The following is a 226,609-nucleotide window of genomic DNA, read 5'->3' on the forward strand; positions in this document are numbered from 1 at the left end:
CGTACATGAAGAACAGCTGCGAGGTCACCGGCATGCCGGTGGTGAACATGTGGTGGGCCCAGACGATGAACGACAGCACCGCGATCGAGGCGGTGGCGTAGACCATCGAGGCATAGCCGAACAGCGGTTTGCGGGCAAAGGCCGGGATGATCTGCGAAACGATGCCGAAGGCCGGCAGGATCATGATGTAGACCTCGGGGTGGCCGAAGAACCAGAAGATGTGCTGGTACATCACCGGATCGCCGCCGCCGGCCGCGTTGAAGAACGAGGTGCCGAAGTGGCGGTCGGTCAGGGTCATGGTAATCGCCCCGGCGAGCACCGGCATCACGGCGATCAGCAGGAAGGCGGTGATCAGCCAGGTCCAGCAGAACATCGGCATCTTCATCAGCGTCATGCCGGGCGCGCGCATGTTGAGGATGGTGACGATGATGTTGATCGAGCCCATGATCGACGAGGCACCCATGATGTGCATGGCGAAGATGGCCATGTCCATGCCCGGGCCCATCTGCGTCGACAGCGGCGCATACAGGGTCCAACCCGCTGCGGTGGCGCCGCCCGGCGCCAGGAAGGAGCCGGCCAGCAAAATCGCGGCCGGCGGCAGCAGCCAGAACGAGAAGTTGTTCATGCGCGCAAACGCCATGTCCGACGCGCCCACCTGAAGCGGGATCATCCAGTTGGCGAAGCCGACGAATGCCGGCATGATCGCGCCAAACACCATCACCAGGCCGTGCATGGTGGTCAACTGGTTGAAGAACTCGGGGCGGAAGAACTGCAGGCCGGGCTGGAACAGCTCGGTGCGGATCATCAGCGCCAGCACGCCGCCCGAGAGCAGCATGATGAACGAGAACCACAGGTACAGCGTGCCGATGTCCTTGTGGTTGGTGGCGAACAGCCAGCGCCGCAGGCCGTGCGGGTGGTCGTGCGCGTGGTCGTGGCCGTGGTGGTCGTCGTGGACGTGGTCGAGAGTGCTGGTAGTCATGTCAGTATCCTGGGAAACTTATTGCTTGCTACGTGCAGCCAGAACCTCGGCCGGTTGAACGATGTTTTCCGCGGCCTTGTTCGACCAGTTGTTACGGGTATAGGTGATGACGGCGGCAATGTCGGTGTCCGACAGCTGCGGCCACGGCGGCATGGCGCCCGGGTAGGCCGGGGTATCCTGGCCGTGCAGCAGCACGTCGATCTGGTGGCCCCTGGCGCCGTTCACGACCGCCGAACCGTCGAGCGGCGCAAAGGTGTTCGGCAAGCCCTTGCCGTTGGCCTGGTGGCAGGCGACGCAGTTGGCGGCGTACACGGCTTCGCCCTTGGTCTTCAGTTCGTCGATGGTCCAGACCTTGGTCGGATCGTCGGCCAGCGCGGCCATGCGTTTCTGTTCGCCGGCGACCCATTTGGTGTAATCCTCGCTTGATACAACGCGCACCACGATCGGCATGAAGGCGTGGTCCTTGCCGCACAGCTCAACGCAGTTGCCGCGGTAGACGCCGACCTTGTCGGCCTTGAACCAGCCGTCGCGCACGAAACCGGGAATCGCATCCTGCTTGATGGCGAATGCCGGAATGGTCCAGGCGTGGATGACGTCGTTGGCGGTGAAGACCATGCGGATCTTCTTGCCGACCGGGACCACCATTTCGTTGTCGACTTCGAGCAGGTAGTTTTCGCCGCGCGCCGCGGTGGGGGCCACGCCGGGCTCGCCGATCTGGCTGCGCGGCGTGGACAGGTTCGACAGGAAGCTGATGCCCGCGCCCTCGCCGTTCAGGTAGTCGTAGCCCCATTTCCACTGCATGCCGGTGGCCTTGATGGTGATGTCGGCGTTCGAGGTGTCCTTCAGGGCGATGACGGTCTTGGTGGCGGGCAGGGCCATGCCGATGACGATCAGGAAGGGAACGATGGTCCAGGCGATTTCGACGGTGGTCGATTCATGGAAGGTGGCGGGTTTGTGGCCGCGGTCCTTGCGGTGCTTGAACACCGAATAGAACATGACGCCAAACACGGCGACGAAGATGACCAGGCAAACGATCATCATCCAGTTGTGCAAGCTGTAGATATCCGCGCCGACACCAGTCACGGGCGTTTGCATGTTCAACTGGTGTTCTACCGGCCGCCCCGTTATTTCCTGGGCTGCCAGCGCCGGGATGCAGGCCGATACGGCGAGACCGAGCATCAAGGCGTGAAGTCGCTTTGCATATGTCATGAATTGTCCCCAACCACCCAAAATAAGAATATTTTTAAACGGTCAGCAATTCCATGAACGAACCGCCGCCGCTCCGAAACCTTGCGCAGCAAGTGGCTCCCGGACGGCACGCGATTCTGTGGACGCGCTAGTACGATAACCGTACCGCGGCCACCAGCAAAGCAAAACACACTGTGGGGCGCGGAACTTGCTGATGCTGCTTTTTATTGTTCTATTTTCAGCGCCTTTCTGCCTGATTTTTCAGCGAATACAGGGCTTGGGGCGAAAAAATAGTTATTGATTATACTCAAATCGCTAATTTTTATTCAAGGAAAATCCTTGCCATGCCGCATGCATGTGGCGCGCACGCGCATCAGCCGGCGTCACGGCTTGCGCGGCCGGAACTGGATGATCGCCTCCCCCGCCGCCGTGGTCTTCGGCACCGGCCGGAAGGCATGCCCGTAGATCACCTCGAAGCTGAGCGGAATCTTGCCGTCCGCCCCGCGCTGCGCCTCGAGCGCCGCCAGCATGCGCTCCCATGCCTTGCGGCCGACCAGCCCGCGCCGCCGCGTCGCCAGCGGATTGCCGCCAATCGCCCGTACGTCCGCCAGCAGCGCCGCGGCCGTTCCATAGGTCACGGTGATGCGCTCGACATCCATCACCGGCGTCGAGAAGCCGGCTTCCACCAACTGGTCGCCGAAGTCGTGCATGTCCACGAAGGGCAGCGTGTGCGGCGTTTCGTCGATCGCGGCGAATGCCGTGCGCAGTTCCTTGAACGTATCCGGCCCGAAGTTGGAGAACATCAGCAAGCCCTCGACCCGCAGCACGCGGCGCCACTCGGCGAACACGCGGTCGGGCTGGGGGTGCCAGTGCAGCGCCAGGTTCGACCACACCAGGTCGAGCGAGTTCGGGCCGAACGGCAGGGTGCCGAAGTCGCCGCAAACGAGGTCGACGCCGGTCTTGGCCGGCATCAAGCGGCTGAGCATGGAGCCGAGCGAACGCGGCGCCGGCGCCGGCGTGCCGGCCTGCGCCAGCATGCCGGGTGCGGCATCGAGCCCGACGATGTGGGCAGCCGGGTAGGTTTTCTGCAGCACGCTCAGGTCCGGCCCCGTGCCGCAGCCGGCATCGAGCACGCGCTGGGGCACGATCTTGACCAGTGACAGGCGCTCGTGCATGCGGCTGGCGATCTCGCGGCGCAGGAAGTCGGCCGGCGCCACACGGGCCGGATCGGCGAACAGGGCGCGCACGTGTTCCTGGTCGATCGGCGCGCTCATTTTCGACGGGGATTGGGGAGATGCCATGATTCTATTGCGTTCAAATGAGATAATGGCGGGAGTGTACATGTTTGTAGGATGTCGAGCCGATGACCGGGCGCCTGCGACTGTGGAGCTACCGCTGGCCGCGCGCCTTGATCGACGCGCTGCTGCCCTGTTCCTGCGCGCTGTGCGGCGAAACCGCCGGCGCCGTCGTCTGCCCGCCCTGCCAGCGGGACCATGCGGCCCCGGGCGGCGCGCGCTGCCCCTGCTGCGCCAATCCGCTCGGCGCCCATGAACACGCCGGCCAGCGCTGCGCCGGCTGCATCGCTACGGCGCCGCAGTTCGACGCCACGCTGGCCGCCGCCGATTACGCCGCGCCGCTCGATTCCCTGGTGCTGCGCCTGAAGTTCGGCGCCCAGCTGCCGCTCGCGCCCTGGTTCGCGGCGCGCATGGTCGATGCCGTGCTGGCCCAGCCCGCCTGGCCCCTGCCCGAGCTGCTGTGCCCGGTGCCGCTGGGACCGCGCCGCCTGGTCGAGCGCGGCTTCAACCAGGCGCTGGAAATTGCCCGGCCGCTGTCCGTGGCGCTCGGCGCGCCCTTGGAGCCGCGTCTGCTGGTGCGGGCCATCGACACGGCCGCCCAGTCCGGCGTGGCGCCGAGCGAACGCGCAGGCAATATCCATGGCGCCTTCGAGGTCGCCGACGATGCGCTGGGAAAGATACAGGGCCGCCACATCGGCGTCGTCGACGACGTCATGACCAGCGGCCACACATTGAATGAAATCGCGGCCACGCTGAAGCGGGCCGGCGCGGCGCGCGTGTCGAACCTGGTGTTCGCCCGCACGCCCCCACATTAATAAGGAGAAGCACTTGTTCCACGTCGTCCTGGTCGAACCCGAAATCCCGCCGAATACGGGCAACGTCATCCGCCTGTGCGCCAACACCGGCGTGCAGCTGCACCTGGTCGAACCGCTCGGCTTCCCGCTCGACGACGCCAAGATGCGCCGCGCCGGCCTCGACTACCACGACTACGCGACCATGAAGGTGCACAAGAACTGGGACGCCTTCCTGGCCGCTACCCAACCCGACCCGTCGCGCATGTTCGCCATGACCACCCACGGCTCCTCGCCGTTTGCGAAGGTCGACTTCAAGCCGGGCGACGTATTCGTGTTCGGCACCGAATCGCGCGGCCTCGACCCGGCCCTGCGCGAAAGCTTCCCGCCCGCCCAGCGCATCCGCCTGCCGATGATGCCCGACAACCGCAGCCTGAACCTGTCGAACACGGTCGCCGTGGTGGTCTACGAAGCCTGGCGCCAGAACGGCTACGCCGGCGGCGCCTGAACAGCCGGGGCTGTGCTGCCCAGCCGTGTCTGGTCATAAAACATTTACAGATTACAATAGCGGACCATTTTTCCGGACCGCTATGCGAACCTCGTCCACCTCCCGTCCGCGCAAATTGTTCGCTGCCATGCTGGGCAGCGCCATCCTGGTTGCCTTCCTGGCGCTCTGCCTGCCTGCGCAAGCCGCGCCGGCGCCGGTGCGCATCGGCCTCGACGCCGAGTTCGGCCTCGACAACAGCACCTCGGCCCAGGCCGTGGAACTGGGCCTGCGTACCGCCATCGGCGAGATCAACCGCGCCGGCGGCGTGCTCGGCGGCCGGCCGCTGGAACTCGTCAACAGGGACCACCGCTCGATTCCCGCACGCGGCATCCGCAACATCGAGGAATTCGCACGCACGCCGGACCTGGTCGCCGTGTTCGGCGGACGCTTCAGTCCGGTGGTCATCGAGGAACTGCCGACCCTGAAGGCGACCAAAACCCTGTTCATGGCGGCCTGGTCGTCGGCCGACATGATCGTCGATAACGGCATGCGCCCGAATTACGTGTACCGCCTGTCGCTGCGCGACAGCCTGGCCATGCCCAAGCTGCTGGGCACGGCGCGCAAGCGCGGCCTGCGCAAGGTCGGCCTGCTGCTGACGAACACGTCATGGGGCCGCAGCAACCTGGCGGCGGCCGAGCGGTTCGTCAAGACGAACAAGGATATCCACATCGTCCAGACCGCCTGGTACAACTGGCGCGACCAGACCCTGGTGGCGCGCTACCAGGCGCTGCGCGCTGCCGGCGCCCAGGCCATCGTGCTGGTGGCAAACGACGACGAAGCGGCGGTGCTGGTGCGCGAGGTGGCCGCCCTGCCACCGGCCGAACGCATGCCCATCCTCAGCCACTGGGGCGTGACCGGCGGCGAATTCACCCGCCAGGCCGGCCCGGCCCTGCACCAGGTAGACTTTTCCGTGATCCAGACCTTTTCCTTCTTCAAGGCCGACAGGAAACCGCTGGCGCGCTTCATGACGGCCCTGGCGGCGGTGTCGCCGATCCGCCGCATCGAGGATATCGACGGGCCGGTGGGCGTGGCCCATGCCTACGACATGATGCATATCCTGGCCAAGGCGATCGACCTGGCCGGCACGGTCGACCGCAAGGCCGTGCGCGACGCGCTGGAAAAAGTACGCGAGCACCGCGGCCTGATCAAGCACTACGCCCCGCCCTTCTCGCCCACGCGCCATGAAGCGCTGGGCGAACGCGAGCTCCTGATAGCGCGCTACCGGAAAGACGGCGTGCTGGTGCCGACAAGCGATTGACCATGTGGACCACGCTCCAGGCCGGCAGCCTCACGCGGCGCTTTGCGATTGCGTCGGCGATCCTGACCGCCGTGGCGGTGCTGCTGGTGGCCGCCGCGTCGCTGTGGCTGGTGAACCGCCAGCATGCCGCCGCGGTGGAGCTGCTGCAACAGCGCGAAACCGCGTTCAACGCGCGCACCGTCGGCAATACCCTCGCCACCCTGGCTTCGCGCATGAAAGACGTGGCCGACAGCCCGATCCTGGCCACCGGCCTGGTCGACAGCGCGGGGCGCGAGACTTACCTGGCGCCCTTCCTGAACAGCCTGCGCCAGATCAACGGCATTCCGGTCCAGGTACTGTTCACCGATTTCGAAGGCAAGTCGATCGCGGGGAACGGTTTCGAGCGTTTCGATAGCGAGCAGCTGGCCTGGCTGCGCACGCGCATCGACGCCGGCGCGGAAAGCGCGGCCATTTTCGACCGCCCCGGCGGCCCGGAACTGGTCGGCGTCAACCTGCTGCGCTATTCGCGCACGAACACGCCCGAAGGCGCGCTGGTCTACAAGATCCGCCTGCAGGACCTGCGCCCGATCGCTTCGTCGGTGCTGGCCTGGGAGGCGCAGCCCGGCACCCATGCGGGCGAAGTGCCGGTGCCGGCGCCGGAGGCATTCCGGCACCTCGGGCTGATGATGAAGATCGACGTGTCCGACGTCGGCCAGCCGCTGGAAACGCCGTGGACGCAGTACGGCCTGATCGGCGGCATGACGCTGGCGTTCGCCGTCATCGTGTTCCTGCTCGGCTCGCGCCTCTCGCTCGGCCTGACCCAGGACCTGCGCCAGCTCGAACAGTTTGCCGGCAAGCTCGGCGAAGAAGGCATCGGCGCGGCGCGCGCCGAACTGGCCGGCAGCAGCGAAACCATCACCCTGGCGCGCTCGATCAACCGCATGCTCGACGGCCTGCACCGGCAACAGGCGCGCCTGGAACGCGAGCACCAGCGCAAGGACGAATTCCTGGCGATGCTGGCCCACGAACTGCGCAACCCGCTGGCGCCGATCAGCAGCGCCGCCCAGCTGCTGCGCGTGCTGTTCGCCGACGTCCCGCGCATCAGGGATGTCAGCGGCGTCATCAGCCGCCAGGTCGCGCACATGACGCACCTGGTCGACGATCTGCTGGACGTCTCGCGCGTCACGCGCGGCCTGGTCACCATCAACCAGACCACGGTGGAACTGGGCGCCGTGCTGCGCGAAGCGGCCGAGCAGATCAAGCCCGTGATCGACGCGCGCAAGCACAGTCTGACGCTGGAGATCGCGCCCGAAGCACTCACTGTGTGCGGCGACCGTACCCGCCTGGTCCAGGTGGCGGCCAACCTGCTCAACAACGCGGCCAAGTACACGCCCGACGGCGGGGTACTGCACGTGTCCCTGGCGCGCCACGACGGCATGGCGGTCCTGCAGGTGCGCGACAACGGCATCGGCATCGGCGCCGACCTGCTGCCGGTGGTGTTCGATCTGTTCACCCAGGCCGAGCGCACGCCGGACCGCGCCCAGGGTGGGCTCGGACTCGGTCTGGCGCTGGTCAAGAAACTGGTCGAGCTGCATGGCGGCGCGGTCGAGGCGCACAGCGCGGGACAGGGCCAGGGCAGCACGTTCACGGTGCGCCTGCCGCTGCTGGCGGCGTCCGAGGGCGCGGTGGCGGCGCCGGCCGCCGCCGCTCCGGCCTCGCTCGGCCCCCTGCGCATCCTGGTGGTCGACGACAACGTCGACGCCGCGCAGACCCTGGGCATGCTGCTGGAAACGGCCGGGCACAAGGTGACGGTCGAGCATTCGGCGCAAGGAGCGCTGGCGCGGGCCGGAGAGGGACGATTCGACATCATCCTGCTCGACATCGGCCTGCCCGACATGAGCGGGCACGAACTGGCAGGCGCCCTGCAGCAACTGCCGAACTGCGCCGGCTGCGCGCTGGTGGCGGTGAGCGGCTACGGCCAGGAACAGGACCGCCGCCTGTCGCGCGAAGCCGGCTTCGACGCCCACCTGGTCAAACCGGTGCCGCCGGACCTGCTGGCCGACACCATCGCACGCGTTGCAAACAGCGCCCGCCGTTAATCCTGGAGCGCGCGAAGGTAAGCAGGCATCCCGGAAATCGTGTTATGGCCTGCCCCGCCGATCACGTTCATGGTCGCCACGCCACGTGGAAAGCGTGCCAGCAATTGCCGCGTACTGCTCGCCGGGATGATCTCGTCGTGTTCGGCTGCCAGCAGCAGGGTCGGCGCCGTCACGCGCGGTGCGTAGCGCCAGGATTCGTACTTGTCGCGGAGTAGCCAGCGCACCGGAAAATACGGGAAATGCGCGGCGGCGATCTCCTGCAGGCTGTCGTAGGGCGTTACCAGGATGAGTTTTTTCACCGGGCGCAGGCTTGCCACCTGCACCGCGATGCCGCTGCCCAGGCTGCGCCCGATCAGCGTTACCTCGCCGTGCTCCGCGGCCACCCGGTCGAACAGCGCCAGCGCATCCGCCACATTCGCCCCTTCGCCCGGCTTGCCCGTGCTGCCCAGGTAGCCGCGGTAGTGCAGCAGGTACAGCGCGTGCCGGGGAAAGGCCTCGTCCAGCAGGGGCAGGCTCACCGTCACATCCTCGGCATTGCCGCCCAGGTAGACGACGGCGCGGTTCCCCGGCAGGGGCCGTTCCGACACCTTCACCTCGGCGCCGGACACCGCCAGTGTCGCGGTGCGTGGCGCCGGGAACATCGGCGTAGCGGGCGGATAATAGATGAAGGAAGCCTGCATCCAATACAGCGCGAGGCAGGCGGCGCCGTACGCGCCGAGGGCAATCAGCAGGAGGAGTCCGACCATTCTTTGCATGCGGCGCTTCCATGGGTGCCAGGGCCTGCGCCGCGCCCGGGGCGCGAGGCCGGCAAGCCTTTCAGCCGGCCAGGCTGCTCAATCGTCGTCATGATCGGTCACCCACTGCGACAGATCGTCGACCGGCTGTGGCAGCCTGCCCTCCAGCCACTCGGCCGCCAGCGCAGGCGTGAATGCCGGATGGGTATTCTCGATGATCCAGGCCAGGAAATCTGCCGGCCCGCCATTCATGTAGGGTGGCGCCGATACAGGCAGGAAGCGGCTCGGCAGCGGCTCGTTGAGCGACAGGTAATTCAGTACGTGGCCGAATTCCTGGACGACATGCCAGGCCAGGGGGTGCGCGATATCGATGCCGAACTTCACCCACCAGTGCCCATCGGGATCGATGTCGCAGCCAATGCCGGGCGTAATGCCAGGCACCTTTGCCAGGAAGACCAATAGCGCTTCGAAGCGCGGATCGTGGTGTTTGTCCTGCATCGCCTAGCCCGCCCTGACCCTGGTCAGCAGCTTGGTCGTCGAGCGGTCATGCTCGAAATCGATCGCCACCGCCTGCCCGCCATAGGCCAGCACCGCCTGCCCTTCCGGAATCGCGCTCATCACATAGTCGCCGCCCTTGGCATAGATGTCGGGCCGCGCTTCGAGCACCGTTTCCAGCGCCGTGTCTTCGTCGAATTCCACCACCAGGCTCACCGATTCCAGCGCGGCCAGCACCGCCATCCGGTCGTGCAGGGTATTCAGGGGCCGGTCGTCGCCCTTGCCCAGGCGCTTGACCGAGGCGTCGGTATTTGCTGCGACGACGAGCGACGCCCCCAGTTCGCGCGCCTGCGCCAGGTAGGTCACGTGCCCGCGGTGCAGGATGTCGAACACGCCGTTGGTGAGGACGACAGGTTTCGGCAGCGCGGCCACGCGCGCCTTGAGCTCGGCGCGCGAGCAGATCTTGTTTTCAAAATTCGGCATACGGGTCAGTCAGGTTGGGTTTGCAGGGTCTTCCGGTTCTTCTTCGAGCGCCATCGACAGCGTCGGCGACTTGCCGCCGCCTTCCTCGCCCGGTTCGCGACGGTCGCCCGAGAGCTTGATCTGCAGGCGCAGGCCATTCGCCGAATCGGCATTGCGCAGCGCTTCGTCGTAGCTGATGTAGCCCTTGTTGTAGAGCTCGTACAGCGCCTGGTCGAAGGTGCACATGCCGAGTTCGCGCGACTTCTGCATGATCTCCTTGATGCTGTGGAAGTTCCCTTTCAGGATCATCTCGCTGATGGTCGGGGTGTTCAGCAGGATTTCGATGGCGGCCTTGCGGCCCTTGCCGTCCTCGGTGCGCACCAGGCGCTGCGAGACGATGGCGCGCAGATTGGCCGAGAGGTCCATCAGCAACTGATTGCGCCGCTCTTCCGGGAAGAAGTTGATGATGCGGTCCATGGTCTGGTTGGCGTTGTTCGCGTGCAGCGTGCCCAGGCACAGGTGGCCGGTTTCGGCAAACGCGATCGCGTGCTCCATGGTCTCGGTGTCGCGGATTTCGCCAATCAAAATCACGTCCGGCGCCTGGCGCAGCGTGTTCTTCAGGGCGTTGTGCCAGGAGTGGGTGTCGACGCCGACTTCGCGGTGCGTCACCAGGCAGCTCTTGTTCTTGTGCACGTACTCGACCGGGTCTTCGACCGTGATGATGTGGCCGGCCGAATTGCTGTTGCGGTAGTCGATCATTGCCGCCAGCGTGGTCGACTTGCCGGAACCGGTGCCACCGACCACCAGCACCAGGCCGCGCTTGGTCATCACCACGTCCTTCAGCACCTCGGGCAATTCCAGCTTCTCGAAGTTCGGGATTTCCGAGGCAATGGTGCGCACGACCATGCCCACGCTCTGCTGTTGCACGAACACGTTGACGCGGAAACGGCAGACGCCAGGGAGCGAGATCGCGAAGTTGCACTCCATCTCGGCCTCGAACTCGGCGCGCTGGCGCTCGTTCATCAGCGACAGCGCCAGGGCGCGCGTGACTTCGCCGGACAGGCGCTGCTGGCTCATCGGCTTCATGCTGCCCTGGTGCTTCATGCTGGGCGGGAAATCGGCGGAAATGAAGAGGTCGGAGCCGCCCTGCTGGAACATCACCGTAAGCAGCTTGTGGATATAGGCCTGGGCTTCCGCCGGGCCGAAGGGATTGCTCATGCGTGCCTTTCTGGTCTGGGCGAGAAAGCGTCAATACGATATCCGCCCGCCCGACAATTATATCGACTAAGATTACCGGTAAAATACACTTTCTGTGGCTGACTTCGCCACTTTGGCAGGATATTCATTGCAGACCTGCAATTCGACTACCATACGCCCATGACACTTACCGAGCTGAAATATATCGTCGCTGTCGCCCGCGCCAAACACTTCGGGCACGCCGCCGAATCCTGTTTCGTTGCACAACCCACTTTGTCGGTCGCCATCAAGAAGCTCGAGGACGAGCTGGGCGTGACGCTGTTCGAGCGCGGCGGGTCCGAGGTCTCGGTGACGCCGGTCGGCGCCCAGATCGTGGCCCAGGCCGAGCGCGTGCTGGAGCAGACCGCGGCCATCAAGGAACTGGCCAAGCAGAACAAGGACCCGCTGGCCGGCCCGATGCGCCTGGGCGTGATCTACACCATCGGGCCCTACCTGCTGCCGCCGCTGGTGAAGAACCTGATCGACAACGTGCCGCAGATGCCGCTCGTGTTGCAGGAGAACTTCACGGTCAAGCTGCTGGAACTGCTGCGCCAGGGCGAGCTCGACGCCGCCATCATGGCCCTGCCCCTGCCCGACCACGGCATGATGATGCAGACCCTGTACGACGAACCGTTCGTGGTGGCCATGCCGCGCACCCACCCCTGGGCGAAGCGCAAGGAAATCGCGGCCGACGACCTGAAGGCCGAAACCATGCTGCTGCTGGGCAGCGGCCACTGCTTCCGCGACCAGGTGCTGGAAGTCTGCCCGGAAATGGCGCGCTTCTCGTCGCCGGGGAACGGCATGCAGCGCACCTTCGAAGGTTCGTCGCTGGAAACGATTCGCCACATGGTAGCCAGCGGGATTGGGCTCACGGTGCTGCCGCGCGCCTCGGTGCGCGACATGGAAGACCCGAATGGCATGCTCACGTTTGTTCCTTTCTCGAAGCCGGCGCCGTCGCGGCGCGTGGTGATCGTGTGGCGCAAGAGTTTTACGCGGCGGGTGGCGATCGATGCGATCGTGAATGCGGTGGCGGAGTGCGACTTGCCGGGCGTGGATATGCTGGCGCTCGATAAGGCGGCGTGAACATCGATGGGCCTGCCGTTGTAGGGTGGACCGGGCCGCGCTAGGCACCTGTGTCCACGCGGTGCAACGGTTGCATGTCGAGTCTCATGCCTCGTCTGTTCAACCGGTGAGACCGCGTGGACACGGGTGTCCACCCTACCCCCTCCGGCAAGCCCCGCGGAACAGTGCCAGCCGTGTTCCGTTCCAAACCCGTTAAAATCGCGGTCTTGTACACAACAAGACCGCGATTTCCATGAACAAGCTGGCGCTTTATTTTCGGCTGGTCCGCGCCGACAAGCCGATCGGTATTCTTCTTCTGCTCTGGCCCACCCTCTGGGCCCTATGGATGGCAGCCGGCGGCACGCCGCCCTGGCATGTGGTCCTGATCTTCGTGCTCGGCACCGCCCTGATGCGCTCGGCCGGCTGCGCCATCAACGACTATGCCGACCGCGACTTCGACCGCCACGTCAAACGCACCGTCGACCGCCCGGTCACCAGCGGACGCATCAAGGCCTGGGAAGCGGTGATGGTCGCCGCCGTGCTGGCCATCGTCTCCTTCCTGCTGATCCTGCCGCTGAACACGCTGACCAAGCAGCTGTCGGTGGTGGCCGTGATCGTGGCCGGCACCTACCCCTATTTCAAGCGCTTCTTCGCGATTCCCCAGGCCTACCTCGGCATCGCCTTCGGCTTCGGCATCCCGATGGCATTCGCCGCCATCCAGGGCCAGGTGCCGGCGGTGGCCTGGTGGCTGCTGGCGGCGAACGTGTTCTGGGCCGTGGCCTACGACACCGAATACGCGATGGTCGACCGCGACGACGACCTCAAGATCGGCATGCGCACCTCGGCCATTACGTTTGGGCGCTACGACGTGGCCGCCGTCATGCTGTGCTACGGCGTGGCCCTGTCGATCGACCTGGTCTGCGGCTGGCTGCTGGGCCTGCGCTGGTGGTTCGTCGGCGGCGTGGCGGTGGCGGCCGGCATGGCGCTCTACCACTACACCCTGATCCGCAACCGCGACCGCCTGCGCTGCTTCGCCGCCTTCCGCCACAACAATTGGTTGGGTGCGGCCCTTTTTGCCGGTGTCGCGTTAGACTATGCATTAGGATAATATTGTCCGAAATACAAATCCCCGTTCTGCCGGCAAGGCAGCGGCCGATCACTCCCTATTACGAGGCTAAAACATGATGGAAAAAATCCCGACCCAGACCGGCGCCCGCGACCAGCTCCTGGCCGACCTGAAGACCGTGATCCTGGACGCGGAAGCCTGGCTGCGCCACGGCGGCTCGCTGACCGGTGAACAGCTCGAAGCGGCCAAGGCCAAGTTCGAGGGTGCGCTGACCAGCGCCAAGGAAGGCCTGGCCAACCTGGAAGTCGTCGAGAAATCGAAAGCGGCTGCGAAAGCGACCGACACCTACGTCAAGGACAATCCCTGGAAAGCCGTGGGCATCGGCGCCGTCGCCGGCGTCATCCTGGGCCTGCTGATCAACCGCCGTTGATGGCGGTCACCGAGACGCTGGGCCGGATCGGCGCCACGCTGCTGGCGATGGTGCGCACGCGCCTGGCGCTGGCAGCCGTCGAGGCGCAGGAAGAAGCACAGCGCGTGCTGGGCTTTGCGGCCTGGACGCTGTTCGCGGCTTTCCTGGGCGCCGGCGCCTTCATGCTCGTGGCGCTGTTCGTGATCGTGCTGTTCTGGGACACCCACCGCCTGCTGGCGATCGGCGCCATGGCCGCTTTGTTCGCCCTAGCGGCGGTGTTGATCCTGGCACGGGTGCGTGCGGCGTTTGCTGCGCGTCCACCGATGATGGCGGCCACGCTGGCGGAACTGAACAAGGACATCGCCTTCATCAAGGGCACGGGAGCGGCGCATGAACAGTGAAAAGACGCCACTGGCGGTGCGCCGCGCGCATTTGATTGCCGAATGCGCGCAGCAGCGCGAGGGTATCGCCTACGAGCTGAATCTGCTGAAGGCGCCGGTTGAACGGCTGGGCGGCGTCGGCCAGTCGCTGATGGCCAACCGCAAGGTGCTGCTGGCCGGCGGCGGCGTCGCGCTCGGGATGCTGATCGCACGGCCGAAGCCGGTGCTGGCGCTGGTGGCCACCGGCGTATCGGCGTGGAAGATCGTGCAGAATGTGCTGCCGCGCGTGATGCCGGTGGTGCAGCAGGTGATGCCGATCATTCGCGAGCGGTTCGGTTCGCGGTTCCAGTAAGCGTTGTATCCGCGTGGGCACGAGTGCCCACCCTACGGCCTGCTTTACCACTGTCGGTTGTGTTACCTCTCAATCGACATATGCGACGTTGAATGCCGCCACGGCATGATGGTTTTGTAGGGTGGGCCGGGCCGCGCAAGGCACTTGTGCCCACGCGGTACAACAATCGAACCTCGAAACGGCGGATTCAATCCGCCCCTAACTCTTCCCCCAGCTCGCGCCCGCGCGCCGCTGCCTCTTTCATGGCCGCCATGATCGCCTGCTTCACCCCCGCCGCTTCCATGCTCGTAATGGCCGCATGCGTCGTGCCCCCTTTCGAGGTCACGCGCTGGCGCAGCACCTCCAGCGGCTCGTTTGATTGCGCCGCCAGTTCCGCCGCCCCGGCAAACGTGGCCAGCGCCAGCGCCTTGCCCTGCTCCGCATCCAGGCCCATTTCCACGGCCGCCGCCTGCATCGCTTCCAGGAAGTAGAACACGTAGGCCGGCCCGCTGCCGGACACCGCCGTCACCGGATCGATCAGCGCCTCGTCGTCCAGCCACACGGTCTGGCCGACCGCGCGCATCACGCTGTCGGCCGCGGCGCGCTGGGCCTCGTTCACGCCGGGCGTGGCCACCATGCCGGTGATGCCCATGCCGATCAGTGCCGGCGTGTTCGGCATGGTGCGCACGATGGCGCCGTAGCCGCCCAGCCAGCGCGACAGGTCCACGCTGCGGATGCCCGCCGCAATCGACAGCACCAGCGGCTCCCTGCCTAGCTGCGGCGCCAGCGCCGCCGCCACGTCGCGCATCTGCTGCGGCTTTACCGCCAGCACGACCACGTCGCAGGCGCCCACGCCATCGCCGATCGACGTGGCGGTGGTCGCGCCGAACTGCGACGCCAGCTTCTCCAGCGCCTCCGTGTTCGGGTCGACCACGTGCACCTGCGCGCCGGCGCCCAGTTCCTTGACCAGCCCGGCGATCAGCGCCGTGGCCATGTTCCCGCCGCCGATGAAAGCGATCTTCATTCCGAATCCTTGTGATAAGTACGTGTGCCAAAAATGGCGCTGCCGACGCGCACGATGGTCGCGCCTTCCAGGATCGCCGCCGCCATGTCGCCCGACATGCCCATCGACAGCGTGTCGACCGGCACGCCATCCGCGCGCAGGGCTTCGCCGAGCTTGCGCAGCCTGGCAAAGGCCGCGCGCTGCAGGGCCGGGTCGGTTTGCGGTTCGGGGATCGCCATCAGCCCGCGCAGGCGCAGGTTCGGCAGGGCCGCGACCTGGCGCGCGAGTTCCGGCAATTCGTCGGGCGTGGCGCCGCTCTTGGTGGCTTCGCCGCTGATGTTCACCTGCAGGCAGATGTGCAATGGCCCCAGCTCCGGCGGGCGCTGCTCCGACAGGCGCTGGGCGATCTTCAGGCGGTCCACCGTGTGCACCCAGCTGAAACTGGTGGCGATCGGTCTTGTCTTGTTGCTCTGGATCGGGCCGATGAAATGCCACTCGACGGGCGTATTCGGTTGCGCGCGCGCCACGGCGGCGATTTTTTCCACGCCTTCCTGCAAGTAGTTTTCGCCAAAGGCGCGTTGTCCGGCTGCCATCGCTTCGAGCACCGCTTCCGCCGGAAACGTCTTCGAGACAGCGAGCAACTGGACCATGGAACGGGCCCGGTTGGCGTCCTTGACGGCGGCGGCGATTGTCGCTTCGACAGCTTGCAAGTTATCGGCGATTGTGACCATAATCTTTTCTCTGGGCAATATTCGGGACATGCGAGCACGCTGGCCGAAGCTGCGCCCCTCACGGCACAGGGATTATAAATGGACATCTCCGAATTACTCGCCTTCTCGGTCAAGAACAAAGCCTCCGACCTCCACCTCTCCGCTGGCCTGCCGCCGATGATCCGCGTCCATGGCGATGTGCGCCGCATTAACCTGCCGCCGCTCGAGCACAAGGACGTGCACGCCATGATCTATGACATCATGAACGACGGCCAGCGCAAGCAGTACGAAGAGGTGCTGGAGTGCGACTTCTCGTTCGCGATTCCCGGCCTGGCGCGCTTCCGCGTCAACGCTTTCAACCAGGAACGCGGCGCCTCGGCCGTGCTGCGCACGATTCCCTCGAAGATCCTGTCGCTGGAAGAACTGAACGCACCAAAAATCTTCGGCGAACTGGCCCTGAAGCCGCGCGGCCTGGTCCTGGTGACCGGCCCCACCGGCTCGGGCAAGTCGACCACGCTGGCCGCGATGGTGAACCACCTGAACGAAAACGAGTACGGCCACATCCTGACGATCGAGGACCCGATCGAGTTCGTGCACGAGTCGAAAAAGTGCCTGATCAACCAGCGCGAAGTCGGCCCGCACACCCTCTCCTTCAACAACGCACTGCGCTCGGCGCTGCGCGAAGACCCGGACGCCATCCTCGTCGGCGAACTGCGCGACCTCGAGACGATCCGTCTCGCTTTGTCGGCCGCCGAAACCGGCCACCTGGTGTTCGGCACCTTGCACACCTCATCGGCTGCGAAGACCATCGACCGTATCGTCGACGTCTTCCCGGCCGAGGAAAAAGAGATGGTGCGCGCGATGCTGTCGGAGTCCCTGCAGGCTGTGATTTCGCAGACCCTGCTGAAAACCAAGGACGGTTCGGGCCGCGTGGCGGCGCACGAGATCATGCTCGGCACGCCGGCGATCCGCAACCTGATCCGCGAAGCCAAGATCGCCCAGATGTATTCGAGTATCCAGACCGGCAGCAACGTCGGCATGCAGACCCTGGACCAGAACCTGACCGACCTGGTGCGCCGGAATATCATCTCCAGCAGCGCGGCCCGCTCTGCCGCGAAGATCCCCGAAAACTTCCCAGGCTAAAAATGGAACGCGACCAGGCTTCAAAATTCATGTTCGACCTGCTGCGCCTGATGGTCAGCAAGGGCGGCTCGGACCTGTTCATTACCGCCGGCTTCCCGCCCGCGATCAAGATCGACGGCCGCATGACGCCGGTCTCGAGCCAGCCGCTGACGGCCGCGCACACGGCCGACCTGGCGCGTTCGATCATGAACGACAAGCAGACCGCCGGCTTCGAGCTGACCCGCGAAGCCAACTTCGCGATCAGCCCCGGCGACCTGGGGCGCTTCCGCGTTTCGGCATTCGTCCAGATGAGCAGCGTCGGCATGGTGCTGCGGACCATCACCACGCAGATTCCGAAGTTCGAGGACCTGGGCCTGCCCGAGGTGCTAAAGGAGGTCATCATGGCCAAGCGCGGCCTGGTGATCATGGTCGGCGCCACCGGTTCGGGTAAATCGACGACGCTGGCGGCGATGGTCGGCTACCGCAACGAGAACAGCTATGGCCACATCATCACCATCGAGGACCCGGTCGAATTCGTCCACCCGCACCGGAACTGCGTGATCACCCAGCGCGAAGTGGGCGTGGACACCGATAGCTTCGAGGCGGCCCTGAAGAATTCCCTGCGCCAGGCGCCGGACGTGATCCAGATCGGCGAAATCCGCGACCGCGACACCATGGAACACGCGATCGCCTTTGCCGAAACCGGCCACCTGTGCCTGGCCACCCTGCACGCCAACAGCGCCAACCAGGCGCTCGACCGCATCATCAACTTCTTCCCCGAAGAACGCCGCCAGCAGTTACTGATGGATTTGTCGCTGAACCTGCGCGGCCTGGTGTCGCAACGCTTGATTCCTAAAAAGGAAGACAAGGGGCGCGTGGTGGCGATGGAAATCATGCTGAACTCGCCGCTGATCTCGGACCTCGTGTTCAAGGGCGAAGTCCACGAGATCAAGGAGATCATGAAGAAGTCGCGCGAGCTGGGCATGCAGACTTTTGATCAGGCGCTGTTCGACTTGTACGAGGCAGACAAGATCTCGTACGAGGACGCGCTGCGCAATGCCGATTCGGTGAACGACCTGCGCCTGACCATCAAGCTCAATAGCAAGCACGCGAAGAACCGCGATTTCTCGGCGGGGACCGAGCACCTGGGCCTGGTGTGACGTAGGGTGGACGGCTTGGCCGTCCACGTGTCCACCGGTGCTGAGATATTCGCGTCCGATCCGGCGGATGTTGAACGCGTGGACGGGAAACCCGTCCACCCTACGCCGACATGTTGGTATCATCCCGACATGAACGTTTTCGACTTCTCCGCCCCCGCCCTCGACGGCACGCCCGTCGACCTCTCGTCCTATCGCGGCCAGGTGCTCCTGGTCGTGAACACCGCCAGCGGCTGCGGCTTCACGCCCCAGTACGCCGGCCTGGAAACGCTGCACCGCGACTACGGCGAGCGCGGCTTCGAGGTGCTGGGCTTCCCCTGCAACCAGTTCAAGAACCAGGAACCCGGCACCGAAGCCGAAATCGGCCAGTTCTGCGAGCGCAGTTTCGGAGTCAGCTTCCCGCTGTTCGCCAAGATCGACGTCAACGGCGCCAACTCCCATCCCCTGTTCCGCCACCTGAAGCGCGAAGCCCCCGGCATCCTGGGTACCGAGCTCGTCAAGTGGAACTTCACCAAGTTCCTCGTCGATCGCGACGGCAAGGTCGTCAAGCGCTACGCGCCCAAGACGAGGCCGGAAGAGATCCGGAGCGACATCGAGCAGCTGCTGGCCCGCTGAACTTAGAGCCTATCCCCTCAGCGCTTGTCGAACCACGCCATGAAGGCGTCGTATTCCTTTTGCGCTTCAGGCATCGGCCGGCCATCCGGCACCAGGCTGTGGCCCGCCAGCGGTATGCGCCGCATCGTCACGTCCCTGCCCTGCACCCGCAACTGGGTGTACAGCACCTCGGTCGAGAGGATCGGCACGCTGCTGTCCTGCATGCCGGCGGCGATGTAGACGCGCGCCTTGGAGTGCGCCAGGTTGTCCATCGTCGACTGGGCAAAGAAGCTGCTCCAGCGCAGGTAGGGATGACCCCAGGCGTACTTGGTGGTGCTCGCCGGGTCGGCGGCGATGGCGCCGTAGGTGGCGTCGAGCTCCTGCAGGCGCAGCGCCTTGATCTCGTCGCTGTCGGTCGAGCGGTGGATGTTGGCGGCGAAGTCGAACAGCTGCGACGGGCCGTTCGCGCCCAGCAGCACGACGTCGGTGACCTCGGGCAGCGCCCGCGCCAGGCCGGCCGCCATCGGCGCCCCTTCGGAGCTGCCGATCACCAGCACGCGGCGCGCGTCGACTTCCGGCCGGCGCAAGGCATGGCGCACGGCGGTGGTGAGCGTTGCCAGCCAGGTCTCGTAGGAGAAGTGGGCGTTGAATTCGCCGGCGCAGCCGATGGCCGAGCCGAACGGGCCTTCCTGCGCTTGGTCGGACTGGTAGGGCTTGTCGACCGCCATCACGGCGTAGCGGCCCTGCTGGGCCAGGGGCAGCCAGGAATAGATGGTCGAGGCGCGCTTGGCGGTGCCCAGGTTCATGAACGGCGGCACGCAACCGGAGCCCTGGATGTAGAGGACCAGCGGCGACTTTTGCGCGGGCTTGGAGAGGTAGTAGCGCACCGGCGGGCCGGATTCGGCTGGTAGGGTCAGGCGCGTGATGGAGAAGGACTTGAAGTCGAAGGATTCTTCCTGGACGCCGGTGTCGGCGGCCAGTGCGCTGCCGGTAAGCAGCAGCCCTGCGAGGAAGGTGACGGAGCGTTGTACTGCGCTTGCGGCCATGGTATTCCCTAATCTGATGTCAGCCCAGATGGTGCCATGAAGCGCAAACGTAGGGTGGGCACGCCGTGCCCACGCGGTTACGTGCGCTTCCTTTTTGCGTTAGCGGTGATGTGTCGCTCGAAACGCCAAGCCAGGCTCGTGGCCGTTGCAGGCTTTGCGGGCGACACCTTGACGGCGCGGACTACGGACACGTGCGTACCGCGTGGGCACGGAGTGCCCACCCTACGGTCATGGCCGCAGGCCTCATGCAAAGGCCGCAGGCCATTCCACCGTCGAGGACGATTTCACAGCCGCAGGCTACATGCAAAGGCCGCAGGCCATATCGCCATCAAGGACGATTTCACAGCCGCAGGCCATACCCGCGCCAGAGCCGCCCCGGCCTCAATGCCCCAGCCTCAACGCGCCGGCGAAAAACGAATCGCCTGCCCGCCACCCGGCGCCAGCTGCAGCTGCAGCACGTCCTTCGCCGTCACCTTGCGCTGCTCGACCACCAGGTCGAAGCGGCGCTCGCTGCGGTAGTCGGCGGCGTCGCCGTCGCGGTAGATCTCGGCCACGTAGCTCTTGCCCGCATCCAGGAAGCTCAATGGCAGCGCCAGCGTGCGCTTTTCGCCGTCGGTCACGGCGCCCACGTACCAGTCCTGCGAGTTGCGGTCCTTGCGCGCGATGGTCACGTACTCGCCCACGACGCCATTGACCACGCGGGTATCGGCCCAGTCGGTCGGCACGTCGCGGATGAACTTGAAGGCGGCCGGGTACTTCTCGTAGTTTTCCGGCAGGTCGGCCGCCATCGCCAGCGGCGAGTAGATCACCACGAAGTTGGCCAGCTGCTTGGCCTGGGTCGAGTTGAAGACCTTGCCTTCCGCGCCCACCAGGCTCAGGACACCCGGCGTGTAGTCCATCGGGCCGCTCAGCATGCGCGTGAACACCAGCTTGGCTTCGTGGTCGACCGCGTTCGGCGGGTTGCCCCAGGCGTTGTACTCGACGCCGCGCGCGCCTTCGCGCGAGACCCAGTTCGGATAGGTGCGGCGCAGGCCGGTGTCCTTGACCGGTTCGTGGGTGTCGACCGCGATACGGTATTTCGCTGCCTCGGTCACCGCCTTCAGGAAGTGGCGCACGCCCAGCTGCGAATCATAATGCCCGTAGCGCAGCTTGCCGTCCTCGCCCATGAACTGCATGGAACCGGCTTCGTGCACATAGCCCGACTTCACGCTGTCCACGCCGTGCTTCGCATACAGTTTGTAGGCCGCGTCCATCTGCTTTTCGTAGGCCGGCAGGTTGCCGCCGGTCTCGTGGTGACCGACCAGGCGCACGCCCTTCGATTTCGCATACGCGGCCAGGCCCGGCAAATCGAAGTCGGGATACGGCTCGGTGAAGCTGAAGTCGGCGCCGCCATGGCCCCAGTCGCTTTCCCAGCCCTTGTTCCAGCCTTCGACCAGCACGCCGCGGAAGCCATATTTCGCCGCGAAGTCGATGTAGCGCTTGGTATTCGCCGTGTTCGCGGCATGCTTCGGACCGGCGTTCCAGGTGCCCGACTGCAGGTGCATCTCCCACCACACGCCGACGAATTTCGACGGCTTGACCCAGGACACGTCGCCCAGCTTGTTCGGCTCGTTCAGGTTCAGGACCAGGTCCGACATGTAGAGACCGGCCGCGTTGTCGGCAATCTGCATGGTGCGCCATGGCGTGGTAAAGGCACCGTGGCGTACCACGGCCGGGCCGTTCGGCGAGGCCACCAGCTGCGCGCGCAGCTTCTGGCCATCGACCTTGCGCAACCACATCGAGGCGTAGTCGACCAGGGCCGCTTCGTGGAAGGCGATGTGGGTGCCGTCCTCGAGGCGCACGGTCAGCGGCGTGTTGGCGGTGCCGATTTCCGAGAGCGGCGAGGTGCGGATTTCTTCTTCCAGGCCCGGCAGCTCGCCGGCCGGAATCCACCAGGCCGTGCCCTTCTGGGCGACGGCGAATTCGGTCAGCTCGTCGATGATCTCGGTGTCGCGCAGTTGTGGCTGGTCCGGGAATTCGTAGCGGAAGCCGATGCCGTCGTCATAGATGCGGAATACGATGGCCAGGCGGCGGTTGCCGCGGTTCTTCTGCTCGACCTCGACACGCAGCTCGCGATAATGGTTGCGCACGAACTGGCGCTCGCCCCAGGGCTGCTCCCAGGTCGAATCGTGCAGGCTGGCGGTCTGCTTGAGCAGCGCAAAGCCGCCGTCCAGCTTCGGCGCATTCGCCAGGTTGAAGCCCAGGCGCGACAGGCCGATGACCTGCTTGCCGTTGCGCTTCACCGCATAGCCGAGCTTGCCGCCATTCTCGATCTGGACTTCGACGTCGAGCACCTGGCCCGGCGACGCAGCCCTGGCGATGACTTGTTGGGCCCAGGCATTGACGCTGAGTGCGAAAGTTGCCGCCAGGATGGCGGCGCTGCGGCGAAGCTGCATCGGTTGTCTCCTTTTCTTCTCTTCCGGCCGGAAGTAGCAAAACTACGCTACTAACCGGGATATTTAAGGAATGATAAGACAAATAGTGTAATTCGACTACCAATGGATGAGCTATCGCCGCAGCGGTGCATGCTTACGCCAGGCCGACCGTGGCGCCGCGCGGCAGGTGCTGGCGAATCCAGTGCGTGGTATCGGCCAGCACGTCTTCCTTGCCGTAATCGTTGAGCAGGTCGTGGTAATGACCCTCGTACATCTTGAGGGTCTTGTCCGGGGAACCGGCGTGTTCATAGAAAAACTGGCTGCCCGCCGGCACGGTGGCCTTGTCGACGGTGCCGTGCATGATGAAGACCGGCAGCGTGATCCGGTCGAAGGATTTCTCCAGGCGATCGTCGGCGCGCACCAGCGCGGCTACGGTGCTGGCCGGCTGCACTTCGCCGGCGATCAGGGGGTCGCTGTTGAGCTTGCGCACCGCTTCCGGGTCGCGCGAAAAGTCCTCGTTGTGCAGCTTCAGCACCCCCGCGTGCGGCGCGATATGGCTCAGGCCCTTGATCAGCGACAGCGCGATGCCGGGCGCCGGCACCTTGAAGGCGAAGCTTTCGCAGATGAAGCCGTCGAGCTGGGCCTGGTGTTCCAGCGTATAAACGCAGGACACCACGCCGCCGGCCGAGTGGCCGAGCAGGAACACGGGCAGGCCGGATTCGCGTGTCTTGGCCAGGTCGACCAGGGTCGCCAGGTCGCCCACGTATTCGTCGATGTCCTCGATATAGAAGCGCTCGCCGCTCGACTTGCCGCGCCCGCGCAGGTCGAGCGCATAGACCACGAAGCCGCTGCCGGCCAGCTGGCGCGCCGTCCATTCGTACTGGCCGCTATGGGAATTGACGCCGTGGCAGATCACCACCAGGGCGCTGGGCGGGCCGGGAGGATGCCAGCTGCGGAAGAAGATCTGGTTGCCGTCCTTGCCGTTGACGGTCTCTTCGCTCGACTCGATATCCATGACCACTCCCCCTGAAGGTAAAGCGGCGCGCGTGCCGCCGGACCCTCAGGGTAGACCGATATTGCGCGTTTGCCGTCAACCTGCGTGCGATGCCTGATGTAGCGCAAGGAATAGTGAATCCGAGCGGTGATTCAAACACGGACGCGCACGGCAAAAAGCCCGCCGAGGCGGTCTCCGTCTTGACCGACAGGATTACTGCTGGGTGGTCGGCGTTGCCGGGGTTGGTGCGGCCTGGGTGTCGACCGGGGTCATCGGGTTGGTCGGCGGCACGGTCGAGGCCGGTGCCGGGGCCAGGCCGGTTTCGGTCGGCGCGGTGGTCGGCGGCGTCATCGGTGCCGGCGAGGTCATCGGGGCCGAGCTTGGGGTCGGCGCCATGTCGCTGCCGCTCTGGGTGGTTGCCGAGGTCGAGCTCGAACCGGTGGCGGTATTCGTCGACGAGCCGGCGGTGGCGGTGTTGTCGGTCTGGGTCGTGCCCGAGGCCGTTGCCTTGCCGCTGTCGGACTTGGCGCTGTCCTTGTGCGACTGGTGCTTGGCCTGCTTGTCGGACTTGGCCTGTTTGTCGGACTTGGCCTGCTTCTCTGATTTCTTGCTGGTCGTATCCGCCTGGGCGACGACCGTGTCGTTCTTGGCGTCGGCCTTGACGGTCGACTTCAGATCCTTGTTGTCCACCAACACGGCGGTTTTTGCATCCATTTTCTCTACGTTGACTTTCGCAACGGGCGTCGCTGGCGATTGGGCAAAGGCGGCGCTTGCGAACAGACCGGCGATCAGGGTAGCGATGGTTTTTTTCATGATGCAGCTCCTCTTGGTAGTTTGTCGGTTGACTTGATTGTCACTCCACCAAGAACGGCGTGGCGCACGGGACTGTTGACAGGATTAACATTCGCTTACAACGCTGGCATTTGCTTACATGTCGCGCAACGCCTGTTGACTGCCAACACCACAAACGGGCTTATGCCACGTTCAGCCCCATCGCCCGCACCAGCTCGGCCGCCTGGCGCGGCGAGATCGTCGCGCCCAGGAACAGTTTCGCATTCGTCAGCTTCAATCCGCCCAGGTCGGCTTCGCGCAGGTCGGCGCCATCGAAGCGCGTGTCCCGGATGTGGGCGTCGCGCAGGCCGCCGCCTTCGAACACGGCGTCGCGGAAGTCGCAGCCCGACAGGTCGGCATCGGCAAAGTCCAGGCCGACCAGCTTCATCTTGCGGAAGGACATGTGGCGCAGGTCGGCGCCGACCAGCAGCGTGTCCTCGAAGGACAGGCCGAGGTAGCTCACTTCCTCGAAGTTGGCGCCGGTGAGCTTGCAGCTGCGAAAGCTGGCCGACGCCAGTTTCGCGCGGCGCCAGCTGCTGTTGTTCAGGTCGCAGGAAGCGAAGCGGGCGTCGACCAGGTCGGCGGACTCGAAATCGGCCTGCCCGGCGCGGCAGCGCTGCCATTGCGTGCGCGCCAGCCGGGCGGCATACAGCGAAGTCTCGGCCAGCTGGCAGTGGCGGAACACCGCGTCCTGCAGGTTCAGGCGCGACAGGTCGGCGCCGGAAAAATCGCAGTTGTCGAAGACGAGGATGGCGTCGTCGAGCAGGAGTTGCTCGACACGGGCGCGGTCCGGCGTTTCGCCGGTGATGGTGATGGTTGGTCGTGACATGGAGCGCGGCGTGGTTCGGCTGGGTTGCTGGAACCCGGCAGCATACACGCTCGCCGCGCCTGCCGGAACGGCGTTTGAAGCGGCGCTCTACGCGCCGCTCAGCGGGTTTCGATGCTGGCCGTGCCGTGGATCACGCAGCCGCGGTTGACGTTCTCGAGGAAGCGGATCGCCTCACCCATCGACAGGCTGGAGGGCAGCAGGCGATTCAGCCCGGCTTCCTCACTGATACGGTCCAGGCCGTAGGCGATGCTGCGCGAGACCTCGCGCGCCGGCTTGCCGTCGCTGTTGTAGAGCGCGTCGTAGACACCGACCTCTTCCCACAGGGGCACGAAGCCGGGGCTGGTGGAATCCTCGAACACGACGGCGGGCGCGGCGCCGCCTTCTTCGCGCACGAGGCGAAATACGAAACTCATGGCTGTCCCTGGTGAATCATGGATGGGGACGGATGCTAACACGAAAAAAAAGACCAGGCCGGAGCCTGGTCTTTCGTCAAACCGGCTGTTTCAGCCGATTAGAAGGTGTAGCTTGCTGCCACGCCGAGGGTACGCAGTTGCGGCGAGGTGGTGGCCCAGCCTTCGCGCCATGCGATCGGACGCGCTTCGTTGAACACGTTGTAGACATACAGGTTCAGCTTGACGTGCGGGATGCCCGAGTAAGCCAGGGTGTAGTCGACGGTCGTGTTGTGGTCGACGCGTGCGCAGTCAGCCAGGTACTCGGCGGCCACGCGCTGGGTGGCGCAGTAGGTCGGCGACGAGACGCTGTTGTTGCTGTAGCCGCTGGCGTAGTTCCAGGTCACGCCGTGGTCGAAGTCGCCCTGCTTCACGTACAGGCGGGCCTTGACGGTCATGCGGCTGCCGAAGTCGTAGGTGCCGACATAGTCGGGACCATACGAATTATCGGTGACGCTGAAGTCCTGGTATTTCAGCACGTAGGTGCCGTCCAGCTTCACGCGCCAGTCCATGCCCGAGAACTTGAAGCGGCCGGTTGCGTCGAAGTCGAGGCCGGACACGCGGGTGCGGCCGCTGTTGACGTACGGGTTGTAGACCATGCCCAGCTGGCCAACGCCGCCGTAGTTGACGGTGTTGCTTGGGTTGTACTTGCGTACCAGGGCCAGGAACTCGTTGTCGGCGATGCTGTTGTCGACACGGATCAGCTGGCCTTCCGGCAGGTCGGCTTCGCCGCGCAGGATGTCGATGGTCGAACGGGTACCGATTTCGTTACGGCGCTCGATGAAGTAGTAATCGATCGCGGTGGTCCAGTTCTTGATCGGTTCCCACACCAGGCCCGCGGTCAGCGAGCGCGAGGTTTCCGGCTTCAGGTCCGGGTTCGACGACACGAAGCTAGGCAGGTTGGCCGAGCATTCCGAGTTGCGGAAGCTGTTGCCCTGCGCCTTGTCGGTGGTGGTGACGCCGGCCGCGTTCTGGATCATGTTGTTCAGCTGGGTCGCGATCGGGCAGCGGCGCGGATCGTTGACGCCGGTGGCAACCGAGCTGCGGCCCAGGCCGTTACCGGTCTCGACGACGTTCGGTGCACGGAAGCCGCCGGTTGCGGTGGCGCGCAGCAGCAGGCTGTCGGTGGCGTTCCAGCGCAGGCCGAGTTTCGGCGACAGGTGGGCATCCGAGTTCTGGCTCTTGTCGGCGCGCACTGCTGCGTCCAGCGAGACGGTCTTGGTCAGCGGCACGTTGGCTTCGGTGAACAGGGCGTACTGGCTGATCGAGTCGTCGACCTGCAGGCCGAACACGCCGATCAGTTCGCCGCGCAGGACGTTCTCCGAGCTCTTCATCCAATAGCCGTTCTTGCGGATGTCGGTACCGAATGCCACTTGCACAGGACCGGCCGGCAGTTGCGCCACGGTGCCGGTGATGCTGGCATCGAAGAACTTGGTGTCGGATTCGCCTTCGGTGGTACGGATCGGGAACATCGAGTCGAGCAGCGCGTAGTCGTTCTGCTGGCCGAACTTGTAGGTGCCGTTGCGGATGGCGTTGGTGTAGCCGGCGGCGCTGGCGCTGCGGGTTGCCTTGGTGGCCGAGGACTTCATCCAGCCGCCGGCCGCATTCCAGTCCCACTCGCCCACCGAGCCGCTCAGGGTCAGCATGATGCGGTGCTGGTCCGATTCGGTGCGGTTGAAGTTGAAGCCGTTGCCGGTGTCCATCAGGCGGGTGCGGAACTCGGTATCGACGTTGTACGGGTTGTTCGGATGGCCGACCGGCAGCTTCGGATAGAAGAACGGTCCCACCATGCGGTTTTCACGCACGTTGTACCAGATGCTCGACGAGGTCGTCGGCTGCAGGGCGAACGGCGCCACGATGTAGTCGCTGGTCGCGCCGGCAGTGGTGATTTCCAGGTTGGCGTCGATGTCCTTGCCAATGCGGAAGTGCGTGTTGCTGGCGATGGCGTGACGCTTGTTGTCGGTGGTCAGGCCGGTGTACGGATTGATATCGAATTTGCACAGGCCGTCCGCCGGGTCGATCGACTCGGCCGGGCAACCAGGCGCGCGCACGATGTTGGTGGCGCTGCGGTAGTAGTTACCGGTCGGCGAGTACGAGCTTGGCGCGTCGTAGGTCGAGCGGCCCGGGGTCAGGCGGTGCCAGGCCGGGTAGTATTCCTTCAGGTCGTCCTGCGAGTAACCGTCGCGCTTGTAGGCTTCGGCGGTGATGTAGGTGTTGAAGCCGTTCTCGTCGATGTCGCCGAAGCCGACGATCGCCGACAGGTTGCGGCTGCGGTTGTCCTTGAAGTGCTGGCCTTCCTGGTAGCCGCCACGGATCTTGGCGCCCTGGAAGTCCTTGCGCAGGATGATGTTGACCACGCCGGCAATCGCGTCGGAGCCGTAGCGTGCCGATGCGCCTTCCTTCAGGATCTCGATACGCTCGATGGCGTCGCTGGCGATCGCGTCCAGGTTGGTGAAGTTTTCCTGTGCGCCGTCGGCCAGGCCGTACTGCGCGATGCGGCGGCCGTTGACCAGCACCAGGGTGCTGACCTTGCCCAGGCCGCGCATGCTGACTGCCGACGCGCCGGTGGCGAAGCTGCCCGAGCTGGAGGTAGCCGAGTTCAGGTTGGTGTCGATGGAAGCGGTGCTGGTCAGGATGCCCAGGGCCGTCATCTGGCCGGTCTTCTCGATGTCGTCACGGTTCAGGATCTGGACCGAGCCGGCGGTTTCCGCTTCGGTACGCTTGATGCTCGAACCGGTCACGACCACGCGCTGCATCTGGGCAGCAGGTTCAGCCGACGTTGCGGCTTGTTGCGCGACAGCAAAGGCAGGGAAAGCCATGGTCAGGGCGACGGCAATGGCGCTTTTGTTCAAAGTACTTTTATGCTTCACAACGACTCCAGGTGTTGAACTTATTTTAATATTCGACTCACCCAGCAAGCCGTGTACTACGGTCTTGGCTAGGGGTGCGCATAAACACTTTTGCATAACATTGCTGCGTTGCAAAGGATTACCGATGAGTTTTCAAGCTGACAGTCAAATAAGCCCAAGTTTTGTCGCGTATTTGATACATTCTGTTACTGTTTCCAATCGGTGTTTGGCACAGACCGTCACAAATTCGTTTCCCTCTGGTTTTTATGCAGTTTTATTGCGAAATGTCGACTTGGCGGTTGTGGATGTGTACATATGCGCCCCAGGCTTCGGTATCGAATGTTTCCGGAAGATGACACACGAGAGACAGCGGCGTGCCGCTGCCCTGCCAGGGGCAGCTTGCCGTGCAATGCGATGGCGCAGGCTATGCCTGCCTGCTAGCAGGCCCGTTGGCCGCAGGGGAAAGCATGGCGGCCGTCAGGCAGCCGCCGGGCGCCCGGCCAATACCCGGTCAAGCAGCTCGATCCAGTGCGACACGGGCGTGCCGGTGCCGGCCTGCAGGTGGCTCACGCAGCCGACATTCGCCGACACGATTTCAGGCGCCCCGGTCGCCTCCAGGTTGGCCAGCTTGCGGCTCCGGAGTTCGTGCGCGATCTCGGGATGGAGCACCGAATAGGTACCGGCCGAGCCGCAGCACAGGTGGCTGTCGGCGCACAGCACCACATCGATGCCGGCGGCGCGCAGCACGCCTTCGACCTTGCCGCGGATCTGCTGGCCGTGCTGCAGCGTACAGGGCGGATGAAAGGCCACGCGCCGGCCGCCCTTCTGTTCCACCTGCAGCGCCAGCTGGGCCTCGAACTGGGGCAGGATCTCGGACAGGTCGCGCGTCAGCAGCGAAATGCGCGCCGCCTTTGCCGCATAGGCCGGGTCGTGGGCCAGCAGGTGGCCGTATTCCTTGACCGTCACGCCGCAGCCCGAGGCCGTCATCACGATCGCCTCCACCTGCTCGACGTAGGGCCACCAGGCGTCGATATTCCGGCGCATGTCGTCCAGCCCGCCGGCCTGGTCGTTCATGTGGTAGCGCACCGCGCCGCAGCAGCCGGCCCTCGGCGCCGCCAGCAGCTGCACGCCGACGGCGTCGAGCACGCGCGCGGCGGCGGCGTTGATGTTCGGCGCCATGGCCGGCTGCACGCAACCGTCGAGCACCAGCATCTTGCGCGCATGGCTGCGCGTGGGCCAGCGCCCTGCCGTGGGCGCCGGCTGCAGCTTGTCCTGCAGATGTTTCGGCAGCAGTGGCCGCGCCAGCGAGCCGGTACGGTGCGCCAGCTTGAACAGGCTTGTCCGGGGCAGGAATTCCTTCAGGGTGTTGCGCTTGATGCGGTTGCCCAGCGTGCGCGGCACGCGCTCTTCCACCACGCGGCGGCCGATGTCGACCAGGCGCCCGTACTTCACGCCCGACGGACAGGTCGATTCGCAGTTGCGGCAGGTGAGGCAGCGGTCCAGGTGCAGCTGGGTCTTGCGCGTCGGCTCAGCGCCTTCCAGCACCTGCTTGATGAGATAGATGCGCCCGCGCGGGCCATCGAGTTCGTCGCCCAGCAGCTGGTAAGTGGGGCAAGTGGCGGTGCAGAAGCCGCAGTGCACGCAGGCGCGCAGGATGGCTTCGGCCTCGTCGCCGTCCGGCGTGCCCTTGATGAAATCGGCGAGATTGGTTTGCATGGTCTAGACCATCCTTCCCGGATTGAAGATGTGCGCGGGGTCGAAGCTGGCCTTCAGGCGCTCGTGAATACGCGCCACGGCCGGCGCCAGCGGCTGGAACACACCCACGCGCTTGTCGCCGCCGCGGAACAGGGTCGCGTGGCCGCCGGCGGCCTTGGCGGTGGCGCGGATAACTTCACAGGCGTCGCTGCCTGCCCGCAGCCAGCGCTGCGCCCCGCCCCATTCGATCAGCTGTTCGCCCTTCAGCACGACCGCGCCGGTGGTCGACGGCAGCGACAGGCGCCACAGCGGCATGTCCCCGGCGAAGAAGGCATGCCGCTGTTCGCGCAAGGATGCCCAGAACGCCGCGCAGTCCGGCATCACCTGCCCGCCCAGCGCGCGTACCGCCGCATCCACCGCCGCCTGGGCGCCCGACAGCCGCAGCGCCAGCACGCCGGCATGCCAGCAACTGGCGGACAGCGGCAGCGGCTGGCCGCCCCATTCGTTCAGCTTGCGAATCGCGTCGATCTCGTTCATGTCGAAGCGCAGCGTGGTCTCGGCAAAGGGACGCGGCAGCACCTTCACCGACGCCTGCGTGATCAGCCCCAGCGTGCCGAGCGACCCGGCCAGCAGGCGCGAGACGTCGTAGCCGGCCACGTTCTTCATTACCTGGCCGCCGAAGCGCAGCAGCTCGCCCTGCCCGTCCAGCAGCTCGGCGCCGAGCACGAAGTCGCGCAGGGCGCCGCTGTTGGCGCGGCGCGGGCCGGACAGGCCCGCCGCGATCGCGCCGCCAAAGGTCGCATAAGGTGTGGTAACTGAGCCAAAATGCGGCGGCTCGAAGGCGAGCATCTGGTTCTGCTCGGCCAGCACGGCCTCGATCTCGGCAAGCGGCGTGCCGCAGCGCGCCGTGATCACCAGTTCGGTCGGCTCGTAGTCGACGATGCCGGTGTGTTCGCGCGTGTCGAGGATCTCGCCTTCGAATGACTGGCCGTACCAGTCCTTGGTGCCGCCGCCGCGGATGCGCAGTGTGGTGCCGCTTGCCGCGGCCGCGCGCACCTGTTCCCTGAATGTCTCGATCATCTGTGTGTTCTTAAAAGCGCGGCAAATCGGGGAAAGGCAGCACGCCGCCGCTCACGCGCATCTTGCCGAATTCGGCGCAGCGGTGCGGCGTGGGAATCGCCTTGTCCGGATTGAGCAGCATCGGCGCGTCAAACGCGCGTTTCACCGCGAAGAAGGCATCGAGTTCGAGCCGCCCGAACTGCACGCACATCGAATTGATCTTCTCCATGCCGACCCCGTGTTCGCCGGTGATCGTGCCGCCGACTTCCACGCACAGCGCCAGGATCGCGGCGCCGAATGCTTCCGCGCGCTCGAATTCGCCCGGCTTGTTCGCATCGAACAAAATCAGCGGGTGCAGATTGCCGTCGCCGGCGTGGAACACGTTGGCGCAGCGCAGGCCGAAGGTCGTTTCCATGCCCTCGATCCCGGTCAGCACCTGGGCCAGGTTCTTGCGCGGGATGGTGCCGTCCATGCAGTAGTAGTCCGGCGAGATGCGCCCCGCCGCCGGAAAGGCGTTCTTGCGGCCGGACCAGAAGCGCATGCGCTCCGCTTCGCTTTGCGACACCGCGATGGCGCTGGCGCCGGCCGCCTGCAGCACCGCCGTCATGCGCTCGATTTCCTCGGCCACCTCCAGCGGCGTGCCGTCGGCCTCGCACAGCAGGATGGCGGCGGCGTCGGTGTCGTAGCCGGCGCGCACGAACGGTTCGACCATGCGCGAAGAGGTGCGGTCCATCATCTCCAGGCCGGCCGGGATGATGCCGGCCGCGATCACGCTGGCGACCGCATTGCCGCCGGTGACCACGTCGTCAAAACTGGCCATGATCACTTGCGCCGCGGCGGGCTTGGGCACCAGCTTCACCGTTACTTCCAAAACGATGCCGAGCATGCCTTCGGAGCCGATGAAGACGGCCAGCAGATCCAGGCCCGGCGCGTCCAACGCTTCGCCGCCGAGTTCGATGACATCGCCATCGATGGTGGCCACGCGCACGCGCAGCACGTTGTGCACGGTGAGGCCGTACTTCAGGCAGTGCACGCCGCCCGAATTTTCCGCCACGTTGCCGCCGATGGTGCAGGCGATCTGCGAGGACGGGTCGGGCGCGTAGTACAAGCCGTATTGCGCCGCCGCTTCCGAAATGGCGAGGTTGCGCACGCCCGGCTGGACGATGGCGGTGCGCGCATGGGCGTCGACCTTGACGATGCGGTTCAGGCGCGCGGTGGAGACGACCACGCCGTCATGAATCGGCAGCGCCCCGCCCGACAAACCGGTGCCGGCGCCGCGCGGCACGATCGGCACATTCAATTCACGGCAGACGGCGAGGATGGCCAGCACCTCGGCTTCGCTGGATGGCAGCGTGACGATCATCGGCAGCTGGCGGTAGGCGGCCAGGCCGTCGCATTCGTAGGGGCGCGTGTCTTCGGGATCGTGCAGGACGGCGCGTTCCGGCAGCCTGGCGCGCAGGGCTGCGGCGACCTGCTCGCGACGTTCCCGTGGGGCGACAAGAGGGGCTTGGAGAGGGGCGGACATGCTGAGATTGTAAGCACAATCACATCGTTTTGTCGTATCCTCGGGCTATCTTTTTTTATGGTCTGGACATAATCATGGGCAATCGACTTTCTAAAATCGCCACACGCACCGGCGACGACGGCAGCACCGGCCTCGGCGACGGCAGCCGTACCGGCAAGGACAGCGCACGCATCCATGCGCTGGGCGAAGTCGACGAACTCAATTCCTTCGTCGGCCTGCTGCTGTGCGAAGACATGCCGCCCAACCTGCGCGAAGAACTGGTCTCGATCCAGCACGATCTGTTCGACCTGGGCGGCGAGCTGTGCATCCCCGGCTACCAGATGATCAAGGACGAACACGTGGCGCGCCTCGACGGCCTGCTGGAAAAATACAATGCCGACCTGCCGATCCTGAAGGAGTTCATCCTGCCGGCCGGCTCGCGCGCGGCCTCTACCGCCCACGTGTGCCGCACCGTGTGCCGCCGCGCCGAGCGCGCCATCGTGGCTTTGTCCAAGACGGACACGCTCAATCCGCAGCCACGTCAATACGTGAACCGCCTGTCGGACTTGATGTTCGTGCTGGCGCGCGTGCTGAACCGCTTTGCCGGCGGCAGCGACGTGCTGTGGAACCACGAGCGCAAGCGCGGCTGATTCAAGGGATTTGCATGGCGGGCGAGCACGTCTTCAAGCTGCGTTTCTACATGGCCGGTGCGAACTGGCCGACCAATCCTTTCCAGTACCGGGGCAAGGGCACGATCGAGATCGGCCAGGACTTCGTGATCCTGCGCGGCAGCCGGCATCGCTCGTTCCGCATGCCGCTGCGCGAGGAACAGCGCCTGCGCATGGTCGACATCGTCGACGTCTACGCCAGCGGCAGCGACGTCACCTTCACGCTGCTCGGCGTGAAGGAAGACCTGACGATCGGCTTCAGCGTGGAAGACGCCGCCACCGCCGACCGCATCGTCGCCCTGCTGCCCACGCGCCAGACGCCGGCCCACGCGCAAGCGCACGCCGAGCAGGAGATCTTCCATGACCGCATCGATTACTGGAGCCCGTCCACGCCGGTGATCTGGGGGCTGCTGGCGGCAAACATCGGCATCTTCGTGCTGATGTGGCTGGCCCGCCAGCGCTACCAGAGCTTCCTCGAAGGTCCGCTGCGCCAGCTGTTCGCATTGCATCCCGATGCCTCGGCCCTGCTGCATTCGCAGCAGCTGGTCGAATGGGGATCGAACCGCGGCCCCCTGACCCTGAAAGGCGAATGGTGGCGCCTGTTCACCTCGATGTTCCTGCACGGGAGCATCTGGCACATCGGCTTCAACATGCTGGCCTTGTGGCAGGTGGGGCAAGTCACCGAGCGCATCTTCGGCAGCGCGCGTTTCGCCGGCCTGTACGTCCTGGCCGGCCTGTCGGGCAGCCTGGCCAGCGTGCTGTGGAATCCGCATGTGAACAGCGTCGGCGCATCCGGCGCGATCTTCGGCATCATCGGCGGCCTGCTCGCCTTTTTGGGACGCAGGGACAGCGGCGTGCCGCCCACCGTGGTGGCCGACCTGCGCGGCTCGATGATCCCCTTTCTGCTCTTCAGTCTGTGGATGGGCTTCATCTATCCGCACACCGACAACGCGGCGCATATCGGCGGTTTGATCGGCGGCTGGCTGGCGGGGCATTTGCTGGCGCGCTCGATTCACTTGCCGGAGCGCGCATAAGGATGGCTGACCGGGCTTCTACATTGCTCTGACGGCGGCAGGGCCGCAAACTGAGCCATACTATCCGTCTCCTATCGGCCAAGTGTGGACATATTAATGCTTGAGTGAAGGAGCGACGGTGGAGTTGCTTGACGAAGTTCGACGTGCTTGGGGATGGGTAGGCATTGAGCCGGTCGAGCTTATCGATCACAACGACTTCGGCAACCTGATTTTGAAAGACGTACGCGAACAATATTGGCGCCTATGTCCAGAAGATCTTTACTGTGAAGTCGTGGCAAGCAGTCGAGAAGAACTAGATCGATTGTCAAAAGACCAGGAATTCCTGAGGGATTGGTACATGCGTGGCCCACTAGACCAGGCTTTTCAACGGCTCGGAGCGCTTGCTTCCGGGCGGAAGTATTGTCTCAAGATTCCCGGTGTGCTCGGCGGTGAGTACGGTGGAGAAAACCTGGGGACGATATCGCACGACGAGCTCATCAGAGCCTCCGGTTATATTGCTCAACAAATTGCTGATCTTCCAGACGGAGCATCGATTGAGCTATCCGTTAGCGACTGACATTAGCTGGTAGGCCATTACAAAGGTCCGCAATGGGTCGAATCTCGCCACTCGCGTTCCCCATGACATCTTCTCGGCGATAAGCTGATATCGTTTTGCGACAGGCAAGACCTCCCGACATTGATCTTTTGTCTGGAGTAACCTGAAGGCTAACGTCAATAAGCTATTACTTTCCTCGGCCTTCTACACACCTTCACCATGCGCCACCTTGCCATATTCCTGCTTACCCTCGCCACATTGGTCTCATCGAATGTGCATGCCGTTCCAGGTTCGCGCTGCACCAACGATGGCTTCCTGCTGCATCGGGATACCCTCAAGATTGCCAAGGTGACCTTGCCGGTGTTCGCACACTTCTGCTACCGCGACGATAGCGGCGATCACGTGGTGTACCTGACCGAAAGCGGCGACCGGCGCTACGATGGTAAAACCTTGTCGAGTAAAATCGGCGCGCACTTGTTCACGATACATGCTGGGCCAACCCTGACGGCCAAGGGCACGGTCAGCGATAGCGCACCGATAGAGATGGCCGGCGTGCAGTGGTGGACCAAGCTGACCGAGTTAAACGATATCGATGGCGACGGGCTGGTTGATCCGATCCTGGTGTACCGCTTCTACGCCAGTGATGAGGGAAAGATCATGGATGATGCTTTCGAAGGGCGGCTGAAGATCATCGCTTTTCACCGTGACACCAAGGCCGCCATCCGGGCAATCACGGGCGACCTCGACCTGCAACGCTCGACCACAGCCAGCGCCCCCTACTTCAAACTGCCGCCCGCCCTGCAAATGCACCTGGTGCGCAAGATGAGCCGAATGTATGACGAAGACATGTTTGGCTTCGACAATAGCCATGCCTTTAAGCCTTTGAAGTAATTTTTAAGTATCCAACTTCCGCTGGTGCATCATTCACCTGCCCACAGCACACCAAAGCCAGCCGAGTCTGCCGGACATCATGCTTCGCCCGGATGGCTTAGCATGAAGGCATGAAAACCGACCGCAAGACCCTCTTCCTCGAAGGCTCGATTCCACGCGCGCTCGTCACGCTGGCGATCCCGATCATGCTCGCCAACCTGCTGCAGACCGGCTACCAGCTGACCGACGCTTTCTGGGTCGGGCGCCTGGGCGCATCGGCGGTGGCAGCCATTTCCGTCAGCTTCCCGGTCACCTTCCTGGTGATCGCGCTCGGCTCCGGCCTGGCGATGGCCGGCGCCACCATGGCCGCGCAATACGTCGGCGCCGGGCGCCAGGACATGGTGAATCACGTGGCGGCGCAGACCATGCTGATGGTGGTGATCACCTCGATCGTGTTCGGCGCGATCGGCTTCGTGCTGGCCCCTACCCTGCTGCGTTTGCTGGGCGTGGCGCCCGAGGTCTACAGCGGCGCGCTCGGCTTCCTGCGCGTGTCGTTCGTCGGCATCCTGTTCGTCTTCATGTACGCGATGTTCCAGGCGCTGATGCGCGGCGTCGGCCAGACCCGCATTCCCCTGATGATCGTGGCAGGCACCGTGGTGCTGAACTTCGTGCTCGATCCGCTCTTTATCTTCGGTTGGGGGCCGATTCCCGGCCAGGGCGTGATGGGTGCGGCGTATGCGACGCTGATCACGCAGGCGCTCGCCGCGGGCCTGGGCATGCTGGTGTTCCTGCGCGGGCGGCATGGCATTGCGCTGTCCTGGAGCGGGTTCAAGCCGGACCCGGTGTATCTGAAACGCGCTTTCTTCCTCGGCTTGCCCGGGTCGGTGGAGCTGTCGACGCGCGCGCTGGGGCTGATGGTGATGTCCTTCCTGGTGGCCAGCTTCGGCACGCTGTCGATCGCCACCTATGGCGTCGGCTCGAACATCCTGCAGGTGATCACGATTCCGGTGATGGGGATTGCGATGGCGGTGGCGACCCTGGTCGGCCAGAACATCGGCGCGGGGAATACGGCGCGCGCCGAGCGCATCACCTGGCTCGGCACCTTTGCCAGCTTCGTCCTCCTGACGCTGCTGGGCGGCGTCGCCTGGCTGTGCGCGCCGTGGCTGGTGCGCTTCTTCATTCCCGACGACCCGGCGGTGATCGCCGGCGGCGCCCACTTCATCCGCATCATGTGCCTGGCCTGGGGCGGGATCGGCATCCAGCTGTGCATCGTGTCGGCGTTCCGCGCGTCGGGGAATATGCTCAGTGCGATGATCATCGCGATGGTGTCGCAGTGGATGATCCAGTTCCCGCTGGCCTACGTGCTGGCGAAGCACACCACGCTGGGCGCGGATGGCTTGTGGTGGTCGTTCCCGGTGACGAACGTGGCGGTAGCGCTGGTGTCGGTGGCGTGGTTTGCGCGCGGCAGCTGGAAGACGGTGCGCCTGACCGAGGACGACAGGCAGGTGGCCGAGGTGGCCAAGGAGACGATGGTGGAGGAAGGCAGCCTGCGCTAAGGCCGCTTCCGCCCCGCTCAGCCTTGCCGGCGCGGCAGGGTAAAGTGGAACGTGGTGCCCACGCCGACGCTGCTCTCGACCCAGATCCGGCCGCCCTCCTGTTCGATGATGCCCTTCACGATCGACAGGCCCAGGCCCGCGCCTTTTTCCGCGCCCACCGTGCCTTGCGTGAAGCGGTCGAAGATACGCGGCAGCAGCGCCGGGGCAATGCCCATTCCCGTATCGGCAACCGAGATGACGACTTCGCCATCGCTCTGCCTTGCCGACACCGTGATCCGTCCACCGGCCGGCGTGAACTTCAAGGCATTGCTGATCAGGTTGCCCAGCACCTGCTCCACCTGCGCGCGCTTGCAGGCGATCGTCAGGTCACTGCCATTGCATGCCACGCCGATGTCGATGCCGGCTTTCTCGGCCAGGGGCATGGCGAGATCGACGGCATCGCGGACGAGCGTGCCGGCATTCGCCAGTTGCAGGTCCGGCGACAAGGTGACGTGGTCCGACTTGGCCGAATCGAGCACCGATGTCACCAGGCGCTCGATCGTGTCGACTGCACGCATGCTACGCGCGATCATTTCCGGCGACGTGGCGGTACCTGCGGCCTGCGCCCGCTCCATGAACTGCAGCGACATTTTCAGGACGCTTAATGGATTGCGGATGTCGTGCGAGACGATATGCACCAGGGTTTCTTTTTCACCGCTGATTTTTTCGGCTAGCGCACGGGCTTCCTGCGCCTTGGCAAACGCGCGCCGCAGGTTGAACCCCAGGATGCCGGTGCGCAGCTCGGCCGCCGACTCGACCTCCACCTTTTTCCATGGCGCGGCGATGCCATTCACGACCTGTTTCCAGGAATCGAAGGAAAAGCGCGGATGCAGGCGCACGACGCCGTTTTCCACCTCGACGCGCTTGTCCGGTTGGCCGGCCCAGGTGATGGTCTTCGCCACCTCGGGCCGGAACCACAGCACATAATTGCGTTCCGACTTGAGAATCGCGATGGCCAGCAGGCCGCTGGCGATGTCCTGATAGTCGCTGGCCGGCGCGAACATGCTGCTGAGCTGGTTGCTCGCATAGACTTCCTTCGACCCGTGGACGGTAGCAAGCCATTCGACCAGTTCGTCGATCTGGGCCGCCGATGGTGTCGCACCAACGGTGATCCATGTGTTCTTGTGGAAAACCGCCGCCCCACCGCCAACAGCCCCGACCAGGTCGAGCAGGTTCGGCGTGCACTTGGCCAGTCCGCCGACGACGCTTTCGCTCTCTTCCATGAAACCCAGGAGTGCGCCGCGCGTGCGCTTCAGTTCGTTCCGGTAGCGCTGGTCCTCCAGCGATTCCTTCAACGCCAACTGGGACGACACGAGCTGGGCAATCATCTTGGTGGCCAAACGCTGGTCGGAACCGAGCGTCCTGGCGCCGAGGTGATGGCAGGCGATCAGGCCCCACAGCTTGCCGTTGTCGATCAGCGGCAGCGTCAAGGTCGCACCCACGCCCATGTTCTGCAAATACTCGATATGCAGCGGCGACACGCTGCGCAAGGCGGACATGCCAAGGTCCAGCGGTGCGCCGGTCGTCGCATTCCTTCCGGGATAAACGGCGACCGGCGTATAGGCCACGTCCGGGATCATGCGCAGCCAGTTATCGAGGAATATCTTTCTCGCCTGGGCGGGAATATCCGAAGCCGGGAAATGATGATGGAGATAAGAATGCGCATGCGGCACCCTGGCCTCGGCGACGACGTCGCCATGCCAGTCTTCCGTGAAGCGATAAATCATGACGCGGTCATAACCGCTGATCAGCCGTACCTGCTCGGCCGCGCGCCGGCACAGATCGATCAGCCTGGAAGCGCCGAATATCAAATGCACGGCATTCCGGACGAGACGTTGCAATGGCTCGGCCACGTCTTCCGACGACAAGGGTTCCAGCTCCAGGATCAGGACGCCATGGTGCAGGTGGGCTGTCACTTCCCATTCCTGCTCACGCAGCGAACCCGCATGCAGGAGCGGCACGATCAGCGGCGCCTGCTCGACCAGGTCTTGCGAATGGATGTATTGCTCGAGCTTCTGCAAGGCATCGGCCGACAGGTGCTCGGCGAGCGAGCGATTGACGAGTTCCCTCGCATCGAGGCCAAAGGCTTCGATGCAATTGACGCTGGCATTCGTGATGGTCAGTGTCGCCGATTCGACACTCAGCAAAATGCCGAATGGCTGGATGGATCCGGGAATATGAATCGGCTCATTCTCGCATTGATCGAGAGATGGCGCCGCAGGCAGGCTGGTCATGATTGGACTTTGCGAAACGACCGGAATATTTGCTGCAAGCGCAAACCTGGCCTGGGAATGTCAATACTTTGGTCATCGACCAAAGTCGCCTTTCACATTCTAATCCAGGCGCTATTGCAGAGCCAGCCTCAGAAAATACCCGATAGAATTTAATACTTCTCTTTCCAGCATTCCTTATCAGGTCATGTGGATGTGTGTTCCACTTGCTTGACGTTTTTCTTCAGAAAGAACAGCGCGGCAGCGACCGATGCAAAGAACACGGCCACGCCGACCGGGTCCACGCGCACATCCACAGTGACTTTCACATCTACGTTTTTCACAGGCTCCTCCATGATTGATCTCCGATAGAATTAATAAAACTATATCAAAGATTGTGGATGTGCCTGGTTTGGTAGGGTGGGCCGGGCCGCGCAAGGCACTTGTGCCCACGCTGTCGTACCTTTCCATACCCGACGGTATGCCGGCGCCGTACCGCGTGGGCACAAGTGCCCACCCTACGAACTACGAACAACACAGCTACCTTACTTCACCAGCACCTTGTAGCTCCACGGCGCCATGTCGAAGCTGGTCGCCGCATCCACGCGCACCGTTTCGCCGGTGGCGAAGTCGCGGTAGCTGCCGTGGTGCAGGTCCTTGCTGAAGGTGGCTTTCACGCGCTCGCCAGAGAGGTTCAGCGCCACGAACACCTTGTCCTTGGCATTCGCACGCACGAAGCTGAAGACCTGCTTCGGCGTGGCGTTCGGCACCTGCATCATCTGCGCGCCGAACTCGCCGTTCCACAGCGCCGTATTCGACTTCTTCAGTGCGATCAGCTTGCGGTACAGGTCCGCGTAGGGCGACGGCTTCCACTCGATCGGATCGCGCTCGAAGAATTCCAGGCGCTTGCGGTTGCCGGCTTCCTGGCCGTTGTAGATCATTGGCATGCCTTCGCTTACGAACGTGAACACGATGGCCGCATCGACCGCCGGGCCGAAGATGTCGAACTCGGTGCCGTCCCAGGTGTTCTTGTCGTGGTTGGTCGTGTACAGCAGGCGGTAGGCCTGGCGCGGGTAGAACTTCTGGCCCCAGGCGTAATAGGTGTACAGGCCGGTGGCGTCGCGCTTGCCCTTGGCGATGTCGTGCAGCGCGTCCCACCAGGTCCAGGCATAGCTGGCATCAAACGCCACGCGGTGCATGTCGCGGCTCTCCCATTCGGCCAGCATGAAGACCGGCTTCACGGCGCGCAGCTCACGGCTGGCGTTGTCCCAGAAGTCCTGTGGTACCAGGCCGGCGGCGTCGACACGGTAGCCGTCGATGCCGGTCTCGCGCACCCAGTACAGCATCGATTCGGTCATGTAGCGGCGCAGGGCCGGCTTGCTGTAATCGAGGTCGATGATGTCGTCCCAGTCGAACCAGGGCGTCGGGCGCGGCTTGCCGCTGCTGTCGTTCGCGTACCAGTCCGGATGGCTGCTGCGCAGGACGCTATCCCAGGACGTGTGGTTGCCGACCCAGTCGATGATGACGCGCATGCCCAGCTTGTGCGCGCCGTCGACAAAGGCGCGGAAGTCTTGCAGGGTGCCGAATTCCGGGTTCACGGCGCGGTAGTCGCGCACCGCGTACGGGCTGCCGAGCTTGCCCTTGCGCTTGAGCTCACCGATCGGGTGGATCGGCATCAGCCACAGGATGTCGACGCCGAGTTCCTTCAGGCGCGGCAGCTGGGCGGTGGCGGCCTTGAAGCTGCCCTCCTTCGTGAACTGGCGCGTGTTGATCTGGTAGATGGTGGCGTTTTTGGTCCAGTCGGCGTGCTGGAACTGGACGTATTCCTGCGGCGTATAAGGATCGGCGGCATGGGCGGCGATGCCGAAGCCGGCTGCGCACAAGGCCAGGGTCAGGCGGGCAAACGTATGCTTCATGAAGTATTCCCAAGTAATAAAGACCTGTTCGTTGTCCAGGCCAGAAAAGACCGCGACGGCGCAGTCAAGGTGCAGGTTCAGTCGTGACAGGCAGGCAAGGCCAGGTTGCGAACTTTGTTGATGCAGCCCCGGCTGCCAGCCAATCGAGCGCCAGGCGACGGACAGACACGCCCTCGACGCTGATGTCGCAGCATGATTCGCGTTCGCCGGAGGCATATGCGCTTGCGAGACGGGCGGCGGCGTCGCAGTCGCCATCGTTGATCAGGCTGGTAACCAGGGTGACGGCATAGGCTCCACGTTCCAGCTGATTAGTATGTTGGGCGACCAATGACGAGAAATCCGAGGCTTGCAAGACTTCCGTCAGAAGTGCTTGCTGGGTCACGACGACTGCCATCAAGGAGCTTGCTGCATCGCCCGGCGTAAGACAGGACTGTTCAAGCACCTCCTCATACATGGGCAGTCCCGGGCAGGTAAAGGCGCCGTTTGTGCGGAACGAAAGCGGTTCGCCCGCATTCCCCGGCATCCCCAGGATATCCCATAGAATCGGGTCCAGCGCCATGGGTTTGACGCAGTGCGTGACGTGCGTTTTTCCATCGTAAAGCGATACCGTTATACGGACCTCATGAAAAAAATCGCCGGCCTGCCTGAACAGCACCGCGCCACTTTTCCTCCACCCGGTTCCTTTGATCGCAGGACCGAGAGCGACCAGGACCGCTTTCTCGAAAGCCCGCCATTGCCTGGCACTGCCCTGCACGATTTTTCCGTTCTCGCTGCTGGAAATTGCTGTTTTCCTTACGTTTTCCGTCATCCGGCCCTCACTGTTTTGAAAGCAGGCATTCCAGACTGCCTTGAGTATATAGCAACTGTTTGATCAGGCCGCTATGAACCGCCCTGGGACAACTGGTCTTGTGTCGTCGTCTCGACAAGATAGTCGATAAACACCCTCACCTTCGGCGGCAGGAAGCGGTTCTCCAGGTAGACAGCGTATAGCTGGTCGCCTGAAAAGCCCTTTGGCGTCAGTTCGGGCAGCAGCTGCACGGCGGCGCCGCTGCGCAGGTCCTCGCCAACCACATATGTCGGCAGCAACGCAATGCCGCCGCCGCGCAGCATGGCCAGGTGCAGGGCCACGCTGCTGTTAGCGGCCAGGGCGCTGTCCACGTTCACATTTACGGTGCCACCAGCGTCTTCGAACTGCCAGGTCACCGGCGCACCGGAGGCGCCGAACGTCAGGCAGCGGTGCATTGCAAGGTCCTCGGTGCTCTGTGGCGTGCCGTGCTGTTCCAGGTAAGCCGGCGCCGCAGCCAGCACGTAGCGGATACCTGCAATCGGCCGCGCCACCACGCTCAGCGTGTCGATGCGCGAGGCCAGGCGCAGGGCGACGTCGATGTTTTCCTCGACCAGGTCAACGTAGCGGTCGGTCAGGCTGAGCACCACGCGGATGTCCGGGTAGCGCTCCATGAAGGCGGGCAGCAGGCCGGCCAGGCAGGTGGTGCCGAAGGCCATCGAGGCACTTACGCGCAGCGTGCCGCCCGGGCCGGTCTGCAAACCGGCGGCAGTGGCTTCCAGCGCGCGCGCTTCTTCCAGCAGGCGCAGGGCGTTCTGGTAGATGGCGCTACCGGCTTCGGTAAGGCCCAGCTTGCGTGTCGAGCGGTTCAGCAGTTTGGCGTGCAGGTTCTTTTCCAGGTTGGCGACCTGCTTGCTGACGTTCGCCTTGGTCGTGCCCATCTGGCGCGCGGCTTCGGAAAAGGAACCGCTATCGACCACCCTGACGAAGGTCCAGACATCGGAAAAGTCGCGCGGCTGCATTTCGCTCATCGTATCGCCTTTGGAAACAATCGGTTGCCCATTCGATGGATTGTATCGCAGCAGTATCCGGCCTAAGCTGGCAGGATCAATCTACCGGAAAAAACGATGACCACGCTCAGGCTTGCCTCACCCGCCGTTTCCACACTGGCCCGCATCACCGGCCTGGCTTTGCCCCTGCTCTTCATTGCGATGTGGAGTTCGGGCTACGTGGTCGGCAAGCTGGCCGTGCCGTATGCCGGGCCGTTCACGCTGCTGGCGATCCGCTTCGGGCTGGCCTCATCCGTGCTGCTGATCGTGGCGCTGGCGGCGCGCGCGCCCTGGCCGGCGAACCGCAGGCAGTTCGGGCACCTGGTGGTGGTCGGCCTCCTGATCCAGGCGCTGCAGTTCTCGGGCCTGTACACGGCGCTGAAGTTGGGAGTGTCGGCGGGCGAATCGGCGCTGATCGTCGGCACCATGCCGGTGTTCACGGCGCTCGGTGCGGCGGTCGTGTTCGGCGAACGGCTTGGTGCAAAACAGTGGCTGGGGATGGCGGGCGGCGTGATGGGCGTGGTGCTGGTGGTGTGGCACAAGCTGGGCATTGGAAGCGCTGGCGTCGGGGCCTACGCGGCGGCCGTGGTGGCGCTGGCCGGGGTCACGCTCGGCACGCTGTACCAGAAGAAGTTCTGCGCCGGGATGGACTTGTGCACTGGCGGCTTCGTGCAGCTGGCCGTGGCGACGCTGGTGGCGCTGCCCCTGTCGCTGTTCGTGGAAGGCTTCGATGTGCGCTGGACGCCGGCGATGCTGTTTGCGTCGGGCTGGCTGGCGACCGTGAATTCGATCGGCGCGACCAGCCTGCTGTTCATCATGATGCGCAAGGGGGAAGCGAGCAAGGTGGCCAGCCTGTTCTACCTGATCCCGGGCGTGACGGCGCTGATGGCGTTCGGGGTGCTGGGCGAAACCCTGAGCGCGATGACGCTGGCGGGCTTCCTGGCGACGGCGGGTGCGGTGTACCTGTGCACCCGCACGCGTTGAACGATTATGGAATGTCGCCGGTGCCGTCCCAGCCGTCGCACATCGCGGCGCACATGCTCATGCGGTGTCCGCAATAGTTGAGGGTGAAGTTACCGCGCGCCAGGCAATCCTCGTACTGGTCCCAGCAGGTCTGGAAGCAGGTGGCGTAGTCGGTGTCGGCATGGGCGTAGGAAGCACTCAGGCCGAGTGCGAACAGGAACAGGCCAATTTTCTTTTTCAATTCGATTCTCCCTTGGGATCGAGACGAAACAAGGCGCGGCTACCGCCATGAGGTGCGGCTGCCGCCGTTTTCCTGCTGTGGAAAGCGGGTCAAGGAATCGGGCCGTTGCCGTCCCAGCCATCGCACATCGCCGAGCAGACGCTCATGCGGCTCTGGCAGTAGTTGGGGGTGAAGTAGCCGCGCGACATGCAGTCGACGTATTTGGCATGGCAATCCAGGATGCACGCCGTGTCATCGTAGGCATAGGCGTAGGATGCACTCAGGCCGAGTGCGAACAGGAACAGGCCGAATTTCTTTTTCAATGCAATTCTCCCTTTGCGGTCAAAGACGATTTGCTGCGCGCGGCGGCTGTTGTCTGGGACGGCCGCCGGCTTTCCTCTTTTGCGGAAACCGGGCCTGTTTATTGTTGGCTTTGCGACAAAGTTATCGTGGATTGGGGGGCGGACGAACTAGTAGAGTTGAGAGGTGGATGGGTACAGTAGCCGAAGACACGTTTCGACATTCAGACGTGCTATACCGCGTGGGCACAGGTGCCCACCCTACTCCTTCGCCGACGTACGTGACTTCGGTTTGGTAGGGTGGACACCTGTGTCCACGCGGTCGTACACGTGCACACCGCACCATCGGCAAAAAAAACGGCGCCCGAGGCGCCGCTTCTTCATCGAGCCAGAACAGCGTTCAGCTCTTCACCGCCACCAGCCGCGGCTCGCCCGCGATACCGAAGCGCGCACGGATCGACGCCGCGATGCCCTTGGCATCCAGGCCCACCGACGCCAGCAGCGCCGCCGGATCGCCCTGGTCGATGAATTTGTCGGGCAAGCCAAGAATGAGCAGCGGCTTGACGATGCCCGCTGCCGCCATCGCTTCGGCCACGGCCGCACCGGCGCCGCCCATCACCGCGCCCTCTTCCACCGTCACCAGGTAGTCGTGGTCGGCCGCTAGCTGCTTCACCAGCTCGACGTCGAGCGGCTTCACGAAGCGCATGTTGGCGACCGTGGCATCGAGTTCGCCGGCCGCGCCCATGCTCGGCGCCACCATCGAGCCGAAGGCAAGGATGGCCACGCCCTTGCCCTGGCGCTGGACTTCGCCTTTGCCGATCTCGATCGAGGTCAGCTCTTCCTGGATCGCCGCACCGATGCCGGTGCCGCGCGGATAACGTACCGCCGCCGGGCCCGGATAGTGGTAAGCGGTGGTCAGCATCTGCCGGCACTCGTTCTCGTTCGACGCCGCCATGACCACCATGTTCGGGATGCAGCGCAGGTAGGCCAGGTCGTAGTTGCCCGCGTGGGTCGCACCATCGGCGCCGACCAGGCCGGCGCGGTCCAGGGCGAAGGTCACGTCCAGGTTCTGCAGCGCCACGTCGTGGATCAGCTGGTCGTAGGCGCGCTGCAGGAAGGTCGAGTAGATCGCGACCACCGGCTTCATGCCCTCGGTGGCGAGACCGGCGCCGAAGGTCACCGAATGCTGCTCGGCAATGCCGACGTCGAAATAACGCTCCGGGTACTGCGCATGGAAGCGCACCATGCCCGAGCCCTCGCGCATCGCCGGCGTGATGCCGACCAGGCGCGAATCGACGGCTGCCATGTCGCACAGCCAGTTGCCGAAGACTTCGGTGTAGGTGATCTTGCTTGGGGCGGTCGCCGGCTTGATGCCCTCGGTCGGGTTGAACTTGCCGGTGCCGTGGTACAGGATCGGCTCGGCCTCGGCCAGCTTGTAGCCCTGGCCCTTCTTGGTCACCACATGCAGGAACTGCGGGCCCTTGAGCTTCTTGATGTTTTCAAGGGTCGGGATCAGCGAATCCAGGTCGTGCCCATCGATCGGGCCGATGTAGTTGAAACCGAATTCCTCGAACATCGTGGCCGGGACCACCATGCCCTTCGCGTGTTCTTCCAGGCGGCTCGCCAGTTCGCGCAGCGGCGCCGGCAGCACGGTCTTGCCGACGCTCTTGGCCGCGGCGTAGAACTGGCCCGACATCAAGCGCGCCAGGTAGCGGTTCAGTGCGCCCACCGGCGGCGAGATCGACATGTCGTTGTCGTTCAGGACCACCAGCAGATTGCAGTCTTCCTCGACGCCGGCATTGTTCAGGGCCTCGAAGGCCATGCCCGCGGTCATCGAGCCGTCGCCGATCACGGCGATCGCGTGGCGCTGCTCGCCTTTCAGCTTGGCGGCGGCGGCCATGCCGAGTGCGGCCGAGATCGAGGTCGACGAGTGGGCGGTGCCGAAGGTGTCGTATTCGCTTTCATCGCGCTTCGGGAAGCCCGACAGGCCGTTCAACTGGCGCAGCGTGGGCATGCGCTCGCGGCGGCCGGTGAGGATCTTGTGCGAGTAGGTTTGATGGCCCACGTCCCACACGATGCGGTCATGCGGCGTCTCGAACACGTAGTGCAGCGCGATGGTCAGCTCCACGGTGCCGAGGTTGGACGACAAATGGCCGCCGGTCTTCGAGACCGAGTCGAGCAGATACTGGCGCAGTTCGCCGGCCAGCGGGGTCAGTTGCGTGCGCGGGAGCTTGCGCAGGTCCGACGGGTCGTTGATGGTGTCTAACAGGTTCATTTAGGCCTTCCGCTGCACGATCAGGTCCGCGAGTTCGCGCAGCCGCTGTGCTTGTTCTCCGAATGGCGCCAGCGCATCGTGCGCCTCGCGCCGCAATTGTTCGGCCAGCGCCTTCGAGGGCTCCAGTCCGAGGATCGACACATACGTCGGCTTGTTGTCGGCCGCATCCTTGCCGGCGGTCTTGCCGAGCGTGGCCGAATCGGCCGTCGCATCCAGTACATCGTCCACGACCTGGAACGCCAGCCCTACTGCCTTGGAGTAGGCCTTCAGGGCTTCAAGTTCCGCAGCGCCCAGGTCCTTGCCGCACAGGGCACCGAGCAGGACCGATGCGCGCAAAAGTGCGCCGGTTTTCAGCTGGTGCATGCGTTCGAGCTGTTCCAGGCTCAGGGACAGGCCCACGCTGTCGAGGTCGATCGCCTGGCCGCCGCACATGCCGGCGGAACCGGCGGCTTCGGCCAGCAGGCGCAGCATCTTGATGAGGCGCGCTGGCGGCAGCGCCTCGTCGCCGGCCAGCACCTCGAAGGCGCGCGCCTGCAGCGTGTCGCCGACCAGCAGCGCAGTCGCTTCGTCGTAGGCCACGTGGACGGTGGGCTTGCCGCGGCGCAGGGCGTCGTCGTCCATGCAGGGCATGTCGTCGTGCACCAGCGAATACACGTGGATCATTTCCAGCGCGCAGGCGGCGCGCGCCAGCGAGGCGGCATCGGCGCCGAACAAGGCGCCGCTGGCATACACCAGCAGCGGACGCACGCGCTTGCCGCCGCCGAGCGCGGTGTAGCGCATGGCTTCGTGCAGCTTGGTGGGCTCGGCATCGGCCGCGGGCAGGAAGCGCGACAGCGCATCTTCGACGTCATGCTGGACGCCTGCCATCCAGTCGGCGAACGGCGCCGCGCTCATTGCGCGCCCTCGTCGCCGCTGAACGGTTTCAGCATGTCGCCTTCCAGCACCTTGACCTGGGACTCCACCTTGTCGAGCTGGGCAGCGCAGTATTTCACGAGTTCGGATCCGCGTGCATAGGCGACCACCGAGGCTTCCAGCGGCAATTGCCCTGCTTCCATCTGCGAGACGAGCTGGGCCAGTTCGGCCATTGCCGCCTCGAAGGACTCCGGTGCTCCCACGTTTGAATTATTTGCCATAGTTACTTGTTGTGTTGGGCCAGCGATCCCGATATGACACAAGGGGTGCGCCATGGGGAAGCCTAATCGCGTATTTTAGAACAATCCTTACCCCAGAGGGGTCCGCGCGAATGCTGAGCTAATTGCACGACCGTTCACATTTTAACGCACCCACCCTGAACACCATGAAAACGATGCCTTTCCGGCAATTCCTGTGCCTCTGCGCACCACAACCGCGTGCCGGTCCGAGACTGTAGAGCTCGTTCCACGGTATAATCGCCGGTTCTGTCCGAAATACCGTATTTCCGCACACTAAATACTGGTCTTTGGATTCTTTCTCTTCTTTAGGTCTCGAATAAGGGGGGTTGGGATGTCCGATCTGGCTACCCACGCCAAGCTGGCGCGCTCGTGCGCTCAGCTTCCGGTAAATGTTTACTTTGACGATGCGCTGCTGCAGCGCGAGATCCAGCAACTGTTTCGGCAGGGGCCGCGTTACGTCGGCCATGAACTGATGGTGCCGGAGATGGGCGACTTCGCCACCCTGGCATCGGAAAACGAAGGCCGCATGCTGGTGCGTAACGCCAACGGCATCGAGGTGCTGTCCAACGTCTGCCGCCACCGCCAGGCGCTGATGTTCAATGGCCGCGGCAATGCCAACAACATCGTGTGCCCGCTGCACCGCTGGACCTACGACCTGAAGGGCGAACTGATCGGCGCGCCGCATTTCGCGGAAACGCCCTGCCTGAATTTGTCGAAGACCACGCTGCAAAGCTGGAACGGCCTGCTGTTCGAGCAGAACGGCTACGACGTGATGGACAAGCTCAAGGAGATGTCGGTCTCGAAGGACCTCGATTTCTCGGGCTATCTGTTCGACCACGTCGAGATCCACGACGTCGACTACAACTGGAAGACTTTTATTGAAGTCTACCTGGAGGATTACCACGTCGAGCCCTTCCACCCGGGCCTGGGCAACTTCGTGTCCTGCGACGACCTGAAATGGGAATTCGGCCGCGACTTCAGCGTGCAGACCGTGGGCGTGAACCGCGGCCTGCAAAAGGCCGGCTCGCCGACGTACAAGAAGTGGCAGGAAGCCGTATTGAAGTTCAACGGCGGCAAGGAGCCGAAGCAAGGCGCGATCTGGCTCACGCTCTACCCGAACATCATGGTCGAGTGGTATCCGAACGTGCTAGTGGTGTCGACCCTGTGGCCACTCGGCCCGCAAAAGACGCGCAACGTGGTCGAGTTCTACTACCCGGAAGAGATCGCCCTGTTCGAGCGCGAACTGGTGGAAGCCGAACGCGCCGCCTACATGGAAACCTGCATCGAGGACGACGAGATCGCCCAGCGCATGGATGCGGGCCGCCGCATCCTGATGGAGCGTGGCGTCAACGAGGTCGGGCCGTACCAGTCGCCGATGGAAGACGGCATGCAGCACTTCCACGAGTGGTACCGGAGCAAGATCGATCTCTAAGCAGTAAAGTAGTCTCAACCCAGGAATGTAATGCCTTCACTCTGGATGCTGTTCGCCAGCTTTGCGTTTGCCGCCATGGGCGCGGGCGTGAAGCTGGCTTCCGAGTTCTACACCACCTCCGAACTCCTGTTCTACCGCGGCCTGATCGGCGCCGTCATCCTCTTCATGATCGTGCGCCATCGCGGTGGCACCTTCCGCACGCCCTTCCCGAAAGCCCACCTGTGGCGCAGCGCGGTCGGCGTCACCTCGCTCTGGCTGTGGTTCTTCGCCATCTCGAAACTGCCACTGGCCACCGCCATGACCCTGAACTACATGGCGCCGATCTGGATCGCGGCCTGGATGTTCCTGCTGGGCTGGTGGACCAAGACCAAGCACGCCGAATGGCCGCTGGTACTGGCCGTGGGCGCCAGCTTCTTCGGCGTGACCCTGGTGCTGCAGCCGGCCGTGGAATCGAACCAGTGGCTGGGCGGGCTGGCCGGCCTCTGTTCGTCGGTCATCTCGGCGATGGCCTACATGCAGGTGCGCAAACTCGGCCAGATGGGCGAGCCGGAGTACCGCGTGGTGTTTTATTTTTCGGCGACGACCGCGGTGGCCGGGTTCGTCGGCGTGGTCAGCGGCGATGGCGCGGGCACAGGGTTAAACTTCACGCCCTTCCATAGCCACACGCTGTACGGCGGCCTGCTGCTGCTGGCGATCGGCGGCGCGGCCCTGATGGCGCAGATGGCCATGACGCGCGCCTACCGCGTCGGCAAGGTGCTGGTGGTGGCGAACCTGCAGTACACCGGTATCGTGTTTTCCAGCATGTGGGGCCTGCTGCTGTGGGGCGACCGCTTCGACTGGCACGTGTGGCTGGGCATAGCCGTGATCCTCGCGTCCGGTATCGCGGCGACGTTCTACAATACGCGCAGCACGGCGCGCGGCGCCGTCACCGAAAAGACCGATCCCATCGCCAGCGAACTGTGAGGCCTGCCATGTACACGACCCTGATTTCCGCCGCCGACCTGGCTGCGCATATCGATGCACCTGATTGGGTGATCGTCGATTGCCGGCATGACCTCGTCAACCTGGCGTATGGACGCGAAGCCTATGCGGCCGGGCATTTGCCGGGAGCGGTGTTCGCGGATATGGAAACCGAGTTGTCGGGACCGAAGCGTGGCGAGGATGGCGTGTTCAAGGGGCGGCATCCGCTGCCGTCGAAGGAAGCGCTGGTCGAGATCTTGCGTGGCTGGGGCGTGAACGCCGGCACCCAGGTCGTGGCCTATGACGCGCATGGCGGCATGTACGCGGCGCGTTTGTGGTGGCTGCTGCGCTGGCTCGGGCACGAGAAGGCGGCGGTGCTCGATGGCGGGCTGCCGGCGTGGCAGGCGATTGGTCAGCCGGTGGTCACCGACGTTGTCAGTAAGCCGCGTGGGTCGGTCGAAGTGGGTGCGCCGTTCGTGCCGACGGTGACGGTGGCCGAGGTGCTGGAGAATATCGAGAGCGCGAAACGCACGGTCGTGGATGCGCGCGCGTCAGATCGTTTTCGCGGCGAGAACGAAACGATCGATCCGGTCGGCGGGCATATTCCGGGGGCGACGAATCGCTTCTTCAAGGACAACCTGCAGCCTGATGGGCGCTTCAAGGCGGCCGAGCAGCTGCGCGAGGAATTCGGTGCGGTGATCGGCGCGCCGGCCGACGCGATCATGCAGTGCGGGTCGGGGGTGACGGCGTGTCACAACCTGCTGGCGCTGGAGGTGGCGGGCTTGAAAGGCGCGGCCTTGTATCCGGGGTCGTGGAGCGAGTGGAGCAGCGATCCGTCGCGGCCGATAGCAACGGGCTCATAATTCGTAGGGTGGGTTCTCGAACCCACCGGCGTATTCTCGGTTCACATATGGTGGGTTCAAGAACCCACCCTACGAACTAACCCGATCGAAATCGTAGGGTGGGCACTTGTGCCCACGCGGTTGTACTTTCGCATACCCCACTGCTTCGCGAAGCGCTTCGACTATCTGCCGTAGTACCGCGTGGGCACAAGTGCCCACCCTACCAACCCGTAGGGTGGGTTCTCGAACCCACCGGACGTATTCTCGGTTCACACATGGTGGGTTCAAGAACCCACCCTACGCGCGTTTGAACAGGCCGGGATACAGTTCGACCAGGCCATCATCGTCGACCCGCAGGTCTGCCCTGAAATCGCTGCCCAGGCCCTCGAAGCGATACGCGTTCATGGCGCGCCGCGTGTACGCCTGCCGCGCCTTTTCCACTTTCAGTTCGGGAATCCACACCCAGGCCACGTCGATCACCTGCCGCTCGCCTAGCGAGTCGCCCAGGCGCCGGATCGGTAGCGTGTTGGTAAAGCAGCTGGCCGTCAGGTCGATGTCGATGCAGCCGGCCAGCGCCTCGATGACTGCGCCATCCCCGCCCCGCCACTGCCCGTCGCCATCGGCAAACAGTTCGAGATGCCCGCCGCCGGCCACGTCGACGATGGCATGCCGCACGCGCCAGGCAGCGTCGCAGGCGATGCGGTAGCTGGCGCCGTAGGGTTGACCACTGCGCTCGCCGTAGCGCCCGCCGATCACCACGCCCTGCGCGATGACGCCTTCGTTCGTCTGTCGGAGTACCAGGTGTTCGAGACCGGAGCCGGTCTCGGGAATCCAACGATAGCTTTTCATGGCAAGCCCCTCGCATCAAGTGCGGCCGGGCCAGCCTCAATGCATCAGCGCCCGGTCAGGAAGAGCACAATGATAACGCCAAGCCCGATCAACAGCACCTGCGGCACCGATTCCTTGACGGTTGCGCGGCGCTGCATCTGCGGCATCAGGTCGCTCACGGCAATGTAGATGAAGCCCGACGAGGCGAACACCAGCACATACGGAATCAGCCCGCTGGCGCGGTCCAGCGTGAAGTAGCCGAGCAGGCCGCCGGCCACGGCGAGCAGGCTGCACAGGAGATTAAACACATACGCACGCATGCGCGAGAAGCCGGCATTGAGCAGCACGATGAAGTCGCCGATCTCGGTCGGGATCTCGTGCGCGACGATCGCCAGCGCGGTAACGATGCCCAGCTCCGGATTGGCCAGGAAGGCGGCCGCGATCAGGATGCCGTCGGTGAAGTTGTGCATGCCGTCGCCGATCAGGATCATCCAGCCCGACTTGCCGGCCTCCCTGGCGTCGTGGCCGTGCGCGTGGTGGTGGCCGTCGCCCTCGTGGTGGTGCGAGTGGCGCAGCAGCGCCAGCTTTTCCAGCATGAAGAAGGTGAGCAGGCCCGCCAGCAAGGTCGCGAACAGCTTCTGCGGACTCGCGTCGGAATCGAAGGCTTCCGGCAAGGCATGCAGCAGCGACGTCGACAGCATGATGCCGACGGACAGGCTCACCAGCCGCTCCACCATTTTGGAGAGCAGCGTGAAGGAGAACAAAGCCGCGGCCGAGATGCTGACGACGCCGGCGATCAGGGTCGCCAGCAGGATGTGGATGAGAATCGGGTCGATTTGAAGCCTCTTGTTCTGGACGTGCTGCGCGTAGCAAACCGGGCATTGTACCCGCACAGGCCGCTACGCGCGTTTCCAACGCCCGAACTCAGGCCACGCCGTGCTTGGCGAACCAGTTCAGCGCGCGCTTCCAGCCATCCTTGGCATCGGCTTCGTTGTAGCTCGGACGGTAATCCGCGTGGAAGGCATGGCCCGAATTCTGGAACACGACGATCTCGGAGCGGCTGTTACCCTTGGCCAGCTCGGTCTTCATGCGCTCGACCGATTCCAGTGGAATGCCGGTGTCCTTGCCGCCGTACAGGCCCAGCACCGGCACCTTCAGGCCCTGCGCCACGTCGACCGGGTGCTTCGGCGAGTTCGCCGTGGCGTCGCCCGTCAGGCGGCCATACCAGGCCACGCCGGCCTTGACCTTCGGGTTGTGCGCCGCGTACAGCCAGGTGATGCGCCCGCCCCAGCAAAAACCCGTGATGCCCAGGCGCTCGATGTCGCCGCCGCGCTGCCTGGCCCAGTTGACCACCGTGTCGAGGTCGGACATGACCTGGGCATCCGGGGTCTTCGAGATGATGTCCTTCATCAGGTCGGCGATGTTCGCGATCTTGGTCGGGTCGCCCTGGCGCACGAACAGGTCCGGCGCAATGGCCAGGTAGCCGGCCTTGGCAAAGCGGCGCGCCACGTCCTTGATGTGCTCGTGCACGCCGAAGATTTCCGAGATCACCAGCACCACCGGCAGGTTCGAACGCCCTTCCGGCTGGGCACGGTAGACCGGCACGTCCTGGCCGTTGATGACGATGATGTGGTCGCCGGCGGACAGGCCGCTGGTATCGGTCTGGATCATGGATTGCGCCATGACCGGCAGGGTCGCGGCGGCGAAACCGCTGCCGACGGCTGCCTTCAGGAACACGCGGCGGTCGACGCCGTCTTCGAACGCGGTCTTGGCAACCAGGCTGTCGCCGTCTTGTACGAGATCCTTCATGTGCATCCCTTTCGGTCATGAGTTGTAAGGCTGACTATCTTACAGCGACTGGGCGGCTTGCGCTCTGGAACGCAATCGCGTGCGCAAACGGCCTGCGCGCCACTTTCGGCAGGACGTTTGCGCCTGGCTAGAAGGCGGGAATCCGGCATCGCCTATAGTCGCTGGCTGATCGCTTGCGCCTGCCTGGCGTGGCAGTTTTCAAGGAGAAACCTGTATGGCGTGTTTCCGCATCTTTCCGTGCGCGGGCCTGGCCGCGCTCGCCCTGGCGCCTGCTAACCTGAGCGGTTCATCGGAGACAACTGGCACGACTCCGGCCGCTTACGCCTGGGCATGCGAAGGGATGGCGGCAGACGAGCCGGCAACATCGGCCATGCTGCTCGGTGGCGCCTTGATCCTGATGATCGCAGGGCGAAGCCGGCGTTACTGACCTTCGCTCAGCCGCGACGCTGCGTGCCGACAGGCTGTTATGGACTCGGCTTCAAAGCGCCGATCCGGACGCCCACGCATATCGAAGAGGCCGAACCTGAGCGCGCAAGCTCAGTGCGCTTCCTCCCAGTTGCTGCCGACACCGGTCTCGGCCACCAGCGGCACCTTCAGCTGCGCCACGCCCGCCATCAGCTCCGGCAGCTTCTGCTTGACCAGTTCCAGCTCCGCTTGCGGCACCTCGAGCACCAGTTCGTCGTGCACCTGCATGACCATGCGCGTGCCGAGCTTTTCGCTTTCCAGCCAGCCCTGCACCGCAATCATCGCCAGCTTGATCAAATCGGCCGCCGTGCCTTGCATCGGCGCATTGATCGCCGCGCGTTCGGCCCCGGCACGGCGCGGACCGTTCGGCGAATTGATCTCCGGCAGCCACAGGCGTCGCCCGAACACGGTCTCGACGTAGCCGCGCGACTTGGCCGCCAGCCGCGTTTCGTCCATGTACTGCTTCACGCCCGAGAAGCGCGTAAAGTAGCGGTCGATGTAGTTGGCCGCCGCCGAACGCTCGATCTGCAGGTTCGCCGCCAGCCCGAAAGCGCTCATGCCATAGATCAGGCCGAAGTTGATCACCTTGGCGTAGCGGCGCTGCTCGGACTGCACCTCTTCCGGCGGAATGCCGAAGATCTCGGCGGCCGTGGCGCGGTGGATGTCCTCGCCTTCGGCAAAGGCGCGCAGCATCGCTTCGTCGCCCGAGAAGTGCGCCATGATGCGCAGCTCGATCTGCGAATAGTCGGCCGAGACGATCACGCTGCCCGGCGGCGCAACAAAGGCTTCGCGGATGCGGCGGCCTTCGGCGGTGCGCACGGGAATGTTCTGCAGATTCGGATCGTTCGAGGCCAGGCGCCCGGTGATCGCCACCGCCTGCGCGTAGTTGGTATGCACGCGGCCGGTGGACTGGTTGACCATCTTCGGCAGCTTGTCGGTATAGGTCGACTTCAGCTTGGCCATGCCGCGGTGTTCCAGCAGCACTTTCGGCAGCGGGTAATCCTCGGCCAGCTTTTGCAGCACTTCTTCGTCGGTCGATGGTGCGCCGGTGGCGGTCTTCTTGATGACCGGCAGTTGCAGCTTGCCGAAGAAGATTTCGCCGATCTGCTTCGGCGAGCCGAGGTTGAACTGGCCGCCGGCCAATTCATAGGCCTGCTGCTCGAGCTCCATCAAGCGGGCCCCGAGTTCGCGCGACTGCTTGTCCAACTTCTCGACGTCGATCAGCACGCCGTTGCGCTCGATCTTCTGCAGCACGATCTGGGTCGGCAGCTCGATCTTTTCGTAGATATGGGTCAGGCCGGCATTCTCGAGCACGTGCGGCAGCATGGTCTGGTGCAGGCGCAGGGTGATGTCGGAATCCTCGGCCGCGTATTCCTTGGCGCGCTCGAGCTCCACCTGGTCGAAGCAGATCATGTTGGCGCCCTTGCCGCACACGTCCACGAAGGGAATCGTGGTGTAGCCGAGGTGGCGCATCGCCATCGTGTCCATGTCGTGCGGCTTGTGCGATTCGAACACATACGACTGCAGCAGGGTGTCGTGGACGATGCCCTGCAGGGTGATCCCATGGTTGTTGAAGATGTGCATGTCGTACTTCAGGTTCTGGCCCAGCTTGGGCTTGGCGGGATTTTCCAGCCAGGAGCGCATGCGTTCCAGTACCTCTTCGCGCGGCAATTGCTCCGGCACGCCGGCATAGCGGTGCGCCAGCGGGATGTAGGCGCCCTTGCCTGCTTCCACCGACAGCGAGATGCCGACCATTTGCGCCGTCATTGGTTCCAGCGAGGTGGTTTCGGTATCGACCGAAGTCAACTCGGCCGCATCCACCAGGGCCAGCCATTTGTCGAGCTGCTCCCAGGTGGTCACGAGTTCGTACTCACCCTTGATGATCGGCATGCCCGGCAAGGTGTCTTGCGCGCCTTCCGGCGAGTTCAGGCCCGGGGCGGCCGGCGCACCCACGCCGGGGCCTTGCGACAGTTCGCGCAGCATGGTCTTGAAGCCATAGCGCTGGAAGAACTCGCGCAGGGCGTCCTTGTCTTCCGGACGGCCGACCAGGCTTTCCTCGATCGACACCACGTGGTTCACCAGGTCGCAATCGGTCTTTACGGTGATCAGTTCGCGACCCTTGGGCAGCCATTCCAGTGCGGTGCGCAGGTTTTCGCCCACGGCGCCGCCGATGCTGTGCGCGTTTTCCATCACGCCGTCGAGCGAGCCGTGCAGGGCCAGCCATTTCAGCGCCGTCTTCGGGCCGCACTTGCTCACGCCCGGCACGTTGTCGACGGTGTCGCCGATCAGGGTCAGGTAATCGATGATGCGGTTCGGCGCCACGCCGAACTTGGCCAGCACGCCGGCTTCGTCGAGCTTTTCGTTACTCATCGTGTTGATGAGCATGACCTTGTCGTTGACCAGTTGCGCCAGGTCCTTGTCGCCTGTGGAAACGATGGTGTTCATGCCCTTGGCGGCGGCCTGCACGGCCAGGGTGCCGATCACGTCGTCGGCTTCCACGCCCTCGACCATCAGGATCGGCCAGCCGAGGTGGCGCACTGCTTCGTGGATGGGAGCGATCTGCTTGCCCAGGTCTTCCGGCATCGAGGCGCGCGTTGCCTTGTACTCAGGGTACATGTCGTCGCGGAAGGTCTTGCCTTTGGCATCGAACACGCAGGCAATGTAGGCGGCCGGATAGTCGGCGCGCAGGCGGCGCAGCATGTTGACCATGCCGTGCATGGCGCCGGTCGGGAAACCGTCGGGGCTGCGCAGGTCGGGCAAGGCGTGGTAGGCGCGGTAGAGGTAGCTGGAACCGTCAACCAGGAGCAGGGTATTTTGCATAGGAAATTTGGTGAAGCCGGCCAGGGGCCAAAGTGGGAGCCATTATCGCAGAATCCGCCATGAAGAAAGCACAACGCTGCCGTGACTGTTCCTTCTATATGGGGACACATCCGTGGAACACACGGCACACTTTTCACAGGGAACGGTATCTGTTTGTTACAATGGTCCAAACGATACAAGGTGATCATCATGTCGCGCACAACTACCCGCTTTGCCAGTCTGTCATTCGCCCTGCTTGCCTGCGCCGGCACCGCCGTGGCGCAACAGGCCGGTGTTGGTCAAACTGCGGGGCAAACGGCACAACCGCCGGTTACCGAACGCATCGAGCCGGGCAGCGATGTGCCGTCCACGACCATCGAACCGCGCCGCGGCACCCAGATTACTGAAAAGCGCGGCAACGACGGCAACGTCACCGAGATCGAAGTGCAAAGCGGCCGCAGCAATTACATCCTGCGTCCGAACACCGCGCCCGGCAATGCCCAGCCCGGCGACGCCCAGAGCAGCGGCTTCCGCGCGCCGCAATGGAAAGTCATGGAATTCGACCTCAACGCCAAGAAAAAGGCGGCCGGCGCCGAGGCTGCCGAGGCCGCCGCAAACGACGCTACCCCGGCAAAGCCGGCCAGCGGCGCTCCTGCCGGCAAGGTACCGCCAGCAACGGTGCCGATGACCAGGCCGGCCGACATTCCGCCGCCGCCGCCCTTGCCTGCCAACGGCCGCTGAACCAAGCACCGCGGGGCGCACGACGCCTCGCACCCTCCGCATCGACCTTTTCTTGTTGCTCCCACGATGGCAGTCTTCACCGCGGTCACACTGGATGACCTCACCCAGTGGATCAAGCAGTTTCCCCTTGGCCAGGCTTTGGCGCTCGACGGCATCGCCTCCGGCATTGAAAACAGCAATTTCTTCCTGACGACCGAGCGCGGCGACTACGTGCTCACCGTTTTCGAGAACCTGGATTTCGACCAGCTTCCCTTCTACATCCAGCTGATGCGCCACCTGGCCGAGCGCGGCATTCCGGTGCCGGCGCCGGTGGCGAACGCCGACGACGAGCTGGTGGTGGCCCTGCACGGCAAGCCGGCCGCCATCGTCAGCAAGCTGGACGGCAGTTCGCAGATGGACCCGCAGCCCGTGCACTGTGCGGAAGTCGGCGCCATGCTGGCGCGCATGCACCTGGCGGCGCAGGACTTTCCGCTGAGCCAGCCCAACCTGCGCGGCCTGGACTGGTGGCGCGCCACCGCGCCGGCCGTGCTGCCTTACCTGTCCGCCGACAACGCCCGTCTCTTGCGAGAAGAAATTGCCCTGCAAGAGGAACATGCCGCCAGCCCGGCCTATGCGCGCCTGCCGCGCGGCCCGGTGCATGCCGACCTGTTCCGTAACAACGTGATGTTCGTCGGCGATAAACTGACCGGCTGCTTCGATTTCTATTTTGCCGGCGTCGACACCTGGCTGTTCGACCTGGCCGTCACCGTCAACGACTGGTGCATCAACCTGGCCAGCGGCCGTCTCGACGACGCGCGGGTGCGCGCCCTGCTCGACGCCTACCGCGCCGTGCGCCCGTTCACCGCAGACGAAGCCGCCGCCTGGCCGCTGCTGCTGCGCGCTGCCGCGCTGCGCTTCTGGCTGTCGCGCCTGTACGATCTGCACGTGCCGCGCGCCGCCGAGCTGCTGACGCCGCACGACCCCACCCATTTCGAGCGCATCTTGCGCGAACGTATTGCCAGCCCGGCGCCGGGATTGGCAGCCTGAACAATGAATAACATGCCTGCAAACACCGGCTGGATCTGGTTCAAGGAAGGCGTCGGCCTGTTCCGAAAGCAGCCCGCCGCCCTCACCACCCTGCTCTTCGCCAATATCCTGTTCGCCGCCGTGGTCGGCGTCATTCCCGTGCTGAGCGTGGCCACGAACGTGCTGATCCCCTCGCTCTCGATGGCGGTCATGATGGCCTGCCTGATGATCGAGAACGGGCAGCGCGTCACGCCCGCCGTGCTGCTGACGGGTTTCCGCCAGCCGGTGCTGCTGCGGCTGTGCAAGGTCGGCCTGATCTACGTAGCCGCCTGGCTGGTGCTGGGCTTGCTCGAACGCGTGCTCGTCGATCCCGCGATCTACCAGCAGATACCGCAGTCGCTCGAGATGAAAGACGCCCAGCAGGCGCAGGTGCCGTTCGGGGCAATGCTGACCCTCATGTTCATCCGCACGATGTACATCGTCACGCTGATCGCCCTGGCCTTTGCCGCGCCGCTGGCCTACTGGCAGCAGATGGGGCCCGGCAAGGCCGTGTTCTACAGTTTCTTCGCGGTATTCAGGAACCTGCGCGTTTTCCTGGTGCTGCTGCTGTCCTGGTTCGGGATCATGTTCGCGGTCTTCATGACCCTGCTGATCCTGCTCGGCGGCGGCAAGGCCGCATTCGTCGCCGTGACCTGGGTGGCCTTCCTGTTCATGCTGCTGCTGCAGTGCGCGCTGTACGCCGCTTACCGCCACATCTTCGGCAAGCCGGCCGACAGCGACGCCAAGCCGGTTAACCTGAGCAAATAAGCTTTTTATTCTTGTCGTGACTACAAGTACAAAGGAATGCGCATGCGTTTGCTGAGTTTGCTTCTGGCGTTGGTTCTGACCATCGGCGGCCTCTACCTCGCCATGGTGGGCGGCCACAGCGCACTCGACGCCTTCAGTGCATGGAGCGACAGCCAGCAACGCATGGCAAGCGGCGCCATGGCCGTGTTCACCGTACTCATGGTGGACATCGGCGGCATTCTCAGGCGCCGCCAGGCTGGCAGCGACGCCTGATCGATCTCCTAGACGCAGCGAAATTAGCCCAGCTTACGAAGCTGCAACAATCGTAAGCCGGGCTAATTCAGGCCGTACATGGCATTCGTTGGCCTTTAGCCTAGCGCGACACGCGCTCCAGCTTGGCCACCGACAAGTCGAGCACCTTCACGCCGGCCGGCCCGAAGTTGATCTGGGCCCGCGCCGCACCCGCCCCGCCTTCGATATTCACGATCACGCCTTCGCCAAACTTGGCGTGCGCCACGGTTTCGCCGATGCGCCAGCCCGAGCTGCCGCCCGACTTTTGCGTGATCTGCTGGGCGATCTTGTTGTCGCTGCCATTCCGGAAAGCAGCGTCGTCCCAGGCGGTGGCCGCCTTCTTGTTGGCGAACCAGTGGCCCTGCACGCGCGGCGACAGCCATTTCAGCGATTCTTCCGGCAGTTCGTCGAAGAAGCGCGACTTCATGTTGAAGCGGGTCTGGCCATGCAGCATGCGCTGCTGGGTAAAGCTCATGTACAGGCGCTTGCGCGCGCGCGTGATCGCCACGTACATCAGGCGCCGCTCTTCGTCCACGCCATCGAGCTCGCGCGAGCTGCTTTCGTGCGGGAACAGGCCTTCTTCCAGGCCGGTGATGAAGACGGCGTCGAATTCCAGACCCTTGGCCGAGTGCACGGTCATGAGTTGCAGCGCGTCCTGGCCGGCCTGGGCCTGGGCGTCGCCGGCTTCCAGCGAGGCGTGGGTGAGGAAGGCGGACAGCGGTGACATCACGGTAGGCAATGGCGCCTCGGCATCGAGCACCTCGATGCCGTCCTGGCTGACGATGGCTTCGCCGGCCTGCGGCAGCGCCTGTGGGCCGAGGTGGGCTGGCGCCGCCACGCCGAAACCTTCTTCCTGCACGAACTGGGTCGCCGCATTGACCATCTGCTCCAGGTTTTCGATGCGGTCGGCGCCTTCCTTTTCCTTTTTATAGAACTCGATCAGGCCGCTGCGCTCCAGTACCACGCCCACCATTTCCGGCAGCGGCAGTTGCTGGGTTTCGAAGCGCGCGCCTTCGATCAGCCGCACGAAGCCGCCCAGCGAGGTGCCGGCCTTGCCGGTCATGTAGGGCACGGCCGCGTACAGCGAAATGCCGTAGCTGTCGGCCGCCATCTGCAATTGCTCGATCGAACGGGCGCCGATGCCACGGGTGGGGAAATTCACCACGCGCAAAAAGGCCGAATCGTTATGCGGATTGTCCATCAACTGCAGGTAGGCAATCGCGTGCTTGACCTCGGCGCGCTGGAAGTAGCGCAGGCCGCCGTAGACGGTATACGGCAAGCCGGCCGCGAACAGCGCGTGCTCGATCACCCGGCTCTGGGCATTCGAGCGGTACAGGATCGCCACTTCCCTGCGCGGCATGCCGTCGGCCACCAGGCTCTTGGTTTCCTCGATGATCCACTGCGCTTCTTCGAGGTCGGACGAGGCTTCGTACACACGCACCTGCTCGCCCTGCCCCATGTCGGTGCGCAGGTTCTTGCCCAGGCGCTTGGCGTTGTTAGCAATCAGGAAGTTGGCGCTGTCGAGGATGTGGCCGTAGGAGCGGTAGTTCTGCTCCAGCTTGATCAGATTCTGGACGCGGAAATCGCGCTCGAAAGCCTGCATGTTGCCGACATTCGCGCCGCGGAAGGCGTAGATGCTCTGGTCGTCGTCGCCGACGGCAAAGATGGCGCCGCCGCCTTCTTCGGAATGGCCGGCCAGTAGCTTCAACAGGTTGTACTGCAAATCGTTCGTATCCTGGAACTCGTCGACCAGGATGTGGCGGAAACGCATCTGGTAGTGGTGGCGCAGCGGCCCGTTGCGCGACAGCAGTTCGTAGGCGCGCAGCAGCAGCTCGGCGAAGTCGACCACGCCTTCCTTGTGGCATTGCTGGTCGTAGAGTTCGTAGAGCTCGATCATGCGCCGCTCGATCGGATCGTTCGGCTCGAGCTGGCCGGCGCGCAGGCCCTGGTCCTTGGCGTTGTTGATGTAGTACATCAGCGCCTTGGCCGGGTATTTTTCGTCGTCGACGTTGTGCGCCTTGAGCATGCGCTTGATCAGCGACAGCTGGTCTTGCGAATCGAGGATCTGGAACGACTGGGGCAGCGCCGCATCCTTGTAATGGGTGCGCAGCAGGCGGTTGCACAGGCCGTGGAAGGTGCCGATCCACATGCCGCGCGTATTGATCGGCAACATGGTCGACAGACGCGTCAGCATCTCCTTCGCCGCCTTGTTCGTGAACGTCACCGCGATGATGCCGGCCGGCGATACCTGCCCGGTCTGGATCAGCCAGGCGATGCGCGTGGTCAGCACACGGGTCTTGCCCGAGCCGGCCCCCGCCAGGATCAGCGCGCTCTGCGAAGGCAGGGTCACGGCCGCGAGTTGTTCGGGATTGAGGTTGTGAAGGAGGTTCTGCATGCGGCCATTATACCGTTGCGGTGTACTGTATGCCCATCCAGTCGCAGCGAAAGCACTCCCATGCTGATCAAAATGTTACTGTCGAATAATTCTACATTCCATGCAGATCCTGGCCAGCGCGGCGCCGCAAGCTCGCCTGAGCCGGCCATGCTTTCCTGGAACGGCAGCCAAGGCCGCCGTTTTTATTTTCTCCAGGAAAATCAAAGGCTTCCGATAGCTCAGCCGTATCGGCATGCAGCCCTCCCGCGCGCCCCTTGTTCCGGATTTGGCTTAACTTAAGTGCAAATACGCGAAGGGATCGCGTGGACCACTACGACCCAACTTCAAGGAGGATCACAATGCTGAATCGAGTTGTTGCAGTTGCCGCACTGGCCGTCGGCGGGATGTTGCTGTCGAAAAAGATCAAAGGAAAACAGGATTCGAGCGGCAGCTCGGCCATTATCGAAGCCATCGAAGTGAACGTGCCGGATAGCGTTGCCTATAACCAGTTCACCCAGTTCGAAGACTTCCCGCAGTTCATGAAGAGCGTCAAGGAAATCCGCCAGCTCGACGACAAGCGTTTGCACTGGAAAGCGAATGTCGCCGGCGAAGACAAGGAATGGGATGCCGAAATCACCGAGCAAATCCCGGACAAGCGCATCGCCTGGCGCAGCATCGGCGGCGTGCGCAATGGCGGCGTGGTCACCTTCCACAAGATCTCGGACAACGTCACCCGCGTGACCCTGCAGATGGATTACGAACCGGAAGGCGTGCTCGAAAAGATCGGCGACGCCCTGGGCGCAGTGCGCATGGAAGCGCGCAGCAACCTGTCGAATTTCAAGGAACTGCTGGAAAAGCGCGGCTCGGAAACGGGCGCGTGGCGTGGGAAGATCAACCAGCACTAAGTGTATGGTTGAAAAAGAAAACGCCACCTGAACGGTGGCGTTTTTTTGGCCGCGCCGTTTCCCGTACGGTGGGCACTTTGTAGTGCAGGCATTTAGCCAGCCCTACTGCCCACGCGGTTACCTGCGCATCCTTGCACCGCTGGCTACGGCATATCGCTCGTATCATCGAACGAAACCCGGAACGTGTCGTCGTTGACGTTCAATACATATTTTACGAGCGACAGTTCACGGCCAACACATCAAGCATAAGCACGTAACCGCGTGGGCAGTAGGGCTGGCTAAATGCCAGCACTACAAAGTGCCCACCGTACGGTCACGGCCGCAGGCCGAGATCGGGCCCTATCACCACACCCGGCACCGCTTCACCGCCGCCATCGGCTGGCCCGGCTTGCAGTTGAAGGCCTTTTCAAACTCCGGCATGTTGATCACGACGCCATTCACCCGGTACTTGCCCGGCGAATGAGGATCGGTCGCGGCCGACACGCGCAAGTTTTCCGGCCGGTCGTTTTCGCAAGCCCATTGTGCGAAGCCGACAAAGAAACGCTGCTCCGGCGACAGCCCATCGCGCGGAGGCTGGGCCTGCTGCGGCATGCTCGCCATCTGCGTCTTCCACGCCATCCAGCCCAGGATCAGGCCGCCGAGGTCGGCCACGTCTTCGCCCAGGGTCAGCTTGCTGTTGATCTTGATGTCGTCGACCACCGTGTACTGGGCGTACTGGTCGACGATGCACTGGGCGCGCTCCTCGAAGGCCTTGCCGTCCTTCTTGGTCCACCAGTCCTTCAGATTCCCCTTTGAATCGAACTGGCGCCCTTCGTCGTCAAAGGCGTGGGTCAGTTCGTGGCCGATGGTGCCGCCGGTGTTGCCGTAGTTCGGCGCGTCATCCATCTTCGGGTCGAACAGCGGCGGTTGCAGCACGCCGGCCGGGAAGTTGATGTCGTTCATCTGCGGGTTGAAGTACGCATTCACCGTCGGCGGCGTCATCAGCCATTCGGCGCGGTCGAGCGGCTTGCCGATCTTGGCCAGCTGGCGCCGGTTCTCGAAGGTCGTGCCGCGCACCACGTTGCCGGCGAAATCATCGGGTTTCACCTCGAAGGCCGAGTAATCGCGCCAGGTGTCCGGGTAGCCGATCTTGTTGACGATGGTATCGAGCTTTTCGCGGGCGCGCTGCTTGGTTTCCGCGCTCATCCACTCGAGCGAGTCGATGTCCTTCGCCATCGCCTCTTCCACCTGGCGCGTCATGTGCAGCGACTTCGCCTTCAGTTCCGGCGAAAAGGCGCGGCTGACGAATTCCTGGCCCAGCGCTTCGCCCAGCTGGTGGTCGACCAGCTGCACACAGCGCTTCCAGCGCGGCTGTTGCTTTTCCACGCCGCGCAGGGTCTGCATGTAGAAGGCGAAATGCGGCTCGTCGAACTGCGGCGACAGGGCCGGCGCCATGTCTTGCAGCACGTGCCAGCGCAGGTAGGTCTTGATGGCGGCCAGGTCCTGGCTCTTCAACTGCTTCGCGAATTCCTTGAAGAATTTGGGCTCGGTGACATTGAAGTCGTTCACATCGGACTGGCCGACGGCGGCCAGGTAAGCCTTCCAGTCGAAGCCGGGCGTCATCGCCTGCACCTGCTTCAGGCTGGCCTTGTGGAACAGCTTATAGGGATCGCGCTGCTCGACGCGGGTCAGCGATGCTTTCGCCAACGCGGTTTCGATGCGCATCACGGTGGCGGCCGAGCGTTTCGCCACTGCCTCGCTCTCGCCGGCCAGGGCGAACATGGTGGCCACGTGGGCTTCGTATTTGCTGCGCAGGGTTTTGGAGTGGGCGTCGGTCTTCACGTAGTAGTCGCGGTCCGGCAGACCCAGGCCGCCGGCGCCGGCAAAGGCGATCACGCGGGTCGAGTCGCCGAAGTCCTGGTTCGAGCTGAAGCCGAAGAAGAAGTCGTCGCTCGACAGGCCCAGGTGCAGCGCGGCCAGCACCTGCGGCAAGTCGCGCGTCGACTGCATGGCGTCGATGCGTTCCATCCAGGGTGCCAGCGGCGCGGCGCCGCGCTTGGCGATCGCGGCTTCGTCCATGCAGGCGCCGAAGTAGTCGCCGATCTTTTGCTGGGTGGCGCTGCGGCCTTCCTTCTGTTTCGCCAGGCCGTCGAGGATGCCCCACAGGTAGCGCTGGTTGTCCTGCGCCAGCTTGCTGTACACCGACCAGCGCGCCTGGTCGCTCGGGACCGGATTGTTCTTCATCCAGCCGCCGCAGGCGTACTGGTAAAAGTCGACGCAGGGATCGGCGCTCTTGTCCATCGAGCGCACGTCGAGGCCGGGTGTGTAGGGGAAGGTGCTAGCCGGCTGCTCAGCCTGGGCGGGTTCGGAGGTTTGGGCAGAGGCGAACGCGGCGGCGCCGGCGAGCGAGATGCCCAGGGCGATACGGGTGAGGTGACGCATGGGAAGATTTTCCGAAAAGTTGAATACGCATGCTGACACATAAATATTGCCTAAGCAACATCAAACGCGGGACCGCCCCCGCGTTTTGCCGGCGCCCATGGAAAAAAGCCGCTGCCCATGCAGGCAGCGGCTTCATCGATGCTTTTCCAGCCGGCGAACAAGGCCGGCTGTTGCCCTTGTCAGGCCAGCGGATCGATCACGAAGGCCGGCATCTTGCCGTTGCCGTTCGCCGTTTCCAGGAACTTGTCGGACGTGATCAGCGCTTCGTTGATGGTGACGTCCATGTCGAGGTAACGGTAGGTGCCCAGGCGGCCGACGAAGGTGACGTTCGGCTCGTTCTGCGCCAGCTTGACGTAGCGTTCGAGCTGTTCCTTGTCGCGCGCCATGCGGATCGGATAGTAGGGAATGTCGTTTTCGCCGCACTGGCGGCTGAATTCCTTGTACAGGACCGTGCCTTCGTGCTGCTCCCACGGCGAAAAGTGCTTGTGCTCGGTGATGCGGGTGTAAGGCTGTTCGTCGTCGCAATAATTGACGACGGCATTGCCCTGGTAGTCGCCGGTGTCGCGGAACATTTCGAAGTCCAGGGTGCGGTAAGGCAGGCGGCCTTCCACATGGCCGAACCAGGCGTCGATCGGGCCGCTGTAGAACACGTGGTCGTATTCCGATTTCTGGGCCGGGTCGAAGCGGGTGTTCAGGTGCACGGTAACGTTATCGACCTTCAGGATGTTTTCCACCAGCGCGGTGTAGCCTTCGGCCGGCATGCCCTGGTACTTGTGGTTGAAGTAGTTGTCGTCGTAGTTGAAACGCACCGGCAGGCGCTTCAGGATGCTGGCCGGGAGTTCCGACGGCTGCAGGCCCCATTGCTTGACGGTATAGGTCTTGAAGAAGGCTTCGTACAGATCGCGGCCGACGAAGCGCAGGGCCTGGTCTTCGAAGGTTTGCGGGTCTTCGATGGTCTTGTCGCCCAGCTCGGCCAGGAATTCCTGGGCTTCCTTCGGACGCAGGGTCTTGCCGAAGAACTGATTGATGGTCAGCAGGTTGATCGGCAGGGTGAACACCTGCTTGTTGGTGATGGCCTTGACGCGGTTCACGTAGGGCTTGAACTCGGCGTAGCGGTTCACGAATTCCCAGGCGCGTTCGTTATCGGTATGGAAGATGTGGGGGCCGTACACGTGCACCATGACGCCGGTTTCGGCATCGCGTTCCGAGTGGCAGTTGCCCGCGATATGGGGACGCGATTCGAAGATGGTGACTTTGTGGCCGGCTGCAGCGAGCTGGTTGGCGATGACGGCTCCGGAGAACCCTGCGCCGACAATGGCGATATTCTTTGTCATTTGCTTTCCTAAATGTTTATGTGCCATCTCTTACGGCGGTATTGACCCCGGCGTCCGCATGTTGTTATTCGCCTGGCTTGCCGCTCAACAAGGAAAACTAGCGGCCCCAGCTGTTGGACGCGGCTGCCAGGGGCAGGCCGTGATCAGGACGATTATACGGAGTTGTGCATTTTTGCTATGTTCGATTGAGTACACGACGTATTTGTGCAACAGACAACATTTCGTTTTTTTGCACATGCATATGAGCAATGAAATGGTGTATGCAGGCATACTGGCGGGCATGGCATGCGCATGCCGCCTGGTGCACTGTGCAATGCATTCGAGTCCAACCGTCAAAAGGAGTAAACGTTGTCTACCCGTCCGCTGGTCCGTACCGTCCTGAGCAGCCTGGTCGCTGCCGCCCTCGCCTTCCCTGCCGCCGCCTTCGCTGCCGAACCGGCATGGGTCACCAAGAGCAACGACAACGCCAAGGTCTTGTTGAACGTGCTGGCCAAGTATTCGCCGGAAGGCGCCAGCAACCTGGGCGTGGAAGGCTACGATGAACAGATCACCGACATGTCGCGCGACCAGTTCGAGGCCACCAACAAGGACCTGCGCGCCGCTATTGCCGAATACCAGAAGCGCCTGAAAGCCGAGTCCGATCCGAAGGTGAAGCAGGACCTGGAAATCCTGATCAACAAGGCCAACGACCAGATCCGCACCGCCGCCCTCGACCGCAAGTACTTCATGCCCTTCATCGACCTGACCGGGATGATGTTCGGCGTGATGCGCGCCACGCTCGACCCGCGCATCCCGAAGGAACGCCAGCAGACCCTGCTGGTGCGCCTGGAGAAGTACGCCGGCCTGGCCAAGGGTTACCGCCCGGTCACCGACCTGGCGCACGAGCGCCTGCAGGAGCGCCTGAAAGCCAACAAGAATCTGCTCGGTCCGTACAAAGGCGAAATCGAGCAGTCGCTGAACGATGCCCCGACCCTGATCAAGGGCATGCGCGACCTGCTGGCCAAGAGCGGCCTGCAAGGCTGGGAGAAGAGTTTCGGTACGCTGGAACAACAGCTCACCGCCTACAACGCGCGCCTGAAGGCCGAGCTGCTGCCACGTGCCCGTACGGACCATCGCCTGCCGGCCGAGGTGTACGCCAACAACCTGCGCGAGTTCGGCGTCGACATCAGCCCGCAGGAACTGATCGCCAAGTCGCTGACCTCGTTCGCCGAGATCCGCAACCAGATGCAGATCACGGCCGGCCTGATCGCCAAGGAACGCGGCTTCAAGGATGCCGACTACCGCGCCGTGATGCTGCAGTTGAAGAAAGACCAAATTCCGCTCGATAAAGTGATGCCGATCTACGCCCAGCGCCTGGCATCGCTCGAAAAAGCCGCACGCGAGCAGCAGATCGTGACCCTGCCCCAGCGCAAGGCCGTGATCCGCCTGGCCACCGCCGCCGAGAACGCCCAGCAGCCGGCCCCGCACATGAGCCCACCGCGCCTGATCGGCAACACCGGCGAATACGGCGAATTCGTGCTGACCACGGGCATGCCGCCTGACGCTTCGGGCAAGACCATGGTGTTCGACGACTTTACCCACGAAGCCGGGACCTGGTCGATCACGGCGCACGAAGCACGTCCGGGCCATGAACTGCAATTTGCCAAGATGATCGAGACCGGCGTCTCGACGGCGCGCGCGGTGTTTGCCTTCAACAGCGTCAACGTGGAGGGCTGGGCCCTGTATGCGGAAGCGGAAATGCAGCCTTACGAGCCGCTCGACGGCCAGTTGTTCGCCCTGCAGGCCCGCGCCATGCGCGCCGCCCGCGCCTTCCTCGATCCGATGGTGAACCTGGGCGAGATTACCCCCGAGGGCGTGAAGGCCTTCCTGATGTCGGATGTCGGTTTGTCGGAGGGTATGGCGACCCAGGAAATGCAGCGCTACACCTTCCGCGCGCCGGGCCAGGCGACGTCTTACTTCTACGGCTACCAGCGTTTGATGGAAACGCGCCAGGCGGCCGAGGTAACGCTGGGCGACAAGTTCAATCGCCAGAAATTCAACGACTTCGTGCTGGCCCAGGGGCTGGTGCCGCCAAGCCTGTTGCGCAAGGCGGTGATGGAGGAGTTTGTGCCGGCGATGCGCAAGTAAGCCGTATAGCGATGTAATTTACATGGCCGGGTGCTTGCGCTCCCGGCCATTGTTATTTGCGGCGGCCTCAACCGTACGGTGGGCACCCCGTGCCCACGCGGTTACGTGCGTTTCCTTGCACCTCTCGCGGCTCCGACTCGCTCGCGAAACATGAGACGGACGAAACCCGTGCATGCCGTGTCGTCCGTGACAGAATTCGCGAGCGACAATCTACGGCCATGGGTGCAATCACACGCACGTAACCGCGTGGGCACGGGGTGCCCACCGTACGGGTACGGTTCAAGCCGCAAGCCAAAAAAATGATCGGGATGCGCAAGCATCCACGACCACATCGAACGAAGCCCTAGGCCGAAAAAAAGACCGGCGATGCACAAGCATCCCGGCCTTTTTCATTCAGCAGACAAATCAGCCGCGTGTCGCTACCGGCTTCGCCGTTCCATTGCGCAGCGACTCGGCAATCACGCCACGCGCCGTGCGTTCGGCCTCCTTCTGCACCCCTTCCATCTTCTTCCCGACCGCTTCCATCTTCTTGCCGGTCGCTTCCATCGGCTTGCCCGCGTCTTCCATCTGCTTGCCGATCGCTTCCATCTTGTCGGCATTGAAGGTCACTGCAGCCAGCGCCATCTTCGCGCCGAGCGAGCCCATCGAACCGCCCTGGCGGCCCATCTCGGCGCCATGCTGGCCCATCTGGGCGCCCAGTTCCTTCATCGGCGCCCAGGCCGCGTCCATGCGCTGCAGGGCAGCCGGGTCCTGCACGATGTATTCCTTGCCGCCGTCGCGGAACCACAGGAAATCGCCCTTCACACTGCGCTTCAGTTCCTTGACGCGTTTCTGGTCGGCGTCATTGCCCGTGATGACGTTGCCGCCGTCGCGTACCAGCGCAAACGGTTCGCCGCCGTCGCGGACGGTCATGGTGCGGCTGATCGTCACGTCGTTGTCGCCGCCCAGCGCATGGGCCGGCAGCAGGGGCAGCGCGCAGGCGCCGGCCAGCACGGCCAGCAGCAGCGGACGAGTCAGGGAACGGGGAGCGAAACGGGAGGTGGGCATGTCTTTCTCCATGAATGGATTGTCGATGGAGAAAGAGTAGAACAGGCGGCTGGCGCCTGCCCGCATTCTGCGACGAACGGTCGCTTTCGCGGAACAGGCGACAGAATTACAGCTGAACTACAGCGGAATCAGTACACCACGACCGAGCGGATCGACTCGCCCGACTTCATCAAATCGAAGCCCTCGTTGATGCGGTCCAGCGGCAGGTGGTGGGTGATCAGGTCGTCGATGTTGATCTTGTTTTCCATGTACCAGTCGACGATCTTCGGCACGTCGGTACGGCCGCGGGCGCCGCCGAAGGCCGAACCCTTCCACTCGCGGCCGGTCACCAGCTGGAACGGACGGGTCGAGATCTCGGCGCCGGCTTCGGCCACGCCGATAATGATCGACTGGCCCCAGCCCTTGTGGCAGCACTCCAGCGCCTGGCGCATGGTATTCACGTTGCCGATGCATTCAAAACTGTAATCCGCGCCGCCGTCGGTCAGCTGGACGATGGCGTCGACCACGTTTTCCACCTGGGTCGGGTTGATGAAGTGGGTCATGCCGAACTTGCGCGCCATTTCTTCGCGCGCCGGGTTCAAATCGACACCGATGATCTTGTCGGCGCCGACCATCTTGGCCGCCTGGATCACGTTCAGACCGATGCCGCCCAGGCCGAACACGACCACGTTGGCGCCCGCTTCCACCTTGGCCGTGAAGATCACGGCACCGATACCGGTGGTCACGCCGCAGCCGATGTAGCAGATCTTGTCGAACGGCGCGTCGTTGCGCACCTTGGCCAACGCGATTTCCGGAACCACGATGTAGTTCGAGAAGGTCGAGGTGCCCATGTAGTGGTAGATCGGCTTGCCGTCGAGCGAGAAGCGCGAGGTGGCGTCGGGCATCAGGCCGCGGCCCTGGGTCGAGCGGATCGCCTGGCACAGGTTGGTCTTTTGCGACAGGCAGAACTTGCACTGGCGGCATTCCGGCGTGTACAGCGGAATGACATGGTCGTCCTTCTTGACGCTGGTGACGCCCGGGCCGACGTCGACCACCACGCCCGCGCCTTCATGGCCGAGGATGGCAGGGAACAGGCCTTCCGGATCGGCGCCGGACAGGGTGTAGTAGTCGGTATGGCAGATGCCGGTCGCCTTGACTTCGACCAGTACCTCGCCCGCGCGTGGGCCGTCGAGTTCGACTTCCTCGATCGTCAGCGGCTGACCCGCTTTCCATGCAATCGCTGCCTTGGTTTTCATGCGTGCTTCCTATGTAAGAAAAAGAATTTTGCCATCATACCAAGCCGGCGCGAAGCTTGCCGCGCCCTGCCCTATTTGGACGAAGGCTGCATCGTCAGCCCGATCAGGCGCGCCACCACCGAGGCCAGGTACATCACGCCGACGAACATTTCGATGCTCGTGATTGCGCGCGCATGCACGGTAATCGGAATCACGTCGCCGATGCCGGTGCTCGACAGCAGCGCGAAGCTCAGGTAGTTCAGCTCGGTCCAGGTGCGCGGCAAATCGCCGTTCACCGCCGAGGCAAACGAGCCCGGCACCAGCGCCTGCACCACGATGTAGAGGTGGGTAAAGCCCCAGGCCAGCAAGGTAAAGGTGGCCCCGGCGGCGAACAGCTCGTCGCGCGTGACCTTGCGGTCTTCCAGCATGTAGGCGATCAGGCTGCCGGCCGCGTAGAAATAGAAAAACGCTTCCAGGCCCGATGACCAGGGCTGCAGGTAGGCGAGACCGAACAGCATCTGTGCCGACAGCAGCGCGATGATCGGAACGGCGAGTGTGGCGCTGATCCAGGTGTGGCCCGGCGTGCGGCGCACCATGTTGGTGGTGAAGGTGAGGATGACGATGCCGAAGGCATTGAAGGCGAAGTGGCCGAATTGGGTGCGTTCGAGGAAGGGATACAGCGCCATACCCAGCAGTTGCGCCATCAGCAGGATGGCGGACGGGTGGCGCCGGGTATGGGCAAGCATGCGGAGCAGGCGCATCGTTCTTGTTCGGTCAGGGTCGAGGTGCGCCTATTGTAAGCAAAGCGCGGCAAGATGCTGGCACGATCCGATGGCGATGCCCACAAAAAACCCGCCTCGCGGGCGGGTCTGGCATGCTGCACGGATGGGGTCAGAACTCTTCCCAGTCGCTGCCGCTGGCCACAGGCTCCTTGCGCACAGGCGCTTGCGGCCGGGCGGCGGGTGGGCGTTTGACTGGCGCCGGGGCCGGCAGCTTCGATACGGCCGGGCGCACCGGCACGGCAGCCACGCCTTGCCCTTCGGCCAGGCGGAACACGGCTACCAGCTCGGCCAGCCTTGCGGCCTGGTCCTGCATCGACTCGGCGGCAGCCGCCGCTTCTTCGACCAGGGCCGAATTCTGCTGGGTTACTTCGTCCATCTGGGCGATGGCACCGTTCACCTGCTCGATGCCCTGGCTCTGCTCGGACGTGGCCGCACTGATCTCGGACACCACGTCGGTCACGCGGCGCACGCTCTCGACCACTTCCTGCATCGTCGATCCGGCCTGCGCCACCAGCGCGCTGCCGGCGTCGACCCGCTCGACCGAGGCGCCGATCAGTTCCTTGATCTCCTTGGCGGCGCCGGCCGAACGCTGGGCCAGGTTGCGCACTTCGGAGGCCACGACCGCGAAGCCGCGCCCCTGCTCGCCGGCACGCGCCGCTTCCACCGCCGCGTTCAGGGCCAGGATGTTGGTCTGGAAGGCGATGCTGTCGATGACGCCGATGATGTCGACCACCTTGCGCGAGGACTCATTGATCGCACCCATGGTCTCGACCACCTGCGCCACGACGTCGCCGCCGCGCACGGCCACGTTGGATGCTGCCGCACTCAGGCCGTTCGCCTGGCGCGCGTTGTCGGCGTTCTGGCGCACGGTCGAGGTCAGCTCTTCCATCGAGGACGCGGTTTCTTCGAGCGAGGACGCCTGCTGCTCGGTGCGGCTGGACAGGTCCTGGTTGCCGGCATTGATCTGGGCCGAGGCGGTGGCAATCGTCTCGGTGCTGCTGCGCACCTGGCTGACGATGCCGGCCAGGCTGTCGCGCATGGTCTTCATCGCATACAGCAGGCTGCTGCGATCGCTGGCGCCGGTGTGGATCTCGGCAGCCAGGTTGCCGGCCGCGATCTGGCCCGCGACCTCGGCCGCGTAGGCCGGCTCGCCGCCGAGCTGTTTCAGCAGGCGGCGCGTGATCACGGTGGCAGCCACGATGCCGGCCACCAGCGCCAGCGCACCCAGGATCAGCATCGCATTGCGGCCGGTGACATAGGTTTCTTCGGCCGCTTCATAGGTGGTCTGCATGGTGCCGCCCTGGTGCTCGATCACCTCGTTCGAGGCGATGAAGACCGCGCTTTGCAGCTTGCGCGCGGGGCCCATCAGGTAGGCGGTGGCGGCATCGCGGTCGCCGGCGGCATGGAGCTTGAGCACCTCGTCCATCGCCGCGATGTATTCCACATACGCGGCCTTGTACACCTGCAGGTTCTGGACGCCCTTCTCCGACCTGATCAGCGTGCCCAGCTTGCCGAACATCTCGTCGGATTCCTTGCGCGCGGTGGCCAGGGCCGTGAAATTCTTCTTGTTCGCTTCCGGATCGTTCACCAGCAGCACGTCGCGCACGGTGCGCGCGGTGCGGTTGATGCGGTCGGCCAGGCTCTGCGCCAGCACCACCTTCGGGTACGCATCAAGTGCCATCAGCCGGGTGCCTTCGTTGAGCGCGCCGAGCTTGCTGATGCCGAGGACGATCACGGCCACCAGCATGGCCAGTACCAGCGCAAAGCCCAGCGCCAGGCGGGTTCCCACCTTCATCTGTTTCATCGTGTGCTCCGGCGCCGGGTCAGGATGCGATGCTGTCGATGACGCCCATTTCCTCGGACGACATCAGGCGGTCGATGTCGACCAGGATGATCATGCGCTCGTCGACCGTGCCCAGGCCGATCAGGTAATCGGTGTTCAGCGCGCCGCCCATGTCCGGGGCCGGCTTGATCTGCTCGGCGGTCAGCGAAATCACGTCCGACACCGAATCGACCACCATGCCGACCACGCGGTCCTGGATGTTCAGGATGATGACGACGGTGAACTGGTTGTAGGTCGGCGTACCCAGGTTGAACTTGATGCGCATGTCGACGATCGGCACGATGGTGCCGCGCAGGTTGACCACGCCCTTGACGTGCTCGGGCGCGCTGGCGATGCGGGTCACCGACTCGTAGCCGCGGATTTCCTGCACTTTCAGGATCTTGATGCCGTATTCTTCGTTGCCAAGCTTGAAAGCCAGGGCCTCGAGCACGCCATCGTTCATCAAGGTATTGTCCATTTGCGGTCCAGAGAAGTAAGAAGAGTCCGGGGCATTATATATTTTTGCTTTGCAGCAATAAACAAGGAATGCGCGGCCCGCTGGTTTGCTGTCTCGCCCGTGCAACTAAGAGTGGCCTCCGTGCCAACGTTTCGGTCAATGACCGTAGCTCAGCACCCGCAACAGTTTCCATTGACCGTCCTCGCGTTCCCACACCATGGAAAAGCGGTAGATGCTGCATTCTTCCTTTTCCGCCGGCGAGGGCTGGTTGCAGAAGCGGTGCTGGCCGATGTGCATGGCGTGGTTCGGACCGGCCGGGAAGACCTCGACCGTCTCGGGCATGGCGTCGCGCCGGATCTGGTTCGGCGCCCTGAAGTTCTGCTCGAAGGCGGCGATGTTCTCGGCGTAGCCGGTGAGGCCGGTGCGGTCGTGATAGAACTCGAGGCGTTTGCTGAATCCGGCTTTCATCGGCGCGATGTCGCGCTGGTTCAGTCGCGCGAACAGGCGCGCATCGGCGGCCGCGATCTCGGCTTCGAGTTGACGCTGTGCCGGCGCCTTGTCGGCAGCCCATGCGCCGCTACCGGCCGCCAGCAGGCAGGCCGCCACCATCCATCTCGTGTTCATGTCGGTTTCCTTTCTTGAAAACCCGACAATGCCGCAGCGCTGCGCCGCCTGCATCTGTAATCCGACGAAGCGCCGGCCTGCCATGACGAATGGAGCACTGGCGGGGATCAGCGGTTGCGCCAGGCCCCGGCCAGCATGTGCGCGAGCAGGTCCGCATACGACCAGCCGAGCGCACGCGCGGCAATGGCCGACAGGCTGTCCTGGTCGTCGCGGCCGGGCCGCCCGGCGCCGGTCATGTTCGGCTTCATGTTGACGTCGAAGATCAGGTAGTCGCCCTGTTCGTTGGCGCGGCAATCGATGCGGATCGCGGCCTGTGCGCCGATCCGGACAAAGGTGTCCGCACAGGCCTGCACCAGCCGCCGGACCGGCTGCGCCGCGCACTCATCAGGCGTCAAGGCGGCACTGTTGGCGGTGACGGCCACCGTGCCGTTGTAGGGAGCAATGCCGTCGGCGTGGTTGAAGCGCCGCACCGGCGGCAGCACCAGCGGCTGGCCGCCCTCGCCCGCCTGCGCCGGCAATACCGTCAGGGTCAATTCTTCGCCTGCCAGGTACTGTTCGACGATTGCGCGGTCGCCGAACAGGGCATCCTCGAACAAAGCCGCCAAGGCGCCGGTCAGCGCCGGCCAATCCGCTACCCGCGATACGCCCTGGCTGCCGCGGCCGCGCACCGGCTTGACCACCAGCGGAAACGCCAGCCCTTGTTCGCCCAGGACGGCAGGCGACAGCGCGGACAGCGCGATCGCATCGGCGCTCTCCTCTTGCGCCACCATGAGCGAGCGCGCCACCGGCAAGCCTGCCGCGTGCAGAAGCGCGTTGGTGGCGAATTTGTCGTCGACTGCCTGTTGGCGTTCGGGCGGCTGGCCGACGATGAAGTGGCTGGCCAGGAAGGCTTCGATCGGGTGGCCCGCGAACAGGACGGTGTTGGCCCAGATGATCTCCGCACCTGCTTCGGTGGCGGCCAGCAGGCCTTCCCGCGTGTCGGGGAAGACCCAGGCAAAGGCGTCGGCCGGATCGGGATCGGCTTGCGGCGTCACGATGTCGTAGCCGGCCTGGCGCAGGGCAAAGGCGATGTCGGCGCCGCTGTCGGAATAGCCGCCGGGCTTGGGGTCCTTGCGCAGGCCGTCGATGACGGGTGGCGGCAAGGCCTGGTAAATCAACGCGATACGTTGGGAACTGTCCTGTTTGATGGCTTCAATGCGCATGCTTCCCTTCCTGCTTCGTCTGATGCGGGGATGGTAGGCTTTAATCCTTCGGCCTGGCAACGCAGTTGGAAGACGCGCAGGACCAGCGGATGCTCGCCTGCCGCATCGAAGACGGCGAGGCGGCGCTTGCCGAAGCGTTTGTCAGCCAAGGCCAATGCACGGATCACCGGGTTGGCATGCCCGAGCATGTCCTCGACCGCCATGCTGAGACTGGCCAGCAAGTCCTTGTTGATTTTCTCGAGGAGCATGTGGCCGCTCGCTTCCATGATCGGCCAGGCCTGGTCGTACGCCGCTGCCCAACTTGCGCCACGATCGTTTGCCGCGCGCGCTGTTGTTGCCAGCATGGACAAATAGGTCATGGAACCTGCGCTGAAGATTCTTTCCTTGTCAAAGCTCATCCAGAACTCGCCTTCCTGGTCGTGGGAATGGCGGTAGCGGGTCTGGTTCAGGTCGAGCCTGTTGCCCAGGCCAGGGGCAAGGCGATCCCCGAGTTGCTTTCTCAATTGTGACCATTGCATTTGGGGCGCCCTTTCTTGGCACGTACTGCGACACGATCGGCAGTTTCCTGAACAGCCAGGGCTCTTCAAACCTGGGTGACACAAGTATAGATGTTCGGTCGACCTGACAAGCCGCTTATTCTGCTCTTCCTGCGAACAGCATGGAAAAGCGCCGCGCCGCGCTTTCCGGATCGGCCTCGGCATAGACACTGGTGATCGCCGCCACCATATCCGCCCCGCGTGCCACCAGCGGCGCCGCGTTCGCGGGCGTCATGCCGCCGATGACGACGAGCGGCAGCGCCAGCTCCGCGCGCGCCTCGGTCAGCAGCGCCGGTTCGGTGACGAACGTGTATTTTTTCACCGGCGACGGATAGAAGCCGCCGAACGCCGCGTAACTGGCGCCGGCCGCCTGCGCCGCGCGCGCCAGCGCCAGCTCGCCGTAGCAGGAGGCGCCGACGATCTTGTCCGCGCCGAGCAGGCGCCGCGCGTGGTCGACCGCGATGTCGGTGCCGCCTACATGCACGCCGTCGGCGTCGAGATGCATGCACAGGTCGAGGTGGTCGTTGATGACCAGCGGCGTGCCATGGCGGCGGCACAGCGCCAGCAGCGCCGTCGCCTGTTCGATCCGCAGCACCGCATCGGCATCCTTGTGGCGGTACTGCACCAGCGCCGCACCGCCGCGCAGGGCCGCTTCGGTGGCGGCCAGCAGGCGTTCGGTGTCGTTCCAGTTGGGAGTAACGAGATACAGGCCTCGCATGTGGCTATCCTTTAGACGATGGGTAGAAGAAAACGGCGCGGAATGCGCTGGCCCGGGGCGATGGCGAAAGCGCGCGCGAGCGCGTCGTGGCAGTAGGCCTGGGCCGCGCCAAGGGCAGCCGCCATGGTTTCGCCATGCGCCAGGCGGCCGGCCAGGCTTGCCGCCAGCGTGCAGCCGCTGCCGTGGAATGCGCCGGGCAGGCGCGCCCAGCGCCATCGCCGCACCAGCTGACCGTGCGTGTACCAGCGGTTCTCGACCACGCTTCCTTCGCCGTGGCCGCCGGTGAGCAGCAGGTGTGCGCAAGGGAAGTCGCCCACCGCGCTTGCCTCCGGCTCATTCGGCAGCGCGATCGTGGCCAGCGGCAGCAGTTCGTTCACGATGCCGACCGGGTCGTCTTCGGCCAGCGCATCGCCGTGGCCGCTGGCGAGTACCGGGTCGAGCACGATGGGCAATTGCGGATCGCGTGCCCGCAATGCGCGCAGCAGGCCGGCAATTGCGCGTGCATTCGCGCGGCTGCCCGGTATGCCGAGTTTCACGGCGCGGATATCGACGCTGTCGATCAGCGCCTGCGCCTGGGCCAGCACGAAGGCGGCGTCGACCGCCCGCACGGCATGCACGCGGTTGTTGTCCTGCACGGTGAGCGCAGTGGCCACCGGCAGCGCGTGCGCGCCCTGCGCGGCAATCGCCAGCACGTCGGCCGCCAGGCCGGCGCCGCCGCTGGGGTCGAGCCCGGCGAAGACCAGCACGGCCGGCACGGCCCCAGGGCTCACGTGAAGCGCCCTTCGCGCGGCGAGGACGGCGAGGCGGCGAAGCGCCTCGGCATGCGTCCCGCGAGATACGCTTCGCGCCCAGCCTGCACCGCCAGCTTCATCGCACGCGCCATGCGCACCGGTTCGCGCGCGGCGGCAATTGCCGTGTTCATCAGCACACCGTCGCATCCAAGTTCCATGGCGATTGCCGCGTCCGACGCGGTGCCGACGCCGGCATCGACCAGCACGGGGACGCTTGCCTCTTCGATGATGAGCGACAGGTTCCAGGGGTTCAGGATGCCCATGCCGGAGCCGATCAGCGAGGCCAGCGGCATCACCGCCACGCAGCCGATCTCCTGCAGGATACGGGCCTGGATCGGATCGTCGCTGCAGTAGACCATGACGTCGAAGCCGTCGCGCACCAGGGTCTCCGCCGCCTTCAGGGTTTCCGGCATGTGCGGAAACAGGGTCTTCTCGTCGCCCAGCACTTCGAGTTTCACCAGCTTGTGCCCGTCCAGCAGCTCGCGCGCCATTTGCAGCGTGTAGACGGCATCCTGCGCGTTGTAGCAGCCGGCCGTATTCGGCAGGATGGTGAAGTCTTTCGGCGGCAGCACGTCGAGCAGGCTGGGCGCGTTCGGGTCCTGGCCGATGTTCACGCGGCGGATCGCCACGGTCACGATCTCGGCCTCGGCAGCCAGCGTGGCTTCGCGGGTCTCGTTCAAGTCGCGGTACTTGCCGCTGCCGACCAGCAGGCGCGAGCGGTACTGCTTGCCTGCAATGGTAAGGAAGTCATTGTTCATGTGTGTCCTTTCAGCCGCCACCGATGGCGCGCACGATGTCTACCCGGTCCTGCTGTTGCAGCAGGCGTTCGTTCCACTGCTGGCGCGGCACCACTTGCCGGTTCACGGCCAGCGCTACGGCCTGCTGGCCGATGCCTAGCTGGCGCACCAGGCCGGCCAGCGACTCGCCGGTCCGCACCTGGCGCGGTTCTCCATTCAGTTCGATGTCCACCATTCAGACCTCGCGGTACAGCTTGGCGCCGCCGCGCACGAACTCGATCGCCTTTTCCTGCATGCCCTGGGCCAGCGCCTTGTCCTCGTTGACACCGTTGGTGGCGGCGTACTCGCGCACCTCCTGCGTGATCTTCATCGAGCAGAAATGCGGGCCGCACATCGAGCAGAAGTGGGCGACCTTGGCCGAATCCTTGGGCAGGGTCTCGTCGTGGAAGGAGCGCGCTTTATCCGGGTCGAGGCCGAGGTTGAACTGGTCTTCCCAGCGGAACTCGAAGCGCGCCTTCGACAGGGCGTTATCGCGGATCTGCGCACCGGGGTGCCCCTTGGCCAGGTCGGCGGCGTGCGCGGCGATCTTGTAGGTGATGATTCCGTCCTTGACGTCGTTCTTGTCGGGCAGGCCGAGGTGCTCCTTGGGCGTGACGTAGCACAGCATGGCGGTACCGTACCAGCCGATGTGGGCGGCGCCGATGCCGGAGGTGATGTGGTCGTAGCCGGGCGCGATGTCGGTGGTCAGCGGCCCGAGGGTGTAGAACGGCGCCTCGTCGCACTGTTCCAGTTGCAGGGTCATGTTCTCGCGGATCAGGTGCAGCGGTACATGGCCGGGGCCTTCGATCATCACCTGTACGTCGTGCTTCCAGGCGATCTGCGTGAGTTCGCCGAGGGTCTTGAGTTCGGCCAGCTGGGCTTCGTCGTTGGCGTCGTAGATCGAGCCGGGGCGCAGGCCGTCGCCGAGGCTGAAGGCGACGTCGTACTGCTTCATGATGGCGCAGATGTCCTCGAAGTGGGTGTACAGGAAGGACTCGCGGTGATGCGCCAGGCACCACTTGGCCATGATCGAGCCGCCGCGCGAAACGATGCCGGTCAGGCGCTTGGCCGTCATCGGCACGTAGGCCAGGCGCACGCCGGCGTGGATAGTGAAGTAGTCGACGCCCTGCTCGGCCTGTTCGATCAGGGTGTCGCGGTAGATCTCCCAGGTGAGATCCTCGGCCTTGCCGTTCACCTTTTCCAGGGCCTGGTAGAGCGGCACGGTGCCAATCGGGACCGGGCTGTTCCGGATGATCCATTCGCGCGTCTCGTGGATGTGCTTGCCGGTCGAGAGGTCCATCACGTTGTCGGCGCCCCAGCGGATCGCCCAGGTCATCTTTTCCACTTCCTCGCCGATCGACGAGGTCACGGCCGAGTTGCCGATGTTCGCGTTGATCTTCACCAGGAAGTTGCGGCCGATGATCATCGGTTCGCTTTCCGGGTGGTTGATGTTGCAGGGGATGATGGCGCGGCCGCGTGCGACTTCCTCGCGCACGAATTCGGGCGTGATCTCATGCGGGATCGCGGCGCCGAAGGACTGGCCGGGGTGCTGGCGGCCCAGCAATTCGGCGGTGCGCGCCCCCATCGGGCCACTGTCTTCCAGCGCGGCGATGTATTCCTTGCGGCGCAGGTTTTCGCGCAGGGCGATGAATTCCATTTCGGGAGTAATGATGCCGCGGCGCGCGTAATGCATTTGCGTGACGTTCGCGCCGTCTTTCGCGCGGCGCGGCTTGCGGGTCAGCTCGAAGCGCAGGGCGTCGAGGTCCTTGTCGGCAAGGCGTTGCTGGCCATAGGTTGACGTTGGGCCGGGGAGTTCTTCGGTGTCGGCGCGTTCATCGATCCAGCTGCGGCGCAATGCCGGCAGGCCGCGGCGGATGTCGATCTGGGCCGCCGGGTCGGTGTAGGGGCCGGAGGTATCGTAGACATACACCGGCGGATTCGGTTCGCCGCCGAAGCTGGCGGGGGTGTCGCTTTGCGCGACGGCGCGCATCGGCACGCGGATATCGGGGCGGCTGCCTTCGATGAAGACCTTGGTGGAATTCGGGAAGGGGGCGATGGCGGCGCTGTCTACCTGGGCGGTGGCGGCGTCGAATTGCAGGCGGGCGTTCATGTGGCTCCTTTGCGTGAGGAGCCAGCAAAGGAGGCGGAAGATGGGCGCGTGCAGGCGCACGACCGGTATCTCGGAAGCTTCCCTTCGCTGGCATTATCCAGATCAGGTTCAGAGGGTATTTCTCACCCACGCTCGTTTGAGCGCAGGACCCCTAGCGGTGCTGCCTTGTGGCAGCGGGCGGATTATAGCCCCGTGGATTGGGTGTTGGCAAAGAAATATTGAGCGGGTATTCCGGGCTGGTAGGCTGGCGTTCGTGGCGCTGTTGCGTGGGGCGTTCGTGGTGGGTTGAATCCGCGTGGGCACGGGGTGCCCACGCGGATGATGAAAACCGATACAGGCACACGCAACAGCGCCACGTACCGCCGCATTCCGGTCTCGAAAATCCCCACCGCTCGCGACCGCACCGCCGCCCTCCTCCTCTATAATGACCCTTTTCGCCAAACACACCGCCACACATCATGGAATTAGCCAAGTCTTTCGAGCCCGCCGACATCGAGCAATACTGGCGCGCCGAGTGGGAACAGCGCGGGTACTTCGCCGCCACCCTCGACGCCGACAAACCATCGTTCAGCATCCAGCTGCCGCCGCCGAACGTGACGGGCACGCTGCACATGGGCCATGCGTTCAACCAGACCGTGATGGATGGCCTGACGCGCTACTACCGCATGCGCGGCTATAACACCGCCTGGGTCCCGGGCACCGACCACGCCGGCATCGCCACCCAGATCGTGGTCGAGCGCCAGCTCGACGCCCAGAAGATCTCGCGCCACGACCTTGGCCGCGAGGAATTCATCAAGAAGGTCTGGGAGTGGAAGGAAAAGTCGGGCAACACCATCACCGGCCAGATGCGCCGCCTGGGCGCCTCGCCGGACTGGCAGCGCGAATACTTCACCATGGACGAGACGCGCTCGAAAGTGGTCTCCGAAGTCTTCGTGCGCCTGTACGAACAGGGCCTGATCTACCGCGGCAAGCGCCTGGTCAACTGGGACCCGGTGCTGGGCACCGCCGTCTCCGACCTGGAAGTCGATTCGGTCGAGGAAGACGGTTCGATGTGGTACATCCAGTACCCGCTGGCCGACGGTTCCGGCACGCTGACGGTGGCCACCACCCGTCCTGAAACCATGCTCGGCGACGTCGCCGTGGCGGTCGACCCGACCGACGAGCGCTACCTGCACCTGCACGGCAAGATGCTGAAATTGCCGCTGACGGACCGCGAAATCCCGATCATCGCCGACTCCTATGTCGACAAGGAATTCGGCACCGGCTGCGTGAAGATCACCCCGGCGCACGACTTCAACGACTACGCCGTCGGCCAGCGCGCGGGCCTGGCGCCGATCACGATCATGACGCTCGACGCCAAGATCAACGAGAACGCGCCAGCCCAGTACCAGGGCCTGGACCGCTTCAAGGCGCGCAAGCAGATCGTCGCCGACCTCGAAGCGCTCGGCCTGCTGGAACAAGTCAAGCCGCACAAGCTGATGGTGCCGCGCGGCGACCGTACCGGCGTCGTCATCGAGCCGATGCTGACCGACCAGTGGTTCGTCGCCATGACCAAGCCGGCGCCGGAAGGCACCTTCAATCCGGGCAAGTCGATCACCGAAGTGGCACTGGAAAAGGTCGCCAGCGGCGAGATCAAGTTCGTGCCCGAGAACTGGAGCACGACCTACAACCAGTGGCTGGGCAACATCCAGGACTGGTGCATCTCGCGCCAGCTGTGGTGGGGCCACCGCATTCCGGCCTGGTTCGACGAAGCCGGGAACATCATCGTCGCGCGCGACGAGGAAGAAGCGAAAGCCAAGGCCGCCGCGCAAGGCATCACCGGCGAACTGCGCCGTGACGAAGACGTGCTCGACACCTGGTTCTCGTCGGCCCTGGTGCCCTTCTCGACCATGGGCTGGCCGGAAGAAACGCCGGACATGAAGATGTTCCTGCCGTCCTCGGTCCTGGTCACCGGCTTCGACATCATCTTCTTCTGGGTGGCGCGCATGGTCATGATGACCGCGCACTTCACCGGCAAGGTGCCGTTCGAGACCGTGTACGTGCACGGCCTGGTGCGCGATTCGCAGGGCCAGAAGATGTCGAAGTCGAAGGGCAATACCCTCGACCCGATCGACCTGATCGACGGCATCGACGTCGAGTCGCTGGTAGCCAAGCGTACGCAAGGCCTGATGGACCCGCGCGCCGCCGAGAAAATCGCCAAGGCCACGCGCAAGGAATTCCCGACCGGGATTCCGTCGTTCGGCACCGACGCCGTGCGCTTCACCATGGCCAGCTACGCGTCCTTGGGCCGCAACATCAACTTCGACCTCGGCCGCGCCGAAGGCTACCGCAACTTCTGCAACAAGCTGTGGAACGCGACGCGCTTCGTGATGATGAACACCGAAGGCAAGGACTGCGGGGTCCGACCATCCGGCCAGCCCGATCCGGCCGATCTGTCGCAGGCCGACAAGTGGATCATCTCGCTGATGAACCGCGCCGAGCTTGAGGTGGCAAAGGGCTTCGAGGACTACCGCTTCGACAACATCGCCTCCGCCATCTACAAGTTCGTCTGGGACGAGTACTGCGACTGGTACCTGGAAGTGGCCAAGGTCACGGTCCAGCAGGGCACCGAAGCGCAACAGCGCGCCACCCGCCACACGCTGTTGCGCGTGCTGGAAGTGATCCTGCGCCTGGCGCATCCGGTGATCCCGTTCGTGACCGAAGCGCTGTGGCAGGCAATCGCGCCGCTGGCCGGCAAGACCGGTGATTCGATCATGCTGCAGCCCTACCCGATCGCCAACGAAGCGCTGATCGACGAAGGCGCCGAAGGCTGGATGGCCCAGCTGAAGGACTTGACCAACGCCACCCGCAACCTGCGCGGCGAAATGAAGCTGTCGCCGTCGGTGCGCGTGCCGCTGATCGTCGAACCGGGCAATGCGGATGACCGTGCCAACATGGCCGGCTTCGCGCCCTTCATCGGGTCGCTCGGTAAACTCGCCGAAGTGCAGATCGTCGACGCCCTGCCGGAATCGCCGGCCGCCGTGTCGATCGTCGGCACCACCAAGCTGATGCTGAAGGTGGAGATCGACGTCGCCGCCGAACGCGAGCGCCTGTCGAAAGAGATCGCGCGCCTGGAAGGCGAGATCGCCAAGGCCAGCGGCAAGCTGGCTAGCGAAAGCTTCGTTGCCCGCGCACCGGCAGCAGTCGTCGCGCAGGAAAAGGAACGCCTCGCAAACTTCTCGGCAACGGTCGAGAAGATGCGCGAACAGCTGGCCAAGCTGCAGGCAGCGTAAGCGTCTGCACGGGTCCAGGCGGTATGGCGCGCGCAAGGCGCCATACCGCTTTTTTTCGCCCCGCGTTTTTCAACCCTATGTCCGGCGCGCGCGTCGCGCGAAGGCCAGGGCCGCCAGACCCAGCCCCAGCATCCCCGCATGCGCCGGCTCCGGCACCGGCGGCACGCGCGTCACGATATTGTCGATGCGCGCCCAGTCTTCGCCATAGATATCGTCCGGGTCGGGCGTGGTCATGTACCAGTTGATGTAGTTCACGTTCTGGAAGCTGGCCGGCAGCTCGACATAGGTCAGCGGCACCTCGCCCACGATATCGAAGGTCGCCCCGTTGTCGGCAATGAAGGTCGAGGTCCCGCCCAGGTACTCGAAGCCGAGCACGTCGAAGTTCAGGCCATCGTCGCGCCGGATCTGGTAGGGCGAGGACCCGTACTGGCTGTGCAGCCACAAATTGCCGCTGCCGGGATGCAGGTGGCCGCCGCCGACACCGGTTTCGAGCGAGGTGATGGTGTAGCCGGACTCGCTGTACGAGTCGATGTAGATGCCCTCGATCTCGTCGAAATCGATCACGACGATGGCGGCCGAGGCGGCACCGGCGCCAAGCATGAACAGGGCTGCAGCGGCCAGCCGTCTTAGGAATATGAGCGGGCTCATGGGATGTCCTCGATGTGGGGTTGAGAATACGCAACAATGTGTGTTTCAGCTTCCAGCATATGGACGAGCAGCACTCGTATATTGATGTGTTTCAAAGTGCGCGTTTGCGTTATCGGCCGCTTGAAACATCCGGCAACGTTTTTGTCGCCAGTTCGCGCGCACAGTTTGCTACACTGCGGCCAACGACACCAAAACAACGGAGACCCCACATGCGTACCCTGATCAAAGCCGGCCTGCTGGCCACCATGCTGTGCACATCCGCCGCCTGGGCACAAAGCCCTTCGCCGGTCGGCCTGTGGAAAACCATCGACGACGAAACCGGCAAGCCGAAAGCCCTGGTGCGCATCACCGAGGAAAACGGCGCCCTGCAGGGCAAGATCGAAAAGCTGTACCTGGAACCGAACGTCGACCAGAACCCGAAATGCGTGGCTTGCGAAGACTCGCGCAAGAACCAGCCTATCGTCGGCATGACCATCGTCTCTGGCCTGAAAAAGGACGGCAACGAATACACCGGCGGCGAAATCCTGGACCCGAAAAAGGGCAAGGTCTACAAGAGCAAGGCCACGCTGCGCGAAGGCGGCAAGCAGCTGGAAGTACGCGGCTACATCGGCGCCCCGATGTTCGGCCGCTCCCAGGTTTGGCAGCGCGAACAGTAAGCTGGTATTGTTTTCATCCGAAGCGGCCTGCGGGCCGCTTTTCTTTTTGCGAATGAATACGATGACCCTGACCCAAAGCTACCTCTTCCTCGCCCTCGCCATCGTCGTCGAGGTGATCGGCACCACCGCCCTGAAAGCCACCGACAACTTCACCCGGCTGTGGCCGAGCATGCTGACCATCGTCTGCTATGCGGCCTCGTTCTACCTGCTCACCTTCTCGCTGAAAGTGCTGCCGACCGGGATCGCGTATGCCATCTGGTCGGGCGTCGGCATCGTGCTGATTTCGATCGTCAGCTGGGTCGTCTATAAACAGAGCCTGGACCTGCCGGCGCTGATCGGATTGGGGTTGATCATTGCGGGCGTATTGGTGATCAACCTGTTTTCGAAGAGCGTGGGGCACTAGGTAGCCCGGCGGACGGCGTGCCCGTCATCCGCCGCACGGTAGCGGCCCAGAACGCCAGCGCCAGCGCGCTCACGCCGGCGCCGAGCAGGCAGACACCCGCCCAGCCGGCGGCTGCATACATGGCGGTAGTTGTTATGGCGCCGGCGCCGCTGCCAACGGCATAGAAAAGCATGTAGGCAGCGACCATGCGGCTATGCTGGTCTGGGTGCGAGCGGAAGATCATGCCCTGGTTCGTCACATGGATTGCCTGCCCGCCGAGATCGAGCAGCAGGATGCCGATGCAGAGCGCCCAGAGCGAATTGTCCAGCCAGGACAGGGGCAGCCAGGCAAGCAACAGCAGCAGCAGTGCGCCAAACGTGGTGGCTTGCCCGTAGCCCTGGTCGGCCCAGCGCCCGGCGCAGGCGGCGGCCAGCGCACCGGCCGCACCCACCAGGCCGAAGGCGCCGATCGCCGTGTGCGACAACAGATGCGGCGCTGCGCTCAGCGGCAATACCATCGCGCTCCAGAAGATATTAAAAGCGGCGAACATCAGCAGCGCCAGCACGCCGCGCACCTGGAGCACGCGGTCCTGGCGCAGCAGCAGGAAGGTCGAGCCGATCAGGCGCAGATACGGCATGCGCCGTGGCGGCGGCGCAAGACGCGGCAACTTCGCGCCTAGCAGCAGGGCCAGCACCAGCATGGCCGCCGCCGCGCACACATACACGCCGCGCCAGCCGCCGATATCGCCGATGGCGCCCGCCAGCACGCGGGCCAGCAGCAGGCCGAGAAAGACGCCGCCTTGCGCCGCGCCGACCACCCTCCCCCGTTCATGCCCGGAAGCGGCACTGGCGGCATACGCGATCAGGCCCTGGGTCATGGCCGTGCCGAGCGCCCCGGTGAGCAGCATGGACAGCAGCAAGGCCGCAGGCGACCAGGCCAGACCGGTTAAAGCCAGGACCGCCGCCAGCAGCAGTGCCTGCACCAGCATCAGCCGCCGCCGCTCGAGCAAGTCGCCAAGGGGCACGAGCAGCACCAGGGCCAGGGCGCAGCCGACCTGGGTGGCGGTCACCACGGCGCCGACCGCGGCCTGCGGGATGGCGAACTCCCCGGCCACGGCATCGAGCAGCGGCTGCGCGTAATACACATTCGCGACACTCATCCCGCTCGCGCAGGCAAACAGCAGGACGGTGCTGCGCGGCAGCGTCGGCGGCGCGGCTTGCCGGGCGGTGGACGTGATTTCTTCGGCTTGCATGGTGCCTCCAAAGTGGTTTCAAAACACAACCAGTTGGAGCGTAGCCAGATTGGTTTTAAAATGCAACCAATTTATTCAGCCTGGTATGGAAATGAACAGCCGCACAATGAAGGAAGCGCAGCCCTGCCCGGTTGCCCGCTCGGTAGACGTGGTCGGCGACCGCTGGAGCCTGCTGATCGTGCGCGACGCCTTCGATGGGGTAGGCCGCTTCAGCGACTTCCAGCGCAGCCTTGGGGTGGCGCGCAACATCCTGTCCGACCGGCTGCGCCGGCTGGTGGATGCGGGCATCCTGGCAACCCGGCCCGCCTCAAGGGGCAGCGCCTACCAGGAATATGTATTGACCGAGCAGGGCAAGTCCCTGTTCCCGGTGGTCGTGGCACTGCGCCAGTGGGGCGAACGGCATTTGTTCGCGGACGGCGAATACCATTCGGAACTAGTGGACAAGCGGACAGGAAAGACCCTGCATGCCATGGCGCCCCGGGCGATGGATGGGCAGGTGGTGTCGCCGGAAGACACCGAGGTAAGAAAACGATCGTAACGACGGCTTATCTCGGCGCCCGCCGCCGGTCCGCCTGGCGATGCCGTTCGGGCGAACACAGCAGCCGCATCGCCACGTGCCTGGGCACGCCGGCCAGCTGCATGAAGACAAACGCCGGATAGGGTCCGTCAAGGCGCAGGATGCGCAAGGCATCGTCGACCCGGGCCGCCGTGCGCGTGTTGGTCCGGGGGTCCGCTCGTTTGGTGTCTGGCATGCGAGCCTCCATCGTTCCACGAGCAGACCATCCTAGCAAACTTGCGGGCATGCCGCGCCCGCTTGCTACCTATCACTTTTGCTGGGGACGCTCCCGCACGGGCCTGCGCCTGGGTGCGCGCAGGATGGCCAGGATGACCAGCGCAAACAAGGCGCTCAGCACGGCCGTGGCTTCGCGCCCCATGCCGGCCGCGATGCCGACGGCGGCCGTCAGCCACACGCTGGCGGCAGTGGTCAGGCCGCGGATGTCGTTCTTGTCGCGCTGCTTGAGGATGGCGCCGGCGCCAAGGAAGCCGATGCCGGCGGTGACGCCCTGCAGCACGCGCGACAGGTCCTCGACCTTCATCCCGGCCTGCAGCGGGATCAGCACGAACAGGGCCGATCCGAGCGACACCAGCATGTGGGTGCGCAGGCCGGCCGAGGCGCCGGCCGATTCGCGTTCGTAGCCCAGCAGTCCGCCAAGGACGATCGCCACCAGCATGCGCACCACGATGCGCGTGATGTCCTCCACCTCGCCCAGATCCGAGAATTCTTCCTGTACCGCCAGCCAGCTTTGCTCATACCACGCCATGCGACTCCTCCCTGCCATCGAGGGGAAATGATGCCATCTCGGCAGGATGCATGGCGCATGGCTGCGCCCGACGCGGAGAAACGGTTTAGGTCCTTACGGCCAGCCGCGCATTCACAGCCAGCCCGCATCGCGCGCCAGGCGGTAGGCCTCGACCCGGTTACCGGCCCCCAGCTTGCTGATCGCCTCCGACAGGTAGTTGCGCACGGTGCCCTCGGACAGGTGGATCTGGCGCGCGATGTCGGCGCTGCTGGCGCCCTCACCCGCCAGGCGCAGCACCTGCCGTTCGCGCTCGGTGAGCGGGTCCTGGGCGCCGCTCCAGCTTTCCAGCGCGAGCTCGGGCGCGATCGCACGCCCGCCCGCGTGCACGGTGCGGATCGCCGCGGCCAGCGCGTCGGCCGGCGCGTCCTTCAGCAAAAAGCCGCGCACGCCGGCCGACAGCGCGCGCCGCAGGTAGCCGCTGCGGCCGAAGGTGGTGACGATCATCACGCGGCTGGCTGCACCGCGCGTTGCCAGTTGCGCAGCGAGTTCCAGCCCGGTCATGCGCGGCATCTCGATATCGGTCAGCACGATGTCGGGCGCATGCTGCTCGCACAGGGCCAGCGCCTCGGCGCCGTCGGCGGCGGTGGCGACCACCTCGATGTCCGGCTCCAGTCCGAGCAAGGCGGCCAGGGCGCCGCGCACCATGGCCTGGTCTTCGGCGATCAGGATGCGGATCATGCGGCCGCTCCGGCCGGCACGCGTAACTCCAGCGCCAGGCCGCTGCTGGCCGCGACGGCCAGCGCCAGCTTGCCGCCAATCGCTGCGGCCCGCTCCTGCATGCCGCTCAGGCCATTCCCCTGGCGCAGGTCGCGCAGGTCGTGCACATTGCGCAGGCGGGCGCCGTCGTCCATCACGCGCAGCACGGCATTCGCCCCTTCCTGCGCCAGCGACAGCGTGCAGCGGCGCGCGCCGGCATGGCGCACGACGTTGGTGATGGCCTCGCGCAGGGCCAGCGCCAGCACGTGTTCGGCGGCCGGCGCCAGCGTCACGCGTTCGACCCGTTCGTCGAGTTCGACGTCCGCCGCGGCCAGGCTGGCGCGCGCGCTTGCCAAAGCATGCGCCAGGCCGCTCTCGCGGTAGCCGCTGACGGCGCTGCGCACTTCGCCCAGCGCCTGGCGCGCGGTGGCTTCGATGTCGGCGATCTCGCGCCGGCACGCGTCCGGATTGCGCTCGGCCAGCTTGCCGGCCAGTTCGGCCTTCAGCGCGATCAGCGACAGCGAGTGGCCGAGCAGGTCGTGCAGGTCGCGCGAGATGCGTTCGCGCTCGGCGATGGTGGCCATGTGCTCGACTTCTTCCTGCTTGCGCAGCAGTTCCTGGCGCGAGCGGCGCAGGCGCGCATCCATGATCGAGCCGATCGTCACCGGCAGGCCGGCGGTGAGCAGGGGCAGCAGGAACAGGAAGCGCATCTGTGCCGAGGCGGCCAGCAGCGAGGCCAGCATGGCCAGCGCCAGCACGGCGCCGGCGGCCAGGATGGCGCGCCGCAGGTCCGTGAAGCCGGCCGCCATGGTGCAGGCGAAGATGAAGAAGGTGGCGGCGCCGGCGTTCCAGTGCACCCAGGCGGCGCCGAGCAGGCAGCTGCCCAGCATGCAGGCGCCGATCTGCCAGCCGCGCGCCCAGAAGCTGGCGCAATACAGCCAGACGAAGAACACGATGGTGGCGGCCAGCAGCACCGCCTCCAGCGCGCCCGGCGGCACGTAGGCGTATTTCCAGAACATGTAGCCGAGGCTGAGCAGCCAGAGATAAGGCAGCCTGCCATACTCGGCCGGAATCCATGGCCTTGCCCACCACGCCGCCACTGCCTGCCTGATCGTGTTCATCGCTGTTGTCGCTTATCGTTATTGGGTCAGCAGGCGCACGTCGACGATCTCGAAGCGATAGTCGCCCGGCTGCGGACCGGCGTTGAATCCTAACATGGTCAAGGTGGCCGGATCGATGCCTTTCAGCTCGCGCAGCGGCACCGTCACCTCGGTCCATTCGGGGCCTGCCGTAAAGGCCTTCGCACCCGGGATCTGCACGCCCTGCGACATGGCGATCATCTGGTAAGCCTTGCCGTCGCCGCGCACCTTGAAGCGCACCGCTTTCACGGTGCTGAAGTCGACGGACGCCATCGGCTGCGTGCCCGGCATGAAGGCCAGCCCGGCCCAGGCAAAGGGCAGGGCCGGCGCCACTTTCGCATCGATCGCCAGCGGCACCTGGCCGTCGGCCAGCGCCTGGCCCGGGGTCAGCGTCACGGTCGATTTGCCGCCCGCAAAACTGTCGGTCGACGCGCTCCAGCCCATGCCGATCGGGCTGGCCAGGCGCTGCGTGCTGAACTGGCTAATGCGGCCATCCGGCGGCAACGCCAGCGCCTTGCCGCCGCCGCCAGGCCGGGTCTCCTGCGCCGCCTTGGCCACGCGCTGGCGCTGGCTGTCGCGCAGGCTGTTGGCGCTGTCGCCATCCTTCCAGACCTCGACGATGCGGCGCGTGGCCAGGATGTCCGCCGCCGGGTTACCCTCGACCAGCAGCAAATCGGCCTTGTAGCCCTGCTCGATGCGCCCGCGCTTGCCCAGCTTGAACACCTGGGCCGGCACGCTGGTGGCCGCCGCCAGCGCCTGCGCCGGCGTGAGGCCGGCGTCCACCAGCGCCTTCAGTTCGCGGTGCATGCTCACACCGTACTGGGTGCCGGGGTTGCCGGCATCGGTCCCGGCCAGCACCGGCACGCCGGCCTTGACCAGGGCCGCGGTGACGGCCTTTGGTGCGGCCAGCATCTCGGCGCGTTCCTTGTTGCCGTAGCGCGCCTTCAGGGGCGCCTGCGCATCCTTGTCGAGCAGGCCGGCCAGGCTGGCGTTCGCCAGCAGGTCGTCGCCGCGCCAGCCCGCCATGCTTTCCAGGACCGTGAAGGTCGGGATCACGAAGGCGCCCTTGCTGCGCGCCAGCCGCGCCAGGCCCTCCGCGTCGGCCGAGGATGCAGGGAACAGGTGCACCAGGCCGTCGGCGCCGGCTTCCAGCACCGCGCGCGCATCCTCTTCGTTGCCGATGTGGACCACGGCCAGCTTGCCGCGCAGGTGGGCGGCATCGATCACCGCCTTCGCCGTGACCAGGCTGATCGACTGCATGCCGTAGCCGCCACCCATCACGATCTTGATGAAGTCCGAACCCTCGGCGATGCGGGCGTCGACAAAGGCCTGGGCCTGCTCCGGCCCGGTAATCGTGGGGATGGGTACGCCGAACTGGGTGCCGTGGCCGTTCGGCGCGGTAACCAGGGTGCCGGCCGAGAACAGATCGGCGTGGTCGTGGCGGCTGCCCTGCGCCATCTCCTGCTTGGCCTGTTTCATCAGGCGCACGTCGGTGAACATGTCGACCTGGGTCGTCACGCCGAACAGCACCGGCAGCTCCTGCCAGCGGAAGGTATGGGTGTGGGCGTCGATCAGGCCGGGCAGCAGGGTGCGGCCGGCGCCGCTCACGATGCGCGCCCCCTGCGGCGGCGTGCCGCGGAAATCGGCATCGAGGATGGTGGCGCCGTCGAACAGCACGGAACGGCGTTCGTGCACGGCCTTGCCGTCGAAGACGCGCACGTCCTGCACCAGGGTGGCGGCGGCCAGGGCAAAGGAGCTGGTGGCCAGGCCGGCGCACAGCAGCAGGGTTTTCAGGGCGGTGGGTTTCATCGGTCTCTCCAGGGTTGGTGTGAGACCAGTATGCAAAGTTGGCGGCAGCCGCAACAGAAGCAGCTGCCACCACTTTGAGGTGACAAATGTCAGGTGCGGGGACGCTGGCGCGCCAAATGGCGGTCGAGGGCGTTGGCAAACCTCTGGCGGTCGGCCTGGCCGAAGGCCGCCGGCCCGCCGGTGTCGACGCCGCCGCTGCGCAGTTCTTCCATGAAGGCGCGCATGGTCAGTTGCTGGGCGATGGTGTCTTTCGTGTAGAAGTCGCCGCGCGGGTTCAGCGCGAAGCCGCCCTTCTCCAGCACCTGCGCCGCCAGCGGAATGTCGCCGGTGACGACCAGGTCGCCGGCAGCCAGGCGTTCGACGATCTCGGCATCGGCCGCGTCCGCCCCGCTCGGCACCTGCAGCGCACGGATGAACTTCGAGCCGGGTACGCGCATCAACTGGTTCGCCACCAGCGTGACCTGGATCTGCGTGCGCTCGGCCACCCGGTACAGGATGTCCTTGATCACGCCGGGGCAGGCGTCGGCGTCGACCCAGATCTGCATCACTGGAGATTATCCCAGAGGTCGCCGGTAGGGCTGATGCGCGGCGCGGCCACGCCGAAGTGCTGGTAGGCGGCCGGGGTGGCGATGCGCCCGCGCGGGGTGCGCTGCAGGTAACCCTGCTGGATCAGGTAGGGTTCAAGCACGTCCTCGATGGTGTCGGCCGCTTCGCCGATGGCGGCGGCCAGGTTGCCGATGCCGACCGGCCCGCCGCTGAACTTGAACAGCACCGCTTCCAGCAGTTTACGGTCCATGACGTCGAAGCCGACCGAGTCGACGTCGAGCATCTTCAGGGCGCGGTCGGCGATGTCCTTGGTGATCTCGCCGTTGCCCTTCACTTCCGCGTAGTCGCGCACGCGGCGCAGCAGGCGGTTGGCGATACGCGGCGTGCCGCGCGCGCGCATCGCCACTTCGCGCGCACCCTCTTCGTTGATCGGCGCTTCCAGCAAATGCGCGCTGCGGGTGACGATCTTGGTCAATTCCTCGACGTTGTAGAACTCGAGGCGGGCGACGATGCCGAAGCGGTCGCGCAGCGGGTTGGTCAGCATGCCGGCGCGCGTGGTGGCGCCGACCAGCGTGAACGGCTGCAGGTCGAGCTTCACCGAACGCGCGGCAGGACCCTCGCCGATCAGGATGTCGATCTGGTAGTCTTCCAGCGCCGGATACAGGATTTCCTCGACCACCGGCGACAGGCGGTGGATCTCGTCGATGAACAGCACGTCGTTCGGTTCGAGGTTGGTGAGGATGGCGGCCAGGTCGCCCGGGCGCTCCAGCACCGGGCCGGAAGTCTGGCGCAGGTTCACGCCCATCTCGCGCGCGATGATGTGGGCGAGCGTGGTTTTACCGAGGCCCGGGGGGCCGAACAGCAGCGTGTGGTCGAGCGCTTCGCGGCGCTTGCGCGCGGCGGAGATGAAGATTTCGAGCTGGTCGCGGATCTTGGCCTGGCCGACGTATTCGTCGAGCTGTTTCGGGCGCAAGGCGCGTTCGATCGCCTCCTCGTTGGGCGAGGCCGGCGCCGCGTCGATGACCCGCTGCTCGGTGAAATTATCGGTCTGGATGCTCATTGCTGGTCTTTATGCTTTGGACAACGCCTTCAGGGCGAACTTGATGCCGTCGGAAACGCTCGCGCCTTCGGGCAGGTTCTTGGTGGCGACCAGCGCTTCCTTGTCAGAATACCCCAAAGCGATCAGGGCGTTCATCACGTCGGCTTGCGTGTCGTCGCGCGGCGCGCCGCCGCCGACGATACCGATATCGGCGCCCAGCTTGCCCTTCAGTTCCAGCAGCAGGCGTTCGGCGGTCTTCTTGCCGATGCCGGGGATCTTCACCAGGCGGCCGGCTTCCTGCAGCGTCACGGCCTGGGCCAGGTCGGCCACCGACATGCCGGACAGGATGCCCAGCGCGGTGCGTGCGCCGACGCCGGTGATCTTGATCAACTGGCGGAACAGGGCGCGCTCGCTGGCGGTGCCGAAGCCGAACAGCAGGTGAGCATCCTCGCGGATCGCCTGGTGCGTGAACAGCACCACGCGCTCGCCGGTGTGCGGCAGGTTGTAGTAGGTGCTCATCGGCACATCGACTTCGTAGCCGACGCCATTGCAATCCACCAGCAGTTGCGGCGGCACTTTTTCGAGCAGGATTCCGGAGATGCGACCAATCATGTTGGACCTTTTTATTCGTTAAACAAGGCGGCCGCGTTTCATGCGCAGGCCGCTCAGCTGCGGACCGATCGAGCCGATCAGCGCCAGCGTGTCGTGGGTGTTGGCGTGGCAGATGGCCACGCCCAGCGCATCGGCGGCGTCGGAGCCGGGCAAGCCGGGCAGCGTGAGCAGGCGCGAGACCATGTCCTGCACCTGCGGCTTGGCCGCCTTGCCGGTGCCGACCACGGCCTGCTTGATCTGGGTCGGCGAATACTCCGCCACGTCGAGGTCCGCGCTGACCAGGGCGCTGATGGCCGCGCCGCGCGCCTGGCCCAGCAGCAGCGTCGACTGCGGATTGACGTTGACGAACACCTTTTCGATGGCCGCGCAGGCCGGCTGGTAGGTAGCGACGATCTCGCGCACGCCATCGAGGATGATCTTCAGGCGCGGTGGCAATGCCCCTTCCAGACCGGTCTTGATGGTGCCCGAGGCGATGTAGCGCAGTTTGCTGCCGTGCTTTTCAATGACGCCAAAGCCGGTCGTGCGCAAGCCAGGGTCGATGCCGAGAATAATCATTATCGAATGTTATACCGGCCAGCAAGGTTCGTGGGAAAAATACTGTGTATAAACACAGTTGAGATGCGGTTTGTTGTAGGGTGGACGGCTTTGCCGTCCACGCGTTCAACCGGCGTTTGAATTTTCGCACATCGATTTGCATGTGCGTGTTGGACGCGTGGACGGCGCAGCCGTCCACCCTACGAAAAATCAGTGACGGAAGTGACGGGTACCGGTGTACAGCATCACCACACCGCGCTCATCCGCCGCATCGATCACTTCCTGGTCGCGCATCGAGCCGCCCGGGTGGATCACGCAGGTCGCGCCCGCGTCGACCACCACGTCCAGCCCGTCACGGAACGGGAAGAAGGCATCCGACGCCACTGCCGAACCGGCTAGCGACAGGCCCGCGTTCTGCGCCTTGATCGAGGCGATGCGCGCCGAGTCGATGCGGCTCATCTGCCCTGCCCCCACGCCCAGGGTCATGCCGTTACCGCAGAACACGATGGCATTCGACTTGACGAACTTGGCCACGCGCCAGGCGAACATCAAATCCTGCAGTTGCTGCTGGGTCGGCTGCTTCTTGGTGACCACGCGCAGTTCGCCCAGGCCCACGTTCTTGGCATCCGGCGACTGCACCAGCAAACCGCCGCCGACGCGTTTCACGTCGTAGGCGTTCTGGCCCAGGCCCAGCGGGATTTCCAGCAGGCGCACGTTCTGCTTGGCCGCCATGATCTGGCGCGCTTCGGCGGTGAACGACGGTGCGATCAGCACTTCGACGAACAGTTTCGCCAGCGCCTCGGCCGCGCGGCCGTCGACTTCCACATTGAAGGCGATGATGCCGCCGAAGGCCGAGGTCGGGTCGGTCTGCAGTGCGCGCGAGTAGGCGTCCAGCGCATCCACGCCGATCGCCACGCCGCACGGGTTGGCGTGCTTGACGATCACGCAGCCGGCCGGTTGCTCGAAGCCGCCGAGCGACTTCACGCATTCCCAGGCCGCATCGGCATCGGCGATGTTGTTGTACGAGAGTTCCTTGCCCTGCAGCTGGCGGTAATTGGCCAGCGCGCCGTCCACAGCCGTGATGTCGCGGTAGAACGCCGCGCCCTGGTGCGGGTTTTCGCCGTAGCGCATGTCCTGCACTTTTTCAAACGACATGTTGATCGTCTGCGGGTAGCTCGAACGGGTAGCGTGCTGCTTGTCCTCGCCCAGGCTGGTGAGGTAGTTGGTGATGGCGCCGTCGTATTGCGCGGTGTGCGCGAACACTTTCTTGGCCAGGCGGAACTTGGTGTCGTAGCCCACCGCACCGGCGGTCGTGCCCGTGCCCTTCATTTCCGCCAGCACCACGCCGTAGTCGGCCGGGTCGACGATCACGACCACGTCCTTGTGGTTCTTGGCCGCCGAACGCAGCATGGTCGGGCCGCCGATGTCGATGTTCTCGATCGCGTCTTCCAGCGAGCACTGTTCCTTGGCCACGGTCTGCTGGAACGGATACAGGTTGACCACGACCATGTCGATCTGCGGAATGCCGTGCTCTTCCAGCTTGGACACGTGCTCGGGGAAATCGCGGCGCGCGAGGATGCCGCCGTGGACCTTCGGGTGCAGGGTCTTCACACGGCCGTCGAGCATTTCCGGGAAGCCGGTGTAGTCGGCAACTTCCGTCACCGGCACGCCATTGTCCTGCAGCAGTTTGGCGGTGCCGCCGGTCGACAGGATATTGACGCCGAGCGCAGACAGGGCGCGCGCAAAATCGAGCACGCCGGTCTTGTCGGAGACGGAAATGAGAGCTTGTTTGATCATGGGAGTGGCCACGGTTGATGAAAATTCTGTGCGGATTCAAGGCACGCCATACTGGCCGCGCCCGCGCACGGCCACTCGTGCCGGCAAGCCTTAGAGCAGTCCGTGCTCTTGCAGTTTCTTGCGCAAGGTATTGCGGTTAATGCCCAGCATCTGGGCCGCGTGCGACTGGTTGCCGTCGGCGCGCGTCATTACCACTTCGAGGATAGGCTTCTCGACGGTCATGACCATCATGTCGTAGATATTCGTCGGCTTCTGCTCGCCCAGGTCATTGAAATAGTCCTCGAGGCTCTTCTGGACAACTTCCTGGATACTCTCTTTGCTCATGTCTGCTGCTTCATCCTGGTTAGTGTTTGCTTCGCCGCGCATGACGGCGACGTCCCCATCGTTCTTATTCTTGTCTGACTACTTTTATGCTGCAATGGCCTCAACGTCAGGCTGCGCGGGCCGGTATTGTAACCGCTCGCCGAACGCCAGTTGAGATTGGAAGAATTTATCCACCGCATCCAGCTGTTCGCTCGTCGATTCCATCCGGTTCATGCGCTGGCGGAATTCTTCGCCGCCCGGCAAATCCTCGACATACCAGCCGATGTGCTTGCGCGCCGTACGGACGCCGACGTACTCGCCATAAAAGGCGTAATGCGCCGGCAAGTGCTCGTTCATCAGGTGCCGCACTTCTTCCACCAGCGGCGCCGGCAACAGTTCGCCGGTGCGCAAATAATGGTCGATCTCGCGGCAGATCCAGGGCCGGCCCTGGGCGGCGCGGCCGATCATCACCGCGTCCGCTCCCGTGTAATCCAGCACAAATTTCGCCTTTTCCGGCGTCGTGATGTCGCCGTTCGCCACCACCGGAATCCCGACCGCCGCCTTCACGGCGCGGATGGTGTCGTACTCGGCCTCGCCCTTGTAGCCGTCGGCGCGGGTGCGGCCGTGCAGGGTCAGCATCTGGATGCCGGCCTGCTCGGCCATGCGCGCGATGCGCAAAGCATTCTTGTTTTGACGGTCCCAGCCGGTGCGGAACTTCAGCGTCACCGGCACGTCCACCGCCTCGACCACGGCATTCAAAATGCGCTCGACCAGGTCTTCGTGCTGCAGCAGGGCCGAACCGCACCAGCTGTTACATACCTTTTTCACCGGGCAGCCCATGTTGATGTCGATGATCTGGGCGCCGCGCTCGACGTTGTGGCGCGCGCAATCGGCCAGGTCTTGCGGATCGGCACCGGCGATCTGCACCGCCTTCGGCTCCATCTCGCCTTCGTGGTCGGTACGGCGGCTGGTCTTTTCGCTGGCCCACAAACGCGGGTTCGATGCCGCCATTTCCGACACCGCATAGCCGGCGCCGAGCTGCTTGCACAGCTGGCGGAAAGGACGGTCGGTCACACCCGCCATGGGTGCGACAAAGACATTATTGCGAAGTAAATACGGACCGATTTGCACAGCGGGAACGGGGAAAGAATTTGCGGGAACCTGCTATTTTACCCGAACCCCTGCTCAAATTATCAGCAAAATTTGTCGCGAACTGTCGCGAACGGCACAATCCGTTGTAGACAGCAGGAAAAATTTTGGCTACAGCGATCCTGGCGCCGGTTAGCCGAGCTCATCCATTGCAGCCGGACGCAGGTGCGCCACCTCGCCCCAGCTCACCAGCTCCAGCTTGCCGTCGCGTACGACGAAGCGGTTGATGCTGGCATTCAAGACCTTGAAATCGCGCGGGGTTTCCAGCGGCAAGCCGAGCGCGGCGCGGTAGGCGCATTCGAGCACGCCGCCGTGGGCCACCAGCGCCAGCGACTTGCCCGGATTGTCTTCGGCCCAGCCAAGGATGGCCGGCACCACGCGGTCGTAGAACTGGCGAAAGGTTTCGCCCCGGTTTTGCCCAGGCGGCAACTCGGCATCCACGTCGCGCGCCTGCCAGGCGGCAAACTCCTTTGGAAAATGTGCCTCGATCTCGGCATACAGCAGGCCTTCGAAGCCGCCATAGCAGCGCTCGCGCAGGCGGCCGTCGATGTACAGCGGCTGGTCGCGCGATTCGCCCAGGGCTTTCGCGGTCTGGGCGGCGCGCGCCAGGTCGCTCGAAACCAGCACGTCGAAGTGTTCTTCGGCGAGCGCTCCGGCCAGTGCCTGCGCCTGGCGCCGGCCTTCATCGTTCAGGTCGATATCGAGGTGGCCTTGCAGGCGGCGTTCGGCGTTCCAGGCGGTTTCGCCATGACGGATCAGCACGATGCGGGTGGGCGTGTCGTTGGGGGTGTCGTTTTGCATGAAATAAAAAAAGCCCCGGAGACCGGGGCCCTGGGTTACCTGGACAGCGTGGGTGCGATCTGGGGATTGAGCGAGTACACGCCGAAGATCTGGGCTTCGTCGAGGATGTGGCCGCGCATGGCAAGGCGTGCTTCCGGGCCGGTGAACGTGCCTTCCAGCGGCAGCTGGGCGATGTCGAGCGCGTAGATCGTAAACACGTAGGTATGCACGCGCTCATCGTTCCATGGCGGGCAAGGACCGTCGTAGCCGAAGTATTCGCCGGCCATGTCGGGGTCGGCCGCGAACCAGCCGGTGTAGTCGTTGGTGCCCTGGCGCAGCTGGTGCTCGGTGCCGTTCTTTACCAAAAAAGGCAGGTTCGGGCCGGATTTGCCGCCCGGGGTCACCATGTCGGAGAACTGCCCTTCTTCCAGTTTTTTCAGGCTGGGCGGAATGTCGACCAGGGTCCAGTGATAAAAATCGGCGCGCTTTAGGTCTTCGGGAACGGTCTTGCCTTCCTTGTTGACGTTCGTACCGTCGGTCGGCGCATCGCCGTCGTGGCAGAGCAGCACCAGCGACTGGGTGCCGGTCGGTACGTCGTCCCAGGCCAGGTGGGGATTGCGGTTGCTCGACAGGCGCACATGGGTGGCCGGGTCGATGACGGCAAAGGCGCATTCCGGCGGAATCAGGCCGCCCTCGGTAAACGAATCACTCCAGATTTTCATCACAATCTCCCTAGTGGGACTCCTTTCTATTGACCGCCATGAGGCGGTGCGGGTTTCAGCGCTTGACGTCGACCGGATCAACACGCAGCCAGATCGTCACCGGTCCATCGTTGGTCAGCGATACTTTCATATCCGCGCCAAATTGACCGGTTTCAACTTTGCCATGCCGTGTGCATGCCTGGCGCACGAAATAATCGAACAGGCGCCGCCCGTCTTCAGGACTGGCGGCCGGCGAGAACGAGGGACGGGTGCCGGAACGGGTGTCGGCCGCCAGCGTGAACTGGGGCACCAGCAGCAAGGCGCCGCCGATGTCCGTCACGCTGCGGTTCATCTTGCCGGCTTCGTCGGAAAAGACGCGGTAGCCGAGCAGCTTGGTCAGCAAGGCGTCGGCCTCGCGCTCGCTGTCGCCCTTCTCGGCGCAAACCAGCACCATCAGGCCGGCCTCGATGGCGCCGACCGTGGCGCCGTCAACCACGACGCTGGCGTGGCTGACGCGTTGCAGCAGGCCGATCATGCCGGATCGCCGGACCGGGAGAAGTTAACGCGGGCGAACTTGCGCTTGCCGACTTGCATCACGAAATTGCCGGCCTCGACTTGCAGGCCCTTGTCGCTGACCACGGCGCCGTCGATGCGCACGCCGCCCTGGTCGATCATGCGCATGGCTTCCGAGGTCGAGGCGCACAGGCCGGCTGCCTTGAGCAGCTGGGCCACGCCCAGCGGCGCGCCTGCCACCGCCACTTCCGGCACATCGTCCGGAATGCCGCCCTTCGAGCGGTTCACGAAGTCGGCCAGCGCATCGTCGGCCGCCTGGGCCGAATGGAAGCGGGTGACGATTTCCTTGGCCAGGGCCACTTTTGCGTCGCGCGGGTTGGCGCCGCCTTCGGTGGCCGTCTTCAGCGCGGCGATGTCGTCCAGCGGGCGGAAGGACAGCAGCTCGAAATATTTCCACATCATGGTGTCGGAAATACTCATCAGCTTGCCGAACATCATGTTGGGCGCCTCGGTGATGCCGATGTAATTGTTTTTGGACTTGGACATCTTGTCGACGCCGTCCAGGCCTTCGAGCAACGGCATGGTGAGGATGCACTGCGGCTCCTGGCCGTAGTCTTTTTGCAACTCACGGCCGACCAGCAGGTTAAATTTCTGGTCCGTTCCACCTAGCTCAAGGTCTGATTTCAAAGCGACCGAATCGTAACCCTGCATCAACGGATAGAGGAACTCATGAACAGCGATCGGAGTCCCACTCTTGTAGCGTTTGGTGAAGTCGTCGCGTTCCATCATGCGCGCCACGGTGTAGCGCGACGCCAGCTGGATCATGCCGCGCGCGCCCAGCGGGTCGCACCACTCGGAGTTGTAACGCATCTTCGTGCGTTCCGGGTCCAGGATCAGGCCCACCTGGCGGAAATAGGTTTGCGCGTTTTCCTCGATCTGCTCGCGGGTCAGCGGCGGGCGCGTGGCATTGCGGCCCGACGGGTCGCCAATCATCGAAGTGAAGTCGCCGATCAGGAAGGTCACTTCGTGGCCGAGGTCTTGCAGCTGGCGCAGCTTGTTCAGCACCACGGTGTGGCCGAGGTGCAGGTCCGGGGCGGTCGGGTCGGCGCCGAGCTTGATGCGCAGCGGTTCGCCGCTTTTCTCGGAGCGGGCCAGCTTTCGTGCAAATTCGCTTTCGATCAGCAGTTCGTCGACACCGCGCTTGGTGATCGCAAGCGCTTCCTGCACCTTGTCCGACAAGGGAAGGATGGCATTACTTGCTAAATTACTATTACCTGAAGTCGCGGAGGAAGTCATAAAAATCTTGTAGGAGTTTGGCTAAAACGGTTGTAGGAGCACGTATTTTGCTATAATGCTCGATCCCATCAATCTTGCCTGCAGAAAACTTTTCAAAACAACAAGAATAAAGATGGTCGGAAGTTCAAGCGGCAAATTTTAACTGATTGCATGAACCCTATACATAAAATCACCGGCAAACGCTGGTTCGGCCTGGCCGACACGAGTCGCAAGACCCGCATCGTCGGCGCCGGCGCGGTCGCCCTGGCACTGTGCGCATTCGGCGCAGTCGCAGTGGCACCGGTCGCTCCCGACCCGGCAGACATGCCGGTCACCTCGGTTGCCGAGAACCTGGCCCTGCCGAACCTGGCCGACCAGATCGCCGCGCTGCAGGAAGACGAGCAGCAATTCATCCACCAGGAAAGTGTCCGTTCCGGCGACTCGATCGGTTCCACCTTGAGCCGCATGGGCGTTGACGACGCCGACGCACAAAAGTTCATCCGCACCGACAAACTCGCCCGCCGCGTCCTGTCCGTGAAAAACGGCAAGCGCCTGCAAGCCGAGACCGACGAAAACGGCCTGCTCCTCTCGCTGCGCGCCACCATCCCCGGCAAAGGTAACGTTCCCACGATCCTGACCATCGCACGCAAGGGCGACGGCTTCGTTGCCAGCGAGGCGCCTGCCAAGCTCGAGCGCCGCGTCGAAATGCGTTCGCGTCAGATCAATTCCTCGTCGCTCTACTCGGCCACCGACGCGAATGTCGACGGCGGCTCGATTCCGGATTCCGTCGTCAGCGAGATCGTCCAGATGTTCTCGACCAACATCGACTTCCGCAACGACATCAAGCGCGGCGACCGTTTCAACGTCGTGTACGAAACCTTCTGGCTCGACGGCGAAATGGTGAAGACCGGCCGCATCCTGGCAGGCGAGTTCATCAACCGCGGCACCAGCTACCAGGCCGTCTGGTTCGAAGACCCGGTCAGCAAGCAGGGCGGCTACTACAGCCTGGACGGCAAGTCGTTGAAAAAAGCCTTCCTCAAGTCGCCGATCGCCTTCTCGCGCGTGTCCTCGGGCTTCTCGAACCGCATCCACCCGATCTCCGGCAAGTGGAAAGCGCACAAGGGCATCGACTACGCCGCACCAACCGGCACCCCGATCCGCGCCGCCGGCGACGGCACCGTCGATTTCGCCGGTGTGGGCAATGGCTACGGCAACATGGTCGTCCTCAAGCACTGGAACAACTACAGCACCGCCTATGCCCACATGAGCCGCATCGGCGCCGGCATGCGCAAGGGCGCCAAGGTCAGCCAGGGCCAGGTGATCGGCTACGTCGGCTCGACCGGCTGGTCGACCGGCGCCCACCTGCACTACGAATTCCGCGTGGCGAATGTCGCGCGCGATCCAAACACCCTGAAAGGCCTGACCCAGGCGCCGCTCACCTCGGCAGAAATGGCGCGCTTCAAGATGGCCGCCGCCGAGATGAACCACCGCTTCTCGCTGCTGACCCCGGGCGGCAACGCGATGGCTGCACGCTAAGCCAGTCTCGCCTTCCCCGAAACGCCTTCCCTGCATTGCACGGAAGGCGTTTTTACTTGGGGCTTTCGTTTATGATGGGCAAATGATGACTTCCACTCTTTATATAGGTCTGATGTCCGGCACCAGCATGGATGGTGTCGACGGCGTGCTGGCCGACTTCCGCAACGGCACCATCCATACGCTGGAGGCGGCTTTCGTGCCGTTTCCGCCGGCGCTGCGGGCAGAACTGATGGCGCTGCAGGCGAACGGCGACAACGAGATCGAACGCGAAGCCCTGGCCGCGAACGGCCTGGCGCGCTGCTATGCCGAGTGCGTGCAGCAATTGACGCCGGCCGCGCCGGGTCCGGTCGCGGCAGTGGCCGTGCATGGCCAGACCGTGCGCCACCGGCCCGAGCTCGGTTTTACGCGCCAGACCAACAACCCTGCCCTGCTGGCCGAACTGACCGGCATCGACGTGATCGCCGACTTTCGCAGCCGCGACATTGCCGCCGGCGGCCAGGGTGCGCCGCTGGTGCCGGCGTTTCATGCGGCGGCATTCGGGAAATCGGGTACGGCGCGCGTGGTGGTGAATATCGGCGGGATCGGCAACATCAGCGTGCTGCATGCGGATGGACGGGTCGGCGGTTTCGATACCGGGCCCGGAAATGTGCTATTGGATGGCTGGATCGCGCGGCACCAGGGAAAGGAATACGACGCCGACGGGGCCTGGGGCGCAAGCGGTCGCGTGCATGATGGCCTGCTAAGCGTGCTGCTGGCGGAGCCATATCTTCATCAACCGGCGCCGAAGAGCACCGGACGCGATTTGTTCCATATGGCGTGGCTGGATGCGCGGTTGGCCGGATTTGCGGACCTGGCGCCGGAAGACGTGCAAGCCACGCTGGTCGAACTGACGGCGCGCTCGATCGCGGATGCGATCCGGCAAGAAAGCGCGGAAGTGGATGCCGTATACGTTTGCGGCGGCGGCGCCTACAACAGCGCCCTGCTGCGGGCGCTGGCAGCTGTACTGGGCGGAAAGGTGGCAGTGGAATCGACAGCGGCACTCGGCGTGGCGCCGAACCGGGTCGAGGCGCTGGCGTTTGCCTGGCTGGGTTACCGCTTCCTCGAGCGCCAACCGAGCAATATGCCAGCGGTAACCGGCGCCAAAGGACCCCGGGTGCTCGGCGCACTGTATCCAGCGTAACGTAGGGTGGGTGCTCGAACCCACCAATTGAACGCATGCGCCAAGGCGGCGCACCAAGGCGACACGCCAAGGCAACACTCCAAAAAACAAATCCGGGCATTGCCCGGATCTGCTACGACGCCCTTACTGCCGGGCTGTCAAACCAACTTACGCCGAGAACGACGAGCCGCAGCCGCAGGTGCTGGTGGCGTTCGGGTTCTTGATGACGAACTGGGCGCCTTCGAGGTCGTCCTTGTAGTCGATTTCCGCGCCGACCAGGTACTGGTAGCTCATCGAGTCGATCAGCAATTGCACGCCGTTCTTTTCCATCGTGGTGTCGTCTTCGTTGACGATTTCATCGAAGGTAAAGCCGTACTGGAAGCCCGAGCAGCCGCCGCCCTGCACGAAAACGCGCAGTTTCAGGTCTGGGTTGCCCTCTTCTTCGATCAGTTGTGCCACTTTATCAGCGGCGCTGTCGGTGAAGACGATCGGGGTCGGGATGGTGTCAAAGTCTTGCACTTCGGCCACTGCAGTCATGGGATAAACTCCTGATTGGATTCAATTTATGCCCATTATAGACGGTTCGCGCCGGTCATGCTTCGGCCCTCGCCGCTTCTGCCAGATGGAACACCGGCTCGCCCGCCGGCTGGTGCGTGAGCTTGCCGGTCACCAGGGCGCCGCCGTGCATTTCGAGCAGCTTGTAATGGACATCCCCATGTATGCGGCCTTTCGGCTGCAATTCAAGTAGCTCGGTGGAATGAACGGAACCGGCGATGTAACCGTTCACCACCATGTTGGCGCAGCGCACCTCGCCTTCGATGCGGGCATGTTCCGACACGATCAGCACGCTGTCGGGCCCCTCGCTGGCCAGCACGTTGCCATGGACCTCGCCATCGATGCGCAGGCCGCCGGAGAAACAGAGGTCGCCTTCGATGCGGGCGGCTATGCCGATCAGGCTGTCAATTTCGCTTTTCGCGTTGCGACCGAACATGGTGCCCCCCCTGTAGGTTAGTAAAAGTTGCGGCGAGTAAATCAACCAGTGCATCGGCCAATTTACCGCCCTCAATAGTTACCACCTTGATCTAGCTCTTGTCGGGTAATGCCTGTAGGAATCACCCGACAGGGGTGAAGCGATGCTTACGGCAACAGGGCGATCTGCTGCAGGCCGGTGGTCTCGTCCAGGCCGAACATCAGGTTCATGCACTGCACGGCCTGGCCCGAGGCGCCCTTCACCAGGTTGTCCTGCACCACCAGGATCACGACGGTGTTGGTGCCTTCCGGACGGTGCAAAGCCAGACGCAGCATGTTCGAGCCGCGGGTCGAGCGGGTTTCCGGATGCGAGCCGAACGGCATGACGTCGACGAAAGCCGAATCCTTGTACTCGGTTTCGAACAATTCCTGCAGCGCGGCGTTGTCGATGTCCTTCGTCAGGCGCGCGTACAGGGTGGCGTGCATGCCGCGGATCATCGGCACCAGGTGCGGGGTGAAGATCAGGCCGACTTTCTGGTCGGTATAGCGCTGCAGCTGGGCCGAGGTTTCCGGCGTGTGGCGGTGGCCGGCCACGCCGTAGGCCTTGAAGTTGTCGCTGGCTTCCGAGAACAGCGTGCCGATCTCGGCCTTGCGGCCGGCGCCCGAGACGCCCGACTTGGCATCGGCGATCAGGCTGTCGGCCTCGATCAGGCCGGCCTTGAGCAGGGGCACGAAGCCGAGCTGCATGGTGGTCGGGTAGCAGCCCGGATTGGCGATCAGGCGCGCCTTCTTGATGTCTTCGCGGTTCAGTTCCGGCAGGCCGTATACGGCTTCCTCGATCAGCTCGGGCGCGGTGTGCTCGATCTTGTACCACTTTTCAAAGGCGGCGCGGTCCTTCAGGCGGAAGTCGGCGGCCAGGTCGATGACCTTCACGCCGGCGGCCAGCAGGGCCGGGGCCTGCGCCATGGCCACGCCGTGCGGAGTGGCGAAGAAAACCACGTCACACTGCGTCAGGTCGGCCTTGTCCGGCGCCGAGAAGGCCAGGTTCACGCGGCCGCGCAGCGACGGGAACATGTCGGCCACCGGCAGGCCGTCTTCCTTGCGCGAGGTGATCGCGGTCAGCTCCACGTCGGGATGCGCGGCCAGCAGCCGCAGCAATTCCACGCCCGTGTATCCGGTTCCGCCAACGATGCCAACTTTGATCATGTTCTTTCCTTCGTAAAATAAGCGCCCAGCCGGGCCGAGGCTGCAATTTTAACAGCCTCACCGGATCGCCGCGCCCGAACGGCCGCTTGCCCGCCCGAGCACGATTGGATGCCGTTTGCAGCGCAACACGAACTCGGTAAAGATGGGCCAACCCGACTGATACCAAAGGAAATGGCCACATGAAACCTATTGCTGAGCAAGTCGTTGTCATCACCGGCGCCTCCAGCGGCATCGGCCGCGCTACCGCCCTCGCCTTTGGCCGCGAACGCGCCACGGTTGTGCTGGCCGCGCGCAACGTCGCCGCGCTGGAACAGGTAGCCGGACAGATCGAGCGCGCAGGCGGACGCGCGCTGGTGGTGCCCACCGACGTCGCCCACTGGAAGCAAGTTTCTGCGCTGGCCGACGCCGCGCTGCAGCATTTCGGCCGCATCGACACCTGGATCAACAATGCCGCCGTCAACGAACACGCCCCGGTGGCAGACATGACGATCGAGGAAATCGAACGCATCGTGCAGGTGGACCTGATGGGCCAGATCTACGGCATGAAGGCGGCATTGACGCCGATGCGACGCCAGCGCGCCGGCACCATCATCAACGTCGCCTCGATTGCCGCCCAGCGCGCCCTGCCCCTGCACGCGCCCTACGTGGCCTCGAAGCACGGCATCGCCGGCTTTACCGAGACCCTGCGCATGGAGCTGATGCACGAACGGATGCCGATTGGGGTCACGATGATCATGCCGAGCTTTATCGACACGCCGCTGTTCCTGAATGCGCGCTCGAAGATCGGCGTGCAGCCGCGCCCGGCGCCGCCGGTATATGCGCCGGAAACCGTGGCCGATGCGGTGCTGTTTGCCGCCACCCATCCGCGGCGCGACATCATCGTCGGCGGCCAGGGGGCGGCGGTGTCGCTGCTACAGCGCATCAGCCCGCCGCTGGTGGACAAGTTGATGGTAACGCGTGGCCTGATGTTCCGCGCGCAAAAGACCGACAAGCCGGACAATGGCGTCGACAATCTGTTCCAGCCGACGCCCGGCACTGGCTCGGTGAACGGCGCCTGGACCGACGAGGCCCTGCCGAGCAGCTGGTACACGCGCCACCTGGAGTATTACCCGCACCGCAAGGTGCTGGCAGCCGGCCTGATCGGCTATGCCCTGGTGCGCCTGCTCGGCTCCAGGCGCCGCTGACACGGCGCCGGAACCACGCACCGGGCCGGCGCCTCAGCCTCCGGTGCCGGTCAGGCGCTCGGCGTCATGCACCGGCACCGGGTCCATGGTCGACATCTTGCCGAGGTAGTCAAGGTTCTCTTCCAGCCAGCGCCCGGCCGTCGCCACGCCCAGCGCATGCAAGCGCAACAGGAAGGGCCACTCGGTATTGAACTTGCTCGACAAGTCCATCTGCTGCAGTTCTTCGTTGCCGCTGATCAGGTGCAGGCGCACGCCGGCTGCATGCACAACATTGCTCTCCTCGGCATCGACGATGGCGCCCAGGTGGCGGATGGCGCCCACTTCGCGCACAAAGGCGATGTTGAAGGCGATCTCGCTGGTGCGGCCCTGGATGTCGCTCATGGTCATCGGCAAGCCGTCGCGCGCGATCGGGTTGTTCTGGATGATGACGATGTCGGCCGGACCATTGTCCACCAAGGGCGAGAGCGAAGGATTGCCGACGAAGCTGCCGTCCCAATAGGCTTCGCCGTCGATCACGACCGGCGCGAACACGTAGGGCAGGCAGGCGGAGGCGGCAATCGCGCGCGCGTCCAGCTCTTCACGGGTAAAGACGCGGCCCTTGCCGGTGCGAATATTCGTGGCAGGCACGAACAGCGCGATGTCTTCGCAGGCGCGCACGCGCTCGAAATCGATCAGCGTGGCCAGCAGCGGCTGCATCGGGTTCATCGACAGCGGCGAGGCCGGCGGCGCCAGCACGCCGGCCAGCAATTGCATCAGCTGGTAGCCCGGCGAGGTTGCAAGCGTGCCGCTGCCGGTGGCCCAATCGAAGGGCGATGGCCGCACCGGGCTGACCATCGAGGCGGCCGTGCTCAGGCCATGCCAGAAACGCTGCAGGGCGGCGCGCGCGCCTTCGCGCCCGCCGCCGCGGGCATAGCCATCGGCGAGTACCGCCGCATTCACGGCGCCGGCACTGGTGCCGCTGATGGCGCCGATCTCCAGCCGCTCTTCCTGCAACAGGCGGTCCAGCACACCCCAACCAAAGGCGCCGAACGCGCCGCCGCCCTGGATGCCAAGGCTGATCCGTTTTACTCCTGTCGTCACAATCGTGCTCCTGCAATATTAATCACCGTCCAGCCTAGCTTGCGAAAACAGACGTGGCCGTGCGTTGCCGAACATTCGTGCCGAAACCAACAGTAAAAATTTTGCGGTGCACAAAAGGAGTGCGTAGCGTTTGAAAAGCAAGCAGAAATAAAAAAAGCCACCCGAAGGTGGCTTTCTTGTCCAGCAGGTCGCAACCCGAAGGCTGCAAAAGCGCGCTTCTAAACTGATTAACGCTTCGAAAACTGCTTGGCGCGGCGTGCTTTACGCAGGCCGACTTTCTTACGCTCGACTTCACGGGCGTCACGGGTGACGAAACCGGCACGTGCCAGGTCGCCCTTGAGGCCTGCATCGTAGTCGATCAGAGCGCGGGTGATGCCGTGACGAACGGCGCCAGCCTGGCCCGACTCACCGCCGCCATGGACGTTGACCTTGATGTCGAAACGCTCGACGTTGCCGGTCAGTTCCAGCGGTTGACGGATGACCATCAGGCCGGTTTCGCGCGAGAAGTATTCGTTCGCAGGCTTGCCGTTCACGACGATCAGGCCGGTGCCGGCTTTGATGAACACGCGAGCGACTGCACTCTTGCGACGGCCGGTGCCGTAGTTGTAGTTACCGATCATGTCAGTTCCTTAGAGGGTCAGTGCTTGTGGTTGCTGTGCGGCGTGCGGGTGGGTGCCTTCCGCGTACACTTTCAGCTTCTTGATCATGGCGTAGCCCAGCGGGCCCTTCGGCAGCATGCCTTTGACAGCCTTTTCCAGGGCACGGCCCGGGAAGCGCTGTTGCATTTTCAGGAAGTTGGTTTCGTAGATACCGCCCGGGTAGCCCGAGTGACGGTAGTAGGTCTTGGCGGTGGCCTTGGTGCCGGTCACGCGCAGCTTGCCTGCGTTGACGACGACGATGTAGTCACCGGTATCGACGTGCGGAGTGAATTCCGGTTTGTGTTTGCCGCGCAGTCGGAGTGCCACTTCGCTGGCAACACGTCCGAGGACCAAGTCCGTCGCGTCAATCACGAACCAGTCGCGCTGGACTTCATGGCCCTTAGCGGAAAAAGTTTTCATGTTGACTTCCTAAATAGGTAAATTGCTCAAATGGTGGTTCCGCAAGGGTTACTGCGGACTCTGCCTTATTGTCTTTTCCAGAGCAAATGGAAAGCCGACGATCATACCGCGCTTTCCACGCCAGCGTCAAGGTGGCCTGGTTCCGCTGTCGCATCCGCGCCCATCAAGCTTCGTGCCTGGTGAGCTTGCGCAAAGTCATGTTCCCTATGACAACTAGACTTGGCCGTGACATATGTATTCAAAAGTGTTCTTTAATGAAACTTTTGAGTTGACCGGCGAAACGATGCCAAATTAGTATGGATCAATTGTTAGAGGAGTTTTCGTGAAAATTCGATCCATCCTGCTCCCCCTTGCTGCACTGCTGTTGTCGGGCGCGGCCCAGGCTGCGCCGCCCGCATCACCAGCAGCCAAGGCGGCCACGCGCAACTGCCACCTGCCCGGCACCGAAGACACGCTGCGCTGCCTGGCCGTCCAGGTTCCCCTCGATTACGCCAAGCCAGGCGGCCCCGGCATCAAGATCCACGTGACGGTGGCGCCGGCCTTCCGCGAGGCCGCGCGCAACGATCCGCTGTTCGTGCTTGCCGGCGGTCCCGGCCAGGCCGGCAGCGAAGTCCTGCCCCTGCTCTCGGCCGCCTTCAAGCGCGTGCGCGCCACGCGCGACATCGTCTTCATCGACCAGCGCGGCACCGGCCTGTCGGGCAAGCTCGATTGCGAAAGCCGCCCCGAACACGAAACCATGAGCGACGCCGAGCTCGAAGCCGAGGTGCGCGCCTGCATCACGAAGAGCCGCGCGCCCTTCGGCGCCTACACCACCGCTGCTGCCGCGCGCGACCTGGAACAGGTACGCAAGACGCTCGGCTACGGCAAGGTGAACGTCTGGGGCGGTTCCTACGGCACCCGCCTCGGCCAGGCCTATGCGCGCGCCTTCCCCGACAGCGTGCGCACCCTGGTGCTCGACGGCGTGGCCGCGCCCGACCAGGTGATCCCGGCGGGCGGGCGCGACGGCACCGCCGCGCTCGACAAACTGTTTGCCCAGTGCGCCGCGAATGCCGCCTGCAAGGCCGCCTACCCGAACCTGCGCGCCGAATTCGACGCCCTCGTGAAACGCACCGAAGCCGGCATCAAGCTCTCGATCGCCGACCCGCGCACCGCCGCGCCGGTCACCTTCACCATGACCGGCCAGCGCTTCCTCGGCACCGTCCACAACATCCTGTATTCGCCGGCCGACGCGCGGCGCCTGCCCTTCCTGCTGCACAGCGCCTACAACGGCCGCTGGGAACCCTTCATCGCGCGCCACAACATCGCCGGGGACTTTGCCAGCGACGGCTCCAGCGCCATGCTGCTGCACCTGGCCGTGGTCTGCGCCGAGGACGTGCCGCGCATGACGCCGGAACTGATCAAGGAAGACAACGCCCTGCTTACGCGTCCGCTGGCCGAGCGCATCCCGAGCCTGTGCAAGGACATGAAGGTGCCGGCCGTGCCCTATGCCGCACCATCGAAGATCGCCGCGCCGGCCCTGCTGCTGTCGGGCGCGCTCGATCCGGTCACGCCGCCACGCCGCGCCGAACGCGCCGCCGAGTTCATGAGCAACGCGCGCCACCTGGTGGTGGCGAATGCCGGCCACGGTGTCTCGCAGCTCGGCTGCGCGCCGCGCCTGCTGCGCGAATTCCTCGACAAGCCGACCGAGAACCTGAACGCCAAGTGCCTGGCCGAGATCCCGGCCCCGACCTTCCAGCTCGGCAGCGCCGGGCCGCAACCCTGAATCGAGTTCCCCATGATCGAAGTACAAGACGTACGCAAACAGTTCGGCGAGGTCAAGGCCCTCGGCGGCGTGAGCTTCTCCGCGCGCGACGGCCAGATCACCGCCCTCCTCGGCCCCAACGGCGCCGGCAAGACCACCCTGCTGCGCACACTGATCGGCCTCCTGAAGCGCGACCACGGCACCATTTCCATCGACGGCGTCGACCCGGAACAGGACCCGCTCGCGGTACGCCGCAACATCGGCTTCCTGACCGACCAGTTCGGGCTCTACGAGCGCCTGTCCACGCGCGAGTACCTGGCGTATTTCGGTGAGCTGAACGGCATGGGCGGCGCCGCGCTGAACACACGCATCGACGAAGTCTCGGAGCTGCTGGGGATGGACGACATCCTCGAACGGCGCGCCAAGGGCTTCTCGCAGGGCCAGCGCATCAAGGTGGCCCTCGCCCGCACCCTGCTGCACCGCCCGCGCCACCTGCTGCTCGACGAACCGAGCCGCGGCCTGGACGTGATGGCCACGCGCGCCCTGCGCCACGCCCTCACCGCGCTGCGCGCCGATGGCTGCTGCGTGATCATGGCCACCCACGTGATGCAGGAAGTGACCCACCTGTGCGACGACGTGATCGTCATCGCCAAGGGCCATACCGTGGCCCAGGGCTCGCCCCAGGAACTGTGCCGCCGTACCGGCATCGCCAGCCTGGAAGACGCGTTCGTCAGCCTGGTCGGCACCGAGGAAGGAATCGCCGCATGAAACCCACGAATCCAAAGCCGACGAATGTGAAGCCCACGAATGCCAAGCCAAAATTCCTGGTTGTCCTGATCAAGGAGTTGCGCGAGACCCTGCGCGACAAGCGCACCTTGGGCCTGCTGGCCCTGTTCACCTTCATGTACCCGCTGATGCTGGGCTTCCTGCTGAACAAGACTATCGACCGCGCCACCAAGCCCGAGCGCGACGGCATCGAGGTGGCCGTGATCGGCGTGGCCAAGGCGCCGACCCTGATAGCCCAGCTCAAGCAGCGCAACGTCACCATCATCGACACCGGCCCGCTCGACGAAGAAGGCATCGGCGAACTGCTGCGCTCAAAAAAATATCCGGTGGTGCTGCGCCTGTCCGACAAGTTCACCGAGAACTACACGGCGATGCGTCCGGCGCGCGTGGAGCTGTGGTTCGACTCGGCCGACGAAAACTACACGCAACGGCGCGAGGTCGAGGACGTGCTGCAGGCCTACGGCGCCAACGTGGCCAGCGCGCGCCTGCTGGCGCACGGCGTATCGCCGGCGACGCTGGCGCCGATCCAGGTGCAGCGCTTCGACACCGGCACCAACGCCTCGCGCTCGGCCGGCTTCATCGGCAGCATCCTCGGCATCCTGTTCCTGCCGGCCTTTATCTGCGGGATGTCGACCGCGGTCGACATCACCGCCGGCGAACGCGAACGGCGTTCGATGGAAGTGCTGATGGCGCAGCCGGCGCGGGCCTGGGAGCTGGTGGCCGGCAAGTGGCTGACGGCCGGCGTGCTGGCCATCCTCGGCGTCACGCTGGAACTGGCGCTGGCCCATGCGATCCTGTCCTGGATGCCGCTCGAGGAAATCGGCATGTCCTGGGCCCTGGCCTGGCCCGACCTGGCGCTGGTGTGCGTGGCCTCGATTCCGCTGTGCCTGTTCGCGGCCGGCCTGCAGATCGCGCTGGCGATGAACGCCAAGTCCTTCAAGGAAGCCCAGAGCCTGCTGAGCATCGCGATGCTGGTGCCGCTGGTGCCGGGCGTGGTGATCTCGATGATGGAACTGAAGACCGCCGACTGGATGTACATGGTGCCGATGCTGTCGAACCAGACGCTGCTGCGCGAGATGGCCAAGGGCGGCGACATCGGCGTGTGGCCGGTGGCGATGACCTTCCTGTCCTCGGCGCTCGCGGCGGGGCTGGCGGTGGGCTTTGCCAGCTGGCGCATGAAGAGCGAGCGTTACGTGCTGTCGGTCTGAGCGCCGCTTCTTCCTGCAAAACCAGGCCACCCCGGCATGCCGCGGTGGCCTGTTCTACAATGTGGGCAGACAAAACAGCGGAGAAACGCACATGGAAGTCAAAGTCAGCTGGAACGGCCCGTCGGGCATGAGTTTTCGCGCCGAGACCGGGTCGGGCCATACGCTCGCGATGGATGGCGCGCCGGAAGCGGGCGGCCACAACACGGCGGCGCGCCCGATGGAACTGGTGCTGGCCGGCACCGGCGGCTGCACCGCCTTCGACGTGGTGCTGATCCTGAAGCGCAGCCGCGAAGAGGTGCTGGGCTGCGACGTGACGCTGCAGGCCGAACGCGCCGAGGTCGACCCGAAGGTGTTCACCCGGATTAACTTCCACTTCACGGTGAGCGGGAAGAACCTGAAGCCGGCGGCGGTGGAGCGCGCGGTGAAGCTGTCGCACGAGAAGTACTGCTCGGCGTCGATCATGCTGGCCAAGACGGCCGAGATCACGCACTCGTTTGAAATCGTCGAAACGGCGTAGTCCCGTAGGGTGGGCACTTGTGCCCACGCGGTACGGCAGATGCAAGTGTTTCAGTGTCCGGTAAGCCAGCGCCGCTAGCAAGATCACATTGTCAGGTATTTACAGGCACGACCGCGTGGGCACGAGTGCCCACCCTACGGTCAGCGCCAACATGCAAACGGCGGCGCGGTCCATCACACGTAATACGCGGTGGTGGTCATCACCTTCGCAAACGCCTTCATTGCCAGCTTGACCGGCACCGGCATCTCGGCTGCGCCGAGCGCCTGGGCCGCGGCGCCGTGGGCGATTTCATCGACGCGCATCTGTTCGACGATGGCGCGCGACTTGGCGTCCTGCACAGGCAGCAGGTCGAGGTGGCTGTTCAAATGCGCTTCGACCTGGCGCTCGGTCTCGACCACGAAGCCGAGGCTGTTGGCGTCGCCCAGCTTGGCCGCCACCGTGCCCATCGCATAGGCGCCGGCATACCAGAGCGGATTCAATACGCTCGGCTGCGAGCCCAGTTCCGACAGGCGCTGCGCGGTCCAGGCCAGGTGGTCTTCTTCCTCGCGCCCGGCTTCTTCGAACTGCTTGCGCATATCAAGGCTCATGGCGTGGCGCGCCTGCGAGTCGTACAGCGCCTGGGCGCAGACTTCGCCGACGTGGTTCACGCGCATCAGGCCGGCGCTGTGGCGCGACTCGCGCTCGTCGAGTTCGCAGTCGACGGCATGCGCCGCCGGGTTCGGGCGCGACGACGAGGCCACGCCGCCGACCACGCGCAGCGCCTTGTCGACGCCGACGATCAGCTGGTCGAGGGGACTGATAAAACGGTTCGCTAACATAATCATCCATTTATCGCGGCAAAACGCCATTATATGCCCGCCGCCGCCGCGCCTGCCGCGCCGCTTACGCACCCGCCCGGTCCAGCGGCGCACCCGCCCTGTCCCGCGTTTTTGCAATCTGGCCCGCCCAGTGCGCCGTGCGTCGCATCGCCCGCCCGACTCGGCCGTTATTGACTACAATGCAGGCGTCAAGAAGGCTTGGCGGAAATGCCCATGTCCGTCACGCAAAAGCCCACCCCTGGAGTCCGCATGGAATTACGCATCCGCAATCTGTCCAAGACCTACGCCAATGGCGTGGTGGCCCTGGACAAGGTCACGCTGAACATCCCGCAAGGCATGTTCGGCCTGCTGGGGCCGAACGGCGCCGGCAAGTCGACCCTGATGCGCATCCTGGCCACGCTGCAGGAGTGCGATGCCGGTTCGGTCTTCCTCGACGACATCGACGTGCTCGACGAAAAGGACGAAGTGCGGCGCATGCTCGGCTACCTGCCGCAGGACTTCGGCGTCTACCCGAAGGTCACGGCCTATGAATTGCTCGATCATTTCGCCCAGCTGAAAGGCCTGTCCCATAAACACCGGCGCCGCGAAGTGGTCGACGGCCTGCTCCAGCAAACCAATCTGTTCGAGGTGCGCCACCAGAAGCTGGGCACCTTCTCGGGCGGCATGCGCCAGCGCTTCGGCGTGGCCCAGGCCCTGATCGGCGACCCGCAGCTGATCATCGTCGACGAGCCCACCGCCGGCCTCGACCCGCAGGAGCGGGTGCGCTTCCACAACCTGCTGTCGGACATCGGCGCCGACAAGACCGTGCTGCTCTCGACCCACATCGTCTCCGACGTGGCCGATCTGTGCGCGAACATGGCCATCATCCACAAGGGCCGCGTGCTGCTGTGCGGCGAGCCGCTGCGCCTGATCGAAGGCATCGAGGACTGCATCTGGTCGCGCTACGTCGACAAGGCCGACCTGCCGCTGTTCCAGAAGCAGCATGCGGTGATCTCGACGCGCCTGCGCGCCGGCCGCACCCTGGTCCACGTGTACGACGCGCGCGATCCGGGCATGGGCTTCGAGCCGGCCCACGCCAGCCTGGAAGACGTGTACTTCGCCACCATCGCGGGCCGCTACGACGGCGCAGCCGGGAAGACCTGAACCATGGCCGCGCTGTACGCGATCGCCCGCTTCGAATTCCGGCAGCGCCTGCGCCAGCTGCCGACCTGGGTCTACTTCGGCGTCTTCGTCGCGCTGGCCATGCTGTGGACGGCGGCCGCCGGCGGCGCCTTCAAGGATACCGTGGTCGCCTTTGGGGCGCGCGTGCTGATCGACGCGCCGCGCCAGGTGGCGCTGTCGACCGCCTTCCTCGGCTGCATCGGCGTGGTCGTGATCGCCGCCGTGATGGGGCGCGCGGTGCAGCAGGACTTCGAGCACGAGATGCACCCCTTCTTCTTCAGCGCGCCGATCGGCAAGCATGCCTACGTGTTCGGGCGCTTCCTCGGGGCCTGGGCGGTGCTGGCCTTTGTCTTCGGCGGCATCGTGCTCGGCGCCTGGCTGGGCCGGCTGCTGCCCGGGATCGACCCCGACCGCCTGGGCGGCGCCAGCCTGGCGGCCTACCTGCTGCCCTGGCTGTTCACGCTGCTGCCGAACATCTTCATCTTCGGCGCGATCTTCTTCGTGCTGGCCGCGCTCACGAGGCGCATGCTGCCGGTGTACGTGGCCAGCATCGTGCTGCTGGTCGGCTACACGGTGGCGCCCTCGCTGGCGCGCGACTTCGACTTCAAGCTGCTCGGCTCCCTGATCGACCCCTTCGGCACCACGGCCCTGGTCACCCTCACCGAATACTGGCCCGCCGCCGAACGCAATGCGCACCCGGTGCTGCTGGAAGGCGTGTACCTGGCGAACCGCCTGGCCTGGTGCGGCTTCGGCCTGGCGGTGCTGCTGCTCGGCTACTGGCGCCTGCATCTCACCGGCCCGCTGGAAAACCGCCGCAGCGAGCCGCGTGCGGACAGCATTGGCGCCGCCGCCGACCTTGCATCGAATCCGGCGCAGGCCGCCGCCGTGCGCGAGCGGCCCGACTTCGCGCGGCGCAGCCTGGCGTTGCTGCTGGCGAAGCAGACCTGGCTGCAGCTGCGCCAGTCGGTCGCCACCCTGCCCTTCGTGCTGATCACCCTGGCCGGCCTGGCGATGCTGGTGGCCGGCAGCTTCGGCATCGGCACCCTGCACGGCGCCAGCACCTATCCGGTCACGGGCCAGATGGTGGAGCTGGTGCGCGACGGCTTTGCCCTGTTCCTGCTGATCGTCACCACCCTATATGCGGGGCAGCTGGTCTGGCGCGAGCGCGACGCCCGCAGCGCCCAGCTGTTCGACGCCCTGCCCCTGCCCGGCTGGCTGGCGCCGCTCTCGAAGACCCTGGCCCTGGTCGGCATGCAGGCCCTGCTGCTGGCGCTGGCAATGCTGACCGCGATGCTGTGCCAGGTCCTGCGCGGCTACTTCGCGCTCGAATTCGGCCTGTACCTGCGCACCTTCTCGATCCTGCTGCCGCAATGGGCGGTGCTGGCGGTGCTGTCGGTGACGGTGATGGCGCTGTGCAGCCGCAAATACGTCGGCTACGCGCTGCTGGTGGCGCTGCACGTGGCGGGCATGGTGACCGGGGGAATGGGGCTGGACCACGTGCTGCTCTCCGGCGCCTTCCCGGCGCTGTCCTGGTCGGGCATGAACGGCTACGGCCACCTCCTGCAGCGCGAGCGCATGCTCGAGCTGTACTGGGGCAGCCTGGCGCTGCTGCTGCTGGTGCTGACCGTGGTGCTGTGGCCGCGCGGCGTGAACGCCGAATTCGGCAGCCGCCTGCGCCTGGCGCGCCAGAACCTGAGCCGCGGCGTGCTGGCCGCCTTCGGCATCGGCCTGCTGCTGTTCGGCGCCAGCGGCGCGCTGCTGTGGTACGAACTCGACGTGGCCGGAAACTACCAGGCCACCCACATCCAGGACGCGCGCCGCGCCGAATACGAAACGCGCTACCGGCGCTTCGCCGCCCTGGCCCAGCCGCGCCTGGCGGACGTGGCGCTGCGCGTCGACCTGCACCCGCGCACGCGGATGCTGGCAGTCAGCGGCAGCTACCAGCTGGAAAACGCCGGCGCCGCGCCGCTGTCGGAACTGGTGGTCTACCAGCGCCCCGGCGCCGACCTGGCGGCGCGCCTGTCGCAGCCGGCGCGCCTGCTCGACGCCGACCGCGCGCGCGGCTTCTACCGCTACCGCCTGGACACGCCGCTGGCGCCGGGCGCGCGCCTGGCCTACGCGTTCCAGCTGAGCGCCGCGCCGGCCGGGCCGCTCGGCTTCGGCACCGACACGCCGGTGGCCGCGAACGGCAGCTGGCTCACCGACGACGACCTGCCGCGCATCGGCTACCAGGCAGCGGTGGAACTGAGCGACGAACGCGACCGCCGCCGCCATGGCCTGGGCCCGCGCGCCCAACCTTCCCAGGCCGCCGGCGGGCAGCGCATCCGCTTCGAGGCGCTGGTCACCACGAGCGTCGACCAGATCGCGGTGGCGCCCGGCGCGCTGGAACGCGAGTGGATCGCCGGCGAGCGCCGCCACTTCCGCTACCGCGCCGAACTGCCCATCCTGGCGCGCTACGCGATTGCCTCGGCGCGCTATGCGGTGCGCCACGAGCGCTGGCAGGACGTGGCCATCGACGCCTTCTACCAGCCCGGCCAGGAAGCGAACGTCGAGCGCCTGGTGCGCGGCGCCAGCGCGGCGCTCGACTACGGCACGCGCGCCTTCGGCTCCTACCGCCTGCACGACCTGCGCCTGGTGGAAACGCCGCGCAGCGCCGGCCCGGCGCGCGCCTTTCCCGGCATGATCGCCCTGCCCGAGAACGGCGCCTTCATCGCACGCGCCGACGGCGCCGAGCGCGGCGAGATCGACTATCCCTTCTACATGGGCGCCTACAACACGGCACGCCAGTGGTGGGGCCAGCAATTGACGTCGCCCAATGCGCTGCTGACCGATGGCCTGGCCGAATACACGGCCCTGATGACGCTGCGCCGCAGCCTGGGCTCGACCGCGATGCGGCGCTACCTGCGCCAGGACCTGCAAGCCTACCTGCTGGGCCGCGCCACCGCCACCGGGCGCGAGGCGCCGCTGGCGCAGGCCGGCCTCGAGTCCTGGCTGGCGCAGCGCAAGGGCGGCCTGGCGCTCTACCTGCTGCAGGACCAGCTGGGCGAAGACAGGGTGAATGCGGTGCTGCGTGCCTTCCTGGCGCGCCATGGCGCGGATGCGGGTACGGGCACAGGTACAGGTACGGCGGCGGACCTGGTGGCGGACCTGCGTGCGGCGGCGCCGGCCGACAAGGCCTACCTGGTGCACGATCTGTTCGAGGCGGTGGTGTTGTACGAAAACCGCGCCGACAGCGCCAGCGCACGGCGCCGCCCGGACGGCAAGTACGAAGTGACCCTGCACGCCAGCGCGGCCAAGCTGCGCACCGGCGGCGCGCTCGAACAGCAGCTGCCGCTGGCCGACTACATCGAATTCGGCGTGGACGACCGCGACGGCAATCCGCTGGTACGCGACAGGAGGCTGGTGCGCGAGCGTACGCTGGTGCTATCCTTTATCGTCGACGCGCAACCGGGACGTGCCGGCATCGATCCCGACCATAAACTCATCGACAAGAAACCGACAGATAATATGGTTCCTGTCGACAACGAATAATTATCGATATATCATTTAAACCACTATTTACAGTGAGGTTATGATGTCGCCCATGGTCGCCGAAATTAGCGAAAAAATTCAACTGCTGAGCGCTGAAGAAAAGAACGAACTGTTGCGCGTGCTGTTGAAGGACGTCGACGGCGCGGACGAGGATGCCGACGAAGCCTGGCGCAATGAAGTGGTGCGCCGCGTCAAGGCGATCCGGAATGGCGAAGCGGCGATCAAGGCGTTGCAGGATTGGCAGGAATAAGCGCTGCCGGATCTATTTGGATAATAAAAAACCGCGATGTCACCATCGCGGTTTTTTTTCGTTTCGAGAAAACGAATTGGTAGATATGGCCGATTACCCGGCGTGCTAACCGTAGGGTGGGCACCCCGTGCCCACGCGGAACGATGATCATCGACGCCGTTTGCTTCATCGAAAATCATGCATGCCGACGGCGTATCTAAGAGCATCTCGCTAGCGTTTCATCCATCAGTTAGGCCGCGGAGCGAATCATACCGGCTGCAGAATCCGGATGGACACGTAACCGCGTGGGCACGGAGTGCCCACCGTACGTTGATGTCAGCAGTGACCGCATGGGTCACCGGATATCAACGATCCAACGCGAAATTACTTCTTTGCCGCGGTGGCGCGCTTGGCCGCCGGCTTTTTCGCCGCGACGGTTTTCGCCGCCGCCTTGGCCGCCGGCTTCTTCGTCACCTTGGTCTCGACCGCCGCGCCATCCACCTCCGAGGCAGCATCGTTCGCCGCCTTGCCCTTGGCCGCCGGCTTGGCCTTGCGCTCCTCGAACTCGAAGCTGATCTTGCCGTCCTTGCCGCGGGTCAGGTAAGCCTTGAACGGACGGCGCGTGCGCTGCGATACGAAGCCCGGCAGCAAATCGGTCTTGCCGTCGTTCAGCAGCTTGGCCATCTGCTCGGGCAGGATTTCCTGCTGCAGGATGATGCGGCCGCTGCGGAAGTCGCAGGTCTTCGGCTTGGCGACCTGGTGTTCGCACACATAGGCCAGGCCCATCTCGTACACGCCGCCGGCGCACTTCGGGCAAGGTCCGAGCGGAGTCTGGCCGGTGAAGTCGACGCCCTCGCCTTCTTCGCCTTCGGCCGCGTCCTGGCCGAAGTCGAATTCCAGCTTGAAGTTGTTGATGTCCTCGTCGCGCACGATGCGCAGGATCGCCGCGAACGGACGGCCCATCTTCGAGCGGAAGCCCTGCAGCGGACCGATGGTGCGGTTGGCCAGCAGTTCCTCGACCTCGTTGATCTCGAACTGGCGGCTGCCCGGCGTCTTGCTCATCGAGAAGTCGCACTTGGTGCAGGCGAAGCGGCGGTAGTTTTCCTTGACCACGCCGGCGCAGTTCGGGCACGGCGTCTGCAGCGTCGCGTATTCGCCGGGAATCGTGTCGTTGTCGTATTCCTTGGCGCGCTTGACGATGATCTGCGTCATTTGCGCGATTTCGCGCATGAATTCTTCACGCGAGATCTTGCCCTTCTCCATTTGCGACAGCTTGTATTCCCATTCGCCGGTCAGTTCCGGGGCCGTGAGTTCGTTCACGCCCAGGCCGCGCAGCAGGGTCATCAGCTGCGATGCCTTCGCCGTCGGGATCAGCTCGCGCCCTTCGCGGATCAGGTATTTCTCGGTCAGCAGGCCCTCGATGATGGCGGCGCGCGTCGCCGGCGTGCCGAGGCCCTTGCCGGCCATGGCGTCGCGCAGCTCGTCCGAGTCGACCAGCTTGCCGGCGCCTTCCATGGCCGACAGCAGGGTCGCTTCCGAATAGCGCGCAGGCGGTTTCGTGACCAGACCATTTGCCGTGACTTTTTCGGTGAGTACCTTCTCGCCCTTGGCCACAGGCACCAGGGTGGCGCCGTCCTTGTCGTCGCCGGTCGTGTCCTTGCCGTAGATGGCCAGCCAGCCAGGATTGGTCATGACCTTGCCTTCGGTCTTGAACTGGTGGCCCGACACTTCGGTGAAGCGGGTCGTGACCAGGAACTCGGCCGGCGGGAAGAACACGGCCATGAAGCGGCGCGTGACCAGGTCGTACAGCTTCTGTTCCGGCTCGGACAAATTCTTCGGCGCCACGCCGGTCGGGATGATGGCGAAGTGGTCCGAGATCTTGGTGTTATCAAAAATACGCTTGTTCGGCTTGACCCAGCCGTTCTTGCTGATCTGCTTGGCGAACTGGTGGTAATTGTTGTTTTCCGCCAGCGACTCCATGGTCGACTTCACGGTGCCAACATAGTCTTCCGGCAGGTGGCGCGAATCGGTACGCGGGTAGGTCAGCACCTTGTGCTTCTCGTACAGCGCCTGGGCCAGGCCCAGGGTGTTCTTGGCCGAGAAGCCGAAGCGGCCGTTGGCCTCGCGCTGCAGGCTGGTCAGGTCGAACAGGGCCGGCGCCATCGAGGTGGTCGGCTTCGACTCTTCGGTGACCGTGCCCTGCTTGCCGCGGCAGGCGGCGGCGATGGAGTCGGCGGCGGCCTTGCTCCACAAACGTTCGGCACGCTTTTCCGGATCGTTCTCGTCCTTCTTGAATTTCTGGTCGAGCCAGCGCCCTTCGTAGATGCCGGCGGCGCACACGAACTCGGCGCGCACCTCCCAGTAATCGCGCGGGACGAACTTCTTGATCTTTTCTTCGCGCTCGACCACGATCGACAGGGTCGGCGTCTGCACGCGGCCCACGGTCGTCAGGTAGAACCCGCCCTCCTTCGAGTTGAAGGCGGTCATGGCGCGGGTGCCGTTGATGCCGATCAGCCAGTCGGCTTCCGAGCGGCAGCGCGCGGCGTCGGCCAGCGGCAGCATTTCCTGGTCGCTGCGTAATTGCTTGAAGCCTTCGCGGATCGCGGTCGGCGTCATCGACTGCAGCCACAGGCGCTTGACCGGCTGCTTGGCTTTCGCATGCTGCGCGATCAGGCGGAAGATCAGTTCCCCTTCGCGCCCGGCGTCACATGCGTTGATGAGGGTGGTGACGTCCTTGCGCTTGATCAGCTTGTTCAGCACTTTCAGGCGCGACTCGGTTTTCGCGATCGGATTCAGCGCGAAGTGCGGTGGAATCATCGGCAGGTGGGTGAAGCTCCATTTGCCGCGCTTGACATCGTATTCTTCCGGCACCGCGATTTCCAGCAGATGGCCGACAGCCGACGACAGGACGTATTCGTCGTTTTCGAAATACTCATCGTGCTTGGTGAAGCCGCCCAGCGTCTTGGCGATGTCATTCGCGACGGAGGGCTTCTCGGCGATGATGAGGGTTTTGGTCATAGGGTTTCTCGTCGTACTTATATTAGAGGTCGGGCCTGCGCATCATACATGCTCGAAAGCGGAACCTAGTGTCTTGATGGTAACAGTCTGGAATAAGCGGCCAATGATAAGCGCGTTATCGCGCAGTTCGCAAGTGGACTCTGCACCTCTGTTGTGCAGCGCAAGCAGATGCCGCGCCGAAACCGGGCGTACCGGCAAAGGCCTGGCCGGGCTCGGTGCACGAATGAAAGTGGGCGCTTTCCTACATGGGATCGGACACCATTCCGATAGAAGCGGCGCGACCGTGCGCGCATGATCGCCCTGTTGGCGGATCAACCAGCCGCCGTTTTGATGGGAGGAAATGACCATGAGCCACAAACACAAAGGCATGGTGAACGAACACGGGCGCAGCGTCTCGCGCGAAAAAATGGTGCCGGTGGCAGAAGGCAGCCAGCAGGGCAAGGCGCCGGGTGCGGTTGCCGCGTCGGCGCCGAACTCGCAGTCGTGGACGCCGAACTCGGAGCAGGGTACGGCCGGCAATTCGCAATCGGGCTCGCTCGGCGCCCAGCAACAGACCGTGGGCGGCGACCCCGATCGCGGGCGCGGTGTGGCGTCGCAGGGCGGCGGCTGGAGCGCACGCCAGAAAGGCCAGCGCATGCAAGCGCGCGCCGAGGAAGAACGGCTGGGCATGTCGCAGCAGTCCGGCTATGGCGGGCTCGAGCAGGACCAGCGCGCCGGCTCGCAGGAGTCGGCCGGCGGACCGGCGGCCTCGAAGCAGACCGGCGTGAGCGGATCGCAGAGCGGCGGCCAGCCGAACCAGCCGTCGTCGGACTACAGTAAGGGCAAGGACAAGGGAAAATAAGCGCCTCGGCCATGGGCGGCCATGCCGCCCTTTTCTCGGCCCCACAATTAAATCGCTTGCTATCTAATTTTGTGCGATGTATATTGCACACATGACGAACAAGAACGCCACCGCCAGGGACGCTTTCCTCCGGCTCGACAACCAGCTGTGCTTCGCCCTGTACTCGGCCAACCTGGCAATGAACAAGGTCTACCGCAAGCACCTGGCCGAACTTGGCCTGACCTATCCGCAATACCTGGTCATGCTGGTGCTGTGGGAAGGCGATGGCCTCACGGTGTCGGAACTGGGCGAGCGCCTGTTCCTCGATTCGGCCACGCTTACGCCCCTGCTCAAGCGGCTGCAGGCTGCCGGGCTGGTGAGCCGCGAACGCGGCGTCGAAGACGAACGGCAAGTGCTGGTGCGTCTCACGGCGGAAGGCCGGGCGCTGCGCAAGGAGGCGAAGTCCGTGCCGGAGAATGTGTTCTGCGCCACGGGTTGCCAGCCAGAACAGTTGCAGGCCATCCGGCGCGATCTCGAACAATTGCGCGCGAGCTTGTCCGAACATATGGAATAACACCCTGCCCTGCACCCAAAGCGACAGCCAGGGTGCGGCAGCAAGCGCGCGGCTAATTATATAGCGCACGATTTAATCGACAGCGATACGGTTACGTGGTCCGCCGCTGCATCTTGTCTACCACGCTTTGGAGAAAAACATGTCCGTCGAAAAAGTCCTTTACCGTGCCAGTGCCACCGCCACCGGAGGCCGCGATGGCCGCGCCGTCTCGTCCGACCAGCAGCTCGACATCGCCCTGGCCACTCCGCGCGAACTCGGCGGTGCCGGTGGCGCCGGCACCAATCCGGAGCAATTGTTCGCCGCGGGCTATGCGGCCTGTTTCATGGGCGCGATGAAGTTTGTCGCCGCCAAAGACAAGCTGGCGCTCCCGGGCGACACCACGGTCCAGGGCCATGTCGGCATCGGTCCGATCCCGACCGGTTTCGGCATCGAAGTGACACTCGATATCTCGGTTCCCGGCCTGCCACGCGAGGCAGTGCAAGCGCTGGTGGAAAAGGCCCACGTCGTCTGCCCTTACTCGAACGCCACCCGCGGCAACATCGACGTGACCCTGAACGTCTTGTAAGCACCAAAGAAAACGGCCTGCTGGAAAGCAGGCCGTTCAGGATGCGGTAGCGAGACGGGGTGTATCGGTTCAGTGGAGCAGGCGCGGCGCCTGTTCGTCGTCGGAGCCGAACCAGTCGTCGAACATCAATGCGTCGGGCTCCTTGCCCTGGCTCCACATCAGCATCAGGACGATGATCTTCAGCTTGCTCAGCGTGACCGGCGATTCGTCGACCGCGAGCGCGCGCTCGATGATGATTTCGCGCTGCACCGGGCTGATGAGACGGGCGCTTTCGAGGAACTGGATGAAGCCGATCGCTTCGCTGCCGAGTTCGAGGTATTCCTCGTCCACGTAGTAGCGGGTGCCGGTGGAGGCAACCACGTCGGCCAATTCCTCGGCCGCCATTTCGTTAAGACCCGTGAGCCAATCGATGGCCTCGCAGATCTCGAAGTCGTCGAAGCCGACGGCGGAGAGTTTGCGTGCCAGTGCAGCCGGCTCGGGGCAGGCTTCGGGACGATAGTACGTCTCGTAGAGGTAGACCAGGATGTCGAACATAGTGACGCTACTGTAGCAGCTAAGCTCGCAAGGGCACAAGCTTGCCGCGCGCGCAGGCATCGCGTGCGCGAAATTCGTCGTTTTTCGGCCTTATCGGTTCGTATAGCTGTCTGACCAATTGTCGAGTTTGCGTTCCTGTCGGACATCCAATGCGCATATTCAAGAACGCATTCACGCCACCACGCGTTGCACCTTTCCGCCCGGCAGGCGCTCGAGCAAACCGGCCATTTCCAGCGCCAGCAATTCCAGGCTGAGGGCGCCGACCGTGCTGCCCGAACGCAGCAGCAGCGTGTCGATGTCGACCGGCCCGTGGCCGAGGTGGCCGAGCAGACCGAGACAGCTTGTCTCGGTCGGCATGGGAGCGGCCAGATCGGGCGCCAGTGGCGAGATCCGCAAGGATTCGAGAATGTCGTTCGCCGAGTCCACCAGGCGCGCCCCTTCGCGTATCAGCTTGTGGCAACCCTTGGCCAGCGGCGCGTGGATCGACCCGGGCAAGGCAAACACCTCGCGCCCCTGTTCGCCTGCCACGCGCGCCGTGATCAGGGAGCCGGATTGTTCCGCCGCTTCGACCACGAGCACGCCGGCCGACAGCCCGCTGATGATGCGGTTGCGTCTTGGGAAGTTACCCGGATTGGGTGGCGTGCCGAGTGCGAATTCGCTGACCATGCAGCCGTCGCGCGCAATGCGCTCCGCCAATGCGCGATGGCGCGTGGGATAGGACAAATCGGCGCCGGTGCCGACCACGGCGATCGTCGATCCGCTGCCTTGCAGCGCGCCTTCGTGCGCGGCGCCGTCGATGCCCAGCGCCAGCCCCGACACGATGCAGACGCCCGCGCGCGACAGGCTCGCTGCGAAACTGGCGGCGTTGGCCTTGCCCTGGCTCGTGGCATTGCGGGCGCCGACAATCGCCAGCGCCGGCCGCGCCAGCAATTCGCGGCGCCCTCTAATATAAAGGAGCAAGGGCGGGTCGGGAATGTGGGCGAGTCCGTCCGGGTAGTCCGGTTCGCCCAGGGTGACGAGCGCATGCGCGGGATGGTCGAGCCAGGCCAGCGTGGCATCGCGCAATTCCATGAATGCGGCGGATGGCGGTTCGCACAAGGCGCGTGCGGCGGACGCCGATACATGCGCAGCCAGCGCCGTATAACCGGCAGCAAAAATGGCGCGTGGCGAACCGAAGGCGCGCAGCAGGATGTGCGCGCCGCGGACCCCTACCCCGTTCGCCTGTTCGAGGCGCAGCCAGTCGGAGAGGTGCGCAATGCGTTCGGCGCTGCGATGGCTGCTGCGGCTGGCGGTGATGGGGTCCGTGTCCTGCACGGTGCATTTACTCCGGTGATTTCGCCACGTCGCCGACTTCCACTGGCGCCGTTACTTGCATGATCAGGCCGTAGGAAACACGCCCGAACACTCGGAAGATGAACAGGCTGCCATACTGCTCATCGGGAAGCTTGATTGTCGACCTGCCGATTCCGAGAAAGCCCTTGCGGCCTTCCGGGTCCGGCACAGTCTTCCCGAAATGATAGAGCTGCAAAACGGCGCCGACGTCGAGTCCATCAATCGAACCACGATTGACAGTCACGACCTGGCTTTGTCCGGCGTGGGTCACGCCCGAATAAATCGACATCACGCGCGCATCGACCGGACGCTGCGGCGCATGCGGCACGTAGTTGCGCACGGCCGGCGGCGGCGCCGGCACCAGGCGGTCGCCGACACCCATTTCGCTGACCGAGCTCGATACCGTAAAGGTATGCACGTCGACGCCGGGCGTGGCCGCCTTGACCAGCGACACGGTGCCGACGTAGGTGGCCTCGTGCGCCAGCACGGCGCCGGTCTGCGGGTCGCGCAAGGGGCCGCCCGGGCGGAACACCTGGAAACTGGTGGCGCCGTTCAATTGCCCGCGCACATACAGGCGGTCGCCGGCGCCGAGGTAGACGCGGTTTTCTTCCGACGCCGCAATGCGCGGCGCGCTTGCCAGCTGGTCTTTCTCGATGATCAGGGGCTGGGTCAGGTAAGGCTCGATGACGCCAGCCGGGATCGACTGGATCGCGTCGCTTTCCAGGCCCGCGCTGCGCACCTGCGGCGACAGGCGCAGCACTGGCGGCTCGCCACGGCCGTCGCCCTCGCCCGGCTTGTTCAGCGACAGGCGCCCGGTCTTGCGGTCGAAGTAGACGATCTGGCCCGGATAGATCCAGTGCGGATTGCGGATCTCGTCGCGGTTCATGCCCCAGACCTGGGGCCAGCACCAGGGGTGTTCGAGGAAGGTCCCGGAAATATCCCACAGAGTATCGCCCTTAACGACGCGATGCTGATCGGGGGCATTGGGCTTGAAGGCGCATTCGGCTGCCTGGACGGGGCCCGCCACGACACACGCGACGAGCACCGCCGCTGCAGCGCGGGTCACGACTGTGCTAAAATTTTTCATTGAAGACGTCCGTAAAGTGCGGCATTGAGACGGAATTTGACACTGGCTGCGCCCGTCAACCCGGACAGCCGCGGCGCAAGAGACAACACGGCTGCCCCCTCCCCGACCGCCAGGCGGATCGCGGAGAGTTGCCGAACTGAATCAAATTCTGCCCATAAATCCTTGAACTAGCAAGATAAACCGCGTGCCGTGCCGGCGTGCTTCCGGGGGACCGTGTTGCATTCCTGCCCGTGCGCCGCTTATTTTTTGCCGGTGCGCCGTGCTTTGCCGCCCGCATCCCTTAATCCTTATTCAACTGTTACCCCTTACCCTCCTATGGCCCTCCTGACTATCCTGCGCTATCCCGACCCACGCCTGCATAAGATTGCCCAGCCGGTGAGCGAATTCGGCGAGCGTCTTGCCACGCTGGTGGCCGACATGGCCGAAACCATGTACGACGCGCCGGGTGTCGGCCTGGCCGCGACCCAGATCGATGTGCACGAGCGCGTGGTCGTGATCGACGTCTCGGAAACCCACGACCAGCTGCTGGTCTTCGTCAACCCGGAAATCACCTGGGCCAGCGAAGAAAAGCAGGTCTACGACGAAGGCTGCCTGTCGGTGCCGGGCATCTACGACGGCGTCGAGCGTCCGGCGCGCGTGAAGGTGCGCGCCCAGGATGCCAAGGGCGAATTTTTCGAGATGGAATGCGAAGGTTTGCTGGCAGTCTGCATCCAGCACGAAATGGATCACCTGATGGGCAAGGTCTTCGTGGAATACCTGTCGCCGCTCAAGCGCAACCGCATCAAGGCCAAGCTGCAGAAGGAAGAGCGCGGCATGGAACGCGAAGCTTCGCTGCGCGCCGCCGGCCGCCGCCACTAAGGCGCCGCGCATGAAAGTCGTTTTCGCCGGCACGCCGGAGTTTGCCGCCGTCGCCCTGCGTCAATTGATCGCTGCCGGCTTCGAGATTCCCCTGGTGCTGACCCAGCCCGACCGCCCGGCCGGGCGCGGCATGCAGCTGCAGGCATCAAGCGTGAAGCAAGTGGCGCTCGAGCACGGCATCGCCGTGGCGCAGCCGCTGTCGTTGCGCATGGACAGCAAGGACCCGCAGCGCGCGCTCGAGGCGTCCGAGGCCCACGCTCGCTTGAGCTCGCTCGATTATGACGTGATGGTGGTGGCGGCCTATGGCCTGATCCTGCCGCGCAGCACGCTCGACATCGCGCCTTGCATCAATATCCACGGTTCCCTGCTGCCGCGCTGGCGCGGCGCCGCGCCGATCCACCGCGCGATCGAAAGCGGCGACCTGGAAACCGGCGTGACCATCATGGGCATGGAAGAAGGCCTCGATACCGGGCCGATGATGCTGATCGAACGCGTGGCCATCGAGGATGCGGACACCACCGGCAGCTTGCACGACAAGCTAGCGGCGCTGGGCGGCACGATGATCGTCGAGGCGCTGCGCCGCATGGAGCGCGGCGAGCTGGCATCGACGCCGCAGCCGGAAGCGGGTGTGACCTATGCGGCCAAGATCGCCAAGGAAGAAGCCAAGCTGGACTTCGCGCTGCCGGCGCTGGACCTGTGGCGCAAGGTGCGGGCCTTCAATCCCTTCCCTGCCGCGCAAGGCACGGTGAATGGGACGGTGGTCAAGATCTGGAACGCGCAGCTGGCCGAAGGTTCCGGGCCGGCGGGCAAGGTGCTGTCGGCGAATGCGCAGGAGGGCATCGTGGTCGCCTGCGGCGAAGGTGCGCTTCGTCTGTTGGAGTTACAAAAGCCGGGCGGCAAGCGTTTGCCGGCGGCGGAGTTCCTGAAGAGCTTTTCGCTTGAAGGGCAGATGTTCGTTTGATGTGCATCGTGCATATCGTGCGGATGTGATGCCAACGTAGGGTGGGCACTCCGTGCCCACGCGGAACCTTGCATCATGTTTGCCGATGAGCGCGGCGACAACACATTCATTCCATCTCACGCGTTCGCGGCATGCCCGGGACGCCGTTAGCACGACACAAACAATCGGGTTTTAACGGCGTCAACACGGTGTCGGCTTCCGCGTGGGCACGGAGTGCCCACCCTACGGCCATCGCTAGCGCCAACCATACCGATCACCGCTGCGGCTGAGTCGACCGCCAAAATCTTTACCACCAAATGAAAAACGCGCCCTCGGGCGCGTTCGATGACAATTAATTGCCTGCTTGCGCAGCGCGCTGCGCATCCATGTGCTCGCGCAAAACTTGATTGATGCGGGTCTGGTAACCTGGACCGGCCGCCTTGAACCATTCCAGCATGTCGACGTCAAGGCGGATCGTCACGATCTGCTTCACGCCCACCGGCTGCTTCTGTGCTGCAACATGGTTTTGCACCACTGACTGATCCCAATCGGGTTCGTACTCTTTGTTCATGCAATCATCCCGTCTCTTTAAAACGTGCCACATTCCTTATGGCATTTATTTATTGTCGTCGCTGTATGTATCCGCAAAATTGCTAAATGCCCGGGTTTTGTAACGTCGTGTAACAATCGTCGGCATAAACACATAACGATACAATCTGCCCCCGCCAGCCCCGGCTGCGGGAAGCCGTGGCGCCGATGACGTATAATTTCAGACCGCCCGAACCGTGCCGCCCTTGCGCACGTCTATTGAAAGCCCGCCATGACTGCCCCGAAACACGCCCCCTCCCCGATCGAAACCCAGCTGCGCGACATCCTGTCGCGCCGCATCATGATCCTGGATGGCGCGATGGGCACCATCATCCAGCAGTACAAGCTCGACGAAGCCGCCTACCGCGGCGGACCAGGCGGCCGCTTTGCCGATTTCGCGGCGCCGGCAGGCGCGGGCAACCGCGAACTCTTCGTCAAGGGCAACAATGAATTGCTGACGCTGACCCAGCCGCAGGTGATCCAGGAAATCCACGAGCGCTACCTCGCGGCCGGCGCCGACCTGATCGAGACGAACACCTTCGGCGCGACCAGCGTAGCCCAGGACGACTACCACATGGGCCACCTGGCCTATGAGATGAACGTCGAAGCCGCGAAACTCGCGCGCGCCGCCTGCGACAAGTACAGCAGTGTCGACAAGCCGCGCTTCGTCGCCGGCGCCCTCGGCCCGACCCCGAAGACGGCCTCGATCTCGCCGGACGTGAACGACCCGGCGGCACGTAACATCACCTTCGATCAATTGGTCACGAGCTACCACGAGCAGGTGCGCGGCCTGGTCGACGGCGGCGTCGACGTGCTGCTGGTCGAAACCATCTTCGATACCCTGAACTGCAAGGCCGCGCTGTTCGCGATCGACCTGTATTTCGACGAGCACCCGGAGACGCCGCGCAAGCCGATCATGATCTCGGGCACGGTCACCGATGCCTCGGGCCGCATCCTGTCGGGCCAGACCGTGGAAGCCTTCTGGAATTCGGTGCGCCACGCCAAGCCGCTGACGGTGGGCCTGAATTGCGCCCTGGGCGCGGCGCTGATGCGTCCGTATGCCGAAGAGTTGTCGCGCATCGCCGACACCTTTGTCTGCATTTACCCGAACGCCGGCCTGCCCAACCCGATGAGCGACACCGGCTTCGACGAACTCCCTAGCGATACCTCGGCCCTGCTGCGCGAATTCGCCGATGCCGGTTTCGTCAACATCGCCGGCGGCTGCTGCGGCACCACGCCGGAACACATCGCGGCCATCGGCGAACTGCTGTCGACCGCCACGCCGCGTGCGATTCCCGACGTGCCGGTGGCGATGCGCCTGTCGGGCCTGGAGCCGTTCACGGTCGACGACGCTTCGCTGTTCGTGAACGTCGGCGAGCGCACCAACGTCACCGGTTCGAAAGCGTTCGCGCGCATGATCCTGAACGAGCAGTTCGACGAAGCCCTGTCGGTGGCGCGCCAGCAGGTGGAAAACGGCGCGCAAGTCATCGACATCAACATGGACGAGGCGATGCTCGATTCGCAGGCGGCCATGACGCGCTTCCTGAACCTGATCGCGTCGGAACCGGACATCTCGCGCGTGCCGATCATGATCGACTCGTCGAAATGGAGCGTGATCGAGGCCGGCCTGAAGTGCGTGCAGGGCAAGGCCATCGTCAACTCGATTTCCATGAAAGAAGGCGAGGAAGAATTCCTGCGCCAGGCCGTCTTGTGCCGCCGCTACGGCGCCGCCGTGATCGTCATGGCTTTCGATGAGATGGGCCAGGCCGATACCTTCGAGCGCAAGATCGAGATCTGCAAGCGCGCGTATGAGGTGCTGACGCAGAAGGTCGGCTTCCCGCCGGAAGACATCATCTTCGACCCGAACATCTTCGCCATTGCCACCGGCATCGAAGAGCACAACAACTACGCCAACGACTTCATCAACGCCACGCGCTGGATTCGCGAGCACCTGCCGCACGCGAAAGTGTCGGGCGGCGTGTCGAACGTCTCGTTCTCGTTCCGCGGCAACGACCCGGCGCGCGAAGCCATCCACACCGTGTTCCTGTACCACGCGATCCAGGCCGGCATGACCATGGGCATCGTGAATGCCGGCATGGTCGGCGTCTACGACGATTTGCCTGCGGAGTTGCGCGAGCGCGTGGAAGACGTGGTGCTGAACCGCCGCGACGACGCCACCGAGCGCATGATCGAATTCGCCGGCACCCTGAAGGCCGGTGGCGGCAAGCAGGAGCAGAACTTGGAGTGGCGCAATGCCCCCGTGGAAAAGCGCCTGGCGCACGCGCTGGTGCACGGCATCACGCAATGGATCGTCGAAGACACCGAGGAAGCGCGCCAGGCCGTGCTCGCTGCAAACGGCCGCCCGATCAACGTCATCGAAGGCCCGCTGATGGCCGGCATGGACATCGTCGGCGACCTCTTCGGCCAAGGGAAGATGTTCCTGCCGCAGGTGGTGAAATCGGCGCGCGTGATGAAGCAGGCCGTGGCCCACCTGGTGCCGTTCATCGAGGAAGAAAAAGCCGCCGAGGAAGCACGCACCGGCATCGTGGCCAAGCCGAAAGGCAAGATCGTGATCGCCACCGTAAAAGGCGACGTGCACGACATCGGCAAGAACATCGTCTCGGTGGTCCTGCAGTGCAATAACTTCGAGATCGTGAACATGGGCGTGATGGTGCCCTGCTCGGACATCCTGGCCAAAGCCAAGGAAGAGAACGCCGACATCGTCGGCCTGTCCGGCCTGATCACGCCGTCGCTGGAAGAAATGGCCCACGTGGCACGCGAGATGCAGCGCGACCCGTGGTTCCGCGAGCGCCAGATTCCGCTCCTGATCGGCGGCGCCACCACCAGCCGCGCCCACACCGCCGTGAAGATCGCGCCCCACTACGACGGCCCGGTGGTCTACGTGCCGGATGCCTCGCGTTCGGTGTCGGTCGGCCAGTCGCTGCTGACCGAAGACACGCGCGCCCAGTACATGGCCGAGATCAAGGCCGACTACGAGCGCATCCGCGTCCAGCACGCCAGCAAGAAGGCGCTGCCGACCGTCACGCTGGCCCAGGCGCGCGCCAACAAGGCCAAACTGGACTTCGCGCCGGTCAAGCCGAAGTTCATCGGGCGCCGCCTGTTCAAGAACGTCGACCTGGGCACCTTGGCGCGCTACATCGACTGGGGTCCCTTCTTCCAGACCTGGGACCTGGCCGGCCCCTACCCTGCCATCCTCACCGACGAAGTCGTGGGCGAAGCGGCGACCAAGGTGTTTGCCGAAGGCCAGGCCATGCTGAAGAAAATCATCGAAGGCCGCTGGCTGACGGCAAACGGCGCGATCGCCCTGCTGCCGGCCAACAGCGTGCGCGACGACGACATCGAAATCTATACTGACGAATCGCGTGCGCAGGTGGCCTTTACCTGGCACGGCTTGCGCCAGCAGGGCGTGAAGCCTGTCGTCGATGGCGTGCAGCGCCCGAACCAGTGCCTGGCCGACTTCATCGCGCCGAAGGAGTCCGGCGTGGCGGATTACATCGGCATGTTCGCCGTGACCGCGGGCCTGGGCATCGAAAAGCACGAGCAGCGCTTCGAAGATGCGCACGACGATTACTCGTCGATCATGCTCAAGGCCCTGGCCGACCGCCTGGCCGAAGCCTTTGCCGAATGGCTGCACGAGCGTGTGCGTACCGACCTCTGGGGCTACGCCAGCGGCGAAGACCTGGACAACGCGGAGCTGATTGCCGAAGAGTATGTTGGCATCCGCCCGGCGCCGGGCTACCCGGCCTGCCCCGAGCATACGGTGAAGAAAGAATTGTTCGAGACCCTGCAGGCCGAGGAGATCGGCATGCAGCTGACCGAGTCGTATGCCATGTATCCGGGCGCGGCGGTGTCGGGCTTCTATTTCTCGCACCCGGAATCGAAGTATTTCGTGGTCGGCAAGATCAACGACGACCAGGTCGAGGACATGGCGGGGCGCCGCGGCATGGACAAGACGGAACTCGAACGCCACCTGGCGCCGAACCTGTCGTAACGGCGCCGGTGTAAAGCCAGCGTCGGGCCGTAGGGTGGACGGCTTCGCCGTCCACGCGTTCAACACACGCACGAACTTTTTCGCGTTACGATTGCCTAACTCTTGGGACCTTGGTCCGCAAGGAGAACATCATGGCAATGCATCTTTCCACCAGGCGCTGGCAGGACCAGGCAATCCTGCTGCTGGGCGTCTGGCTGTTCGTCTCGCCCTGGGTGCTGGGCTACCCGAGCGAATCGCCGCCGGCGGTGAACGCCTTCATCGCAGGCGCCATCATCGTCGCCCTCGCCGCTTTCGATCTCTACAAGACCTACGTCTGGGCCGTGCTCGTCAACATCGTGGTGGGCGCCTGGGTGGCGGTGTCGCCCTGGCTGGTCGACGTCATTGCCGACCGCGCCATGAGCGCCAGCATGCTCATCGTCGGGCTGGCCACCATCGTGCTCGGTTTGTGGGAAATGCGCACCGATCCGGACCTGCACCAGCAGTGGATCGGTACTTAAGCTTCTGATGCGGCTTCTGATGCGGCCTCAACCTTAGGGTGGGCACTCCGTGCCCACGCTGTTACGTGTGTCTCCGCAGTCTGCAGCGGTAACGTATCGCTCGCAAACCCTGCACCAGCCACTACAGCGCGTAGCGCACCACCTTGTCGCTCCATTCAAAAGCGGCCATTTCGAGTTCGACGAGTTCATCCCCGCTGTCGGCCAGTTCGCCCAGCACCGGCAGCATCTCGTCGCCCTCTTCCATGCGCTCGAGCGATTCCGCCAGGCGCAGCAGCTCGCCAAAGAAGCCGCTGCGCTTGACCAGCGCGGCGGCCACTTCCTCGCTCACCGGAATCTGCTCGACCAGGTCGGCCATCGGCACCGAGAACAGCGCATCCATCAGCGACATGATGCCGACCGTAAAGGCGACATCGGCCACCTGCCGCTGCCCTGGGCGCAGGCGCTGGGCCAGCAGCTCCATCAGGCGCGCGCGGGTGCTGGCCAGCATCAGCAGCGGCGTTTGCGTGTGGCCGCGCGTGCCCGGCTCGGCATACAGCATGATCTGCAGCCAGCGCTGCAGCTGGCGCCGGCCTAGCACGATCAGGGCCTGGCTCAGCGAATCGATGCGCTGGCGCAGGCCGGCCGCCGGCGTATTCACGATGCGCAGCAGGTTCACGGCCAGCGAGACGTCGCGCTTGATGGCGCGCTCGATCTCGATGTTGTCGGCGTCCGAGGTCACTAGGTTCATCAGCTCCATCAGCGCCACTTGCGACGGCGACAGCTTGCGCCCGGCCAGCACCGACGGTTTGGCGAAGTAATAGCCCTGGAAGTAATCGAATCCGAGATCGAGGCAGGTGCGGTATTCGGCCTGGCTTTCCACCTTTTCGGCGACCAGGCGCTTGCCGGTGCCGCGCAGGCGCGGCACGATGGCCAGCATGCTCACCACCGGCGTCGCGCGCAAATCGATTTTCACGAAGTCGAGCAGCGGCAGCAGGCGGCCCAGGCGGCTGCCGTGGCTGGAGGCCTCGGCGGCGAAGCGGAAGCCATGCCCGGACAGCTCGGCCAGGCGCCACAGCACGGCGTCGGTCGCTTCCACCGAACCCGTCAGTTCGAGCACCGTACGTTCGCGCGGCAGGAAGGCGAAGATGTCGCTCATCAACACCTCGGTGTCGACGTTCAGGAAGGCGCAGGCATCGCCCACCGCGCGCGGCAGGCCGAGCTGGGCCGCATGGGCCAGCACGCCGGCGCTGGCGGCCAGGCCGGAATCGATCTCGGCGTTGCCATCGGCGCGGTTGCGGAACAGCAGTTCATAGCCGAACAAGGCCTGGTTGCGGTCGAGCAGCGGCTGGCGCGCCAGGTAGAAGTTGCGTAGTTGCAGAGGCTGGGATGCCTGGTCGAGGCTGGCGGTATCGGTCATCGCGTTCCCGGGAGAGGTTCAAGCCGTCCACTCTACCCGATTCTCAACAATTAGTGGATTTTTGGCATCGCCATACGGCAAAAAAAGATGCCGTAATGCCAAACTTAAAGCGCCAGGGGCGCGCCATCGACGAACACCTTGAGTTCGCCGGCCTCGAAATGCGTCCAGCTTTCGTTGTTGGTCAGCGGCTCCGTCACGATGATGGCGACCCGGTCGTTCGGCGTCGTCACCTGGGAAAAGTCGACCGACAGGTCTTCGTCGGAGAGGCAGGCGGCGGCGAACGGGTACTGGCGCACGATGTAGCAGAGCTTGGTCGAGCAATGCGCGAACAGGGCCGTGCCGTCCGACAGCATCATGTTGAAGGTGCCGTAGGCGGCGATCTCGCGCACAAGTTCCTGCAGGGCCGCATGCAGCGCGTCGCGCCCGGGCAGGCTGTCGCCGAAGCGGCGCCGCAGTTCCTGCAGCAGGTAGCAGAAGGCGAGTTCGCTGTCGGTATTACCCACCGGGCGGAAGGCGCCATCGAGTGCCGGTGCGAATTCCTTCAGGTCGCCGTTGTGGGCGAAGACCCAGTAGCGGCCCCAGAGTTCGCGCACAAAGGGATGGCAGTTCTCGAGCGCCACCTGGCCTTGCGTCGCCTTGCGGATGTGGGCGATGACGTTGGTCGACTTGATCGGGTAACGCTTGATGAGCTCGGCAATCGGCGAAGCGATCGCGGCCTGGTGGTCGACGAAATGGCGTACGCCGGAACCTTCGAAAAAGGCGATGCCCCAGCCATCGTGGTGGGTGTCGGTGCGGCCGCCGCGGTGGGCGAAGCCGGTGAAGGAGAACACAATGTCGGTCGGGACATTGCAGTTCATTGCAAGAAGTTGGCACATGGCAGGCAGCTTACCATGGGGCCTTGCGGGCAGGAGCGGCATCGGGCACTTGTGCCGGGCCGCTCCTTGGGTGTGCCGCCATCACGGGCGGCGCGTTGTGCTGGATGGACTCGCCTGAATACGCCTTAATGCAGCACCACCGGTTGGCTCATCAGGGTGTCGTAGGAACCGAGGAAATCGTCGATTTCTTCCATGGTGGGTTCGCTGGCGATGAGGTTGTTGACGTCGCGCCGGAACGATTGTGCCAGTTTGCCGCCGATGAACGCTTCGCGACGGCCGGCCTTGTCGACGATTTCGTAACCGCCGAAGCGCAGGGCTTCGAGGTCGCGATCGACGCCAAATTCGACCACGCTGTACTGTTCGCTGTTGTAGATCATGTTCATGATGACTCCTTCTCTCGGTCAGAGTGTTGGACCAGCCACGCGGCGGCGGGCGGCTGGCTTCGACTTCAGTGAAGAGGTGGGGCTGCGCGAACCGATTTCAAGTGTACCGGTCCGGCGTCAGTGATAACAATTGATCGTATGGTGAGCTACTTAACCATGATCGCAACTGACCCAGGTGTTCGCCGCTGGCCAGGCCGATGAACAGGCGTTTCGGCCGCTGGCGCAAGAGACGGTTCAATGTAACACGCATCACGAGATTTCCCGCGCAGCACAGGCAACCGGGCGCGATGCGTGCGAGCAGCAGCGTGGGAGAAGGTTCCAGCAGGAGTGTGCCGTCGGGCAGGCCTTCGAGGATGACGGCGGTTGCGCCCTCCTCCGCGCCCGGATCGAGCAGGGCGGCAATCGCCGCCTCGCGCCGGCCGGCGCCGGCGCCCGTGACGATGGTAGTCGGGATGGGAAGCGAAGCGCCGGCGCGGGCGCCGGCAGCCGTCACCCGCCGCGCTTGCCGAGCTTGCCCGGCTCGACGCCCAGTTGCTTGAGCTTGCGGTACAGGTGGGTGCGCTCGAGGCCGGTCTTTTCGGCCACGCGCGTCATGCTGCCGCCTTCGCGCCCCAGGTGGTGCTCGAAGTACATGCGCTCGAAAGCGTCGCGCGCTTCGCGCAGCGGCAAGTCGAACGACAGCGTATAGCCTTGCGTTTCGCCGTGGCCGACCACGCCCACGCGCGCGCCGTTCATCGGCGCCGGCATCGGCGGCGGTGCGTACATCGGGCTGCTTGCCACCGGCATGGCTTCCGCTACCGGCGGCGGCATCACCGGGCGCGGCGGCGGGCTCGGCGCGCGCGCCACTTCCTGGGCGCGGGTCAGGCCCTGCTGCACGGCCTTCAGCAGTTTTTGCAGTGCAATCGGCTTTTCCAGGAAATTCAGGGCGCCGATGCGGGTGGCTTCCACCGCGGTGTCGATCGTCGCATGGCCCGACATCATGATGACCGGCATGGTCAGCAGGCCGTCGCGCTGCCACTCCTTGAGCAGGGTGACGCCGTCGGTATCGGGCATCCAGATATCGAGCAGGACCAGGTCGGGTGCGCCGGCCGCGCGCGCTTCGCGTGCCTGCTGCGCGTTTTCCGCCAGCGTGATTGCGTGGCCTTCGTCTCCCAGAATTTCCGAGAGCAGCTCGCGGATGCCCATTTCATCATCAACTACGAGTATGTTCGCCATCTTTGCCTTCCGTCTCCGCCCGTTTTAACGTTCGTGATTTTATGCCTGATTTACACTTCGGCCAAGTTCGCCTCTTGTGCTAACTTTAACAGCAAAATGAATACCGACGCGCCACTTCCGTCCGGACGGTTCTGGATATCGATGCGGCCGCCGTGTTCGTCGATGATCTTCTTCACCATCGGCAGGCCGAGACCGGTGCCGCGCGCCTTCGATGTGACGTACGGTTCAAAGGCGCGCGCCAGGATTTTCGGCGCGAAGCCGGGGCCGTTGTCCATGATCGCCAGGCGCACCGCGGTGCCGGCCGTGCCGTCGGCGCCGGTGTAGTGGATGATCTCGGTGGCGACGTCGATGCGCGGGGCCGGCGCCGCCGTGGATGCATTCTGTCCGCGGTCGACCAGCGCATCCTGGGCATTCTGCAGCAGGTTGTGGATCACCTGGCGCAACTGGGTGGCGTCGCCCATCACCTGCGGCAGGTCCGGCGCCAGCGCGGCGTGGATGATGTCGGAGGCATCCTCGGCCAGGTAAAGATTCAGGATCTGCTCGATCAGCCCGTTCAAGTCGAGCGGCTCGAGCACCGCCGGCGGCGTGCGCGCGTAGTCGCGGAAGTCGTCGACCATGCGCTTCATGGCGTCGACCTGGTTCACGATGGTGGAGGTGGCGCGCGCCAGCAGGGCGGCGTCGCCGGCTTCCAGCTTGTCTTCCAGCTTCATCTGCAGGCGCTCGGCCGACAGCTGGATCGGGGTGAGCGGGTTCTTGATTTCGTGCGCCAGGCGGCGCGCCACTTCGCCCCAGGCCACCGAGCGCTGGGCCGAGATCACGTCGGAGATATCGTCGAACACCACGATGAAGCCGCTGCCCGCCCCCACCGGCAGGCGCGAGCCGCGCGCCAGCAGGGTGGTGTCGTGGTCTTCACCCGGACGCGGGATCTCGATCTGCTGCTGCCAGTGAGTACGCTGGCGCGCGCCGGCGGCCGACTGCGCGCTCTGCGCCGAAAAGGCGCGCGTCACGCAGTTGGCGAACACTTCCAGGCCGCCGATCTTGTGCAGCGGGCCGGCCAGGTTGCAGTGCTCCATCTGCAGGATGCGGCAGGCGGCGTCATTGGAATTGACCACCGTGCCTTCGGCGTCGAGCACCAGCACGCCGGCCGACATGTTGGCCAGCACCGACTCCAGGTGGGCCTTGGCGCTTTGCAGGGCCGAGCGGTTGCGCTCGACGGCGCTCCTGGCCTCGAACAGCTGGCCGGTCATGGCATTGAAGGACTGTGTCAGCGTGCCCAGTTCGTCGCTGGTTTCGACGATCGGACGCGGCGACAGATCGCCTTCGGCCACCGCCTGCGTGCCCTCGGCCAGGACCAGCAGCGGCTGGGCCAGGTTCCCGGCGATCAGCACCGCGCTGCCGATGGCGCCGAAGATCGCCAGCAGCAGGGTCAAGGTCAGGGTGCGGATGTACATCTGCTGCAGGCCTTCGCGCGCCACCGAGCGCTGGCGGTATTCGCTGAAGGCGCTGCGCAGGACCTCGGCATTCGTGGCCAGGTTCACCGGCACCGCCTGCATCATCTGCAGGTAGCGCGGCGCCATGCCGGGCGGCTCGGGCACGGCCAGCACCACGCGCAGGCGCAGGCCGGTGGCGGCGTCGAGCGCATTCGTGGTGTCGTTGCCGGCCTCGCGGAAGTCGAGTTCGATGCCGCCCTCGGGCCGCGCGTAACCGCCCGGCATGGCGGCCTGGCGCAGCATCTGCGGGCTCGGCAAGTCGGGAGTAAGGTCGGCGCGCCGGTCTTCGCTGGCGCTGGCCACGAGCTTGCCGTCGGCGTCGAGCAGCATCGCGCTCTGCATGCCGTCGATGCCGTGGATCGCCTGCGACAGCGCCAGCTGGGCGCCGAAGTCGCTCTGCCCCGACAGCGTCGCCGACACGGTCTGGGCGCTGGCCACCAGGTCGGCCTGCGCTTCGTCGAGCGCGGCGCGGCCCAGGTTCAGGCCCGAGGACAGCGCCGCCTCGATCTTGACGTCGAACCAGGATTCGATCGAGTGCGAGACGAACTGCACCGACACCATGAAGATCACCAGGCCGGGCAGGATGCCGATGCAGGCGAACAGCAGCACCAGGCGCGCCATCAGGCGCGAGCCGAAGCGCTTGGCCTTGTAGCGCGAATACAGGCGGCCGAGGGCCACCACCACCAGGATCAGCAGCAGGAAGGCGATGGTGGCGTTCAGCCCCAGCAGCCAGGAGTAGTAGCGGTCGAAGAAGCCGGAGTTGTCGGAGGCCGAGGCGAGCAGGAACAGCAGGATCGACACCACCGCCCCGCCGACCACTAGCGCGTAGCGCAGGGCCTGGTTCACGCCTGCCTCCCTTTACTCCGCACGGTAGTTGAACGTCTTCCTGTTCGAGGCAAGGCGCCAGTCGGCATTCGAAAAGGCGCTCACCTGCAAGGGTTTTTGCAGGTAGTCGCGGTCCATGAACATGCGCAGGCTGACTTCATAGGTCTCGCCATGCTTCAGGGCGCCCTTGGGGGCGATCGACCAGCGGCCCGGGCGGCGGATCTGGAACATCGCCTCGTCCAGGGTCTGGAAGGTTTGCTGGACGCTGCCCACCGCCGCCACGTAATACTGGCGCAGCAGGACGTCGTAGGAAATGCTGACCGTGCGCTTGGCGAACACGGCGCGCTCGTCGCGCCAGTACCAGCGCGGGCGCACGAGTTCGATTTCGGTGGTGAAGTAGAGCTTGACGCCGTGCTGCAGGGCGTCCTCGAGTTCGCGGCTGAGGTCGAACGAGTAGTTGGCGGCCAGGCGGTAGCCATCGTCGCCGGCCTCGATTTTCGCCATCGTGATGTCGATCCCGTCGGCCGCCTGCGCCGTTGCGCACGCGAAGACCAGCAGCAACTGGCAGGCGAGGAGGCGGAAAAATCGTAAAGTCACAGGTGGCCGGAACCTAAATTAATCGAGCGTGTTATCGAGCATTACTGCGGGAGCTTCCTACGCCCCCTTCTTGTGGAAGAGCGCATAGAACAGACCGTCATGATCGAGCCCGGCGCCACTCACGGGAAGCAGCTGGCCTGGCGCATCGAGGCGGGTGGCGTCGTTGTGGCGCGCCGCGAACGCGGCCGCCTGCGCCTCCGATTCCTGGGGCCAGAGCGAACATGTCACAAACAGCAATTTACCATCGGGCCGCAACATCTGCCAAAGATTGTCGAGTATCTCCGCGGAAAGTGTTGTAAGTTGGCGCGTGTCGGTCTTGCGGCGCAGCCAGCGGATATCCGGGTGGCGCCGCACGATGCCCGAGGCGGTGCACGGCACGTCGGCCAGGATGCGGTCGTACTGACGGCCATCCCACCAGTCCCGGGCCTGCGCTTCGGCCGCCACCAGCGTGGCCTCCAGGCCCAGGCGGCCGAGGTTATCGCCCACGCGTTTCAGGCGCTGCGGGTCGGCGTCGACCGCGGTCAGCTCGACGTCGGCCAGCTCGAGGATGTGGCCGCTCTTGCCGCCCGGCGCGGCGCAGGCATCGAGCACGCGCATGCCGCGCTCCAGGCCGAGCAGCGGCGCGGCCAGCTGGGCGCCGGCATCCTGCACCGACACCAGGCCGTCGTGGAAGCCGGGAATCTGGGCTACGTTCACGGCCTGCTTCAGGCGCAGGGCCTGCGGGCCGACCTGGTCGAAAGCCACTCCCTCTTCCCGCAGCCGCTGGCCATAGTCCTCGACAGAGGTCTTGCGCGTATTCACGCGCAGGGTCAGCGGCGGATGGGTGTTGCCGGCCGCGAGGATGGCTTGCCACTCCTTTGGATAGGCGGCGCGGGTGGCGTCGATCCACCACTGCGGGTAGTTCCACTGCGCGAACGGATCGGCCAGCGCCTGCTTCACCAATTGTTCGCGCTCGCGCAGGAAGCGGCGCAGCACGGCGTTCACCATCGCCTTGGCGTGGGCGAAGTCCGGGTGGCTGGCGGCGGCCGTGACGGCCTGGTCGACCACGGTAAAGGCTTCATAAGGCGCCTCGCCCTCGGCCGGGTCGAGCAGGGCCAGGGCGCAGCACAGCAGGCCGGACAGCTGGGGCGCGTCCGGCGCCTTGGTCGTCATCAGGCCGAGCAGGGTTTCGCTGCGCCCCATCTGGCGCATGCTGCGGTAGGCCAGGTCCTGGATCGCGCCGCGCGCCTGGGGCGTGACGGCGAAGACCGTGAAGACGTGCGCCAGGGCCTGCGGCAGCGCGGTCCCGGCGCCGACCTGGGCGATGGCGTTCGACGCGCCCAGCAGGGCCAGCGCCAGCGAATCGGCCGGCAGGTCCGGCACGTAGTCGGGCTGGAACTGCTGTTTCACTTCGTAGCTGGGTTTCAGCCTGTCCTGCGGCTGTTCGCGCGGCGGACGCGGCGGCGCGGCACGCTTGACCTCGGACGCCCTGCCCTGTCCTGCACCTGGCTTCGTGCCCTGCGCGGCCGGCTTGCCGGCGGGCTTGGCATACTGGGCCGCGGGATTGGCCGGCTTGCGCGGCGCCGGCTTGGCGGCACTGCCGGACTTGGGTTTGATGGTGAGCGTGGGGCGCTTGTCGGTCATGGTGACGGGTCAATACGGAAAGGCGACATTGTAACGGCACAGCCTTTGGCTGCGCTTAAAGCTCGCTTGCAGCCCGGCCGCCGGGCATATTCGGCGTTGCAGCAAACCAGTATAATGAACCTTGATTGCCGTGGCCGCGCGCCACCGCTCCATTCGAACTCACCGCACACCACACTATGCTCGCCCAACAAAAACAAGCGATCGTTGCCCTGTTCCAGGCCGCCCTGGCGCCGATCGTCGCCGGCACCGACCTCACTCCCACTCAACAACAGCTGAACATCGTCCTGGAACGCCCGCGTGATCCCTCGCACGGCGACGTCGCCTGCAACATCGCCATGCAGCTGGCCAAGCCCCTGAAGACCAACCCGCGCGAACTGGCCACGCGCCTGGTTGCCGCCCTGCTGGCCGACCCGCAGGCCGCCGGCCTGGTCGAAGCGGCCGAGGTGGCCGGTCCCGGCTTCATCAACCTGCGCGTGGCCGCCGGCGCCAAGCAGGCCGTGGTACGCAGCATCCTCGAGCAGGGCCAGGCCTTCGGCCGCGGCACCTCGGGCGCGGGCCACCACGCCATCATCGAATTCGTCTCGGCCAACCCGACCGGCCCGCTGCACGTCGGCCACGGCCGCCAGGCCGCGCTGGGCGACGCCCTGTCCTCGCTGTTCGAGGCGCAAGGCCACCAGGTAACGCGCGAGTTCTACTACAACGACGCCGGCGTCCAGATCGCCACCCTGGCCACCTCGGTCCAGGCGCGCGCACGCGGCGTCAAGCCGGGCGACGCCGCGTGGCCCGAGTCCGCCTACAACGGCGACTACATCCAGGACATCGCCGACGACTTCCTGGCGAAGAAAACCGTGTCCGCCAGCGACGGCGAGCCGGCCACCGCCAGCGGCGACGTCGAAGACATCGAATCGATCCGCCGCTTCGCCGTTACCTACCTGCGCAACGAGCAGGACATCGACTTGCAGGCCTTCGGCGTCAAGTTCGACAACTACTACCTCGAGTCCTCGCTGTACGCCGACGGCAAAGTGGACGAAGCTGTCCAGGCCCTGGTCGACGCCGGCGTCACCTACGAGCAGGACGGCGCCCTGTGGCTGAAGACCACGGATTACGGCGACGACAAGGACCGCGTGATGCGCAAGTCCGAAGGCGGCTACACCTACTTCGTGCCGGACGTCGCTTACCACATGCAGAAGTTCCGCCGCGGCTTCGACCAGGCCATCAACATCCAGGGCAGCGACCACCACGGCACCATTGCCCGCGTGCGCGCCGGCCTGCAGGCCGTGAACATCGGCATCCCGCAGGGCTACCCGGACTACGTGCTGCACAAGATGGTCACCGTCATGAAGAACGGCGAAGAGGTCAAGATCTCGAAGCGCGCCGGCTCCTACGTGACCGTGCGCGACCTGATCGAATGGTCGGGCAACGGCGACATCACGCGCGGCCGCGACGCCGTGCGCTTCTTCCTCATCTCGCGCAAGGCCGACACCGAATTCGTGTTCGACGTCGACGTCGCTTTGAAAACCTCGGACGAAAACCCGGTGTATTACGTGCAGTACGCCCACGCGCGCATCTGCTCGGCACTCGGCAACTGGGGCGGCGATGAAGCCGCGCTGGCGAACGCCGATTTGTCGCTGCTGACCACGCCGCACGAGGCGAGCCTGCTGTCGAAGCTGGCCGCCTACCCGGAAATGCTGGCGCGCGCCCAGGCCGAACTCGGCCCGCACCAGGTGGCCTTCTACCTGCGCGAACTGGCCGGCGAACTGCACAGCTACTACTTCGCCCACAAGTGGCTGCTCGACGACGACGAGCCGCTCAAGCTGGCGCGCCTGGCCCTGGCCACCGCGACCCGCCAGGTGCTGCGCAACGGCCTGGCCCTGATCGGCGTGTCCGCGCCGAACAAGATGGAACGCGCGCCCGCCGACGATACGCCGGCAGCCGATCAACCAGCATAAGCATAAGCATAGCGACCATGACCGCCACCATTCGTTTCCCTTCCCGCCAGCGCGGCAGCACCCTGACCGGCATCATCATCGGCCTGATCATCGGCCTGGGTATCGCGGTGGCGGTTGCGCTGATGATCACCAAGGGCGCCTCGCCCTTCACCGACCGCTCGAACAAGATGGGCCGCCCGGCCGATCTCGACCCGAGCCAGGCCAACGATCCGAACAAGCCGCTGTACGGCAGCCGCGACGCCGCGCGCCAGGCCAACAAGCAGCTGGCCGAACGCGAGGCCGCCAGGGCCGCCGCGCCCGCTCCGGCCCCGGCGCCGGCGACCGAAGCCGATCCCCTCGGCGAAGCCATCGCCGGCATGAGCGAGGCCGCCGAGCGCAAGCCGGCCACGCCTGCCGCCGCGCCGGCGCCGGCCCCCGCGCCAGCCGCCGCCGCGGCCGCACCGAATGCGGCAGGCGCCGCAACGGGCGGCGACGACCGCTACGTGTACTTCCTGCAGGCCGGCGCCTTCCGCGAAATGTCGGACGCCGAGAACACCCGCGCCAAGCTGGCCCTGCTCGGCTTCGAGGCCGCGATCAGCGACCGCACCAGCGACAGCGGCGTGCTGCACCGCGTGCGCGTGGGCCCGTTCAGCCAGGTCGAAACCGTCAACAAGGCGCGCGCCAAGCTGCTCGACAGCGGGATCGACGTCGCCATCGTCCGCAACCAGAAATAACCCTCAGGAGAATTCGATGCACATGCTTCGCCGCCTGCTCTGCAGCGCCCTCGTCCTCGGTTTTGCCTGCAGCGCGCTTGCCGCCCCGGGCCCGCAAGCCGCCCCGAAAGAAGGCGTGCAATACCAGGTGCTGCCGCAGAAACAGGAAACCCAGGCCGGCAAGGCGGTCGAAGTCACCGAGTTCTTCGCTTACTACTGCCCGCACTGCGACGCCTTCGAGCCGAAGCTGGCGGAGTGGGTCAAAAAGCAGGGCAACAACATCGTCTTCAAGCGCGTGCACGTGCCCGCCGGCCCGCGCGTGGTGCCGCAGCAGCGCCTGTTCTACACGCTCGAAGCCATGGGCCTGCTGGAGCAGTACCACCAGAAGGCCTTTGCCGCGATCCACCAGGGCCGCATGCGCTTTGCAGACGACAACGAAGTGATCGAGTGGGCGGCGAAGTCCGGCATCGACCGCGCACGCTTCACTGACACCTACCGCTCGATGGGCGTGAGCGGCAAGCTGCGCCACGCCAGCGCGATGATGGAAGCCTACCGCGTCGACCACTGGCCGTTCGTGGCGATCGACGGGCGCTTCGTCACCTCGCCTTCGATGGCCAATCAAGGCGGTTCCGACGCCCAGACCGAAGCCGAACAGCAGCAGGTGGCGCTGGGGGTGATGGACGCACTCGTCGCAAAAGCCCGCGCGGACAAGAAATGACCCTGGCAGCGGACAAGGCATGACCCTCGCGGGCCGGACGGAGCGCGTCTTCATCACCGGCGCCTCGAGCGGCATCGGCGCCGCACTGGCGCGCGAGTACGCCGCGCGCGGCGCCACGCTGGGCCTGGTGGCGCGCCGCGGCGAGCTGCTGCGTGACCTGGTCGCCTCGCTCCCCAACCCCGAACGCCACCGCAGCTACGCGCTCGACGTGCTCGACCACGCCGCCCTGGCCGCGGCGGCCGCGGACTTCATCGACGCCTGCGGTGGCGCCGACATCGTCATCGCCAGCGCCGGCATCTCGCACGGCACCCTCACCGAACGGCCGGAAGACCTGCCGGTTTTCACTTCTGTGTTCGCCACCAACGTCAACGCCACCGTCGCCACCTTCGCCCCTTTCATTTTCCAGATGAAGGTGCAGGGCACGCCCTGCCGCCTGGTGGCAATCGGCAGCGTGGCCGGCGTGCGCGGCATGCGTGGCGCCGGCGCCTATTGCGCTTCGAAAGCTGCCGTGCACGCCTACTGCGAATCGCTGCGGCTGGAACTGAAGCGCTCGGCAATCCGCGTTGTCACCATCGTGCCCGGCTATATCGATACCCCCATGACCCGCAACAATCCGTTTCCCATGCCTTTCCTGATGCCGGCCGGGCGCTTCGCCGCCAGGGCCGTGGACGCCATCGCGCGCGGCGACAGCTACCGCGTGCTGCCCTGGCAGATGGGCGTCGTCGCCAAGGTGCTGCGCGCCCTGCCGAATCCCCTGTTCGACCTGCTGTTCTCACGCGCGCCGCAAAAGCGCCGCAAGGAGGCCGCATGACGGCCTTCACGATCGCATCCATGCATGCCGCCGATATCGCCGCCCGCTCGCAGGCGGGCGTGGCCGTCGAGGTGGTCGAGGAGACCGGCTCGACGAATGCCGACCTGCTGGCGCGCGCCACGGCGCTGGACGCGCCGCTGCTGCTGGTGGCGCGCAACCAGACCGCCGGCCGTGGCCGCGCCGGACGCAGCTGGCTTTCCTCGAGCGCGGGCTCGCTGACCTTTTCGCTGGCCTGGCGTTTCGAAGGCGGCGTGGGGCGCCTGGCCGGCCTGCCGCTGGCCATCGGCGTGGCGCTGGCCGAAACCCTGGATAAACTCGGCGTGCAGGTCGGCCTGAAGTGGCCGAACGACGTGCTGCGCGACGGCGACAAGCTGGCCGGCATCCTGATCGAAACCCAGAACGCGCCCGGCGGCGGGGTCTGGACCGTGATCGGCATCGGCCTGAACCTGCTGATGCCCGACGAAACCGAGGCGCTGCTCGGCCGCAGCATCGCTTCCCTGCCCTGGCTGGCGCGCATGGACCGCAATGAATTGATGGCGGCCCTGCTCGACGGCCTGGCCGGCGCGCTGCGCGAATTCGAGCACGCCGGCTTCGGCGCCTTTTCGGCGCGCTGGAACCGGCGCCACGCCTGGCAGGGCCAGACCGTGGTCATCCTCGACGCCGGCAAGACCTTGCACGAAGGCGCCGCCGCCGGTGTCGACGACACCGGACGTCTGCTGCTCGATACGCGCGAAGGCCGCATCACGGTGCTGGCCGGCGACGTGTCGCTGCGCGTGAAAGGCGCGCTGCAGGGATGAACGGCCCCCTGCTCCTGGTCGATGCCGGCAACACGCGCGTAAAGTGGGCGCTGGCCGCTGCGCAGGCGCAGCCGGGCGACTGGGTCGCCAGTGGCGCGGCCCTGCACGACGGGCTGGATGCCCTGGGCGCCGAGTGGCGCACCCGGCAGGTGACGCGGGCCATCGTCTCGAACGTCGCCGGCGGGGCGCTGCGCGCACGACTGGCCGCCCTGCTCGGCCCCATCGAGGTCGAGTGGTTCGCATCAAACGCCGAACGGGCCGGCCTGGTCAACGGTTATCGCGAACCGGCGCGCCTGGGCTGCGACCGCTTTGCCGCCGCCATCGGCGCGCGTGCGCTGGCGCCGGGCCAGGCGCTGGTGGTGGCCACCTGCGGCACCGCGACTACGGTCGATGCGGTAACAGGCGACGGCCGCTTCCTGGGCGGCATGATCCTGCCTGGCCTGGCGCTGATGGCCGGCGCCCTGGCGCGCAACACGGCGCAGCTGCCGCAAGCGGCGCCGGGCGCGGCACCTCCTCCCCTGTTTGCCGACAATACCAACGATGCCATCGTCTCGGGCTGCCTGTCGGCCCAGGCCGGCGCCATCGCGCGTGCGGTGGCGGGCCATGGCGGCGCCCTGTGCATCCTGTCGGGCGGCGCGGCGCCGATCATCGCACCGGCGCTGGAGGTGGCGCACAAGCTGGTCGATAATATCGTGCTGGTCGGCCTGCACGCGGTGGCGCGGGCGGAGGCGGCGCATCGGGGAGCGATGGATGGGAGCTGAAGCGTGGTGAAATTCGTATTCTGGGCTTTGCTGGCGGCGAACGCGCTGCTGTTCGCCTACGGGCGCGGCATGCTGGGCAGCGCCGACGGCGAACTGCGCGAGCCGGCGCGCCTGACGAAACAGCTGGCGGCCGACAAGCTGGTGCTGCTGTCGGGCGAACAGGCGCAGGCGCTGGCGGCCGCTGCCAAGGCCGAGGACGGCGCGGCGGAGGAAGAAGCCGGGGCGGAGGAAGCGCCGGCGCCGGCGGCGCCCGCACCGGCCACGCCCACCTACGCCTGCCTCGAGACCGAAGCCTTTGCCGCGCCCGATGCGCGCCGCTTCGAAACCCGCCTGGCGCGCCTGGAACTCGGCGCGCGCCAGATGCGCCTGGCCGTGCCCTACCAGGAAGTGACCAGCCACCTGGTCTACCTGCCGCCGAACGGCGGCAAGGAAGGCGCCGAACGCCGCGTGGCCGAGCTGCGCGAGCGCGGCATCAGCGATTACTTCATCATGCAGGGCGATTCGCCGATGCGCTGGGCGGTGTCGCTGGGCGCGTTCAAGACCGAAGCCTCGGCGCGCACGCTGGCGGCCGAGCTGGCGAAAAAAGGCGTGCAGGGCGTGCGCGTGCTGCCGCGCGGGCCGCAGTCGAACCGGTTTGCCTACCGCTTCCGCGATATCGACGGGGCGATGCGGGCGCGCATCCTCGAGGCGGGGCGGGGGATGGAGGCCACGGTTCTGCATATCTGCAGATAACGGGTTCATGGTTCGCCCACATGCCATACCGCGTGGGCACAAGTGCCCACCCTACCGTAGGGTGGGCACTTGTGCCCACGCCGTCGTACCGCTGCACACCACCAACGCCGATGCTTACCGCTTCACCACGATCGGCTTGATCCCCAACCCCGCCGGCAAGCCGCGCGCCGCTTCCTGCGCCGCGGCGCGGCTCTCGAACGGTCCGCCATACAAACGGTTCACCGCCCCGCTCGGCACCACTTCGATCTCGCCCACTGCCAGGCCGGCATCGGCCAGCAGGCGGCCCATCTCCTGGGCCTTGTCGGCGCGGCTGTAGGAGCCGAGCTGCAAATAGAACTGACCGGAGGCCTTGCCCGCGGCCGTGGCGGCGGCCACGGCGGGCAGCGCCTGGGTCACGGCGGCGCTGTCGGACTGCATGCGGTCTTCCAGCATCAAGGCGGCGATTTCCGGCGGCGCATCGAGTACCGGCGCCACCCGCGCCGGCGCCGCTTGAGCGGCCGAGGTGGCGGCGCGGCGCTCGGCGGCCAGCCGTACTTCGTCGCCCGGGAACAGGCGTTCCAGCTCGACTTCGTGGCTGCCCTTGCCCAGCAGGCCGAGTTTCAGCGCGGCGGTGTACGACACGTCGACCACGCGGTTGGCGTGGAAGGGGCCGCGGTCGTTGATGCGCACCACCACCGAGCGCCCGGTGGCCACGTGGGTGATGCGCGCGTACGAAGGAATCGGCAGCGTCGGATGCGCGGCCGTCATCTTGTACATGTCGTAGGGTTCGCCCGAGGACGTCTTCTGGCCGTGGAACTTCACGCCGTACCAGCTGGCCACGCCCTTCTGGACAAAGGGCTCCTCGTGCAGGATCGGGGTATAGGTCTGGCCGAAGACGGAATATGGCCGGTTCGCCCACTTGGCGTAGGGTTCGGCCCGGACCACGGCGTCGGGCGTGAATTCCAGCCCTTCCGGGATGTCGGTGCCGGGGCCGTCGTCCTTGTAGTAGCCGCCGCGGCCGGAGTTCGCAGGCGGCAGCTTGGGATTGATCGCCCCCGGCTTGCCGGCCTTGTGCTTCCACGGCAGCGAACCCAGGCTCTTGTTGTCGCTCGTGGTGCCGCAGCCGGTCATCAACGCTGCCAACGCGATGACCACCGGGAGAATTCTCGAAGCGGTCATGCGCGCTTCCTTTCCTAGGTCTGCACCAGCTTGCGGTGCCTTTGTATGCTCATCAATATACCAGCGCCGAGCCCCAGGGTAATGAACGCCGTCCCGCCATAGCTCATGAAAGGCAGCGGAACGCCGACCACGGGAAGGATGCCGCTCACCATGCCCATGTTAACAAAGGCATACGTAAAGAAGATCATCGTGATCGAACCGGCCAGCAGCCGGGAGAACAGATTCGGGGCGTTGGCCGCAATCATCATGCCGCGGCCGATCAGCAGCAGGTAAATTACCAAAAGAAATAGGTTGCCGACAAGCCCAAATTCTTCCGAGTAGACCGAGAACAGGAAATCGGTGGTCTGTTCCGGCACGAATTCCAGCTGGCCTTGCGTGCCCTGGTGGTAGCCCTTGCCGGTCATCCCGCCCGAGCCGATCGCGATCACCGACTGGATGATGTGGAAGCCCTTGCCGAGCGGGTCCGAGGTCGGGTCGATCAGGGTCATCACGCGCTCGCGCTGGTAATCGTGCAGCATCGACCAGGCCACCGGCAAACTGGCGGCGCCGGCCACGGCCAGGCCGGCCAGCATCTTCCAGGACAGGCCGGCCAGGAAGATCACATAGAAACCCGAGGCGCCGACCAGCAGCGCCGTGCCCAGGTCGGGCTGCTTGGCGATCAGCGTGAACGGAATGATCAGCAGGACCGCTGCCACCACGAAGGACTTCCAGTCGTCCAGCCGCGCTTTTTGCTGGAAATACCAGGCGATCATCAGCGGCGTGGCGATCTTCATGATCTCCGAGGGCTGGATGTCGACACCCACGTGCAGCCAGCGGCGCGAGCCTTTCTTGATGATGCCGAACAGCGCCACCGCGATCAGTAGCGCAATGCCGAAGGTGTACACCGGCACCGCCAGGCGCATCAGCGTCTGCGGCGGCACCAGGGCGGCCATCCACATGATGAAGAAGGCCAGGATGAAGTTGCGCATCTGCGCCTCGACCCGGCCCGGGAATTCATGGCCGGCCGAGGACATGGTGATCATGCTGGTGGTGAGCAGCATGAACAGCACCATCGCCAGCGGCCAGTCGAACACGGTGAAATACGGTTTCAGGCGGCGGCTCAGCGAGCGCCGCTCGGGATAATAGGCCATCGTTATTCCTTGGTGGTGGCCGGCGCGGCCGGGTTGGCCGCAGCAGCGACCGGCCTGGCCGGCGCCAGGGCAGCCGTCGCGGCTGGTTTGGCGCCGGCCGCGGCTTTGCCGGCAGCAGGCGCGGGCGGCGCCGGGCGCTTGCCGAGCAGGTAGTAATCGAGCGCCTTGCGCGCGATCGGCGCCGCCTCGCTCGCGCCGAAGCCGGCGTTCTCGACCACGAGGGCAATCGCGATCTTCGGCTTGTCGGCCGGCGCGAACGCCGTGTACAGCGCATTGTCGCGGTGGCGCTCGTCGATCGCATGGGCGTTGTACTTCTGGCCTTTCAGGCCGATCACCTGCGCCGTGCCGGTCTTGCCGCCCGAGATATAGCCGGCATTCGCAAAGGCGCGGCGGCCGGTGCCGTAGGCTTCCTGGGTCACGCCGACCATGGCGCGCTTGATGAAGTCGATGTTTTCCTGCTTCAGCGGGATGCGCCGGCTTTCCTTCGGCGTGGTCAGCGTGCGCTCGCGCGTGGCGCCGTCCTCGATCAGCTTCACCAGGTGCGGCTTCATCACCACGCCGTTGTTGGCCAGGTTGGCCACCGCGTGCGCCAGCTGGATCATGGTGTAGTTGTTGAAGCCCTGGCCGATCGAGATCGAAATGGTGTCGCCGCCCACCCACTTCTGGGCCGCGCGGTTGCGCTTGAAGCGGTTCGCCTTCCATTCCTTCGAGGGCAGCACGCCGGTCTTCTCGTGCTCGAGGTCGATGCCGGTGGGCGAGCCGAAGCCGAACGGCGCCATGAATTTGGCGATGTTATCGATGCCCATCTCGTTGCCGAGCTGGTAGTAATAGGTATCGCAGGACTCGGCGATCGAGCGGTACATGTCCACGTAGCCGTGGCCGCCCGGCTTGTCGTCGTTGAAGCGGTGCCCGCCGAGCATGAAGAAGCCGGCGTCGCGGATGCCCTGCTCCGGGCGGCGGAAACCGAGTTCCAGCGCGGCCAGCGACATGAAGGGCTTGAAGGTCGAGCCGGGCGGATAGGTGCCCGACAGCGGCCGGTTCATCAGCGGCCGGTCGAGCGAGGTGTTCAGCTCGTTCCAGCTCTGGGTGTCGATGCCGTCGACGAACAGGTTGGGGTCGAAGCCCGGGCGCGACACATAGGCCAGCACGTCGCCGGTCTCCGGCTCGATGGCGACGAATGCGCCGCGGCGGTTGCCGAAGGCCTCCTCGACCACCTTCTGCAGCTCGATGTCGATCGACAGGATCAGGTTCGAGCCCGGTACCGGCGCGCGGCGCGACAGCGTGCGGATCGCGCGGCCGCCGGCCGAGCGCTCGACTTCCTCGTAGCCGGTGGTGCCGTGCAGGTAGCGCTCGTATTTCTTCTCCAGGCCTTCCTTGCCGATGTGGTCGGTGCCGTTGTAGTTGGCGGCGTCGTCGCTTTCTTCCAGCGCCGCCGCTTCCTTGGCGTTGATGCGGCCGATGTAGCCGACCACGTGCGAGGCGACTTCGCCCAGCGGATACTGGCGGAACAGGCGCGCCTGCACCTCGACGCCCGGGAAGCGGAAGCGCTGGGCCGTGAAGCGCGCCACCTCGTCGTCGGTGAGGCGGGTGCGCAGCGGCACGCTGGCGAAGCTGCGCGACTCTTCCATCAGGCGCTTGAAGCGCTTGCGGTCCTTGGGCTCGATGCTGACGATCTTGGCCAGCTCGTCGATCACCGATTCCAGGTTGGCCTGCAATTTCGAGGGCGTGATCTCGAGCGTGTAGGCCGAGTAGTTCTGGGCCAGCACCACGCCGTTGCGGTCGACGATCAGGCCCCGGTTCGGCATGATCGGCACCAGCGCGATGCGGTTGTCCTCGGCCTGCGCCATGTACTGGTCGTGGTGGATCACCTGCAGCCAGACCAGGCGCGCCGTGAGGATGCCGAAGCAGACGAACACCAGCACCGCCAGCGCGGTCATGCGCAGGCGGAACTGGTGGATCTCGCGGTCGCTGTCTTTGATTTCAGTCATTCAAACGAACTCAGATCGGACGGGTATGGTCCCGGTCGACGGCGCGGCGCTGCGGCGCCAGCAGCAGCCAGGAAATCACCGGCCACAGGGCCACGGCCACGGCGCTTTCGACGAAGTGCAGCCAGCCGGCGAAGCGGCCGGTGGCGAACACGTGCACCAGCGACTGGATTGCCTGGGCCAGCAGCAGCAGCGGGAACACATGCAGGGCTTGCGTCAGCACCGGGAACCACAGCACGCGGCGGTGGATCATGATCGACGCGTACGACAGCAGCGTATAGGCCAGCGCGTTCTCGCCCAGCAGGGTGGCGTCGTGCACGTCCATCAGCAGGCCCATGCAGAAGGCGACGCCGATGCCGACCTTGCGCGGCTGGTGGATGCCCCAGAAGACCAGCACCAGCGCCACGAAGTCGGGCGCGCCGATCCAGCGGCCCCAGGGCAGCAGATTGAGCATGAAGGCGCAGGTCAGGCTGAACGCGATGAACAGCGGGCTGACCGGCAGCAGGATGTAATGGGGACGGTTGGCGGGCATTTACGCACCCTCCTTGCGGACGGCCGGCTGGTTCGGTTGGACGGCGGCGGCGGGTGCGGCGCCGGGACGGGCCGCGCCTTGCGCAGCCGGCGCGGGCGCGGTTGCAGGCGCGGCCGGGGATGCGCCTGCAGGCGTCCTGGCCGCGCCGCTTGCCGGACGCTGGCCGGCGCCGTTGGCGGGCGCAGGTGCAGTCGCCGGCGCGGCGGCGCCCGGCAGCGCTGGCACGCCCGCGGTGCCGTTCGGATTCGCCGCCGGCGCCTGGGCCGGCAGCGGCGTGGCGGGCAGCGGCGGCAACGGCACCGGCTCCATCTTCGGCAGGTTGCGGCGCGCCCCGGACTGGGCCGGCACGTGCGGCACCTCGGCGGGCCTCGGCTCGCGCGCCGCCTGCGACATCACGATCAGGAGCTGGCGGTTGCGGTCGATGCCGGCCAGCGGCTGGCACACCACGCGGCCAAAGGCGCCGGCGGCCACGCTTTCCACCTGCACCACCCTGGCCACGGCCAGGCCGGCCGGATAGATGCCGTCCAGGCCCGAGGTGATCAACACGTCGCCAACCTGGATGTCGGCGTTCGGCGCCACGAAGCGCAGGTCGAGCACGCCCGAGTGGCCGCGGCCATAAGCCACGCTGCGCAGGCCCGAGCGCAGCACCTGCACCGGAATGGCCTGGTCCTTGTCGGTCAGGAGCGTGACTTCGGAGGTGAACGGGAAGACGCGGGTGATCTGGCCGACCACCCCGAGGTTGTCGATCACGGGCAGGCCGAGCTGCACGCCGTTGCGCGTGCCGCGGTCGAGCACGATGCGGCGCGTCGACGGGTCGCGCGTGTCGTACAGGATCTCGCCCATGATGGCCTGCACCGGCAGGTGTTCCCTGGCGTCGAGCAGGCGCCGCAGGTGGGCGTTCTCGGCCATCTGGAGCTGGGCCTGCTGCATGGCCTGGGCCTGGGCCACCTGCTGGTTCTTGAGCGCGACCACTTCCTTCTGCAGGCTGGCGATCGAGGAGAAATAATCGCCCATGCCGTACACGGCGTCGCGCGGCATCAGCGCGGCCATCTGCAGCGGATAGAGCACGGTGGCGGCCACCTGGCGTACGGTGCCGAGCAGGTGCATGCGCGCATCGACCACCAGCAGCACGATCGACACCAGCGCGAACACCGTCACCTTCACCCGCGCGGGGGCGCCCTGTTTGAAAAGCGGCGGAGGACTGTATTCCATGACTTTCGATTAAGACCGGGCGAACCCGATAACGGAATAGGCGAATGGGCAGGGGCACGGCGACGCCGTTCCGCTGCCCACGCTTTTTTCTCGACAACCGGCCGGTGCGGCCGCTGCAGGACGCGCTTCCCGGCTTACTCGTACGAGAAGATCGAACCCAGCTTGTCGTTGTGATCGAGCGCCATGCCCGAGCCGCGCACCACGCAGGTCAGCGGGTCTTCGGCCACCAGCACCGGCAGGCCGGTCTCTTCCATCAGCAGGCGGTCGAGGTCGCGCAGCAGCGCGCCGCCGCCGGTCAGCATCATGCCCTTCTCGGCGATGTCGGCGCCCAGTTCCGGCGGGGTCTGTTCGAGTGCGTTCTTAACGGCCGAAACGATGTTGTTGAGCGGGTCGGTCAGCGCTTCCAGGATCTCGTTGCTCGAAATCGTGAAGGCACGCGGGATGCCTTCGGACAAATTGCGGCCCTTGACTTCCATTTCCTTGACTTCGGAGCCCGGGAAGGCCGAGCCGATGGCCTTCTTGATCGCCTCGGCGGTCTGTTCGCCGATCAGCATGCCGTAGTTGCGGCGGATGTAGTTGACGATCGCTTCGTCGAACTTGTCGCCGCCCACGCGCACCGAGCCCTTGTAGACCATGCCGCCCAGCGAGATGATGCCCACTTCGGTGGTGCCGCCGCCGATGTCGACCACCATCGAGCCGGTGGCGTCCGAGACCGGCAGGCCGGCGCCAAGCGCGGCGGCCATCGGCTCTTCGATCAGGAACACCTGCGAGGCGCCGGCGCCGAGCGCCGATTCGCGGATCGCGCGGCGCTCGACCTGGGTCGAACCGCAAGGCACGCAGATGATGATGCGCGGCGACGGGCGGAAGAACTTCGAATCGTGCACCATGCGGATGAACTGCTTGAGCATTTCTTCGGTGACGGTGAAGTCGGCGATCACGCCGTCCTTCATCGGGCGGATCGCCTCGATGTTGCCCGGCACTTTGCCCAGCATCTGCTTGGCCTTCTGGCCGACCGCCTGGATCGTTTTCTTGCCGTTCGGGCCGCCTTGCTGGCGGATCGCCACGACCGACGGTTCATCCAGCACGATGCCCTGGCCGCGCACGTAGATCAGCGTATTGGCGGTACCCAGGTCGATGGCCAGGTCGTTCGAGAAGTAGCTGCGTAAAGAACCAAACATGTGTGTCCTGATGCGCGTTAGCCGCGCCTAACAATTAATCGGGAGTGTTCTTGCCGCGTCGGCCCTGCCAGCGCCCGGCGGTCTTCGTATAGCTGATTGGCCGCGCTCATTCGGCGCCGACCACGCATTAGCCCGCCATTCTACCTTATAATTTACCGATTAAACGCTGAAAACAGGTGGTTTTACCCCCTAGTTCCTGAAGCGAGATCGACGGTATTAGCAAGGTTTTATCGACCGTAGCACGCTGTTCAACATCGTGTGCCGCCATATCGTTATTCGCCCAACCACACTTTGAACGCGGCCCCGGCCGCGCCCTTTGCCATGTCCCTGACTCTTTCAGACGTAAAACGGATCGCCAACCTGGCCCAGCTCGATATGGACGACGCCCACGCCGAGACCGCGCTGTCCGAGCTGAACGGCATTTTCGCCCTGGCCGAACAGATGCAGGCGGTCGACACCACCGGCGTCGCGCCGCTGGCGCATCCGCTGGCCGCGATCCTCGCCCTGCCGCTGCGCCTGCGCGAAGACGAGGTCACGGAAGACAACCGCCGCGACGCCTACCAGGTGCCGGCCCCGAAGGCCCAGGACGGCTTGTACCTGGTGCCGAAGGTGATCGAGTAATCCCGCCGCTTCTACGAACAGAACACGCATATGCATAACAAGACTATCAAAGAGCTGTCGGCGCTGCTGCACGCGAAGCAGATCTCCAGCACCGAGCTGACCCGCCACTACCTGGGCCGCATCGAGGCCAGCGGGCACAACGCCTTCCTGCACGTCGACCCGGAACTGACGCTGGCCCAGGCCGCCGCCGCCGATGCGCGCATCGCCGAAGGCACTGCCGGTCCCCTCACCGGCGTCCCGATCGCCCACAAGGATATCTTCGTCACGCGCGGCTGGCGCACGACTGCCGGCTCGAAGATGCTGGCCAACTACGTCAGCCCCTTCGACGCCACCGTGGTCGAGCGCTTCAACAACGCCGGCATGGTCACGCTGGGCAAGGTGAACCTCGACGAATTCGCGATGGGCTCGTCGAACGAGAACTCGGCCTTCGCGCCGGTGCACAATCCCTGGGATGCGAAAGCGGTCCCGGGTGGCTCCTCGGGCGGTTCGGCCGCCGCGATCGCCGCGCGCCTGGCGCCGGCCGCCACTGCCACCGACACCGGCGGCTCGATCCGCCAGCCGGCCGCCTTCTGCGGCGTTACCGGCATCAAGCCAACCTACGGCCGCGTGTCGCGCTTCGGCATGATCGCGTTCGCTTCCTCGCTCGACCAGGGCGGCCCGATCGCCCAGACCGCCGAAGACTGCGCCCTGCTGCTCAACGACATGGTCGGCCACGACGTGCGCGATTCGACCAGCCTCACGCCGGAACAGGGCAACCTGCAGGAAGACTTCACGCGCGAGCTGAACCAGCCGCTCACCGGCCTGCGCATCGGCGTGCCGAGCGAATACTTCGGCGAAGGCCTGGCTTCCGATGTGGAAGCCGCAGTGCGCGCCGCGCTGGAGCAGTTCGTCAAGCTGGGCGCGACCCTGGTCGACATCTCGCTGCCGAAGACGGCGCTGTCGATCCCGACCTACTACATCATCGCCCCGGCCGAGGCTTCCTCGAACCTGTCGCGCTTCGATGGCGTGCGCTACGGCCACCGCGCCAGCGAGTACAAGGATCTGCAGGACATGTACAAGAAAACGCGCGCCGAAGGCTTCGGCCGCGAAGTCCAGCGCCGCATCATGGTCGGCACCTATGTGCTGTGCCACGGCTACTACGACGCCTACTACGTCCAGGCGCAAAAGATCCGCCGCCTGATCGCCGACGACTTCCAGGCCGCCTTTGCCGACAAGTGCGACGTGATCATGGGCCCGGTGGCGCCGACGGTGGCCTGGGACCTGGGCGACAAGGCCAACGACCCGGTCGCCAACTACCTGGCCGACATCTACACCCTGTCGACCAGCCTGGCCGGCCTGCCCGGCATGTCGATCCCGTGCGGTTTCGGCCAGGGCGAAAAGAACGCCAAGCGCCCGGTCGGCCTGCAAATCATCGGCAACTACTTTGCCGAAGCCAAGCTGCTGAACATCGCGCACCAGTACCAGCAAGTCACCGACTGGCACCAACGGACACCAGAAAACATCTAACGTCATTATTGGCGAACACCGTAGGGTGGGCCGGGCCGCGATAGGCACCCCGTGCCCACGCGTGACGCATGAACGGCCTGCGGCGGCACAAACGAACAGCCCGCGCCCTCAATGCGAACCGAACAGAAAAGAGAGAACACCATGCAATGGGAAGTCGTCATCGGTCTTGAGAACCACGTCCAGCTCACGACCAACTCGAAAATCTTCAGCGGCAGCTCGATCCAGTTCGGCGCCGAGCCGAACACGCAGGCCAGCCCCGTGGACCTGGCCCTGCCGGGCGTGCTGCCCGTGATGAACAAGGGCGCCGTCGAACGCGCCATCCGCTTCGGCCTGGCAGTGGGTGCAAAGATCGCGCCGCACTCGGTCTTCGCGCGCAAGAACTACTTCTACCCCGACCTGCCGAAGGGCTACCAGATCAGCCAGTTCGAGGAACCGGTGGTCCAGGGCGGCACCCTCACCTTCGCCTTCGAAAAAGACGGCAAGCTGGAGACGAAGACCGTCAACCTGACCCGGGCCCACCTGGAAGAAGACGCCGGCAAGTCGCTGCACGAAGACTACGCCGGCATGACCGGCATCGACCTGAACCGCGCCGGCACGCCGCTGCTCGAAATCGTGTCGGAACCGGAAATGCGCAGCGCCGCCGAAGCGGTCGCTTATGCGAAAGCCCTGCACGGCCTGGTGATGTGGCTCGGCGTCTGCGACGGCAACATGCAGGAAGGTTCCTTCCGCTGCGACGTCAACGTCTCGGTGCGCCCGATGGGCCAGCAGGAATTCGGCACCCGCTGCGAGATCAAGAACCTGAACTCCTTCCGCTTCATGGAAGAAGCGATCCACTACGAGGTGCGGCGCCAGATCGAGCTGATCGAAGACGGCGGCAAGGTCCAGCAGGCCACCCGCCTGTGGGACCCGGATCGCAAGGAAACCCGCGCCATGCGCTCGAAGGAAGACGCGCAGGACTACCGCTACTTCCCCGACCCGGACCTGCCGCCGCTGACGATTTCGCAGGAATGGATCGAGCGCGTGAAAGCCAGCATGCCGGAACTGCCGGCCGCTATGCGCGCCCGTTTCACCGGCGACTACGGCCTGCCGGAATACGACGCCCTGATCCTGACCTCGTCGCAGGGCATGGCCAACTACTACGAAGCCGTGGTGGCGAAAGCCGGCAAGGAAAACGCCAAGGTCATCGCCAACTGGATGATGGGCGACGTCTCCTCCACGCTGAACCGCGAGGGCGTGGAGATCACCGCCTCGCCGGTGGAAGCCTCGCAGCTGGCCCTGCTGGTCAAGCGCATCGCCGACGGCACGATCTCGAACAAGGCAGCCAAGGAAGTGTTCGCGGCGATGTGGGAAGCGAAATCGACCGACGAAAACCTGGCCGACACCGTCATCGAGCAGAAGGGCCTGAAGCAGATCTCGGACACGGGCGCGCTGGAAGCCATCGTCGATGAGGTGCTGGCCGCGAACGCCAAGTCGGTCGAGCAGTACCGCGCCGGCAAGGAAGCCGCAATCAATGCGCTGATTGGCCAGACCATGAAGGCTTCGAAGGGCAAGGCGAATCCGGCCCAGGTGACCGAGTTGCTGAAGAAGAAACTGGCGGGTTGAACGCGTCGCTGAAAACAAAAAAACCGGAGCATGCTCCGGTTTTTTTCGCCCTGTTCAAGGTCTTGGCCTTCTCGCTTCGCTCATCATGCAGACATAATCGGCCAGGGGCATGATGCCTAGTTCGCGCCGATGTGCCTCGACTTCGCGCACGCTGGCTTCGTCGGGCAGGCCGAAATGCGGCGTGGCCCATTCCTCGGGCCGGAACTGGGTGCCGTAGTACTGCGGGCGGCCATGGCCTTTCAGGACCCTGTCGGTGAACTTGGCGAACTCGCTCAGGCCCAGCTCGCCGTCGATGGCGCGCTGGCGCAGCACCGGCAGCAGGGCCGCCTGGAAATCGCGGTTGTGGTCGGCATGGTGCACCAGCATCCAGGCATGCGTCACGCCCTGCTCGCCCACCTGGGCGGCGGTGGGAAAGCCCCTGGTGGCGACCAGTTCCTTCAGCCACGTGAAGTTGCTTTCGTCGGCCAGGGTGACCTCGCGCCATGCGCGCGCGTTGTCCGGCCTGGCGACCGCTGCCGTGCGCGCCTTCTGGTCCCTGGCGAAGCGTTGCGCCAGCTCGGCGCGCAGTTGCGGGTCGGTAAAGCTGCGCGCGGCGTCGCGCCGGGCCACGGCCTCGTCCGATTCCTCGGGGTGCGCCGCTGCCCAGGCCGCCGCGCCGGGGCAGACTGTGGCGGCCGCGGCCGTCTCGCCGGCCAGCGCACAGGCGGGCAGCGCCACGCACAGCGCCGTCCAGCCGGCTTGCATCAGGCGGCGCATCGCCTCAGACCCCGTAGCGGGTGCGGTAGGCCGCCACGGCCTCCTTGTGCGCACCGAGGTCCGCCCCCGCCGCTTCGTTCGACAGGTAGCTGAACAGGTCGTCGAGGTTGGCGATCGAGATCACCGGAATGCCGAATTCCTGCGCCACCTGCTGCACCGCCGAGTGTTCCGACAGCGCGCCGTCCTTGCCCGAGCGCTCCATGCGGTCGAGCGCGATCAGCACGGCAGCCGGTTCGGCGCCGGCGGCGCGGATCATGTCGACCGATTCGCGCACCGAAGTACCGGCCGAGATCACGTCGTCGACGATCACGACCTTGCCGGCCAGTTTGGCGCCGACGATGGTGCCGCCTTCGCCGTGGTCCTTGGCTTCCTTGCGGTTGTAGGCGAACGAGGTGTTGCGGCCTTCGGCGGCCAGCGCCACGGCGGTGGCCGATGCCAGGGTGATGCCCTTGTAGGCCGGGCCGAACAGCATGTCGAATTCGACGCCGGATGCCAGCAGGGTCTGGGCGTAGAAGCGGGCCAGGCGGCCCAGGGTGGCGCCGTCGTGGAACAGGCCGGCGTTGAAGAAATAAGGCGAGAGGCGCCCGGCCTTGGTCGTGAATTCACCGAATCGAAGGACTTCGGTCTCGACCGAAAACGCAATAAACTCCTGGCGCAGATTGCTCACGCTGTTCTCCTGTATGCGAAAAGCGGTATTGTAATCTGCGGCGGGGGTGCTGGCTTCGGTAGCGGGCCGGGATGCGTGGTTTGAACGCGTGGGCGGCGCATGCGGTGCGTCGCAGCGACGTTTCCGGTGGGGCCGACCACCCTACGGCGCCGAGGCCAGCTGGGCTACCTGCTCGGGGCCGATCGGCTTGACCAGGTGCTGCGCAAAACCGGCTTCCTCGCTGCGCTGGCGGTCTCCATCCTGGCCATAGCCGGACAGGGCGACCAGGCGGCAGGGGTGCTTCCCCAGCACGCTGCGCAGGCACGTGGCCAGTTCGTAGCCGTCCAGGCCGGGCAGGCCGATGTCGAGCACGGCGAGGTCGGGCTGCAGGCGCCCTGCCGCTTCCAGCGCGGCGAAGGGGTCGTTGAAGACCGCCACCTGGTGGCCGTGCGCCGTCAACAGCTGGCCCAGCATGTCGGCCGCGTCGACGTTGTCGTCGACGACCAGGATGCGCTGGCGCTTGCCGGCCTGTTGCGGCTCCTCGGCCGTGTCCGCGGTTTCCGGGGCGGCGTTGCTGTTCTTGAGCGGCAGGCAGACCACGAATTCGCTGCCCTGCCCCAGCCCGCCGCTGTGCGCCTCGACCGAACCGCCGTGCAGTTCCACGATGTTCCTCACCAGCGCCAGCCCGATGCCGAGGCCGCCCTCGGTGCGGTCGACGCTGCGTTTGCCCTGGAAGAACAGGCCGAACACCTGCTCCAGCATCTCCGGCGCCAGGCCGATGCCGTTGTCGGACACGCCGATGCGCAGCCAGCCGGGGTCGCCACGGCGCGCCTGCAGCTTCACTTCGCCGCCCGGCTCGGTGTAGCGGGCAGCGTTTGTCAGCAGGTTCGACACCACCTGGGCCAGGCGCATCGCGTCGCCTTCCCACAGCATGCCGGGTTCGATCTCGAGCGCGAGGCGGTGGCCGCGCTGGGCCAGCAGCGGGCTGGCCATCTCGACCGCCTTGGTCACGGGCAGCGACACGTCGACCTGCTCGATCTTCAGTTCGATCTGGCCGCGCGTGGCGCGCGCCACGTCGAGCAGGTCGTCGACCAAGCGCACCAGGTGCTCGACCTGGCGTTCGATGATCTCGCGCTCGCGCAGCGCCGCCGATTCGCCGCGCATGCGCATCAGCTGCAGCGCGGTGACGATCGGCGACAACGGATTGCGCAGTTCGTGGCCGAGCATGGCCAGGAAGTCGTCCTTGGTGCGATTGGCCGCCGTGAGTTCTTCCAGCAGCTGCTCGCGCTCGGTGTGGGCGCGTTCCAGGCTGCGCCGGCTGCGCACCTGCTCGGTGACGTCGGCCGCGACCAGGATCACGCCCTGCTCTTCGCCGGCGCTGTGGTCGGGACGGTCGTTCAGGGGCTCGAGGCTGAGCTGCAGGTAGCGCTCCTCGAAGCCGCCGCCGGCGCGCGCCAGTTCGACGCGCAACTCTTCGACCGTCACCGGCTGCGCGCTGGCATAAGCCTGTTCGAGCAGGCCGGCGATGGCACTGCCCTGCCAGTGCGGGAAGGCGGCGCCGAAGGCCTGCCCTTCCAGGCCGCTGCGTCCGACCAGCTCGTGGAAGCGGCGGTTGGCCAGACGAAAGCGCAGCGCCGGCCCGGTGAGCAAGGCGGTGGCGACCGGCGCGTTGAGCAGCATGCGGTCGCGCTGGGCCAGGGCGGCGTCGCGCTGGTGGCGTTCGGTGGCGTCGCGCGTGAAGCAGCGCGTGTAGCGCAGCTGGCCATCCTCGAAGTAGCCGTTCGAATGGATCACCACGTGCTTGACCGAGCCATCCTTGCAGCACAGGCGCGCCGGCTGGTCGTACAGGGTGCCGCCCGAGGCCAGGGTAGCCAGGATGTGCTCGATGACCGGGGCGTCGACGTGGAAGTCGGCGATGTGGTGGCCGACGTATTCGTCCCAGCTGTAGCCGAGCATCTGCAGTTCGGCGCGGTTGGCCCAGACGATGGTGCCGTCACCAGCCACGCGGTGCAGGCCTTCGGCGGCGTTCTCTACGAAGTCGGCGAATTCCTTTTCGCGCCGGCGCAGGGTCTGCTCGGCCGCCTTGCGGCGCGCGATCTCGGCTTCGAGCTGCTGGTTCTGCAGCTGCGCGCTGGCCGCGCCGTGCTGGCGCATGGGTTTGTGCGTGAATGCGCTGCCCGCAGCCAGGGGCGCTGTCGGGCTGCCGCGAAACAGCGAAAAATGGTGGTCGCTGCCGAGCGCATTCCAGAGCCCCTCGAGGTCCACGGCGGCATCGTACTCGCCGCGCGCAGACAGCAGCGCCACCATCTCGGCAAACGCGTGCACCGGGCCGCCGTTCGCCCCTGCCGCCGCCAGCGCCTTGCCGACGATGGCGCGGAAGCGCCCCGCATCCGGCCGGCCGTCGAGCATGAAGGCGGCCAGTGTCGCTTCGGCGTCGAGCACGGCCAGGCGCCCTGGATACCAGCAGGCGCCGCCGTCCGCGTTGCCGAAGCCTGCCAGGCGCCGGCGCAGCTCGGCCACATGTTCCGGCGTGGCGAACAGGAGGCCAATGCCGCCGGCGCGCAGGGCCGCGTCGATGAAATCGGCGGCCTCGTCGAGCAGGGCGGTATCGCTATCGAAGAAGTGAACGGCAGGCGCAGGTCCGCCGGCGCCATGCTGCGGCGCGTCGTCGAGGCTGGTCAACACATTGGACTCCGGGGATAGTGGCAAGGGAGGCGAGCAGAGAGGTGAAGCAGGGAAATTACTTCGCATGCATACGAGTTTAACAGATTGCCGGTATGCATTTCCGGACCTTGAAAAACGGGTTACACTATTGGCCCGCCTACGTTGCGGCCAGGTCACACTCCCCCGCTTTTCCTTATTTCTCTACCAATGCCACGAATTATTTCCGCGAACCTGAACGGCATCCGTTCCGCCCACAAGAAGGGTTTTTTCAACTGGCTGGCCAAGCAGGACGCCGACTTCATCTGCGTGCAGGAACTGAAGTGCCAGGAAGCCGACATGACCGAGGAGCTGTTCAAGCCGCACGGTTACCATGGCCACTTCCACTACGCCGAAAAGAAAGGCTACTCGGGCACCGGCGTGTATAGCCGCACTGCGCCGGACAACAAGCGCATCGGCTTCGGCTGCGCGGAATTCGACGCCGAAGGCCGCTACACCCGTTGCGACTTCGGCAACCTCACCGTGATCTCGCTGTACGCGCCGTCGGGCTCGTCCTCGCCCGAGCGCCAGCTGGCCAAGTTCCGCTTCATGGAAGCCTTCCTGCCGCATTTGCAGGAACTGAAGGCCGAGGGGCGCGAAGTGGTGATCTGCGGCGACTGGAACATCGCGCACAAGGAACTCGATCTTAAAAATTGGAAAAGCAACCAGAAGAACTCGGGCTTTCTGCCGGAAGAACGCGCCTGGATGACGCGCATCTTCGACGAACTGGGCCTGGTGGACGTGCACCGCGTGGTGGCGCCGGACGCGGCCGACTATACGTGGTGGAGCAACCGCGGGCAGGCCTGGGCGAATAACGTGGGGTGGCGCATCGACTACCATGTGGCGACGCCGGGCATTGCGGCGACGGCGCATGCGGTGTCGGTGTACAAGGACGAGCGCTTCTCGGATCACGCGCCGCTGATCATCGATTACAAACTTTGAACCTTCGGCTTGCGCGGCCGTCCGTGTCGACCGCGTAGGGTGGACCGGGCCACGGAAGGCGGGTTCCCCGTCCACGCGTCGATCGTTATCGGCGCCGATTTCGTGCCGGATGATCCTGCTGCCAGCGACCGACGCGTGGACGGCGGAGCCGTCCACCCTACCTCCGCGCTGAGGCTGGGAGTCGAAGATGTCACGGCGGCCAGTCCAGCGAGCGTTCGCTCTCGAACGTTCGCATCTCCCCCGTCAGCGGATCCTCGAAACTGATCGCGCGCGCCAGCAGTTGCAGCGGCGCGCTGAAATCGTCGCCCTTGCAGGGCAGCGCCACCGGGTAGAAGGCGTCGTTCAGGATCGGCGCGCCCAATGAAGACAGGTGCAGCCGCAGTTGGTGCTTGCGCCCGGTGTGCGGATGCAGGCGGTAGCGCACCACGTCGCCGCGGCGCTCGATCATCTCCACCACGGTTTCCGAATTCGGCTCGCCCGGCACTTCTTCGCTGACGAAAAACTGTTCCGCATCCTGCATGCGGCTGCGGTAGGTGAAGGGAAATGCACGTCCCTCGATCGGGCCGGCCAGCGCCTCGTACACCTTTTTCACCACGCGCTTCTGGAACATCGACTGGTACTTGCCGCGCGTGTCCGGATTGTGCGAGAAGATCACCACGCCCGCCGTTTCGCGGTCGAGGCGGTGGATCGGCACCAGGTGCGGCAGTTCGAGCTGGGCCTTCAGGCGCACCAGCAGGGTCTCGTGCAGGAAGCGCCCGGTCGGGATCATCGGCAGGAAGTGCGGCTTGTCGACGATCAGCAGGTGCTCGTCCTGGAACAGGATGCGCTCCCTGAACGGGATCGGCGTCTCGGGTTCGTCCAGCTCGCGGTAGTACCAGATGCGCATGCCCTGGCGGACATGGCTGTCCGCTTGCAGCGGCTTGCCCTGTGCGTCGACGACTTCGCCGCGTTGCAAACGCGCCGCCCACGACTCCAGCGACACGTCCGGGAAGCGCTCGGCCAAAAAGCGCAGCATGCCGCCGGCGCGCGTTTCGGTCAGCCACAAGTAGCTGGGTGCGACGCCGTTGCGGATCGGCAGCGGAACATACGAATTGGCTTCTGCCTGGCGACCCATGGATTACTTCAGCACGACGTTGGCCCGGTAAGGCGGCAGCTGGTTCACCGTCGTGCCCTTGGCGCGCGCGTACAGCGGCAGCAGCACGTTCATGTGCTTTTCCATGTCGTGGATGCGGGTATCGCCGCCCGGGTGGGTCGACAGGAATTCCGGCGGCGCGCCCTTGTTCAGCATGGCCATCTTGCGCCACAAGACGATGCCGGCGCGCGGGTCGTAGCCGGCGCGCGCCGCGATGTCGAGGCCGACCAGGTCGGCTTCGCGCTCTTCGTCGCGCGAGAATTTGAGGACCACGCCCTGCCCGACCAGGCCGGTGACGGTGTTGGTGATACTCGGGTCGATGCCGAAGATGGCCGAGCCGAGCGCCCCGGCGCCGCGCGCCACCATCGAGGTGATGCCGGATTTCGCCGTGCGCTCGCGTCCGTGTTCGCGCAGGGCGTGGGCGATTTCGTGGCCCATGATGGCGGCCATTTCGTCGTCGCTCAGTTTCAGCTGGTCGATGATGCCGGTAAAGAAGCCGATGCGCCCGCCCGGCATGCAGAAAGCGTTCACCTGATTCGAGTTGAACAAATTGACTTCCCATTGCCAGTTCTTGGCGGATTGGTTCCAGCGCGGGGTGTGCGGGATGATGCGCTGGGCCACGGCGCGCAGGCGTTTCACTTGCGGATCGGTGGCGGCGACCAGGGCGCCCTTTTGCTGGGCCTGGGAGAGCATCTCGCGGTACTGCTGGGAGGCAGCCTCGTTCATCTGCTCTTCCGGCACCAGTACGCGCACGCGCGACAGCGGCTTGACGGCGATGCCGTCCTGGACGACCTTGTCCTGGGCCTGGACCGTGCCGACACTGGCCAGCAAGGCGGCGCAGAGGGCGATGTGTTTGAGTTTTTTCATGGCAATAAGTGGCGTGCTGTTTTTGTCAACAGCATCGTCGCAGAAATGCGCGGATGGGGTACGCACGATAACGACAAACGGGAGCCGGTGCAACTGTCGAGGTCACGCGGCCTTGCCGGAGATGGCGGCGGGGACCGTACGGTGGGCACTCCGTGCCCACGCGGAACGTCGCCTTATGTTGGCTGTGTTTGGACGTTATCGGCTGATCATTGCACACGGTAACAAAGAGATCACCTCGCGGCCCCAACAAGGCCAACGTGACGCCGGCTTCCGCGTGGGCACGTTCGGTTTAGAGGCCCCCGGCCTCTAAACCCCCACCGTACGGTCATGGCCGCAGGCCACACAAAGGCTGCAGGCGCCGCTCGATGCGCGGGTCTTTATGTGCGCTTGGCCTTTTTGCGCAACCTGAACACCGCCAGGCTCCCGCGCAGATTCGGCAGGAAGCTCACCGGTTTCCCTTCGGCCAGCGCCACGTACTCCAGCACCTCCAGCCCGCACTCCTCGGCCAGTTCCTTGAAGTCGTCGATGGTTGCATAGCGCACGTTCGGCGTATCGAACCACTGGTAAGGCAGCGTGCGCGACACCGGCATGCGGCCCTTCAGCAGGGCCACCCTGTGCGGCCAGTAGGCGAAGTTCGGGAACGAGACAATCGCCTCGCTGCCGACGCGCACGATGTCGCGCAGGCGTGCTTCGACGTGCAGCATCATCTGCAGCGAGGACAGGCAGAGCACGGTGTCGAAGGCGTTGTCGCCGAACAGGTCCAGTCCCTGTTCCATGTCGTGCTGGATGACGCTGATGCCGCGCCGCGTGCTTTCCAATACCTTGTCGTCGGCGATCTCGATGCCGTAGCCCGTGCAGCGCTTGCCGGTCTCCAGGTAGCGCAGCATGGCGCCGTCGCCGCAGCCGACGTCGAGCACGTGCGAACCCTCGCCCACCCAGTCGGCGATGAAGGCGAGGTCGGGACGCAAGGTGGTCAAGTCTTCGAATTTCATGCGCCCTCCTTGGCTTCTTCCCAGATGCGGTCGTAATAGGCCCGCACCACGCCCATGTAGCGCGCGTCTTCCAGCAAAAAGGCGTCGTGGCCGTGCGGCGCGTCGATCTCGGCGTAGGTCACCTTGCGGCGGTTCGAGATCAGGGCCTCGACGATCTCGCGGCTGCGCTCCGGCGAGAAGCGCCAGTCGGTGGTGAAGGAAGCGATCAGGAACTGGGCTTTCGTCGACGACAGCGCGCGGGTCAGGTCGCCGCCATGCTCGCGCGCCGGGTCGAAGTAGTCGAGCGCCTTGGTGATCAGGAGGTAGGTATTCGCGTCGAAGTATTCCGAGAATTTGTCGCCCTGGTAGCGCAGGTAGGACTCGATCTCGAAGTCGATGCCGAAGTCGAACTGGTAATCATTCGTCTCGGCGGCGTTGCGGAGTTTGCGGCCGAATTTTTCCGCCATGTCGTCGTTCGACAAATAGGTGATGTGGCCGACCATGCGCGCCACCTTCAGGCCGTTCTTCGGCACCACGCCGTGTTCGTAGAAGTCGCCGCCGTGGTAGTCGGGGTCGGTCAGGATGGCCTGGCGCGCGACGTCGTTGAAGGCGATGTTCTGGGCCGAGAGCTTGGGCGTGGAGGCGATCACGATGCAGTGGCGCAGGCGCTCGGGGAACAGGATGCTCCACGACAGGGCCTGCATGCCGCCCAGCGAGCCGCCCATTACGGCGGCGAACTGGTCGATGCCGAGACGGTCGGCCAGGCGTGCCTGGGCCGCGACCCAGTCTTCCACCGTCAGTAGCGGGAATGCCGCGCCATAGGGCTTGCCGGTGGCCGGATTGGTGTGCATCGGGCCGGTCGAGCCGAAGCAGGAGCCGAGGTTGTTCACGCCGATGACGAAGAAACGGTCGGTATCGACCGGCTTGCCCGGCCCGACCATGTTGTCCCACCAGCCGGCGCTTTTCGGCTGGTCGGCATAGGTGCCGGCCACGTGGTGCGAGGCGTTCAGCGCGTGGCAGATCAGCACGGCGTTGGAACGCTCGGCGTTCAGCGTGCCGTAGGTTTCATACATCAGCGTGTAGTCGCCGAGCTGGGCGCCGCTTTGCAGGCGCAGCGGCTCGGCGAAGTGCATCGCCTGGGGGGAGACGGTTCCTATGGATCCCATGAGATTTTCTTGATTGATGTTGGGCGGCGCTGAGGGCCGCCCCGGTATGGCTTAAATGAGTTGAAGCTGTTCGACCGCTTCCGCGATCTCGTTCGGCTCCATCGAGCGCATGATGCGTCGCATTCGCGGGGCGATCTGCGCCAGGTCGGCGCCGAGGATTTCCTGCTTCACCGCCAGCAGCTGGGCCGGGTGCATCGAGAATTCGCGCAGGCCCATGCCCAGCAGCAGGCGCGTCAGCTTGATGTCGCCCGCCATTTCGCCGCACACGGCCACGTCGATGCCAGCCTTCTGGCCCGCCGCGATGGTCATGCCGATCAGCTGCAGCACCGCCGGGTGCAGCGGGTTGTACAGGTGGGCCACTTCGTAGTCGACGCGGTCGATCGCCAGCGTGTACTGGATCAGGTCGTTGGTGCCGATCGACAGGAAGTCCATGCGCTTGACGAACATCGGCAGCGCCAGCGCGGCGGCCGGGATCTCGATCATGGCGCCGACTTCGACTTCCGGGTCGTACTTGATGTTCTGTTCGCGCAGCTGGGCCTTGGCCTGCTCGATCATGTTCAGGGTCTGGTCGATCTCGAAGGCATGCGCCAGCATCGGAATCAGGATGCGCACCTTGCCGAATGCCGAGGCACGCAGGATCGCGCGCAGCTGGGTCAGGAACAGCTGGGGCTCGGCCAGGCAGTAGCGGATCGCGCGCAGGCCCAGGGCAGGATTGAGCGCCGTGTGCTCGGTCGGGTCGAGCGGCTTGTCGGCGCCCACGTCGAGCGTGCGGATCGTGACCGGACGGCCTTTCATGGCCACCACGGCGCGCCGGTACTGCTCGAACTGCTCGTCCTCGCTCGGGACCTTCAGGCCGTCGGCGCCGCGCGCCATGAACAGGAATTCGGAGCGGAACAGGCCGACGCCGTTCGCGCCCGCTTCCAGCGCGTGCGGGCAATCGTCAGGCAGCTCGATATTCGCCAGCAGGCGGATCGCGGTGCCGTCTTTCGTGACGGCCGGGGTTTTCTTGAGCTTCAGCAGGCGCTTGCGGGCCTTGCCCAGCGCGGCCTGGCGCGCGCGGTACTGCTCCAGCACCAGCTGGCTCGGATTGCAGATCACCACGCCGGCATCGCCGTCGACGATGATCCAGTCGTCCTGCTCGACCAGGCGCGAGGCCTGGCTCATGCCGACTGCCGCCGGAATGTCGAGCGAGCGCGCAACGATGGCCGTGTGCGAGTTCTGGCCGCCGACGTCGGTCACAAAACCGATGAAGGAACGGTCGCGGAAGGCCAGCATGTCGGCCGGCGAGATGTCGTGGGCGACCACGATCATCTGCGGGTGATAGTCGTCGTCGCCGGCCAGGATGGGCGGCACCGAGAGGGCCGTGCCCATCAGGACCTTCAGCACGCGCTCGGCGACCTGCTGGATGTCCTGCTTGCGCTCGCGCAGGTACTCGTCCTCGATCTCGTCGAACTGGGCCGAGAGCTCGTCGATCTGCGTCACCAGCGCCCACTCGGCGTTGTAGTGGCGCATGCGGATGATGTCGAGCGGCGCTTCCGAGATCAGCGGGTCGGACAGGATCAGCGCATGGACGTCGATGAAGGCGCCCAGTTCGGTCGGCGCATCCTTCGGCAAATCGGTCCACAGCTCCTGCAGGTTGCGGTGCACGGCGGCGATCGCATCCTGCAGGCGTTTGACTTCCGCCTCGACCTGCTCTTGCGGAACCAGGTAGTGCTTGACGTCCAGCGCGGCAGGCGTGAGCAGGTGCGCGCGGCCGATCGAGATGCCGCGCGAAACCGGAATGCCGTGGAGCGTGAACGAAGCCATCGATGGTCCCGAACGGTAGCGGCCAGCGTCGGGCATTTATTCGCCTTCGCCGAATTTGTCGTTGATCAGGCCAGTCAGGGCGGTGACCGCATCGGCTTCGTCCGGACCATCCGCTTCCAGGGTCACTTTCGCGCCCTTGCCGGCGGCCAGCATCATCACGCCCATGATGGACTTGGCGTTGATGCGGCGGCCGTTACGGGTGAGCCAGACGTCGCTTTTGTATTTCGCGGCCAGCTGGGTTAATTTGGCGGATGCGCGGGCGTGCAGGCCCAGTTTGTTGATGATTTCGAGTTCTTGCTGAATCATGTTTTATCTTTTGTTCTCAAACTGCGTTCAAACCGCTACGCCAAAAAAGGACGCCTGGCGCCCTCGTCTACACGAGCGTGTGAATAAATCGCCATGGCTGCGTTGCATCGTCTCGCCGTACCCACGTACTGTCTTCGACGACGCGCCTTGCCCTGCCGATTTCTTCACACGCTCGACATCATATTAGGAACCGACGCGGATGCGGTTATCGACCCGCACCGCGCCGTTCTGGGCGCCCGCCAGCGCCATTTCCACCACCACGTCGAGCGTGTCGCGGCGGTAGGTGATCGCACGCAGCAGCATCGGCAGACTGATGCCGGCAATGACTTCCACGTGGCCGGCGTCGTGCAGCGAATTGCAGCAGTTCGACGGCGTGCCGCCCTTGATGTCGGTGATCACCAGGACGCCGTCGCCGTCGTCCAGGCGCGCGATCGCCTCCTTCGCCTTGCAATTGACGGCGCGCGTGTCTTCGTCGGCCGCCACGTCGATGGCCTCGAAGCGCTCGGTCGGTCCGCGAAACACGTGCGCGACCGCCGCAATGAATGCCTGCCCCAATGGTGCGTGAGTCAGGAGCAAAATCCCTACCATGATTATCTTTCAGTCACCTGCTGTTCGACCGCGTCGATGAACATCGCGGCCACGTCGAAACCTGTCTGGTCGGTGATCTCCTGGAAGCAGGTAGGGCTGGTGACATTTACTTCAGTCAGGAAATCGCCGATTACATCTAATCCTACCAGCAACAGCCCACGCTCGGCCAGCACCGGGCCCAGGGCCTCGGCGATCTGGCGGTCGCGCTCGGTGATCGGCTGGGCCACGCCGATGCCGCCGGCAGCCAGGTTGCCGCGCACTTCGGTGCCCTGCGGGATGCGCGCCAGCGCGAACGGCACCGGCTTGCCGCCGATGACCAGGATGCGCTTGTCGCCCTTCACGATTTCGGGAATGTACTTTTGCACCATAATGGTGCGTTTGCCGTTGTCGCTCAGGGTTTCGATAATCGCGCCCAAATTCATCGCGTCCGCCTTTACGCGGAAGATACCGGTGCCGCCCATGCCGTCGAGCGGCTTGAAGATCACATCGCCATGCTTGGCGTGGAAGGCGCGCAGGCGTTTTTCCGACGACGACACCAGGGTCGGCGAAGTGAATTCCGCAAACTGGCCGATGGCCAGCTTTTCGTTGTGGTCGCGGATCGCCGCCGGGCTGTTGAAGACGCGCGCGCCCTGCTTTTCCGCCAGTTCCAGCAGATAGGTGCCGTAGACGTACTCCATGTCGAACGGCGGGTCCTTGCGCTCGATGATGGCATCGAAACTCGACAGGCGCACTTCCTCGGCCGGGTCGGCCTTGTACCATTCGTCGGGGTCGCCGGTCAGGTGGATGCGCGTGACTTCGGCCGTGACGATGCCTTCTTCCAGCGCCATGTCGCGCTGCTGGAAGGCGTAGACCGCGTGGCCGCGCCGCGCCGCTTCGCGCATCATGGCGAAGGTCGAGTCCTTGTAGATCTTGAAACCGGTGAGCGGATCGGCGAGGAAAGCGATTTTCATGGGTATGTCCAGCTAAGGTAATGCCACCAATTTTAGCTGGAAACCCGAAACCCTGCGGCCGGGCGCCTTTCCTCGGCCAATGCTGAAAATAATGCTGCCGGGCACATAATGCCGTTGAGCAAATTGATCAGTATCGCGGCCCCGCATGAGCGCGCGCAAACCCGATGCGGATAGCCTGCGCGACGATGGCTGCATGGACGCCCAACTCGACCAACCCAGCAAGCACGAACGCGACCCGGATAACAGCCCGAATAACAGCCCGGGCAACAACCTGGACGACAGCCCCGAGCGCGAGCAGGAGCGCATCGCGCGCGTCTACCGCGGCTGGCACGGCGGCGCCGCGCTGGCCCGCTATGCCTGGCACCGGCCCGACATCGTGCTGCAGCAGGCCATGCGCGCGCGGGTGCTGTCGCGCATGCTGGCCGATACCGTCGGCACCGATCTCGCCAAGGTGCAGGTGGTGGACGTCGGCTGCGGCACCGGCGGCTTCCTGCGCCAGCTGATCGACTGGGGCGCCACGCCATCCAACCTGGTCGGCACCGAGCTGCAGCAGGACCGGCTCGACCTGGCCGCGCCGCGCACCGCCAGCGGCGTGCGCTGGCATTGCGGTTCCTTGACCGCCCTGCCCGGCGCCAGCGCCGACCTGATTGCAGCAAACACGGTGATTTCCTCGGTCCTGGACCAGGAAGTACGCCAGCAGCTGGCGGCTGACATGTGGCGCGTCTTGCGGCCCGGCGGCTGGAGCCTGGTGTTCGACTTCCGCTACAACAACCCGAAGAACCCGCACGTGCGCCGCGTCACGCGCAGCGAACTGGATGGCTTCTGGCCCGGCGAGCGCCAGCAGTACCGCACCCTGCTGCTGGCCCCGCCCATCAGCCGCGCGCTGGCCGGACTGCCGGCGCTGGTGACCGAAACCCTGGCCGCGCTGGCGCCGCCGCTGCGTTCGCACTTTTTGTACATGGTGCAGAAAAAAGCATAGGGGTAACGTGTCCGTACGATGGTCCAGGCCATGACATTAGGCGTAGGGTGGACGGCTACACTGGGCAGCATGCAATCAAACAGCAGACGCGCCGTCCACGCGTTCAACAGTTGCAAACTTGCCGCCCGGCCGCCATTAATCGCTCACGCCATGGCTTCCAGCCATATGCTTTCCCTGGGTGCTAAAACTCGTCTCGAAAAACCGCAACACGCGCTCTTCATACGCCGCCGGCGCAAACGTATGCAAGTCCTGGTGCACCGCGCCCTCTACCTCCCATAAAGCCTTCGGCTGGGCGGCCGCACCGTAAAGGCGGCGCGTCTCATCAATCGTCGTGTGCATGTCCCGGTTACCCGAGGCCACCAGCAAGGGCGCCCGGATCGCGGCCAGATGCTCGATCGGCCGCAGTTGCTGCGGCGTGATATCCAGGCGTAGCGGCAACTGCCACAACAACAGCTTCGACAGCGGCACACCCAGCGCGCCCAGGCGCATGCGCAGGCGGTCTTCCACCGCTTCCTCGATGGTCGGATACATCGATTCCAGCACCGCCGCATCCACCTGCGGGCAATCCTGGCACAGCACGAAGGACGCTGCACCAAGCGACACGCCGATCAGGCCCAGCCCCTCGCCCGGCGCCTGCTCGCGCAGGTAAGCCAGCGCCGCCTTCACGCCGGCTGCTTCGCTCAGACCAAAGGTGAGCCGCGGCGCCGCGCTGGCGCCATGTCCCGGCAAGTCGATCAGCAGCACGGAATAGCCGGCAGCGTGCAGGAAGCGCGCCCGGTCCAGCATCTGGCGCCGGTCGGCGCGGATGCCATGCAGCAGCAGGACCGCGCCCTTCCCGTCCCCGCGCAGGAACCAGCCTTCCACCGAGCGGCCGTGCCCGGTGGGCAGCGTGACCGTTTGCGCTAGCAGTCCGGCAGGCAGCGCGATCGCGTAATGCGCCCCCGCCACCAGCTTGCTTCCTGCAAGCCAACTCAGCACCAGCCCGCCCAGCAGCAACAGCGACGAACCGACTACCCATCGACGACCACGCATGCGCTTCCCCTTCAACGATGTCAACAAGACATTATTGCTGAGTAGAGAACGCGCGCGTCAAAGAAATAAAAAAGGGGCCCATCGCGGGCCCCTCGGTATCGTCAGACTCGCTGACGCATCAATACACTTCTGGATTGGGATCGGTCCGCTCCATCTCCAGCGAGGCCGCCAGCAAGCCCAGCCGCGCCACCACGCCATACACGTAGAAGCGGTTTGGCGCCGCCGTGCCCGGCTTGGCCTTCAGATCCGGCACCGCGTGCTGCTGGGCAAAGGCCAGCGGCACGAACTGCGAACCCGGCGCATTCAGGTTCTGGTCGACGCCACGCTCGGCATGCACGCGGTAGAAGCCGCCCACCACGTAACGGTCGATCATGTAGACCACCGGCTCGGCCACGGCGTCGTCGATATTCTCGAAGGTCGGCACGCCTTCCTGCACCACCAGGTCGGTCACCGCCACGCCGTCCTTGATGACCGACATCCGGGCGCGCTGCTTGAGGGTCAGGTCGCGCACTTCACTGGCATCCTTGATGGTGGTCACACCCATGCCATAGGTGCCGGCGTCGGGCTTCACGATCACGAAGGGCTTTTGCTCCTTCATGCCGTATTCCTTGTACTTCTTCTTGATTTTCGACAGCAGCGACGACACCGCATCGGCCAGCGCCTCGGTGCCCTGGTCGTGTTCCAGGTCGACGTCGCCCACCCTGGCGTGCAGCGGATTGACCATCCACGGATCGATGTCGATCAGCTTGCCGAACTTCTTGGCCACTTCATCAAGGGCCTTGAGGTGATTGCTCTTGCGGCGCAGCGCCCAGCCGGCGTGCAGCGGCGGCAGCAGCGACTGCTCGTGCACGTTTTCCAGCACCGACGGAATGCCAGCCGAGAGATCGTTGTTCAGCAGGATGGTGCAGGGGTCGAAGTCGGCCAGGCCCAGGCGGCGCCCGTTCGGCGAGCGCACCAGCGGCTCGACCACCAGCATGTTCCCGTCCGGCAGCGCCAGCGGGGTCGGCTGGGTGACGTCCGGCGACAGCGAACCCAGGCGCACGTGCAGGCCGGTCTGGCGGAAGATCTGCATCAGGCGCGCGACGTTCTGCAGGTACTGCGGATTGCGGGTGTGGGTTTCCGGCACCAGCAGCAGGTTGCGCGCGTCCGGGCAATACTTGTCGATCGCGGCCATGGCGGCCTGCACGGTAAGCGGCAGCATTTCCGTGGCCAGGTGGTGGAAGCCGCCCGGGAACAGATTGGTGTCGACCGGCGCCAGCTTGTAGCCGGCATTGCGCAGGTCTACCGAGCAGTAGAACGGCGGCGTGTGCTCCTGCCATTCCAGGCGGAACCAGCGTTCGATGGCCGGCGTGGCATCGAGAATTTTCTTTTCCAGATCGAGCAGCGGGCCGGTCAGGGCAGTGGCGAGGTGCGGAACCATGAATGGACGTCCTTAATTGGCTTCTTGGCAATGAGTCCCATTATCTTGGGGCAGTCTTGCCATTTTAAAGCCTTCCGCCTATCCGCTCCGCATACAAAAAAAGGCGCCCCGCAGGGCGCCCTCCTCTACCAGCCTGCCGCCATCACGAATGGTAGGCGCGCTCGCCGTGGCTGGTCAGGTCCAGGCCCTCGCGTTCCTGCTCTTCCGGCACGCGCAGGCCGATCACCATGTCCACCAGCTTGAAGGCGACAAAGGCAACGAAAGCCGACCAGACGATGGTGATGCCGATCGCCTCGGCCTGCACCAGCAGCTGGTGGCCGATTGAGTAGGCATCGGCGGACGGCTTGTTGGTCACGTAGTCCCAGACGCCCTGGCCGCCGAGTTGCGGCGCGGCGAACACGCCGGTCAGCAGCGCGCCGACGATGCCGCCGACACCGTGCACGCCGAACACGTCGAGCGAGTCATCCACGCGCAGCAGGCGCTTCAGGCCGTTCACGCCCCACAGGCAGACGATGCCGCCCACCAGGCCGATCACCAGCGCACCCATCGGGCCGACGAAGCCGCAGGCCGGGGTAATCGCCACCAGGCCCGACACCGCGCCGGAAGCGGCGCCCAGCATCGACGGCTTGCCCTTGGTCGCCCATTCGCCGAAGGTCCAGGCGACGGTAGCGGCGGCAGTCGCCAGCAGGGTGTTCACGAAGGCCAGGGCGGCAACGTCGCCCGCTTCCAGGGCCGAGCCGGCGTTGAAGCCGAACCAGCCCACCCACAGCAGCGAGGCGCCGATCATGGTCATGGTCATCGAGTGCGGGGCCATCGCTTCGCGGCCATAGCCGACGCGCTTGCCGATCACGTAGGCGCCGACCAGGCCGGCCACGGCCGCGTTAATGTGGACCACGGTGCCGCCTGCGAAGTCGAGCGCGCCCTGCTGCCACAGCCAGCCGGCATCGGCCGTCACGCTGGCCAGCGAAGCGGCGTCGGTGATCGCATCCGGACCGGCCCAGAACCAGACCATGTGCGCGATCGGCAGGTAGCCGAAGGTGAACCAGATCACGATGAATGCCAGCACCGCCGCAAAGCGTGCGCGCTCGGCAAAGGCGCCGACGATCAGGCCGCAGGTAATGGCGGCAAAGGTGCCCTGGAACGCAACGAAGATGAACTCGGGGATCATCGTTTCCTTGCTGAAGGTGGCGCCCATCGAGAACACGCCGGTGGCCGCGTCGTAGATGCCGTTCAGGAAGGCGCGGTCGAAGCCGCCGATGAAGGGGCTGCCGCCGGTAAAGGCCAGCGAGTAGCCGTACAGGCACCACAACACGATGATCAGCGAAAAGATCATGAAGATCTGCAGCAGCACCGACAGCATGTTCTTGGCGCGCACCAGGCCGCCATAGAACAGGGCCAGGCCCGGGATCGACATCATGATCACCAGGATGGTGGCGATGAACATCCAGGCCGTGTCGCCCTTGTTGATCGAGGGCGCGGCCATGGCCGGCAGGGCCAGGCCGAGGCCCAGGCCGGCAGCGAGGAGTTTGGACATGGTTGATTTCATTGGAATCCCCTTACAGTGCGTCGTTGCCGGTCTCGCCGGTACGGATACGGATGACCTGGTTGAGGTCGGACACGAAGATCTTGCCGTCGCCAATCTTGCCGGTGCGGGCGGCGCCCTGGATGGCGTCGATCACCTGGTCGACCAGCACGTCGTCGACGGCGGCCTCGATCTTGATTTTCGGGAGGAAGTCGACCACGTACTCGGCGCCGCGGTACAGCTCGGTATGGCCCTTCTGGCGGCCGAAGCCCTTCACTTCGGTGACCGTCATACCCTGCACGTTGATTTCGGAGAGCGCCTCGCGCACTTCGTCGAGCTTGAAGGGCTTGATGATGGCGGTAATCAGTTTCATGGTGTTGCCTCTTTCAGAAAGTTTTTGACAGTGACACGACGGCCCGCGAGCGCCCCTGGTTGCGCCCGCCCGGCACGAGATAAGCGTCGGTATTCGTCTTGACCCAGGCCACGGATGCGCTGGCAAAGCCGAAGTCCTTGGTCAGGCCGGCCTTGTAGTCGGTGTACGACAGGCTGCTGTTGTTCTTCACGCGCTGGCGTCCGACGTGCAGGTTGAGCACGAAGCCGTTGCTCACGTCCAGGTTGGCGCCCAGGTCCAGGTAGCCGCTCTGCTTGCTGTCCGCGGTGCCGAACAAGTTGGTGGTGGCGTGCGAATACTTCAGGTAGGCCGGGCCGAAGCCGAGCTGGCCGTACAGCTCGAAGGTATTCGCGTTCGGCTCCAGGTCGTTCGACGGATACCAGTAGTACAGGCCGCCGACGTCGTAGCTGACCCCGCCGCCGAGTTCGCCGCGCTTGCCGGCGTACAGATCGACTTCGACATCGCCGTCGCCGCCCAGGTCCTTCGTCCACTTGATGGTCGACAGCCAGGTGCCGGCGTAGAAACCGGTCGGCGTATGGGTATAGTCGGCGCCGCCCTGCAGGGCCGGCTGGAAGCGGGTTTGCGACAACCCGCGGTAGCGGTATTCGCTGGTGACGGTGGCGTTGTAGCTGAGCTGGTGCTCGGGCGCGGGCGTTTCGGTTGCGGACTGGGCCTGGGCCAGGCCACCGAGTCCTGCTGCCAGCGTGAACACCGCTGCGCTGATTGCCATCTTGCTTTTCATGACGATTCCCCTGTTATTGAACGATTGGTTCTGATGCGGTTTACAATCTGTCGTGTCACGGCTTAGCTTTCTCTTAGCAGATTGCGTGCCAGGCATTAACATGGCATCCGTGTGCTGCGTTTTCGGCACAGCTGCCACACTCGGGTTCAATAAACACAAACGCGCGCACTGCCGATGTGCAGGGCGCCAGAACGCACCAAAGCAGGCCGTTTTCTCGAATTTGCACCAGGCTGGTGCAGCGGCCGGAACACTAGGACTGATTGACATGAATAATTTCTTCAACGACTTGCAGGGCAAACTCAACCAGGCCATGGAAAACTCGCCTGCCAAGGACATCGAACGCAACGTCAAGGCGATGATGACTCAGGGCTTTTCCAAGCTCGACCTGGTCACCCGCGAGGAATTCGATATCCAGGCCCAGGTATTGGCCAAGACCCGCGCCAAGCTCGAAGCGCTCGAACTGCGCGTGGCCGAGCTGGAAGCCCGCCTGACGGAACAGGCGCCGAAAGTCTGATTGCTTCCGCATTCATGGAAGCTGACCGAGGGAGGCAACATGAATGCGAACGACAAGCTGCTCGGCACGACCTTACCGCCCCAGGAGGTATCAGTCGACGTGCTGCGCGAGAAATACGCGAAAGGCGAGGAATCCTCCATCGCCGAGGTACGCCAGCGCGTAGCCCATGCGCTGGCGGCACGCGAAGCGCCGGAGCAGCGCGCGGCCTGGGCCGAACGGTTCATGCAGGCCCAGGAAGCGGGTTTCATTCCTGGCGGACGCATCAACTCCGCCGCCGGCCTCGATCTGAAGGCCACCCTCATCAACTGCTTCGTGCAGCCGGTCGGCGATTCCGTGACCGGAACCGAAGACGGCCTGCCCGGCATCTACACTGCCCTGTCGGAAGCGGCCGAGACCATGCGCCGCGGCGGCGGCGTCGGCTACGACTTCAGCGCCATCCGCCCGCACGGCAGCCTGGTCCGCGGCACCCGCTCGCGCGCCTCCGGCCCGGTGTCGTACATGGAACTCTTCGACGCCTCCTGCAAAACGGTGGAATCGGCCGGCGCCCGGCGCGGCGCGCAGATGGGCGTGCTGCGCATCGACCATCCCGACATCGAACGTTTTATTGCCGCCAAGGACGCGGGCGGCCTGTCGAACTTCAATATCTCGGTCGGCGTCACCGACGCCTTCATGCGCGCACTCGAGGCCGACGCGACCTTCGAGCTGGTGCACCGCGCCGAACCCGGCGACGAAGCAGATGCACGCCAACGCGCCGACGGCCTCTGGGTGTACCGCGAACCGAAGGCGCGCGACCTGTGGGACAAGATCATGCTGTCGACCTATGACCACGCCGAGCCGGGCGTGCTCTTCATCGACCGCATGAACGAGGAAAACAACCTCTGGTACGCCGAGCAGCTGCGCGCCACCAACCCCTGCGGCGAACAGCCCCTGCCCGCCTACGGCTGCTGCGACCTCGGCTCGCTGAACCTCACCTGCTTCGTGACGCAGGCCTTCGAACCCGGTGCCGCCTTCGATTTCGACCGCCTGCGCGAGGTGGCAACAACCGCCGTGCGCATGCTCGACCTGGTGCTCGACGCCACCGAGTGGCCGCTGCCGCAACAGGCCGCCGAGGCGCGCGCCAAGCGCCGCATCGGCCTCGGCTTCCTGGGCCTGGGCAGCGCCCTCGTCATGCTGGGCCTGCGCTACGATGCACACGAGGGCCGCGCCATGGCCGCGCGCATCGCCACAGCCCTGCGCGACGCCGCCTACGCGGCATCGGTCGACCTGGCGCGCGAAAAAGGCGCCTTCCCTTTGTTCGATGCGGCGCGCTACCTGGAAGGCAATTTCGTCAGGCGCCTGCCCGAAGCGTTGCGCGAGGCGATCCGCAGCCACGGCATCCGCAACTCGCACCTGCTGTCGATCGCGCCCACCGGCACCATCTCGCTGGCCTTTGCCGACAACGCCTCGAACGGCATCGAGCCGCCCTACTCCTGGACCTACGAACGCAAGAAGCGCATGCCCGACAATACGATGCGCGCCTATGCGGTGCAGGACCATGCCTGGCGTTTGTACCGGCGCCGCCATCCGGAACCGGCGCCCCTGCCGCCGCAGTTCGTCACCGCGCTGGAGATGCGCGCCGACGACCATTTGCGCATGCTCGAAGCGGTGCAGCCTTTCGTCGACACCGCGATCTCGAAGACGGTGAACGTGCCGGCCGATTATCCGTACGACGATTTCCGCGACCTGTACCGCGAGGCCTGGCGCGCCGGGCTGAAAGGGCTGGCCACCTACCGGCCGAATACGGTCGTGGGCCAGGTGCTTGGGGCCGCGCCCCGGGAAGAAGCGCCAGCCCTGCCTGAGCAGGACCCGCTGCGCAAGCGTTTCGACAACCGGCCGCTGGGCGAACTCGATTCGGTGACCTCGAAGGTCGCGTATTCGACCCAGGAAGGCCGCAAGACCTTCTACCTGACGGTCAGCTTCATCCGCGTGGAAGGCGTCGTCGACGGCGAACAGGTCGTCATCGAACGCCCCTTCGAATTCTTCATGCCGGCCGGCCAGCGCACCGACGGCCAGCAATGGATCACTTCCTCGATGCGGCTGCTGTCGATGCTGGCGCGCGCCGGCGGCCCGATCGCCAAGGCCCTGGCCGACATGCGCGACGTGGTCTGGGAAAAGGGGCCGGTGCGCTGCGGCACGCTCACGCGCGAAGACGGCGTGCAGGTGCCGGTGTTCCACGACTCGGAAGCGGCGGCGGTCGGCTTCATGCTGCAGCGGATACTGATCAACCGCGGCTTCCTCGACGGCCAGGGCAATGGCGTGCCGGTAGCGCAGCTGGCGCGCCGGCTGGCGGCGCGGATGGAGGCGGGCGAGATGAATCCGGGCGCGCCGGATGGCGGCGATGCAGCGCTGCCGGCGCCGGCCGCGTCTTCCGCCGCCCGGTGCCCGGAATGCGGCGCCCGCGCCCTGCGCAAGCTCGACGGCTGCACCCGCTGCGAGAATTGCCAATACGTGGGGGAATGCGGTTGAGGAGTGTGCCCATCAGTCGTTCCAGCGAGCTGGTGCAGTGTTACCATAGTGCCATCCAGCAGCTTATGAACGAAGTGAATGGCGATCGAGCGAATTTCCTGCGCACCTGACGGCGGCATCAATGAAGACCTCGTGGCTGTCTTCGACACCGACGGCCTGATCGACCTCCTCGTGCTCGACGGCGCGACCTCGGTGGCCGACCGGCAGGTGGTCGACGAACGCCAGGGCGACGTCGCCTGGTTCGTGCAGGCCTTTGCCGCCGCGCTCGGCCCTGTCATCGACGCCACGCGCTCCCAGGCCGACAGCGTGCAGCTGGCGCTCGCCAGCGTCCGGCGCGCCTACTTTGACCAGACCGCCGGCCAGGATGTGCCGGTCCACGCCTGGCCGCTGGCCGCCCTCACCTGGATTCGCCTCCGTCCCGGCCCGAGCCAGCTTGCCCTGTCGCTGTACTGCCTGGGCGACTGCAAGGCCTTTGCCGTCGATGCCGACGGCGTGGTCATCGACCTCGATCCCTACATAAACCCGTTCGAGACCGTGGTGCAGGAAGCGGTGGCGGCGCTGGCGCGCGAAGGCGTCACCGATCCGCTCGAACGCCGCACGCGCCTGCTGCCGCTGCTGCGCACGCGGCGCGAAGCCCAGCATGGCGCCGCAGCCCCGACCGCCCTGTGCCTGCAGCCGCGCGGGCCCTTCCAGGCGCGCGCGTACACGCTGCACCTGCCCGCCGGCAGCGCCGTGCTGGCCATGACGGACGGCTTTTACCGTTTGGCCGACACCTACGGCCTGTACACCCAGGAAGAGCTGGTGCGCCGCTGCTGTTCGGGCGGCCTGGCCGGCCCGATGGCCGAACTGCGTGCCTGGGAGGCAGCGCGCGCGGCCGGCACGCTGGCCGTCAAGAACGCGGATGACGCGTCCGTCGTCATGTGGACGCCGGATCGCGTAGACTCGGACAACCCACCCATTCGTCCCGGCCCGGCAAGCGCCAGGACCACAGAGGAACCAGCTTGAAAACCTATACGACACGTCAAGCCTTGCTGTGGCTATGCCTGGCGCTGGGCGGCGCGCTTCCCGCGCAGGCGGCGGCGCAGGAAAACGGCCGCAACATCGCGCGCGAGGCGCGTATCGTGGTGGTGAACGTCGAGCGCCTGCTCAGCGAGTCGCCGCGTGCCCAGGCGCTCGCGGCCAGCATCGACGCCGAGTTCGCGCCGCGCCGCCAGCAGATCCAGGCCGAGGTAAAACGCCTGCGCGAGCTGTCCGACAAGCTGGGCCAGGATACGCCTAACCTGTCCGATCGCGAACACCTGGCGCGCTCGCGCGAAATAGGCGACCTCGAGCGCGCGGTGCGGCGCGACCAGGCCATCCTCCAGGAAGACCTGCTCGAGCGGAAAATGCAGGAACGCAGCCGGATGGCGGAACGCATCAACGCGATCATCGCCTCGCTGCGCACCCGGCAAGGCATCGACCTGGTGCTGACCCGCACCATCTGGCACCGGCCGGCGATCGACATCACGGACAAGGTTGCGCAAGAACTGGAGAAGTAAGCGAGCAGAATCAGGCGCGGCGTATTCCGCGCGCAACGGCACGGAACCGGGCGCGACAATTTCACCCGGGTGTTATTGCATTCGCTTTTTTATCCGGGTAATATCGGCGGCATGCGCACGCCGTGCGTCATCCATCGGAGAAGTCCATGCTGCCCTCACATTGCATCGCCTTTCTTGGCACCGAACTGCTTGCCAAGGGCCCCCTGGCCGAGGTCGTCAGCGCCGTCAAGCGCGCGCTCGACAGCGGTACCGAGCACTCCATCGCCATTCTCGACCTGGCCACCAGCCGCCCGGTCGAGATCAATTTCACCGGTACCGAAGAAGAAGTCCTGCAGCGCATCCCGCGCATGCAACCGCGCAGCGCCGGCCGCCCGAAGCTGGGCGTGGTGGCGCGCGAAGTGACCTTGCTGCCGCGCCATTGGGAATGGCTGTCCTCGCAGCCGAGCGGCGCCTCGGTGGCGCTGCGCAAACTCGTCGAGCATGCGTCGCGCGACGCACGCCAGGCCGATGCCATGCGCGAGGCGCGCGATTCCGCCTACCGTTTCATGCACGAACTGGCGGGCGACGAACCCGGCTTCGAGGAAGCCTCGCGCGCCCTGTTCGCGGGCGATGCAGCGCGGCTGGAGCAGGTGGTGGCAAGCTGGCCGGCGGGCGTGCGCACGCACTTGCTGGCGCTGGCCCAGCCGGCATTCGCGCCGCTGGCCGATGCTTCACAAGCCGATACACCGGCCGATGCGCCGGGCGCTGCGAGCTGAGCGTGGCATGGGCGGCACGGCGAGCGCCGCGCCGTCTTTGCACGGACCGTCGATAATCGTCGTACACTCACGCGCTTTACCAACACGAGGCTTTACCCAATGAACGATTTCGACAACGTCCCGCTGGAATTCTTCCAGGATTACCCGGAACCCGGCGTGAATTTCATCGATGTCGGCTGCATCTTCGACAACCCCGAGCATTGGCGCCTCGCCATCGACACCCTGCACGCGAAGACCGATCAACTTCATTTCGACTTCATCCTGGCCATGGACGCGCGCGGCTTCATGATCGCCGGCGCCCTCGCCCTCGAGCACCAGGTCGGCTTTGCCATGGCGCGCAAGGCGGGCAAGTTGCCCGGTCATTCGATCAGCATCGACTACAAGCGCGAATACGGCAGCGCCACCATCGAGCTCCAGCCGGAACGCATCAAGGGCCAGCGCGTGCTGATCGTCGACGACGTGCTCGCCACCGGCGGCACCATCGAAGCGGCGGCCTCCCTGCTGCGCCAGATCGGCAAGGAAGTCGTCGGTGCGGCGGCGCTGTTCGATATCGCCTTCTTCAGGGACAAGCGCACGCTGACCATGCCGGTGGTGTGCCTGCGCGACGTCTGACGCGTCCTCTAAGCACCTGGGATACCGCGCACGCTTGGGTGCGCTCAACAAGCACGTCCGGGAGCGGTGCCACCATCCTGCGAGTCTTCACTTCCCGGGAATCCCATGAGTCTCGCCGTCTTGCGAAGCCGCGCCTTGGCCGGCATGGAAGCGCTGCCTGTCAGTGTCGAAGTCCACTTGGCCAATGGGCTCCCGAGTTTCACGATCGTCGGCCTGCCAGACGCCGAAGTGCGCGAGGCCAAGGACAGGGTGCGCGCTGCCCTGCAAAACGTCGGCTTCGAGATACCCGCCCGGCGCATCACCATCAACCTCGCGCCCGCCGATTTGCCCAAGGAATCCGGGCGTTTCGATTTGCCGATCGCGCTCGGTATCCTGGCGGCGTCCGGTCAGATTCCGGCCAAGGAACTCGACAAGTACGAATTCGCCGGCGAACTGTCCCTCTCGGGCCGCCTGCGGCCGGTGCGCGGGGCGCTGGCCATGACCTTTGCCATCCAGCGCACTGGCCGCGGTGCAAGGCGCGGCTTCATCCTGCCGAAAGCGAACGCCGACGAAGCCGCGCTCGTGCTCGACGCCCGCGTCTACCCGGCCGACACCCTGCTAGAGGTGTGCGCCCACTTCTCCGCCGTGACAGAAGATGCGCGGCTGGAACGCTACAGCAATCCGGCGCCGGTGCAGGCGCCGAGCTATCCCGATTTTTCCGACGTCAAGGGGCAGCTCCACGTCAAGCGCGCACTCGAGATCGCCGCCGCCGGCAACCATTCGATCCTGCTGGCCGGGCCGCCCGGCGCGGGCAAGAGCATGCTGGCCGCGCGCTTTCCCGGCCTGCTGCCGCCCATGACCGACGAGGAGGCGCTGGAAGCGGCGGCCGTGCATTCGCTGACCGGACGTTTCTCGGCCCAGCAATGGCGCGCGCGGCCCTTCCGCAGCCCGCACCACACCAGCTCGGGCGTGGCCCTGGTCGGCGGCGGGAATCTGCCGCGGCCCGGGGAAATATCACTGGCGCATTGCGGCGTGCTCTTCCTCGATGAATTGCCCGAGTTCGACCGCAAAGTATTGGAGGTGTTGCGCGAGCCGCTGGAATCGGGGCGCATCACCATTTCGCGGGCGGCCAACCAGGCCGACTTTCCGGCCCGCTTCCAATTGATCGCGGCCATGAACCCCTGCCCTTGCGGCTGGTACGGCCACCCTTCCGGCAAATGCCATTGCACGAGCGAAGCGGCGCAGCGCTACCAAGACCGCATCTCCGGGCCCCTGCTCGACCGCATCGACATGCAGGTCGAGGTAACCGCCATGCTGCCCGACGCCATGGCCGCCCAGGCCGACGGCGAAAGCACGGCGGCCATCGGAACGCGCGTGGCGCGTGCACATGCGCTGCAGCTCGAACGCCAGGGCAAGGTCAACAGCCGCCTGAGCACGCGCGAGATCGACCGCTATTGCGCCCTCGACGGGGCCAGCGAGCGCACGCTGCGTGGCGCCATGTCGATGATGAACTGGTCGGCGCGGGCCTATCACCGGGTGCTGAAGGTCGCGCGCACGATCGCCGACATCACGGATTCGCCGACAATCACATCTGAGAACATGGCCGAAGCCATCGGTTACCGGCGCGGGCTACGCGATCGCTAGGCCAGCTGCGCTTGTAGCCTGCACGGCGGCGCCCTGCTACCATCAAGGCATGCGAAAAAACAAACTTGTCGTTGCATGCATTCTCGCAGCCACGCTGCTGGCCGGCTGCAATCCCACCTATAACTGGCGCGACTACAGCAGCCCGGATGCACCCTACCGCGTGATGTTCCCCGCCAAGCCGGCCAGCCACACGCGCAGCGTTGACCTGGACGGCGTCAAGGTCGAGATGACCATGACTGCCGCCGAGGTCGAAGGCGTGATGTTCGCGGTCGGCACCGGCGTGGCCGAGGATGCGGCGGGTGCGCAGGCGGCGGTCGACGCCATGAAAACAGCCATGCTGCGCAATATCGGGGCGACCGTGCAGCGCGAAAGCGCCAGTGCAGCCAGCAACGGCGATCCTGCGAGTGCACGCAAGAGCATCGACCTCGAGGCGACGGGTGCGGGGAATGGCGGACCGATGCAATTGACCGGCCACTTCGAATCGCGTGGCAAGCGTTTCTATCAGGTCATTGTGCTGGGCAAGGAAAAAGCCGTTCCGGCCGAGCAATCCGAGCAATTCATGAAGTCGTTCACGCTGCTATGAAGATGGATTCGCCTTCCCTGTTGGTGAGTGGCCTGCGCAAGCAGTTCGCCCGTCCCGCCGTCGACGGCCTGGATCTGTCGATCGCGCGCGGCGAGCTGTATGCGCTGCTGGGGCCGAACGGCGCCGGCAAGACCACTACCCTGCGCATGGTGGCCGGACTGCTGGCGCCGGATGCGGGGCGCATCGAGGTCAACGGCATCGACCTGGCGCTGGACCCGGCCGGCGCCAAGCGCAGCATGGCCTATTTGCCGGACGACCCGATGCTGTACGGGAAGCTCAAGCCCACCGAATACCTGGAGTTTGTCGCTGGGCTCTGGGGCGTGGATGCGGCCGCAGCGGAGCCGCGTGCGCGCCAGCTGCTCGACTGGCTGGACCTGAGCAAGCACGCGCATGAACTGACCGAAGGTTTTTCGCGCGGCATGAAGCAGAAGCTGGCCCTGGCCGGGGCGCTGATCCACGACCCGCAGCTGCTGATCCTGGATGAACCGCTGACCGGACTCGACGCCGGCGCCTCGCGCCAGGTCAAGGATTTGCTGCTGTCCCACGTCGCCAAGGGCGGCACGGTGATCCTGACCACCCACATCCTGGAGGTGGCCGAGCGCCTGGCCCAGCGCATCGGCATCATCCAGCATGGCCGCCTGATTGCCCAGGGCACGCTCGAACAATTGCGCACGGAGACAGCCGCAGACACGCTGGAAGACATGTTCCTGCAACTGACGGGGCAGGCGTGAGCGCCCGGCCCGGCAGCGCACTGTGGCTGCTGCGCCATGAGCTGCGCATGTTCTGGTACAACATGCTGTCGTCGAAGAACGGCAAGGAGCCGCGCGGCTTCCAGTGGAAGCTGGTGGCGGTCTGGCTGGTATTGTGGCTGTTCGTGCATGCCGGGGCCTGGTACGTGGTCGGCAAGGTAGCCGGCGGCGCTGACGAGCTGCCCCGGCAACTGGTGCTGGCGGCCAGCGTGCTGCTGGTGGCCACTTTCCTCTTCATGCTGTCGAGTGCGCTGAAGTCCAGCGTCGAGGTCCTGTTCGACCGCGGCGACATGGACTTGCTGCTGTCCTCGCCTCTGCCCTCGCGCAGTATTTTTACGGTACGCCTGGCAGGCGTCGTCATCGGGGTGGCCTCGATCTACCTGTTCTTCCTGGCGCCGCTGGCGCATGCAGGCGCGCTGCGCGGGCACCCGCGCTGGCTGGCCCTGTATCCGGTCGTGCTGGGCATGGCGGCAATCGCCTCCGCCGGCGCCATGCTGCTGACGCTGGCCCTGGTGCGCTGGCTGGGCGCGCGCCGCACCCGGGTGGTGGCGCAGGTGCTTGGCGCGCTGGCCGGCGCCTTATTGTTCATCCTGTCGCAATTGCCCAACCTGGCGGTGCAGACCGGCGCAAGCGAAGGCTTCCTGTTGCGCGCGGCCAGGAGCAGCGCAGGGATTCGCGCCGACAGTCCGGTCTGGCTGCCGGGGCGTGCACTGCTGGGCGATCCATTTGCCGCCACGGCTGTCGGCGCCGTGGCGCTGCTGGCGTTTGCGCTGACCGTGGCGCTGACGCACCGCAGCTTTACGCGCGGGCTGCAACTGGCCGCGAGCGTCGCGCCCGTCGCGCGGCGTCCTGCGGGCGAGCTGCGTTTCCGCTTCGGCCGCAGCCTGGCATCGACGCTGGTCCGCAAGGAATGGCGCCTCATCCTGCGCGATCCGCAACTGATCTCGCAGGTACTGTTGCAGCTGCTCTACCTGATTCCCATCCTGTTCCTGACCTTCAGGAAGGATGGCGCGCAGAACCTGGCGGTCGGCGCCGGCCTGACGATGCTGTGCGGCTCGCTGAGTTCGTCGCTGGCTTTGGTGGTGCTGCTGGCCGAGGATGCACCCGACCTGCTGTCCGCTTCGCCGGCCGACATGCGCACGATCCGCCGCGCCAAGGTGGCCGCCGCCATCGGTCCGGTGCTGGCCCTGGTTTGCCTGCCCGTGCTGTGGCTGACCTGGCGCGCACCGCTGAGCGGCCTGCTGGCCGCGTTCACGATCTGCGGCGTCACGCTCGGTTCCACGCTGATCGTCATGTGGGTGGGCAGGCCCGGTTCGCGCAGCGCATTCGCCCGCCGCGCCCAGGGCAACGGCCTCAGCATCCTGTTCGAGATGAGCCACCTGTTCGGCTGGGGCGGGCTGGCGTTTCTCCTGCCGTACACGGCCAGCCAATCGGAACCAGGCCTGCTGACGGCGGTCGGCATGGGCATTGCAGGCGCCGTCGCGTTTGGCGTACCCTTCCTGGCATGGATCTTCCGGCACCGTACCCGTTAAGGGCGTGCGCAGGAGGCCCATTTCGGGCAGACGTGTTATCGTTTAGTTACGAAGCCAAACAATAAGAGAATGCATATGTTAATCACTTTTAAAAGCAAAGCTTATCCTGACGTGATGATGTATCAGGAGCACGCCAAGCGCATCCTGGACCTCCTGAACAAGGAGCCGGACATTGGCGTCATCACCTCCGAGGAAGCCACCCGTGCCGTCCAACTGCTCGAGCACGAGATCGAAGAAAGCCGCAAGCACCCTTCCACCGACGAAGTCGAGCAGGACATCAAGGCCCACCGTGTGGACGAAGACGATCCCGAGCACGAGCAAGCCGAAGTGGTCAGTTTCTCGACCCGGGCTTATCCAATGCTGGAGATGCTGCGCGCGGCACGCGACCAGCAGTGCGATATTCTCTGGGGTGTGTGAATTGGCGGGCTGAGTTCCCGGACTGAGCCGGCAGCAGTGCCGCTCGGTACAGTCGATGTGATGTCGATAAAAGGAAGCGCTTGCGCTTCCTTTTTTGCTTTACGGGGCCAGCGTCAAGCCAGGCTGTTGTAGGGTGGACCGGGCCGCGCTAGGCACCTGTGTCCACGCTGTCTCACCGGCTGAACATCGGCGTTGAATGAAAACAGTCCTGCAATCAAAACAGACGCCCAAAGCAAAAAACCCCACCAGGATCACCTGGTGGGGTTTTTCATATAACTAGCCTGACGATAACCTACTTTCACACTGGTTGCAGCACTATCATCGGCGCAAAGTCGTTTCACGGTCCTGTTCGGGATGGGAAGGGGTGGGACCGACTTGCTATGGTCATCAGGCATGACTTGTACGAGCTTCGTTCGTGGTGAACGCGGCTCAGAATCTGGAGGAAGTAAAGTTCGGTAGTAACTGTCGTATCAACAAACAGCACTGTATTCTCGATTTAACTATACCTGCTAAGGTTATAGGGACAAGCCGTACGGGCAATTAGTACTGGTTAGCTTAATGCATTACTGCACTTCCACACCCAGCCTATCAACGTCCTGGTCTCGAACGACCCTTCAAGGAGCTCAAGGCTCCGGGAAATCTCATCTCAAGGCAAGTTTCCCGCTTAGATGCTTTCAGCGGTTATCTCTTCCGAACTTAGCTACCCGGCAATGCCACTGGCGTGACAACCGGTACACCAGAGGTTCGTCCACTCCGGTCCTCTCGTACTAGGAGCAGCCCCCTTCAAATTTCCAACGCCCACGGCAGATAGGGACCAAACTGTCTCACGACGTTTTAAACCCAGCTCACGTACCACTTTAAATGGCGAACAGCCATACCCTTGGGACCGGCTACAGCCCCAGGATGTGATGAGCCGACATCGAGGTGCCAAACTCCCCCGTCGATATGAACTCTTGGGAGGAATCAGCCTGTTATCCCCAGAGTACCTTTTATCCGTTGAGCGATGGCCCTTCCATACAGAACCACCGGATCACTATGTCCTACTTTCGTACCTGCTCGACTTGTCGGTCTCGCAGTTAAGCACGCTTATGCCATTGCACTATTAGCACGATGTCCGACCGTACCTAGCGTACCTTCGAACTCCTCCGTTACACTTTAGGAGGAGACCGCCCCAGTCAAACTGCCTACCATGCACTGTCCCCGATCCGGATAACGGACCAAGGTTAGAACCTCAAACAAACCAGGGTGGTATTTCAAGGATGGCTCCACGAGAACTGGCGTCCCCGCTTCAAAGCCTCCCACCTATCCTACACAGATTGGTTCAAAGTCCAATGCAAAGCTACAGTAAAGGTTCATGGGGTCTTTCCGTCTAGCCGCGGGTAGATTGCATCATCACAAACATTTCAACTTCGCTGAGTCTCGGGAGGAGACAGTGTGGCCATCGTTACGCCATTCGTGCAGGTCGGAACTTACCCGACAAGGAATTTCGCTACCTTAGGACCGTTATAGTTACGGCCGCCGTTTACTGGGACTTCAATCAAGAGCTTGCACCCCATCATTTAATCTTCCAGCACCGGGCAGGCGTCACACCCTATACGTCCACTTTCGTGTTTGCAGAGTGCTGTGTTTTTATTAAACAGTCGCAGCCACCAGTTTATTGCAACCCTTTCACCCTTCCACAGTAAAGTGGTCAAGCTACCGGGGCGTACCTTTTCCCGAAGTTACGGTACCAATTTGCCGAGTTCCTTCTCCCGAGTTCTCTCAAGCGCCTTAGAATACTCATCTCGCCCACCTGTGTCGGTTTGCGGTACGGTCTCGTATGACTGAAGCTTAGAGGCTTTTCTTGGAACCACTTCCGATTGCTTCGTGGCGCATGGCCACACGTCCCAGTCCCTTGAATTGCGCACCCGGATTTGCCTAAGTGCCTTCTATGAACCAGAAACCAGCTATTCCAACAGCTGGACAACCTTCCGCGATCCGTCCCCCCATCGCATCATACGACGGTGCAGGAATATTAACCTGCTTCCCATCAGCTACGCATCTCTGCCTCGCCTTAGGGGCCGACTCACCCTGCTCCGATGAACGTTGAACAGGAAACCTTGGGCTTACGGCGTGCGGGCTTTTCACCCGCATTATCGCTACTCATGTCAGCATTCGCACTTCTGATACCTCCAGCATCCTTTACAAGACACCTTCGCAGGCTTACAGAACGCTCTCCTACCATATCGATCTCGATGCAAGCATCAAGAAAAATATCCGCAGCTTCGGTGACTGGCTTAGCCCCGTTACATCTTCCGCGCAGGACGACTCGATCAGTGAGCTATTACGCTTTCTTTAAATGGTGGCTGCTTCTAAGCCAACATCCTGACTGTTTTAGCCTTCCCACTTCGTTTTCCACTTAGCCAATCTTTGGGACCTTAGCTGGCGGTCTGGGTTGTTTCCCTCTTGACGCCGGACGTTAGCACCCGACGTCTGTCTCCCAAGCTCGCACTCATCGGTATTCGGAGTTTGCAATGGTTTGGTAAGTCGCAATGACCCCCTAGCCATAACAGTGCTCTACCCCCGATGGTGATACTTGAGGCACTACCTAAATAGTTTTCGGAGAGAACCAGCTATTTCCAAGTTTGTTTAGCCTTTCACCCCTACCCACAGCTCATCCCCTAATTTTTCAACATTAGTGGGTTCGGACCTCCAGGGCGTGTTACCGCACCTTCATCCTGGCCATGGGTAGATCACTTGGTTTCGGGTCTACACCCAGCGACTGTCGCCCTGTTCGGACTCGATTTCTCTACGGCTCCCCTATCCGGTTAACCTCGCCACTGAATGTAAGTCGCTGACCCATTATACAAAAGGTACGCCGTCACGGAACAAGTCCGCTCCGACTGTTTGTATGCACACGGTTTCAGGATCTATTTCACTCCCCTCCCGGGGTTCTTTTCGCCTTTCCCTCACGGTACTGGTTCACTATCGGTCGATTACGAGTATTTAGCCTTGGAGGATGGTCCCCCCATGTTCAGACAGGATTTCTCGTGTCCCGCCCTACTTGTCGTACGCTTAGTACCACCGGTCTGATTTCGTGTACGGGGCTATCACCCGCTATGGCGCCTGTTTCCAAAGGCTTCCACTATCAGTCCGACTATCACGTACAGGCTCTTCCCATTTCGCTCGCCACTACTTTGGGAATCTCGGTTGATTTCTTTTCCTGCAGCTACTTAGATGTTTCAGTTCGCCGCGTTCGCTTTGCATACCTATGTATTCAGTATGCAATGACCTAAAAGGCCGGGTTTCCCCATTCGGAAATCTGCGGATCAAAGTGTGTTTGCTCACTCCCCGCAGCTTATCGCAAGCTACTACGTCCTTCATCGCCTGTAATCGCCAAGGCATCCACCATGTGCACTTATTCGCTTGTCCCTATAACGTTAGCCCCTGCTGACAACAGGGAGCGTTATAGAAATCAAGAGTACAGCGTGTTGCATGTTTGTTGATACTTGATTACTACCCTAAGTGTGCTCGCTCATCATTTCTGACTCACTCACACGCTTAAAAAAACTTTACTTCTTCCAGATTGTTAAAGAACAGAACAACAGTGATCTCGAAAAGATCAAACCTAAACCGCACAGGCTTACGTTTGAACTTTAATGGTGGAGGATGACGGGATCGAACCGACGACCCCCTGCTTGCAAAGCAGGTGCTCTCCCAGCTGAGCTAATCCCCCATTGGGTATGACTGGTAGGGCTGGTTGGGCTCGAACCAACGACCCCCGCGTTATCAACACGGTGCTCTAACCAGCTGAGCTACAGCCCCGAAACTGTGTTCTTCTTGTTCAACAGTCGATAAGTGTGAGCGTTTGGTGACTGGTCTCGAAGACCGGTGCTACTCTAGAAAGGAGGTGATCCAGCCGCACCTTCCGATACGGCTACCTTGTTACGACTTCACCCCAGTCACGAATCCTACCGTGGTAAGCGCCCTCCTTGCGGTTAAGCTACCTACTTCTGGTAAAACCCGCTCCCATGGTGTGACGGGCGGTGTGTACAAGACCCGGGAACGTATTCACCGCGACATGCTGATCCGCGATTACTAGCGATTCCAACTTCACGCAGTCGAGTTGCAGACTGCGATCCGGACTACGATACACTTTCTGGGATTAGCTCCCCCTCGCGGGTTGGCGGCCCTCTGTATGTACCATTGTATGACGTGTGAAGCCCTACCCATAAGGGCCATGAGGACTTGACGTCATCCCCACCTTCCTCCGGTTTGTCACCGGCAGTCTCATTAGAGTGCTCTTGCGTAGCAACTAATGACAAGGGTTGCGCTCGTTGCGGGACTTAACCCAACATCTCACGACACGAGCTGACGACAGCCATGCAGCACCTGTGTTCAGGTTCCCTTTCGGGCACATCCAGATCTCTCCAGACTTCCTGACATGTCAAGGGTAGGTAAGGTTTTTCGCGTTGCATCGAATTAATCCACATCATCCACCGCTTGTGCGGGTCCCCGTCAATTCCTTTGAGTTTTAATCTTGCGACCGTACTCCCCAGGCGGTCTACTTCACGCGTTAGCTGCGTTACCAAGTTAATTAAAACCCGACAACTAGTAGACATCGTTTAGGGCGTGGACTACCAGGGTATCTAATCCTGTTTGCTCCCCACGCTTTCGTGCATGAGCGTCAATCTTGACCCAGGGGGCTGCCTTCGCCATCGGTGTTCCTCCACATCTCTACGCATTTCACTGCTACACGTGGAATTCTACCCCCCTCTGCCAGATTCAAGCCTTGCAGTCTCCAACGCAATTCCCAGGTTGAGCCCGGGGCTTTCACGTCAGACTTACAAAACCGCCTGCGCACGCTTTACGCCCAGTAATTCCGATTAACGCTTGCACCCTACGTATTACCGCGGCTGCTGGCACGTAGTTAGCCGGTGCTTATTCTTCAGGTACCGTCATTAGCAAAGGATATTAGCCCCTACCGTTTCTTCCCTGACAAAAGAGCTTTACAACCCGAAGGCCTTCTTCACTCACGCGGCATTGCTGGATCAGGCTTGCGCCCATTGTCCAAAATTCCCCACTGCTGCCTCCCGTAGGAGTCTGGACCGTGTCTCAGTTCCAGTGTGGCTGGTCGTCCTCTCAGACCAGCTACTGATCGTCGCCTTGGTGAGCCTTTACCTCACCAACTAGCTAATCAGATATCGGCCGCTCCAGGAGCATGAGGTCTTGCGATCCCCCACTTTCATCCTTAGATCGTATGCGGTATTAGCGTAACTTTCGCTACGTTATCCCCCACTCTTGGGTACGTTCCGATATATTACTCACCCGTTCGCCACTCGCCGCCAGGTTGCCCCGCGCTGCCGTTCGACTTGCATGTGTAAAGCATGCCGCCAGCGTTCAATCTGAGCCAGGATCAAACTCTTCAGTTCAATCTCTGTTTTCGCCATTTCTGGCAACTTCTTTCGAAGTGTCGCTCACTCAAAATACTGACCGTCATCCCATTGCTGAGATAACGTATTTCTTTTGTGCGAACATTTGATAATTTAAGTAATCAGCTAAACAAGTCAGCTGGCACCTTCATCAAACGCCCACACTTATCGACTGTTAATTGTTAAAGAACTTATTCGGTACTACTTGCTGCGTTCCGACAAATCGTTTTGTTTGTCAGCAGCAGAGAAGTGAGATTATGCAGCGTTTCGTTTGCGTCGTCAACTTCTTTTTTCTCTTCCCTTTCGCATCTGCCGGTTTGCACTGGCGTTGCGTTGGGGAACGAGACTATAGCAAACCGCTATTCAGGCTGCAAGCGTCTTTTCGCATCCATACCAATCGATCTTTCATTGCTGGCGATAAATCCGGCGCCCTTTTGATACGAATAACGGAACTGTCCAGATCTTTTCGCGGTCGTACGCAGGTCGACCACAGCCATGCCAGTGCCCCTCGCATCTCAGAACTGGGCGGCACTTGCCTAACCGGCGGTTCCGTTAATCGGGGGGATCTCGTCGGAGGCAAGTGCATGCCCAGTCCGTGCAAACGCGAGGCCACCGGCTTGCGCCGGCGCCCCTCCCCTCCCGCAAGGGTTCGTTCCCTCAGCCCGGCCTGATCTTCAACACGTCAGGCCCTGCCTCGAGCACCTCGATCACCCGCGCGTCGCCGAGACGAAAGCGGTTCATTCCCAGCGCCGTCATACCAGCGGCAGTCCGTACTTGCCGATCGTCCGCCCCCGGCATGCCGCTCACCACCTGGCCGGCATCGCGAAAGTCCAGGGTTTCCCGTCCTTGCCGGCTGGGCGGAAACGGAAAGGTATCGTAAGGGCGATAGACCTGCACCTCGCCCTCGTCCTCTTCGAAAGAGTGGGCCCAGGTTCCGCCGATCCCGCCCGTTTGCATGCCGCCCATCATGCGCCCGCCCCCAGCATTGGCGTTCCGGCGGGCTGCAGCGTCATTGGCATGTCGACTTTCTCTGCGCGCGTCTCTTCATCGCGGAATGCGGTAATGACGCCGCCCATAAACTCGTATCCGGTCAGCGACGGCCCCCAGGCCGAGCCGTTCCACCATTTGTGGTACAAGGCGCTGTCGGTGCCGGTGACGAAGACGTCGAGACGGTTCGGTCCCCAGGCGGCCACGCGCGGCTGGGAGGTGCAGGTGCCGCCCAGCCTTTCGTAGCCCGTGACCGACGGTCCCCAGGCCGAGCCGTTCCACCACTTGTGGTATAGCGCGCTGTCGGTGCCGATGACGAAGATGTCGAGACGGTTCGGCCCCCAGGCGACGACCTCGGGCCTGTCGACGCACACGCCGCCGAGACGCTCGAAGCCCTTGACCGAGGGTCCCCAGGCGGAGCCATTCCACCACTTGTGGTACAGCGCGCCGTCAGTGCCGGTCACGAAGATATCGAGGCGGTTCGGTCCCCAGGAGACGACTTTCGGCGGCGAGGTACAAACGCCGCCCAGGTTTTCATAGCCGGTGATCGACGGACCCCAGGCGCTGCCGTTCCACCACTTGTGATACAGCGCGCGGTCGGTGCCGACCACGAAGATGTCGAGACGGTCCGGTCCCCAGGCGGCGATCTCGGGCTGGCCGGCGCAGACGCCACCCAGGTTTTCGTAGCTCGTCAGCGACGGTCCCCAGGCCGAGCCGTTCCACCATTTATGGAACAATGCCCGGTTCGAGCCGAGCACGAAGACGTCGAGCCGGTTCGGACCCCAGCTGACGATGCGCGGATCATCGACGCACACCCCTCCCATGAATTCATAGCCGGTCGTCGACGGCCCCCACGCGGAACCGTTCCACCACTTGTGGTAGAGCGCGCTGTCGGTGCCGGTCACGAACACGTCGAGCCGGTTCGGCCCCCAAGCCACGGCCTGCGGCACGCTGGTGCAGGCGCCGCCCAGCTTTTCGTAGCCGGTAGCTGACGGCCCCCAGCCGCTGCCGCTCCACCACTTGTGGTACATGGCGCGGTCGGTACCGACCACGAATGCGTCGAGTCGGTTCGGTCCCCAGGCGACAACGGTCGACGAACTGGGGCGGATGGCGCCGGCGCTGCTGCCGATCGCACTGCGCACGCCGTCGAGACAGGCCTGCATGCGCGCGACCTGGCCGGCGGAGAACATCACCATCGCGCGATCGTCGACGTAGTCCATGTAGTTCATGAACATGTCGCCGTTCGGCCCATTGCTGCAGGATACCCGCGGGAAGCTCGGGACGCCGACGTTCGCCCCGCCCTGGTTCGGCGTGTCGGCCACGTTGTCGGTGCCGCTGCAGCCGGTGCCGTCGTCGCCCCAGATGTGGTTCAGGTTGAGCCAGTGGCCGATTTCATGCGTGGTCGTGCGCCCCAGGTTGAAGGGCGCGGCGGCCGTGCCGGTCGTGCCGAACGCGGAGTGCAGGATGACGACGCCATCGGTGCTGTCCGGGCCGCCGGGAAACTGCGCATAACCGAGCAGGCCGCCGCCCAACTGGCAAACCCATATATTCAGGTAATTGGCCGCCGGCCAGGCATCCAGGCCGCCGCTGGCCGTCGATTTAACGGCGTCGTTGTCGTTGAAGGAAGCGACCGAGGTCTGGCGCCGTTCGATGCCGGAAGTAGGCGCTCCCGCAGGATTGGCAGTCGCCAGGAAGAACTCGATGCGGGCATCGGTGGCCAGCGGCAGGAAGGGAGCGGGCGTGGTGCCAACGTCCGGGTTGGTGCGGCGGAAGTCACGGTTCAGCACCTCGATCTGGCTGGCGATCTGGGCGTCGGAGATATTTTGCGCCGGCGTGTTCCAGACCACGTGCACGACCACTGGAACGCGGGTGATGCCGGTACGCCCGATGCTGGCCCCGCCGCTCTCCAGGCGCACCGTTTCGATTTCGATGTCGTCGCGGCGGCGCGCGTATTCCGGATTGCTCGACAGCAGGCGCCGGTGCACGTCCATGGTGCCACACTTGCGTACCTTCGGCCCGCCGCTGTCGCCTCCCCCGCCGCCCGACCCGCCGCCGGAGCCGCCGTCACCTCCCCCGCCGGCGCGTTCAAGACCGGCGCTGCCGTTGCCCATGCTGCCGCTGGGCATCTCGTATTCGCTGCCACGGCCGCCCTGCTTTGCTTCCATCGCGCCGGACGGCATGTCTCCCGTGGGGTCGCGCCTGGCGAGGCCGGGCATGCCGCGTTCCTCGGGCGCCAGGTCAAGCTTGCCGTCGTTCGGCATCATGTTGCCGATGGCGCCATCCGCGTCGGACGCGCTGGAGGCGAGCCCGGCATCGCCCGCTCCGTTACCGTCGGGCATGGATGTTGCAGTCTTGGATGTCTTCGCTTTCATGTTCTTCCCCTCGTCGCCTGTGATGCAATTGCGCCCTGTATCAGGGGCATGCCTGTCCAATCGATAGCAAACTGGAAGCACGGTCTTACGTGGTAAGACAATCGACAGGAGCGAAGTTCCGGCGCTGGACAGATAAAAAATCCGCACGCAGCAAACACAGCATTTTGCCGGCGCGAGTGTCGGCTTCTGCCAACAAGCCCGACTGTGTGCGTGGCCTAACAGAACGTGTCGACCCGGCCGGGATAATGGGTCTTCCTGCAGGCAGACGAGAAAGCCCTCATGTCGAACGAACTCCCTCCGGACGACGGGTCCGACCATGGCCTGGACGATGCGCTCGCCGTGTCGCGCCGCGGCTTCCTGCAGAGCGCCGTCGCCGCAGCCGCCGTCGCGCACCTGCCCCATGCGGGCGCCGCCGAGACTCCGGCAGCAGCCGGCGCGCCGCCGGTGCCGCCGCGTCCGGTCCAGCTCGACATCAATGGCAAGCGCCATGCGCTGACGCTGGAGCCGCGCGTGTCGCTGCTGGACGCCTTGCGCGAATACGCCGGCATGACGGGCACGAAAAAGGGCTGCGATCGCGGTCAATGCGGTGCCTGCACGGTGCTGGTCAATGGCCGCCGCGTCAACGCCTGCCTGACCCTGGCGGTGATGCACGAGGGCGACCAGATCACGACCATCGAGGGCATTGCCCAGGGCGAGCAACTGGCGCCGATCCAGGCCTCCTTCCTCGAGCACGACGCCTTCCAATGCGGCTATTGCACGCCCGGCCAGATCTGTTCGGCGGTGGCCTGCATGGACGAGATGCGCGCCGGAACGGCCAGCGCCGCCAGTCCCGATGTACGCATGAAAGTCGTGCAGTTCGGCGACGAGGAAATCCGCGAACGCATGAGCGGCAACCTGTGCCGCTGCGGCGCCTACAACAACATCGTGGCCGCGGTGCGCGCCACGGCCAAGGTCTGAGGGGCCGGCATGCATGCCATCGACTACGAACGCGCCCTTGACCCGGCGCACGCGCTGCGCCTGGCGCAAGCCGCCGATACCCGCTTCATCGGCGGCGGCACCAACCTGCTCGACCTCATGAAGGGCGGCGTCGAACGGCCGCTGCGCCTGGTCGACATCACCCGCGTCGGCCTGGCGGACATTACGGAACTGCCGGGCGGCGGACTGCGCATCGGCGCCCTGGCCCGCAACAGCGATACCGCCAACCATGCACTGGTGCGCAGCCGCTATCCGCTGTTGTCCCAGGCCTTGCTGGCGGGCGCCTCGCCGCAGTTGCGCAACATGGCGACCATGGGCGGCAACCTGATGCAGCGTCCGCGCTGCCCGTATTTCGTCGACACCGCCTTCGACATGTGCAACAAGCGCCTGCCCGGCAGCGGCTGCGCCGCACGTGAAGGCGTCAACCGCATGCACGCCATCCTCGGCGCGAGCCAGGCCTGCATCGCAGTCAATCCTTCCGACATGAGCGTGGCCCTGGCGGCGCTCGACGCCACCGTCCAGGTAGCAGGCCCGCGCGGCGGGCGCAGTGTGCCGATCGGCGACTTCCACCGCCTACCGGGCGCGCAGCCGCAGGCCGAAACTACTCTGGCGCCGGGCGAGCTGATCACCGCGGTCGACCTGCCGCCGCCCGCGTTTGCGCGCCATGCGCATTACCTGAAGGTGCGCGACAGGAGCAGCTATGCCTTTGCCCTGGTCTCGGTGGCAGCGGCACTCGACATTGCCGACGGGGTCGTGCGCCAGGCGCGCATCGCCCTGGGCGGCGTGGCGCACAAGCCCTGGCGCGTGCCGGCTGCCGAGGCACTGCTGGCCGGACACCGCCTCGATGAGGCGCGTTCGCGCGAAGCGGCGGCGCTGCTGGTACGCGGCGCGCAAGGCTTCAAGGACAACCGCTTCAAGATCGACCTGGCGCAGCGCGCCACCGTGAGCGCGCTGCGACGTGCGGGAGAGATGGCATGAGCGTCGTCGGACAAGGAATCGACCGCGTCGACGGACGCCTGAAAGTGACCGGCGCCGCCACCTATTCGGCCGAGCACAAGCTGCCGCAGCTGGCGCACGCGGTGATGGTGCTGTCGACCATTCCCAAGGGGCGGATTGCTGCGATCGACAGCGCGCCGGTCAAGGCCATGCCGGGCGTGATCGCGGTCATGAGCCACCAGAACGCACCGCGCCTGGCCTTGCCGCAGGGTTCGGAGAAAAAGGAAGGCGGCGAGCAGTCGAAACCGGACCAGAAAAAGCAGCCGCCCAATCCCAAGCTGTCGCTGCTGCAGGACGACCTGGTCTGGTACAACGCCCAGCCGGTGGCGGTGGTGATCGCCGATACCTTCGAGCAGGCGCGCGACGCGGCCCGCCACCTGCGGGTGCGCTACAACGCTGAACGGGCCCAGCTCGACTTTGCGCAGGCGAAGAAAAAGCTGCGCCGCCCGGAACCGCAGCCCGAGCGGCCGCCGGACACCGGGCGCGGCAACGTGGCGCATTCGCTGGAACGCTCGGCCACGCGCTTCGACGCCACCTATACGACGCCGATGGAAAACCACAATCCCATCGAGCCGCACGCCACCATCGCACACTGGAACGGCAACAGCCTGGTCATGTACGACTCGACGCAGAATGTCTCGGGCGTGCAGCGCACGGTCGCATCGAGCTTCGGCATCGCACCGGAACAGGTGCGAGTGGTGTGCCCCTTCGTGGGCGGCGGCTTCGGTTGCAAGGGCTCGGTCTGGTCGCACGTCGTGCTGGCGGCGATGGCCGCGAAAATGACCGGGCGACCGGTCAAGCTGGTGCTCGAGCGTACCCAGATGTATGGCCCCGTGGGTGCGCGGCCGCTGACCGAGCAGCGCCTGGTGCTGGGCGCATCGACGGCAGGCAAGCTGGCCGCGGTGCGCCACGACACGATCTCGAGCACCGCCTTCCTCGACGATTTCACCGAACCCTGCACGGCTGCCACGCGCAAGCTGTATGCCTCCGACAGCCTGCAGACCTCGCAGCGCCTGGCCACGCTGAACGTCGGCGTGCCGACCTATATGCGCGCGCCGGGAGAGTCGAGCGGCAGTTTCGCGCTCGAATCGGCGCTCGATGAACTGGCCTACAAGCTGAAGATGGACCCGGTGCAGCTGCGGCTGGCGAACTACGCCGAGAAGGACCCGGAAAAGGACGTGCCTTGGTCGAGCAAGTCGCTGCGCCAGTGCTACCGGGTGGCGGCCGAACGCTTCGGCTGGGACAAGCGCGACCCGCGGCCAGGCGCGATGAAGAACGGACGCACGCTGGTCGGCTGGGGCATGGCAACCGCCACCTATCCCGCCAACCGCAAGAATGCCAAGGCTGCGGCCACGCTGCTGCCCGATGGGACGGCCGTGGTGCGCAGCGGTTCGCACGACCTAGGCACCGGCACCTATACGGTCATGACCCAGATCGCGGCCGATGCCCTCGGCCTGCCAGTGTCGAAAATACGCTTCCAGCTGGGCGACACCCTGCTGCCCGAAGCGCCGGTATCGGGCGGCTCGCAAACCGTGGCCAGCGTCGGACCGGCCGTACACCAGGCGGCGCGTGCACTGCGCGACAAGCTGGTCGCCATGGCGATTGCCGATGCGGCTTCTCCCTTGCATGGCATGGCCGCCGGCGATATCGATGTCGCCGACGGCTGGCTGCTTGCACGTGCCGCACCCGCCCGGCGCGAGCAAATGACAGCCATCGTGGCACGCGCAGGCGGCCAGCCGGTCAGCGCCGATGCCAATGCCGAGCCGGGCGACGAGAAAAAACGCTATGCCATGCATGCCTTCGGCGCGGTGTTCGTCGAAGTGCATGTCGATCCGGATGTCGGCACGATCCGCGTGCCGCGCATCGTCGGCGCTTATGGCGTGGGCCGTGTCATGAACCGCAAGACCACGCACAGCCAGCTGATGGGCGGCATCGTCTGGGGCCTTGGCATGGGGCTGATGGAAAAGACGGAAATGGATTGGCGTTTCGGGCGCGCGGTGAATGCGAACCTGGCCGACTACCACGTGCCGGTGAACGCCGACATCGGCGCCATCGATATCGTCATCGTCGACGAAGAGGACAAGCAGATCAACGAACTCGGCGCCAAGGGTGTCGGCGAAATCGGCATCACGGGCGTAGCAGCAGCGATCGCCAATGCGGTCTACCACGCCACCGGCAAACGCATCCGGGACTTACCGATCACACCCGATAAAGTATTGGTCTGACTACGCTCGCGTAACGCTTTTCGTAGGGTGGGCCGGGCCGCGTTGGGCACCTGTGCCCACGCTGTCTCACCGTTTGAACATCGGCGCTGGATGAAAACAGTCCTGCAATCAAAACAGACGCTCAAAGCAAAAAACCCCGCAGAGATCACTCTGCAGGGTTTTTCATATAACTAGCCTGACGATAACCTACTTTCACACTGGTTGCAGCACTATCATCGGCGCAAAGTCGTTTCACGGTCCTGTTCGGGATGGGAAGGGGTGGGACCGACTTGCTATGGTCATCAGGCATGACTTGTACGAGCTTCGTTCATGGTGAACGCGGCTCAGAATCTGGAGGAAGTAAAGTTCGGTAGTAACTGTCGTGTCAACAAACAGCACTGTAATCTCGATTTAACTATACCTGCTAAGGTTATAGGGACAAGCCGTACGGGCAATTAGTACTGGTTAGCTTAATGCATTACTGCACTTCCACACCCAGCCTATCAACGTCCTGGTCTCGAACGACCCTTCAAGGAGCTCAAGGCTCCGGGAAATCTCATCTCAAGGCAAGTTTCCCGCTTAGATGCTTTCAGCGGTTATCTCTTCCGAACTTAGCTACCCGGCAATGCCACTGGCGTGACAACCGGTACACCAGAGGTTCGTCCACTCCGGTCCTCTCGTACTAGGAGCAGCCCCCTTCAAATTTCCAACGCCCACGGCAGATAGGGACCAAACTGTCTCACGACGTTTTAAACCCAGCTCACGTACCACTTTAAATGGCGAACAGCCATACCCTTGGGACCGGCTACAGCCCCAGGATGTGATGAGCCGACATCGAGGTGCCAAACTCCCCCGTCGATATGAACTCTTGGGAGGAATCAGCCTGTTATCCCCAGAGTACCTTTTATCCGTTGAGCGATGGCCCTTCCATACAGAACCACCGGATCACTATGTCCTACTTTCGTACCTGCTCGACTTGTCGGTCTCGCAGTTAAGCACGCTTATGCCATTGCACTATTAGCACGATGTCCGACCGTACCTAGCGTACCTTCGAACTCCTCCGTTACACTTTAGGAGGAGACCGCCCCAGTCAAACTGCCTACCATGCACTGTCCCCGATCCGGATAACGGACCAAGGTTAGAACCTCAAACAAACCAGGGTGGTATTTCAAGGATGGCTCCACGAGAACTGGCGTCCCCGCTTCAAAGCCTCCCACCTATCCTACACAGATTGGTTCAAAGTCCAATGCAAAGCTACAGTAAAGGTTCATGGGGTCTTTCCGTCTAGCCGCGGGTAGATTGCATCATCACAAACATTTCAACTTCGCTGAGTCTCGGGAGGAGACAGTGTGGCCATCGTTACGCCATTCGTGCAGGTCGGAACTTACCCGACAAGGAATTTCGCTACCTTAGGACCGTTATAGTTACGGCCGCCGTTTACTGGGACTTCAATCAAGAGCTTGCACCCCATCATTTAATCTTCCAGCACCGGGCAGGCGTCACACCCTATACGTCCACTTTCGTGTTTGCAGAGTGCTGTGTTTTTATTAAACAGTCGCAGCCACCAGTTTATTGCAACCCTTTCACCCTTCCACAGTAAAGTGGTCAAGCTACCGGGGCGTACCTTTTCCCGAAGTTACGGTACCAATTTGCCGAGTTCCTTCTCCCGAGTTCTCTCAAGCGCCTTAGAATACTCATCTCGCCCACCTGTGTCGGTTTGCGGTACGGTCTCGTATGACTGAAGCTTAGAGGCTTTTCTTGGAACCACTTCCGATTGCTTCGTAGCGCATGGCTACACGTCCCAGTCCCTTGAATTGCGCACCCGGATTTGCCTAAGTGCCTTCTATGAACCAGAAACCAGCTATTCCAACAGCTGGACAACCTTCCGCGATCCGTCCCCCCATCGCATCATACGACGGTGCAGGAATATTAACCTGCTTCCCATCAGCTACGCATCTCTGCCTCGCCTTAGGGGCCGACTCACCCTGCTCCGATGAACGTTGAACAGGAAACCTTGGGCTTACGGCGTGCGGGCTTTTCACCCGCATTATCGCTACTCATGTCAGCATTCGCACTTCTGATACCTCCAGCATCCTTTACAAGACACCTTCGCAGGCTTACAGAACGCTCTCCTACCATATGTCAAAGACATATCCGCAGCTTCGGTGACTGGCTTAGCCCCGTTACATCTTCCGCGCAGGACGACTCGATCAGTGAGCTATTACGCTTTCTTTAAATGGTGGCTGCTTCTAAGCCAACATCCTGACTGTTTTAGCCTTCCCACTTCGTTTTCCACTTAGCCAATCTTTGGGACCTTAGCTGGCGGTCTGGGTTGTTTCCCTCTTGACGCCGGACGTTAGCACCCGACGTCTGTCTCCCAAGCTCGCACTCATCGGTATTCGGAGTTTGCAATGGTTTGGTAAGTCGCAATGACCCCCTAGCCATAACAGTGCTCTACCCCCGATGGTGATACTTGAGGCACTACCTAAATAGTTTTCGGAGAGAACCAGCTATTTCCAAGTTTGTTTAGCCTTTCACCCCTACCCACAGCTCATCCCCTAATTTTTCAACATTAGTGGGTTCGGACCTCCAGGGCGTGTTACCGCACCTTCATCCTGGCCATGGGTAGATCACTTGGTTTCGGGTCTACACCCAGCGACTGTCGCCCTGTTCGGACTCGATTTCTCTACGGCTCCCCTATCCGGTTAACCTCGCCACTGAATGTAAGTCGCTGACCCATTATACAAAAGGTACGCCGTCACGGAACAAGTCCGCTCCGACTGTTTGTATGCACACGGTTTCAGGATCTATTTCACTCCCCTCCCGGGGTTCTTTTCGCCTTTCCCTCACGGTACTGGTTCACTATCGGTCGATTACGAGTATTTAGCCTTGGAGGATGGTCCCCCCATGTTCAGACAGGATTTCTCGTGTCCCGCCCTACTTGTCGTACGCTTAGTACCACCGGTCTGATTTCGTGTACGGGGCTATCACCCGCTATGGCGCCTATTTCCAGAAGCTTCCACTATCAGTCCGACTATCACGTACAGGCTCTTCCCATTTCGCTCGCCACTACTTTGGGAATCTCGGTTGATTTCTTTTCCTGCAGCTACTTAGATGTTTCAGTTCGCCGCGTTCGCTTTGCATACCTATGTATTCAGTATGCAATGACCTAAAAGGCCGGGTTTCCCCATTCGGAAATCTGCGGATCAAAGTGTGTTTGCTCACTCCCCGCAGCTTATCGCAAGCTACTACGTCCTTCATCGCCTGTAATCGCCAAGGCATCCACCATGTGCACTTATTCGCTTGTCCCTATAACGTTAGCCCCTGCTGACACAGGGAGCGTTATAGAAATCAAGAGTACAGCGTGTTGCATGTTTGTTGATACTTGATTACTACCCTAAGTGTTTAGTTTCGCTGCTTGCGCAGCTGACTAAACGCTTAAAAAAACTTTACTTCTTCCAGATTGTTAAAGAACAGAACAACAGTGATCTCTAAAAGATCAAACCTAAGCAGCTTGTCATTGATGACTTGCTTACGTTTGCACTTTCAGTTTTCGGTACCAAGTAATGGTGGAGGATGACGGGATCGAACCGACGACCCCCTGCTTGCAAAGCAGGTGCTCTCCCAGCTGAGCTAATCCCCCAAGGATTTCATTCGCATGAAACGTGGTAGGGCTGGTTGGACTCGAACCAACGACCCCCGCGTTATCAACACGGTGCTCTAACCAGCTGAGCTACAGCCCCGAAACTGTGTTCTTCTTGTTCAACAGTCGATAAGTGCGGACGCTTGATGATGAGCGTTAGCTCCGGTGCTACTCTAGAAAGGAGGTGATCCAGCCGCACCTTCCGATACGGCTACCTTGTTACGACTTCACCCCAGTCACGAATCCTACCGTGGTAAGCGCCCTCCTTGCGGTTAAGCTACCTACTTCTGGTAAAACCCGCTCCCATGGTGTGACGGGCGGTGTGTACAAGACCCGGGAACGTATTCACCGCGACATGCTGATCCGCGATTACTAGCGATTCCAACTTCACGCAGTCGAGTTGCAGACTGCGATCCGGACTACGATACACTTTCTGGGATTAGCTCCCCCTCGCGGGTTGGCGGCCCTCTGTATGTACCATTGTATGACGTGTGAAGCCCTACCCATAAGGGCCATGAGGACTTGACGTCATCCCCACCTTCCTCCGGTTTGTCACCGGCAGTCTCATTAGAGTGCTCTTGCGTAGCAACTAATGACAAGGGTTGCGCTCGTTGCGGGACTTAACCCAACATCTCACGACACGAGCTGACGACAGCCATGCAGCACCTGTGTTCAGGTTCCCTTTCGGGCACATCCAGATCTCTCCAGACTTCCTGACATGTCAAGGGTAGGTAAGGTTTTTCGCGTTGCATCGAATTAATCCACATCATCCACCGCTTGTGCGGGTCCCCGTCAATTCCTTTGAGTTTTAATCTTGCGACCGTACTCCCCAGGCGGTCTACTTCACGCGTTAGCTGCGTTACCAAGTTAATTAAAACCCGACAACTAGTAGACATCGTTTAGGGCGTGGACTACCAGGGTATCTAATCCTGTTTGCTCCCCACGCTTTCGTGCATGAGCGTCAATCTTGACCCAGGGGGCTGCCTTCGCCATCGGTGTTCCTCCACATCTCTACGCATTTCACTGCTACACGTGGAATTCTACCCCCCTCTGCCAGATTCAAGCCTTGCAGTCTCCATCGCAATTCCCAGGTTGAGCCCGGGGCTTTCACGACAGACTTACAAAACCGCCTGCGCACGCTTTACGCCCAGTAATTCCGATTAACGCTTGCACCCTACGTATTACCGCGGCTGCTGGCACGTAGTTAGCCGGTGCTTATTCTTCAGGTACCGTCATTAGCAAAGGATATTAGCCCCTACCGTTTCTTCCCTGACAAAAGAGCTTTACAACCCGAAGGCCTTCTTCACTCACGCGGCATTGCTGGATCAGGCTTGCGCCCATTGTCCAAAATTCCCCACTGCTGCCTCCCGTAGGAGTCTGGACCGTGTCTCAGTTCCAGTGTGGCTGGTCGTCCTCTCAGACCAGCTACTGATCGTCGCCTTGGTGAGCCTTTACCTCACCAACTAGCTAATCAGATATCGGCCGCTCCAGGAGCATGAGGTCTTGCGATCCCCCACTTTCATCCTTAGATCGTATGCGGTATTAGCGTAACTTTCGCTACGTTATCCCCCACTCTTGGGTACGTTCCGATATATTACTCACCCGTTCGCCACTCGCCGCCAGGTTGCCCCGCGCTGCCGTTCGACTTGCATGTGTAAAGCATGCCGCCAGCGTTCAATCTGAGCCAGGATCAAACTCTTCAGTTCAATCTCTGTTTTCGCCATTTCTGGCAACCTCTTACGAGGTGTCGCTCACTCAAAATACTGACCGTCACTCATTGCTGAGCAACGTATTTCTTTTGTGCGAACATTTGATAATTTAAGTAATCAGCTGAACTAGTCAACTGGCACCTTCATCAAACGCCCACACTTATCGACTGTTAATTGTTAAAGAACTTATTCGGTACTACTTGCTGCGCTTCGACAAATCGTTTTGTTTGTCAGCAGCATAGAAGTGAGATTATGCAGTGTTTCGCGATCTTCGTCAACTCCTCTTTTTTACTGCGCCGCGTTTTCCGCGGCTCCTGCTACACCCGTCAACTACTTGATTTCGTTGTCGTTTTCGCGAGGGACCGAACTATAACAAAGCTGAGCGAACTCTGCAAGCGCCACTTCTGGATGCTAGTCCGCATAGCGACGTAGCGGCCACGCTGGACGCGCTTGCCCGACGACTCCCTGGAACTCAGCAAAAAATAGCCGCTGCGCGGCTACCTTTCGTGCGTTAGCAATAGAACATTTGTTCTATGGATACGCTTCAGCGCTCGCCGCATACTCTTGCGATCACATTCCAGCGCTTTCGTACACCATGAAAATTTCCTATACAAACATGCGTTACCCAAGACAGATGATTGGCATTCTCGGCCTCGCAGTCCTGATGTCGGCCTGTGGCGGCGGGGGTGACTCTGACACCTCAAACAATGGCGCGAACGCTTCGACGGGTCCAGGGACAGGCGCTACTGTCCAAGCGCCCGACGCGCAGATTGTCGCTTACCTGAAGTCCAGCAATATCGATTTCGTCCCCGGGGCAAACGGCCGGCCGGAAGGCACCTGGCGCTGGCCCGGTACCCCAGACCGGCATATTGCCGTTTATCTCCCTACTCCGGCGGCGGGCAACGCAACGGAGGCGGATTACGCAAACAAGGTCACGACCAGCGTCAACCTGCTCAATGCGAAATTGAGTGGTCTGCTGGTCCTCGACCTGACCGCCACGCGCCCTGCCAGCGGGAATTTTATCCAGGTCAGCTATCTGACTTCCTGGGTGCCGCCAGGTTCGACCGATTACGCCAGCTATTGTGCGAATGTCGCCACGGGTCCGAATACCGGGAGCATGATCATGCCCGATGCGAGCAACGGCATCTTCTCTGCCCCGGTGTATGTGAACCTCGGGAATGGCCGCTGCAATGTGACCCAGGACATCGTCACCCATGAATTCGGCCACGCACTTGGCCTGGCCAACCATTTCGCCAGCTTCGGCGATGCCCCGGCCAATGCGTGGACGACGGCTTATTTCGACGTGCTGGCTACGCTCTACGGCAATCCACCATCCACGCCAGTGGCCAATATCGTCGTCAAGCGCGCGAAGAATTGAACGGAATCGGCCCGGAAATTCCGGGTCGTCACAAATGGCATGGTGTGGCGCATGGAATGTAGAGTTGCCTGGACATCAACGATATGATTGCTCAAACAACAATCGACGAGCACCATGCGCCCGTATCACTTTGAGCCTGCAATATCGGGGGAGACCACACGATGATCGAACGCATGCTGTTCGATCTCTATTCCGGCGCACGAGACCTGCCTCTCGCGGAATTCGGTGAACTGGGATTCGGTATTGTGCGCAGTGTGCTGCCCATTCACTCCGGCATGTTCGGCCACGGCACCTATGACGCGCGCGGCTACGTCACGATCCATACCCTGCACCGCCACGAGGTGCCGGCGGAACGGCTGCTCGAGCGCGTGAACCTGCCCGGGCCAGACCCGGCCATCAGGAACAGCCTCGCGCACGCGGGCCAGACAGTACACACCCCCACCCAGGCGCACGCGCGTGACAACGCCGACCTCGGCCGCTACATCCGGCGCTACGACATCTGGAACGCGTTCACGCTGATTCCTGGCGTTCCTGCGGGCGCGCCGACAGATGGCGTGACGGTCTGGACCGGCCGGATGAAGCGCAGCATGAGTGCGGCCAAACCCATTGACAGCGCGCATCAGGTCCTACCCCACCTGCTTCTCGCCAACAGCATCAACCGCCGCCTGCAGACTGGGGAAACGGGACCGGCCTGCGCGGTCGCGGCAGCGGATGGCGTACTGCTGAGCGCTAGTCCGGCGGCCCTCGCACTGCTATCGGCGGAATGGCCCGACTGGAATCCGCCTCATCTGCCGAAGCCATTGACGGCGGCGCTGCAGGCCAGGCGCCACGTCGAGGCTGGCACGCTGAGCATTAGCGCCTCGATGGCCAATCAATTGCTGTTCATTCGATTGGCACGCCGGACCGCTCCCAGCCTGAGCCCCGCCGAGCAGCGTGTGGCCGCGATGGCCATCGCCGGCGCGGCATACAAGGAAATCGCACGAGACTGCAATGTGTCGCTGTCAACGGTGCGCAACCAACTGCATGCGATCTATACCAAGCTGGGCGTGAGCAACAAGACAGCGTTGGCAAAGGCCCTTGCCGGTCAGGGACAAATGTAGAAGCGCCTGCGCTTCAGATCGAGAAGAGGTATCCTGCAGCGCCTGGCATAGCGACGCCTCAGTGCACCAATTCTTCCGGCGTCGTGGCCTGCTCTTCGGCGGCCTTTATTTTTTTGCGGCGGCGCCAGAAAACCAGCGCGGCAAGGACAGTGAATACGCCGATGCCGGCAATGGGCGGTGGCACGGGAGACGGATCGTTTTCCGCCGGGCTCGATGGATCGCGCAACGTATCCGGGAAAGGACGCGCGTCGACCGGCACGATTTTCCAGTCGGCCTGGTCCGCAGGCACCCGCGACTGGAATTCGTCGAACGAAAATACCGGTGCCGAACCGTTTGCGCGGCTCGAAGGAATTTGCGGAATACGCACCAGGAAGATGGCGTCGACGTCGCTCCTGAGCTGCTGCTCGTAAGGCGTCAACGTACGCCCGGCCTTGCCAGTGGCCCCGACGATGTCGAGCAGGTCCAGTCCCGCCGCTTCGAATGCCACCGCCGGCAGGAGCCGGGTTTGTTCTTCGTTCAGGTAATCGTAGATCTTGCGGCCGCTTTGCAGGCTGCCATCCTTTGCAGCGATATACGCATATGCTGCGAGCGACTTCAGCGGCGCCGACGGGCCGCGTTCGGGAATATGCCAGCCCAGGGAATCGAAGACGTCGACGCTGATGCCGGCGCAATTCGCGCTCGCATGCCGGTACTGGAAATCGTGGCGGTAGAAATGGTTGAATACGCGCTGCACACCGCCCTGGTAGGCCGCCGCGGTACGCGCGTTGTTCAGCACCGCCACCAGCATGTACGACGGACGGTAATACTGCTGGCCGCTGTTCAGGTCCATCAGGTAGTTATCCATCGGGAGCGTTGCCGCGACAATGCCCTTTTCGCTGAACGAATCCAGGTTATAGAAATTGTTGACGGCCCAGTCGGCCCATTCTCCCTTGTTACCGATACGGCCGGTGGCGATCGCAAAGTGTCCGCCCAGGGACTCGTCGTCATCGCCCTGGGCGCCGTTCAGGACGAATCCGAGTACCGGCTTGTGCTTCCAGTTGCGCGCTTGGCCGGGATGCCGTTCCCATAACAGGCGTGTATCGATGCCGCGTGCTTCCTTGACCGGCGCGCGCACGAATGCAGCCAGGTCCGAGCTTGTTTGAAGCGGCTGGCTTGGCATCCTGTCCAGGTCGAAGGCGAAATCGCTGGGCCAGATCGTGCGAGCGACGAATACGTCTTTTCCGCCGGCGTTGTCGATCGCGCCGCGCATGCGCACCGTGCGGCCGGCAAAGTAGGCGGCGGTGGCGTCGTTGGCATAAGAAAGGTTGGTGGGAATCTTGGGCACGAGCCGGATGTCGTGCTCATTGCCGTCTGCAGCACGAACGCGCTGGGCGCCCGGCAGCATTACCGCGTTCTCGAGGATGCTCGGTGCGCCGATCCAGACCAGCGATGGATGGGCCAGTTTTTCCGGCTGTTGTGTAGCAGCCCATCTGGCGACATCGCTCCTGCGATCCGCTCCCTGCGTGAAGCCCGATACTGTTGCGCCGCTTGCGGGAACAGCGATCAAATCGTTTTCGAAATACCACAGGCCCTGTTTCGGGACGGTGCAGTTGCCGCACTTTCCTGTCTCCAGTCGAAAACGCTCAGCTGACAATAAGCCGATCGATTCCGATTCCAGCGCGCCTTTCAATCCAGCGGACGATGGACTTGTCGTGGCGTCGGCGGCGCCGGCAAGGCCTGCAAACGCAGCGGCGGCAACACCAAGGAGCTTTCGGGCCATGCTATTTCCTCATTCTCGGTAAGAAGAACAAACTTACCGTGAATGATGCCTGAAAAACTTGATGTCAGGCATTAACGTGGAAAGAAGAATGAAACAGCCGGGCAGGAATACGACATGGGCATCGACAAGAAACCGACACTAAGGACAGGAAAGCCCAAAAGCAAAAAGCCCACCAGTCTTAACTGGTGGGCTTCGCTTTATAACTAGCCTGACGATAACCTACTTTCACACTGGTTGCAGCACTATCATCGGCGCAAAGTCGTTTCACGGTCCTGTTCGGGATGGGAAGGGGTGGGACCGACTTGCTATGGTCATCAGGCATGACTTGTACGAGCTTCGTTCATGGTGAACGCGGCTCAGAATCTGGAGGAAGTAAAGTTCGGTAGTAACTGTCGTGTCAACAAACAGCACTGTATTCTCGATTTAACTATACCTGCTAAGGTTATAGGGACAAGCCGTACGGGCAATTAGTACTGGTTAGCTTAATGCATTACTGCACTTCCACACCCAGCCTATCAACGTCCTGGTCTCGAACGACCCTTCAAGGAGCTCAAGGCTCCGGGAAATCTCATCTCAAGGCAAGTTTCCCGCTTAGATGCTTTCAGCGGTTATCTCTTCCGAACTTAGCTACCCGGCAATGCCACTGGCGTGACAACCGGTACACCAGAGGTTCGTCCACTCCGGTCCTCTCGTACTAGGAGCAGCCCCCTTCAAATTTCCAACGCCCACGGCAGATAGGGACCAAACTGTCTCACGACGTTTTAAACCCAGCTCACGTACCACTTTAAATGGCGAACAGCCATACCCTTGGGACCGGCTACAGCCCCAGGATGTGATGAGCCGACATCGAGGTGCCAAACTCCCCCGTCGATATGAACTCTTGGGAGGAATCAGCCTGTTATCCCCAGAGTACCTTTTATCCGTTGAGCGATGGCCCTTCCATACAGAACCACCGGATCACTATGTCCTACTTTCGTACCTGCTCGACTTGTCGGTCTCGCAGTTAAGCACGCTTATGCCATTGCACTATTAGCACGATGTCCGACCGTACCTAGCGTACCTTCGAACTCCTCCGTTACACTTTAGGAGGAGACCGCCCCAGTCAAACTGCCTACCATGCACTGTCCCCGATCCGGATAACGGACCAAGGTTAGAACCTCAAACAAACCAGGGTGGTATTTCAAGGATGGCTCCACGAGAACTGGCGTCCCCGCTTCAAAGCCTCCCACCTATCCTACACAGATTGGCTCAAAGTCCAATGCAAAGCTACAGTAAAGGTTCATGGGGTCTTTCCGTCTAGCCGCGGGTAGATTGCATCATCACAAACATTTCAACTTCGCTGAGTCTCGGGAGGAGACAGTGTGGCCATCGTTACGCCATTCGTGCAGGTCGGAACTTACCCGACAAGGAATTTCGCTACCTTAGGACCGTTATAGTTACGGCCGCCGTTTACTGGGACTTCAATCAAGAGCTTGCACCCCATCATTTAATCTTCCAGCACCGGGCAGGCGTCACACCCTATACGTCCACTTTCGTGTTTGCAGAGTGCTGTGTTTTTATTAAACAGTCGCAGCCACCAGTTTATTGCAACCCTTTCACCCTTCCACAGTAAAGTGGTCAAGCTACCGGGGCGTACCTTTTCCCGAAGTTACGGTACCAATTTGCCGAGTTCCTTCTCCCGAGTTCTCTCAAGCGCCTTAGAATACTCATCTCGCCCACCTGTGTCGGTTTGCGGTACGGTCTCGTATGACTGAAGCTTAGAGGCTTTTCTTGGAACCACTTCCGATTGCTTCGTAGCACATGGCTACACGTCCCAGTCCCTTGAATTACGCACCCGGATTTGCCTAAGTGCCTTCTATGAACCAGAAACCAGCTATTCCAACAGCTGGACAACCTTCCGCGATCCGTCCCCCCATCGCATCATACGACGGTGCAGGAATATTAACCTGCTTCCCATCAGCTACGCATCTCTGCCTCGCCTTAGGGGCCGACTCACCCTGCTCCGATGAACGTTGAACAGGAAACCTTGGGCTTACGGCGTGCGGGCTTTTCACCCGCATTATCGCTACTCATGTCAGCATTCGCACTTCTGATACCTCCAGCATCCTTTACAAGACACCTTCGCAGGCTTACAGAACGCTCTCCTACCATATGTCCTAAGACATATCCGCAGCTTCGGTGACTGGCTTAGCCCCGTTACATCTTCCGCGCAGGACGACTCGATCAGTGAGCTATTACGCTTTCTTTAAATGGTGGCTGCTTCTAAGCCAACATCCTGACTGTTTTAGCCTTCCCACTTCGTTTTCCACTTAGCCAATCTTTGGGACCTTAGCTGGCGGTCTGGGTTGTTTCCCTCTTGACGCCGGACGTTAGCACCCGACGTCTGTCTCCCAAGCTCGCACTCATCGGTATTCGGAGTTTGCAATGGTTTGGTAAGTCGCAATGACCCCCTAGCCATAACAGTGCTCTACCCCCGATGGTGATACTTGAGGCACTACCTAAATAGTTTTCGGAGAGAACCAGCTATTTCCAAGTTTGTTTAGCCTTTCACCCCTACCCACAGCTCATCCCCTAATTTTTCAACATTAGTGGGTTCGGACCTCCAGGGCGTGTTACCGCACCTTCATCCTGGCCATGGGTAGATCACTTGGTTTCGGGTCTACACCCAGCGACTGTCGCCCTGTTCGGACTCGATTTCTCTACGGCTCCCCTATCCGGTTAACCTCGCCACTGAATGTAAGTCGCTGACCCATTATACAAAAGGTACGCCGTCACGGAACAAGTCCGCTCCGACTGTTTGTATGCACACGGTTTCAGGATCTATTTCACTCCCCTCCCGGGGTTCTTTTCGCCTTTCCCTCACGGTACTGGTTCACTATCGGTCGATTACGAGTATTTAGCCTTGGAGGATGGTCCCCCCATGTTCAGACAGGATTTCTCGTGTCCCGCCCTACTTGTCGTACGCTTAGTACCACCGGTCTGATTTCGTGTACGGGGCTATCACCCGCTATGGCGCCTGTTTCCAAAGGCTTCCACTATCAGTCCGACTATCACGTACAGGCTCTTCCCATTTCGCTCGCCACTACTTTGGGAATCTCGGTTGATTTCTTTTCCTGCAGCTACTTAGATGTTTCAGTTCGCCGCGTTCGCTTTGCATACCTATGTATTCAGTATGCAATGACCTAAAAGGCCGGGTTTCCCCATTCGGAAATCTGCGGATCAAAGTGTGTTTGCTCACTCCCCGCAGCTTATCGCAAGCTACTACGTCCTTCATCGCCTGTAATCGCCAAGGCATCCACCATGTGCACTTATTCGCTTGTCCCTATAACGTTAGCCCCTGCTGACAACAGGGAGCGTTATAGAAATCAAGAGTACAGCTTAATTGCATGTTTGTTGATACTTGATTACTACCCTAAGTGTGCTCGCTCATCATTTCTGATTCGCTTACACGCTTAAAAAAACTTTACTTCTTCCAGATTGTTAAAGAACAGAACAACAGTGATCTCGAAAAGATCAAACCTAAACCGCACAGGCTTACGTTTGAACTTTAATGGTGGAGGATGACGGGATCGAACCGACGACCCCCTGCTTGCAAAGCAGGTGCTCTCCCAGCTGAGCTAATCCCCCATTGGGTATGACTGGTAGGGCTGGTTGGACTCGAACCAACGACCCCCGCGTTATCAACACGGTGCTCTAACCAGCTGAGCTACAGCCCCGAAACTGTGTTCTTCTTGTTCAACAGTCGATAAGTGCGGACGCTTGATGAGCAGAGCAAAGCTCTGCGAACCGTTAAGGCCCTTGTGCTACTCTAGAAAGGAGGTGATCCAGCCGCACCTTCCGATACGGCTACCTTGTTACGACTTCACCCCAGTCACGAATCCTACCGTGGTAAGCGCCCTCCTTGCGGTTAAGCTACCTACTTCTGGTAAAACCCGCTCCCATGGTGTGACGGGCGGTGTGTACAAGACCCGGGAACGTATTCACCGCGACATGCTGATCCGCGATTACTAGCGATTCCAACTTCACGCAGTCGAGTTGCAGACTGCGATCCGGACTACGATACACTTTCTGGGATTAGCTCCCCCTCGCGGGTTGGCGGCCCTCTGTATGTACCATTGTATGACGTGTGAAGCCCTACCCATAAGGGCCATGAGGACTTGACGTCATCCCCACCTTCCTCCGGTTTGTCACCGGCAGTCTCATTAGAGTGCTCTTGCGTAGCAACTAATGACAAGGGTTGCGCTCGTTGCGGGACTTAACCCAACATCTCACGACACGAGCTGACGACAGCCATGCAGCACCTGTGTTCAGGCTCCCTTTCGGGCACATCCAGATCTCTCCGGACTTCCTGACATGTCAAGGGTAGGTAAGGTTTTTCGCGTTGCATCGAATTAATCCACATCATCCACCGCTTGTGCGGGTCCCCGTCAATTCCTTTGAGTTTTAATCTTGCGACCGTACTCCCCAGGCGGTCTACTTCACGCGTTAGCTGCGTTACCAAGTTAATTAAAACCCGACAACTAGTAGACATCGTTTAGGGCGTGGACTACCAGGGTATCTAATCCTGTTTGCTCCCCACGCTTTCGTGCATGAGCGTCAATCTTGACCCAGGGGGCTGCCTTCGCCATCGGTGTTCCTCCACATCTCTACGCATTTCACTGCTACACGTGGAATTCTACCCCCCTCTGCCAGATTCAAGCCTTGCAGTCTCCATCGCAATTCCCAGGTTGAGCCCGGGGCTTTCACGACAGACTTACAAAACCGCCTGCGCACGCTTTACGCCCAGTAATTCCGATTAACGCTTGCACCCTACGTATTACCGCGGCTGCTGGCACGTAGTTAGCCGGTGCTTATTCTTCAGGTACCGTCATTAGCAAGAGATATTAGCTCCTACCGTTTCTTCCCTGACAAAAGAGCTTTACAACCCGAAGGCCTTCTTCACTCACGCGGCATTGCTGGATCAGGCTTGCGCCCATTGTCCAAAATTCCCCACTGCTGCCTCCCGTAGGAGTCTGGACCGTGTCTCAGTTCCAGTGTGGCTGGTCGTCCTCTCAGACCAGCTACTGATCGTCGCCTTGGTGAGCCTTTACCTCACCAACTAGCTAATCAGATATCGGCCGCTCCAGGAGCATGAGGTCTTGCGATCCCCCACTTTCATCCTTAGATCGTATGCGGTATTAGCGTAACTTTCGCTACGTTATCCCCCACTCTTGGGTACGTTCCGATATATTACTCACCCGTTCGCCACTCGCCGCCAGGTTGCCCCGCGCTGCCGTTCGACTTGCATGTGTAAAGCATGCCGCCAGCGTTCAATCTGAGCCAGGATCAAACTCTTCAGTTCAATCTCTGTTTTCGCCATTTCTGGCAACTTCTTTCGAAGTGTCGCTCACTCAAAATACTGACCGTCACTCATTGCTGAGCAACGTATTTCTTTTGTGCGAACATTTGATAATTTAAGTAATCAGCTGAACAAGTCAGCCGGCACCTTCATCAAACGCCCACACTTATCGACTGTTAATTGTTAAAGAACTTATTCGGTATTGCTTGCTGCGCTTCGACAAATCGTTTTGTTTGTCAGCAGCAGAGAAGTGAGATTATGCAGTGTTTCGCGATCTTCGTCAACTCCTCGTTTGCTTCAGCTCAGTTTCCTGAGTTTGCTGTTGTTAGATCAACTACTTGATTTCGTTGATGTTTTACAGCAGCGCCGAAGCGGAGGCGAACTATAGCAAACGGCTGAGCAGTTGCGCAAGACCCCGCCGCGAACTATTTACAACAGCCAGTCGATCGGTAGGATCGACAGCACGCTCACGCCGGCGCGCTTCCAGACCGTGGTGCCCGGTTCCTGGTCGTAACGCACGAGCTTGCCGTTGCTGCGCTCGGTCCAGTACAGCTTGCCCTGCCCGTCGAGACGCACCTCATACGCGGTTTCCGGAATACTTTGGTCCAGGGTCTGGCCCAGGCGTTGCGCCAGGGCCGGGCTGTCGATGACAAACCCCATCTCGGTATTCAGGTCGATCGAACGCCGGTCCATATTGAAGGAGCCGACGAACACGTTGCGGCCGTCGACGCCGAAGGTCTTGGCATGCAGGCTCGATGCCGAGCTGCCGAAGCGGCCACGCCCGGTATCCGGCAGCTCCGGCCCCCAGCTGCGACGCAACTCATATAAAGACACGCCGGCACGCAGCAGTTCATGGCGCCACTTCGCATAACCCGCATGGACCGCGGCAACATCGGTCGCCTCCAGCGAGTTGGTCAGCACCCTTACCTTCACGCCGCGCCTGGCGATATCGACCAGTGCGTGCGCCGCCTTTTTACTGGGCACGAAATACGGCGACACCAGATCGACCTGCTGCTTCGGCTCGCCCAGCAGCTTGCCGAGGTCGGCCACCATGCGCGCATCCGGCGGCGCCTCGCCGAGCGCCTTGGCCGGGTCGTCGCTGACCAGCTCGGTCTTGCTCCACTCCAGCGGCAGGCGGCGCTGTGCCAGCTGCTCGACAAACGCAGAGGTGCGGATCGCCTCCAGGTAGCGCTGCGCCTCCGGCCTGACACGCAATTGCGCCGCGCGCGCGGCCAGGGCCTCGCGTGGCTCCGCCTCCGCCGTGTCGACCAGCCTCGCAACCGGATAGGCCGAGGCACTGTTCCAGTAGCGGTCGAAATCCTGCGACACCTCCTGCACCACCGGCCCCACTGCCATCACGTCGAGATCGACGAACAGCATGTCGCCGGCCACGCCGAAGTATTCGTCGCCGATGTTGCGGCCGCCGACGATCGTCGCCTGGTTATCGGCGGTGAAGGATTTGTTGTGCATGCGCCGGTTCAGCCGGCTGAAGTCGGTCAGGTAACCCAGGCTGCGCCAGCCGCGTGAACCGAAGGGATTGAACAGGCGTACCTCGACGTTCGGGTCGCGGTCGAGCGCCGCCAGCACCGGGTCCAGCCCGGCCGTGTTGTTATCGTCGAGGAGAAGGCGCACGCGCACGCCGCGTGCCGCGGCGCTGCGCAGGGCATCGAGCATCAGGGTGCCAGTGAGATCGTTGCGCCATATATAGTACTGGACGTCGAGGCTGCGCTCGGCGCCGCGCGCCAGGAGCACGCGGGCGGCAAAGGCGTCGCGCCCGTCCGATAGCGCATGGATGCCGGAGCGTTCGGGATGCTCGGCAACCAGCGGCGCGATGGCCTGGCCGAGCCGGGTGCCGGCGGTGTCAAGCAGCGCCGCGCTGGCGGTGCGCTCGCCCAGCGGCGGCAGCGAGGTGCAGCCGTAGGTTGCCGCCGCAGCGACAACCAGTACGCCCGCACCAATCCGCAGCGCCGCGCGCATGCCGGTTACATGCCTTCGAAATTCGCCTTGCGCTTGCCGAGGAAGGCGGACATGCCCTCCTTTTGGGCCGGCGTGCCGAAGGCGGCGTGGAAGAAGCGGCGCTCGTAGCGCACGCCTTCGGTCAGCGTGGTTTCATACGCGCGGTTGACCGAATCCTTGATTGCCATGGCCACCGACACCGGCATCTCGGCGATGGTGTTCGCCACCGCCAGCGCTTCTTCCATCAGCTTCTCGGCCGGGAAGATACGCGAGACCAGGCCGGTGCGCTCGGCCTCAAGAGCGTCGATCATGCGCGCGGTGAGCAGCATGTCCATCGCCTTCGACTTGCCGATGGCGCGCGGCAGGCGCTGGGTGCCGCCGGCGCCCGGGGTCACGCCGACCTTGATTTCCGGCTGGCCGAACTTGGCGCTGTCGGCCGCGATCAGGAAGTCGCACATCATCGCCAGTTCGCAGCCGCCGCCCAGCGCATAGCCAGCCACGACGCCGATCACCGGTTTACGCACGTTCAGGATGTGCTCCCAGTTGCGGCCGATGTAGTTGCCCGGGTAGGTGTCGGCATAGGTGTACTCGGCCATGGCCGCGATGTCGGCGCCGGCCGCGAAGACCTTTTCGCTGCCGGTGAGGACGATGACGTTCACGGCCGGGTCGGCGTCGAACGCGTACAGCGCCTGACCGAGCTCGTTCATCATGTTGTCGTTCAGCGCGTTCATCGCCTTTGGACGGTTGAGGCGAATGACAACCACCTTGCCGTGGTTTTCGATCAGCAGGTCTGCGTACTCCATGGATTCTCCTCCAGAATATGACTTATCAATATGGATTCACTGCCGCGATTGTAGCGCCTTCGCAGGCCAAAAAGGACGGTATCATTGCCGGCTCTGCCATGTCTTGCGCGTGCACGTGATCCTCCATCCCCGTCAACTCCTGCAGCGCCTCATTGGCAACAGCCTCGGCGACGGCCTGCTACGCAATGCCGACTTCCGCCGTCTCTGGCTGACCAGCGCCCTGACCCAGTTCGGCGCCCAGATCACCCTGCTCGCCCTGCCGATCTGCGCGGTGCTCATGCTGCATGCGACGCCGGCCCAGATGGGGACGTTAGGCGCGCTCGAGTCCCTGCCCTTCCTGCTGTTCGGCCTGCCCTCGGGCGTGCTGCTGGAACGCTGCCGCCGCCTGCCGATCATGATGTGCAGCGACGCGATGGTGGCCACCGCCCTGGCCAGCGTGCCCCTCGCGTGGTGGCTCGATGCCTTGACCATCCACTGGCTGTATGCGGTCGGCTTCGTACTCGGCACCGGCCTGGTGATCGGCGGCAGCGCCGAGCAGGTCTTCCTCACCTTCGTTGTCGGGCGCGAGCGCCTGGTCGATGCCCACGCCAAGTTCGCCGCCACCGAATCGGCCGCGCGCCTGATCGGCCCCGGCATGGCCGGCGCCATGGTGCAGCTGCTTGGCGCGCCGATCGCGATCCTGTGCAACGTGGCCGGCTTCATGGTCTCGCTGGCGAACCTGAAGCGCATCCGCGCGCGCGAGCCGCAGCCGGCGCCGGCGCACACGCATCCGCTGCGCGACATCCGCGACGGCCTCGCCTTTGTCTGGAACCAGCGCGTGCTGCGCACCCTGGCCTGGACTTCCGGCGCCTGGCACTTCCTGTTCTATGGCTACATGGCGCTGCACGTGCTGTTCGCCACGCGCGTGCTGGGCATGGCGCCGGGCGTGATGGGCACGGCCCAGATGCTGGGCGGCGCCGGCATCCTGGCCGGCTCGGTGCTGGTCAAGCCGCTCTCGCACCGCTACGGCACCGGGCGCGCGATCCTGGTCGGCCTGTGCAGCTGCGCGCTCGGCTACGCGCTGATGCCGGCGATTCCCACGACCCTGTTCGACAGCGCGCTCGCCAGCGCCGTCGCCTACGCCGTCGTGGTGTTCCTGCTCGATTGCGGCGCCACGCTGTTCTTCGTGCCCTACATCGCGCTGCGCCAGCGCGTGACGCCGGATGCGATGCTGGGGCGGATGGTGGCGACGATGCGCGCGCTGACGGTGGCGACGGCGCCCCTGGGCGCACTGGCGGCGGGCGCGCTGGCCGAGCGCTTCAGCGTGCGGGCCGGGCTGATGTGCATCGCGGCGGGAGGCCTGCTGCTCGCCACCGGCGCGGTCTGCGCAACCCGGCTGGGGGACGTAAAAGACTGAGCGGCCGGCGCGGCCGCTCACGTCGATGGCGGCAGCGTTAACCGCGTTTCCGGGCAGCCCGGCGCCTGGCAGGCATCCGGCAGGCTGCGCAGCCAGGCGATCACCGAGTCGACCGTGACGACCTGGATCTGGCCTGCGCGCAGCAGGGCCGGCGGCAAGTCGTCGAACACGATCTGCGCGTTGACGAAGCGCGCGCCGAAGCGGGTCAGGATGTTGGCTTCGACCTGGGTCGGCAGGTACGCATGCGCCTTGAGCCAGGCCTGGGCGCCCGGGCGGTCGGGCGCCTCGCCCTCCCCGGCATAGGCAAAGGCCAGCATCTCGAGCACCCAGCCGTTCGAATTCTGGTAGCGCGTGTCGAAGGGATAGGCCACCACGTTGTAGTGCGGCTGGTGGTAGGTCCTGGCTTCTTCGCCGAGCAGGGCGGTTTTCAGGCGGCGCTGCGCCGCGGGCGCCAGGCGCCAGATGCCGGCCTGGTAGCGGTGCGGCGCATCGGCAAAAAAATTCACCAGGCCTTCGTCGTACAGCGCCGACTTGGTGCTGCCGCAGCGGTTCAGCTTGTGCACGACCGACCAGGCTCCCGCCGGATGCTCGCGCACGGCAAACCCCATGTGCGAATAAGTCAGCCCGTATTTTTCCAGGTCTTGTCCGACGCGCGCGATGAGCACGACCTCGTCGTCGATCGTGCCGAGCGCGGCGCGCGTAACGTCGCCGAGCTGCATGCTCAGGCGCGACTTCTCGGGTTCGATCTCGCGGACTGCGCACTGCTGCCCGGCCAGCGCGGTGCATGCCATGGAAGCGAGCACCGCCGCCAGCAGCAGGCGGCGCAGGATCACGTGCGGGCCTTCGAATGCACGAGCCCGGTGTCGGGACGGGCCAGCACCACCAGTGTGGCGCCGGCTTTCTTGACGGCGAAGCCGGTCTGGCCGATCGCTTCGATGTCCAGCATGTCGTTCACTTGCACGGCTTGCGCGCGGGCGGCGGCGCTGCTCACCAGCGTATCGACCTGCGTCACGCCATCCTTGCTGCGCAAGGTCAGCGCGGTCCGGTTGCCCTGCTGGCGGATGGCGGTGACCTGCATCTGCCTGTTCTTCCCGGCGTCGCCCGGCATGGTCTTGGACAGGCTCTCGGAGACATCGGCAGATATCAGGGAGGGTGCGAGCGACAGCATGGCCCAGGCCGGCATGACTGCCTCGGCGGCGGCAGGCCTTGCAATAGCGGCGGAAAGCAACAGGGCGACAAGAGGCGCTGCACGCATCATCCGGCCCATCAGGTGCGCACGCGCGAATGCACGAGACCGGTGTCGGGACGAAGCATGACCCCCACCGTTGCGCCGGCTTTCTTGAGGGCGAAGCCGGCCTGGCCGATGGTTTCGATGTCCAGGGTATCGTTCACCTGCACGCCGTGGGCGCGGGCAGCCGCGCTACTCACCACCGTATCGACGTCGGTCGTGCCATCCTGGCTGCGCAAGGTGAGCGCGGTCTTGTCGCCCTCCTGGCGCATTGCCGCGACTTGCCACTTCTTGTTCTTCTCGACGTCGCCCGAGGTTTTCTCGGACAGGTTCTTGGCGCCTTCGGAAGACATATAGAAGGGCATCAGCGACACCACGAACGGGATGGCCCAGGACGGGATCACCGCATCGGCGGCCGCCGGCGCCGCGATGGAGGCCGACAGCAGCAGGGCAAGAAGGGGGGCAAAGCGACGTGAGGTGCGCATGGTCTATCCAATCGGCTGGCCGGCATGGAGCATGCCGCCAAGTGTTATTTAATAGTAACTAAACAACCTTAGCGGATACCGGCCATCGCTGCAATACGAACCTGCTATTTCGGCAATAAAACCTACACCGCACCACGCGCTTTCATGCGCCCCGCATATTCCGCCGCATTTCCACCGAAGCCGAAGAAGAAATCCGCCCGCACCGGCCCGCGAATGGCCCCGCCGGTGTCCTGCGCCATCATCAGCCGCTGCAGCGGCGCTCCGTCCGCCGGGTGGGTCGTCGCCAGGAACAGCGGCGCCCCCAGCGGCACGACCGATGGATCGACCGCCACCGAGCGCTCCGGGGTGAGCGGCACGCCGAGCGCGCCCTTCGGCCCGACCGAGGCATCCGGCAGGCGCTCTTCCTTGAAGAAGATATAGCTCGGATTGACGTTCAGGAGTTCCTGGCGCCGCGCCGGATTGGCGGCAATCCAGGCCTTGATGCTCTGCGCCGACACGCCGTCGGCCGGCAACTCGCCCTGCTCCACCAGCCAGCGTCCGATCACCTTGTACGGGTGCCCGTTCTGGTCGGCGAAAGCGATACGCACCGTCTCGCCGGTCTCGTCGATCCGCACGCGGCCCGAGCCCTGCACCTCGAGGAAGAAGGCCTCGACCGGATCGTCGACCCAGACCAGCTCCTTGCCCTTCAGGGGCGCGCGCTCGATTTCGGCGCGGGTGGCATACGGCACCACGGTCTTGCCGACGAGGCGGCCACGCAGGCGCATGTTCTTCAAATTCGGATACACGCTGCCCAGGTCGACCGTGACCAGGTCGTCCGGTACGCGGTACAGCGGCGTCTGGAAGGCGCCGCCGCGCTTGCGCGAGCCGCGCAGCATGGGTTCGTAGTAGCCGGTGATCAGGCCGGTGTCGGCGCCGTCGGGCGTGCGCATCTGCTGCGGCACGAAGTAGGTTTCGAAGTACACGCGGATCGCCGCGTTGTCGCGCGCGTCGACCCGCGCGGCTGCCGCGCACGCCGAAGACCACTCTGCCTTTTTCGCCAGCACGCGGCAGGAGGATAGGAAGGCCGGCCAGGCCTGGCGCAGGTCGTCCTGCCGCCAGCCCGGCAAGGCGTCGAAGGAGACCGGCGTCATGGCCGGCACCGGTGGCGGCGGCGCGGTGGGCGCAGGAATGCCAATCGGCCCCACCGGCGGCGGCATCACGATGTCGGGCTGCTTCGATGATTCAGGCGACGGTACAGGCGCAGGCGCCGTGCCGCAAGCCGCCAGAAGAACGGCCACGAGGGCAATTGAAGCAGGTACACTAGGGCGGCGTATCGATTGCATGGGACGAAAGTATGTGGATCTTGATGCTGGAAGCCGGCGTGGCCTTGTTCCTGCTGGTGTTTATCGTATGGTGGACCATGTTCTCGGGCCGCCCGGAGGAGCGCAAGCGTCCGCTGCGCGACGACAGCCAGCCGCCGCGCGAGCAGGGCCAGGACAAACCCTGAGGCTCAGTGCAGGCTGCGCGGCAGCGACAGCACGAATTCGGGAATCGCCACCTCGAAGCGGTGACCATCTTCGGCCACGCAGAAGTATTCGCCGCGCATCGAGCCCTGCGGCGTGGCCAGCTGGGTGCCGCTGGTGTATTCGAACTGCTCGCCGGGCTTCAGCAGCGGCTGGTGCCCGACCACGCCCAGGCCAGACACTTCCTGGGTGCGGTTGTTGGCGTCGGTGATCACCCAGTGGCGCGAGATCAGCTGGGCCGGCACGCTGCCGGTATTGCGGATCGTGATCGTGTAGGAGAACACATAGTTGTCGCGTTCCGGATTCGATTGCTCCGGCAAGTGCTGGGTGCGGACGGTCACGGTGAAATCGTAGGCGGACATCGGCTTTCCTCTTTTCGTTATTAGTTGCCTGCGCGAATATCGCGGCCCTGGCGGCGGCGCGGATGTGCGCAAAACGACAATCATACAGGCCCGCGGAAAAGCCCGTCCGCGCGTCCACTTGCGCAGCGCAAACCCGGCTCGGCGTAAAATAGCTGGATTCCCGACCACCAACCAGTCACCGCAATGACCACCTACCGCATCGCTCCCAGCATCCTGTCCGCCGATTTCGCCCGCCTGGGCGAGGAAGTCCGCAACGTCGTCGAGGCCGGCGCCGACATCATCCACTTCGACGTGATGGACAACCATTACGTGCCGAACCTGACGATCGGCCCGCTGGTCTGCCAGGCGATCCGCCCGCACGTGCAGGTGCCGATCGACGTGCACCTGATGGTGAAACCGGTCGACCGCATCATCCCCGACTTCGCCAAGGCCGGCGCCAACATCATCACCTTCCACCCGGAAGCGTCGGACCACATCGACCGCACCCTGCAGCTGATCCGCGACCACGGCTGCAAGGCCGGCCTGGTGTTCAACCCGGCCACGCCGATGCACTACCTGGAACACGTGATGGACAAGATCGACATGATCCTGATCATGTCGGTGAACCCGGGCTTCGGCGGCCAGTCCTTTATTCCGGAAGCGCTGAAGAAGATCGCGATCGCGCGCC

At 64.1% G+C, this 226,609-nt stretch carries 198 protein-coding genes, 6 tRNA genes, 9 rRNA genes and 1 riboswitch (2 of these 214 running past the window's edge); of the genes, 79 read left to right on the forward strand and 134 right to left on the reverse strand.

The features are described 5' to 3' along the window. From ctaD to ACWYRN_RS03995, 3 genes are all read right to left on the reverse strand, one after another. Nucleotides 1-979, reverse strand: the 5' portion of a protein-coding gene (gene ctaD / locus ACWYRN_RS03985; protein ID WP_488691231.1) for a cytochrome c oxidase subunit I. 623 nt of this gene lie to the left of the window's left edge; 979 of the gene's 1,602 nt are visible here — the first part of the coding sequence; the start codon lies at nt 977-979; the stop codon falls past the left edge of the window. A gap of 18 nt (nt 980-997) precedes the next feature. Continuing rightward, nucleotides 998-2,188, reverse strand: coding sequence for a cytochrome c oxidase subunit II (gene coxB / locus ACWYRN_RS03990; RefSeq protein WP_488691232.1), 1,191 nt, complete (start codon nt 2,186-2,188; stop codon nt 998-1,000). Nucleotides 2,189-2,550: 362 nt separating this feature from the next. Continuing rightward, entirely contained in the window at nt 2,551-3,468 is a 918-nt protein-coding gene (locus ACWYRN_RS03995; RefSeq protein WP_488691233.1) for a methyltransferase domain-containing protein, read from the reverse strand. Between the two features lie 62 nt (nt 3,469-3,530). On the opposite strand from ACWYRN_RS03995, the gene ACWYRN_RS04000 reads away from it, so the two are divergent. The 4 genes from ACWYRN_RS04000 (at nt 3,531) to ACWYRN_RS04015 (ending at nt 8,136) form a co-directional block, all read left to right on the forward strand. After that, the gene (locus tag ACWYRN_RS04000) at nt 3,531-4,277 is read left to right on the forward strand and encodes a ComF family protein (RefSeq protein ID WP_488691234.1); all 747 of its coding nucleotides are present in this window, start codon (nt 3,531-3,533) and stop codon (nt 4,275-4,277) included. A gap of 13 nt (nt 4,278-4,290) precedes the next feature. Next, complete coding sequence (gene trmL / locus ACWYRN_RS04005; RefSeq protein WP_488691235.1) at nt 4,291-4,761, forward strand: tRNA (uridine(34)/cytosine(34)/5-carboxymethylaminomethyluridine(34)-2'-O)-methyltransferase TrmL; 471 nt, start codon at nt 4,291-4,293, stop codon at nt 4,759-4,761. Nucleotides 4,762-4,843: 82 nt separating this feature from the next. After that, the gene (locus ACWYRN_RS04010) at nt 4,844-6,058 is read left to right on the forward strand and encodes an ABC transporter substrate-binding protein (RefSeq protein WP_488691236.1); all 1,215 of its coding nucleotides are present in this window, start codon (nt 4,844-4,846) and stop codon (nt 6,056-6,058) included. Between the two features lie 2 nt (nt 6,059-6,060). After that, on the forward strand, nt 6,061-8,136 hold the full coding sequence (locus ACWYRN_RS04015; protein WP_488691237.1) for a hybrid sensor histidine kinase/response regulator: 2,076 nt from the start codon (nt 6,061-6,063) through the stop codon (nt 8,134-8,136). On the opposite strand, the gene ACWYRN_RS04020 is transcribed toward ACWYRN_RS04015, so the two are convergent. The 4 genes from ACWYRN_RS04020 to ACWYRN_RS04035 form a co-directional block, all read right to left on the reverse strand. Then, on the reverse strand, nt 8,133-8,882 hold the full coding sequence (locus ACWYRN_RS04020; protein WP_488691238.1) for an alpha/beta hydrolase: 750 nt from the start codon (nt 8,880-8,882) through the stop codon (nt 8,133-8,135). The two genes, ACWYRN_RS04015 and ACWYRN_RS04020, sit on opposite strands and share 4 nt — an antisense overlap. An 87-nt stretch (nt 8,883-8,969) precedes the next feature. Next, the gene (locus ACWYRN_RS04025) at nt 8,970-9,368 is read right to left on the reverse strand and encodes a hypothetical protein (protein ID WP_488691239.1); all 399 of its coding nucleotides are present in this window, start codon (nt 9,366-9,368) and stop codon (nt 8,970-8,972) included. Between the two features lie 3 nt (nt 9,369-9,371). Further along, the gene (locus ACWYRN_RS04030; RefSeq protein WP_488691240.1) at nt 9,372-9,848 is read right to left on the reverse strand and encodes an adenylyltransferase/cytidyltransferase family protein; all 477 of its coding nucleotides are present in this window, start codon (nt 9,846-9,848) and stop codon (nt 9,372-9,374) included. A 9-nt stretch (nt 9,849-9,857) separates the two neighbouring features. Next, complete coding sequence (locus ACWYRN_RS04035; RefSeq protein ID WP_488691241.1) at nt 9,858-11,045, reverse strand: PilT/PilU family type 4a pilus ATPase; 1,188 nt, start codon at nt 11,043-11,045, stop codon at nt 9,858-9,860. A gap of 159 nt (nt 11,046-11,204) precedes the next feature. Between ACWYRN_RS04035 and ACWYRN_RS04040 the strand changes: the two genes are divergently transcribed. The 5 genes from ACWYRN_RS04040 to ACWYRN_RS04060 all read left to right on the forward strand — a co-directional run bounded on the left by ACWYRN_RS04040 (nt 11,205) and on the right by ACWYRN_RS04060 (nt 14,332). After that, nucleotides 11,205-12,146 (forward strand): hydrogen peroxide-inducible genes activator, encoded by a 942-nt coding sequence (locus tag ACWYRN_RS04040; protein WP_488691242.1) that lies wholly within the window; start codon nt 11,205-11,207, stop codon nt 12,144-12,146. Between the two features lie 232 nt (nt 12,147-12,378). After that, entirely contained in the window at nt 12,379-13,233 is an 855-nt protein-coding gene (ubiA, locus tag ACWYRN_RS04045; RefSeq protein WP_488691243.1) for a 4-hydroxybenzoate octaprenyltransferase, read from the forward strand. Nucleotides 13,234-13,306: 73 nt separating this feature from the next. Next, complete coding sequence (locus tag ACWYRN_RS04050; protein ID WP_229438064.1) at nt 13,307-13,621, forward strand: ElaB/YgaM/YqjD family protein; 315 nt, start codon at nt 13,307-13,309, stop codon at nt 13,619-13,621. Beyond that, entirely contained in the window at nt 13,621-14,001 is a 381-nt protein-coding gene (locus ACWYRN_RS04055; RefSeq protein ID WP_488691244.1) for a phage holin family protein, read from the forward strand. Before ACWYRN_RS04050 ends, ACWYRN_RS04055 begins: the two co-directional genes overlap by 1 nt. After that, nucleotides 13,991-14,332 (forward strand): YqjK family protein, encoded by a 342-nt coding sequence (locus ACWYRN_RS04060; RefSeq protein WP_488691245.1) that lies wholly within the window; start codon nt 13,991-13,993, stop codon nt 14,330-14,332. Before ACWYRN_RS04055 ends, ACWYRN_RS04060 begins: the two co-directional genes overlap by 11 nt. Before the next feature lie 187 nt (nt 14,333-14,519). Here the strand turns inward: ACWYRN_RS04060 and proC are convergent, their stop codons facing one another. Both proC and ACWYRN_RS04070 read right to left on the reverse strand, forming a co-directional pair. Continuing rightward, entirely contained in the window at nt 14,520-15,335 is an 816-nt protein-coding gene (gene proC / locus ACWYRN_RS04065; protein ID WP_488691246.1) for a pyrroline-5-carboxylate reductase, read from the reverse strand. Then, nucleotides 15,332-16,045, reverse strand: a complete 714-nt coding sequence (locus ACWYRN_RS04070) for a YggS family pyridoxal phosphate-dependent enzyme (RefSeq protein WP_488691247.1) — start codon at nt 16,043-16,045, stop codon at nt 15,332-15,334. The genes proC and ACWYRN_RS04070 overlap by 4 nt, the downstream gene beginning before the upstream one ends. 78 nt (nt 16,046-16,123) lie before the next feature. Here ACWYRN_RS04070 and ACWYRN_RS04075 point away from each other — a divergent pair, with 78 nt between their 5' ends. From ACWYRN_RS04075 to ACWYRN_RS04085, 3 genes are all read left to right on the forward strand, one after another. After that, nucleotides 16,124-17,167 carry a type IV pilus twitching motility protein PilT gene (locus tag ACWYRN_RS04075; RefSeq protein WP_229438069.1) on the forward strand — a complete coding sequence of 348 codons (1,044 nt, stop codon included), beginning with the start codon at nt 16,124-16,126 and terminating at the stop codon, nt 17,165-17,167. Between the two features lie 2 nt (nt 17,168-17,169). Continuing rightward, on the forward strand, nt 17,170-18,306 hold the full coding sequence (locus tag ACWYRN_RS04080; protein ID WP_488691248.1) for a PilT/PilU family type 4a pilus ATPase: 1,137 nt from the start codon (nt 17,170-17,172) through the stop codon (nt 18,304-18,306). A gap of 129 nt (nt 18,307-18,435) precedes the next feature. After that, nucleotides 18,436-18,918, forward strand: a complete 483-nt coding sequence (locus ACWYRN_RS04085) for a glutathione peroxidase (protein ID WP_488691249.1) — start codon at nt 18,436-18,438, stop codon at nt 18,916-18,918. Nucleotides 18,919-18,935: 17 nt separating this feature from the next. On the opposite strand, the gene ACWYRN_RS04090 is transcribed toward ACWYRN_RS04085, so the two are convergent. The 10 genes from ACWYRN_RS04090 to ACWYRN_RS04135 form a co-directional block, all read right to left on the reverse strand. Further along, nucleotides 18,936-19,943 carry an alpha/beta hydrolase family protein gene (locus ACWYRN_RS04090; RefSeq protein WP_488691250.1) on the reverse strand — a complete coding sequence of 336 codons (1,008 nt, stop codon included), beginning with the start codon at nt 19,941-19,943 and terminating at the stop codon, nt 18,936-18,938. A gap of 395 nt (nt 19,944-20,338) precedes the next feature. Next, the gene (locus tag ACWYRN_RS04095) at nt 20,339-22,378 is read right to left on the reverse strand and encodes a glycoside hydrolase family 97 protein (RefSeq protein WP_488691252.1); all 2,040 of its coding nucleotides are present in this window, start codon (nt 22,376-22,378) and stop codon (nt 20,339-20,341) included. 133 nt (nt 22,379-22,511) lie between these two features. Beyond that, the gene (locus tag ACWYRN_RS04100; protein ID WP_488691253.1) at nt 22,512-23,372 is read right to left on the reverse strand and encodes an alpha/beta hydrolase; all 861 of its coding nucleotides are present in this window, start codon (nt 23,370-23,372) and stop codon (nt 22,512-22,514) included. A 192-nt stretch (nt 23,373-23,564) separates the two neighbouring features. Beyond that, nucleotides 23,565-24,164, reverse strand: a complete 600-nt coding sequence (locus ACWYRN_RS04105) for a hypothetical protein (RefSeq protein ID WP_488691255.1) — start codon at nt 24,162-24,164, stop codon at nt 23,565-23,567. A gap of 160 nt (nt 24,165-24,324) precedes the next feature. Continuing rightward, complete coding sequence (locus ACWYRN_RS04110; RefSeq protein ID WP_488691256.1) at nt 24,325-25,011, reverse strand: pentapeptide repeat-containing protein; 687 nt, start codon at nt 25,009-25,011, stop codon at nt 24,325-24,327. A 98-nt stretch (nt 25,012-25,109) separates the two neighbouring features. Further along, nucleotides 25,110-25,424, reverse strand: coding sequence for a hypothetical protein (locus ACWYRN_RS04115; protein WP_229438077.1), 315 nt, complete (start codon nt 25,422-25,424; stop codon nt 25,110-25,112). Nucleotides 25,425-25,522: 98 nt separating this feature from the next. After that, nucleotides 25,523-28,312: a TonB-dependent receptor plug domain-containing protein gene (locus ACWYRN_RS04120; RefSeq protein WP_488691257.1), complete on the reverse strand. Its 2,790-nt coding sequence runs from the start codon at nt 28,310-28,312 to the stop codon at nt 25,523-25,525. Between the two features lie 474 nt (nt 28,313-28,786). Continuing rightward, complete coding sequence (gene glcF / locus ACWYRN_RS04125) at nt 28,787-30,025, reverse strand: glycolate oxidase subunit GlcF (RefSeq protein WP_488691259.1); 1,239 nt, start codon at nt 30,023-30,025, stop codon at nt 28,787-28,789. A gap of 3 nt (nt 30,026-30,028) precedes the next feature. Then, on the reverse strand, nt 30,029-31,084 hold the full coding sequence (glcE, locus tag ACWYRN_RS04130; RefSeq protein WP_488691260.1) for a glycolate oxidase subunit GlcE: 1,056 nt from the start codon (nt 31,082-31,084) through the stop codon (nt 30,029-30,031). A 10-nt stretch (nt 31,085-31,094) separates the two neighbouring features. After that, a complete protein-coding gene (locus ACWYRN_RS04135; RefSeq protein WP_488691262.1) occupies nt 31,095-32,588 on the reverse strand; it encodes an FAD-linked oxidase C-terminal domain-containing protein in 1,494 nt (497 codons plus the stop codon). A 74-nt stretch (nt 32,589-32,662) separates the two neighbouring features. Here ACWYRN_RS04135 and ACWYRN_RS04140 point away from each other — a divergent pair, with 74 nt between their 5' ends. The 5 genes from ACWYRN_RS04140 (at nt 32,663) to ACWYRN_RS04160 (ending at nt 37,230) form a co-directional block, all read left to right on the forward strand. Next, nucleotides 32,663-33,217, forward strand: coding sequence for a cob(I)yrinic acid a,c-diamide adenosyltransferase (locus tag ACWYRN_RS04140; RefSeq protein WP_488691263.1), 555 nt, complete (start codon nt 32,663-32,665; stop codon nt 33,215-33,217). A gap of 14 nt (nt 33,218-33,231) precedes the next feature. After that, on the forward strand, nt 33,232-34,269 hold the full coding sequence (locus ACWYRN_RS04145) for a rhomboid family intramembrane serine protease (RefSeq protein WP_488691265.1): 1,038 nt from the start codon (nt 33,232-33,234) through the stop codon (nt 34,267-34,269). Nucleotides 34,270-34,387: 118 nt separating this feature from the next. After that, the gene (locus ACWYRN_RS04150; RefSeq protein WP_488691267.1) at nt 34,388-34,825 is read left to right on the forward strand and encodes a T6SS immunity protein Tdi1 domain-containing protein; all 438 of its coding nucleotides are present in this window, start codon (nt 34,388-34,390) and stop codon (nt 34,823-34,825) included. 198 nt (nt 34,826-35,023) lie between these two features. Continuing rightward, on the forward strand, nt 35,024-35,695 hold the full coding sequence (locus ACWYRN_RS04155; protein WP_488691269.1) for a hypothetical protein: 672 nt from the start codon (nt 35,024-35,026) through the stop codon (nt 35,693-35,695). 110 nt (nt 35,696-35,805) lie between these two features. Next, complete coding sequence (locus tag ACWYRN_RS04160) at nt 35,806-37,230, forward strand: MATE family efflux transporter (RefSeq protein WP_488691270.1); 1,425 nt, start codon at nt 35,806-35,808, stop codon at nt 37,228-37,230. Between the two features lie 17 nt (nt 37,231-37,247). Here the strand turns inward: ACWYRN_RS04160 and ACWYRN_RS04165 are convergent, their stop codons facing one another. From ACWYRN_RS04165 to ACWYRN_RS04185, 5 genes are all read right to left on the reverse strand, one after another. Continuing rightward, nucleotides 37,248-39,503, reverse strand: a complete 2,256-nt coding sequence (locus ACWYRN_RS04165; RefSeq protein WP_488691272.1) for an ATP-binding protein — start codon at nt 39,501-39,503, stop codon at nt 37,248-37,250. A 182-nt stretch (nt 39,504-39,685) separates the two neighbouring features. Beyond that, entirely contained in the window at nt 39,686-39,835 is a 150-nt protein-coding gene (locus ACWYRN_RS04170) for a hypothetical protein (RefSeq protein ID WP_488691274.1), read from the reverse strand. 189 nt (nt 39,836-40,024) lie between these two features. Continuing rightward, the gene (locus ACWYRN_RS04175) at nt 40,025-41,395 is read right to left on the reverse strand and encodes an alpha-amylase family glycosyl hydrolase (RefSeq protein ID WP_488691276.1); all 1,371 of its coding nucleotides are present in this window, start codon (nt 41,393-41,395) and stop codon (nt 40,025-40,027) included. Between the two features lie 64 nt (nt 41,396-41,459). After that, nucleotides 41,460-42,203 (reverse strand): hypothetical protein, encoded by a 744-nt coding sequence (locus ACWYRN_RS04180; RefSeq protein WP_488691278.1) that lies wholly within the window; start codon nt 42,201-42,203, stop codon nt 41,460-41,462. Nucleotides 42,204-42,274: 71 nt separating this feature from the next. Further along, on the reverse strand, nt 42,275-43,210 hold the full coding sequence (locus ACWYRN_RS04185; protein WP_488691279.1) for a LysR family transcriptional regulator: 936 nt from the start codon (nt 43,208-43,210) through the stop codon (nt 42,275-42,277). A gap of 96 nt (nt 43,211-43,306) precedes the next feature. Between ACWYRN_RS04185 and ACWYRN_RS04190 the strand changes: the two genes are divergently transcribed. Then, complete coding sequence (locus ACWYRN_RS04190) at nt 43,307-44,212, forward strand: DMT family transporter (protein WP_488691281.1); 906 nt, start codon at nt 43,307-43,309, stop codon at nt 44,210-44,212. 4 nt (nt 44,213-44,216) lie between these two features. Here the strand turns inward: ACWYRN_RS04190 and ACWYRN_RS04195 are convergent, their stop codons facing one another. From ACWYRN_RS04195 to ACWYRN_RS04215, 5 genes are all read right to left on the reverse strand, one after another. Next, nucleotides 44,217-44,432 carry a hypothetical protein gene (locus tag ACWYRN_RS04195; RefSeq protein ID WP_488691282.1) on the reverse strand — a complete coding sequence of 72 codons (216 nt, stop codon included), beginning with the start codon at nt 44,430-44,432 and terminating at the stop codon, nt 44,217-44,219. Nucleotides 44,433-44,521: 89 nt separating this feature from the next. Next, nucleotides 44,522-44,734 carry a hypothetical protein gene (locus ACWYRN_RS04200; protein WP_229438097.1) on the reverse strand — a complete coding sequence of 71 codons (213 nt, stop codon included), beginning with the start codon at nt 44,732-44,734 and terminating at the stop codon, nt 44,522-44,524. 376 nt (nt 44,735-45,110) lie between these two features. After that, nucleotides 45,111-46,985 carry a 1-deoxy-D-xylulose-5-phosphate synthase gene (dxs, locus tag ACWYRN_RS04205; protein WP_488691283.1) on the reverse strand — a complete coding sequence of 625 codons (1,875 nt, stop codon included), beginning with the start codon at nt 46,983-46,985 and terminating at the stop codon, nt 45,111-45,113. After that, on the reverse strand, nt 46,986-47,879 hold the full coding sequence (locus tag ACWYRN_RS04210; protein ID WP_488691284.1) for a polyprenyl synthetase family protein: 894 nt from the start codon (nt 47,877-47,879) through the stop codon (nt 46,986-46,988). Continuing rightward, nucleotides 47,876-48,118 (reverse strand): exodeoxyribonuclease VII small subunit, encoded by a 243-nt coding sequence (locus ACWYRN_RS04215; protein WP_488691285.1) that lies wholly within the window; start codon nt 48,116-48,118, stop codon nt 47,876-47,878. Before ACWYRN_RS04215 ends, ACWYRN_RS04210 begins: the two co-directional genes overlap by 4 nt. A gap of 349 nt (nt 48,119-48,467) precedes the next feature. On the opposite strand from ACWYRN_RS04215, the gene ACWYRN_RS04220 reads away from it, so the two are divergent. From ACWYRN_RS04220 to ACWYRN_RS04230, 3 genes are read left to right on the forward strand one after another with little or no spacing between them, the layout of a single operon-like run. Next, nucleotides 48,468-49,568 carry an aromatic ring-hydroxylating oxygenase subunit alpha gene (locus ACWYRN_RS04220; protein WP_229438101.1) on the forward strand — a complete coding sequence of 367 codons (1,101 nt, stop codon included), beginning with the start codon at nt 48,468-48,470 and terminating at the stop codon, nt 49,566-49,568. A 30-nt stretch (nt 49,569-49,598) separates the two neighbouring features. Then, nucleotides 49,599-50,531 carry a DMT family transporter gene (locus ACWYRN_RS04225; protein WP_488691287.1) on the forward strand — a complete coding sequence of 311 codons (933 nt, stop codon included), beginning with the start codon at nt 49,599-49,601 and terminating at the stop codon, nt 50,529-50,531. Between the two features lie 8 nt (nt 50,532-50,539). After that, the gene (locus tag ACWYRN_RS04230; RefSeq protein ID WP_488691288.1) at nt 50,540-51,391 is read left to right on the forward strand and encodes a sulfurtransferase; all 852 of its coding nucleotides are present in this window, start codon (nt 50,540-50,542) and stop codon (nt 51,389-51,391) included. Between the two features lie 276 nt (nt 51,392-51,667). On the opposite strand, the gene ACWYRN_RS04235 is transcribed toward ACWYRN_RS04230, so the two are convergent. The 4 genes from ACWYRN_RS04235 to polA all read right to left on the reverse strand — a co-directional run bounded on the left by ACWYRN_RS04235 (nt 51,668) and on the right by polA (nt 57,292). Then, nucleotides 51,668-52,219, reverse strand: coding sequence for a putative glycolipid-binding domain-containing protein (locus tag ACWYRN_RS04235; RefSeq protein WP_488691289.1), 552 nt, complete (start codon nt 52,217-52,219; stop codon nt 51,668-51,670). Between the two features lie 44 nt (nt 52,220-52,263). Continuing rightward, complete coding sequence (locus ACWYRN_RS04240; protein WP_229438234.1) at nt 52,264-52,998, reverse strand: ZIP family metal transporter; 735 nt, start codon at nt 52,996-52,998, stop codon at nt 52,264-52,266. A 124-nt stretch (nt 52,999-53,122) separates the two neighbouring features. Continuing rightward, nucleotides 53,123-54,007 (reverse strand): dienelactone hydrolase family protein, encoded by an 885-nt coding sequence (locus tag ACWYRN_RS04245; protein WP_488691290.1) that lies wholly within the window; start codon nt 54,005-54,007, stop codon nt 53,123-53,125. 537 nt (nt 54,008-54,544) lie between these two features. Next, on the reverse strand, nt 54,545-57,292 hold the full coding sequence (gene polA / locus ACWYRN_RS04250) for a DNA polymerase I (protein ID WP_488691292.1): 2,748 nt from the start codon (nt 57,290-57,292) through the stop codon (nt 54,545-54,547). 189 nt (nt 57,293-57,481) lie between these two features. On the opposite strand from polA, the gene ACWYRN_RS04255 reads away from it, so the two are divergent. From ACWYRN_RS04255 to ACWYRN_RS04270, 4 genes are all read left to right on the forward strand, one after another. Next, nucleotides 57,482-58,012, forward strand: a complete 531-nt coding sequence (locus ACWYRN_RS04255) for a hypothetical protein (protein ID WP_488691294.1) — start codon at nt 57,482-57,484, stop codon at nt 58,010-58,012. 66 nt (nt 58,013-58,078) lie between these two features. Next, nucleotides 58,079-59,038 carry a homoserine kinase gene (locus tag ACWYRN_RS04260; RefSeq protein WP_488691296.1) on the forward strand — a complete coding sequence of 320 codons (960 nt, stop codon included), beginning with the start codon at nt 58,079-58,081 and terminating at the stop codon, nt 59,036-59,038. 12 nt (nt 59,039-59,050) lie between these two features. After that, entirely contained in the window at nt 59,051-59,824 is a 774-nt protein-coding gene (locus tag ACWYRN_RS04265) for a BPSS1780 family membrane protein (RefSeq protein WP_488691297.1), read from the forward strand. Between the two features lie 42 nt (nt 59,825-59,866). Continuing rightward, nucleotides 59,867-60,076: a hypothetical protein gene (locus tag ACWYRN_RS04270; RefSeq protein WP_488691298.1), complete on the forward strand. Its 210-nt coding sequence runs from the start codon at nt 59,867-59,869 to the stop codon at nt 60,074-60,076. Nucleotides 60,077-60,176: 100 nt separating this feature from the next. Here the strand turns inward: ACWYRN_RS04270 and ACWYRN_RS04275 are convergent, their stop codons facing one another. Then, nucleotides 60,177-62,489, reverse strand: coding sequence for a UvrD-helicase domain-containing protein (locus tag ACWYRN_RS04275; RefSeq protein ID WP_488691299.1), 2,313 nt, complete (start codon nt 62,487-62,489; stop codon nt 60,177-60,179). Between the two features lie 338 nt (nt 62,490-62,827). On the opposite strand from ACWYRN_RS04275, the gene ACWYRN_RS04280 reads away from it, so the two are divergent. Continuing rightward, nucleotides 62,828-63,373 carry an SRPBCC family protein gene (locus ACWYRN_RS04280; RefSeq protein ID WP_488691300.1) on the forward strand — a complete coding sequence of 182 codons (546 nt, stop codon included), beginning with the start codon at nt 62,828-62,830 and terminating at the stop codon, nt 63,371-63,373. Between the two features lie 342 nt (nt 63,374-63,715). Here the strand turns inward: ACWYRN_RS04280 and ACWYRN_RS04285 are convergent, their stop codons facing one another. Together ACWYRN_RS04285 and glf are read right to left on the reverse strand one after the other, a co-directional pair. Beyond that, nucleotides 63,716-65,794 carry a M13 family metallopeptidase gene (locus ACWYRN_RS04285; RefSeq protein ID WP_488691301.1) on the reverse strand — a complete coding sequence of 693 codons (2,079 nt, stop codon included), beginning with the start codon at nt 65,792-65,794 and terminating at the stop codon, nt 63,716-63,718. A 179-nt stretch (nt 65,795-65,973) separates the two neighbouring features. Then, nucleotides 65,974-67,128, reverse strand: a complete 1,155-nt coding sequence (gene glf / locus ACWYRN_RS04290; RefSeq protein ID WP_488691302.1) for a UDP-galactopyranose mutase — start codon at nt 67,126-67,128, stop codon at nt 65,974-65,976. Nucleotides 67,129-67,476: 348 nt separating this feature from the next. Between glf and ACWYRN_RS04295 the strand changes: the two genes are divergently transcribed. Then, a complete protein-coding gene (locus ACWYRN_RS04295; protein WP_488691303.1) occupies nt 67,477-69,255 on the forward strand; it encodes a DUF885 domain-containing protein in 1,779 nt (592 codons plus the stop codon). Between the two features lie 405 nt (nt 69,256-69,660). On the opposite strand, the gene ACWYRN_RS04300 is transcribed toward ACWYRN_RS04295, so the two are convergent. The 13 genes from ACWYRN_RS04300 to thiC all read right to left on the reverse strand — a co-directional run bounded on the left by ACWYRN_RS04300 (nt 69,661) and on the right by thiC (nt 81,334). After that, nucleotides 69,661-70,302 carry a YggN family protein gene (locus ACWYRN_RS04300; RefSeq protein WP_488691304.1) on the reverse strand — a complete coding sequence of 214 codons (642 nt, stop codon included), beginning with the start codon at nt 70,300-70,302 and terminating at the stop codon, nt 69,661-69,663. Nucleotides 70,303-70,430: 128 nt separating this feature from the next. After that, a complete protein-coding gene (locus tag ACWYRN_RS04305) occupies nt 70,431-71,537 on the reverse strand; it encodes an S-(hydroxymethyl)glutathione dehydrogenase/class III alcohol dehydrogenase (RefSeq protein WP_488691305.1) in 1,107 nt (368 codons plus the stop codon). Nucleotides 71,538-71,608: 71 nt separating this feature from the next. Beyond that, a complete protein-coding gene (locus ACWYRN_RS04310) occupies nt 71,609-72,277 on the reverse strand; it encodes an ion channel (protein ID WP_488691306.1) in 669 nt (222 codons plus the stop codon). A gap of 130 nt (nt 72,278-72,407) precedes the next feature. Then, on the reverse strand, nt 72,408-74,102 hold the full coding sequence (locus tag ACWYRN_RS04315) for a methyl-accepting chemotaxis protein (protein WP_488691307.1): 1,695 nt from the start codon (nt 74,100-74,102) through the stop codon (nt 72,408-72,410). A gap of 19 nt (nt 74,103-74,121) precedes the next feature. Further along, on the reverse strand, nt 74,122-74,598 hold the full coding sequence (locus ACWYRN_RS04320) for a chemotaxis protein CheW (protein ID WP_290424926.1): 477 nt from the start codon (nt 74,596-74,598) through the stop codon (nt 74,122-74,124). A 135-nt stretch (nt 74,599-74,733) separates the two neighbouring features. After that, on the reverse strand, nt 74,734-75,201 hold the full coding sequence (locus tag ACWYRN_RS04325) for a nuclear transport factor 2 family protein (RefSeq protein WP_488691309.1): 468 nt from the start codon (nt 75,199-75,201) through the stop codon (nt 74,734-74,736). 107 nt (nt 75,202-75,308) lie between these two features. Beyond that, nucleotides 75,309-76,403 carry a D-alanine--D-alanine ligase family protein gene (locus ACWYRN_RS04330; protein WP_488691310.1) on the reverse strand — a complete coding sequence of 365 codons (1,095 nt, stop codon included), beginning with the start codon at nt 76,401-76,403 and terminating at the stop codon, nt 75,309-75,311. Then, nucleotides 76,355-76,921: an SF0329 family protein gene (locus ACWYRN_RS04335; RefSeq protein ID WP_488691311.1), complete on the reverse strand. Its 567-nt coding sequence runs from the start codon at nt 76,919-76,921 to the stop codon at nt 76,355-76,357. The genes ACWYRN_RS04330 and ACWYRN_RS04335 overlap by 49 nt, the downstream gene beginning before the upstream one ends. Before the next feature lie 115 nt (nt 76,922-77,036). Further along, a complete protein-coding gene (gene thiE, locus ACWYRN_RS04340) occupies nt 77,037-77,657 on the reverse strand; it encodes a thiamine phosphate synthase (RefSeq protein WP_488691312.1) in 621 nt (206 codons plus the stop codon). Nucleotides 77,658-77,668: 11 nt separating this feature from the next. Continuing rightward, a complete protein-coding gene (gene thiD / locus ACWYRN_RS04345) occupies nt 77,669-78,427 on the reverse strand; it encodes a bifunctional hydroxymethylpyrimidine kinase/phosphomethylpyrimidine kinase (protein WP_488691313.1) in 759 nt (252 codons plus the stop codon). Next, nucleotides 78,424-79,206, reverse strand: coding sequence for a thiazole synthase (locus tag ACWYRN_RS04350; protein ID WP_488691314.1), 783 nt, complete (start codon nt 79,204-79,206; stop codon nt 78,424-78,426). Before ACWYRN_RS04350 ends, thiD begins: the two co-directional genes overlap by 4 nt. A gap of 10 nt (nt 79,207-79,216) precedes the next feature. Further along, on the reverse strand, nt 79,217-79,420 hold the full coding sequence (gene thiS / locus ACWYRN_RS04355) for a sulfur carrier protein ThiS (protein WP_488691316.1): 204 nt from the start codon (nt 79,418-79,420) through the stop codon (nt 79,217-79,219). Beyond that, on the reverse strand, nt 79,421-81,334 hold the full coding sequence (thiC, locus tag ACWYRN_RS04360) for a phosphomethylpyrimidine synthase ThiC (RefSeq protein ID WP_488691317.1): 1,914 nt from the start codon (nt 81,332-81,334) through the stop codon (nt 79,421-79,423). It abuts the gene before it with no gap. Nucleotides 81,335-81,396: 62 nt separating this feature from the next. Next, nucleotides 81,397-81,497: riboswitch (TPP riboswitch) on the reverse strand. Nucleotides 81,498-81,792: 295 nt separating this feature from the next. Between thiC and ACWYRN_RS04365 the strand changes: the two genes are divergently transcribed. Further along, complete coding sequence (locus tag ACWYRN_RS04365; protein WP_488691318.1) at nt 81,793-84,606, forward strand: valine--tRNA ligase; 2,814 nt, start codon at nt 81,793-81,795, stop codon at nt 84,604-84,606. Between the two features lie 75 nt (nt 84,607-84,681). Here the strand turns inward: ACWYRN_RS04365 and ACWYRN_RS04370 are convergent, their stop codons facing one another. Continuing rightward, the gene (locus ACWYRN_RS04370) at nt 84,682-85,254 is read right to left on the reverse strand and encodes a PEP-CTERM sorting domain-containing protein (RefSeq protein WP_488691319.1); all 573 of its coding nucleotides are present in this window, start codon (nt 85,252-85,254) and stop codon (nt 84,682-84,684) included. A 209-nt stretch (nt 85,255-85,463) separates the two neighbouring features. Here ACWYRN_RS04370 and ACWYRN_RS04375 point away from each other — a divergent pair, with 209 nt between their 5' ends. Both ACWYRN_RS04375 and ACWYRN_RS04380 read left to right on the forward strand, forming a co-directional pair. Then, nucleotides 85,464-85,910 (forward strand): DUF2147 domain-containing protein, encoded by a 447-nt coding sequence (locus tag ACWYRN_RS04375; protein ID WP_488691320.1) that lies wholly within the window; start codon nt 85,464-85,466, stop codon nt 85,908-85,910. 61 nt (nt 85,911-85,971) lie between these two features. After that, a complete protein-coding gene (locus tag ACWYRN_RS04380; protein WP_229438135.1) occupies nt 85,972-86,313 on the forward strand; it encodes an SMR family transporter in 342 nt (113 codons plus the stop codon). Here ACWYRN_RS04380 and ACWYRN_RS04385 read toward each other — a convergent pair. After that, entirely contained in the window at nt 86,282-87,544 is a 1,263-nt protein-coding gene (locus ACWYRN_RS04385) for an MFS transporter (RefSeq protein ID WP_488691321.1), read from the reverse strand. The genes ACWYRN_RS04380 and ACWYRN_RS04385 overlap by 32 nt on opposite strands. Nucleotides 87,545-87,635: 91 nt before the next feature. Here ACWYRN_RS04385 and ACWYRN_RS04390 point away from each other — a divergent pair, with 91 nt between their 5' ends. Further along, a complete protein-coding gene (locus ACWYRN_RS04390; protein ID WP_488691322.1) occupies nt 87,636-88,082 on the forward strand; it encodes a winged helix-turn-helix transcriptional regulator in 447 nt (148 codons plus the stop codon). 7 nt (nt 88,083-88,089) lie between these two features. On the opposite strand, the gene ACWYRN_RS04395 is transcribed toward ACWYRN_RS04390, so the two are convergent. From ACWYRN_RS04395 to tyrS, 16 genes are all read right to left on the reverse strand, one after another. After that, nucleotides 88,090-88,296, reverse strand: a complete 207-nt coding sequence (locus ACWYRN_RS04395; protein ID WP_229438138.1) for a hypothetical protein — start codon at nt 88,294-88,296, stop codon at nt 88,090-88,092. Between the two features lie 72 nt (nt 88,297-88,368). Then, a complete protein-coding gene (locus tag ACWYRN_RS04400) occupies nt 88,369-88,866 on the reverse strand; it encodes an MgtC/SapB family protein (protein ID WP_488691323.1) in 498 nt (165 codons plus the stop codon). A 111-nt stretch (nt 88,867-88,977) separates the two neighbouring features. Further along, nucleotides 88,978-89,583 (reverse strand): response regulator transcription factor, encoded by a 606-nt coding sequence (locus ACWYRN_RS04405; RefSeq protein WP_229438140.1) that lies wholly within the window; start codon nt 89,581-89,583, stop codon nt 88,978-88,980. Next, nucleotides 89,580-90,722 (reverse strand): sensor histidine kinase, encoded by a 1,143-nt coding sequence (locus ACWYRN_RS04410; RefSeq protein WP_488691324.1) that lies wholly within the window; start codon nt 90,720-90,722, stop codon nt 89,580-89,582. The genes ACWYRN_RS04405 and ACWYRN_RS04410 overlap by 4 nt, the downstream gene beginning before the upstream one ends. Nucleotides 90,723-90,740: 18 nt before the next feature. Next, the gene (locus ACWYRN_RS04415; RefSeq protein ID WP_488691325.1) at nt 90,741-92,549 is read right to left on the reverse strand and encodes a CIA30 family protein; all 1,809 of its coding nucleotides are present in this window, start codon (nt 92,547-92,549) and stop codon (nt 90,741-90,743) included. A gap of 89 nt (nt 92,550-92,638) precedes the next feature. After that, nucleotides 92,639-93,094 (reverse strand): YaiI/YqxD family protein, encoded by a 456-nt coding sequence (locus ACWYRN_RS04420; RefSeq protein WP_488692773.1) that lies wholly within the window; start codon nt 93,092-93,094, stop codon nt 92,639-92,641. Continuing rightward, nucleotides 93,094-94,155 (reverse strand): Holliday junction branch migration DNA helicase RuvB, encoded by a 1,062-nt coding sequence (gene ruvB / locus ACWYRN_RS04425; RefSeq protein WP_229438144.1) that lies wholly within the window; start codon nt 94,153-94,155, stop codon nt 93,094-93,096. The genes ACWYRN_RS04420 and ruvB overlap by 1 nt, the downstream gene beginning before the upstream one ends. Before the next feature lie 9 nt (nt 94,156-94,164). Next, nucleotides 94,165-94,746 (reverse strand): Holliday junction branch migration protein RuvA, encoded by a 582-nt coding sequence (gene ruvA / locus ACWYRN_RS04430; protein ID WP_229438145.1) that lies wholly within the window; start codon nt 94,744-94,746, stop codon nt 94,165-94,167. An 18-nt stretch (nt 94,747-94,764) separates the two neighbouring features. Next, entirely contained in the window at nt 94,765-95,301 is a 537-nt protein-coding gene (gene ruvC, locus ACWYRN_RS04435; RefSeq protein ID WP_488691326.1) for a crossover junction endodeoxyribonuclease RuvC, read from the reverse strand. Nucleotides 95,302-95,490: 189 nt separating this feature from the next. Further along, the gene (purH, locus tag ACWYRN_RS04440; RefSeq protein ID WP_488691327.1) at nt 95,491-97,077 is read right to left on the reverse strand and encodes a bifunctional phosphoribosylaminoimidazolecarboxamide formyltransferase/IMP cyclohydrolase; all 1,587 of its coding nucleotides are present in this window, start codon (nt 97,075-97,077) and stop codon (nt 95,491-95,493) included. A 90-nt stretch (nt 97,078-97,167) separates the two neighbouring features. Next, entirely contained in the window at nt 97,168-97,401 is a 234-nt protein-coding gene (locus ACWYRN_RS04445) for a helix-turn-helix domain-containing protein (protein WP_056338842.1), read from the reverse strand. Between the two features lie 84 nt (nt 97,402-97,485). Further along, nucleotides 97,486-98,511, reverse strand: coding sequence for a tRNA dihydrouridine synthase DusB (gene dusB / locus ACWYRN_RS04450; protein ID WP_488691328.1), 1,026 nt, complete (start codon nt 98,509-98,511; stop codon nt 97,486-97,488). 150 nt (nt 98,512-98,661) lie between these two features. After that, nucleotides 98,662-99,330 carry a histidine phosphatase family protein gene (locus ACWYRN_RS04455; protein ID WP_488691329.1) on the reverse strand — a complete coding sequence of 223 codons (669 nt, stop codon included), beginning with the start codon at nt 99,328-99,330 and terminating at the stop codon, nt 98,662-98,664. A 35-nt stretch (nt 99,331-99,365) separates the two neighbouring features. After that, entirely contained in the window at nt 99,366-100,031 is a 666-nt protein-coding gene (locus ACWYRN_RS04460; RefSeq protein ID WP_488691330.1) for a YbhB/YbcL family Raf kinase inhibitor-like protein, read from the reverse strand. Nucleotides 100,032-100,086: 55 nt separating this feature from the next. Further along, nucleotides 100,087-100,545 carry a D-aminoacyl-tRNA deacylase gene (gene dtd, locus ACWYRN_RS04465; protein WP_488691331.1) on the reverse strand — a complete coding sequence of 153 codons (459 nt, stop codon included), beginning with the start codon at nt 100,543-100,545 and terminating at the stop codon, nt 100,087-100,089. Beyond that, entirely contained in the window at nt 100,542-101,819 is a 1,278-nt protein-coding gene (tyrS, locus tag ACWYRN_RS04470; protein ID WP_488691332.1) for a tyrosine--tRNA ligase, read from the reverse strand. The genes dtd and tyrS overlap by 4 nt, the downstream gene beginning before the upstream one ends. A 150-nt stretch (nt 101,820-101,969) precedes the next feature. Between tyrS and ACWYRN_RS04475 the strand changes: the two genes are divergently transcribed. Together ACWYRN_RS04475 and ACWYRN_RS04480 are read left to right on the forward strand one after the other, a co-directional pair. Beyond that, the gene (locus ACWYRN_RS04475) at nt 101,970-103,334 is read left to right on the forward strand and encodes a M23 family metallopeptidase (protein WP_488691333.1); all 1,365 of its coding nucleotides are present in this window, start codon (nt 101,970-101,972) and stop codon (nt 103,332-103,334) included. A 112-nt stretch (nt 103,335-103,446) separates the two neighbouring features. Next, nucleotides 103,447-104,514, forward strand: coding sequence for an anhydro-N-acetylmuramic acid kinase (locus tag ACWYRN_RS04480; RefSeq protein ID WP_488691334.1), 1,068 nt, complete (start codon nt 103,447-103,449; stop codon nt 104,512-104,514). A gap of 147 nt (nt 104,515-104,661) precedes the next feature. Here the strand turns inward: ACWYRN_RS04480 and erpA are convergent, their stop codons facing one another. The 3 genes from erpA to argC all read right to left on the reverse strand — a co-directional run bounded on the left by erpA (nt 104,662) and on the right by argC (nt 106,668). Further along, nucleotides 104,662-105,030, reverse strand: coding sequence for an iron-sulfur cluster insertion protein ErpA (gene erpA, locus ACWYRN_RS04485; protein WP_229438156.1), 369 nt, complete (start codon nt 105,028-105,030; stop codon nt 104,662-104,664). Between the two features lie 55 nt (nt 105,031-105,085). After that, nucleotides 105,086-105,484, reverse strand: a complete 399-nt coding sequence (locus tag ACWYRN_RS04490; protein ID WP_488691335.1) for a bactofilin family protein — start codon at nt 105,482-105,484, stop codon at nt 105,086-105,088. Nucleotides 105,485-105,630: 146 nt separating this feature from the next. Further along, nucleotides 105,631-106,668: an N-acetyl-gamma-glutamyl-phosphate reductase gene (gene argC, locus ACWYRN_RS04495; protein WP_488691336.1), complete on the reverse strand. Its 1,038-nt coding sequence runs from the start codon at nt 106,666-106,668 to the stop codon at nt 105,631-105,633. Between the two features lie 179 nt (nt 106,669-106,847). Here argC and ACWYRN_RS04500 point away from each other — a divergent pair, with 179 nt between their 5' ends. Continuing rightward, nucleotides 106,848-107,852, forward strand: coding sequence for an SDR family oxidoreductase (locus tag ACWYRN_RS04500; protein WP_488691337.1), 1,005 nt, complete (start codon nt 106,848-106,850; stop codon nt 107,850-107,852). A gap of 33 nt (nt 107,853-107,885) precedes the next feature. Here the strand turns inward: ACWYRN_RS04500 and ACWYRN_RS04505 are convergent, their stop codons facing one another. The 3 genes from ACWYRN_RS04505 to rplM form a co-directional block, all read right to left on the reverse strand. Further along, the gene (locus tag ACWYRN_RS04505) at nt 107,886-108,932 is read right to left on the reverse strand and encodes a patatin-like phospholipase family protein (RefSeq protein ID WP_488691338.1); all 1,047 of its coding nucleotides are present in this window, start codon (nt 108,930-108,932) and stop codon (nt 107,886-107,888) included. Nucleotides 108,933-109,159: 227 nt separating this feature from the next. Then, entirely contained in the window at nt 109,160-109,552 is a 393-nt protein-coding gene (gene rpsI, locus ACWYRN_RS04510; protein WP_027865814.1) for a 30S ribosomal protein S9, read from the reverse strand. Between the two features lie 9 nt (nt 109,553-109,561). Continuing rightward, entirely contained in the window at nt 109,562-109,990 is a 429-nt protein-coding gene (rplM, locus tag ACWYRN_RS04515; RefSeq protein ID WP_229438160.1) for a 50S ribosomal protein L13, read from the reverse strand. Between the two features lie 322 nt (nt 109,991-110,312). On the opposite strand from rplM, the gene ACWYRN_RS04520 reads away from it, so the two are divergent. The 4 genes from ACWYRN_RS04520 to ACWYRN_RS04535 all read left to right on the forward strand — a co-directional run bounded on the left by ACWYRN_RS04520 (nt 110,313) and on the right by ACWYRN_RS04535 (nt 114,242). Beyond that, the gene (locus tag ACWYRN_RS04520; RefSeq protein ID WP_488691339.1) at nt 110,313-111,752 is read left to right on the forward strand and encodes an alpha/beta fold hydrolase; all 1,440 of its coding nucleotides are present in this window, start codon (nt 110,313-110,315) and stop codon (nt 111,750-111,752) included. Nucleotides 111,753-111,764: 12 nt separating this feature from the next. Then, nucleotides 111,765-112,499, forward strand: coding sequence for an ABC transporter ATP-binding protein (locus ACWYRN_RS04525; RefSeq protein ID WP_488691340.1), 735 nt, complete (start codon nt 111,765-111,767; stop codon nt 112,497-112,499). Continuing rightward, entirely contained in the window at nt 112,496-113,725 is a 1,230-nt protein-coding gene (locus ACWYRN_RS04530) for an ABC transporter permease (protein WP_488691341.1), read from the forward strand. The genes ACWYRN_RS04525 and ACWYRN_RS04530 overlap by 4 nt, the downstream gene beginning before the upstream one ends. A 91-nt stretch (nt 113,726-113,816) precedes the next feature. After that, nucleotides 113,817-114,242 carry an OsmC family protein gene (locus ACWYRN_RS04535; RefSeq protein ID WP_488691342.1) on the forward strand — a complete coding sequence of 142 codons (426 nt, stop codon included), beginning with the start codon at nt 113,817-113,819 and terminating at the stop codon, nt 114,240-114,242. Between the two features lie 173 nt (nt 114,243-114,415). On the opposite strand, the gene coq7 is transcribed toward ACWYRN_RS04535, so the two are convergent. Further along, a complete protein-coding gene (gene coq7, locus ACWYRN_RS04540; RefSeq protein WP_488691343.1) occupies nt 114,416-115,060 on the reverse strand; it encodes a 2-polyprenyl-3-methyl-6-methoxy-1,4-benzoquinone monooxygenase in 645 nt (214 codons plus the stop codon). A 249-nt stretch (nt 115,061-115,309) separates the two neighbouring features. Here coq7 and ACWYRN_RS04545 point away from each other — a divergent pair, with 249 nt between their 5' ends. Genes ACWYRN_RS04545 through ACWYRN_RS04555 form a run of 3 tightly spaced genes read left to right on the forward strand, consistent with a single transcriptional unit; the run spans nt 115,310 to nt 120,002 of the window. Beyond that, the gene (locus tag ACWYRN_RS04545; RefSeq protein WP_488691344.1) at nt 115,310-116,203 is read left to right on the forward strand and encodes an ABC transporter ATP-binding protein; all 894 of its coding nucleotides are present in this window, start codon (nt 115,310-115,312) and stop codon (nt 116,201-116,203) included. 3 nt (nt 116,204-116,206) lie between these two features. Continuing rightward, entirely contained in the window at nt 116,207-119,752 is a 3,546-nt protein-coding gene (locus ACWYRN_RS04550; RefSeq protein ID WP_488691345.1) for an ABC transporter permease/M1 family aminopeptidase, read from the forward strand. A 52-nt stretch (nt 119,753-119,804) separates the two neighbouring features. Then, nucleotides 119,805-120,002, forward strand: a complete 198-nt coding sequence (locus tag ACWYRN_RS04555) for an addiction module protein (protein ID WP_229438168.1) — start codon at nt 119,805-119,807, stop codon at nt 120,000-120,002. Nucleotides 120,003-120,365: 363 nt separating this feature from the next. Here ACWYRN_RS04555 and ACWYRN_RS04560 read toward each other — a convergent pair whose 3' ends face one another. Further along, complete coding sequence (locus ACWYRN_RS04560) at nt 120,366-122,999, reverse strand: DNA topoisomerase III (RefSeq protein WP_488691346.1); 2,634 nt, start codon at nt 122,997-122,999, stop codon at nt 120,366-120,368. A 346-nt stretch (nt 123,000-123,345) separates the two neighbouring features. Here ACWYRN_RS04560 and ACWYRN_RS04565 point away from each other — a divergent pair, with 346 nt between their 5' ends. From ACWYRN_RS04565 to ACWYRN_RS04575, 3 genes are all read left to right on the forward strand, one after another. Next, nucleotides 123,346-123,840: a hypothetical protein gene (locus ACWYRN_RS04565; protein WP_488691347.1), complete on the forward strand. Its 495-nt coding sequence runs from the start codon at nt 123,346-123,348 to the stop codon at nt 123,838-123,840. A 91-nt stretch (nt 123,841-123,931) separates the two neighbouring features. Then, the gene (locus ACWYRN_RS04570) at nt 123,932-124,393 is read left to right on the forward strand and encodes a MarR family winged helix-turn-helix transcriptional regulator (RefSeq protein ID WP_488691348.1); all 462 of its coding nucleotides are present in this window, start codon (nt 123,932-123,934) and stop codon (nt 124,391-124,393) included. A gap of 139 nt (nt 124,394-124,532) precedes the next feature. After that, complete coding sequence (locus tag ACWYRN_RS04575; protein ID WP_488691349.1) at nt 124,533-124,958, forward strand: organic hydroperoxide resistance protein; 426 nt, start codon at nt 124,533-124,535, stop codon at nt 124,956-124,958. A gap of 69 nt (nt 124,959-125,027) precedes the next feature. Here ACWYRN_RS04575 and ACWYRN_RS04580 read toward each other — a convergent pair whose 3' ends face one another. From ACWYRN_RS04580 to ACWYRN_RS04590, 3 genes are all read right to left on the reverse strand, one after another. Next, nucleotides 125,028-125,492 (reverse strand): Smg family protein, encoded by a 465-nt coding sequence (locus tag ACWYRN_RS04580; protein ID WP_229438174.1) that lies wholly within the window; start codon nt 125,490-125,492, stop codon nt 125,028-125,030. 171 nt (nt 125,493-125,663) lie between these two features. Beyond that, a complete protein-coding gene (gene dprA / locus ACWYRN_RS04585; RefSeq protein ID WP_488691350.1) occupies nt 125,664-126,806 on the reverse strand; it encodes a DNA-processing protein DprA in 1,143 nt (380 codons plus the stop codon). Between the two features lie 7 nt (nt 126,807-126,813). Further along, nucleotides 126,814-127,911, reverse strand: a complete 1,098-nt coding sequence (locus tag ACWYRN_RS04590; RefSeq protein WP_488691351.1) for a LysM peptidoglycan-binding domain-containing protein — start codon at nt 127,909-127,911, stop codon at nt 126,814-126,816. 315 nt (nt 127,912-128,226) lie between these two features. Here ACWYRN_RS04590 and def point away from each other — a divergent pair, with 315 nt between their 5' ends. Both def and fmt read left to right on the forward strand, forming a co-directional pair. Next, nucleotides 128,227-128,769 (forward strand): peptide deformylase, encoded by a 543-nt coding sequence (def, locus tag ACWYRN_RS04595; RefSeq protein ID WP_488691352.1) that lies wholly within the window; start codon nt 128,227-128,229, stop codon nt 128,767-128,769. A 10-nt stretch (nt 128,770-128,779) separates the two neighbouring features. Further along, on the forward strand, nt 128,780-129,730 hold the full coding sequence (gene fmt / locus ACWYRN_RS04600) for a methionyl-tRNA formyltransferase (protein WP_488691353.1): 951 nt from the start codon (nt 128,780-128,782) through the stop codon (nt 129,728-129,730). Between the two features lie 331 nt (nt 129,731-130,061). On the opposite strand, the gene ACWYRN_RS04605 is transcribed toward fmt, so the two are convergent. Next, nucleotides 130,062-130,280 carry a BrnA antitoxin family protein gene (locus tag ACWYRN_RS04605; protein WP_229438179.1) on the reverse strand — a complete coding sequence of 73 codons (219 nt, stop codon included), beginning with the start codon at nt 130,278-130,280 and terminating at the stop codon, nt 130,062-130,064. Nucleotides 130,281-130,529: 249 nt separating this feature from the next. Here ACWYRN_RS04605 and metH point away from each other — a divergent pair, with 249 nt between their 5' ends. Further along, nucleotides 130,530-134,309: a methionine synthase gene (gene metH, locus ACWYRN_RS04610; RefSeq protein ID WP_488691354.1), complete on the forward strand. Its 3,780-nt coding sequence runs from the start codon at nt 130,530-130,532 to the stop codon at nt 134,307-134,309. A gap of 131 nt (nt 134,310-134,440) precedes the next feature. After that, nucleotides 134,441-134,806: an SPW repeat protein gene (locus ACWYRN_RS04615; protein WP_488691355.1), complete on the forward strand. Its 366-nt coding sequence runs from the start codon at nt 134,441-134,443 to the stop codon at nt 134,804-134,806. A gap of 121 nt (nt 134,807-134,927) precedes the next feature. Here the strand turns inward: ACWYRN_RS04615 and ACWYRN_RS04620 are convergent, their stop codons facing one another. The 8 genes from ACWYRN_RS04620 to rsmB all read right to left on the reverse strand — a co-directional run bounded on the left by ACWYRN_RS04620 (nt 134,928) and on the right by rsmB (nt 143,210). Continuing rightward, nucleotides 134,928-136,202 (reverse strand): EAL and HDOD domain-containing protein, encoded by a 1,275-nt coding sequence (locus tag ACWYRN_RS04620; protein ID WP_488691356.1) that lies wholly within the window; start codon nt 136,200-136,202, stop codon nt 134,928-134,930. A 104-nt stretch (nt 136,203-136,306) separates the two neighbouring features. Next, entirely contained in the window at nt 136,307-137,077 is a 771-nt protein-coding gene (locus ACWYRN_RS04625; protein WP_488691357.1) for a class II glutamine amidotransferase, read from the reverse strand. Nucleotides 137,078-137,202: 125 nt separating this feature from the next. Beyond that, complete coding sequence (locus tag ACWYRN_RS04630; protein ID WP_027865841.1) at nt 137,203-137,460, reverse strand: BTH_I0359 family protein; 258 nt, start codon at nt 137,458-137,460, stop codon at nt 137,203-137,205. Nucleotides 137,461-137,557: 97 nt separating this feature from the next. Continuing rightward, on the reverse strand, nt 137,558-137,953 hold the full coding sequence (locus ACWYRN_RS04635) for a GTPase (RefSeq protein WP_488691358.1): 396 nt from the start codon (nt 137,951-137,953) through the stop codon (nt 137,558-137,560). Then, a complete protein-coding gene (locus tag ACWYRN_RS04640) occupies nt 137,950-138,675 on the reverse strand; it encodes a response regulator (RefSeq protein ID WP_488691359.1) in 726 nt (241 codons plus the stop codon). Before ACWYRN_RS04640 ends, ACWYRN_RS04635 begins: the two co-directional genes overlap by 4 nt. Nucleotides 138,676-138,725: 50 nt before the next feature. Continuing rightward, nucleotides 138,726-141,011 carry a sensor histidine kinase gene (locus ACWYRN_RS04645; RefSeq protein ID WP_488691360.1) on the reverse strand — a complete coding sequence of 762 codons (2,286 nt, stop codon included), beginning with the start codon at nt 141,009-141,011 and terminating at the stop codon, nt 138,726-138,728. 12 nt (nt 141,012-141,023) lie between these two features. Beyond that, nucleotides 141,024-141,587, reverse strand: a complete 564-nt coding sequence (locus ACWYRN_RS04650; RefSeq protein ID WP_229438187.1) for a DUF4390 domain-containing protein — start codon at nt 141,585-141,587, stop codon at nt 141,024-141,026. Nucleotides 141,588-141,644: 57 nt separating this feature from the next. Further along, entirely contained in the window at nt 141,645-143,210 is a 1,566-nt protein-coding gene (rsmB, locus tag ACWYRN_RS04655; protein WP_488691361.1) for a 16S rRNA (cytosine(967)-C(5))-methyltransferase RsmB, read from the reverse strand. Between the two features lie 176 nt (nt 143,211-143,386). On the opposite strand from rsmB, the gene argS reads away from it, so the two are divergent. Genes argS through ACWYRN_RS04690 form a run of 7 tightly spaced genes read left to right on the forward strand, consistent with a single transcriptional unit; the run spans nt 143,387 to nt 149,670 of the window. Next, the gene (gene argS / locus ACWYRN_RS04660) at nt 143,387-145,159 is read left to right on the forward strand and encodes an arginine--tRNA ligase (RefSeq protein ID WP_488691362.1); all 1,773 of its coding nucleotides are present in this window, start codon (nt 143,387-143,389) and stop codon (nt 145,157-145,159) included. Between the two features lie 17 nt (nt 145,160-145,176). After that, on the forward strand, nt 145,177-145,872 hold the full coding sequence (locus ACWYRN_RS04665) for an SPOR domain-containing protein (protein ID WP_488691363.1): 696 nt from the start codon (nt 145,177-145,179) through the stop codon (nt 145,870-145,872). A gap of 16 nt (nt 145,873-145,888) precedes the next feature. Further along, nucleotides 145,889-146,569 carry a thiol:disulfide interchange protein DsbA/DsbL gene (locus ACWYRN_RS04670; RefSeq protein WP_488691364.1) on the forward strand — a complete coding sequence of 227 codons (681 nt, stop codon included), beginning with the start codon at nt 145,889-145,891 and terminating at the stop codon, nt 146,567-146,569. A 19-nt stretch (nt 146,570-146,588) separates the two neighbouring features. Next, nucleotides 146,589-147,380 (forward strand): SDR family oxidoreductase, encoded by a 792-nt coding sequence (locus ACWYRN_RS04675; protein WP_488691365.1) that lies wholly within the window; start codon nt 146,589-146,591, stop codon nt 147,378-147,380. Then, on the forward strand, nt 147,377-148,177 hold the full coding sequence (locus ACWYRN_RS04680) for a biotin--[acetyl-CoA-carboxylase] ligase (RefSeq protein WP_488691366.1): 801 nt from the start codon (nt 147,377-147,379) through the stop codon (nt 148,175-148,177). The genes ACWYRN_RS04675 and ACWYRN_RS04680 overlap by 4 nt, the downstream gene beginning before the upstream one ends. Then, a complete protein-coding gene (locus ACWYRN_RS04685; protein WP_488691367.1) occupies nt 148,174-148,938 on the forward strand; it encodes a type III pantothenate kinase in 765 nt (254 codons plus the stop codon). The genes ACWYRN_RS04680 and ACWYRN_RS04685 overlap by 4 nt, the downstream gene beginning before the upstream one ends. A 3-nt stretch (nt 148,939-148,941) precedes the next feature. After that, nucleotides 148,942-149,670 carry an SPOR domain-containing protein gene (locus ACWYRN_RS04690; protein WP_488691368.1) on the forward strand — a complete coding sequence of 243 codons (729 nt, stop codon included), beginning with the start codon at nt 148,942-148,944 and terminating at the stop codon, nt 149,668-149,670. A gap of 114 nt (nt 149,671-149,784) precedes the next feature. On the opposite strand, the gene ACWYRN_RS04695 is transcribed toward ACWYRN_RS04690, so the two are convergent. The 6 genes from ACWYRN_RS04695 to ACWYRN_RS04720 form a co-directional block, all read right to left on the reverse strand. Then, nucleotides 149,785-150,828: a septal ring lytic transglycosylase RlpA family protein gene (locus ACWYRN_RS04695; RefSeq protein WP_488691369.1), complete on the reverse strand. Its 1,044-nt coding sequence runs from the start codon at nt 150,826-150,828 to the stop codon at nt 149,785-149,787. Nucleotides 150,829-150,842: 14 nt separating this feature from the next. After that, on the reverse strand, nt 150,843-151,958 hold the full coding sequence (gene rodA / locus ACWYRN_RS04700) for a rod shape-determining protein RodA (protein ID WP_488691370.1): 1,116 nt from the start codon (nt 151,956-151,958) through the stop codon (nt 150,843-150,845). Nucleotides 151,959-151,960: 2 nt separating this feature from the next. Next, nucleotides 151,961-153,946 (reverse strand): penicillin-binding protein 2, encoded by a 1,986-nt coding sequence (gene mrdA / locus ACWYRN_RS04705; protein ID WP_488691371.1) that lies wholly within the window; start codon nt 153,944-153,946, stop codon nt 151,961-151,963. Between the two features lie 10 nt (nt 153,947-153,956). Continuing rightward, the gene (gene mreD / locus ACWYRN_RS04710; protein ID WP_229438200.1) at nt 153,957-154,475 is read right to left on the reverse strand and encodes a rod shape-determining protein MreD; all 519 of its coding nucleotides are present in this window, start codon (nt 154,473-154,475) and stop codon (nt 153,957-153,959) included. Next, the gene (mreC, locus tag ACWYRN_RS04715) at nt 154,476-155,687 is read right to left on the reverse strand and encodes a rod shape-determining protein MreC (RefSeq protein ID WP_488691372.1); all 1,212 of its coding nucleotides are present in this window, start codon (nt 155,685-155,687) and stop codon (nt 154,476-154,478) included. A 134-nt stretch (nt 155,688-155,821) separates the two neighbouring features. Continuing rightward, nucleotides 155,822-156,865, reverse strand: coding sequence for a rod shape-determining protein (locus ACWYRN_RS04720; protein ID WP_229438202.1), 1,044 nt, complete (start codon nt 156,863-156,865; stop codon nt 155,822-155,824). Nucleotides 156,866-157,186: 321 nt separating this feature from the next. On the opposite strand from ACWYRN_RS04720, the gene gatC reads away from it, so the two are divergent. The 3 genes from gatC to gatB all read left to right on the forward strand — a co-directional run bounded on the left by gatC (nt 157,187) and on the right by gatB (nt 160,594). Continuing rightward, nucleotides 157,187-157,486, forward strand: coding sequence for an Asp-tRNA(Asn)/Glu-tRNA(Gln) amidotransferase subunit GatC (gene gatC, locus ACWYRN_RS04725; protein WP_488691373.1), 300 nt, complete (start codon nt 157,187-157,189; stop codon nt 157,484-157,486). 30 nt (nt 157,487-157,516) lie between these two features. Then, nucleotides 157,517-158,992, forward strand: a complete 1,476-nt coding sequence (gene gatA, locus ACWYRN_RS04730) for an Asp-tRNA(Asn)/Glu-tRNA(Gln) amidotransferase subunit GatA (RefSeq protein ID WP_488691374.1) — start codon at nt 157,517-157,519, stop codon at nt 158,990-158,992. 141 nt (nt 158,993-159,133) lie between these two features. After that, complete coding sequence (gatB, locus tag ACWYRN_RS04735; RefSeq protein WP_488691375.1) at nt 159,134-160,594, forward strand: Asp-tRNA(Asn)/Glu-tRNA(Gln) amidotransferase subunit GatB; 1,461 nt, start codon at nt 159,134-159,136, stop codon at nt 160,592-160,594. Nucleotides 160,595-160,648: 54 nt separating this feature from the next. Here the strand turns inward: gatB and ACWYRN_RS04740 are convergent, their stop codons facing one another. The 3 genes from ACWYRN_RS04740 to ACWYRN_RS04750 form a co-directional block, all read right to left on the reverse strand. Further along, nucleotides 160,649-161,350 carry a DUF6624 domain-containing protein gene (locus ACWYRN_RS04740; RefSeq protein WP_488691376.1) on the reverse strand — a complete coding sequence of 234 codons (702 nt, stop codon included), beginning with the start codon at nt 161,348-161,350 and terminating at the stop codon, nt 160,649-160,651. A gap of 4 nt (nt 161,351-161,354) precedes the next feature. Further along, on the reverse strand, nt 161,355-162,017 hold the full coding sequence (gene pyrE, locus ACWYRN_RS04745) for an orotate phosphoribosyltransferase (RefSeq protein ID WP_229438207.1): 663 nt from the start codon (nt 162,015-162,017) through the stop codon (nt 161,355-161,357). A 141-nt stretch (nt 162,018-162,158) separates the two neighbouring features. Beyond that, a complete protein-coding gene (locus ACWYRN_RS04750) occupies nt 162,159-164,681 on the reverse strand; it encodes a hybrid sensor histidine kinase/response regulator (protein ID WP_488691377.1) in 2,523 nt (840 codons plus the stop codon). A 186-nt stretch (nt 164,682-164,867) separates the two neighbouring features. On the opposite strand from ACWYRN_RS04750, the gene ACWYRN_RS04755 reads away from it, so the two are divergent. Next, nucleotides 164,868-165,638: an exodeoxyribonuclease III gene (locus ACWYRN_RS04755; protein WP_488691378.1), complete on the forward strand. Its 771-nt coding sequence runs from the start codon at nt 164,868-164,870 to the stop codon at nt 165,636-165,638. A gap of 190 nt (nt 165,639-165,828) precedes the next feature. On the opposite strand, the gene ACWYRN_RS04760 is transcribed toward ACWYRN_RS04755, so the two are convergent. From ACWYRN_RS04760 to gshB, 8 genes are all read right to left on the reverse strand, one after another. Further along, nucleotides 165,829-166,752: a pseudouridine synthase gene (locus ACWYRN_RS04760; protein WP_488691379.1), complete on the reverse strand. Its 924-nt coding sequence runs from the start codon at nt 166,750-166,752 to the stop codon at nt 165,829-165,831. A 3-nt stretch (nt 166,753-166,755) separates the two neighbouring features. Beyond that, nucleotides 166,756-167,637, reverse strand: a complete 882-nt coding sequence (locus tag ACWYRN_RS04765) for a M48 family metallopeptidase (protein ID WP_488691380.1) — start codon at nt 167,635-167,637, stop codon at nt 166,756-166,758. A 377-nt stretch (nt 167,638-168,014) separates the two neighbouring features. Beyond that, on the reverse strand, nt 168,015-168,629 hold the full coding sequence (metW, locus tag ACWYRN_RS04770; RefSeq protein ID WP_488691381.1) for a methionine biosynthesis protein MetW: 615 nt from the start codon (nt 168,627-168,629) through the stop codon (nt 168,015-168,017). Further along, entirely contained in the window at nt 168,626-169,741 is a 1,116-nt protein-coding gene (metX, locus tag ACWYRN_RS04775) for a homoserine O-succinyltransferase MetX (RefSeq protein ID WP_488692774.1), read from the reverse strand. The genes metW and metX overlap by 4 nt, the downstream gene beginning before the upstream one ends. 84 nt (nt 169,742-169,825) lie before the next feature. After that, complete coding sequence (gene ptsP / locus ACWYRN_RS04780; protein WP_488692775.1) at nt 169,826-171,580, reverse strand: phosphoenolpyruvate--protein phosphotransferase; 1,755 nt, start codon at nt 171,578-171,580, stop codon at nt 169,826-169,828. A 36-nt stretch (nt 171,581-171,616) separates the two neighbouring features. Continuing rightward, complete coding sequence (locus tag ACWYRN_RS04785; RefSeq protein ID WP_488691382.1) at nt 171,617-171,886, reverse strand: HPr family phosphocarrier protein; 270 nt, start codon at nt 171,884-171,886, stop codon at nt 171,617-171,619. Between the two features lie 183 nt (nt 171,887-172,069). Further along, nucleotides 172,070-172,474 (reverse strand): PTS sugar transporter subunit IIA, encoded by a 405-nt coding sequence (locus tag ACWYRN_RS04790; protein WP_229438214.1) that lies wholly within the window; start codon nt 172,472-172,474, stop codon nt 172,070-172,072. A gap of 2 nt (nt 172,475-172,476) precedes the next feature. Continuing rightward, nucleotides 172,477-173,424: a glutathione synthase gene (gene gshB / locus ACWYRN_RS04795; protein WP_488691383.1), complete on the reverse strand. Its 948-nt coding sequence runs from the start codon at nt 173,422-173,424 to the stop codon at nt 172,477-172,479. Between the two features lie 145 nt (nt 173,425-173,569). On the opposite strand from gshB, the gene ACWYRN_RS04800 reads away from it, so the two are divergent. Further along, nucleotides 173,570-174,403 carry a class I SAM-dependent methyltransferase gene (locus tag ACWYRN_RS04800; RefSeq protein ID WP_488691384.1) on the forward strand — a complete coding sequence of 278 codons (834 nt, stop codon included), beginning with the start codon at nt 173,570-173,572 and terminating at the stop codon, nt 174,401-174,403. Between the two features lie 135 nt (nt 174,404-174,538). Here the strand turns inward: ACWYRN_RS04800 and ACWYRN_RS04805 are convergent, their stop codons facing one another. From ACWYRN_RS04805 to ACWYRN_RS04825, 5 genes are all read right to left on the reverse strand, one after another. Further along, nucleotides 174,539-175,435 (reverse strand): alpha/beta hydrolase, encoded by an 897-nt coding sequence (locus ACWYRN_RS04805; RefSeq protein ID WP_488691385.1) that lies wholly within the window; start codon nt 175,433-175,435, stop codon nt 174,539-174,541. A gap of 118 nt (nt 175,436-175,553) precedes the next feature. Next, entirely contained in the window at nt 175,554-176,855 is a 1,302-nt protein-coding gene (gene gshA / locus ACWYRN_RS04810; RefSeq protein WP_488691386.1) for a glutamate--cysteine ligase, read from the reverse strand. 142 nt (nt 176,856-176,997) lie between these two features. Then, the gene (gene amt, locus ACWYRN_RS04815) at nt 176,998-178,389 is read right to left on the reverse strand and encodes an ammonium transporter (RefSeq protein WP_229438219.1); all 1,392 of its coding nucleotides are present in this window, start codon (nt 178,387-178,389) and stop codon (nt 176,998-177,000) included. Nucleotides 178,390-178,411: 22 nt separating this feature from the next. Further along, entirely contained in the window at nt 178,412-178,750 is a 339-nt protein-coding gene (gene glnK / locus ACWYRN_RS04820) for a P-II family nitrogen regulator (protein WP_229438220.1), read from the reverse strand. 13 nt (nt 178,751-178,763) lie between these two features. Continuing rightward, on the reverse strand, nt 178,764-179,510 hold the full coding sequence (locus ACWYRN_RS04825) for a TorF family putative porin (protein ID WP_488691387.1): 747 nt from the start codon (nt 179,508-179,510) through the stop codon (nt 178,764-178,766). A gap of 259 nt (nt 179,511-179,769) precedes the next feature. Here ACWYRN_RS04825 and ACWYRN_RS04830 point away from each other — a divergent pair, with 259 nt between their 5' ends. From ACWYRN_RS04830 to ACWYRN_RS04880, 11 genes are all read left to right on the forward strand, one after another. Then, nucleotides 179,770-180,024: an accessory factor UbiK family protein gene (locus ACWYRN_RS04830; RefSeq protein WP_488692776.1), complete on the forward strand. Its 255-nt coding sequence runs from the start codon at nt 179,770-179,772 to the stop codon at nt 180,022-180,024. Between the two features lie 39 nt (nt 180,025-180,063). Next, entirely contained in the window at nt 180,064-182,529 is a 2,466-nt protein-coding gene (locus ACWYRN_RS04835) for an adenosylcobalamin-dependent ribonucleoside-diphosphate reductase (RefSeq protein ID WP_488691388.1), read from the forward strand. Nucleotides 182,530-182,607: 78 nt separating this feature from the next. Next, nucleotides 182,608-183,534, forward strand: coding sequence for a hypothetical protein (locus ACWYRN_RS04840; protein ID WP_488691389.1), 927 nt, complete (start codon nt 182,608-182,610; stop codon nt 183,532-183,534). Continuing rightward, nucleotides 183,531-184,067 carry an OmpH/Skp family outer membrane protein gene (locus ACWYRN_RS04845; protein WP_488691391.1) on the forward strand — a complete coding sequence of 179 codons (537 nt, stop codon included), beginning with the start codon at nt 183,531-183,533 and terminating at the stop codon, nt 184,065-184,067. The genes ACWYRN_RS04840 and ACWYRN_RS04845 overlap by 4 nt, the downstream gene beginning before the upstream one ends. Before the next feature lie 146 nt (nt 184,068-184,213). Beyond that, on the forward strand, nt 184,214-184,822 hold the full coding sequence (locus tag ACWYRN_RS04850; protein WP_488691393.1) for a DUF2239 family protein: 609 nt from the start codon (nt 184,214-184,216) through the stop codon (nt 184,820-184,822). A 99-nt stretch (nt 184,823-184,921) separates the two neighbouring features. Then, nucleotides 184,922-185,434 (forward strand): adenine phosphoribosyltransferase, encoded by a 513-nt coding sequence (locus tag ACWYRN_RS04855; RefSeq protein ID WP_488691394.1) that lies wholly within the window; start codon nt 184,922-184,924, stop codon nt 185,432-185,434. Between the two features lie 105 nt (nt 185,435-185,539). After that, nucleotides 185,540-187,057: a YifB family Mg chelatase-like AAA ATPase gene (locus ACWYRN_RS04860; protein ID WP_488691395.1), complete on the forward strand. Its 1,518-nt coding sequence runs from the start codon at nt 185,540-185,542 to the stop codon at nt 187,055-187,057. A gap of 49 nt (nt 187,058-187,106) precedes the next feature. Further along, entirely contained in the window at nt 187,107-187,640 is a 534-nt protein-coding gene (locus tag ACWYRN_RS04865; protein ID WP_488691396.1) for a hypothetical protein, read from the forward strand. Between the two features lie 2 nt (nt 187,641-187,642). After that, complete coding sequence (locus tag ACWYRN_RS04870; protein WP_488691398.1) at nt 187,643-188,371, forward strand: ABC transporter ATP-binding protein; 729 nt, start codon at nt 187,643-187,645, stop codon at nt 188,369-188,371. Beyond that, nucleotides 188,368-189,921 carry a putative ABC transporter permease subunit gene (locus ACWYRN_RS04875; RefSeq protein ID WP_488691399.1) on the forward strand — a complete coding sequence of 518 codons (1,554 nt, stop codon included), beginning with the start codon at nt 188,368-188,370 and terminating at the stop codon, nt 189,919-189,921. The genes ACWYRN_RS04870 and ACWYRN_RS04875 overlap by 4 nt, the downstream gene beginning before the upstream one ends. A gap of 75 nt (nt 189,922-189,996) precedes the next feature. Continuing rightward, nucleotides 189,997-190,338: a DUF1840 domain-containing protein gene (locus ACWYRN_RS04880; protein WP_229438232.1), complete on the forward strand. Its 342-nt coding sequence runs from the start codon at nt 189,997-189,999 to the stop codon at nt 190,336-190,338. A 279-nt stretch (nt 190,339-190,617) separates the two neighbouring features. Here the strand turns inward: ACWYRN_RS04880 and rrf (ACWYRN_RS04885) are convergent. From rrf (ACWYRN_RS04885) to ACWYRN_RS04915, 7 genes are all read right to left on the reverse strand, one after another. Then, nucleotides 190,618-190,730 (reverse strand): 5S ribosomal RNA (gene rrf / locus ACWYRN_RS04885). A gap of 127 nt (nt 190,731-190,857) precedes the next feature. Beyond that, nucleotides 190,858-193,749, reverse strand: a 23S ribosomal RNA gene (locus ACWYRN_RS04890). 228 nt (nt 193,750-193,977) lie between these two features. Next, a tRNA-Ala gene (locus ACWYRN_RS04895) sits at nt 193,978-194,053 on the reverse strand. Between the two features lie 12 nt (nt 194,054-194,065). Further along, a tRNA-Ile gene (locus ACWYRN_RS04900) sits at nt 194,066-194,142 on the reverse strand. A 78-nt stretch (nt 194,143-194,220) separates the two neighbouring features. After that, nucleotides 194,221-195,749: ribosomal RNA gene (locus tag ACWYRN_RS04905) — 16S ribosomal RNA — on the reverse strand. Together the 16S, 23S and 5S rRNA genes with 2 tRNA genes alongside form the textbook arrangement of a ribosomal RNA operon. 657 nt (nt 195,750-196,406) lie before the next feature. Then, entirely contained in the window at nt 196,407-196,718 is a 312-nt protein-coding gene (locus tag ACWYRN_RS04910; RefSeq protein ID WP_488691401.1) for a hypothetical protein, read from the reverse strand. Beyond that, complete coding sequence (locus ACWYRN_RS04915; protein WP_488691402.1) at nt 196,715-199,075, reverse strand: DUF8189 domain-containing protein; 2,361 nt, start codon at nt 199,073-199,075, stop codon at nt 196,715-196,717. The genes ACWYRN_RS04910 and ACWYRN_RS04915 overlap by 4 nt, the downstream gene beginning before the upstream one ends. 312 nt (nt 199,076-199,387) lie before the next feature. Here ACWYRN_RS04915 and ACWYRN_RS04920 point away from each other — a divergent pair, with 312 nt between their 5' ends. Genes ACWYRN_RS04920 through ACWYRN_RS04930 form a run of 3 tightly spaced genes read left to right on the forward strand, consistent with a single transcriptional unit; the run spans nt 199,388 to nt 203,304 of the window. After that, complete coding sequence (locus ACWYRN_RS04920; protein ID WP_488691403.1) at nt 199,388-200,065, forward strand: 2Fe-2S iron-sulfur cluster-binding protein; 678 nt, start codon at nt 199,388-199,390, stop codon at nt 200,063-200,065. A gap of 9 nt (nt 200,066-200,074) precedes the next feature. Then, nucleotides 200,075-201,061 carry an FAD binding domain-containing protein gene (locus tag ACWYRN_RS04925; protein WP_488691404.1) on the forward strand — a complete coding sequence of 329 codons (987 nt, stop codon included), beginning with the start codon at nt 200,075-200,077 and terminating at the stop codon, nt 201,059-201,061. After that, nucleotides 201,058-203,304, forward strand: a complete 2,247-nt coding sequence (locus tag ACWYRN_RS04930; RefSeq protein WP_488691405.1) for a xanthine dehydrogenase family protein molybdopterin-binding subunit — start codon at nt 201,058-201,060, stop codon at nt 203,302-203,304. Before ACWYRN_RS04925 ends, ACWYRN_RS04930 begins: the two co-directional genes overlap by 4 nt. A 173-nt stretch (nt 203,305-203,477) precedes the next feature. Here the strand turns inward: ACWYRN_RS04930 and rrf (ACWYRN_RS04935) are convergent. The 5 genes from rrf (ACWYRN_RS04935) to ACWYRN_RS04955 all read right to left on the reverse strand — a co-directional run bounded on the left by rrf (ACWYRN_RS04935) (nt 203,478) and on the right by ACWYRN_RS04955 (nt 208,632). After that, nucleotides 203,478-203,590 (reverse strand): 5S ribosomal RNA (gene rrf / locus ACWYRN_RS04935). Between the two features lie 127 nt (nt 203,591-203,717). Next, a 23S ribosomal RNA gene (locus ACWYRN_RS04940) occupies nt 203,718-206,592 on the reverse strand. Nucleotides 206,593-206,850: 258 nt separating this feature from the next. Next, nucleotides 206,851-206,926: transfer RNA gene (locus ACWYRN_RS04945), tRNA-Ala, on the reverse strand. Nucleotides 206,927-206,949: 23 nt separating this feature from the next. Further along, nucleotides 206,950-207,026, reverse strand: a tRNA-Ile gene (locus tag ACWYRN_RS04950). A 77-nt stretch (nt 207,027-207,103) separates the two neighbouring features. Next, nucleotides 207,104-208,632 (reverse strand): 16S ribosomal RNA (locus tag ACWYRN_RS04955). Nucleotides 208,633-209,230: 598 nt separating this feature from the next. On the opposite strand from ACWYRN_RS04955, the gene ACWYRN_RS04960 reads away from it, so the two are divergent. Together ACWYRN_RS04960 and ACWYRN_RS04965 are read left to right on the forward strand one after the other, a co-directional pair. After that, the gene (locus ACWYRN_RS04960) at nt 209,231-210,013 is read left to right on the forward strand and encodes a hypothetical protein (RefSeq protein ID WP_488691406.1); all 783 of its coding nucleotides are present in this window, start codon (nt 209,231-209,233) and stop codon (nt 210,011-210,013) included. 161 nt (nt 210,014-210,174) lie between these two features. Next, entirely contained in the window at nt 210,175-211,113 is a 939-nt protein-coding gene (locus ACWYRN_RS04965) for a helix-turn-helix transcriptional regulator (RefSeq protein WP_488691407.1), read from the forward strand. A 58-nt stretch (nt 211,114-211,171) separates the two neighbouring features. On the opposite strand, the gene ACWYRN_RS04970 is transcribed toward ACWYRN_RS04965, so the two are convergent. The 8 genes from ACWYRN_RS04970 to ACWYRN_RS05005 form a co-directional block, all read right to left on the reverse strand. Then, nucleotides 211,172-212,872: a hypothetical protein gene (locus ACWYRN_RS04970; protein WP_488691408.1), complete on the reverse strand. Its 1,701-nt coding sequence runs from the start codon at nt 212,870-212,872 to the stop codon at nt 211,172-211,174. Nucleotides 212,873-213,078: 206 nt separating this feature from the next. Further along, nucleotides 213,079-213,191 (reverse strand): 5S ribosomal RNA (gene rrf, locus ACWYRN_RS04975). Nucleotides 213,192-213,318: 127 nt separating this feature from the next. After that, a 23S ribosomal RNA gene (locus ACWYRN_RS04980) occupies nt 213,319-216,194 on the reverse strand. 229 nt (nt 216,195-216,423) lie between these two features. Then, a tRNA-Ala gene (locus ACWYRN_RS04985) sits at nt 216,424-216,499 on the reverse strand. A 12-nt stretch (nt 216,500-216,511) separates the two neighbouring features. Then, nucleotides 216,512-216,588: transfer RNA gene (locus ACWYRN_RS04990), tRNA-Ile, on the reverse strand. 96 nt (nt 216,589-216,684) lie between these two features. Then, a 16S ribosomal RNA gene (locus ACWYRN_RS04995) occupies nt 216,685-218,213 on the reverse strand. 426 nt (nt 218,214-218,639) lie between these two features. Then, a complete protein-coding gene (locus ACWYRN_RS05000) occupies nt 218,640-220,187 on the reverse strand; it encodes a phospholipase D family protein (RefSeq protein WP_488691409.1) in 1,548 nt (515 codons plus the stop codon). A gap of 5 nt (nt 220,188-220,192) precedes the next feature. Further along, nucleotides 220,193-220,969: an enoyl-CoA hydratase gene (locus ACWYRN_RS05005; protein WP_488691410.1), complete on the reverse strand. Its 777-nt coding sequence runs from the start codon at nt 220,967-220,969 to the stop codon at nt 220,193-220,195. A gap of 115 nt (nt 220,970-221,084) precedes the next feature. Between ACWYRN_RS05005 and ACWYRN_RS05010 the strand changes: the two genes are divergently transcribed. Next, entirely contained in the window at nt 221,085-222,365 is a 1,281-nt protein-coding gene (locus ACWYRN_RS05010) for an MFS transporter (RefSeq protein WP_488691411.1), read from the forward strand. 17 nt (nt 222,366-222,382) lie between these two features. Here ACWYRN_RS05010 and ACWYRN_RS05015 read toward each other — a convergent pair whose 3' ends face one another. The 4 genes from ACWYRN_RS05015 to mltA form a co-directional block, all read right to left on the reverse strand. After that, complete coding sequence (locus ACWYRN_RS05015) at nt 222,383-223,198, reverse strand: DUF2145 domain-containing protein (RefSeq protein WP_488691412.1); 816 nt, start codon at nt 223,196-223,198, stop codon at nt 222,383-222,385. Beyond that, complete coding sequence (locus ACWYRN_RS05020; protein WP_488691413.1) at nt 223,195-223,548, reverse strand: hypothetical protein; 354 nt, start codon at nt 223,546-223,548, stop codon at nt 223,195-223,197. Before ACWYRN_RS05020 ends, ACWYRN_RS05015 begins: the two co-directional genes overlap by 4 nt. 83 nt (nt 223,549-223,631) lie before the next feature. Continuing rightward, the gene (locus ACWYRN_RS05025) at nt 223,632-224,078 is read right to left on the reverse strand and encodes a hypothetical protein (RefSeq protein WP_488691414.1); all 447 of its coding nucleotides are present in this window, start codon (nt 224,076-224,078) and stop codon (nt 223,632-223,634) included. A 122-nt stretch (nt 224,079-224,200) separates the two neighbouring features. Then, complete coding sequence (gene mltA, locus ACWYRN_RS05030) at nt 224,201-225,400, reverse strand: murein transglycosylase A (protein WP_488691415.1); 1,200 nt, start codon at nt 225,398-225,400, stop codon at nt 224,201-224,203. 11 nt (nt 225,401-225,411) lie between these two features. Between mltA and ACWYRN_RS05035 the strand changes: the two genes are divergently transcribed. After that, entirely contained in the window at nt 225,412-225,564 is a 153-nt protein-coding gene (locus ACWYRN_RS05035; protein WP_229437502.1) for a hypothetical protein, read from the forward strand. A 3-nt stretch (nt 225,565-225,567) separates the two neighbouring features. Here the strand turns inward: ACWYRN_RS05035 and apaG are convergent, their stop codons facing one another. Continuing rightward, entirely contained in the window at nt 225,568-225,942 is a 375-nt protein-coding gene (gene apaG, locus ACWYRN_RS05040) for a Co2+/Mg2+ efflux protein ApaG (RefSeq protein ID WP_488691417.1), read from the reverse strand. Between the two features lie 183 nt (nt 225,943-226,125). Here apaG and rpe point away from each other — a divergent pair, with 183 nt between their 5' ends. Beyond that, nucleotides 226,126-226,609 carry the 5' portion of a ribulose-phosphate 3-epimerase gene (gene rpe / locus ACWYRN_RS05045; RefSeq protein ID WP_488691418.1) on the forward strand. It continues 188 nt past the right edge of the window, so only the first 484 of its 672 coding nucleotides appear in the window; it begins with the start codon at nt 226,126-226,128; its stop codon lies off the right edge, out of view.

Source organism: Massilia sp. BAP21 (assembly GCF_057801335.1).

What these genes read in the sequence shown, in the direction of transcription:
- ACWYRN_RS04050 (WP_229438064.1), top strand. Translation starts at nt 13,307, where the DNA reads ATGATGGAAAAAATCCCGACCCAGACCGGCGCCCGCGACCAGCTCCTG.
- ACWYRN_RS04785 (WP_488691382.1), bottom strand. Translation starts at nt 171,886, where the DNA reads ATGATTCAGCAAGAACTCGAAATCATCAACAAACTGGGCCTGCACGCC.
- mreD (WP_229438200.1), bottom strand. Translation starts at nt 154,475, where the DNA reads ATGCCCGCCAACCGTCCCCATTACATCCTGCTGCCGGTCAGCCCGCTG.
- ptsP (WP_488692775.1), bottom strand. Translation starts at nt 171,580, where the DNA reads ATGGCTTCGTTCACGCTCCACGGCATTCCGGTTTCGCGCGGCATCTCG.
- ACWYRN_RS04665 (WP_488691363.1), top strand. Translation starts at nt 145,177, where the DNA reads ATGACCGCCACCATTCGTTTCCCTTCCCGCCAGCGCGGCAGCACCCTG.
- coxB (WP_488691232.1), bottom strand. Translation starts at nt 2,188, where the DNA reads ATGACATATGCAAAGCGACTTCACGCCTTGATGCTCGGTCTCGCCGTA.
- purH (WP_488691327.1), bottom strand. Translation starts at nt 97,077, where the DNA reads ATGATCAAACAAGCTCTCATTTCCGTCTCCGACAAGACCGGCGTGCTC.
- coq7 (WP_488691343.1), bottom strand. Translation starts at nt 115,060, where the DNA reads ATGTTAGCGAACCGTTTTATCAGTCCCCTCGACCAGCTGATCGTCGGC.
- metW (WP_488691381.1), bottom strand. Translation starts at nt 168,629, where the DNA reads ATGAAATTCGAAGACTTGACCACCTTGCGTCCCGACCTCGCCTTCATC.
- ACWYRN_RS04255 (WP_488691294.1), top strand. Translation starts at nt 57,482, where the DNA reads ATGTCGCGCACAACTACCCGCTTTGCCAGTCTGTCATTCGCCCTGCTT.
- rsmB (WP_488691361.1), bottom strand. Translation starts at nt 143,210, where the DNA reads ATGACCGACAAGCGCCCCACGCTCACCATCAAACCCAAGTCCGGCAGT.
- ACWYRN_RS04265 (WP_488691297.1), top strand. Translation starts at nt 59,051, where the DNA reads ATGCCTGCAAACACCGGCTGGATCTGGTTCAAGGAAGGCGTCGGCCTG.
- rplM (WP_229438160.1), bottom strand. Translation starts at nt 109,990, where the DNA reads ATGAAAACTTTTTCCGCTAAGGGCCATGAAGTCCAGCGCGACTGGTTC.
- ACWYRN_RS04455 (WP_488691329.1), bottom strand. Translation starts at nt 99,330, where the DNA reads ATGCAAAACGACACCCCCAACGACACGCCCACCCGCATCGTGCTGATC.
- ACWYRN_RS04235 (WP_488691289.1), bottom strand. Translation starts at nt 52,219, where the DNA reads ATGAAAAGCTATCGTTGGATTCCCGAGACCGGCTCCGGTCTCGAACAC.
- mltA (WP_488691415.1), bottom strand. Translation starts at nt 225,400, where the DNA reads ATGCAATCGATACGCCGCCCTAGTGTACCTGCTTCAATTGCCCTCGTG.
- ACWYRN_RS04460 (WP_488691330.1), bottom strand. Translation starts at nt 100,031, where the DNA reads ATGAAAATCTGGAGTGATTCGTTTACCGAGGGCGGCCTGATTCCGCCG.
- mrdA (WP_488691371.1), bottom strand. Translation starts at nt 153,946, where the DNA reads ATGACTGAAATCAAAGACAGCGACCGCGAGATCCACCAGTTCCGCCTG.
- ACWYRN_RS04260 (WP_488691296.1), top strand. Translation starts at nt 58,079, where the DNA reads ATGGCAGTCTTCACCGCGGTCACACTGGATGACCTCACCCAGTGGATC.
- ACWYRN_RS04605 (WP_229438179.1), bottom strand. Translation starts at nt 130,280, where the DNA reads ATGAACAAAGAGTACGAACCCGATTGGGATCAGTCAGTGGTGCAAAAC.
- ACWYRN_RS04445 (WP_056338842.1), bottom strand. Translation starts at nt 97,401, where the DNA reads ATGAGCAAAGAGAGTATCCAGGAAGTTGTCCAGAAGAGCCTCGAGGAC.
- metX (WP_488692774.1), bottom strand. Translation starts at nt 169,741, where the DNA reads ATGCACTTCGCCGAGCCGCTGCGCCTGCAAAGCGGCGCCCAGCTCGGC.
- ACWYRN_RS04930 (WP_488691405.1), top strand. Translation starts at nt 201,058, where the DNA reads ATGAGCGTCGTCGGACAAGGAATCGACCGCGTCGACGGACGCCTGAAA.
- ACWYRN_RS04300 (WP_488691304.1), bottom strand. Translation starts at nt 70,302, where the DNA reads ATGCCCACCTCCCGTTTCGCTCCCCGTTCCCTGACTCGTCCGCTGCTG.
- glf (WP_488691302.1), bottom strand. Translation starts at nt 67,128, where the DNA reads ATGACAAAGAATATCGCCATTGTCGGCGCAGGGTTCTCCGGAGCCGTC.
- ACWYRN_RS04325 (WP_488691309.1), bottom strand. Translation starts at nt 75,201, where the DNA reads ATGAACACGAGATGGATGGTGGCGGCCTGCCTGCTGGCGGCCGGTAGC.
- ACWYRN_RS04320 (WP_290424926.1), bottom strand. Translation starts at nt 74,598, where the DNA reads ATGGACAATACCTTGATGAACGATGGCGTGCTCGAGGCCCTGGCTTTC.
- ACWYRN_RS04475 (WP_488691333.1), top strand. Translation starts at nt 101,970, where the DNA reads ATGAACCCTATACATAAAATCACCGGCAAACGCTGGTTCGGCCTGGCC.
- ACWYRN_RS04415 (WP_488691325.1), bottom strand. Translation starts at nt 92,549, where the DNA reads ATGAAACCCACCGCCCTGAAAACCCTGCTGCTGTGCGCCGGCCTGGCC.
- ACWYRN_RS04580 (WP_229438174.1), bottom strand. Translation starts at nt 125,492, where the DNA reads ATGTTCGACATCCTGGTCTACCTCTACGAGACGTACTATCGTCCCGAA.
- ACWYRN_RS04180 (WP_488691278.1), bottom strand. Translation starts at nt 42,203, where the DNA reads ATGACGGAAAACGTAAGGAAAACAGCAATTTCCAGCAGCGAGAACGGA.
- ACWYRN_RS04245 (WP_488691290.1), bottom strand. Translation starts at nt 54,007, where the DNA reads ATGAAGGATCTCGTACAAGACGGCGACAGCCTGGTTGCCAAGACCGCG.
- ACWYRN_RS04100 (WP_488691253.1), bottom strand. Translation starts at nt 23,372, where the DNA reads ATGGATATCGAGTCGAGCGAAGAGACCGTCAACGGCAAGGACGGCAAC.
- ACWYRN_RS04165 (WP_488691272.1), bottom strand. Translation starts at nt 39,503, where the DNA reads ATGACCAGCCTGCCTGCGGCGCCATCTCTCGATCAATGCGAGAATGAG.
- ACWYRN_RS04565 (WP_488691347.1), top strand. Translation starts at nt 123,346, where the DNA reads ATGAGCCACAAACACAAAGGCATGGTGAACGAACACGGGCGCAGCGTC.
- ACWYRN_RS04615 (WP_488691355.1), top strand. Translation starts at nt 134,441, where the DNA reads ATGGCAATGCATCTTTCCACCAGGCGCTGGCAGGACCAGGCAATCCTG.
- ACWYRN_RS04015 (WP_488691237.1), top strand. Translation starts at nt 6,061, where the DNA reads ATGTGGACCACGCTCCAGGCCGGCAGCCTCACGCGGCGCTTTGCGATT.
- ACWYRN_RS04920 (WP_488691403.1), top strand. Translation starts at nt 199,388, where the DNA reads ATGTCGAACGAACTCCCTCCGGACGACGGGTCCGACCATGGCCTGGAC.
- ACWYRN_RS04625 (WP_488691357.1), bottom strand. Translation starts at nt 137,077, where the DNA reads ATGTGCCAACTTCTTGCAATGAACTGCAATGTCCCGACCGACATTGTG.
- ACWYRN_RS04790 (WP_229438214.1), bottom strand. Translation starts at nt 172,474, where the DNA reads ATGGTAGGGATTTTGCTCCTGACTCACGCACCATTGGGGCAGGCATTC.
- ACWYRN_RS04740 (WP_488691376.1), bottom strand. Translation starts at nt 161,350, where the DNA reads ATGCGCCGCCTGATGCAAGCCGGCTGGACGGCGCTGTGCGTGGCGCTG.
- ACWYRN_RS04420 (WP_488692773.1), bottom strand. Translation starts at nt 93,094, where the DNA reads ATGCAGATCTGGGTCGACGCCGACGCCTGCCCCGGCGTGATCAAGGAC.
- ACWYRN_RS04720 (WP_229438202.1), bottom strand. Translation starts at nt 156,865, where the DNA reads ATGTTTGGTTCTTTACGCAGCTACTTCTCGAACGACCTGGCCATCGAC.
- ACWYRN_RS04405 (WP_229438140.1), bottom strand. Translation starts at nt 89,583, where the DNA reads ATGATCCGCATCCTGATCGCCGAAGACCAGGCCATGGTGCGCGGCGCC.
- ACWYRN_RS04410 (WP_488691324.1), bottom strand. Translation starts at nt 90,722, where the DNA reads ATGAACACGATCAGGCAGGCAGTGGCGGCGTGGTGGGCAAGGCCATGG.
- ACWYRN_RS04825 (WP_488691387.1), bottom strand. Translation starts at nt 179,510, where the DNA reads ATGAAAAGCAAGATGGCAATCAGCGCAGCGGTGTTCACGCTGGCAGCA.
- ACWYRN_RS04970 (WP_488691408.1), bottom strand. Translation starts at nt 212,872, where the DNA reads ATGGCCCGAAAGCTCCTTGGTGTTGCCGCCGCTGCGTTTGCAGGCCTT.
- ACWYRN_RS04840 (WP_488691389.1), top strand. Translation starts at nt 182,608, where the DNA reads ATGGCGATCGAGCGAATTTCCTGCGCACCTGACGGCGGCATCAATGAA.
- ACWYRN_RS04880 (WP_229438232.1), top strand. Translation starts at nt 189,997, where the DNA reads ATGTTAATCACTTTTAAAAGCAAAGCTTATCCTGACGTGATGATGTAT.
- polA (WP_488691292.1), bottom strand. Translation starts at nt 57,292, where the DNA reads ATGCAAAATACCCTGCTCCTGGTTGACGGTTCCAGCTACCTCTACCGC.
- ACWYRN_RS04215 (WP_488691285.1), bottom strand. Translation starts at nt 48,118, where the DNA reads ATGGCAAATAATTCAAACGTGGGAGCACCGGAGTCCTTCGAGGCGGCA.
- ACWYRN_RS04140 (WP_488691263.1), top strand. Translation starts at nt 32,663, where the DNA reads ATGGGCAATCGACTTTCTAAAATCGCCACACGCACCGGCGACGACGGC.
- ACWYRN_RS04480 (WP_488691334.1), top strand. Translation starts at nt 103,447, where the DNA reads ATGTCCGGCACCAGCATGGATGGTGTCGACGGCGTGCTGGCCGACTTC.
- ACWYRN_RS04755 (WP_488691378.1), top strand. Translation starts at nt 164,868, where the DNA reads ATGCCACGAATTATTTCCGCGAACCTGAACGGCATCCGTTCCGCCCAC.
- thiE (WP_488691312.1), bottom strand. Translation starts at nt 77,657, where the DNA reads ATGCGAGGCCTGTATCTCGTTACTCCCAACTGGAACGACACCGAACGC.
- ACWYRN_RS04560 (WP_488691346.1), bottom strand. Translation starts at nt 122,999, where the DNA reads ATGACCAAAACCCTCATCATCGCCGAGAAGCCCTCCGTCGCGAATGAC.
- ACWYRN_RS04350 (WP_488691314.1), bottom strand. Translation starts at nt 79,206, where the DNA reads ATGAACAATGACTTCCTTACCATTGCAGGCAAGCAGTACCGCTCGCGC.
- ACWYRN_RS04800 (WP_488691384.1), top strand. Translation starts at nt 173,570, where the DNA reads ATGAGCGCGCGCAAACCCGATGCGGATAGCCTGCGCGACGATGGCTGC.
- ACWYRN_RS04135 (WP_488691262.1), bottom strand. Translation starts at nt 32,588, where the DNA reads ATGTCCGCCCCTCTCCAAGCCCCTCTTGTCGCCCCACGGGAACGTCGC.
- ACWYRN_RS04555 (WP_229438168.1), top strand. Translation starts at nt 119,805, where the DNA reads ATGGTCGCCGAAATTAGCGAAAAAATTCAACTGCTGAGCGCTGAAGAA.
- argC (WP_488691336.1), bottom strand. Translation starts at nt 106,668, where the DNA reads ATGATCAAAGTTGGCATCGTTGGCGGAACCGGATACACGGGCGTGGAA.
- ACWYRN_RS04225 (WP_488691287.1), top strand. Translation starts at nt 49,599, where the DNA reads ATGCCTTCACTCTGGATGCTGTTCGCCAGCTTTGCGTTTGCCGCCATG.
- ACWYRN_RS04310 (WP_488691306.1), bottom strand. Translation starts at nt 72,277, where the DNA reads ATGCGCCTGCTCCGCATGCTTGCCCATACCCGGCGCCACCCGTCCGCC.
- gatB (WP_488691375.1), top strand. Translation starts at nt 159,134, where the DNA reads ATGCAATGGGAAGTCGTCATCGGTCTTGAGAACCACGTCCAGCTCACG.
- ACWYRN_RS04330 (WP_488691310.1), bottom strand. Translation starts at nt 76,403, where the DNA reads ATGCGCATTGAAGCCATCAAACAGGACAGTTCCCAACGTATCGCGTTG.
- proC (WP_488691246.1), bottom strand. Translation starts at nt 15,335, where the DNA reads ATGAAGATCGCTTTCATCGGCGGCGGGAACATGGCCACGGCGCTGATC.
- ACWYRN_RS04145 (WP_488691265.1), top strand. Translation starts at nt 33,232, where the DNA reads ATGGCGGGCGAGCACGTCTTCAAGCTGCGTTTCTACATGGCCGGTGCG.
- ACWYRN_RS04335 (WP_488691311.1), bottom strand. Translation starts at nt 76,921, where the DNA reads ATGCAATGGTCACAATTGAGAAAGCAACTCGGGGATCGCCTTGCCCCT.
- mreC (WP_488691372.1), bottom strand. Translation starts at nt 155,687, where the DNA reads ATGGAATACAGTCCTCCGCCGCTTTTCAAACAGGGCGCCCCCGCGCGG.
- ruvA (WP_229438145.1), bottom strand. Translation starts at nt 94,746, where the DNA reads ATGATTGGTCGCATCTCCGGAATCCTGCTCGAAAAAGTGCCGCCGCAA.
- ACWYRN_RS04575 (WP_488691349.1), top strand. Translation starts at nt 124,533, where the DNA reads ATGTCCGTCGAAAAAGTCCTTTACCGTGCCAGTGCCACCGCCACCGGA.
- ACWYRN_RS04030 (WP_488691240.1), bottom strand. Translation starts at nt 9,848, where the DNA reads ATGCCGAATTTTGAAAACAAGATCTGCTCGCGCGCCGAGCTCAAGGCG.
- ACWYRN_RS05000 (WP_488691409.1), bottom strand. Translation starts at nt 220,187, where the DNA reads ATGCGCGCGGCGCTGCGGATTGGTGCGGGCGTACTGGTTGTCGCTGCG.
- ACWYRN_RS04285 (WP_488691301.1), bottom strand. Translation starts at nt 65,794, where the DNA reads ATGCGTCACCTCACCCGTATCGCCCTGGGCATCTCGCTCGCCGGCGCC.
- ACWYRN_RS04680 (WP_488691366.1), top strand. Translation starts at nt 147,377, where the DNA reads ATGACGGCCTTCACGATCGCATCCATGCATGCCGCCGATATCGCCGCC.
- ACWYRN_RS04115 (WP_229438077.1), bottom strand. Translation starts at nt 25,424, where the DNA reads ATGAGTTTCGTATTTCGCCTCGTGCGCGAAGAAGGCGGCGCCGCGCCC.
- apaG (WP_488691417.1), bottom strand. Translation starts at nt 225,942, where the DNA reads ATGTCCGCCTACGATTTCACCGTGACCGTCCGCACCCAGCACTTGCCG.
- argS (WP_488691362.1), top strand. Translation starts at nt 143,387, where the DNA reads ATGCTCGCCCAACAAAAACAAGCGATCGTTGCCCTGTTCCAGGCCGCC.
- ACWYRN_RS04855 (WP_488691394.1), top strand. Translation starts at nt 184,922, where the DNA reads ATGAACGATTTCGACAACGTCCCGCTGGAATTCTTCCAGGATTACCCG.
- ACWYRN_RS04860 (WP_488691395.1), top strand. Translation starts at nt 185,540, where the DNA reads ATGAGTCTCGCCGTCTTGCGAAGCCGCGCCTTGGCCGGCATGGAAGCG.
- tyrS (WP_488691332.1), bottom strand. Translation starts at nt 101,819, where the DNA reads ATGACTTCCTCCGCGACTTCAGGTAATAGTAATTTAGCAAGTAATGCC.
- ACWYRN_RS04525 (WP_488691340.1), top strand. Translation starts at nt 111,765, where the DNA reads ATGATCGAAGTACAAGACGTACGCAAACAGTTCGGCGAGGTCAAGGCC.
- thiC (WP_488691317.1), bottom strand. Translation starts at nt 81,334, where the DNA reads ATGAACGCCCGCCTGCAATTCGACGCCGCCACCGCCCAGGTAGACAGC.
- ACWYRN_RS04095 (WP_488691252.1), bottom strand. Translation starts at nt 22,378, where the DNA reads ATGCAGCTTCGCCGCAGCGCCGCCATCCTGGCGGCAACTTTCGCACTC.
- ACWYRN_RS04085 (WP_488691249.1), top strand. Translation starts at nt 18,436, where the DNA reads ATGAACGTTTTCGACTTCTCCGCCCCCGCCCTCGACGGCACGCCCGTC.
- ACWYRN_RS04315 (WP_488691307.1), bottom strand. Translation starts at nt 74,102, where the DNA reads ATGAAACAGATGAAGGTGGGAACCCGCCTGGCGCTGGGCTTTGCGCTG.
- ACWYRN_RS04570 (WP_488691348.1), top strand. Translation starts at nt 123,932, where the DNA reads ATGACGAACAAGAACGCCACCGCCAGGGACGCTTTCCTCCGGCTCGAC.
- ACWYRN_RS04500 (WP_488691337.1), top strand. Translation starts at nt 106,848, where the DNA reads ATGAAACCTATTGCTGAGCAAGTCGTTGTCATCACCGGCGCCTCCAGC.
- def (WP_488691352.1), top strand. Translation starts at nt 128,227, where the DNA reads ATGGCCCTCCTGACTATCCTGCGCTATCCCGACCCACGCCTGCATAAG.
- ubiA (WP_488691243.1), top strand. Translation starts at nt 12,379, where the DNA reads ATGAACAAGCTGGCGCTTTATTTTCGGCTGGTCCGCGCCGACAAGCCG.
- dtd (WP_488691331.1), bottom strand. Translation starts at nt 100,545, where the DNA reads ATGATCGGCCTGCTGCAACGCGTCAGCCACGCCAGCGTCGTGGTTGAC.
- ACWYRN_RS04385 (WP_488691321.1), bottom strand. Translation starts at nt 87,544, where the DNA reads ATGCAAGCCGAAGAAATCACGTCCACCGCCCGGCAAGCCGCGCCGCCG.
- ACWYRN_RS04760 (WP_488691379.1), bottom strand. Translation starts at nt 166,752, where the DNA reads ATGGGTCGCCAGGCAGAAGCCAATTCGTATGTTCCGCTGCCGATCCGC.
- ACWYRN_RS04075 (WP_229438069.1), top strand. Translation starts at nt 16,124, where the DNA reads ATGGACATCTCCGAATTACTCGCCTTCTCGGTCAAGAACAAAGCCTCC.
- ACWYRN_RS04210 (WP_488691284.1), bottom strand. Translation starts at nt 47,879, where the DNA reads ATGAGCGCGGCGCCGTTCGCCGACTGGATGGCAGGCGTCCAGCATGAC.
- amt (WP_229438219.1), bottom strand. Translation starts at nt 178,389, where the DNA reads ATGTCCAAACTCCTCGCTGCCGGCCTGGGCCTCGGCCTGGCCCTGCCG.
- rpsI (WP_027865814.1), bottom strand. Translation starts at nt 109,552, where the DNA reads ATGATCGGTAACTACAACTACGGCACCGGCCGTCGCAAGAGTGCAGTC.
- glcE (WP_488691260.1), bottom strand. Translation starts at nt 31,084, where the DNA reads ATGATCGAGACATTCAGGGAACAGGTGCGCGCGGCCGCGGCAAGCGGC.
- metH (WP_488691354.1), top strand. Translation starts at nt 130,530, where the DNA reads ATGACTGCCCCGAAACACGCCCCCTCCCCGATCGAAACCCAGCTGCGC.
- ACWYRN_RS04550 (WP_488691345.1), top strand. Translation starts at nt 116,207, where the DNA reads ATGGCCGCGCTGTACGCGATCGCCCGCTTCGAATTCCGGCAGCGCCTG.
- ACWYRN_RS04915 (WP_488691402.1), bottom strand. Translation starts at nt 199,075, where the DNA reads ATGCCCGACGGTAACGGAGCGGGCGATGCCGGGCTCGCCTCCAGCGCG.
- ACWYRN_RS04270 (WP_488691298.1), top strand. Translation starts at nt 59,867, where the DNA reads ATGCGTTTGCTGAGTTTGCTTCTGGCGTTGGTTCTGACCATCGGCGGC.
- ACWYRN_RS04230 (WP_488691288.1), top strand. Translation starts at nt 50,540, where the DNA reads ATGTACACGACCCTGATTTCCGCCGCCGACCTGGCTGCGCATATCGAT.
- ACWYRN_RS04850 (WP_488691393.1), top strand. Translation starts at nt 184,214, where the DNA reads ATGCTGCCCTCACATTGCATCGCCTTTCTTGGCACCGAACTGCTTGCC.
- ACWYRN_RS04400 (WP_488691323.1), bottom strand. Translation starts at nt 88,866, where the DNA reads ATGGCGTGGTATGAGCAAAGCTGGCTGGCGGTACAGGAAGAATTCTCG.
- ACWYRN_RS04395 (WP_229438138.1), bottom strand. Translation starts at nt 88,296, where the DNA reads ATGCCAGACACCAAACGAGCGGACCCCCGGACCAACACGCGCACGGCG.
- ACWYRN_RS04630 (WP_027865841.1), bottom strand. Translation starts at nt 137,460, where the DNA reads ATGAACATGATCTACAACAGCGAACAGTACAGCGTGGTCGAATTTGGC.
- ACWYRN_RS04640 (WP_488691359.1), bottom strand. Translation starts at nt 138,675, where the DNA reads ATGGCGAACATACTCGTAGTTGATGATGAAATGGGCATCCGCGAGCTG.
- ACWYRN_RS04870 (WP_488691398.1), top strand. Translation starts at nt 187,643, where the DNA reads ATGGATTCGCCTTCCCTGTTGGTGAGTGGCCTGCGCAAGCAGTTCGCC.
- ACWYRN_RS05035 (WP_229437502.1), top strand. Translation starts at nt 225,412, where the DNA reads ATGTGGATCTTGATGCTGGAAGCCGGCGTGGCCTTGTTCCTGCTGGTG.
- ACWYRN_RS03995 (WP_488691233.1), bottom strand. Translation starts at nt 3,468, where the DNA reads ATGGCATCTCCCCAATCCCCGTCGAAAATGAGCGCGCCGATCGACCAG.
- ACWYRN_RS04190 (WP_488691281.1), top strand. Translation starts at nt 43,307, where the DNA reads ATGACCACGCTCAGGCTTGCCTCACCCGCCGTTTCCACACTGGCCCGC.
- ACWYRN_RS04530 (WP_488691341.1), top strand. Translation starts at nt 112,496, where the DNA reads ATGAAACCCACGAATCCAAAGCCGACGAATGTGAAGCCCACGAATGCC.
- gatA (WP_488691374.1), top strand. Translation starts at nt 157,517, where the DNA reads ATGCATAACAAGACTATCAAAGAGCTGTCGGCGCTGCTGCACGCGAAG.
- ACWYRN_RS05025 (WP_488691414.1), bottom strand. Translation starts at nt 224,078, where the DNA reads ATGCGCACCTCACGTCGCTTTGCCCCCCTTCTTGCCCTGCTGCTGTCG.
- ACWYRN_RS04105 (WP_488691255.1), bottom strand. Translation starts at nt 24,164, where the DNA reads ATGAAAAAAACCATCGCTACCCTGATCGCCGGTCTGTTCGCAAGCGCC.
- ACWYRN_RS04185 (WP_488691279.1), bottom strand. Translation starts at nt 43,210, where the DNA reads ATGAGCGAAATGCAGCCGCGCGACTTTTCCGATGTCTGGACCTTCGTC.
- ACWYRN_RS04365 (WP_488691318.1), top strand. Translation starts at nt 81,793, where the DNA reads ATGGAATTAGCCAAGTCTTTCGAGCCCGCCGACATCGAGCAATACTGG.
- ACWYRN_RS04835 (WP_488691388.1), top strand. Translation starts at nt 180,064, where the DNA reads ATGAATGCGAACGACAAGCTGCTCGGCACGACCTTACCGCCCCAGGAG.
- ACWYRN_RS04375 (WP_488691320.1), top strand. Translation starts at nt 85,464, where the DNA reads ATGCGTACCCTGATCAAAGCCGGCCTGCTGGCCACCATGCTGTGCACA.
- ACWYRN_RS04110 (WP_488691256.1), bottom strand. Translation starts at nt 25,011, where the DNA reads ATGTCACGACCAACCATCACCATCACCGGCGAAACGCCGGACCGCGCC.
- ACWYRN_RS04000 (WP_488691234.1), top strand. Translation starts at nt 3,531, where the DNA reads ATGACCGGGCGCCTGCGACTGTGGAGCTACCGCTGGCCGCGCGCCTTG.
- ACWYRN_RS04545 (WP_488691344.1), top strand. Translation starts at nt 115,310, where the DNA reads ATGGAATTACGCATCCGCAATCTGTCCAAGACCTACGCCAATGGCGTG.
- ACWYRN_RS04170 (WP_488691274.1), bottom strand. Translation starts at nt 39,835, where the DNA reads ATGGAGGAGCCTGTGAAAAACGTAGATGTGAAAGTCACTGTGGATGTG.
- gshA (WP_488691386.1), bottom strand. Translation starts at nt 176,855, where the DNA reads ATGGTTCCGCACCTCGCCACTGCCCTGACCGGCCCGCTGCTCGATCTG.
- ACWYRN_RS04280 (WP_488691300.1), top strand. Translation starts at nt 62,828, where the DNA reads ATGCTGAATCGAGTTGTTGCAGTTGCCGCACTGGCCGTCGGCGGGATG.
- ACWYRN_RS04695 (WP_488691369.1), bottom strand. Translation starts at nt 150,828, where the DNA reads ATGACCGCTTCGAGAATTCTCCCGGTGGTCATCGCGTTGGCAGCGTTG.
- glnK (WP_229438220.1), bottom strand. Translation starts at nt 178,750, where the DNA reads ATGAAACTGATTACCGCCATCATCAAGCCCTTCAAGCTCGACGAAGTG.
- erpA (WP_229438156.1), bottom strand. Translation starts at nt 105,030, where the DNA reads ATGACTGCAGTGGCCGAAGTGCAAGACTTTGACACCATCCCGACCCCG.
- ACWYRN_RS04055 (WP_488691244.1), top strand. Translation starts at nt 13,621, where the DNA reads ATGGCGGTCACCGAGACGCTGGGCCGGATCGGCGCCACGCTGCTGGCG.
- ACWYRN_RS04490 (WP_488691335.1), bottom strand. Translation starts at nt 105,484, where the DNA reads ATGTTCGGTCGCAACGCGAAAAGCGAAATTGACAGCCTGATCGGCATA.
- ACWYRN_RS04025 (WP_488691239.1), bottom strand. Translation starts at nt 9,368, where the DNA reads ATGCAGGACAAACACCACGATCCGCGCTTCGAAGCGCTATTGGTCTTC.
- ACWYRN_RS04305 (WP_488691305.1), bottom strand. Translation starts at nt 71,537, where the DNA reads ATGAAAACCAAGGCAGCGATTGCATGGAAAGCGGGTCAGCCGCTGACG.
- ACWYRN_RS04090 (WP_488691250.1), bottom strand. Translation starts at nt 19,943, where the DNA reads ATGGCCGCAAGCGCAGTACAACGCTCCGTCACCTTCCTCGCAGGGCTG.
- glcF (WP_488691259.1), bottom strand. Translation starts at nt 30,025, where the DNA reads ATGCAAACCAATCTCGCCGATTTCATCAAGGGCACGCCGGACGGCGAC.
- ACWYRN_RS04160 (WP_488691270.1), top strand. Translation starts at nt 35,806, where the DNA reads ATGAAAACCGACCGCAAGACCCTCTTCCTCGAAGGCTCGATTCCACGC.
- ACWYRN_RS04175 (WP_488691276.1), bottom strand. Translation starts at nt 41,395, where the DNA reads ATGAAGCATACGTTTGCCCGCCTGACCCTGGCCTTGTGCGCAGCCGGC.
- ACWYRN_RS04765 (WP_488691380.1), bottom strand. Translation starts at nt 167,637, where the DNA reads ATGAAAAAACTCAAACACATCGCCCTCTGCGCCGCCTTGCTGGCCAGT.
- ACWYRN_RS04370 (WP_488691319.1), bottom strand. Translation starts at nt 85,254, where the DNA reads ATGAGCCCGCTCATATTCCTAAGACGGCTGGCCGCTGCAGCCCTGTTC.
- ACWYRN_RS04620 (WP_488691356.1), bottom strand. Translation starts at nt 136,202, where the DNA reads ATGACCGATACCGCCAGCCTCGACCAGGCATCCCAGCCTCTGCAACTA.
- ACWYRN_RS04035 (WP_488691241.1), bottom strand. Translation starts at nt 11,045, where the DNA reads ATGAGCAATCCCTTCGGCCCGGCGGAAGCCCAGGCCTATATCCACAAG.
- ACWYRN_RS04535 (WP_488691342.1), top strand. Translation starts at nt 113,817, where the DNA reads ATGGAAGTCAAAGTCAGCTGGAACGGCCCGTCGGGCATGAGTTTTCGC.
- fmt (WP_488691353.1), top strand. Translation starts at nt 128,780, where the DNA reads ATGAAAGTCGTTTTCGCCGGCACGCCGGAGTTTGCCGCCGTCGCCCTG.
- ACWYRN_RS04965 (WP_488691407.1), top strand. Translation starts at nt 210,175, where the DNA reads ATGATCGAACGCATGCTGTTCGATCTCTATTCCGGCGCACGAGACCTG.
- ACWYRN_RS04925 (WP_488691404.1), top strand. Translation starts at nt 200,075, where the DNA reads ATGCATGCCATCGACTACGAACGCGCCCTTGACCCGGCGCACGCGCTG.
- ACWYRN_RS04675 (WP_488691365.1), top strand. Translation starts at nt 146,589, where the DNA reads ATGACCCTCGCGGGCCGGACGGAGCGCGTCTTCATCACCGGCGCCTCG.
- ACWYRN_RS04685 (WP_488691367.1), top strand. Translation starts at nt 148,174, where the DNA reads ATGAACGGCCCCCTGCTCCTGGTCGATGCCGGCAACACGCGCGTAAAG.
- ACWYRN_RS04020 (WP_488691238.1), bottom strand. Translation starts at nt 8,882, where the DNA reads ATGGTCGGACTCCTCCTGCTGATTGCCCTCGGCGCGTACGGCGCCGCC.
- ruvC (WP_488691326.1), bottom strand. Translation starts at nt 95,301, where the DNA reads ATGATTATTCTCGGCATCGACCCTGGCTTGCGCACGACCGGCTTTGGC.
- ACWYRN_RS04220 (WP_229438101.1), top strand. Translation starts at nt 48,468, where the DNA reads ATGTCCGATCTGGCTACCCACGCCAAGCTGGCGCGCTCGTGCGCTCAG.
- ACWYRN_RS04590 (WP_488691351.1), bottom strand. Translation starts at nt 127,911, where the DNA reads ATGAAAAATTTTAGCACAGTCGTGACCCGCGCTGCAGCGGCGGTGCTC.
- ACWYRN_RS05020 (WP_488691413.1), bottom strand. Translation starts at nt 223,548, where the DNA reads ATGCCGGCCTGGGCCATGCTGTCGCTCGCACCCTCCCTGATATCTGCC.
- gatC (WP_488691373.1), top strand. Translation starts at nt 157,187, where the DNA reads ATGTCCCTGACTCTTTCAGACGTAAAACGGATCGCCAACCTGGCCCAG.
- rodA (WP_488691370.1), bottom strand. Translation starts at nt 151,958, where the DNA reads ATGGCCTATTATCCCGAGCGGCGCTCGCTGAGCCGCCGCCTGAAACCG.
- gshB (WP_488691383.1), bottom strand. Translation starts at nt 173,424, where the DNA reads ATGAAAATCGCTTTCCTCGCCGATCCGCTCACCGGTTTCAAGATCTAC.
- ACWYRN_RS04670 (WP_488691364.1), top strand. Translation starts at nt 145,889, where the DNA reads ATGCACATGCTTCGCCGCCTGCTCTGCAGCGCCCTCGTCCTCGGTTTT.
- ACWYRN_RS04010 (WP_488691236.1), top strand. Translation starts at nt 4,844, where the DNA reads ATGCGAACCTCGTCCACCTCCCGTCCGCGCAAATTGTTCGCTGCCATG.
- ACWYRN_RS04865 (WP_488691396.1), top strand. Translation starts at nt 187,107, where the DNA reads ATGCGAAAAAACAAACTTGTCGTTGCATGCATTCTCGCAGCCACGCTG.
- ACWYRN_RS04910 (WP_488691401.1), bottom strand. Translation starts at nt 196,718, where the DNA reads ATGATGGGCGGCATGCAAACGGGCGGGATCGGCGGAACCTGGGCCCAC.
- ACWYRN_RS05005 (WP_488691410.1), bottom strand. Translation starts at nt 220,969, where the DNA reads ATGGAGTACGCAGACCTGCTGATCGAAAACCACGGCAAGGTGGTTGTC.
- ACWYRN_RS04040 (WP_488691242.1), top strand. Translation starts at nt 11,205, where the DNA reads ATGACACTTACCGAGCTGAAATATATCGTCGCTGTCGCCCGCGCCAAA.
- ACWYRN_RS04060 (WP_488691245.1), top strand. Translation starts at nt 13,991, where the DNA reads ATGAACAGTGAAAAGACGCCACTGGCGGTGCGCCGCGCGCATTTGATT.
- thiS (WP_488691316.1), bottom strand. Translation starts at nt 79,420, where the DNA reads ATGGTGGACATCGAACTGAATGGAGAACCGCGCCAGGTGCGGACCGGC.
- ACWYRN_RS04275 (WP_488691299.1), bottom strand. Translation starts at nt 62,489, where the DNA reads ATGCAGAACCTCCTTCACAACCTCAATCCCGAACAACTCGCGGCCGTG.
- ruvB (WP_229438144.1), bottom strand. Translation starts at nt 94,155, where the DNA reads ATGAGCATCCAGACCGATAATTTCACCGAGCAGCGGGTCATCGACGCG.
- ACWYRN_RS04070 (WP_488691247.1), bottom strand. Translation starts at nt 16,045, where the DNA reads ATGGTCACAATCGCCGATAACTTGCAAGCTGTCGAAGCGACAATCGCC.
- dxs (WP_488691283.1), bottom strand. Translation starts at nt 46,985, where the DNA reads ATGAACCTGTTAGACACCATCAACGACCCGTCGGACCTGCGCAAGCTC.
- ACWYRN_RS04390 (WP_488691322.1), top strand. Translation starts at nt 87,636, where the DNA reads ATGAACAGCCGCACAATGAAGGAAGCGCAGCCCTGCCCGGTTGCCCGC.
- ACWYRN_RS04380 (WP_229438135.1), top strand. Translation starts at nt 85,972, where the DNA reads ATGACCCTGACCCAAAGCTACCTCTTCCTCGCCCTCGCCATCGTCGTC.
- ACWYRN_RS04080 (WP_488691248.1), top strand. Translation starts at nt 17,170, where the DNA reads ATGGAACGCGACCAGGCTTCAAAATTCATGTTCGACCTGCTGCGCCTG.
- ACWYRN_RS04960 (WP_488691406.1), top strand. Translation starts at nt 209,231, where the DNA reads ATGAAAATTTCCTATACAAACATGCGTTACCCAAGACAGATGATTGGC.
- ACWYRN_RS04805 (WP_488691385.1), bottom strand. Translation starts at nt 175,435, where the DNA reads ATGCGTGGTCGTCGATGGGTAGTCGGTTCGTCGCTGTTGCTGCTGGGC.
- ACWYRN_RS04155 (WP_488691269.1), top strand. Translation starts at nt 35,024, where the DNA reads ATGCGCCACCTTGCCATATTCCTGCTTACCCTCGCCACATTGGTCTCA.